This window comes from Streptomyces nidicola (genome assembly GCF_050106155.1).
Taxonomy (GTDB): Bacteria; Actinomycetota; Actinomycetes; order Streptomycetales; family Streptomycetaceae; genus Streptomyces.
Genome location: NZ_JBNBPI010000001.1, coordinates 3,289,127 through 3,519,812, shown reverse-complemented (window position 1 = coordinate 3,519,812; position 230,686 = coordinate 3,289,127). Strand labels below are relative to the sequence as shown.

196 protein-coding genes, 1 tRNA gene, 3 rRNA genes and 2 riboswitches (2 of these 202 cut by a window edge) are annotated in these 230,686 nt (G+C 70.1%); of the genes, 133 read left to right on the top strand and 67 right to left on the bottom strand.

Going from position 1 to position 230,686, the window contains the following annotated elements; all coding sequences use genetic code 11:
• The 4 genes in view from ACOKM3_RS15910 to ACOKM3_RS15895 are tightly spaced (at most 20 nt apart) and all read left to right on the top strand, a layout consistent with a single transcriptional unit that may run on beyond the window.
• A protein-coding gene (locus ACOKM3_RS15910) for an SDR family NAD(P)-dependent oxidoreductase (RefSeq protein WP_426901006.1) crosses the window boundary here: on the top strand, positions 1-716 show its 3' portion. It extends 208 nt beyond the left edge of the window; the window shows 716 of its 924 coding nt (coding positions 209-924); its start codon lies beyond the left edge, outside the window; it ends in the stop codon at positions 714-716.
• A gap of 5 nt (positions 717-721) precedes the next feature.
• Entirely contained in the window at positions 722-1,597 is an 876-nt protein-coding gene (locus ACOKM3_RS15905; RefSeq protein ID WP_426906806.1) for an amidohydrolase family protein, read from the top strand.
• A gap of 20 nt (positions 1,598-1,617) precedes the next feature.
• A complete protein-coding gene (gene menE, locus ACOKM3_RS15900) occupies positions 1,618-3,132 on the top strand; it encodes an o-succinylbenzoate--CoA ligase (RefSeq protein ID WP_426901004.1) in 1,515 nt (504 codons plus the stop codon).
• Positions 3,129-3,593 (top strand): MaoC family dehydratase, encoded by a 465-nt coding sequence (locus tag ACOKM3_RS15895; protein ID WP_426901002.1) that lies wholly within the window; start codon positions 3,129-3,131, stop codon positions 3,591-3,593. Before menE ends, ACOKM3_RS15895 begins: the two co-directional genes overlap by 4 nt.
• 221 nt (positions 3,594-3,814) lie before the next feature.
• On the opposite strand, the gene ACOKM3_RS15890 is transcribed toward ACOKM3_RS15895, so the two are convergent.
• Both ACOKM3_RS15890 and ACOKM3_RS15885 read right to left on the bottom strand, forming a co-directional pair.
• Positions 3,815-4,432: an SHOCT domain-containing protein gene (locus tag ACOKM3_RS15890; RefSeq protein WP_426901000.1), complete on the bottom strand. Its 618-nt coding sequence runs from the start codon at positions 4,430-4,432 to the stop codon at positions 3,815-3,817.
• 363 nt (positions 4,433-4,795) lie between these two features.
• Positions 4,796-4,867: transfer RNA gene (locus ACOKM3_RS15885), tRNA-Arg, on the bottom strand.
• A gap of 114 nt (positions 4,868-4,981) precedes the next feature.
• On the opposite strand from ACOKM3_RS15885, the gene ACOKM3_RS15880 reads away from it, so the two are divergent.
• The 25 genes from ACOKM3_RS15880 to ACOKM3_RS15760 all read left to right on the top strand — a co-directional run bounded on the left by ACOKM3_RS15880 (position 4,982) and on the right by ACOKM3_RS15760 (position 31,243).
• Positions 4,982-5,506, top strand: coding sequence for a response regulator (locus ACOKM3_RS15880; protein ID WP_426900998.1), 525 nt, complete (start codon positions 4,982-4,984; stop codon positions 5,504-5,506).
• A gap of 91 nt (positions 5,507-5,597) precedes the next feature.
• Entirely contained in the window at positions 5,598-6,683 is a 1,086-nt protein-coding gene (gene nrtL, locus ACOKM3_RS15875) for an ArgS-related anticodon-binding protein NrtL (RefSeq protein ID WP_426900996.1), read from the top strand.
• A 32-nt stretch (positions 6,684-6,715) separates the two neighbouring features.
• Positions 6,716-8,107 (top strand): diaminopimelate decarboxylase, encoded by a 1,392-nt coding sequence (gene lysA / locus ACOKM3_RS15870; protein WP_426900994.1) that lies wholly within the window; start codon positions 6,716-6,718, stop codon positions 8,105-8,107.
• Positions 8,108-8,246: 139 nt separating this feature from the next.
• On the top strand, positions 8,247-9,539 hold the full coding sequence (locus ACOKM3_RS15865; protein WP_426900992.1) for a homoserine dehydrogenase: 1,293 nt from the start codon (positions 8,247-8,249) through the stop codon (positions 9,537-9,539).
• Positions 9,540-9,545: 6 nt separating this feature from the next.
• Complete coding sequence (gene thrC, locus ACOKM3_RS15860) at positions 9,546-10,613, top strand: threonine synthase (RefSeq protein ID WP_426900990.1); 1,068 nt, start codon at positions 9,546-9,548, stop codon at positions 10,611-10,613.
• 314 nt (positions 10,614-10,927) lie between these two features.
• Entirely contained in the window at positions 10,928-11,845 is a 918-nt protein-coding gene (gene thrB, locus ACOKM3_RS15855; protein ID WP_426900988.1) for a homoserine kinase, read from the top strand.
• A 400-nt stretch (positions 11,846-12,245) separates the two neighbouring features.
• Entirely contained in the window at positions 12,246-14,345 is a 2,100-nt protein-coding gene (gene rho, locus ACOKM3_RS15850) for a transcription termination factor Rho (protein WP_426900986.1), read from the top strand.
• 331 nt (positions 14,346-14,676) lie between these two features.
• Positions 14,677-15,780 (top strand): LCP family protein, encoded by a 1,104-nt coding sequence (locus tag ACOKM3_RS15845; protein WP_426900984.1) that lies wholly within the window; start codon positions 14,677-14,679, stop codon positions 15,778-15,780.
• A 165-nt stretch (positions 15,781-15,945) separates the two neighbouring features.
• Positions 15,946-16,167, top strand: coding sequence for a 50S ribosomal protein L31 (rpmE, locus tag ACOKM3_RS15840; protein ID WP_010984345.1), 222 nt, complete (start codon positions 15,946-15,948; stop codon positions 16,165-16,167).
• A 107-nt stretch (positions 16,168-16,274) separates the two neighbouring features.
• Entirely contained in the window at positions 16,275-17,351 is a 1,077-nt protein-coding gene (gene prfA, locus ACOKM3_RS15835; RefSeq protein WP_426900982.1) for a peptide chain release factor 1, read from the top strand.
• Positions 17,352-17,439: 88 nt separating this feature from the next.
• Entirely contained in the window at positions 17,440-18,279 is an 840-nt protein-coding gene (gene prmC / locus ACOKM3_RS15830) for a peptide chain release factor N(5)-glutamine methyltransferase (protein WP_426900981.1), read from the top strand.
• Between the two features lie 74 nt (positions 18,280-18,353).
• Entirely contained in the window at positions 18,354-19,001 is a 648-nt protein-coding gene (locus ACOKM3_RS15825; RefSeq protein ID WP_426900979.1) for an L-threonylcarbamoyladenylate synthase, read from the top strand.
• On the top strand, positions 18,998-19,660 hold the full coding sequence (locus ACOKM3_RS15820) for an arsenate reductase/protein-tyrosine-phosphatase family protein (RefSeq protein WP_266714094.1): 663 nt from the start codon (positions 18,998-19,000) through the stop codon (positions 19,658-19,660). The genes ACOKM3_RS15825 and ACOKM3_RS15820 overlap by 4 nt, the downstream gene beginning before the upstream one ends.
• A gap of 132 nt (positions 19,661-19,792) precedes the next feature.
• On the top strand, positions 19,793-21,055 hold the full coding sequence (locus ACOKM3_RS15815; protein WP_426900977.1) for a serine hydroxymethyltransferase: 1,263 nt from the start codon (positions 19,793-19,795) through the stop codon (positions 21,053-21,055).
• Between the two features lie 139 nt (positions 21,056-21,194).
• Positions 21,195-22,532: an MraY family glycosyltransferase gene (locus ACOKM3_RS15810; RefSeq protein ID WP_426900975.1), complete on the top strand. Its 1,338-nt coding sequence runs from the start codon at positions 21,195-21,197 to the stop codon at positions 22,530-22,532.
• Between the two features lie 273 nt (positions 22,533-22,805).
• Entirely contained in the window at positions 22,806-23,264 is a 459-nt protein-coding gene (locus ACOKM3_RS15805) for a hypothetical protein (RefSeq protein ID WP_426900973.1), read from the top strand.
• A gap of 273 nt (positions 23,265-23,537) precedes the next feature.
• Positions 23,538-24,308 carry a F0F1 ATP synthase subunit A gene (gene atpB, locus ACOKM3_RS15800; protein WP_426906805.1) on the top strand — a complete coding sequence of 257 codons (771 nt, stop codon included), beginning with the start codon at positions 23,538-23,540 and terminating at the stop codon, positions 24,306-24,308.
• A 76-nt stretch (positions 24,309-24,384) separates the two neighbouring features.
• Complete coding sequence (gene atpE, locus ACOKM3_RS15795) at positions 24,385-24,624, top strand: ATP synthase F0 subunit C (RefSeq protein ID WP_385762526.1); 240 nt, start codon at positions 24,385-24,387, stop codon at positions 24,622-24,624.
• A gap of 41 nt (positions 24,625-24,665) precedes the next feature.
• Positions 24,666-25,214, top strand: a complete 549-nt coding sequence (locus ACOKM3_RS15790; RefSeq protein ID WP_426900971.1) for a F0F1 ATP synthase subunit B — start codon at positions 24,666-24,668, stop codon at positions 25,212-25,214.
• On the top strand, positions 25,211-26,032 hold the full coding sequence (locus ACOKM3_RS15785; RefSeq protein WP_426900969.1) for a F0F1 ATP synthase subunit delta: 822 nt from the start codon (positions 25,211-25,213) through the stop codon (positions 26,030-26,032). The genes ACOKM3_RS15790 and ACOKM3_RS15785 overlap by 4 nt, the downstream gene beginning before the upstream one ends.
• A gap of 120 nt (positions 26,033-26,152) precedes the next feature.
• The gene (atpA, locus tag ACOKM3_RS15780) at positions 26,153-27,742 is read left to right on the top strand and encodes a F0F1 ATP synthase subunit alpha (RefSeq protein WP_426900967.1); all 1,590 of its coding nucleotides are present in this window, start codon (positions 26,153-26,155) and stop codon (positions 27,740-27,742) included.
• A gap of 21 nt (positions 27,743-27,763) precedes the next feature.
• A complete protein-coding gene (locus tag ACOKM3_RS15775) occupies positions 27,764-28,690 on the top strand; it encodes a F0F1 ATP synthase subunit gamma (protein WP_426900965.1) in 927 nt (308 codons plus the stop codon).
• Positions 28,690-30,126 carry a F0F1 ATP synthase subunit beta gene (atpD, locus tag ACOKM3_RS15770; protein ID WP_426900963.1) on the top strand — a complete coding sequence of 479 codons (1,437 nt, stop codon included), beginning with the start codon at positions 28,690-28,692 and terminating at the stop codon, positions 30,124-30,126. The genes ACOKM3_RS15775 and atpD overlap by 1 nt, the downstream gene beginning before the upstream one ends.
• Positions 30,127-30,241: 115 nt before the next feature.
• On the top strand, positions 30,242-30,616 hold the full coding sequence (locus ACOKM3_RS15765; RefSeq protein ID WP_426900961.1) for a F0F1 ATP synthase subunit epsilon: 375 nt from the start codon (positions 30,242-30,244) through the stop codon (positions 30,614-30,616).
• Between the two features lie 171 nt (positions 30,617-30,787).
• The gene (locus ACOKM3_RS15760; protein WP_426900959.1) at positions 30,788-31,243 is read left to right on the top strand and encodes a DUF2550 domain-containing protein; all 456 of its coding nucleotides are present in this window, start codon (positions 30,788-30,790) and stop codon (positions 31,241-31,243) included.
• Between the two features lie 198 nt (positions 31,244-31,441).
• Here the strand turns inward: ACOKM3_RS15760 and ACOKM3_RS15755 are convergent, their stop codons facing one another.
• From ACOKM3_RS15755 to ACOKM3_RS15745, 3 genes are all read right to left on the bottom strand, one after another.
• Positions 31,442-33,301, bottom strand: coding sequence for a glycosyl hydrolase family 18 protein (locus ACOKM3_RS15755; protein WP_426900957.1), 1,860 nt, complete (start codon positions 33,299-33,301; stop codon positions 31,442-31,444).
• A gap of 179 nt (positions 33,302-33,480) precedes the next feature.
• Positions 33,481-34,125, bottom strand: a complete 645-nt coding sequence (locus ACOKM3_RS15750) for a response regulator (RefSeq protein WP_426906804.1) — start codon at positions 34,123-34,125, stop codon at positions 33,481-33,483.
• A 5-nt stretch (positions 34,126-34,130) separates the two neighbouring features.
• Positions 34,131-35,324 (bottom strand): sensor histidine kinase, encoded by a 1,194-nt coding sequence (locus ACOKM3_RS15745; protein ID WP_426900955.1) that lies wholly within the window; start codon positions 35,322-35,324, stop codon positions 34,131-34,133.
• 163 nt (positions 35,325-35,487) lie between these two features.
• On the opposite strand from ACOKM3_RS15745, the gene ACOKM3_RS15740 reads away from it, so the two are divergent.
• Positions 35,488-36,039: a hypothetical protein gene (locus tag ACOKM3_RS15740; protein WP_426900953.1), complete on the top strand. Its 552-nt coding sequence runs from the start codon at positions 35,488-35,490 to the stop codon at positions 36,037-36,039.
• Here the strand turns inward: ACOKM3_RS15740 and ACOKM3_RS15735 are convergent.
• From ACOKM3_RS15735 to ACOKM3_RS15725, 3 genes are read right to left on the bottom strand one after another with little or no spacing between them, the layout of a single operon-like run.
• Positions 36,036-36,608, bottom strand: coding sequence for a cob(I)yrinic acid a,c-diamide adenosyltransferase (locus ACOKM3_RS15735; RefSeq protein WP_426900951.1), 573 nt, complete (start codon positions 36,606-36,608; stop codon positions 36,036-36,038). The genes ACOKM3_RS15740 and ACOKM3_RS15735 overlap by 4 nt on opposite strands.
• A gap of 13 nt (positions 36,609-36,621) precedes the next feature.
• The gene (locus ACOKM3_RS15730; protein ID WP_426906803.1) at positions 36,622-37,377 is read right to left on the bottom strand and encodes an ABC transporter permease; all 756 of its coding nucleotides are present in this window, start codon (positions 37,375-37,377) and stop codon (positions 36,622-36,624) included.
• Positions 37,378-37,382: 5 nt separating this feature from the next.
• The gene (locus tag ACOKM3_RS15725) at positions 37,383-38,165 is read right to left on the bottom strand and encodes an ABC transporter ATP-binding protein (RefSeq protein ID WP_426900949.1); all 783 of its coding nucleotides are present in this window, start codon (positions 38,163-38,165) and stop codon (positions 37,383-37,385) included.
• An 82-nt stretch (positions 38,166-38,247) separates the two neighbouring features.
• Here ACOKM3_RS15725 and ACOKM3_RS15720 point away from each other — a divergent pair, with 82 nt between their 5' ends.
• From ACOKM3_RS15720 to ACOKM3_RS15705, 4 genes are all read left to right on the top strand, one after another.
• Positions 38,248-38,886 (top strand): TetR/AcrR family transcriptional regulator, encoded by a 639-nt coding sequence (locus ACOKM3_RS15720; RefSeq protein WP_426900947.1) that lies wholly within the window; start codon positions 38,248-38,250, stop codon positions 38,884-38,886.
• Positions 38,887-39,068: 182 nt separating this feature from the next.
• Entirely contained in the window at positions 39,069-39,920 is an 852-nt protein-coding gene (locus ACOKM3_RS15715) for a 3-hydroxyacyl-CoA dehydrogenase family protein (protein ID WP_403851010.1), read from the top strand.
• A gap of 221 nt (positions 39,921-40,141) precedes the next feature.
• On the top strand, positions 40,142-40,465 hold the full coding sequence (locus tag ACOKM3_RS15710) for an STAS domain-containing protein (protein ID WP_426900945.1): 324 nt from the start codon (positions 40,142-40,144) through the stop codon (positions 40,463-40,465).
• Positions 40,466-40,720: 255 nt separating this feature from the next.
• A complete protein-coding gene (locus ACOKM3_RS15705) occupies positions 40,721-43,201 on the top strand; it encodes an ATP-binding protein (RefSeq protein ID WP_426900943.1) in 2,481 nt (826 codons plus the stop codon).
• 108 nt (positions 43,202-43,309) lie between these two features.
• On the opposite strand, the gene nucS is transcribed toward ACOKM3_RS15705, so the two are convergent.
• Positions 43,310-43,981, bottom strand: a complete 672-nt coding sequence (gene nucS / locus ACOKM3_RS15700) for an endonuclease NucS (RefSeq protein WP_426900941.1) — start codon at positions 43,979-43,981, stop codon at positions 43,310-43,312.
• Between the two features lie 297 nt (positions 43,982-44,278).
• Between nucS and ACOKM3_RS15695 the strand changes: the two genes are divergently transcribed.
• Complete coding sequence (locus ACOKM3_RS15695) at positions 44,279-44,671, top strand: SCO5389 family protein (protein ID WP_385762564.1); 393 nt, start codon at positions 44,279-44,281, stop codon at positions 44,669-44,671.
• Positions 44,672-44,770: 99 nt separating this feature from the next.
• Here the strand turns inward: ACOKM3_RS15695 and ACOKM3_RS15690 are convergent, their stop codons facing one another.
• Entirely contained in the window at positions 44,771-45,805 is a 1,035-nt protein-coding gene (locus tag ACOKM3_RS15690) for an LLM class flavin-dependent oxidoreductase (RefSeq protein WP_426900939.1), read from the bottom strand.
• Positions 45,806-46,016: 211 nt separating this feature from the next.
• On the opposite strand from ACOKM3_RS15690, the gene ACOKM3_RS15685 reads away from it, so the two are divergent.
• Positions 46,017-46,358, top strand: a complete 342-nt coding sequence (locus ACOKM3_RS15685; protein WP_426900937.1) for an ATP/GTP-binding protein — start codon at positions 46,017-46,019, stop codon at positions 46,356-46,358.
• A gap of 33 nt (positions 46,359-46,391) precedes the next feature.
• Here the strand turns inward: ACOKM3_RS15685 and ACOKM3_RS15680 are convergent, their stop codons facing one another.
• The 8 genes from ACOKM3_RS15680 to mce all read right to left on the bottom strand — a co-directional run bounded on the left by ACOKM3_RS15680 (position 46,392) and on the right by mce (position 57,115).
• Positions 46,392-47,225, bottom strand: a complete 834-nt coding sequence (locus tag ACOKM3_RS15680; protein WP_426900935.1) for an ABC transporter permease subunit — start codon at positions 47,223-47,225, stop codon at positions 46,392-46,394.
• A complete protein-coding gene (locus ACOKM3_RS15675) occupies positions 47,222-48,415 on the bottom strand; it encodes an ABC transporter ATP-binding protein (protein ID WP_426900933.1) in 1,194 nt (397 codons plus the stop codon). The genes ACOKM3_RS15680 and ACOKM3_RS15675 overlap by 4 nt, the downstream gene beginning before the upstream one ends.
• Before the next feature lie 113 nt (positions 48,416-48,528).
• On the bottom strand, positions 48,529-49,242 hold the full coding sequence (locus ACOKM3_RS15670) for a hypothetical protein (RefSeq protein ID WP_426900931.1): 714 nt from the start codon (positions 49,240-49,242) through the stop codon (positions 48,529-48,531).
• 42 nt (positions 49,243-49,284) lie between these two features.
• Positions 49,285-50,055, bottom strand: a complete 771-nt coding sequence (locus tag ACOKM3_RS15665) for an ABC transporter permease subunit (protein ID WP_426900929.1) — start codon at positions 50,053-50,055, stop codon at positions 49,285-49,287.
• A gap of 1 nt (position 50,056) precedes the next feature.
• Positions 50,057-51,091, bottom strand: coding sequence for an ABC transporter ATP-binding protein (locus ACOKM3_RS15660; RefSeq protein ID WP_426900927.1), 1,035 nt, complete (start codon positions 51,089-51,091; stop codon positions 50,057-50,059).
• A gap of 226 nt (positions 51,092-51,317) precedes the next feature.
• On the bottom strand, positions 51,318-52,253 hold the full coding sequence (locus tag ACOKM3_RS15655) for a coiled-coil domain-containing protein (protein ID WP_426900925.1): 936 nt from the start codon (positions 52,251-52,253) through the stop codon (positions 51,318-51,320).
• 192 nt (positions 52,254-52,445) lie between these two features.
• The gene (scy, locus tag ACOKM3_RS15650) at positions 52,446-56,432 is read right to left on the bottom strand and encodes a polarized growth protein Scy (RefSeq protein WP_426900923.1); all 3,987 of its coding nucleotides are present in this window, start codon (positions 56,430-56,432) and stop codon (positions 52,446-52,448) included.
• Positions 56,433-56,674: 242 nt separating this feature from the next.
• On the bottom strand, positions 56,675-57,115 hold the full coding sequence (gene mce, locus ACOKM3_RS15645) for a methylmalonyl-CoA epimerase (RefSeq protein WP_266714173.1): 441 nt from the start codon (positions 57,113-57,115) through the stop codon (positions 56,675-56,677).
• Between the two features lie 137 nt (positions 57,116-57,252).
• On the opposite strand from mce, the gene ACOKM3_RS15640 reads away from it, so the two are divergent.
• Positions 57,253-58,455, top strand: coding sequence for an acetyl-CoA C-acetyltransferase (locus ACOKM3_RS15640; protein ID WP_426900921.1), 1,203 nt, complete (start codon positions 57,253-57,255; stop codon positions 58,453-58,455).
• 60 nt (positions 58,456-58,515) lie between these two features.
• On the top strand, positions 58,516-59,472 hold the full coding sequence (gene meaB, locus ACOKM3_RS15635; RefSeq protein WP_426900919.1) for a methylmalonyl Co-A mutase-associated GTPase MeaB: 957 nt from the start codon (positions 58,516-58,518) through the stop codon (positions 59,470-59,472).
• Between the two features lie 566 nt (positions 59,473-60,038).
• Here meaB and ACOKM3_RS15630 read toward each other — a convergent pair.
• A complete protein-coding gene (locus ACOKM3_RS15630) occupies positions 60,039-60,662 on the bottom strand; it encodes a PepSY domain-containing protein (protein ID WP_426900917.1) in 624 nt (207 codons plus the stop codon).
• Between the two features lie 136 nt (positions 60,663-60,798).
• On the opposite strand from ACOKM3_RS15630, the gene ACOKM3_RS15625 reads away from it, so the two are divergent.
• Both ACOKM3_RS15625 and ACOKM3_RS15620 read left to right on the top strand, forming a co-directional pair.
• Entirely contained in the window at positions 60,799-61,470 is a 672-nt protein-coding gene (locus ACOKM3_RS15625; RefSeq protein WP_426900915.1) for a response regulator transcription factor, read from the top strand.
• Entirely contained in the window at positions 61,467-62,891 is a 1,425-nt protein-coding gene (locus ACOKM3_RS15620) for a sensor histidine kinase (RefSeq protein WP_426900913.1), read from the top strand. The genes ACOKM3_RS15625 and ACOKM3_RS15620 overlap by 4 nt, the downstream gene beginning before the upstream one ends.
• Before the next feature lie 5 nt (positions 62,892-62,896).
• On the opposite strand, the gene ACOKM3_RS15615 is transcribed toward ACOKM3_RS15620, so the two are convergent.
• From ACOKM3_RS15615 to ACOKM3_RS15600, 4 genes are all read right to left on the bottom strand, one after another.
• Positions 62,897-63,373 (bottom strand): MarR family winged helix-turn-helix transcriptional regulator, encoded by a 477-nt coding sequence (locus tag ACOKM3_RS15615; RefSeq protein ID WP_426900911.1) that lies wholly within the window; start codon positions 63,371-63,373, stop codon positions 62,897-62,899.
• Between the two features lie 134 nt (positions 63,374-63,507).
• Positions 63,508-64,254, bottom strand: coding sequence for an AIM24 family protein (locus ACOKM3_RS15610; protein WP_426906802.1), 747 nt, complete (start codon positions 64,252-64,254; stop codon positions 63,508-63,510).
• Between the two features lie 38 nt (positions 64,255-64,292).
• Entirely contained in the window at positions 64,293-64,952 is a 660-nt protein-coding gene (locus tag ACOKM3_RS15605) for an AIM24 family protein (RefSeq protein WP_426900909.1), read from the bottom strand.
• The gene (locus ACOKM3_RS15600) at positions 64,952-65,590 is read right to left on the bottom strand and encodes an AIM24 family protein (RefSeq protein ID WP_426900907.1); all 639 of its coding nucleotides are present in this window, start codon (positions 65,588-65,590) and stop codon (positions 64,952-64,954) included. Before ACOKM3_RS15600 ends, ACOKM3_RS15605 begins: the two co-directional genes overlap by 1 nt.
• A gap of 130 nt (positions 65,591-65,720) precedes the next feature.
• Here ACOKM3_RS15600 and ACOKM3_RS15595 point away from each other — a divergent pair, with 130 nt between their 5' ends.
• The 4 genes from ACOKM3_RS15595 to glxA all read left to right on the top strand — a co-directional run bounded on the left by ACOKM3_RS15595 (position 65,721) and on the right by glxA (position 70,296).
• On the top strand, positions 65,721-66,065 hold the full coding sequence (locus ACOKM3_RS15595; RefSeq protein WP_404083748.1) for a DUF3817 domain-containing protein: 345 nt from the start codon (positions 65,721-65,723) through the stop codon (positions 66,063-66,065).
• A complete protein-coding gene (locus ACOKM3_RS15590) occupies positions 66,062-66,355 on the top strand; it encodes an MTH1187 family thiamine-binding protein (RefSeq protein WP_426900905.1) in 294 nt (97 codons plus the stop codon). The genes ACOKM3_RS15595 and ACOKM3_RS15590 overlap by 4 nt, the downstream gene beginning before the upstream one ends.
• Positions 66,356-66,567: 212 nt before the next feature.
• The gene (locus tag ACOKM3_RS15585; protein ID WP_426900903.1) at positions 66,568-68,337 is read left to right on the top strand and encodes a glycosyltransferase family 2 protein; all 1,770 of its coding nucleotides are present in this window, start codon (positions 66,568-66,570) and stop codon (positions 68,335-68,337) included.
• Positions 68,338-68,340: 3 nt separating this feature from the next.
• Positions 68,341-70,296 (top strand): radical copper oxidase GlxA, encoded by a 1,956-nt coding sequence (gene glxA, locus ACOKM3_RS15580; RefSeq protein WP_426900901.1) that lies wholly within the window; start codon positions 68,341-68,343, stop codon positions 70,294-70,296.
• A 73-nt stretch (positions 70,297-70,369) separates the two neighbouring features.
• Here the strand turns inward: glxA and ACOKM3_RS15575 are convergent, their stop codons facing one another.
• Together ACOKM3_RS15575 and ACOKM3_RS15570 are read right to left on the bottom strand one after the other, a co-directional pair.
• Positions 70,370-71,449, bottom strand: coding sequence for a glycoside hydrolase family 6 protein (locus tag ACOKM3_RS15575; protein ID WP_426900899.1), 1,080 nt, complete (start codon positions 71,447-71,449; stop codon positions 70,370-70,372).
• Between the two features lie 109 nt (positions 71,450-71,558).
• The gene (locus ACOKM3_RS15570; protein ID WP_426900897.1) at positions 71,559-72,551 is read right to left on the bottom strand and encodes a DUF5937 family protein; all 993 of its coding nucleotides are present in this window, start codon (positions 72,549-72,551) and stop codon (positions 71,559-71,561) included.
• Positions 72,552-72,627: 76 nt separating this feature from the next.
• Here ACOKM3_RS15570 and ACOKM3_RS15565 point away from each other — a divergent pair, with 76 nt between their 5' ends.
• The 8 genes from ACOKM3_RS15565 (at position 72,628) to ACOKM3_RS15530 (ending at position 80,572) form a co-directional block, all read left to right on the top strand.
• Complete coding sequence (locus tag ACOKM3_RS15565; RefSeq protein WP_426900895.1) at positions 72,628-73,902, top strand: MFS transporter; 1,275 nt, start codon at positions 72,628-72,630, stop codon at positions 73,900-73,902.
• A 21-nt stretch (positions 73,903-73,923) separates the two neighbouring features.
• Positions 73,924-74,436 carry a MarR family winged helix-turn-helix transcriptional regulator gene (locus ACOKM3_RS15560; RefSeq protein WP_426900893.1) on the top strand — a complete coding sequence of 171 codons (513 nt, stop codon included), beginning with the start codon at positions 73,924-73,926 and terminating at the stop codon, positions 74,434-74,436.
• Between the two features lie 142 nt (positions 74,437-74,578).
• Positions 74,579-74,917, top strand: a complete 339-nt coding sequence (locus ACOKM3_RS15555; protein ID WP_426900892.1) for a DUF3817 domain-containing protein — start codon at positions 74,579-74,581, stop codon at positions 74,915-74,917.
• Between the two features lie 107 nt (positions 74,918-75,024).
• Complete coding sequence (locus ACOKM3_RS15550) at positions 75,025-75,606, top strand: sugar O-acetyltransferase (protein WP_426900890.1); 582 nt, start codon at positions 75,025-75,027, stop codon at positions 75,604-75,606.
• A 10-nt stretch (positions 75,607-75,616) separates the two neighbouring features.
• Positions 75,617-76,162, top strand: coding sequence for a TetR/AcrR family transcriptional regulator (locus ACOKM3_RS15545; RefSeq protein WP_426900888.1), 546 nt, complete (start codon positions 75,617-75,619; stop codon positions 76,160-76,162).
• 68 nt (positions 76,163-76,230) lie between these two features.
• Positions 76,231-77,304, top strand: a complete 1,074-nt coding sequence (locus ACOKM3_RS15540) for an acyl-CoA dehydrogenase family protein (protein ID WP_426900886.1) — start codon at positions 76,231-76,233, stop codon at positions 77,302-77,304.
• A gap of 87 nt (positions 77,305-77,391) precedes the next feature.
• Entirely contained in the window at positions 77,392-79,092 is a 1,701-nt protein-coding gene (locus tag ACOKM3_RS15535; protein WP_426900884.1) for an acyl-CoA mutase large subunit family protein, read from the top strand.
• A 388-nt stretch (positions 79,093-79,480) separates the two neighbouring features.
• Positions 79,481-80,572 (top strand): alpha/beta fold hydrolase, encoded by a 1,092-nt coding sequence (locus tag ACOKM3_RS15530; protein WP_426900882.1) that lies wholly within the window; start codon positions 79,481-79,483, stop codon positions 80,570-80,572.
• A gap of 19 nt (positions 80,573-80,591) precedes the next feature.
• Here the strand turns inward: ACOKM3_RS15530 and ACOKM3_RS15525 are convergent, their stop codons facing one another.
• Positions 80,592-81,254, bottom strand: coding sequence for a TetR/AcrR family transcriptional regulator (locus tag ACOKM3_RS15525; RefSeq protein ID WP_426900880.1), 663 nt, complete (start codon positions 81,252-81,254; stop codon positions 80,592-80,594).
• A gap of 334 nt (positions 81,255-81,588) precedes the next feature.
• On the opposite strand from ACOKM3_RS15525, the gene ACOKM3_RS15520 reads away from it, so the two are divergent.
• From ACOKM3_RS15520 to ACOKM3_RS15505, 4 genes are all read left to right on the top strand, one after another.
• The gene (locus tag ACOKM3_RS15520) at positions 81,589-82,560 is read left to right on the top strand and encodes a tetratricopeptide repeat protein (protein ID WP_426900878.1); all 972 of its coding nucleotides are present in this window, start codon (positions 81,589-81,591) and stop codon (positions 82,558-82,560) included.
• 646 nt (positions 82,561-83,206) lie between these two features.
• Positions 83,207-83,824: a DUF6230 family protein gene (locus tag ACOKM3_RS15515; protein WP_385762631.1), complete on the top strand. Its 618-nt coding sequence runs from the start codon at positions 83,207-83,209 to the stop codon at positions 83,822-83,824.
• A gap of 156 nt (positions 83,825-83,980) precedes the next feature.
• Positions 83,981-84,547 (top strand): DUF6114 domain-containing protein, encoded by a 567-nt coding sequence (locus ACOKM3_RS15510; RefSeq protein ID WP_426900876.1) that lies wholly within the window; start codon positions 83,981-83,983, stop codon positions 84,545-84,547.
• Positions 84,548-84,653: 106 nt separating this feature from the next.
• On the top strand, positions 84,654-85,820 hold the full coding sequence (locus ACOKM3_RS15505; protein ID WP_426900874.1) for a hypothetical protein: 1,167 nt from the start codon (positions 84,654-84,656) through the stop codon (positions 85,818-85,820).
• 112 nt (positions 85,821-85,932) lie between these two features.
• On the opposite strand, the gene pyk is transcribed toward ACOKM3_RS15505, so the two are convergent.
• From pyk to pta, 3 genes are all read right to left on the bottom strand, one after another.
• The gene (gene pyk, locus ACOKM3_RS15500) at positions 85,933-87,363 is read right to left on the bottom strand and encodes a pyruvate kinase (protein ID WP_328632369.1); all 1,431 of its coding nucleotides are present in this window, start codon (positions 87,361-87,363) and stop codon (positions 85,933-85,935) included.
• Between the two features lie 74 nt (positions 87,364-87,437).
• A complete protein-coding gene (locus ACOKM3_RS15495) occupies positions 87,438-88,652 on the bottom strand; it encodes an acetate kinase (RefSeq protein WP_426900872.1) in 1,215 nt (404 codons plus the stop codon).
• A 32-nt stretch (positions 88,653-88,684) separates the two neighbouring features.
• Positions 88,685-90,760: a phosphate acetyltransferase gene (gene pta / locus ACOKM3_RS15490; RefSeq protein WP_426900870.1), complete on the bottom strand. Its 2,076-nt coding sequence runs from the start codon at positions 90,758-90,760 to the stop codon at positions 88,685-88,687.
• Between the two features lie 318 nt (positions 90,761-91,078).
• Here pta and ACOKM3_RS15485 point away from each other — a divergent pair, with 318 nt between their 5' ends.
• Positions 91,079-92,104, top strand: coding sequence for an ATP-dependent 6-phosphofructokinase (locus ACOKM3_RS15485; protein ID WP_266714235.1), 1,026 nt, complete (start codon positions 91,079-91,081; stop codon positions 92,102-92,104).
• A 16-nt stretch (positions 92,105-92,120) separates the two neighbouring features.
• On the opposite strand, the gene ACOKM3_RS15480 is transcribed toward ACOKM3_RS15485, so the two are convergent.
• From ACOKM3_RS15480 to ACOKM3_RS15465, 4 genes are all read right to left on the bottom strand, one after another.
• Positions 92,121-92,822 (bottom strand): helix-turn-helix domain-containing protein, encoded by a 702-nt coding sequence (locus ACOKM3_RS15480; RefSeq protein WP_426900868.1) that lies wholly within the window; start codon positions 92,820-92,822, stop codon positions 92,121-92,123.
• Between the two features lie 118 nt (positions 92,823-92,940).
• Complete coding sequence (locus ACOKM3_RS15475) at positions 92,941-93,765, bottom strand: carbohydrate ABC transporter permease (RefSeq protein ID WP_426900866.1); 825 nt, start codon at positions 93,763-93,765, stop codon at positions 92,941-92,943.
• Positions 93,766-93,789: 24 nt separating this feature from the next.
• The gene (locus ACOKM3_RS15470; protein WP_426906801.1) at positions 93,790-94,596 is read right to left on the bottom strand and encodes a carbohydrate ABC transporter permease; all 807 of its coding nucleotides are present in this window, start codon (positions 94,594-94,596) and stop codon (positions 93,790-93,792) included.
• A 91-nt stretch (positions 94,597-94,687) separates the two neighbouring features.
• Positions 94,688-96,055, bottom strand: a complete 1,368-nt coding sequence (locus tag ACOKM3_RS15465) for an ABC transporter substrate-binding protein (RefSeq protein WP_426900864.1) — start codon at positions 96,053-96,055, stop codon at positions 94,688-94,690.
• 193 nt (positions 96,056-96,248) lie between these two features.
• Here ACOKM3_RS15465 and ACOKM3_RS15460 point away from each other — a divergent pair, with 193 nt between their 5' ends.
• Positions 96,249-97,292 carry a YncE family protein gene (locus tag ACOKM3_RS15460; RefSeq protein WP_426900862.1) on the top strand — a complete coding sequence of 348 codons (1,044 nt, stop codon included), beginning with the start codon at positions 96,249-96,251 and terminating at the stop codon, positions 97,290-97,292.
• Positions 97,293-97,314: 22 nt separating this feature from the next.
• Here ACOKM3_RS15460 and ACOKM3_RS15455 read toward each other — a convergent pair whose 3' ends face one another.
• Together ACOKM3_RS15455 and ACOKM3_RS15450 are read right to left on the bottom strand one after the other, a co-directional pair.
• The gene (locus ACOKM3_RS15455; RefSeq protein WP_426900860.1) at positions 97,315-97,995 is read right to left on the bottom strand and encodes a response regulator; all 681 of its coding nucleotides are present in this window, start codon (positions 97,993-97,995) and stop codon (positions 97,315-97,317) included.
• Positions 97,992-99,734, bottom strand: coding sequence for a sensor histidine kinase (locus ACOKM3_RS15450; protein WP_426900858.1), 1,743 nt, complete (start codon positions 99,732-99,734; stop codon positions 97,992-97,994). The genes ACOKM3_RS15455 and ACOKM3_RS15450 overlap by 4 nt, the downstream gene beginning before the upstream one ends.
• Before the next feature lie 143 nt (positions 99,735-99,877).
• On the opposite strand from ACOKM3_RS15450, the gene ACOKM3_RS15445 reads away from it, so the two are divergent.
• From ACOKM3_RS15445 to rrf, 4 genes are all read left to right on the top strand, one after another.
• Positions 99,878-101,275 (top strand): cation:dicarboxylate symporter family transporter, encoded by a 1,398-nt coding sequence (locus ACOKM3_RS15445; RefSeq protein ID WP_426900856.1) that lies wholly within the window; start codon positions 99,878-99,880, stop codon positions 101,273-101,275.
• Between the two features lie 651 nt (positions 101,276-101,926).
• Positions 101,927-103,452 (top strand): 16S ribosomal RNA (locus ACOKM3_RS15440).
• A 315-nt stretch (positions 103,453-103,767) separates the two neighbouring features.
• Positions 103,768-106,891 (top strand): 23S ribosomal RNA (locus ACOKM3_RS15435).
• An 89-nt stretch (positions 106,892-106,980) separates the two neighbouring features.
• A 5S ribosomal RNA gene (rrf, locus tag ACOKM3_RS15430) occupies positions 106,981-107,097 on the top strand.
• Together the 16S, 23S and 5S rRNA genes form the textbook arrangement of a ribosomal RNA operon.
• A 64-nt stretch (positions 107,098-107,161) precedes the next feature.
• Here rrf and ACOKM3_RS15425 read toward each other — a convergent pair.
• Together ACOKM3_RS15425 and ACOKM3_RS15420 are read right to left on the bottom strand one after the other, a co-directional pair.
• Entirely contained in the window at positions 107,162-107,968 is an 807-nt protein-coding gene (locus ACOKM3_RS15425) for a maleylpyruvate isomerase N-terminal domain-containing protein (RefSeq protein WP_426900854.1), read from the bottom strand.
• 34 nt (positions 107,969-108,002) lie between these two features.
• Positions 108,003-108,884 carry an AraC family transcriptional regulator gene (locus ACOKM3_RS15420; protein ID WP_426900852.1) on the bottom strand — a complete coding sequence of 294 codons (882 nt, stop codon included), beginning with the start codon at positions 108,882-108,884 and terminating at the stop codon, positions 108,003-108,005.
• A gap of 176 nt (positions 108,885-109,060) precedes the next feature.
• Here ACOKM3_RS15420 and ACOKM3_RS15415 point away from each other — a divergent pair, with 176 nt between their 5' ends.
• From ACOKM3_RS15415 to ACOKM3_RS15400, 4 genes are all read left to right on the top strand, one after another.
• A complete protein-coding gene (locus ACOKM3_RS15415; RefSeq protein WP_426900850.1) occupies positions 109,061-109,390 on the top strand; it encodes a hypothetical protein in 330 nt (109 codons plus the stop codon).
• 29 nt (positions 109,391-109,419) lie between these two features.
• Positions 109,420-109,827, top strand: a complete 408-nt coding sequence (locus ACOKM3_RS15410; protein ID WP_426900848.1) for a MerR family transcriptional regulator — start codon at positions 109,420-109,422, stop codon at positions 109,825-109,827.
• A 5-nt stretch (positions 109,828-109,832) separates the two neighbouring features.
• Positions 109,833-110,153, top strand: a complete 321-nt coding sequence (trxA, locus tag ACOKM3_RS15405) for a thioredoxin (protein ID WP_426900846.1) — start codon at positions 109,833-109,835, stop codon at positions 110,151-110,153.
• 144 nt (positions 110,154-110,297) lie between these two features.
• Positions 110,298-112,541 (top strand): HelD family protein, encoded by a 2,244-nt coding sequence (locus ACOKM3_RS15400; RefSeq protein ID WP_426906800.1) that lies wholly within the window; start codon positions 110,298-110,300, stop codon positions 112,539-112,541.
• Between the two features lie 75 nt (positions 112,542-112,616).
• On the opposite strand, the gene glgB is transcribed toward ACOKM3_RS15400, so the two are convergent.
• The 5 genes from glgB to ACOKM3_RS15375 all read right to left on the bottom strand — a co-directional run bounded on the left by glgB (position 112,617) and on the right by ACOKM3_RS15375 (position 121,731).
• The gene (gene glgB / locus ACOKM3_RS15395; RefSeq protein WP_426900844.1) at positions 112,617-114,839 is read right to left on the bottom strand and encodes a 1,4-alpha-glucan branching enzyme; all 2,223 of its coding nucleotides are present in this window, start codon (positions 114,837-114,839) and stop codon (positions 112,617-112,619) included.
• Between the two features lie 220 nt (positions 114,840-115,059).
• The gene (locus ACOKM3_RS15390; protein WP_426900842.1) at positions 115,060-116,421 is read right to left on the bottom strand and encodes a maltokinase N-terminal cap-like domain-containing protein; all 1,362 of its coding nucleotides are present in this window, start codon (positions 116,419-116,421) and stop codon (positions 115,060-115,062) included.
• Positions 116,422-116,475: 54 nt separating this feature from the next.
• Positions 116,476-118,188: a maltose alpha-D-glucosyltransferase gene (treS, locus tag ACOKM3_RS15385; RefSeq protein WP_426900840.1), complete on the bottom strand. Its 1,713-nt coding sequence runs from the start codon at positions 118,186-118,188 to the stop codon at positions 116,476-116,478.
• A 47-nt stretch (positions 118,189-118,235) separates the two neighbouring features.
• Positions 118,236-120,284, bottom strand: a complete 2,049-nt coding sequence (locus ACOKM3_RS15380; protein ID WP_426900838.1) for an alpha-1,4-glucan--maltose-1-phosphate maltosyltransferase — start codon at positions 120,282-120,284, stop codon at positions 118,236-118,238.
• Positions 120,285-120,513: 229 nt separating this feature from the next.
• Complete coding sequence (locus ACOKM3_RS15375) at positions 120,514-121,731, bottom strand: S8 family peptidase (protein ID WP_426900836.1); 1,218 nt, start codon at positions 121,729-121,731, stop codon at positions 120,514-120,516.
• Positions 121,732-122,001: 270 nt separating this feature from the next.
• Here ACOKM3_RS15375 and ACOKM3_RS15370 point away from each other — a divergent pair, with 270 nt between their 5' ends.
• The 3 genes from ACOKM3_RS15370 (at position 122,002) to glgP (ending at position 125,966) form a co-directional block, all read left to right on the top strand.
• On the top strand, positions 122,002-122,574 hold the full coding sequence (locus ACOKM3_RS15370; protein WP_426900834.1) for a maltokinase N-terminal cap-like domain-containing protein: 573 nt from the start codon (positions 122,002-122,004) through the stop codon (positions 122,572-122,574).
• Positions 122,575-122,714: 140 nt separating this feature from the next.
• Positions 122,715-123,185 (top strand): hypothetical protein, encoded by a 471-nt coding sequence (locus tag ACOKM3_RS15365; RefSeq protein ID WP_426900832.1) that lies wholly within the window; start codon positions 122,715-122,717, stop codon positions 123,183-123,185.
• A gap of 162 nt (positions 123,186-123,347) precedes the next feature.
• Positions 123,348-125,966 carry an alpha-glucan family phosphorylase gene (gene glgP / locus ACOKM3_RS15360; protein ID WP_426900830.1) on the top strand — a complete coding sequence of 873 codons (2,619 nt, stop codon included), beginning with the start codon at positions 123,348-123,350 and terminating at the stop codon, positions 125,964-125,966.
• 38 nt (positions 125,967-126,004) lie between these two features.
• Here the strand turns inward: glgP and ACOKM3_RS15355 are convergent, their stop codons facing one another.
• The 3 genes from ACOKM3_RS15355 to ACOKM3_RS15345 all read right to left on the bottom strand — a co-directional run bounded on the left by ACOKM3_RS15355 (position 126,005) and on the right by ACOKM3_RS15345 (position 132,069).
• Positions 126,005-128,044 carry a M4 family metallopeptidase gene (locus ACOKM3_RS15355; RefSeq protein ID WP_426900828.1) on the bottom strand — a complete coding sequence of 680 codons (2,040 nt, stop codon included), beginning with the start codon at positions 128,042-128,044 and terminating at the stop codon, positions 126,005-126,007.
• 312 nt (positions 128,045-128,356) lie between these two features.
• Positions 128,357-130,246 carry an ABC transporter ATP-binding protein gene (locus ACOKM3_RS15350; protein ID WP_426900826.1) on the bottom strand — a complete coding sequence of 630 codons (1,890 nt, stop codon included), beginning with the start codon at positions 130,244-130,246 and terminating at the stop codon, positions 128,357-128,359.
• Complete coding sequence (locus tag ACOKM3_RS15345) at positions 130,243-132,069, bottom strand: ABC transporter ATP-binding protein (protein WP_426900824.1); 1,827 nt, start codon at positions 132,067-132,069, stop codon at positions 130,243-130,245. Before ACOKM3_RS15345 ends, ACOKM3_RS15350 begins: the two co-directional genes overlap by 4 nt.
• A gap of 204 nt (positions 132,070-132,273) precedes the next feature.
• On the opposite strand from ACOKM3_RS15345, the gene ACOKM3_RS15340 reads away from it, so the two are divergent.
• The 4 genes from ACOKM3_RS15340 to ACOKM3_RS15325 all read left to right on the top strand — a co-directional run bounded on the left by ACOKM3_RS15340 (position 132,274) and on the right by ACOKM3_RS15325 (position 135,998).
• Positions 132,274-133,194, top strand: coding sequence for an ABC transporter ATP-binding protein (locus ACOKM3_RS15340; protein WP_426900822.1), 921 nt, complete (start codon positions 132,274-132,276; stop codon positions 133,192-133,194).
• Positions 133,191-133,979, top strand: coding sequence for an ABC transporter permease (locus ACOKM3_RS15335; protein ID WP_426900820.1), 789 nt, complete (start codon positions 133,191-133,193; stop codon positions 133,977-133,979). Before ACOKM3_RS15340 ends, ACOKM3_RS15335 begins: the two co-directional genes overlap by 4 nt.
• Positions 133,980-134,050: 71 nt before the next feature.
• The gene (locus tag ACOKM3_RS15330) at positions 134,051-135,340 is read left to right on the top strand and encodes a sensor histidine kinase (protein WP_426906799.1); all 1,290 of its coding nucleotides are present in this window, start codon (positions 134,051-134,053) and stop codon (positions 135,338-135,340) included.
• Positions 135,333-135,998, top strand: a complete 666-nt coding sequence (locus ACOKM3_RS15325) for a response regulator (protein WP_426900817.1) — start codon at positions 135,333-135,335, stop codon at positions 135,996-135,998. Before ACOKM3_RS15330 ends, ACOKM3_RS15325 begins: the two co-directional genes overlap by 8 nt.
• Before the next feature lie 10 nt (positions 135,999-136,008).
• Here the strand turns inward: ACOKM3_RS15325 and ACOKM3_RS15320 are convergent, their stop codons facing one another.
• Positions 136,009-137,115, bottom strand: coding sequence for an HAD family hydrolase (locus ACOKM3_RS15320; protein WP_426900815.1), 1,107 nt, complete (start codon positions 137,113-137,115; stop codon positions 136,009-136,011).
• A 135-nt stretch (positions 137,116-137,250) separates the two neighbouring features.
• On the opposite strand from ACOKM3_RS15320, the gene ACOKM3_RS15315 reads away from it, so the two are divergent.
• Both ACOKM3_RS15315 and ACOKM3_RS15310 read left to right on the top strand, forming a co-directional pair.
• The gene (locus ACOKM3_RS15315) at positions 137,251-138,123 is read left to right on the top strand and encodes an AraC family transcriptional regulator (RefSeq protein ID WP_426900813.1); all 873 of its coding nucleotides are present in this window, start codon (positions 137,251-137,253) and stop codon (positions 138,121-138,123) included.
• The gene (locus tag ACOKM3_RS15310; protein WP_426900811.1) at positions 138,120-138,575 is read left to right on the top strand and encodes a VOC family protein; all 456 of its coding nucleotides are present in this window, start codon (positions 138,120-138,122) and stop codon (positions 138,573-138,575) included. Before ACOKM3_RS15315 ends, ACOKM3_RS15310 begins: the two co-directional genes overlap by 4 nt.
• On the opposite strand, the gene glgX is transcribed toward ACOKM3_RS15310, so the two are convergent.
• Complete coding sequence (glgX, locus tag ACOKM3_RS15305; protein ID WP_426900809.1) at positions 138,565-140,835, bottom strand: glycogen debranching protein GlgX; 2,271 nt, start codon at positions 140,833-140,835, stop codon at positions 138,565-138,567. The genes ACOKM3_RS15310 and glgX overlap by 11 nt on opposite strands.
• Before the next feature lie 146 nt (positions 140,836-140,981).
• Between glgX and ACOKM3_RS15300 the strand changes: the two genes are divergently transcribed.
• The 6 genes from ACOKM3_RS15300 to ACOKM3_RS15275 all read left to right on the top strand — a co-directional run bounded on the left by ACOKM3_RS15300 (position 140,982) and on the right by ACOKM3_RS15275 (position 146,467).
• Entirely contained in the window at positions 140,982-142,202 is a 1,221-nt protein-coding gene (locus ACOKM3_RS15300) for a L,D-transpeptidase (RefSeq protein WP_426900807.1), read from the top strand.
• A gap of 154 nt (positions 142,203-142,356) precedes the next feature.
• A complete protein-coding gene (locus ACOKM3_RS15295) occupies positions 142,357-143,550 on the top strand; it encodes a L,D-transpeptidase (protein WP_426900805.1) in 1,194 nt (397 codons plus the stop codon).
• Positions 143,551-143,656: 106 nt separating this feature from the next.
• Entirely contained in the window at positions 143,657-144,424 is a 768-nt protein-coding gene (locus ACOKM3_RS15290; protein ID WP_426900803.1) for an enoyl-CoA hydratase/isomerase family protein, read from the top strand.
• 293 nt (positions 144,425-144,717) lie between these two features.
• Positions 144,718-145,221, top strand: a complete 504-nt coding sequence (locus tag ACOKM3_RS15285) for an ATP-binding protein (RefSeq protein ID WP_426900801.1) — start codon at positions 144,718-144,720, stop codon at positions 145,219-145,221.
• Positions 145,222-145,293: 72 nt separating this feature from the next.
• Entirely contained in the window at positions 145,294-146,208 is a 915-nt protein-coding gene (locus ACOKM3_RS15280) for a helix-turn-helix domain-containing protein (RefSeq protein ID WP_426900799.1), read from the top strand.
• Between the two features lie 46 nt (positions 146,209-146,254).
• On the top strand, positions 146,255-146,467 hold the full coding sequence (locus tag ACOKM3_RS15275) for an EF-hand domain-containing protein (protein ID WP_266714300.1): 213 nt from the start codon (positions 146,255-146,257) through the stop codon (positions 146,465-146,467).
• Positions 146,468-146,516: 49 nt separating this feature from the next.
• Here ACOKM3_RS15275 and leuA read toward each other — a convergent pair whose 3' ends face one another.
• Positions 146,517-148,217 (bottom strand): 2-isopropylmalate synthase, encoded by a 1,701-nt coding sequence (leuA, locus tag ACOKM3_RS15270; protein ID WP_426900797.1) that lies wholly within the window; start codon positions 148,215-148,217, stop codon positions 146,517-146,519.
• A gap of 187 nt (positions 148,218-148,404) precedes the next feature.
• On the opposite strand from leuA, the gene ACOKM3_RS15265 reads away from it, so the two are divergent.
• Positions 148,405-149,109: a FadR/GntR family transcriptional regulator gene (locus ACOKM3_RS15265; RefSeq protein ID WP_426900795.1), complete on the top strand. Its 705-nt coding sequence runs from the start codon at positions 148,405-148,407 to the stop codon at positions 149,107-149,109.
• Positions 149,110-149,181: 72 nt separating this feature from the next.
• Complete coding sequence (locus ACOKM3_RS15260) at positions 149,182-149,883, top strand: NADPH-dependent F420 reductase (RefSeq protein ID WP_426900793.1); 702 nt, start codon at positions 149,182-149,184, stop codon at positions 149,881-149,883.
• A 13-nt stretch (positions 149,884-149,896) separates the two neighbouring features.
• On the opposite strand, the gene ACOKM3_RS15255 is transcribed toward ACOKM3_RS15260, so the two are convergent.
• Complete coding sequence (locus tag ACOKM3_RS15255) at positions 149,897-150,451, bottom strand: glycoside hydrolase family 25 protein (protein ID WP_426900791.1); 555 nt, start codon at positions 150,449-150,451, stop codon at positions 149,897-149,899.
• A gap of 126 nt (positions 150,452-150,577) precedes the next feature.
• Here ACOKM3_RS15255 and ACOKM3_RS15250 point away from each other — a divergent pair, with 126 nt between their 5' ends.
• Together ACOKM3_RS15250 and ACOKM3_RS15245 are read left to right on the top strand one after the other, a co-directional pair.
• A complete protein-coding gene (locus tag ACOKM3_RS15250) occupies positions 150,578-150,922 on the top strand; it encodes a DoxX family protein (RefSeq protein WP_426900789.1) in 345 nt (114 codons plus the stop codon).
• A 119-nt stretch (positions 150,923-151,041) separates the two neighbouring features.
• The gene (locus ACOKM3_RS15245) at positions 151,042-152,037 is read left to right on the top strand and encodes a L,D-transpeptidase (RefSeq protein WP_426900787.1); all 996 of its coding nucleotides are present in this window, start codon (positions 151,042-151,044) and stop codon (positions 152,035-152,037) included.
• Positions 152,038-152,066: 29 nt separating this feature from the next.
• Here ACOKM3_RS15245 and ACOKM3_RS15240 read toward each other — a convergent pair whose 3' ends face one another.
• The 5 genes from ACOKM3_RS15240 to gcvT all read right to left on the bottom strand — a co-directional run bounded on the left by ACOKM3_RS15240 (position 152,067) and on the right by gcvT (position 158,463).
• Positions 152,067-153,944: an FHA domain-containing protein gene (locus ACOKM3_RS15240; RefSeq protein ID WP_426900785.1), complete on the bottom strand. Its 1,878-nt coding sequence runs from the start codon at positions 153,942-153,944 to the stop codon at positions 152,067-152,069.
• A 150-nt stretch (positions 153,945-154,094) separates the two neighbouring features.
• On the bottom strand, positions 154,095-155,474 hold the full coding sequence (locus ACOKM3_RS15235; protein WP_426906798.1) for an L-serine ammonia-lyase: 1,380 nt from the start codon (positions 155,472-155,474) through the stop codon (positions 154,095-154,097).
• 160 nt (positions 155,475-155,634) lie between these two features.
• Positions 155,635-156,897, bottom strand: a complete 1,263-nt coding sequence (gene glyA, locus ACOKM3_RS15230) for a serine hydroxymethyltransferase (RefSeq protein ID WP_426900783.1) — start codon at positions 156,895-156,897, stop codon at positions 155,635-155,637.
• Positions 156,898-156,905: 8 nt separating this feature from the next.
• The gene (gcvH, locus tag ACOKM3_RS15225; protein WP_266714318.1) at positions 156,906-157,283 is read right to left on the bottom strand and encodes a glycine cleavage system protein GcvH; all 378 of its coding nucleotides are present in this window, start codon (positions 157,281-157,283) and stop codon (positions 156,906-156,908) included.
• 64 nt (positions 157,284-157,347) lie between these two features.
• Entirely contained in the window at positions 157,348-158,463 is a 1,116-nt protein-coding gene (gene gcvT, locus ACOKM3_RS15220) for a glycine cleavage system aminomethyltransferase GcvT (RefSeq protein ID WP_426900781.1), read from the bottom strand.
• A gap of 55 nt (positions 158,464-158,518) precedes the next feature.
• Positions 158,519-158,620: riboswitch (glycine riboswitch) on the bottom strand.
• Positions 158,621-158,719: riboswitch (glycine riboswitch) on the bottom strand.
• A 160-nt stretch (positions 158,720-158,879) separates the two neighbouring features.
• Here gcvT and ACOKM3_RS15215 point away from each other — a divergent pair.
• The 11 genes from ACOKM3_RS15215 (at position 158,880) to ACOKM3_RS15165 (ending at position 171,249) form a co-directional block, all read left to right on the top strand.
• Positions 158,880-159,500: an AAA family ATPase gene (locus tag ACOKM3_RS15215; protein ID WP_426906797.1), complete on the top strand. Its 621-nt coding sequence runs from the start codon at positions 158,880-158,882 to the stop codon at positions 159,498-159,500.
• Between the two features lie 132 nt (positions 159,501-159,632).
• Positions 159,633-160,457, top strand: a complete 825-nt coding sequence (locus tag ACOKM3_RS15210) for an enhanced serine sensitivity protein SseB (protein WP_426900779.1) — start codon at positions 159,633-159,635, stop codon at positions 160,455-160,457.
• Positions 160,458-160,584: 127 nt separating this feature from the next.
• Positions 160,585-161,373: an enhanced serine sensitivity protein SseB C-terminal domain-containing protein gene (locus tag ACOKM3_RS15205; protein WP_426900777.1), complete on the top strand. Its 789-nt coding sequence runs from the start codon at positions 160,585-160,587 to the stop codon at positions 161,371-161,373.
• A gap of 293 nt (positions 161,374-161,666) precedes the next feature.
• Positions 161,667-162,671: an ABC transporter permease gene (locus tag ACOKM3_RS15200; protein WP_426900775.1), complete on the top strand. Its 1,005-nt coding sequence runs from the start codon at positions 161,667-161,669 to the stop codon at positions 162,669-162,671.
• A gap of 115 nt (positions 162,672-162,786) precedes the next feature.
• On the top strand, positions 162,787-164,559 hold the full coding sequence (locus ACOKM3_RS15195; RefSeq protein WP_426900773.1) for an ABC transporter substrate-binding protein: 1,773 nt from the start codon (positions 162,787-162,789) through the stop codon (positions 164,557-164,559).
• A 148-nt stretch (positions 164,560-164,707) separates the two neighbouring features.
• Positions 164,708-165,709, top strand: a complete 1,002-nt coding sequence (locus ACOKM3_RS15190; RefSeq protein ID WP_426906796.1) for an ABC transporter permease — start codon at positions 164,708-164,710, stop codon at positions 165,707-165,709.
• Positions 165,706-166,812, top strand: coding sequence for an ABC transporter ATP-binding protein (locus ACOKM3_RS15185; protein ID WP_426900771.1), 1,107 nt, complete (start codon positions 165,706-165,708; stop codon positions 166,810-166,812). Before ACOKM3_RS15190 ends, ACOKM3_RS15185 begins: the two co-directional genes overlap by 4 nt.
• A gap of 50 nt (positions 166,813-166,862) precedes the next feature.
• Positions 166,863-168,032, top strand: coding sequence for an ABC transporter ATP-binding protein (locus ACOKM3_RS15180; protein WP_426900769.1), 1,170 nt, complete (start codon positions 166,863-166,865; stop codon positions 168,030-168,032).
• Positions 168,033-168,209: 177 nt separating this feature from the next.
• Positions 168,210-169,607 carry a M1 family metallopeptidase gene (locus ACOKM3_RS15175; protein WP_426900767.1) on the top strand — a complete coding sequence of 466 codons (1,398 nt, stop codon included), beginning with the start codon at positions 168,210-168,212 and terminating at the stop codon, positions 169,605-169,607.
• Positions 169,608-169,640: 33 nt separating this feature from the next.
• Entirely contained in the window at positions 169,641-170,312 is a 672-nt protein-coding gene (locus ACOKM3_RS15170; RefSeq protein ID WP_426900765.1) for a trimeric intracellular cation channel family protein, read from the top strand.
• Positions 170,313-170,373: 61 nt separating this feature from the next.
• Entirely contained in the window at positions 170,374-171,249 is an 876-nt protein-coding gene (locus ACOKM3_RS15165; RefSeq protein WP_426900763.1) for a thioesterase family protein, read from the top strand.
• Positions 171,250-171,261: 12 nt separating this feature from the next.
• Here the strand turns inward: ACOKM3_RS15165 and ACOKM3_RS15160 are convergent, their stop codons facing one another.
• Positions 171,262-172,116, bottom strand: a complete 855-nt coding sequence (locus ACOKM3_RS15160; protein WP_426900762.1) for an alpha/beta fold hydrolase — start codon at positions 172,114-172,116, stop codon at positions 171,262-171,264.
• A gap of 18 nt (positions 172,117-172,134) precedes the next feature.
• The gene (locus ACOKM3_RS15155) at positions 172,135-172,758 is read right to left on the bottom strand and encodes a TetR family transcriptional regulator (protein WP_426900760.1); all 624 of its coding nucleotides are present in this window, start codon (positions 172,756-172,758) and stop codon (positions 172,135-172,137) included.
• 101 nt (positions 172,759-172,859) lie between these two features.
• Here ACOKM3_RS15155 and ACOKM3_RS15150 point away from each other — a divergent pair, with 101 nt between their 5' ends.
• From ACOKM3_RS15150 to ACOKM3_RS15140, 3 genes are read left to right on the top strand one after another with little or no spacing between them, the layout of a single operon-like run.
• Positions 172,860-173,021, top strand: coding sequence for a hypothetical protein (locus ACOKM3_RS15150; RefSeq protein ID WP_266714344.1), 162 nt, complete (start codon positions 172,860-172,862; stop codon positions 173,019-173,021).
• 49 nt (positions 173,022-173,070) lie between these two features.
• Complete coding sequence (locus ACOKM3_RS15145; RefSeq protein ID WP_426900758.1) at positions 173,071-173,412, top strand: hypothetical protein; 342 nt, start codon at positions 173,071-173,073, stop codon at positions 173,410-173,412.
• Positions 173,413-173,454: 42 nt separating this feature from the next.
• Positions 173,455-174,624 carry a cysteine desulfurase family protein gene (locus ACOKM3_RS15140; protein WP_426900756.1) on the top strand — a complete coding sequence of 390 codons (1,170 nt, stop codon included), beginning with the start codon at positions 173,455-173,457 and terminating at the stop codon, positions 174,622-174,624.
• Between the two features lie 11 nt (positions 174,625-174,635).
• Here the strand turns inward: ACOKM3_RS15140 and ACOKM3_RS15135 are convergent, their stop codons facing one another.
• Positions 174,636-175,331 (bottom strand): N-acetylmuramoyl-L-alanine amidase, encoded by a 696-nt coding sequence (locus tag ACOKM3_RS15135; RefSeq protein WP_426900754.1) that lies wholly within the window; start codon positions 175,329-175,331, stop codon positions 174,636-174,638.
• Between the two features lie 84 nt (positions 175,332-175,415).
• Here ACOKM3_RS15135 and mnmA point away from each other — a divergent pair, with 84 nt between their 5' ends.
• The gene (gene mnmA / locus ACOKM3_RS15130; RefSeq protein ID WP_426900752.1) at positions 175,416-176,567 is read left to right on the top strand and encodes a tRNA 2-thiouridine(34) synthase MnmA; all 1,152 of its coding nucleotides are present in this window, start codon (positions 175,416-175,418) and stop codon (positions 176,565-176,567) included.
• An 8-nt stretch (positions 176,568-176,575) separates the two neighbouring features.
• Here the strand turns inward: mnmA and ACOKM3_RS15125 are convergent, their stop codons facing one another.
• Both ACOKM3_RS15125 and ACOKM3_RS15120 read right to left on the bottom strand, forming a co-directional pair.
• Positions 176,576-177,007, bottom strand: coding sequence for a hypothetical protein (locus ACOKM3_RS15125; RefSeq protein WP_426900750.1), 432 nt, complete (start codon positions 177,005-177,007; stop codon positions 176,576-176,578).
• A gap of 59 nt (positions 177,008-177,066) precedes the next feature.
• The gene (locus tag ACOKM3_RS15120; RefSeq protein WP_426900748.1) at positions 177,067-177,396 is read right to left on the bottom strand and encodes a DUF427 domain-containing protein; all 330 of its coding nucleotides are present in this window, start codon (positions 177,394-177,396) and stop codon (positions 177,067-177,069) included.
• A gap of 83 nt (positions 177,397-177,479) precedes the next feature.
• Between ACOKM3_RS15120 and ACOKM3_RS15115 the strand changes: the two genes are divergently transcribed.
• From ACOKM3_RS15115 to ACOKM3_RS15035, 17 genes are all read left to right on the top strand, one after another.
• A complete protein-coding gene (locus tag ACOKM3_RS15115; RefSeq protein WP_426900746.1) occupies positions 177,480-177,725 on the top strand; it encodes a nuclear transport factor 2 family protein in 246 nt (81 codons plus the stop codon).
• A 43-nt stretch (positions 177,726-177,768) separates the two neighbouring features.
• Entirely contained in the window at positions 177,769-178,314 is a 546-nt protein-coding gene (locus ACOKM3_RS15110) for an LOG family protein (RefSeq protein WP_426900745.1), read from the top strand.
• 7 nt (positions 178,315-178,321) lie between these two features.
• On the top strand, positions 178,322-179,020 hold the full coding sequence (locus tag ACOKM3_RS15105; RefSeq protein WP_426900743.1) for an SDR family oxidoreductase: 699 nt from the start codon (positions 178,322-178,324) through the stop codon (positions 179,018-179,020).
• Positions 179,021-179,063: 43 nt separating this feature from the next.
• Positions 179,064-180,083, top strand: a complete 1,020-nt coding sequence (locus tag ACOKM3_RS15100; RefSeq protein ID WP_426900741.1) for a methionine synthase — start codon at positions 179,064-179,066, stop codon at positions 180,081-180,083.
• Positions 180,084-180,115: 32 nt separating this feature from the next.
• Entirely contained in the window at positions 180,116-182,317 is a 2,202-nt protein-coding gene (gene ligA, locus ACOKM3_RS15095) for an NAD-dependent DNA ligase LigA (RefSeq protein WP_426900739.1), read from the top strand.
• A gap of 228 nt (positions 182,318-182,545) precedes the next feature.
• On the top strand, positions 182,546-185,179 hold the full coding sequence (locus ACOKM3_RS15090) for a putative bifunctional diguanylate cyclase/phosphodiesterase (protein ID WP_426900737.1): 2,634 nt from the start codon (positions 182,546-182,548) through the stop codon (positions 185,177-185,179).
• Between the two features lie 306 nt (positions 185,180-185,485).
• Entirely contained in the window at positions 185,486-185,782 is a 297-nt protein-coding gene (gene gatC, locus ACOKM3_RS15085; protein ID WP_016432511.1) for an Asp-tRNA(Asn)/Glu-tRNA(Gln) amidotransferase subunit GatC, read from the top strand.
• A gap of 6 nt (positions 185,783-185,788) precedes the next feature.
• A complete protein-coding gene (gene gatA, locus ACOKM3_RS15080; protein WP_426900735.1) occupies positions 185,789-187,294 on the top strand; it encodes an Asp-tRNA(Asn)/Glu-tRNA(Gln) amidotransferase subunit GatA in 1,506 nt (501 codons plus the stop codon).
• A gap of 5 nt (positions 187,295-187,299) precedes the next feature.
• Positions 187,300-187,533: a hypothetical protein gene (locus tag ACOKM3_RS15075; protein WP_266718898.1), complete on the top strand. Its 234-nt coding sequence runs from the start codon at positions 187,300-187,302 to the stop codon at positions 187,531-187,533.
• A gap of 19 nt (positions 187,534-187,552) precedes the next feature.
• On the top strand, positions 187,553-189,073 hold the full coding sequence (gene gatB, locus ACOKM3_RS15070; RefSeq protein ID WP_426900733.1) for an Asp-tRNA(Asn)/Glu-tRNA(Gln) amidotransferase subunit GatB: 1,521 nt from the start codon (positions 187,553-187,555) through the stop codon (positions 189,071-189,073).
• 109 nt (positions 189,074-189,182) lie between these two features.
• Positions 189,183-190,412 carry an SLC13 family permease gene (locus ACOKM3_RS15065; RefSeq protein ID WP_426900731.1) on the top strand — a complete coding sequence of 410 codons (1,230 nt, stop codon included), beginning with the start codon at positions 189,183-189,185 and terminating at the stop codon, positions 190,410-190,412.
• A gap of 139 nt (positions 190,413-190,551) precedes the next feature.
• Positions 190,552-192,810, top strand: coding sequence for an MMPL family transporter (locus ACOKM3_RS15060; protein ID WP_426900730.1), 2,259 nt, complete (start codon positions 190,552-190,554; stop codon positions 192,808-192,810).
• Complete coding sequence (locus ACOKM3_RS15055; RefSeq protein ID WP_426900728.1) at positions 192,788-193,357, top strand: GNAT family N-acetyltransferase; 570 nt, start codon at positions 192,788-192,790, stop codon at positions 193,355-193,357. The genes ACOKM3_RS15060 and ACOKM3_RS15055 overlap by 23 nt, the downstream gene beginning before the upstream one ends.
• A gap of 35 nt (positions 193,358-193,392) precedes the next feature.
• The gene (locus ACOKM3_RS15050) at positions 193,393-194,022 is read left to right on the top strand and encodes a hypothetical protein (protein ID WP_426900726.1); all 630 of its coding nucleotides are present in this window, start codon (positions 193,393-193,395) and stop codon (positions 194,020-194,022) included.
• 177 nt (positions 194,023-194,199) lie between these two features.
• Positions 194,200-194,400, top strand: coding sequence for a hypothetical protein (locus tag ACOKM3_RS15045; protein ID WP_426900724.1), 201 nt, complete (start codon positions 194,200-194,202; stop codon positions 194,398-194,400).
• Positions 194,401-194,459: 59 nt separating this feature from the next.
• The gene (locus tag ACOKM3_RS15040; protein WP_426906795.1) at positions 194,460-197,525 is read left to right on the top strand and encodes a helix-turn-helix transcriptional regulator; all 3,066 of its coding nucleotides are present in this window, start codon (positions 194,460-194,462) and stop codon (positions 197,523-197,525) included.
• 48 nt (positions 197,526-197,573) lie between these two features.
• Positions 197,574-197,834, top strand: coding sequence for a DUF6191 domain-containing protein (locus ACOKM3_RS15035; protein WP_426906794.1), 261 nt, complete (start codon positions 197,574-197,576; stop codon positions 197,832-197,834).
• Here the strand turns inward: ACOKM3_RS15035 and ACOKM3_RS15030 are convergent.
• Positions 197,827-199,008 carry a PQQ-dependent sugar dehydrogenase gene (locus tag ACOKM3_RS15030; RefSeq protein WP_426906793.1) on the bottom strand — a complete coding sequence of 394 codons (1,182 nt, stop codon included), beginning with the start codon at positions 199,006-199,008 and terminating at the stop codon, positions 197,827-197,829. The two genes, ACOKM3_RS15035 and ACOKM3_RS15030, sit on opposite strands and share 8 nt — an antisense overlap.
• A gap of 163 nt (positions 199,009-199,171) precedes the next feature.
• Positions 199,172-200,173, bottom strand: a complete 1,002-nt coding sequence (locus ACOKM3_RS15025; RefSeq protein ID WP_426900722.1) for an aldo/keto reductase — start codon at positions 200,171-200,173, stop codon at positions 199,172-199,174.
• A gap of 94 nt (positions 200,174-200,267) precedes the next feature.
• Here ACOKM3_RS15025 and ACOKM3_RS15020 point away from each other — a divergent pair, with 94 nt between their 5' ends.
• From ACOKM3_RS15020 to serA, 6 genes are all read left to right on the top strand, one after another.
• Positions 200,268-201,218 (top strand): 2-hydroxyacid dehydrogenase, encoded by a 951-nt coding sequence (locus ACOKM3_RS15020; RefSeq protein ID WP_426900720.1) that lies wholly within the window; start codon positions 200,268-200,270, stop codon positions 201,216-201,218.
• A gap of 529 nt (positions 201,219-201,747) precedes the next feature.
• On the top strand, positions 201,748-204,561 hold the full coding sequence (locus tag ACOKM3_RS15015) for a putative bifunctional diguanylate cyclase/phosphodiesterase (RefSeq protein WP_426906792.1): 2,814 nt from the start codon (positions 201,748-201,750) through the stop codon (positions 204,559-204,561).
• 265 nt (positions 204,562-204,826) lie between these two features.
• A complete protein-coding gene (locus tag ACOKM3_RS15010) occupies positions 204,827-206,677 on the top strand; it encodes an acetolactate synthase large subunit (protein WP_426900718.1) in 1,851 nt (616 codons plus the stop codon).
• A gap of 20 nt (positions 206,678-206,697) precedes the next feature.
• Positions 206,698-207,222: an acetolactate synthase small subunit gene (gene ilvN / locus ACOKM3_RS15005; protein WP_425829179.1), complete on the top strand. Its 525-nt coding sequence runs from the start codon at positions 206,698-206,700 to the stop codon at positions 207,220-207,222.
• Between the two features lie 102 nt (positions 207,223-207,324).
• On the top strand, positions 207,325-208,326 hold the full coding sequence (ilvC, locus tag ACOKM3_RS15000; RefSeq protein WP_426900716.1) for a ketol-acid reductoisomerase: 1,002 nt from the start codon (positions 207,325-207,327) through the stop codon (positions 208,324-208,326).
• A 252-nt stretch (positions 208,327-208,578) separates the two neighbouring features.
• Positions 208,579-210,180, top strand: coding sequence for a phosphoglycerate dehydrogenase (gene serA / locus ACOKM3_RS14995; RefSeq protein ID WP_266714401.1), 1,602 nt, complete (start codon positions 208,579-208,581; stop codon positions 210,178-210,180).
• 59 nt (positions 210,181-210,239) lie between these two features.
• Here the strand turns inward: serA and ACOKM3_RS14990 are convergent, their stop codons facing one another.
• Together ACOKM3_RS14990 and ACOKM3_RS14985 are read right to left on the bottom strand one after the other, a co-directional pair.
• On the bottom strand, positions 210,240-213,209 hold the full coding sequence (locus ACOKM3_RS14990) for an ATP-binding protein (protein WP_426900714.1): 2,970 nt from the start codon (positions 213,207-213,209) through the stop codon (positions 210,240-210,242).
• A 164-nt stretch (positions 213,210-213,373) separates the two neighbouring features.
• Entirely contained in the window at positions 213,374-214,948 is a 1,575-nt protein-coding gene (locus tag ACOKM3_RS14985; RefSeq protein WP_426900712.1) for an MFS transporter, read from the bottom strand.
• 83 nt (positions 214,949-215,031) lie between these two features.
• Between ACOKM3_RS14985 and ACOKM3_RS14980 the strand changes: the two genes are divergently transcribed.
• Positions 215,032-215,604 carry a TetR/AcrR family transcriptional regulator gene (locus tag ACOKM3_RS14980; protein WP_426900710.1) on the top strand — a complete coding sequence of 191 codons (573 nt, stop codon included), beginning with the start codon at positions 215,032-215,034 and terminating at the stop codon, positions 215,602-215,604.
• Here ACOKM3_RS14980 and ACOKM3_RS14975 read toward each other — a convergent pair.
• Positions 215,593-216,774, bottom strand: coding sequence for a PucR family transcriptional regulator (locus ACOKM3_RS14975; protein ID WP_426900708.1), 1,182 nt, complete (start codon positions 216,772-216,774; stop codon positions 215,593-215,595). The two genes, ACOKM3_RS14980 and ACOKM3_RS14975, sit on opposite strands and share 12 nt — an antisense overlap.
• Before the next feature lie 169 nt (positions 216,775-216,943).
• Between ACOKM3_RS14975 and ACOKM3_RS14970 the strand changes: the two genes are divergently transcribed.
• On the top strand, positions 216,944-217,870 hold the full coding sequence (locus ACOKM3_RS14970; RefSeq protein ID WP_327661468.1) for a proline dehydrogenase family protein: 927 nt from the start codon (positions 216,944-216,946) through the stop codon (positions 217,868-217,870).
• 62 nt (positions 217,871-217,932) lie between these two features.
• Positions 217,933-219,570 carry an L-glutamate gamma-semialdehyde dehydrogenase gene (pruA, locus tag ACOKM3_RS14965; RefSeq protein ID WP_426900705.1) on the top strand — a complete coding sequence of 546 codons (1,638 nt, stop codon included), beginning with the start codon at positions 217,933-217,935 and terminating at the stop codon, positions 219,568-219,570.
• Between the two features lie 591 nt (positions 219,571-220,161).
• Here pruA and ACOKM3_RS14960 read toward each other — a convergent pair.
• The gene (locus tag ACOKM3_RS14960) at positions 220,162-221,085 is read right to left on the bottom strand and encodes an NADP-dependent oxidoreductase (RefSeq protein ID WP_426900703.1); all 924 of its coding nucleotides are present in this window, start codon (positions 221,083-221,085) and stop codon (positions 220,162-220,164) included.
• A 280-nt stretch (positions 221,086-221,365) separates the two neighbouring features.
• On the opposite strand from ACOKM3_RS14960, the gene ACOKM3_RS14955 reads away from it, so the two are divergent.
• The 4 genes from ACOKM3_RS14955 to ACOKM3_RS14940 all read left to right on the top strand — a co-directional run bounded on the left by ACOKM3_RS14955 (position 221,366) and on the right by ACOKM3_RS14940 (position 225,826).
• The gene (locus tag ACOKM3_RS14955; protein ID WP_426900701.1) at positions 221,366-222,169 is read left to right on the top strand and encodes an SDR family NAD(P)-dependent oxidoreductase; all 804 of its coding nucleotides are present in this window, start codon (positions 221,366-221,368) and stop codon (positions 222,167-222,169) included.
• Positions 222,170-222,217: 48 nt separating this feature from the next.
• A complete protein-coding gene (locus ACOKM3_RS14950) occupies positions 222,218-223,372 on the top strand; it encodes a PP2C family protein-serine/threonine phosphatase (RefSeq protein WP_426900699.1) in 1,155 nt (384 codons plus the stop codon).
• Between the two features lie 2 nt (positions 223,373-223,374).
• Complete coding sequence (locus tag ACOKM3_RS14945) at positions 223,375-225,429, top strand: ATP-binding protein (RefSeq protein WP_426900698.1); 2,055 nt, start codon at positions 223,375-223,377, stop codon at positions 225,427-225,429.
• Positions 225,430-225,682: 253 nt separating this feature from the next.
• Positions 225,683-225,826, top strand: coding sequence for a hypothetical protein (locus ACOKM3_RS14940; RefSeq protein WP_266714423.1), 144 nt, complete (start codon positions 225,683-225,685; stop codon positions 225,824-225,826).
• A 22-nt stretch (positions 225,827-225,848) separates the two neighbouring features.
• Here the strand turns inward: ACOKM3_RS14940 and ACOKM3_RS14935 are convergent, their stop codons facing one another.
• The gene (locus tag ACOKM3_RS14935) at positions 225,849-227,429 is read right to left on the bottom strand and encodes a purple acid phosphatase family protein (protein ID WP_426900696.1); all 1,581 of its coding nucleotides are present in this window, start codon (positions 227,427-227,429) and stop codon (positions 225,849-225,851) included.
• 128 nt (positions 227,430-227,557) lie between these two features.
• On the opposite strand from ACOKM3_RS14935, the gene ACOKM3_RS14930 reads away from it, so the two are divergent.
• Entirely contained in the window at positions 227,558-228,601 is a 1,044-nt protein-coding gene (locus ACOKM3_RS14930; protein WP_426900694.1) for a 3-isopropylmalate dehydrogenase, read from the top strand.
• A gap of 271 nt (positions 228,602-228,872) precedes the next feature.
• A complete protein-coding gene (locus tag ACOKM3_RS14925; protein WP_426900692.1) occupies positions 228,873-229,961 on the top strand; it encodes a branched-chain amino acid aminotransferase in 1,089 nt (362 codons plus the stop codon).
• Between the two features lie 77 nt (positions 229,962-230,038).
• On the opposite strand, the gene ACOKM3_RS14920 is transcribed toward ACOKM3_RS14925, so the two are convergent.
• On the bottom strand, positions 230,039-230,230 hold the full coding sequence (locus ACOKM3_RS14920; RefSeq protein WP_426900690.1) for a hypothetical protein: 192 nt from the start codon (positions 230,228-230,230) through the stop codon (positions 230,039-230,041).
• Positions 230,231-230,677: 447 nt separating this feature from the next.
• Between ACOKM3_RS14920 and ureA the strand changes: the two genes are divergently transcribed.
• A protein-coding gene (gene ureA / locus ACOKM3_RS14915; protein ID WP_426900688.1) for an urease subunit gamma crosses the window boundary here: on the top strand, positions 230,678-230,686 show its start. 687 nt of this gene lie beyond the right edge of the window; the window shows 9 of its 696 coding nt (coding positions 1-9); its start codon is at positions 230,678-230,680; the stop codon falls past the right edge of the window.

The following is a 230,686-nucleotide window of genomic DNA, read 5'->3' as shown; positions in this document are numbered from 1 at the left end:
CCGCGGACCGTCTGGTGGCGCGGGCGGTGAGCGAGTTCGGCCGCCTCGACGTCCTGGTCACCAACGCCGGCATCCTGCGCGACAAGGTCCTGTGGAAGATGACCGACGACGACTTCGACGCGGTGCTCACCACCCACCTGAAGGGCACCTTCACCTGCGCCCGCGCCGCCGCGGTCCGCATGCGCGAGCAGGGCGAGGGAGGCACGCTCGTCCTCGTCGGCTCGCCCGCGGGGCAACGGGGCAATTTCGGCCAGACGAACTACGCCGCCGCGAAGGCCGGCATCGTCGCCATGGCCCGTACGTGGTCGATGGAGCTGGCCCGGGCGAACATCACGGTCAACGCGATCGTCCCGGTCGCCGCGACGGCCATGACGGAGACGATCCCGGCCTTCGCCCCGTACATCGAGGCGATGCACGCCGGCGAACCGCTCCCGTCCTTCCTGCGCAAGGGCGAGGGCTTCGGCACACCGGAGGACTGCGCGGCCCTCGTTCCCTTCCTCGCCTCCGAAGCGGCCCGCGCTGTCACCGGCCAGGCGATCGGCATCGGAGGCGACCGGCTCACGCTCTGGTCGCACCCGCAGGAGATCAAGTCGGCGTACGCGGACGGGGGCTGGACCCCGGACACGATCGCCGACGCGTGGCCCACGTCGGTCGGCGCCGAACTCCAGACGAGCGGCATCCCCGCACCGAAGATTCCGGAGGGGGAGGCCCGATGAACGCGATGAACATCGACGAGCTGGCGGCGATCGACGTCCACACCCACGCGGAGGTGTCCTCCAAGGGGAAGGCCTCCCTCTCGGACGACCTCCACGAGGCCTCGTCCGCGTACTTCAAGACTGAGGGCAAGCGGAAGCCGACGCTCGAGGAGACGGCCGCGTACTACCGCGAGCGGAACATGGCGGCCGTGATCTTCACTGTCGACGCGGAGTCCGCGACGGGCACGGAACCGGTCCCGAACGAGGAGGTCGCGGAGGCGGCGGCCGCCCACCCGGACGTCCTGATCCCTTTCGCCTCGATCGACCCGTTCCGGGGCAAGGCCGGGGTGAAGCAGGCCCGCCGCCTGGTGGAGGAATACGGAGTAAAGGGCTTTAAATTCCACCCTTCCATCCAGGCCTTCTTCCCCAACGACCGTGCGGTCGCCTACGAGTTGTACGAGCTGATCGAGGAAACGGGCACCATCGCCCTCTTCCACACCGGCCAGACGGGCATCGGCGCGGGCGTTCCCGGCGGCGGCGGAATCCGCCTGAAGTACTCGAACCCCCTGTACGTGGACGACGTGGCGGCCGACTTCCCGCACCTCAAAATCATCCTGGCGCACCCGTCGTTCCCCTGGCAGGACGAGGCGTTGGCGGTGGCGACGCACAAGCCGGGCGTGCACATCGACCTCTCCGGCTGGTCCCCGAAGTACTTCCCGCCCCAGCTGATCCAGTACGCGAACACGCTCCTCAAGGACAAGGTCCTCTTCGGCTCGGACTACCCGGTCCTGACCCCGGACCGCTGGCTCGCGGACTTCGCGAAGCTCCAGATCAAGGACGAGGTCCGCCCCAAGATCCTCAAGGAGAACGCGGCACGCCTGCTCGGCCTGACAAAGCCGTGACGTACCCGTAGGAGGCACGGATGCGCAACGAGGGACTGGGATCATGGCCCGCACGCCGGGCCCGCAAGACCCCGCACCGCACCGCCCTGATCCACAACGGCACCACCTACACATACGCCGACCTGCACGACCGCATGACCCGCCTGGCACACGCCCTGCGAGCCCAGGGCGTGCGCCGTGGCGACCGCGTCGCGTACCTCGGCCCGAACCACCCCTCGTACCTGGAGACGCTGTTCGCGGCGGGCACTCTGGGGGCAGTCTTCGTCCCCCTGAACACCCGCCTGTCGACAGCCGAACTCGCCTACCAAATAGCCGACTCGGGAGCGAAAACCCTCCTGCACACGGGAGACGGGGAACAGGCGAGGACACTGTCGGTCCCGGTGACAATCGAGGCCGAAGGAGCCGGCTACGAGGACCTCCTCGCATCCGCCCCTTCCTCGGACCCGGTCGACGAGGCGGTCGGCGGCGACGACGTCTGCCTCATCATGTACACCTCGGGCACGACGGGCCGCCCCAAGGGCGCGATGCTCACCCACGCCAACCTGACCTGGAACGCGATCAACGTCCTGGTCGACCACGACCTGATCGCGGACGAGGTCGCCCTGGTCTCGGCCCCCCTCTTCCACACGGCGGGCCTGAACATGCTGACGCTGCCGGTGCTGCTCAAGGGCGGCACATGCGTCCTGGTCGACGCCTTCGACCCGGCAGGCACGTTCGCATTGATGGAGCAGTACGGGATCACCTTCATGTTCGGCGTCCCGACGATGTTCGACCTGCTGACCCGCCAGCCCGCGTGGCCGACCGCGGACCTCTCCTCCCTACGCCTCCTGACCTGCGGCGGCGCCCCGGTGCCGCCGCCGCTGATCGCGGCCTACCAGGAACGCGGCCTCACCTTCCTCCAGGGCTACGGCATGACGGAAGCGGCCCCCGGCACCCTCTTCCTCGACGCGGAGCACGCGGTGAGCAAGGCGGGCTCGGCGGGCGTGCCGCACTTCTTCAGCGACGTACAGGTGGTGGGCCCGGACCTGACGCCGGTGGCCGCCGACGAGACGGGCGAGGTGGTGGTCCGCGGCCCGCACGTGATGCCGGGCTACTGGGGCCTGCCGTCGGAGACCGAAGCAGCCTTCTCCGACGGCTGGTTCCGCACCGGAGACGCGGCACGGGTGGACGCCGACGGCTACGTCACCATCGTCGACCGCTTCAAGGACATGATCATCTCGGGCGGCGAGAACGTCTACCCCGCCGAGATCGAGGCCGCGCTCCTGGCCCACCCCGATGTGGCGGAGTGCGCGGTGATAGGCGTCCCCGACGAGAAATGGGGCGAGGTCCCCCGCGCCATAGTCGTCCCGCGCGAGGGCACGGCCCCACCCGCTGAATCGCTCCTCGCCTCCCTCTCCGGCCGACTGGCGAAATACAAAATCCCCAAGTCCCTCCTCCTGGTGGAGGAACTCCCACGCACGGCCTCCGGAAAGCTCATCAAATCCCGCCTGCGTACGACCTACGGCCCCGACGAACAGGACAGCGGAAAACAATGACCACGACTCTCACGGTGAACGGCCTCGCCGAGCTCAAGAAGCTGTCCGGCACGGACCTCGGCACCAGCGACTGGCTCGAGATCACCCAGGACCGCATCAACACGTTCGCCGACGCGACGGGCGACCACCAGTGGATCCACGTGGACCCCGAACGCGCCGCGGCGGGCCCCTTCGGCGCCCCGATCGCCCACGGCTACCTGACCCTCTCCCTCTTCATCCCCCTCTTCACCGACCTCCTGGACGTCCAGGGCGTCACCACAAAGGTCAACTACGGCCTCAACAAGGTCCGCTTCCCGTCCCCGGTCAAGGCCGGCTCCCGCATCCGCCTGTCGGCGCGGGTGGCATCGGTGGAAGAGGTGCCAGGCGACGGAGCCCAAATCACCATCGACGGAACCATAGAAATAGAGGGCGCCCCCAAGCCGGCCGCCGTCCTCCAAAGCATCTCCCGCTTCTACGCCTGACCGCGGTCGGAGCGTATGTGTGACGCGGTGACTGTGACGGCTGGCCACGACATTTCGGTGGTCAGCCGTCACAGAGTTCATACTCCGGCCGGCTGAGACGGCAGCCGTCGCTGGTCCGCCCCTCACGTGCGGCAAGATGCGGGTCAGCAACGGCAGTTGATCCATCACGCCGATGTGGGATGTGGTGGCCTCGAGCGGTTCGGGGTGCACGGCCCAGGTCCCTAGTTCCCGAGCAGCCGCGCCTTCTGCTGATTGAACTCGTCCTGCGTCAACACGCCTTGCTCGACAAGCGCCTTCAGCTTCCCAAGCTCGTCTGCCACAGAGGCGGACTGGGGTTGAGCTGCTTCCGGGGAGTGGGGAGATCCGTTCTCGTTGGCCAACTGTGCAGCAAGCGTGTTGAACGCGTTCACGTATTGATTGGCGGCTCGCAGGTTTGTGGAGTCTGGTGTGACGCTATACGTCTGTGCGGCCCCGTTGCCGAAGGTCACATTTATCAGCGCCGCCCCTTTGTTCTTCCGTCCTGCCAAAGCGGAGACGCCCCCTGTTGCAACGCCACCTGCGAGCCTTGTCGCGGTCCATGCCTTGTGAGCACCTGCATTGACGAAGTCAGCCTGACCGCCAACCACCGGCCCTTGGGCAGTCACGCCGAACTTGGACGACGGCCACAGGTGCATCATCGCCGCGTTGTTCATCGTCTTCTCAGCAGGATGCAACTTGCGCCAGTCCTTCAGCGCTTCTTTATCTGCCTGCCGTTTGTCAGCGGCTTGCGAACGTGCCTGCTGCTTTTCTTCGCGCTCAGCCGCCTTCTGCGCAGATTTTTTGGGGTCGCGCTTGAACATGATCCTCATCAGCCCCTTTGGAGGAGAGGATGGAGCTGAGGTCAGCGCCTCGTCCAGTCTCCCGCTGTGGACCGGGGGACACCAGGCTGGCGGCACGACTGTGCCATTGCGTCACCACCCCTGCCGCCACGTCGTAAGCGCCGGCTCGGCCGACAGCTGCATCTACGGTCACGAGGAAGCGGCCGACGCGAAGACCGCAAGGCAATGGAAGAAGAGGGCGACACCTCTGACGAACGGGTCGGAGGTGTGTCGCGAACAGCCGTAGACAACGAGAAAGAGCGGGAGTCAGTGAGACTGACTCCCGCTCTCTCATGTCGGCATCCGCCCAGCTCAGCACGTGGTTCTGGCTGACTGTGTGGCGAGTGCCCCCGGCAGGATTCGAACCTGCGCACACGGCTCCGGAGGCCGTTGCTCTATCCCCTGAGCTACGGGGGCGTGCGCCGCGCTGTGCGTGGCGACGGGTAGAACACTACCAGCTCCTTTGAGGTCCTCAGGAACGGGTTATCGGGCGGGGAGCGGCGGGGTTCGTGTCGCCTGTAGGGGGCGGAAGTGGGGAAAACCCGGACGCGGTGGCCGGTGTCGACCTACTCTCGAGTTGTGCCAGGCGCGTCCGGCCGAGTCCTTGTCGTGGACGACAACAAGGTGATTCGGCAGCTGATCAGGGTCAATCTCGAGCTGGAGGGCTTCGAGGTCGTGACCGCGGCCGACGGTGCCGAATGTTTGGACGTGATCGACCAGGTGCGGCCCGATGTCGTCACGCTGGACGTCGTCATGCCCCGGCTCGACGGGCTGCGCACCGCCGCCCGGCTGCGGGCGGACGCCCGTACGCGTTCGCTGCCCATCGTCGTCGTCAGCGCCTGCACCCAGTACGAGGTGGAGAGCGGGCTCGACGTCGGCGTCGACGCGTTTCTCGCCAAGCCCTTCGAGCCCAGCGAACTGGTGCGCGTCGTACGGCAGTTGAGCGAGCAGGGGCGTACGGGGGCGGGTCCCGCCGGCGCCTCCCGGGCGGGCGCGGGGCGCCCCGTGAGTGCCGCCGATGACGCCGAGCAGGCCACCCGCACCGCCGACGCTTGAGCGTCCCGCCGGCCCGGCTCCCCGTCCGCATCCCGGACCTTCCGGGAAACCGACTCGCCTACCCACCCCCCTCCTCCCATACGCTTGTCCCGTGACCCCCGCCGAGCTCTCCCGCACCGTCCTGCGCGCCGTCCGTCGCGCGGTCGACGACGGTGAGCTCGACGCGGCCGTGTGCGCGGCGGGCGAGGAGCGGATCGTCGTCGAGCGGCCGCGGGCCGGCGGGCAGGGGGACTACGCCACGAACGTCGCGCTGCAGCTCGCCCGCCCTGCCGGACGGCCACCGCGTCAGGTCGCCGAGATCCTGTCCCGTCGGCTCGGGGAGAGCCCCGGTATCGACGGTGTCGTCGTCACAGGACCCGGGTTCCTCAATTTCAGGCTGTCGGAATCCGCGTCCGCCTCCGGCGCGCTCGTCGCGGAGATCCTGCGAGCAGGGGATCGATACGGGTTCGTAGAAGCCGAAGCAGCCTCCACCGGTCACGTTGTTCAGTTGCGTGCCCCCGACGAGGTGCGCGCCCTCGTCGTCATGGAATCCGTCGCCCGACTGCTGCGTTCGCAGGGCGTCCTCGTACGGACCAGTTGTGCGGGCCGGCCCCGGCCCGAGTGGGTCGACGTCCTCGGCGTCCACGTCGACGAGACCGGCAGCGCCCCCGTCGGCGTCAACGTCCGGCCCGTGCCCGCCCCCGCCGACCCCGTACCGCTCGGCCGCGACGCCGCCCGCTGGGCCCTGCTCCACCCGGCGGGCCACGACCGGCCCCGCATCGGAGACGAGTACGACGAGCACGAGCACCTCGCCCAGCGCGAGTCCAACCCGCTCTTCCGCGTCCGGTACGCCCACGCCCGCACCCACGCCCTGACCCGCAACGCCGCGGACCTCGGCTTCACCGGAGCCGTCGACCCCACCGGGCAGGACGGTCACGAAGACCTCGTCGCCGCGCTTGCCGACCACCCCCGCATCCTCCGCACCGCGGCCGCGCAGCACGCCCCCGACCGGCTCGCCCGGCACCTCGTCGGCGTCGCCGACACCTTCATGGCCTCGCTCCACCCGGCCGTACTGCCCCACGGCGAGGAGAAACCCTCGGCCGCCCACCGTGCCCGGCTCGCGCTCGCCGAAGCCGTCGGGACGGTGCTCGCAGGCGGCCTGACCCTGCTCGGCATCGACGCACCCGAACATCTGTGACACAGAAGTAGACGAAGAGAGCCACCGCAGCCATGAGCCGTTCCGCACACCCCGCAGGACCCCGTCACGCCGACGTCCTGCCCGAGGGCCACTACACCGCCCCGGCCGCCGACCTGAACGCCCTCGACCCGAAGGTGTGGGCGCAGACCGTGGCCCGTACCGACGACGGTGGTGTCACCGTCGGCGGCATCGAGGTCGCCCGGCTCGCCGAGGAGTTCGGCACCCCGGCGTACTTCCTCGACGAGACCGACTTCCGCGCCCGGTGCGCCGCCTGGCGCGACGCCTTCGGGCCCGACGCCGATGTCTTCTACGCCGGTAAGGCCTTCCTCAGCCGCGCCGTCGTGCGGTGGCTGGACGAGGAGGGGCTGAATCTGGATGTGTGCTCGGGTGGTGAGCTCGCCACCGCGCTCTCCGCCGGCATGCCCGCCGAGCGCATCGCCTTCCACGGCAACAACAAGACCGAGGAAGAGATCAGCCGCGCGGTCCAGGTCGGCGTCGGGCGCATCGTGCTCGACTCCTTCCAGGAGATCGCGCGCGTCGCCCACATCGCCGACGGCCTCGGCAAGCGGCAGCGCGTGCAGATCCGCGTCACCGTGGGCGTCGAGGCACACACCCACGAATTCATCGCCACCGCGCACGAGGACCAGAAGTTCGGCATCGCCCTCGCCGACGGGCAGGCGGCGGAGGCCGTGCGGCGCGCCATCAAGCTGGACGGCATCGAACTCATCGGCATCCACAGCCACATCGGGTCGCAGATCTTCGACATGGCGGGCTTCGAGGTCGCCGCCCGGCGCGTCGTCGGGCTGCTCGCCGAGATCCGTGACGAGCACGGGATCGAGCTTCCCGAGATCGACCTCGGCGGCGGCCTCGGCATCGCCTACACCAGCGACGACGACCCCCGCGAGCCGCACGAGATCGCCAAGGCGCTGAACGAGATCGTCGGCCGTGAGTGCGAGGCGGCCAACCTCCGCACCCCCCGCATCTCGGTCGAGCCGGGCCGCGCCATCGTCGGCCCGACCGCCTTCACGCTCTACACCGTCGGCACCGTCAAGCCGCTCGAAGGACTGCGTACCTACGTCTCCGTCGACGGCGGCATGTCCGACAACATCCGTACGGCGCTGTACGACGCCGAGTACACCGTCGCCCTCGTCTCCCGCCGCTCCGACGCCGAGCCGATGCTCGTCCGTGTCGTCGGCAAGCACTGTGAGAGTGGCGACATCGTCGTGAAGGACGCCTTCCTTCCGGCTGACGTGGCGGCCGGGGATCTGATCGCCGTGCCCGCCACCGGCGCGTACTGCCGTTCCATGGCCAGCAACTACAACCACGCGCTTCGCCCGCCCGTCGTCGCCGTGCGCGACGGCGAGGCCCGGGTGATCGTCCGGCGCGAGACGGAGGAAGATCTCCTGCGTCTCGACGTCGGATAAATGAAATCTACGTCTCACGATCCGGACCGGGGGCTGAAACCCCGGTCCGGTGGGTGAGACTGGACCCACCGTAGATACACGTAGCGATACACGTAGAGATACGTCGAAGTATCGGAAGCAGTAGAGGAAACGAGGTCGCATGATGCGTACGCGTCCACTGAAGGTGGCGCTGCTGGGCTGTGGGGTTGTCGGCTCAGAGGTGGCGCGCATCATGACGACGCACGCCGACGACCTCGCCGCCCGGATCGGTGCCCCCGTCGAGCTCGCGGGTGTGGCCGTGCGGCGGCCCGACCGGGTGCGCGAGGGAATCGATCCCGCGCTGGTCACCACGGACGCCACCGCGCTCGTGAAACGCGGCGACATCGACGTGGTGGTCGAGGTCATCGGCGGGATCGAGCCCGCGCGCACGCTGATCACCACCGCCTTCGAGCACGGCGCCTCCGTCGTCTCCGCCAACAAGGCGCTCGTCGCCCAGGACGGCGACGCCCTGCACGCCGCGGCCGTCGAGCACGGCGAGGACCTCTACTACGAGGCCGCGGTCGCCGGCGCGATCCCGCTGGTCAGGCCGCTGCGCGAGTCGCTCGCCGGGGACAAGGTCAACCGCGTCCTCGGCATCGTGAACGGCACGACGAACTTCATCCTCGACGCCATGGACTCGACCGGCGCCGGCTACCAGGAAGCGCTCGACGAGGCCACCGCCCTCGGGTACGCCGAAGCCGACCCGACCGCCGACGTCGAGGGCTTCGACGCCGCCGCCAAGGCCGCCATCCTCGCCGGGATCGCCTTCCACACCCGCGTCCGCCTCGACGACGTGTACCGCGAGGGCATGACCGAGGTCACCGCCGCCGACTTCGCGTCCGCGAAGCAGATGGGCTGCACCATCAAGCTGCTCGCCATCTGCGAGCGGGCCGCCGACGGGCAGTCCGTCACCGCCCGCGTGCACCCGGCGATGATCCCGCTGTCCCACCCGCTGGCCTCCGTGCGCGGCGCGTACAACGCCGTCTTCGTCGAGGCCGAGGCCGCGGGCCAGCTCATGTTCTACGGGCCCGGCGCCGGCGGCTCGCCGACCGCGTCCGCCGTACTCGGCGACCTCGTCGCCGTCTGCCGCAACCGCCTCAATGGCGCGACGGGACCCGGCCAGTCCGCGTACACGCAGCTGCCCGTCTCGCCGATGGGCGATGTCGTGACGCGGTACCACATCAGCCTCGACGTGGCCGACAAGCCCGGCGTTCTCGCGCAGGTGGCGACGGTCTTCGCCGAGCACGGTGTCTCCATCGACACCGTGCGCCAGTCGGGGAAGGACGGCGAGGCCTCCCTCGTCGTCGTCACCCACCGCGCGGCCGACGCGGCCCTCACCGGGACCGTGGACGCGCTGCGTCAGCTCGACACCGTGCGCGGTGTCGCCAGCATCATGCGTGTTGAAGGGGAGTAGCAGCTCATGACCGGACAGACCCACCAGTGGCGCGGCATCATCGAGGAGTACCGGGACCGGCTCCCGGTGACCGACACCACGCCGGTCGTGACACTGCGCGAGGGCGGTACGCCGCTCGTGCCCGCGCAGATGCTCTCCGAGCGCACCGGCTGTGAGGTGCACCTGAAGGTCGAGGGCGCCAACCCGACCGGTTCGTTCAAGGACCGCGGCATGACCATGGCCATCACGAAGGCCAAGGAGGAGGGCGCGAAGGCCGTCATCTGCGCCTCCACCGGCAACACCTCGGCCTCCGCCGCCGCGTACGCCGTGCGGGCCGGCATGGTCTGCGCCGTCCTCGTGCCGCAGGGCAAGATCGCGCTCGGCAAGATGGGCCAGGCGCTCGTCTACGGCTCGAAGATCCTCCAGGTCGACGGCAACTTCGACGACTGCCTGAACCTGGCCCGCGCCCTCTCCGAGAACTACCCGGTGGCGCTGGTCAACTCGGTGAACCCGTTCCGCATCGAGGGCCAGAAGACCGCCTCGTTCGAGATCGTGGACGCGCTCGGCGACGCGCCCGACATCCACGTCCTCCCGGTCGGCAACGCCGGCAACATCACGGCGTACTGGAAGGGCTACAAGGAGTACGCCGCCGACAACGTCTCCTCCCGTACGCCGCGGATGTGGGGCTTCCAGGCCTCAGGATCCGCGCCGATCGTGCGCGGCGAGGTCGTCAAGGACCCCTCGACGATCGCCACCGCGATTCGCATCGGCAACCCCGCCTCGTGGCAGCACGCGCTCGCCGCGCGCGAGGAGTCCGGCGGCTTCATCGACGAGGTGACGGACCGTGAGATCCTGCGCGCCTACAAGCTGTTGGCGTCCCAGGAGGGTGTCTTCGTCGAGCCCGCTTCGGCCGCGTCCGTCGCCGGTCTGCTGAAGGCCGCCGAAGAGGGCAAGGTCGACCCCGGCCAGAAGATCGTCTGCACCGTCACGGGCAACGGTCTGAAGGACCCGGACTGGGCCGTCGCCGGTGCTCCGCAGCCGGTCACCGTGCCGGTCGACTCCGCCGCGGCCGCCGAGCGTCTCGGTCTCGCCTGAGCCGTACGACTCGTCGCACGACTCGGCGGGCGACTCTTTAGGCGACGCTGACACGCCGTCAACTGGGCGTTTCCGTACAGGGGGTGCACAGGGGGGCTTACGACACGCATCGTGCGCCTCCTGTGCGCCCTATGTCGCCACTGAACCTTCCTTCGATAGGCTGTATCGAACCCGCCCACCGCATATGCCGTGGTGCCGCCGCCGTTCCGTCGATCGCGGCCCGGGTGTCGACGCACGCACCACCAGACTTCGACGCATCACAAGACATCGGAAGTTCTCGAAACATCCCGTAGCTCAAGGAGAGTCATCGAGCGATGGCCGGTCCCGCCTTCCGCGCCGCCGCCGTCAGGGTGCGCGTTCCCGCCACCAGCGCCAATCTCGGCCCGGGCTTCGACAGCCTCGGCCTGTCGCTGGGGCTCTACGACGACGTGGTCGTCAGGGTCGCCGACTCCGGGCTGAACATCGACATCGCCGGTGAGGGCTCCGAGACCCTGCCCCGTGACGAGTCGCACCTTCTGGTCCGCTCCCTGCGTACGGCCTTCGACGCCCTCGGCGGACAGCCGCGCGGCCTTGAGATCGTCTGCGCCAACCGCATCCCGCACGGCCGTGGCCTCGGCTCCTCGTCCGCCGCGATCGTGTCGGCCGTGGTCGCCGCGCGCGCCGTGACGATAGGCGGCAACGCGTTGCTCGACGACGCGGCGCTGCTCGAACTCGCCACCGAGATCGAAGGCCACCCCGACAACGTGGCCCCGTGCCTGCTCGGTGGCTTCACCATCGCGTGGACGGAGACCGGCGCGGGCCGCGCGATCCGTCTCGACGCGGCCGGTTCCATCGTTCCGGTGGTCTTCGTCCCCGGAAAGCCGGTCCTCACCGAAATGGCGCGAGGACTCCTGCCGCGCACCGTCCCGCACGTGGACGCCGCGGCCAACGCGGGCCGGGCGGCCCTGCTCGTCGAGGCCCTGACCAGGCGCCCCGAGCTGCTGCTCCCGGCCACGGAAGACCGTCTTCACCAGGAGTACCGGGCGCCGGCGATGCCGGAGAGCGCCGCACTGGTGGAGCGGCTGCGGGCCGACGGGGTGCCCGCGATGATCTCCGGAGCGGGGCCGACGGTCCTCGCTCTGGTGGAGGAAGAAACGGCCGACAAGGTCGCCCGGCTGGCCGGGGAGGGCTGGGCGGCGAACCGCCTCGACCTCGATGTCGACGGAGCGAGCGTGCTGCCGCTTGGCTCCTGACACCCGGTTGCCGGAATACGAGAGGGGGAATGTTTGTTGGATCCGGTAGTGTTAACCTCAAGTCTGCACCCGGCCCTACCATGGCGAGGTGCTGTGTGTCCCCGTCAGGGACAACCATTCTTCCGGGAGCCTCCCCAGCGATTCTGTGCAGCGTCCTCGCATGTCGAGACGTGGCGCTGAAGAGTGGCGAGCACGCTCCGGAACCGGCGTGACTGAGCCGCGTGACACAGAAATCCAGTGCACCCGCGGAATCGGGCTACGCCGTCACCACCGAATTCTTCCGCCTCTTCGGCGGACAACCGCCCCGGCACACGGTCCGTACAGGCTGGACCACCGCCGGACAGCACAACACGGTCGCCGAGCCAGACAGGCCGACGTCCGCTCCAGGGAAGGACCCTTCGTGAGCGACACCACCGATCTGATGGGCGTGACTGCCGACAGCTCTGCTGCCGCGCCCGCCGCGTCCTCTGCGGACGCCTCCGCCGCGCCCGCCCGGCGGCGCCGCGGTACCGGCCTTGACGGCATGGTGCTGGCCGAGCTGCAGCAGGTCGCATCGGGCCTCGGTATCAAGGGCACTGCGCGGATGCGCAAGAGCCAGCTGATCGAGGTCATCAAGGAGGCGCAGTCCGGGGGAGGAAACTCCCAGGCCGCCCCCGCGAAGAGCGCCGACGCCGCCGAGACGAAGCCGAAGCGGCGGGCCACCTCGAAGGCCCGCACCGGCGACGAGTCCGCGGCCGACGCGGCGCCCGCGAAGTCGGGTGCCAAGGCGGACAAGGCCGAGGCCGCCGACGCCCAGGCGAAGAAGGCCACGGCCCAGCAGCAGATCGAGATCCCCGGCCAGGGCGCCAGTGACGAGCAGCCGGCCGGCGAGCGTCGTCGCCGTCGTGCCACGTCCGAGGCGGGCAGCCCCGAGACGGTCACCGCCGAGGCCAGGTCCGACACGCGCCAGGACCGCCAGGACAAGCAGGACCGCCAGCAGGACCGTCAGGACAAGCAGGAGCGTCAGGACGGCGGCGACGGCAACAAGGGCGACGGCGGCCAGGACGGCAACCACGAGGGTCGCCGCGACCGCCGTGACCGTCAGGGCGACCGCCAGGGCGGCCGTGGTGGGCGCGACCGTGACCGCCAGGGCGGCGACCGTGACCGCCGCGGCGGCAAGGGCGACGACCAGGGCGGGAACCAGGGCGGCGGCCGGAACAACCAGCAGGGCGGCGGCCGGAACAACAACCAGCAGGACGACGGCTACGACGACGACGGCGGCGGCCGCCGCGGGCGCCGGGGCCGTTACCGCGACCGCCGTGGGCGTCGTGGGCGCGACGAGCAGGGCTTCGGCAACGAGCCGCAGATCTCCGAGGACGACGTCCTGATCCCCGTCGCGGGCATCCTCGACATCCTCGACAACTACGCCTTCATCCGTACGTCGGGCTACCTGCCGGGTCCCAATGACGTCTACGTCTCCCTGGCCCAGGTCCGCAAGAACGGCCTGCGCAAGGGTGACCACGTCACCGGTGCCGTGCGGCAGCCCAAGGACGGCGAGCGCCGCGAGAAGTTCAACGCGCTCGTCCGCCTCGACTCGGCGAACGGCATGGCGGCCGAATCCGGCCGTGGGCGCCCGGAGTTCAACAAGCTGACGCCCCTCTACCCGCAGGACCGCCTCCGCCTGGAGACGGACCCGGGTGTGCTGACGACGCGCATCATCGACCTCGTCGCGCCGATCGGTAAGGGCCAGCGCGGTCTGATCGTGGCCCCGCCGAAGACCGGCAAGACCATGATCCTGCAGTCGATCGCCAACGCGATCACGGTGAACAACCCCGAGTGCCACCTGATGGTCGTCCTCGTCGACGAGCGTCCGGAAGAGGTCACCGACATGCAGCGGTCGGTGAAGGGCGAGGTCATCTCCTCGACCTTCGACCGTCCGGCCGAGGACCACACCACGGTCGCCGAGCTCGCCATCGAGCGCGCCAAGCGCCTCGTGGAGCTGGGTCACGACGTCGTCGTGCTGCTCGACTCGATCACCCGCCTGGGCCGCGCGTACAACCTCGCGGCGCCGGCCTCCGGCCGCATCCTGTCCGGTGGTGTCGACTCGACCGCCCTGTACCCGCCGAAGCGCTTCTTCGGTGCGGCCCGCAACATCGAGGACGGCGGCTCGCTGACCATCCTCGCCACCGCGCTGGTGGACACCGGGTCCCGCATGGACGAGGTCATCTTCGAGGAGTTCAAGGGCACCGGCAACGCCGAGCTCAAGCTCGACCGCAAGCTCGCCGACAAGCGCATCTTCCCGGCGGTGGACGTGGACGCGTCCGGTACCCGTAAGGAAGAGATCCTGCTCGGCAGCGACGAGCTGGCGATCACCTGGAAGCTGCGTCGCGTGCTGCACGCGCTCGACCAGCAGCAGGCGATCGAGCTGCTGCTCGACAAGATGAAGCAGACGAAGTCCAACGCGGAGTTCCTGCTGCAGATCCAGAAGACGACGCCGACGCCGGGCAACGGCAACGACTGACGCTTCACAGGGATTCAAGGGCTGGGCCCCGCCGCTTCGTGCGGCGGGGCCCAGCCCTTTTCCGTGCCTGCTCGGAACGTTTCAGGGCACTCGGTGGCCAGAGACCTTCACCACACGTATAAGGATCTGTGCCCTCTGTGAAGCATGCGGCACATGGGCGTGAAAGTGCAGGTGAGAGGGTTGCTGCTCGTTGATGCCGCTACGTACCGTCGCACTTCCGTCCCAGAATGCGCACACGTGTTTGTGCAACCCTTCTTGGCGGTCCGCCGTCACACCGAGTGAACGAAAAGCGGGACCGAAGGATCAGAAGCAGACGAACCTGCGAGGAGTTATGCCGGAACGTGACAGCAAGCCCGGGCGCCACCGCGGCGCCAAGGGCAGCCGCCGCAAACCGCGCAGTGGGCGCAGCAAGGCGCTGCGGATCGCGGCGTGGAGCGCCGCGGGCGTCGTCGTCCTCGGTGGAACCGGCCTGGGGTACGTCTACTTCCAGCTCAACGGCAACATCAAGAGCGTCGACATCGACTCGCAGCTGGGCACCGACCGTCCGCAGAACGTGGACAACGGCTCCGAGGACATCCTCGTCCTCGGCTCCGACACCCGGGCAGGCGACAACGAGAAGGTCGGCGGCGGCGCCGACGAGGGCTCGGCCCGCTCGGACACCGCGATGGTCGTCCACGTCTACAAGGGCCACAAGCGGGCCAGCGTCGTCTCCATCCCCAGGGACACGCTCATCGACCGCCCCTCGTGCACCGACAAGGACGGCAACGAGTACCCGGCGCAGAACGAGGTCATGTTCAACTCCGCGTACTCGACGGGCGGCGCGGCCTGCGCGGTGAAGACCGTCGAGTCCCTGAGCGGAATCCGCATGGACCACTACGTGGAGGTCGACTTCAGCGGCTTCCAGAAGCTGATCGACGACCTCGGCGGCGTCAAGGTCACCACCACGAAGGCGATCAACGACCCCGACAGCCATCTGAACCTCGACGCCGGTACGCACACGCTCAGCGGCAAGCAGTCGCTCGGCCTCGTCCGCACCCGGCACGGCGTCGGCGACGGCAGTGACCTGGGGCGCATCCAGCTCCAGCAGGCGTTCATGAAGGCCCTGATGGACCAGATCAAGAGCGTCGGCGTCTTCACCAGCCCCAGCAAGCTGTACGCACTCGCGAACACCGCCACGAAGACGGTGACCACGGACTCGCAGCTGGCCTCGGTCAAGGACCTGACCTCGTTCGCGAGCGGGCTCAAGGGCATCGGCTCCGGCGACATGAACATGGTGACGCTGCCGGTGCAGTACGACCCGAACGACGCCAACCGCGTGCTCCTGGACAAGACCAACGCGAAGAAGGTCTGGAAGGCCCTGGAGGCCGACAAGGCCATCCCGAAGTCGGCCACGAAGGACTCCGCGAAGGGCTCCGCCGACAGCGTCGTGAAGTAGGCGCGAAGCAGCGACGACCCCCTCGGGAAGGGCCGGGAATACTTCCGGGCCCTTCTCGGTTTTGGGGGATACGGCCAGTCCTGGCAGACTGGTACGTCGGCCCCGGTTCACGCTCCCGCATCCCGCGTCAGCGACCCGGCGCCCTCCATGAACCTAGGAGACACCTTGAAGCGCGACATCCACCCCGAGTACGTCGAGACGCAGGTCTCTTGCACCTGCGGCGCGTCGTTCACCACCCGTAGCACCATCTCGTCCGGCACCGTCCGTGCCGAGGTCTGCTCCGAGTGCCACCCGTTCTACACGGGCAAGCAGAAGATCCTCGACACCGGTGGCCGTGTGGCCCGCTTCGAGGCCCGCTTCGGCAAGGCTGCCGCTGCCAAGAAGTAGCGAAGCTCCAGCGCCGGTCCACGGTGCCCCTGTTTCTCGCGGGGGCACCGGGACCGGCGCTTTGCGGTGCAGCCCCTTTTGATCCCCCGTAACTGCAGGAGCCGGAGATGTTCGAGGCCGTCGAGGAACTGATCGGTGAGCACGCCGATCTGGAGCAGAAGCTCGCGGACCCCTCGGTCCACGCCGACCAGGCGAACGCGCGCAAGCTCAACAAGCGCTACGCCGAGCTGACCCCGATCGTCGCCACGTACCGCTCCTGGAAGCAGACCGGGGACGACATCGAGACGGCGAAGGAATTCGCCGCAGACGACCCGGACTTCGCGGCCGAGGTCAAGGAACTCGAGCAGCAGCGCGAGGAGATCACCGAGAAGCTGCGGCTCCTCCTGGTGCCCCGTGACCCGTCCGACGACAAGGACGTGATCCTCGAGGTCAAGGCCGGCGCAGGCGGCGACGAGTCCGCCTTGTTCGCCGGTGACCTGCTGCGCATGTACCTGCGCTACGCGGAGCGCGTCGGCTGGAAGACCGAGATCATCGACGCCACCGAGTCCGAGCTGGGCGGCTACAAGGACGTCCAGGTCGCCGTGAAGACCAAGGGCGGCAACGGCGCGACCGAGCCCGGCCAGGGTGTCTGGGCCCGCCTGAAGTACGAGGGCGGCGTGCACCGCGTGCAGCGTGTGCCCTCGACCGAGTCGCAGGGCCGCATCCACACCTCCGCCGCCGGCGTGCTGGTCACGCCCGAGGCCGAGGAGGTCGACGTCGAGATCCACGCCAACGATCTGCGCATCGACGTGTACCGCTCCTCGGGCCCCGGCGGGCAGTCCGTCAACACGACCGACTCCGCCGTCCGCATCACGCACATCCCCACCGGCGTCGTGGCTTCCTGTCAGAACGAGAAGTCCCAGCTGCAGAACAAGGAGCAGGCGATGCGTATCCTGCGCTCCAGGCTCCTCGCAGCGGCGCAGGAGGAAGCGGAGAAGAACGCCGCCGACGCCCGCCGCAGCCAGGTCCGCACCGTCGACCGCTCCGAGAAGATCCGTACGTACAACTTCCCGGAGAACCGCATCTCGGACCACCGTGTCGGCTTCAAGGCCTACAACTTGGACCAGGTGCTCGACGGCGACCTCGACGCCGTGATCCAGGCGTGCGTCGACGCGGACTCGGCCGCCAAGCTCGCCGCCGCGTAGAACCGCACCGCCCGCCCCGTACGACAGCTCAGCCCGGAGGAACAGCGTGCAGCAACATTTTGGGGGGCGACCCCCGAACCCCCGCAGCGTGCTGCTCGCGGAAGTGGCCCAGGCCACTCAGCGGCTTGCCGACGCCGGCGTGCCCTCGCCGCGCAATGACGCGGAGGAGCTCGCGTCCTTCGTGCACGGCGTCAAGCGGGGCGAGCTGCACACCGTCAAGGACGCGGACTTCGACGCCCGGTACTGGGAGGCGATCGCGCGCCGCGAGGCCCGCGAGCCGCTCCAGCACATCACCGGGCACGCCTACTTCCGCTATCTGGAGCTCCAGGTCGGCCCCGGTGTCTTCGTGCCGCGCCCGGAGACCGAGTCGGTCGTCGGCTGGGCCATAGACGCCGTGCGCGCGATGGACGTCGTCGAGCCGCTGATCGTCGATCTGTGCTCCGGCTCCGGCGCCATCGCCCTCGCGCTGGCCCAGGAGGTGCCGCGCTCGCGCGTGCACGCCGTGGAGCTGTCCGAGGACGCGCTCAAATGGACGCGCAAGAACGTCGAGGGGTCCAGGGTCGACCTGCGCCAGGGCGACGCCCTGGAGGCCTTCCCCGACCTCGACGGCCAGGTCGACCTCGTCATCTCCAACCCGCCGTACATCCCGCTCACCGAGTGGGAGTACGTCGCCCCCGAGGCCCGTGACTACGACCCGGACCTCGCCCTGTTCTCCGGCGAGGACGGGCTCGACCTGATCCGTGGCATCGAGCGCACCGCCCACCGCCTCCTGCGCCCCGGCGGCATCGTCGTCATCGAGCACGCGGACACGCAGGGCGGCCAGGTGCCGTGGATCTTCACCGAGGAGCGGGGCTGGGCGGACGCCGCCGACCACCCCGACCTCAACAACCGCCCGAGGTTCGCGACGGCCCGCAAGGCGCTGCCGTGACCGACGCGTTGTCCTTTGAGTTTGACGAGTTCGAGCGATCCGCAGACCAGCACACCGAGCAGGAGGCCCGCTAGATGGCACGGCGCTACGACACCAACGACGCAGTCGACCGCGCTACCGGCCTGCGTGAAGCCGCCTCCGCAGTCCGCCGCGGCGAGCTGGTCGTGCTGCCCACCGACACCGTGTACGGCATCGGTGCGGACGCCTTCACGCCCGAGGCGGTCGGTGACCTCCTGGAGGCCAAGGGCCGTGGCCGCAACATGCCGACGCCGGTGGTCATCCCCTCGCCGAACACCCTGCACGGGCTCGTCACGGACTTCTCCGAGATGGCCTGGGAGCTGGTCGACGCGTTCTGGCCGGGCGGACTGACCCTCGTCGCCAAGCAGCAGCCGTCGCTCCAGTGGGACATCGGCAACACCCGTGGCACCGTCGCGGTCCGGATGCCTCTGCACCCCGTGGCCATCGAACTGCTCACCGAGGTCGGCCCGATGGCGCTCTCCTCCGCGAACCTGACGGGCCACCCGGCACCCGAGGACTGTGACGCCGCGCAGGACATGCTCGGCGACTCCGTCTCCGTCTACCTCGACGGGGGGCCGACGCCCGGCAACATCCCGTCATCCATCGTCGACGTCACCGGCAAGGTCCCGGTCCTGCTGCGCGAGGGCGCGCTGACCGCGGACGAGCTGCGCAAGGTCGTACCCGACCTCGAGGTGGCGAATTGACAGCCCCTGAGACGGGGCGTGGCATAGGCAACGGGTACGTACGCACGCCGGCACTCCCCGGCGACACCTTCCGCATCCTCCACGTCAGCACCGGCAATGTGTGCCGCTCGCCGATCACCGAGCGGCTGACCAGGCATGCCCTCGCGGACCGGCTAGGCGCGCCGCTCGCCGGCGGGCTCGTCGTGGAGAGCGCGGGCACCTGGGGCCACGAGGGCGCGCCCATGGAGGCCAACGCGGAAACGGTCCTGGCCGACTTCGGCGCGGATGCCTCCGGCTTCGTGGGCCGTGAGCTCCTCGACGACCACGTCATAAGGGCCGACCTGGTCCTGACCGCGACGCGCGACCACCGCGCGCAGGTCATCTCCATGGGGCACAGCGCGGGTCTGCGGACGTTCACGCTGAAGGAGTTCACGCGGCTCGTGCAGGCCATAGACCCGGCCACGCTGCCGGACCCCCTGGAGTCGGGTGTGGTCGAGCGCGCGCGTTCCCTCGTGCGGGCGGCGGCGGCTCTACGCGGGTGGCTCCTGGCCCCCTCCGTGGAGGCGGACGAGGTCTACGACCCGTACGGCGCACCCCTCCCGTTCTTCCAGTCGGTGGGCGGCGAGATCCACGAGGCCCTGGACCCGGTGGTCACGGCCCTGACGGGCGTCAAGAAGTAGTATCCAGCCCCGCCGGCGTTTGAGGCGCGGGGTCCGGGGCGGAGCCCCGTGACGTGACGCCGGGCGGGCGCAACGACGCGGATCTACATTGGAAGGCCACTCACCTCCCCGACGCGAGGCCCGGAGCCGACCATGCCGGTGATGACACAACCCGCAGCCACCGCGGAGCTACTGCGGCAGGACCCCGAACTGGCCGAGATCCTCCTCGGGGAGACCGCCCGCCAGGCGGACTCCCTCCAGCTCATCGCCGCGGAGAACTTCACGTCCCCCGCGGTCCTCGCCGCCCTCGGCTCCCCGCTCGCCAACAAGTACGCGGAGGGCTACCCCGGCGCCCGCCACCACGGCGGCTGCGAACTCGTCGACGTCGCCGAACGCCTCGCGATCGACCGCGCCAAGGCCCTCTTCGGCGCCGAACACGTCAACGTACAGGCGCACAGCGGCTCTTCGGCCGTGCTCGCCGCGTACGCCGTACTGCTGAAGCCCGGCGACACCGTCCTCGCGATGGGCCTGCCGTCCGGCGGCCACCTCACGCACGGCTCACCGGCCAATTTCTCCGGCCGCTGGTTCGACTTCGTGCCGTACGGCGTCGACGCGGAGACCGGGCTCATCGACTACGAGCAGGTCAGCGCCGCGGCCCGCGCCCACCGCCCCAAGGCCATCGTCTGTGGCTCGATCTCGTACCCCCGGCACATCGACTACGCCGCCTTCCGGGAGATCGCCGACGACGTGGGCGCCCACCTCATCGCCGACGCCGCGCACCCCATCGGCCTCGTCGCCGGGGGAGCGGCCCCGAACCCGGTCCCGTACGCGGACATCGTCTGCGCCACCACGCACAAGGTGCTGCGCGGACCGCGCGGCGGGATGCTGCTGTGCTCGGCCGAGCTGGCCGACCGCGTCGACCGGGCCGTGTTCCCCTTCACCCAGGGCGGCGCGCAGATGCACACCATCGCCGCGAAGGCCGTCGCGTTCGGCGAGGCGGCGCGTCCCGCCTTCACCGCGTACGCCCATCAGGTCGTCGCCAACGCCCGACTCCTCGCGGGCGCGCTCGCCGCGGAGGGCTTCGGCGTCACCACCGGAGGCACCGATACCCATCTGCTGACCGTGGACCCGGCGCCGCTCGGCGTCGCGGGCGGGGTGGCGAGAGGCCGGCTCGTCTCGGCGGGCATGATCCTCGACACATGCGCACTGCCCTATGAAGGGGGCCGCGGCCTGCGCCTCGGCACCGCCGCCGTCACCACACAGGGCATGGGTGAAGGAGAGATGGCCCGCATCGCCGTGCTCCTGTCGGGTGTCGTACGCGACGTTCTCGACGCCCGCGCGGTCCGCGAAGAGGTGCGCGAACTGGCCGGAAGATTCCCCCCGTACCCCGCCTGGAACGGGGTAGGCGAGCGGTAGAACACCCCTTGCGCCGCACCAGTGCACCTCTGGAACCGTCAGCCGTGCAACCATCGTCGCTACCCGGAAGTCCCCAACCCTAAGCACGCGAGACTAGGGTGTGGGGCTGAGATGGCCAGCGATACCTGTGGGGAAGCCCGTGCGTGAATACCTGCTGACGCTCTGCATCACGGCCGCGGTGACCTATCTGCTCACAGGCCCGGTGCGGAAGTTCGCGATCGTGGCCGGCGCCATGCCGGAGATCCGTGCGCGCGACGTGCACCGGGAACCCACGCCGCGGCTCGGCGGTATCGCCATGTTCTTCGGCCTGTGCGCGGGCCTGCTCGTCGCCGACCACCTGACCAATCTGGACAAGGTCTTCGAGTCCTCGAACGAACCGCGGGCGCTGCTCTCCGGCGCCGCCCTGATCTGGCTGATCGGTGTCCTGGACGACAAGTTCGAGATCGACGCCCTCATCAAGCTCGGCGGCCAGATGATCGCCGCGGGCGTCATGGTGATGCAGGGCCTGACGATCCTGTGGCTGCCGATCCCGGGCGTCGGGACGGTGTCGCTGACCCAGTGGCAGGGGACCCTGCTGACCGTCGCGCTCGTCGTGATCACCATCAACGCGGTGAACTTCGTGGACGGCCTCGACGGTCTCGCGGCCGGCATGGTGTGCATCGCCGCCGCGGCGTTCTTCCTGTACGCGTACCGGATCTGGTACGGCTACGGCATCGAGTCCGCGGCCCCGGCCACGCTGTTCGCGGCGATCCTGATGGGCATGTGTCTGGGCTTCCTGCCGCACAACATCCATCCGGCCAGAATCTTCATGGGCGACTCGGGCTCCATGCTCATCGGCCTCGTCCTCGCGGCCGGCGCGATCTCCATCACAGGGCAGGTCGACCCGGACGCGCTCAAGCTCAACCTCGGCGGCTCCACCCGCGACACCACGCACGCGATGCTGCCCGTCTTCATCCCGCTGCTGATGCCGCTGACGATCATTGCGATCCCGTTCGCCGACCTCGTCCTCGCGATCGTGCGCCGCACCTGGAACGGGCAGTCGCCGTTCGCGGCGGACCGCGGGCATCTGCACCACCGGCTCCTGGAGATCGGCCACTCGCACTCCCGCGCAGTGCTGATCATGTACTTCTGGTCGGGCCTCATCGCCTTCGGCGCGGTCGCCTACTCGGTGCACTCCGCGTCCGGGACGTGGGTCATGCTCACCATCGTCGCGCTGAGCTTCGTCGGGCTCGTCATGCTCCTGCTGCCGCGCTTCACGCCCCACGCGCCGCGCTGGGCCCAGCACTTGGTGCCTCCGCGCTACCGGCGACCGGCCGCGTCCGCGGCGGGGGACGGGGCGGCCGAGCCGTCCGAGGGCTCCGAGACGTCCGGCGGCGAACCGGACCGCGACCGGATCCCGGCGGGAGTCAACGGGGCGACGGCGATCGGCGCTCGTTCGCGCTTCACGGACCGGCGTAAGGCGGGAACGTCCCGTTGACGTGGGCGGCCGCGAAGTCCGAAATGAGCCCAATACCAGACATGTTGGCCTCGCGGGTGCACAGACGCGCAGGATCCCCCTCACGTGTGACGGTTGGCACACCTTCTAGGTAAAGACCGCATCAAATAGTTTGTGATACCGTTCACGAAGCCGGGGGAAGGACCGAAAGGCCGTAGTGCGACGGTCATTTGGCCCGAATCGGACTGCTGAATCCCCGGACTACGCTCGTCCATGACGACACCCTGCCCCACACCAGTAAGCGGAGTTGCCGCCATGCCGTCCAATGACGCACGGACCCTTCTTCACACCGTCCTACCCACCGCCGCCGCAGGCGTGATTGCCGCGGTGATCAGTGGTGTGGTTGCGGGCGGCAAGGGGGCCATCGGTGCGCTGGTCGGTGCTCTGGTGGTCATCGTGTTCATGGGCCTCGGGCAGGTCGTGCTGATCCGCACGGCGAAATCGCTTCCGCAGCTGTTCCAGGCGATGGGGCTGATGCTCTATGTCGCCCAGCTGCTGCTGCTCATGATCTTCGTGGCCATTTTCAAGGACACGACTCTCTTCAATCCCAAGACCTTTGCCGTCTCTCTGGTCGTCTCGACCGTTGTGTGGATGGCGGCCCAGGCCCGCGCTCACATGAAGGCCAAGGTTTTCTATATCGACCCCGAGGCGGCGCCCGGTTCCAAGGGGACCGGGACCGGTGAGAAAGCCGAGAAGACCGGGTCGTCATCGTGAGAGGTAGGGCCGGGATAAGCGCCCGTTCGTCGGGCTGCTATCGTCCGGTGCCAACTGCGGCATCGCCGGCGCGGGCACGAGAGCTGACGCCTGCACGATCGCGAGGCTCACTGCCTGCCCGCCGCCCCCACGCCCGAAACACCAGACCGGTGCCGATCCGCGGCTGCACGCCGCACCGACACAACGAGGTTGCCGTACTTATGCGTCACGCCGAAGGAGCCCGCGGTGAGTGCTGACACGACCCAGCTCGCCTTTGACTGGAGCTGTCGGATCATGTCCGACAACGGATGCGGCTTCCCGGCGCCGGGCCTGCACTCCTTCCTGTTCGAACCGATTGCCGACTTCGGCTGGTTCTACTTCAACAAGGTGATGCTGCTCGCCCTGCTCACCACGATCGTCGTCTGTGTCTTCTTCTACTTCGCGTTCGGCCGCTCGAAGGTCGTGCCCGGGAAGATCCAGATGATCGGTGAGGCCGGCTACGACTTCGTCCGCCGCAACGTCGTCTACGAGACGCTGGGCAAGAAGGAGGGCGAGAAGTACGTACCGATCATGGTCTCGCTGTTCTTCTTCATCTGGATCATGAACATCTGGTCGGTCGTCCCGCTCGCCCAGTTCCCGGTCTCCTCGGTCATCGCCTACCCGGCGGTCCTCGCGGCCATCGTGTACCTGATCTGGGTCCCGCTGACCTTCAAGCGCCATGGCTTCGTGGGTGGTTGGAAGAACATCACCGGCTACGACCCGTCGCTCGGGCCGATCAAGTGGCTGGTCTCGTTCATCGAGTTCTTCTCGAACCTGCTGGTCCGCCCGTTCACGCACGCGGTGCGACTCTTCGCCAACATGTTCGCCGGTCACCTGATGCTGGTGATGTTCACCGTCGCCTCCTGGTACCTGCTGAACAGCTGGATGATCCCGGCCGCCGGCGTCTCCTTCGTGATGACGATGGCGATGATCCTCTTCGAGCTTTTCGTCCAGGCCGTTCAGGCGTACGTCTTCGTCCTCCTGGCCTGCACGTACATTCAGGGCGCTCTCGCCGAGCACCACTGAGCCCCACCCCGTCCAACCACCCCAGGTCGTCCGGTGGCCAACCCCCACCGGTTCGTAAAGAAAAGGAAGTAACGGCATGTCCGCGTCCATCGAACTCGCCGCTGGCGTCTCCGGCTCCCTCGGTTCCATCGGTTACGGTCTCGCCGCGATCGGCCCCGGCATCGGTGTCGGCATCGTCTTCGGTAACGGCACCCAGGCCCTTGCCCGCCAGCCCGAGGCTGCCGGCCTGATCCGCGCCAACCAGATCCTCGGCTTCGCCTTCTGTGAGGCGCTCGCCCTCATCGGCATCGTTATGCCGTTCGTGTTCGGTCAGTAATCACCGCGTACTGACTGACACTTACGACGAAAGGCACTGATGTGATCGCCAACCTGGTACAGCTGGCGGCCGAGGAGAAGATGAATCCTCTCGTCCCTCCCGGTCCCGAGCTGCTCATCGGCACCATCGCCTTCGCCATCGTCTTCTTCGTCTTCGCGAAGAAGCTTCTCCCGCGCATCAACAAGACGCTGGAAGAGCGCCACGCGAAGATCGAAGGCGGTATCGAGAAGGCCGAGGCGCTTCAGACCGAGGCCCAGAGCGTGCTCGAGCAGTACAAGGCTCAGCTCGCCGAGGCCCGGCACGAGGCCGCGCGGCTGCGCCAGGAGGCGCAGGAGCAGGGTGCCGCGCTCATCGCCGAGATGCGTGCGGAGGGTCAGCGGCAGCGTGAGGAGATCATCGCCGCCGGTCACTCGCAGATCGAGGCCGACCGCAAGGCCGCCGCTCAGGCGCTGCGTCAGGACGTGGGCCTGCTGGCCACCGACCTGGCCGGCAAGCTCGTCGGCGAGTCCCTCGAGGACACCGCCCGGCAGTCGCGCACGATCGACCGCTTCCTCGACGAGCTCGAGGAGAAGGCAGAGGCTGCACGATGACCGCCCACGGAGCGAGCCGCGAGGCACTGGCCGCCGCGCGTGAGCGTCTGGACGCGCTGACCGACAGCACGTCGGTCGACGCCAAGGCGCTCGCCGGCGACCTCGCCTCGGTGACCGCGCTGCTGCAGCGCGAGGTCAGCCTGCGACGGGTCCTGACCGACCCGGCGCAGGCCGGTGAGGCCAAGGCCGAGCTCGCGAGCCGCCTGCTCGGCGGCCAGGTCGGCGGCGAGACCGTCGACCTGGTGTCCGGCCTGGTCCGCTCCCGGTGGTCGGCCTCCCGCGACCTGGTCGACTCCCTGGAGGAGCTGGCCAACACCGCGGACCTGACCGCGGCGCAGAAGAGCGGTGAGCTCGACGACGTCGAGGACGAGCTGTTCCGGTTCGGCCGGATCGTCTCCTCCAACACCGAGCTGCGCGCCGCACTGACCGACAAGTCGGCTTCGGACTCGGCCAAGGGCGAGCTCGTCAAGCAGCTGCTCGACGGCCGGGCCAAGCCCACCACCGAGCGGATCGTCGGCCGTCTTGTGACCGCGCCGCGGGGACGTAGCCTGGAAGCGGGACTCGAGTCCCTCTCCAAGCTCGCCGCCGAGCGTCGCGAGCGCATGGTGGCGGTCGTCACCACCGCGGTCCCGCTGAGCGACGCGCAGAAGCAGCGTCTGGGTGCGTCCCTGGCGAAGCTCTACGGCCGTCAGATGCACCTGAACCTGGACGTGGACCCCGAGGTCCTCGGCGGGATCAAGGTGCAGGTGGGTGACGAGGTCATCAACGGCTCGATCGCGGACCGCATCGAGGAGGCCGGCCGCCGTATGGCCGGCTGACCGCAACAAGCTCAACACGTACGACTACGGCCCTAGTTGGGCCGTGCAGAGGATTCCTGGGGGCTGACCCCAGACCCCCCAAGAACACTTCGGGCCCAACAAGGAGAGCAGGGAACCCAGATGGCGGAGCTCACGATCCGGCCGGAGGAGATCCGGGACGCGCTGGAGAACTTTGTCCAGGCGTACAAGCCGGACGCGGCCTCGCGCGAGGAGGTCGGTACGGTCACCCTTGCCGGCGACGGCATCGCGAAGGTCGAGGGCCTTCCCTCGGCCATGGCCAACGAACTGCTGAAGTTCGAGGACGGCACCCTCGGCCTCGCGCTCAACCTGGAAGAGCGCGAGATCGGCGCCATCGTCCTGGGCGAGTTCAGCGGCGTCGAGGAGGGACAGCCGGTCACGCGTACCGGTGAGGTCCTGTCCGTCGGTGTCGGCGAGGGCTACCTGGGTCGCGTCGTCGACCCGCTCGGCAACCCGATCGACGGCCTCGGCGACATCGAGACCAGCGGTCGTCGCGCCCTCGAGCTGCAGGCCCCGGGCGTCATGGCCCGTAAGTCGGTCCACGAGCCGATGGAGACCGGCTACAAGGCCGTCGACGCGATGACCCCCGTCGGCCGTGGTCAGCGTCAGCTGATCATTGGTGACCGCCAGACCGGCAAGACCGCCCTGGCCGTCGACACGATCATCAACCAGCGCGACAACTGGCGCACCGGCGACCCGAACAAGCAGGTCCGCTGCGTGTACGTCGCCATCGGTCAGAAGGGCTCCACCATCGCCTCCGTGCGTGGTGCGCTCGAAGAGGCCGGCGCGCTCGAGTACACGACCATCGTCGCCGCCCCGGCGTCCGACCCGGCCGGCTTCAAGTACCTGGCGCCGTACACCGGCTCGGCCATCGGCCAGCAGTGGATGTACGACGGCAAGCACGTCCTCATCATCTTCGACGACCTCTCGAAGCAGGCCGACGCCTACCGCGCCGTGTCCCTGCTGCTCCGCCGCCCGCCGGGGCGCGAGGCCTACCCGGGTGACGTCTTCTACCTGCACTCCCGTCTGCTCGAGCGCTGCGCGAAGCTCTCGGACGACATGGGCGCCGGTTCGATGACGGGTCTGCCGATCGTGGAGACCAAGGCGAACGACGTCTCGGCGTTCATTCCGACCAACGTCATTTCCATCACCGACGGCCAGTGCTTCCTGGAGTCCGACCTGTTCAACGCCGGCCAGCGTCCGGCCCTGAACGTCGGTATCTCGGTCTCCCGTGTGGGTGGTTCCGCCCAGCACAAGGCCATGAAGCAGGTCTCCGGCCGACTCCGTCTGGACCTGGCCCAGTACCGCGAGCTGGAGGCGTTCGCCGCCTTCGGTTCCGACCTGGACGCCGCGTCGAAGGCGCAGCTGGAGCGCGGTCAGCGTCTCGTCGAGCTGCTGAAGCAGGCGCAGTACGAGCCGATGGCCACCGAGGACCAGGTCGTCTCCGTCTGGGCCGGTACCAACGGCAAGATGGACGAGGTGCCGGTCGCCGACATCCGCCGCTTCGAGAAGGAGCTCCTGGAGCACCTGCACCGCAAGGAGCAGGGCCTCATGACCTCCATCAAGGAGGGCGGCAAGATGTCGAACGACACGATCCAGGCCATCGACGAGGCCGTCGCCGACTTCAAGAAGCAGTTCGAGACCTCGGACGGGAAGCTTCTCGGCGAGGACGCTCCGGCCGCCGCCAAGTGACGTAAGGAAGGGACCTGACTCATGGGAGCCCAGCTCCGGGTCTACAAGCGTCGCATCCGATCCGTCACCGCGACCAAGAAGATCACCAAGGCGATGGAGATGATCGCCGCCTCGCGTGTCGTCAAGGCACAGCGCAAGGTGGCGGCCTCCACGCCGTACGCGACCGAGCTCACGCGCGCGGTCACGGCGGTGGGGACCGGGTCGAACACCAAGCACCCGCTGACGACGGAGTCGGAGACGGCGACCCGCTCCGCGGTTCTGCTGCTCACCAGCGACCGCGGTCTGGCCGGCGCCTTCAACGCGAACGCCATCAAGGCCGCCGAGCAGCTCACGGAGAAGCTCGTCGGCGAGGGCAAGGAGGTCGACACGTACATCGTCGGCCGCCGTGGTCTGGCCCACTACAACTTCCGCGAGCGCAAGGTCGTGGAGTCGTGGGCGGGCTTCACCGATGAGCCCACGTACGCGGACGCCAAGAAGGTCGCGGCCCCGCTGATCGAGGCCATCGAGAAGGAGACGGCGGAGGGCGGCGTGGACGAACTCCACATCGTCTACACCGAGTTCATCTCGATGATGACGCAGACGGCCGTCGACGGCCGGCTGCTGCCGCTCAGCCTCGAAGAGGTGGCGGAGGAGTCGAAGGCGTCCGGCAAGGGCGACGAGATCCTTCCGCTGTACGACTTCGAGCCGTCGGCGGAGGACGTCCTCGACGCCCTGCTGCCGCGCTACGTCGAGAGCCGGATCTACAACGCGATGCTCCAGTCGGCTGCCTCCAAGCACGCCGCCACGCGCCGCGCGATGAAGTCGGCGACCGACAACGCGGGAGAGCTGATCAACAACCTCTCCCGTCTTGCCAACGCGGCCCGCCAGGCCGAAATCACCCAGGAAATCAGCGAGATCGTCGGTGGCGCGAGTGCCCTGGCCGACGCGACCGCGGGGAGTGACAAGTAATGACGACCACTGTTGATACGGCCGTTGCCACGGGCCGCGTCGCCCGGGTGATCGGCCCGGTCGTCGACGTGGAGTTCCCCGTCGACGCGATGCCGGACATCTACACCGCTCTGCACGTCGAGGTCGCCGACCCGGCGCTCGAGGGTGCGAAGAAGACCCTGACGCTCGAGGTCGCCCAGCACCTCGGTGACGGCCTGGTCCGCGCGATCTCCATGCAGCCGACCGACGGCCTGGTCCGCCAGGCCCCGGTCGTGGACACCGGCGCCTCCATCACGGTGCCCGTCGGCGACTTCACCAAGGGCAAGGTGTTCAACACCCTCGGCGAGGTCCTGAACGTCGACGAGCAGTACACCGGCGAGCGCTGGGGCATCCACCGCAAGGCGCCGAACTTCGACGAGCTCGAGTCGAAGACCGAGATGTTCGAGACCGGCATCAAGGTCGTCGACCTTCTCACCCCGTACGTCAAGGGTGGAAAGATCGGCCTGTTCGGTGGTGCCGGCGTCGGCAAGACGGTGCTCATCCAGGAGATGATCTACCGCGTCGCCAACAACCACGACGGTGTCTCCGTGTTCGCCGGTGTCGGCGAGCGCACCCGTGAGGGCAACGACCTCATCGAGGAGATGGCCGAGTCCGGCGTCATCGACAAGACCGCGCTGGTCTTCGGTCAGATGGACGAGCCGCCGGGCACCCGTCTGCGCGTGGCCCTCGCGGGTCTGACGATGGCGGAGTACTTCCGCGACGTCCAGAAGCAGGACGTGCTGTTCTTCATCGACAACATCTTCCGCTTCACGCAGGCCGGTTCCGAGGTCTCGACCCTGCTGGGTCGCATGCCCTCGGCCGTGGGTTACCAGCCGAACCTGGCCGACGAGATGGGTCTCCTCCAGGAGCGCATCACGTCGACCCGTGGTCACTCGATCACGTCCATGCAGGCCATTTACGTGCCCGCGGACGACCTGACCGACCCGGCCCCGGCGACGACCTTCGCCCACCTCGACGCGACGACGGTGCTCTCCCGTCCGATCTCCGAGAAGGGCATCTACCCGGCCGTGGACCCGCTGGACTCCACGTCCCGCATCCTGGACCCCCGCTACATCGCGGCGGACCACTACAACACGGCCATGCGCGTCAAGACGGTCCTGCAGAAGTACAAGGACCTTCAGGACATCATCGCGATCCTCGGTATCGACGAGCTCGGCGAGGAGGACAAGCTCACTGTCCACCGCGCCCGTCGCGTGGAGCGCTTCCTGTCGCAGAACACCCACGTCGCCAAGCAGTTCACCGGCGTCGACGGGTCGGACGTGCCGCTGGACGAGACGATCACGGCCTTCAACGCGATCATCGACGGCGACTACGACCACTTCCCGGAGCAGGCGTTCTTCCTGTGCGGTGGCATTGAGGACCTCAAGGCCAACGCCAAGGAGCTCGGCGTCTCCTGAGCCCCGTAGCTCATGGGAGGACCGGGGTGCGTCCCGGTCCTCCCGCAACGCCCACTAGACTTTGAACCGACACCCGGCAGCGAGTGCCGCCGGGTGGTGACCCGAGGAGCCCACCTTGGCTGCTGAGCTGCACGTCGAGCTCGTCGCCGCGGACCGTAGTGTCTGGTCCGGCGAGGCCACCCTGGTCGTCGCGCGTACCACGTCCGGCGACATCGGCGTCATGCCCGGTCACCAGCCGCTGCTCGGTGTGCTGGAGTCGGGGCCCGTGACGATCCGTACGACGGACGGGGGAACGGTCGTGGCGGCTGTCCACGGCGGTTTCATCTCGTTCGCCGACAACAAGCTGTCCCTGCTGGCCGAGATCGCCGAGCTTTCGGACGAGATCGACGCCCAGCGGGCGGAGCGGGCGCTGGAGCGCGCGAAGTCGGACGCGGATGCGTCGGCCGAGCGTCGTGCCGATGTTCGACTCCGTACGGTGGCGGCGCGCTGAATCCAGCGAGCCACATGATGTACCTCAGCCGCGGTCCAGGCCGGAGATAATCTCCGGACCGGGTCGCGGCTGAGGCGATCTATCGGTAGTGCTGTTTTTTGCAGTTCCGTTATCAGGCGTGCGGCGCCTGATCGGTCGAGAAGTCCTTGAGAGACGAGGAGGTCGGTTCAGATGGTCCTCGTTCTCGTGCTGTGCGTAGTCGCGGTCGTCGTACTCGTGGTGGTGGGGCTTGTCGCCTTCGGGGTACGGCGGCGGCTCATTCAGCGCTCGGGCGGTACGTTCGACTGCTCGTTGCGGTGGGATGCGCCGGCGCCCGATGCGGATGACACCTCCGGCAAGGGGTGGGGGTACGGGATCGCCCGCTACAACGGGGACCGGATCGAGTGGTTCCGCGTCTTCTCGTACGCGCCTCGTCCGAAGCGGATCCTGGAACGCGCGGCGATCGAGGTCACCGGTCGTCGGGCTCCCGAGGGCGAGGAGGAACTCGCCCTCCTCTCCGACGCGATCGTCCTCGCGTGTACGCACCGCGGTACGCGTCTCGAACTCGCCATGAGCGAGGACGCCCTGACGGGCTTCCTGGCCTGGCTCGAGGCGGCCCCTCCCGGCCAACGCGTCAACGTGGCGTAACTCTTCCCCCACCCCGCCCCTTCCCGAAAGCCCTCAATCGCCGGGCGGGCTCTATCCAGAGCCCGCCCGGCGATTGAGGGCAATCTTTTGAAGCCCGTCCGGCAGGACTTTCGGGAAGGGGTGGGGTGGGGGAGATGTATGGAGAAGCCGGGCCCACGGGGGGCGTTCCCGTGGGGCCGGCTTCGGAATGGGTGGGGGTTACTTCAGGCCGGAGTCGATCGCGGAGACCAGTTCCCCGTTGGACGTGTCGCCCGAGAACTCCCAGAAGAAGGACCCGCCGAGGCCCTGGGATTTGGCCCAGGACATCTTCGAACCGATCGTCGTGGGCGTGTCGTACGACCACCAGTCCGAGCCGCAGTGCGCGTACGCCGTACCAGCGACCGTCCCGTTCGACGGACACTTGGTCTTGAGGACCTTGTAGTCCTCGATGCCCTGCTCGTACGTGCCGACCGCAGGCCCCGTGGCCGTGCCGCCGGGCTCCTTCTGCGTGACCCCGGTCCAGCCCCGGCCGTAGAAGCCGATGCCGAGCAGGAGCTTCGAGGCCGGTACGCCCTGCGCCTTGAGCTTGGCGATCGCGTCCGCCGAGGTGAAGCCCTGCTGCGGGATACCGGAGTACGACGTGAGCGGGGAGTGCGGGGCCGTCGGGCCCTTCGCGTCCCAGGCACCGAAGAAGTCGTACGTCATGACGTTGTACCAGTCGAGGGACTGGGCCGCGCCCGCGTAGTCGTTCTTCTCGATCTTGCCGCCGGCGGAGGCGTCCGCCGTGATGGCGGCCGTGACCAGGTTCTGCGAGCCGAACTTCGAACGCAGCGCCGTGGAAAGCTTCTTGAGCGCGTCCTGGCCGGACGTGTCACAGCTCAGACCGCAGGCGTTCGGGTACTCCCAGTCGATGTCGATGCCGTCGAAGACATCGGCCCAGCGCGGGTCCTCGACCAGTTTGTAGCAGGAGTCGGCGAACGCGGCCGGGTCCTTCGTGGCGTCACCGAAGCCACCGGACCAGGTCCACCCGCCGAACGACCAGAGGATCTTGAGGCCAGGGTGCTTGGCCTTCAGCTGACGGAGCTGGTTGAAGGCACCGCGCAGCGGCTGGTCCCAGGTGTCGGCCTGCCCGGAGACGGAGTTGGCGGCCGTGTAGGCCATGTCCGTGTCGGCGTAGGCGTCGCCCATGGTGCACTTGCCGCCCTGGACGTTGCCGAACGCGTAGTTGATGTGCGTGACCTTGGCGGCGGAGCCGGAGGTCTCCAGGTTCTTCGGGTAGTACTGGCGGCCGTAGACGCCCCAGTCGGTGAAGTAGCCGAGCTTCACCTTGTCACCGGGACCGGGCCCCGGATCCGTGCCGCCGCCAGTGGTGTGGACCTTGACGGAGCCGGACACCGGCCCGGTCTGGTCGGCGGTGTCACGGGCCTGCACCGTGTACGAGTAGTCGGTGCCGGCCTTCAGCCCCGTGTCGGTGTACGAAGTGCCGGTCACCGTCCCTACCTTGGCGCCGTCGCGCAGCACGTCGTAGTTCTTGATGCCCTTGTCGTCGGTGGCGGCGGACCAGTTCAGCTTGACCGAGGTGTCGGTGATGCCGGACGCGGTCGGGGTGCCGGGCTTGGAGGGTGCCGCGTCGCCGGGGACGTCGCCGCCGTCGCAGGAGGCACCGTTGAGCTTGCAGCCCGTGGGGGCGCCGGAGCCGCTGCCGTTGAAGCCGAAGGAGACCGAGGCGCCGGGGGCGAGCGTCCCGTTCCAGGAGAGGTTCTTGGCGGTCCAGTGGTCGGCGGAGTTGGTGACGGTCGCGTCCCAGGCCGAGGTCACCTTCGTACCGGACGGGAAGTCCCACTCGACGTTCCATGAACTCACGCTCGTGGTCCCGGAGTTCTTGATGGTCCACTTGCCCTCGAAGCCGCTGCCCCAGTCCTGGGTCTTGGCGTACGTGGCGGTGACGGCGGTGGCCTCGGCCGCGGCGTGCGAGGGAGTGGCGAGACCGACGAGGGCGGCGGCGGGGAGGACGAGGGTCGCGAATGCGGCGGTCGCTCTGTGTCGAAGTCTGTGTCTGGGTACGTCGGTTGAACTCATCGGTGCTCCTAGGGAGGTCCTGGGTTCGTGAAGGGGGTGGAACCCTGCGACGCCCATGAGCACCGGAGTGGGGGGTGTGCTCACCGCAGTGCGGCGAGAATAGAAAGGTCTGGACCAGCGGTCAAGGTCTAAACCAATCACGGCTTTCGGCCAAGTTGTGCGCGGCGGCTCGCAGAGGGCTACAGGCCCAACTCCTGGGCCAGTACGGCTGCTTGGACCCGGCTTCGTAGCTCCAGCTTGCCGAGCAGGCGGCTGACGTGGGTCTTCACCGTCGCCTCCGCCATGTCGAGGCGCCCCGCGATCTCCGCGTTCGACAGCCCCTCGCCGAGGCAGCCGAGCACCTCCCGCTCGCGCCGGGTGAGAGTCTCCAACTCCGGTGGCGCGGCCGCCGGTTCGGGCTTTCCCGGGCTCGCCGCGAACTCGGCGATCAGGCGGCGGGTCACGGCCGGGGCGATCATCCCCTCGCCGCGCGCCACCGTCCGTACGCCCTCGATCAGGTCCTTCGCGTCCGTGTTCTTCAGCAGGAACCCGGACGCGCCCGCGCGCAGCGCCCCGAACACGTAGGCGTCGAGGTCGAAGGTGGTCAGCACGAGTACGTCCGCGAGGCCTTCGGCGACGACCTCGCGCGTGGCCGAAACGCCGTCGAGCCGGGGCATCTGGACGTCCATCAGGACCAGATCGGGCCGGAGTTCGCGGGCGAGGGACACCGCCCGCTCGCCGTCCTCGGCCTCGCCGACGACCTCGATGTCGGGCGCGCTGTTCAGGATGAGCACGAGCCCGGCCCGTACGGCGGACTGGTCCTCGGCGACGAGTACGCGGATCACGGAGGTCACGTGAGGTCTTCTCCTTCCGTGTGCAGGGGGCCTTCGGTGTGCAGCGGCAGGGCGGCGCGCACCCGCCACACCCCGCCGTCCTGTGGCCCGGCCTCGAACACGCCGCCGAGCAGCGCCGCCCGCTCCCGCATCCCGACGAGCCCGGCCCCGGAGCCCGGCGCGCGCGGCCCGTCCCTGTCGGCCCCGTACGGGCTGTCGACCCGCACCTCGATGCGTTCGGCCGAGCGGTCGACGGCCACCGTGACCCGCCCCTGACCCGCGTGCTTCAGCGCGTTCGTGAGGGACTCCTGGACGATGCGGTACGCGGCGAGCTCGACCGGCGCGGGCAGGCCGGTGACGGCGCCGGACACGGCCAGGTGGGCGTCCAGGCCGTTCGTACGGGACTGCTCGACGAGGGCGCCGAGGCTCTCAAGGGTGGGCGCGGCGACCGGTTCGGTGTCCTCGCCCGCGTCCCGCAGGATGCCGATGAGGCGGCGCATCTCGGCGAGTCCTTCGACGCTGTTCTCGCGGATCGTCTTCAGCGCCCCGCGCGTGGTGTCGGGGTCGTCGAGGGACAGCGCGGCCGTGGAGTGGATCGCGATCGCCGACAGGTGGTTCGCCACCATGTCGTGCAACTCGCGGGCCATCCGGGCGCGCTCCGCCGTCACCGCCTGCGCCCGGTCCATCTCGGCGAGCAGCGCGGTCTGCTCGGCCCGCAGCCGCTCCGCCTGCGCGGCCTCCCGGTGACCGCGCACCAGCATGCCGGTGGCCGCTGGCCCGAACGACACGAGCCCCGTCGCGACCCCGATCAGGACCGCCTCCGGCTGCCGCCACCAGGCCACGAAACCGAGCGTGACGGCGACCGTGAGCATCCCCGTGACCACCGGGAGGCGGCGCGCGGCGGCCGGTGTCCCGTACAGCGCGCCGGCGTACATCAGGTCCGTGAACATCAGGACCGTCGCCAGGCTGCCCTGCGTGAACTGGTCGGCGATCACCGCGACCGTGCCGGCGATCACCGCGAACCGCGGCCGGGTCCTGCGCAGCAGCTCCAGGGCCGCCATGACGACGAGCGGCACGAGCAGCCACGCGCCGTCGAAGACGCGCCCCGAGTTCATCCCGAGGCCCAGGCCCCACAGCGCGAGCCCGCCGAGCAGCCCGACGACGGCGATCCGGACGTCGTCGCGGTGCGGACGGTCGAGGGCGAACTGCATGACCCCATCCAACACGGCCGGGGCGGGACGGGCATGGCGCCGTGGGACGAGCGGGGCCACGGCGGCACTACATCGAAGGATGCAGTCGCACTTCGTCATGTACGACGACGATCACGCGCCGTACGGCAGGGAGCCTTGAAGTGGGGAACGAGAGGAGTCCGTCGTGATCGTCACGCTGATCATCGCCTGCGAGGTCGGTTTCTGGGTGCTGCTGGCCGTCGGCCTCGCGCTGCGCTACTGGGCCAAGATGCCGCGTGCGAGCGTCGCCGTGCTGCTCTGCGAGCCGCTCCTGGAGGTCGTGCTGTTCGTCGTCACGGCCATCGACCTCAAGAACGGCGCCGAACCCGACTGGAAGCACGGGCTCGCCGCCGTCTACATCGGCTACTCCGTCGCGCTCGGCCACTACACGATCAAGTGGGTCGACGTCCGCGTCGCCCACCGCTTCGCGGGCGGCCCGCCGCCGTCGACCCCCAAGTACGGGGTGCCGCGCGCGATCCACGAGTGGAAGCTGGCCGCCCGCTGGATCCTCGCCGCGCTCATCGCGATGGGGCTGTTGCAGGGCGCGATCTGGTACGTGGGCGAGGACGGGTCGACCGACTCCCTGGCCGCGTGGCAGCAGAAGATGCTCTTCCTGATCGCGATCAACGTGATCATCGCTCTGAGCTACACGGTGTTCCCGAAGAAGGCGCCTGCGGTCACCACGAACAAGGGCTAGCGCTCTCCTCCGGGCACCCACAGCACGTCCCCGACCTCCTTGTTCGCGATCCTGGCCAGGATGAACAGGAGGTCGGAGAGGCGGTTCAGGTACGTCGCGGTGAGCGGGTTCATCGTCTCGCCGTGCACCTCCATCGCCGCCCATGTCGACCGCTCCGCCCGGCGCACGACCGTGCAGGCCTGGTGCAGCAGGGCCGCGCCGGCGGTGCCGCCCGGGAGGATGAAGGACCGCAGCTTCTCCAACTGCTCGTTGAAGTGGTCGCAGTCCGCCTCCAGCTTGTCGATGTAGAACTGCTCGACGCGCAGCGGCGGGAACTCGGGGTTCTCGACGACGGGGGTCGACAGGTCGGCGCCGACGTCGAACAGGTCGTTCTGCACCCGCACGAGCACCTTCACCACCTCCTCGTCGAGGCCGCCGAGGGCGATCGCCGAGCCGATGACGGCGTTGGCCTCGTTGGCGTCCGCGTACGCCGAGATCCGCAGATCGGTCTTGGCGGTGCGGCTCATGTCGCCGAGGGCCGTGCTGCCCTTGTCTCCGGTACGGGTGTAGATGCGCGTCAGATTGACCATGCGACCAGCGTAGTTACGCGGAGGCCCGACGGAAGCCGCGTGTGCCGACCGTCACGGCGAGCGCCGCGAAGGCGAGCGCGACCAGCACCCCGTACAGCATGTTCGCCGTCGCGTAGTGGCCGACGAACGCGTCCCGCATCGCGTCCACGAGATAGCGCAGGGGCATGACGTGCGACAGCGCGTCCAGCCAGCCGGGCGCGAGCGCCATCGGCAGCATCAGGCCCGAGAGCAGCATCGACGGCATCGTGACGGCGTTGATGACGGGCCCGAACTCCTGCGGCGTACGGGCCTTGAAGGCGAGCGCGTACGACAGGGAGGCGAGCGACACCGTCAGGAGGCCCACGAAGGCGAAGCCGATCAGGACGCCCGCGAGCGGCGCCCGCAGGCCCATCGCGAGCGCGGTGAGCATGAGCAGCACGGCCTGGAAGAGGAACAGCGCGGTGTCGCGCAGCACGCGGCCGAGCAGCAGCGCGAGCCGGCTCACGGGCGTCACCTGCATCCGCTCCACCACCCCGTGGGTCTTCTCCAGGATGATGCCGAAACCGCAGAACGCGGCGCCGAACAGGGCGAGTTGGAGCAACAGGCCGGGGACCAGGACCTGCCAGGAGCTGCCGCTGGAGCTCAGCGGCAGGCTGGTGAGCAGCGGCCCGAAGAACAGCAGGTACAGCAGCGGCATGAGGATGCCGAAGAGCATCTGGAAGCGCGAGGAGAGCGTCTGGCGGGCGTAGCGCCCGAAGATGATCGCGGTGTCGGACAGCAAGGTCTTCATCGTGCTCACACCGCCACCGGGGTCGTGTCCACCGGCGCGGGGCCCCGCCCGGTGATGGCCAGGAAGGTGTCCTGGAGCGTCGCGTCGATCGACCCGCCGTGCGCCAGCTTGAGCGCGCTCGGCGTGCCCTCGGCGGCCACGACTCCCTTGTCCACCACGACGATCCGGTCCGCCAGCGCGTCCGCCTCGTCGAGGTAGTGCGTGGTCAGGAAGACGGTCGTGCCGTGCTCCGCGCGCAGCCGGCGGACCAGGTCCCACAGGTCGGCGCGGCTGCCGGGGTCGAGCCCGGTCGTCGGCTCGTCGAGGAAGAGCACCTCGGGGTGGTGCACGAGCCCCATCGCGATGTCGAGGCGGCGCCGCTGCCCGCCCGAGAGCGCTCCGGCCTTGCGCTCCAGGAGGTCCGTGAGGCCGAGGTCCGCGGCCAGCTCCTCGGCGCGGGCGGCCGCCCGGGGCTTCGGCAGGCGGTAGAGGCGGCCCTGCGTGACCAGCTCCTCGCGTACGGAGATGGACGGGTCCACGCCGCCGGACTGGGCGACGTATCCGACCGATCGCCGCACGCCCGCCGGGTCGCTCGCCAGGTCGTGACCCGCGACGGTGGCCGCGCCGCCGGTGGGTGCGAGCAGGGTCGTGAGCATCCGCAGGGTCGTGGTCTTGCCCGCGCCGTTCGGGCCGAGGAAGCCGAGGATCTCGCCCGGCTCGACGCGCAGGTCGATACCGCGGACCGCCTCGACGGGGCCGTGCTTGGTGGTGAAGGTCCGGGCGAGCCCGGACGCGCTGATGACTGCCATGCGAGCCAGAAAAACAGAGTCGCTGAAATTTTGCAACGTCCCCAAAATTTCAGCGAGGCCAGCAAACCCGTAGGATCGGCGCATGGCAGAAGGGCTCAGGGAGCGGAAGAAGCGGCAGACCCGGCAGTACATCTCGGACGTGGCGACCGGCCTGTTCCTGGCGCGCGGCTTCGACGAGGTGACCGTCGCGGAGATCGCGGACGCGGCGAACGTCTCCGTGAACACCGTCTACAACTACTTCCCGGCCAAGGAGGACCTGTTCCTCGACCGTTCCAAGGGCGTCGTCGACCGGATGTCCCGCTGGGTGCGCGGCCGGGGGCCGGGGGAGTCCGCGGCCAACGCAGTGCTGCGCGAGCTGCGCGAGGAGATCGAGTCGGTCTCGCCGCGCGTCGGACTCATGGACGGCTACAGCGAGTTCATGCGCGTGGTGCACGCCGCGCCCGCCCTGCGCTCCCGGCTGTGGGCCATCCAGCAGGAGGTCCACGACAACCTCGTGGAGACGCTGCGCGCGGAGACCGGCGCCGTGGCGGACGACCCGCTGCCGGACCTGATCGCCGGTCAGATCGGCTGGGTCCACCAGACGGTGATGGCCGGCATCGGGCGCCGGATGGTCGCGGGCGGCAGCCCCGCCGAGGTCTCCCGCGAGATGCTCGACGTGCTCGACGAGATGGAGGAACTTCTGAGCGAGAAGGTGCTCAACTACGCCGTCCGTGACGTCTGATGGGCACGGATGATCGATCACTGATCAGGCTCAGTGTGATGTCCGTCATTCGAGACGTGACGCGCATCTCTTAGCGGTCACACGGCCGCTCACGGGCGCTAGTGTCCGCCGGAGAGCAACGTAGACAAGCAACGTGAACAGTGGTTGAGCGGTCGCGCGGGACACGCGGTTAGGGGACGTACGTGGCAAGGAAGCTCGCCGTCATCGGAGCCGGCCTCATGGGGTCGGGCATCGCGCAGGTCTCCGCCCAGGCGGGCTGGGACGTCGTACTGCGCGACGTCACCGACGAAGCGCTCACGCGCGGCACCGACGGCATCAAGGCCTCGTACGAGAAGTTCGTGGGCAAGGGGAAGCTCGACGCCGCCGACGCCGAAGCCGCGCTCGGCCGCATCACCGCGACCACCGACCTGGACGCGGCCGCCGACGCGGACGTCGTCGTCGAGGCCGTCTTCGAGAAGCTCGAAGTGAAGCACGAGATCTTCCGCGCGCTCGACAAGATCGTGCGGGACGACACCGTGCTCGCCTCGAACACCTCGGCCATCCCGATCACCAAGATCGCGGCGGCCACCGCACACCCGGAGCGCGTCGTCGGCGCGCACTTCTTCTCGCCCGTGCCCATGATGCAGCTCTGCGAACTCGTGCGCGGCTACAAGACGAGCGACGAAACGCTCGCCACCGCGCGGGAGTTCGCCGAGTCCGTCGGCAAGACCTGCATCGTGGTGAACCGGGACGTCGCCGGGTTCGTGACGACCCGTCTCATCTCCGCCCTCGTCGTCGAGGCCGCGAAGCTGTACGAGTCGGGGGTCGCCACGGCCGAGGACATCGACGTCGCCTGCAAGCTGGGCTTCGGTCACGCGATGGGGCCGCTCGCCACCGCCGACCTCACGGGCGTCGACATCCTGCTGCACGCGACGGAGAACATCTATACCGAGTCGCAGGACGAGAAGTTCGCGCCGCCGGAGCTGATGCGCCGGATGGTGGACGCCGGTGACATCGGCCGCAAGAGCGGGCAGGGCTTCTACAAGCACGCTTGACCGCACAGCTGATGCCATGTCACCCCTCGGGGTGAATTCGGTATCGGTTCGCTTACAGACGGCAACTTTCGGCCCCCGCGGCCCGTCAGTTGCAGTGACATACCCAGATCACCCGGATCACCGGATCAACCGGAATCACATGAACAGCTGAGTACCGGCTCAGAAGCAGTCGCGTACTCCGACCACGCCGAGCACTTCTGTATTTCCCACGGGGAGCGCATATGTACATCAGGGGCGACCACGTCGAGCTGGTCGTCGGGGGCCGCCTCGACGTCCGCAGCGCGGCGGACGCCCGTTCGGTCCTGCACACCGCCGTCGACGACGGAATGGGCGACCTGGTGCTGGACCTGTCCGAACTCGACTCCTGGGACGCGACAGGGCTCGGCGTCATCATGGGCGCCCACCGCCGCGCGGGCCGCTGCGGACGCCGCCTCGTGCTGCGCCGCGTGCCTCCCCAGATGCAGCGCCTGCTCGTCGCCACCAGACTGCACCGGATCCTGGCCATCGAGGGTGGCATCGGCGTCGAGTCCCTGCCGCGCGTCTGAGGCGCGTGTCTGAGGCGCGCGTCTGAGGCGGAAGCCACGCGTGTGGCCGGGAGTTGCAGGGTTGAACCGGAAGGTATGACCTTCGAAGGGGTGAACCAGTCATTCCGGACGGAATTGCCGACAACCCTCACGAGACTGTGACCTCTCGGGCAGCGCGGCACCTCCCGGTTTCGTAGATACTGAGCCAAGCGACAGTGCGGTGTGCACAGGCCGGGAGGGGCAAGCGGCACACCACGCTTTTGGGGGGCTTTGACGATGGACCCGATGGACCGGGGACCCGAAGATTCCAGCCAGGAACGGCACGACGGGACAGATGGCGGCGGAGGACGGCAGCGGCCGCCCCGCGACCCTCTGACGCCCGACTACGGCCAGGCGTCACCCGCGCTCGCCCGCACCGTGCGACTCGTCTCGGGCGACCACCTGCTGACCGTCAATCCCGTTGACGGCAGCGAGATCGAATCCTGCCCGCCCGGCGAGCGCCCGGGCCGGCCCACCAAGTACGACACCGCGGAGCGTGCGGCGCTCGCCCGCGCCGCCCGGCCACCGCTGCCGCCAGGACCCGCACAGCCGCAACTGCCGCTCCTGGAGCGACAGGAGGAGCGGGAGCGCCTGGTGCGGCTCCTGGCCCGCGGCCGCTCCGTACGGCTCACGGGGCCCGCGGGATCCGGGCGCACGGCGCTGCTCGACCAGGTCACCGAGGACTGCGCCGACATCGCGCCCGACGGCGTCGTCCGGCTCTGCGGTCACCTGCGGTCCGTGGAGGACCTGCTGTACGACCTGTTCGGCGCCGTCCACAAGGCGCCGCTGCACCGCCCCGACCGCGCGCTGCTGCTCGAACTCGTCCATGAGATCGGCGCCGTCGTCGTCCTCGACGACCTCGAGTTCGGCGGCGCCGCGCTCGACGAACTCCTCGAAGCGACGCCCGAGTGCGCCTTCCTGCTGTCCGCGACGCCCGACGTGCCGGCGCCGTCGGCCGACTCGCACGTCGAGGAGGTCTTCCTGGCGGGGCTCGGCCGCGGCGGCGGACAGGAGCTCCTGGAGCGGGCCGTGGGCCGGGTGCTCACCGACGAGGAGGCGCAGTGGGCCGCCGACCTCTGGTTCGAGTCCGAGGGCCTGCCGCTCCGGTTCGTACAGGCCGGCGCCCTGCTCCGGCAGCGCGACCAACTCCGCGCCGACCCCGAGGCCTTCGACGCGTTCGGCTACTACGAGGGCCCCGACGCGGCGCCGATCGACGCGCCCTTCGACGCCGACGGGCACGATGTGCCGCTGCCCGCGCTCGCCGAGGCCGCCGCACCCGCCGCGCTGCTCGCGTCCCGGCTCGGCGCGTCCGCGCGCGCCACCCTGGAGTTCGCGGTCGCGCTCGGCGGCGAGATCCCGCACCAGGCGCACCTGCCGGCGCTCGTCGGTGACACGCACGCCGACGCGGCCCTCGCCGAGCTCGTCTCCTGCGCGCTCGTCACGCCGGTCGGCGGCCGCTACCGCCTCGCCGCCGGAGTGCGTCAGCAGCTGGAGGCCGCGGGCTACGGCACCGACGCGGCCGGCCGCGGGCGCACCGCCGCCCAGCACTACGCCTGGTGGGCCGCGCACCCGTCGGTCGGGCCCGAGCGGGCGGCCGCCGAGTCCGACGCGGTGCTGGCCGCGCTCGCGGCGACGACGGCCCCCGAGACATCCGTGGAGCTGGCCCGCGCGGCCGCGCCCGCCTTCGCCGCCGGGCTCGCCTGGAGCGCGTGGGATCGCGCCCTCAGGGCCGGCCTCGAAGCGGCGCGCTCCACCGGGCAGGTGGCCGAGGAGGCGTACTTCCACCACGAGTTGGGCATCCTCGCGCTCCTCGACGGGCAGCTCGACCGGGCCCGCTTCGAGTTGGAGGCCTCCATCGCGCTGCGCGGCGCCGTCGCCGACAAGCACGGCACGATCGCCGGGCGCCGGGCCCTCGCCCTGGTCGCCGACCGCTCGGGCGGCTCGTTGCCCGGCGGGAGTACGGCGGCGGGGGAAGAGGTCCCGGACGCGATGTACGAGGAGTCGGCCTCGCCGCCCGGTGGGGTTCCCGCGTACGCACTGTCCGAGGCGCCGAGCGAGCCCGACACCCTGGTGACCCGTCAGGCCGCCGCGCCCGTACCCGTACCACCCGCACCGCCCGCCCCGACCGTCGTCGGCGCCAAGGCGCCCTCGCGCAAATCGGTGGTGGGCGGCGCCCGGCGCAACATGGTGGCGGCGGGCGCCGGCGCGCTGCTCGCGGCGGTGCTCGGCACGGTCGTCACGCTCGGCGCCACATCGGGCAACGACGACCCGCCGTCGGACAAGGTCGACACGAAACCGTCGGCGACGGCAGGGGAGAACGGCGGGGACCTCGGCGCCGACGAGGCGGGCGGCGACGGGAAGACGAGCGCGGCACCGACCGACCCGGGCAAGGACGGCGTCCTCGGCACGGCGGACGATCCGACTCCGTCGAGCGGGGCGAGCAAGAAGCCCTCCGGCTCGCCGAGCGGCTCCAAGAGCCCCGACGACCCGACGAAGTCGCCCACCAAGCAGCCCACGAAGTCCCCGACGAAATCGCCGACCAAGTCCCCGACGAAGTCGCCCACTCCGACGCCGACGAAGCCACCGACGTCGAGCCCGCCGCCGGTGACAACAACTCCGCCGCCTGCGACGACGACCCCGCCGACGACGCCGGACACCTCGGACACGGCCAGCGGCCCGATCACGACGACGCCGAACTCTCCGAGCAACGCCGCCTGAGGGCTGATCAAGCCCCGCAGGGGGCACCTCCCAGCGTTAGCTGGGGGAGATTGAGGCGCGGGGTCCGGGGCGGCGCCCCGAGACGTCAACCCCGGACCACCGCGCCCCTCAGAAGAGCCGCAGCTTGTCGTCCTCGATACCCCGCATCGCGTCATAGTCCAGCACGGCGCAACCGATACCCCGGTCCGTCGCGAGAACGCGCGCCTGCGGCTTGATCTCCTGCGCCGCGAAGATCCCCTTCACCGGCGCGAGGTGCGGATCCCGGTTCAACAGCTCCAGATAGCGAGTGAGTTGCTCGACCCCGTCGATCTCGCCACGGCGCTTGATCTCGACGGCCACGGTCTGCCCTTCGCCGTCCCGGCACAGGATGTCGACCGGGCCGATCGCCGTCATGTACTCGCGGCGGATGAGCGTGTAGCCCTCGCCGAGCGTGTCGATGCGGTCGGCGAGCAGCTCCTGGAGGTGGGCCTCGACGCCGTCCTTGATGAGGCCGGGGTCCACGCCGAGCTCGTGCGAGGAGTCGTGGAGGATCTCCTCCATCGTAATGATGAGCTTTTCGCCCGCCTTGTTGACGACGGTCCACTTGCCCTCGTCGTCTCCGGTGCCCTCCTTCAAGGTGCACGGCGGCGACATCCAGTTGAGGGGCTTGTAGGCGCGGTCGTCCGCATGGATCGAGACGCTGCCGTCCGCCTTCACGAGGATGAGGCGGGGTGCCGACGGGAGGTGGGCGGTGAGCCGGCCCGCGTAATCCACGGAGCAACGGGCGATGACGAGACGCATGGTCGGCAACGCTACTCGACCCTCAGGGGTCCACGCACTTCTCCCTCCCGTCTCCCACCACCGCCCTACCCGAGCACCTGCGGTGCGCCCCTTTAATTCCAGTAAGCACGCGTTCGGCATTGGCCGGTTGTGTACGAACGAATACCCCTACGCCCTGTTGCCGTTCGGACACGTTGCCTAACGTAGAAGACAGGAGGTCGCGGCGCGTGCACGCTGCGTGTTCCACGGAGTGCTCGTGCCAAGGACTTCTGCCCTGTCCGTCAGCCCCCGCTCCCCGGGGGTGCGAGAGGAGAACCCATGTCGCTCGACGTCTCACCGGCGCTGTTGGATCAGGCCGAGCGAGGCGAGGTCGACGAAAAGGACTTCGTCGACTGCGTCCGGACCTCCCTGCCTTACGCATGGGAGATGATCAGCTCCCTGGTGGCTCAGCTGAAGGTCGACGGCGGAGCGTTCGCCGACAACCAGACGCCGCCCCCGGACGAGCAGGCACGCGGACAGCTTCTGCGTGCGCTCGCGAGTGACGCCATACGTGGGGCGCTGCAGCGGCACTTCGGTGTCCGCCTCGCGTTCCAGAACTGCCACCGGGTTGCGGTGTTCCCGCAGGACCCGGCGGTGGACGAGACGCTCGCCCGCTTCACCTCGGCACGCAATCAGCTGCTCAACCAGTCACCGGAACTGCGTGACTGCTGACGGCTGACGGCGTAACCGTCTTTGCCCGCTGCCCCGTACGCGGGAGGTGCATCAGTACGGGGCAGCAGGCACCGGGGAGGGGGCGAACATCCCGCACCGTCAGTCGAGTTGAGGCAGTACCTCGGCTCCGAGGCGCCGCACGTTCTCCTCCGTCGCCGTGAGATCCCCCGAGCCCTCGACGAGCAGCGCGAACCGGGTGATCCCCGTCCGCTCCGAAGTCGCCGCGAGCCGGTCCGCGCACAACTGCGGGGTGCCGACCGGGTGCAGGGAGCACAGCAACTCCGTGTACGCGTAGGGGTCGCGCATCGCCCGCGCCCTGCCGTCGACCGTCACATGGGCGTCAAGCCCCTGCTTCAGCCAGCCCGGCATCGCCTTCAGGAGTGTCTCCGCGGCCTCCGACTCGCTGTCACCGATCTGGGCGACACCGGCCGACACGTGCTCCGCCGCGTAGATCTCGTCGACCGAGCGCCCGGCCTCGCGGGCGCGGCGCCGCCACAGGCCGACCATCTCGGCCTTCTCCTCGTCCCCGATGTGCATGCCGAGCAGCATCGGCAGACCCCGCTCGGCGGCGAGCCGCACGCTGTTCGGTGACGTACAGGCGACGATCACTTCCGGCCCTTCCCGGACCGCCCCGCCGATCGCCTCGGTCGGGCGCGGCACGACCGGGACCTCGCGGAAGGCGAAGCGCTCGCCTGCGCCCCCGACGTGCTCGTCCCGCAGCCACTTGAGCAGCAGGTCGAGGGATTCCGGGAACCCCTTCTCGTACGCCTCGACGCCCGCCCCGAAGACCTCCAGGTCCACCCAGGGCCCGCCCCTGCCGACGCCGAGCGAGAACCGGCCGCCGGACGTGACGTGCAGCAATGCCGCCTGCTCGCCGAGGGCGACCGGGTGCGCGGTCGGCAGCACGCTGACCGCCGTGCCGACCCGCAGTGTGTTCGTGCGGCCGAGCAGCAGCGCGGCCAGCGTCACGGCCGAGGGACAGGTCCCGTACGGCACGAAGTGGTGCTCGGCGAGCCACACGGAGTCGAGGCCCGCCTCTTCGGCGACCTCCGCGGATCGCACCGCGCGATGCAGTGCCTCTCCCTGCCCCTGACCCGGAAACTGGGCCGCCAGTACAAATGTTCCTACGCGCATCGCATTCCTGCCTTCCTCGGCACCGACGCGGGCATTCCCCCTACAGGCAATAACGGTTGGCAAGTGCCAAGGACACGGCCTCGCATGAAGATTGGCAGATTTTCCGGCAGATCTTGACATCGGGCCGGGCCGGTGGACTTCGAGTGCCCCCTGCGTCTCGGCGTACGCTGTTCGCGACCTCCTGCTCCGTTCACACACTCAGAGGTGAGACGTGTCTCCGCGCCGCAACCGCCCGAAAGCAGGCGGGTCGTCCCGCAGCAGCGACTCCACGAGCAGCGGGGACGAATCGAGGCGCTACGGCGGGTTCCAGTCCACGGAGAGCTGGCAGGGCGAGCAGTGGAGCGTGCGCCACGTGGCGGGCGCGAGCGCGGCCGGGAAGACGTACCGCTGCCCCGGCTGCGACCAGCAGATCCCCTCCGCGCTCGCCCACGTGGTGGCCTGGCCGGAGTACGGGGGAGTGGACGACCGGCGGCACTGGCACAAGGCGTGCTGGAACGCGAAGGACCGCCGCACCACGAAGGTGCAGCGGTCCAAGAACGCGCCGCGGTACTGAAGACAGGCCGTAGGCCCGAGGCCCGCTGTACGCCTATACGTCGCGGTTGTTGAGCGACAGGAACGCGCCGCCGAGCGCCACCGCGGTGATCGCCGCCATGATCCACAGCGGCTGCCAGCCGGTCGGGCCGGAGCCCGCGGTCACCGAGTTGTCGTAGAGCACGGCGAGCTGGCTGGGGATCGAGTACTCGAGCAGCGCCTGCTGAAGGTCCTTGAGCGACTCGGCGAACATGAAGATCGCCATGACGAGCGGCAGCAGCACGACGCCGACCATGATGGTGATCGCGCCCGCCGAGTGCCGTACGAGCGTGCCGACCGCGAGCCCGAGCAGGCCGAGCAGCGCGACGAACAGGCCGACGCCGAGCGTCGACTTCGCCCACGTGCCGCCCGCCGGCGAGTCCACGCCCACGATGCCCACCTGGAGCGCGCCGACGAGTGCGGCGAACACCGTCGTCAGCACCGTGACGAGCAGGAAGAAGACGATCGCCTTGGCGGCGAGCACCCGGCTCCGGCTGGAGCAGGCCGTCATCGTCGTACGGATCATGCCGGTGCCGTACTCGGAGGCGATGGTCAGGACGCCGAGGGTCATCACGCAGATGGTGCCGAGCAGCGTGCCGAAGAAGCCGAGGCTGAGCACCTGTTCGCTGCTCGGCGACGAGCCGTCGTCGGCGGCGACCACCGCGGCCGAGCCCAGACCGAGGCCGACCATCAGCACGATCATCACGCCCAGCGTCCACATCGTGGAGCGCACGGAACGGATCTTCGTCCACTCCGATGCGAGCGCGTCGCCGAGGTGCGCCTTGCGGATCGGGATGGGTGAGGCGTACGAGGCGCCGGGTGCGGCGAGGGGCGGGGGCGGCGTGCTCATCGGGCGTCCTTGTCCATCGGCGGGGCGGTCGGGGCCGGCGCGACGGGCGGGGCCGGCGGGGGCATCGGGGCCGCGTACGGATTCTGGTCCGCGAGGGGCGGCTGGCCGGGCGGCTGGACCGGGGCGTGGGGCGGGGCCTGACCCGGAGCCTGGACCGGGGCCTGGGGCGGCGGCGGGGCGTACCAGCCCGGCTGGCCCTGTCCCGGCACCGGCATCTGGGCGGGCGGCACCGCGCCGGGCGGCAGCTGCTCGTGCAGGCCCGCGCGCTGGTCGGCGGTCGAGCGGTAGTCGACGGCGCCCTGCGTCATCCGCATGTACGCCTCCTCGAGCGAGGCCTGGTGCGGCGACAGCTCCCACAGCCGTACGTCGGAGCTGTGCGCCAGATCGCTGATCTGCGGCAGTGGCAGGCCCGTGACGCGCAGCCCGCCGTCCTGCTCGGGCAGCACCTGGCCGCCCGCCTCGGTCAGCGCCGCGGTCAGCTTCTCGCGCTGCTGCGGCTCGCTGTCGGGGGTGCGCACCCGCGCGAAGCCGGCCGAGTTGTGCGCGATGAAGTCCCGCACGCTCATGTCGGACAGCAGCTGTCCGCGCCCGATGACGATCAGGTGCTCGGCGGTGAGCGCCATCTCGCTCATCAGGTGCGAGGAGACGAAGACCGTGCGCCCCTCGGAGGCGAGCTGCTTCATCAGGTTCCTGACCCAGTGGATGCCCTCGGGGTCGAGCCCGTTGACCGGCTCGTCGAAGAGCAGCACCTGGGGGTCGCCGAGCAGCGCGGCGGCGATGCCGAGCCGCTGCCCCATGCCGAGCGAGAACCCGTTGGAGCGCCGCTTCGCGACGTCCTGGAGACCGACGACGCCGAGCACCTCGTCGACGCGGCGGGCCGGGATGCCGGCGAGCTGGGCGAGGCTCAGCAGATGGCTGCGGGCCGACCTGCCGCCGTGCACGGCCTTCGCGTCGAGCAGCGCGCCGACCTGGCGCGGCGCGTTCGGCAGCTTGTTGTACGGATAGCCGCCGATCGTCACATGGCCGGCGGTCGGCTGGTCGAGGCCGAGGATCATGCGCATCGTCGTGGACTTGCCCGAGCCGTTCGGCCCGAGGAACCCGGTCACGGTCCCCGGCCGCACCTGGAAGGAAAGGTTGTACACGGCTGTCTTCGCGCCGTAGCGCTTCGTCAGGCCGACTGCCTCGATCATTCTCCGCACCCATCGGAAGGTTCTGAGAGTTTCAGGACGTCGGGGCAGACGCCCCCGTAAGGGTTAGGAGCGTATACGCGAGCTGACGGTTCCGGCCAAGAGTGAGCAAAGCGTCAGGCGGGGCCGGAGGGGATTGTTCCGCCCGAGCGCAGGAGCCGGGTGCCCTCTTCGCGTACGGCGGGGGACGCGGCCGCGAGCCGTACCCAGTCCCGCGGGGCGGGGCCGAGCAGGGCGGCCAGCTCGGGAGAGGCCGCCATGAGCGCGCTCAGGAGGCCCGCCTGGTCGCCGCCGCCGGCCCGCGGGGCACCGGTGCCGGGGTCGACGAGAACGCCGTGCTCACCCACGTACATCTGCAGACCGGGGACGGGGGAGTCGGGGACGGTGGTCCTGCGGTAGTTCGGCAGCTCGGTGGCGTCGACCGCCTTCAGCTGGGCCGCGTCGAGCCAGGACACGACGAGGGTGCGCGCGGCCCGCGGATCCGGGTAGGGGGCGGCGGCCACATATCCGTTGCGCCCGATGTGTGCGGAGCAGCCGACGCCGATGCCGCGCGTGGGGAGCGGCACCATCGGCACGGCGACCGGGAGACCGAGCTTCTTCAGCTTGTACGCGAGCTGGGCGGGGGCCGCGTTGGAGCCGACGGCGAGGACGGGCGTGCGGTCCGCGGTCCAGCGGGGCAGCTCGTGCTCCACGTCCAGGTCGAGGAGTTCGTCGCCGCGCAGGAGTGCCGGGGCGGTGACCGGGCGGCCGGGGTAGCTGAGGGGGGTGAGGGCGGGGACGGTGTCGTAGCCGAGGGAGACGAGGGTGCGGCTGGGGTCGATGAGCGCCATGGGCCGCAGGTTAGGGCCCGAAGGGCCTGGAGTCTGCCCGCCCTACGCGTCCCGCTTCTTCAGCAGGACGTATCCGATGATCAGCGCCACCGCCACCCACACCAGCAGGATCACGAGCCCGCCCCACGGCCCGTACGGCGCGTCGTCGCTCGGCGGGTCCACCACCTGCATGACCTTCAGGCCCGCCTGGTCGGGGAAGTACTGGGCGACCTTCTTCGTGGCCGAGACGCTGCCGAGGATCGGCGAGACCAGGAAGAAGAACGGCATCAGGATGCCGAGCGAGAGCATGGGGGAGCGGAGCATCGCCGCGATGCCCATGGAGAACATCGTCATCAGCGTCATGTAGACGGCGGCGCCGAACACCGCGCGCAGCACGTTCGGCGCGCCCAGGTCCGTGCCGTGGTCGCCGAGCATCAGCTGGCCGAGGAAGAACGACGCGAAGCTGATGACCAGCGCGACGACGAGCGCGAGCAGCGCGGCGACCAGGATCTTGGAGAAGAGGAACGTGCCGCGCTGCGGGACCGCCGCGAGCGAGGTGCGGATCATGCCGGTGCTGTACTCGCTCGCGACCACGAGGACCCCGAAGACCAGCATCGCGAGCTGGCCGAGGGTGAGGCCGGAGAAGGAGATGAAGGTCGGGTCGAAGGTCAGCTTGTCCCCGGTCGACATCTTGTCGAACTCGTTGCTGGTGAGCGCGCTGATCAGCATGCCGAGGCCGACGGAGACGAGCACCGCGAGGCCGAGCGTGAAGGCCGTCGAGTTCACCGATTTGATCTTGGTCCACTCGGAGCGGAGGACCTGGGCCGCGGCCATCTCAGGCGCCCTTCTCTCGGTTCCAGCCGGCACCCCAGCCCGACTGCTGCGGGTTCTGTGGGGCCCCGGGGCTCTGCGGAGTCTGTGGGGTCTGTGGGGTCACTGGGCCTTGCGGGTTCTGCTGCTCCGGAGCGTCCGTGTGCGCGTGGTACTCCACCGACTCCGCCGTCAGCTGCATGAACGCCTCTTCCAGGGAGGCCTGCTGCGGGCTCAGTTCGTGCAGGACGAGCTGGTTGCGCGCCGCGAGCTCGCCCAGCTCCTCGGCGGGGTGGCCGTCCACCTCGAGGGCGCCGCCGGACTCCACGACCGTGATGCCGGCCCGGTGCAGCACGTCCAGCAGGCGCTCGTGCTGCGGCGAGCGCAGCCGGACGTACGAGCGCGAGTTCTGCCGGATGAAGTCCGGCATCGACATGTCGGCAAGGAGGCGTCCCTGCCCGATGACCACCAGATGGTCGGCGGTGAGCGCCATTTCGCTCATCAGGTGGGAGGAGACGAAGACCGTGCGGCCGGCGGACGCGAGGGATTTCATCAGGTTGCGGATCCAGTGGATGCCCTCGGGGTCGAGCCCGTTGACCGGCTCGTCGAACATCAGGATCTGCGGGTCGCCGAGGAGTGCGCCGGCGATGCCGAGCCGCTGCCCCATGCCGAGCGAGAAGCCCTTCGCCTTCTTACGGGCCACGGCCGTGAGGCCGACCGTGTCGAGCACCTCGTACACGCGGCTCTTGGGGATGCCGTTGGACTGCGCCAGGCAGAGGAGGTGGTTGTAGGCGTTGCGGCCGCCGTGCATCGCCTTCGCGTCGAGCAGCGCGCCGATGTAGCGCAGCGGGTCCTTCAGCTGGGCGTAGTGCTTGCCGTCGATCCGGACGTCGCCGGCCGTCGGGTTGTCGAGGCCGAGCATCATGCGCATCGTGGTGGACTTGCCCGCGCCGTTGGGGCCGAGGAAGCCGGTGACGATTCCTGGCCGGACGGAGAAGGTGAGGTCGTCCACGGCCGTCTTCTCGCCGTAGCGCTTGGTCAGCCCCGAGAGCTCGATCATGTGGCCACGCTAAAACGGGTAGTCGGCCCCGGCCACTTAAGCGGGGGCCGCCGCCCCCGTGGGGCCGATCGGGCCCGGGCATTTCAAGCCCCCGCGCCTCAATCGCCGGCGGGGCTTGAATTGCCCGGGCTTGAAATGTCGGCCCCCGTAGGGCTGGCCCCTAGAAGCTGGAAATGACGCCGCGGGGGCTCCGGATCCATCCGGAGCCCCCGCGGCGTGGAAAAAACTAACGGGACTGCTGCGCCGGGACCCCGCGGGAGATGGGCTCCTCCTCCGCCGGGGCGCCCGCCGCGGCGACCGCCGCACCGGTCAGGGTGGCCAGCATCTCGCGGACGTTGGTCAGCTGCGCGTTGATCGAGTCGCGGCGGTTCGTCAGCGCCGCCAGCTCACGCTCGGACTCGCTGCGGATCCGGTCCGCCTTCGCGTTCGCGTCCGCGACGATGTCCTCGGCCTGACGCTGCGCCGTCTCCACCGTCTGCCGGGCCCGGCGCTCCGCGTCCGTGCGCAGCTTCTCGGCCTCCAGGCGGAGCTGCTCCGCGCGGTGCTCGATCTCGGCGAGGCGCTTCTCGGCCTTGGCCTGGCGCGAGGCCAGGTCACGCTCGGACTGCTCGCGGCGCTTGGCCAGGTTCGTCTCGAAGTCGGCGGCGGCCTGGGCGGCCTTGGCGCGCGTCTCCTCGAAGAGGGCGTCCGCCTCCTCGCGCTTGGACTGCGCGTCCTTCTGCGCCTCGGTGCGCAGCGCGGTGGCCTCGCCCTTGGCCTTCTCGACGATCCGAACGCCCTCGTCCTCGGCCTTGGACTTGCGCTCCGCGGCGAACGACTCCGCGTCGTTGCGCACCTGCTGGGCCGCGGACTCGGCGAGCTCCCGGTGCTGCTCGGCGGCCCTGCGGGCCTCTTCGCGCAGGTCCTTGGCCTCCTCCTCGGCGAGGCGGAGGATCTTCTCGACGCGGGCGCCGAGGCCAGCGTACGACGGCTCCGCGTCGTTCACCTGCGCCTGAGCGTTCTGCGTCTCGAGGTGGAGTTCCTCGATGCGCTTTTCCAGAGCAGTGATACGGGCAAGAGCGCTGTCACGGTCGGAGACGAGCTTGGAGATCCGTTCGTCCACCTGAGCGCGGTCGTACCCACGCCGCACAAGCTCGAAGCCGTAGGGGGAAGTGTCGCTCATGGGGTTCCTGTCGAATGAGACCGGTGAGGTGATAGGGGGAATCCTAGGGGGCGTAGCGGCGTGTCATCGGGCAGATGTCGGATTGATCAGCCTTCAGCTCTAGAATGTCACCCCTTTTGAGTGGCGTAGGGACGGAGTGCTTGCCAGAACAGGGCCAAAGGTCCTTGTCGAGCACGGTAGTTGGCCGAAAGGCTAGCCCTCCGAGCCCTTGCCACTCGAACGTGTGGCCCCCGCGGCAGCCCCCGCCTTGACGCCCCCGTCCTTGGCTCCCCCGCCGGACGGAGCCTCAAAACTCTCCAACGCCTCCAACACGTCCTGGACACGGGAGATCTCGGCATTGATGTCCTCGCGGCGCCTGACCAGCACGTCGAGATCCCGCTGACCCTTTTCGATCATGGCGGTGGCCTCCTGCTCGGCGTCCGCCTTGATCTTGTCCGCCTCGCGGGACAGCTCGGCCTTCTTCTGCTCGGCTTCCTTGAGAAGGCCTTCGGCCTTCTTCACGGCCGCGATCCGGACCTTGCCGGCCTCCGAATTCGCGTCGTTCAGCAGCTCCTTGGCCTTCGCCTGCGCCTCGGAAAGCTGTTCCTCCGCGGCCTTGACCAGAGCGTCGCAGCGTTCGCCCGCGTTCTTCATGGCCTCCGCCGACTCGCGGCGCGCGTGCTCGTGCAGCTCCTCGATCTCGGCCGTGATCCGGTCGCGCAGCTCCTCGGCGCGCTCCCTGATCTGCGTCGCGTCCCTGCGGGCGCCGACGAGCAGCTCGTCCGCGTCCGTACGCGCCTTCTCCACGATCGAGTTGCCCTCGACGGTCGACTCCGCGACCAGCCGCTCGGCCTCCGTACGGGCCGCGCCGACCATCGTGTCGGCCTGCGACTCCGCGTCGGCGGTCGTCTTCTGCGCCGTCTCCTGTGCCTCGCGGGTCAGCTTGTCGGCCTCGGTCGCGGACTCCGTGATGAGCTTGTCGACCTGCTCCGCGGCCTCCGTACGCCGCTTGTTGGCGTCCTTGCGGGCCTCGTCGAGGGTGCGCTCGGCCTCCTCGCGCGCGGCTGCCGTGATGCGGTCCGCCTCGGCCGCGGCGTCCGCCTTGACGCGCTCCGCCTCGGTGCGGATCCGCTCGGCGTGCTGCTGCGCGGAGGCGACCGTCTCGGCGGCCTCGGCGCGCAGCCGCTCCGCGTCGCCGGACGCGTCCGAGATCAGCTTCTCGGCCTTGGCGACGGACTCGGTCCGTACGCGCTCGGCCTCGGCCCGCGTCTCGTTGGTCAACTGCTCGGCGGCGGCCGTCGATTCGGCGCGCAGCCGCTCGGCCTCCGTGGTCGCGTCGCCGACGAGCTTCTCGGCCTTGGCGGTGGACTCGGCGCGGACCCGCTCCGCCTCCGCGTTGGTCTCCGCCGTCAGCCGCTCGGCCTCGGTGGTCGCCTCGGTGATCAGCGTGTCGGCCTGCTCGGCCGCGTCGGAGCGGATCCGGTTGGCGTCCTCGCGGGCGTCCGCGCGGGTGCGCGAGGCGTCCTGGTCGGCGGCCGCGCGCAGATCGGAGGCCTCCGTACGGACCTGCTGGGCGTGCTCGGACGCGTCCGTGCGCAGCCGCTCCGCCTCGGTGAACGCCTCCGAAACCGTGCGCTCCGCCATCGCCTTGGCGGCCTCCGCCTCGGCGGTGGCCTCGGAACGGACCCGGTTCGCGTCCTCCGTGGCGCGCTCGCGCTCCGCGTAGGCGTCGGCGCGGACCCGGTCGGCCTCCTCCTGCGCCTCCGTCCTGGTGCGCTCAGCGGCGTGCTCGGCGGCGGACCGCAGCCCGGCGATCTCCTCCTGAGCCTGCTCCTGCAGCCCGGCCACGGAGTCGCGCACCTGCTGCGCCGTCTGCTCGGCGGTGGAGACCATCTCGGTCGCCCGCTGGTCCGCCTCCTCGACCAGACGTACGGCCTCGGCCTGCGCCTCGTCCACGCGGGCGCGCGCCACGGCGAGCAGTTCCTCGCTCTGCTCGCGGGCCCGCTCGCGCTCCTGATCGGCCTCCTCGCGCGCGCTGCCGAGCGTCTCCTCGGCCTCGCGGCGGCGCCGGGCCGCCTCCTCCTGGGCGGCGGCCAGCGTCTCCGCGGCCTCGGCGGCGATCCGCTCGGCGGCGGTCTGTGCCTCGGCGCGGGTCCGGTCGGCGGACTCCTGCGCCTCCGTCTTGAGCCGCTCCGCCTCGTTGGACGCCTCGGACCGCAGTCGTACGGCGACGTTCTCGGCCTCGGAGCGGGTCGTCGAGGCGTCGGACGCGGCCTCCGTGCGAAGGCGCTCGGCCTCCGTCTCGGCCTGCGCCTGCACCGTACGGGCGCGCTCGGCGGCGTCCGCGCGCAGCCGCTCGACCTCCTCGGCGGCCTCGCGGCGCAGCGTCTCGCCCTGCTCCCGCGCCTCGTTCAGCGCCGTCTCCGACGCGGTCAGGCGCTCCTCGGCCTCCGTGTGCAGGCGGGTCAGCTCGCGGGCCGCCTCCTCCTGCTTGGCCCGCATGGCCTGCTCGGCCTCGTCCTTGAGCTCCTGCGCCGCGCGCTCCGCCTCGGCCCTGGTGGCCTCGGCCTGCTCCTCGGCCTCGGCGCGGTACCGCTCGGCCTCCGCGCGCGTGCGCTCGAGGGTCTCCTCGGCCTGCTTGCGCAGCGACGTGGCCCGCTCGATGGCCTCCGTACGGACGCGCTCGCTCTCCGTCGTCGCGGCGGTCCGCAGCTCGTCCGCGTCGGCCTTCGCTTTGGCGAGCAGCTGCTCGGCGGTGCTGGCCGACTCCTCGATCTGCTGGACGGCCTCGCGGCGGGCCTCGGCCCGGATCCGCTCGCCCTCCTCGACGGCCTCGGCCCGCAGCTGCTCGGCCTCGCCGCGAAGCCTGCGCGCCTCCTCCTGGAGCTCGACGGTCTTGGCGCGGTACTCCTTGGTGTCGTCCTTGGCCGCGCCCTTGAGCTCCGTCGCCAGATCGTGCGCCTCGGCGCGCAGCCGGTCCGCCTCGGCCTCGGCGTCGGCGCGCAGCCGCTCGGCCTCGTCGGCCGCCGCCTTCGTCGTCGCCTTGGCTTCCTCGGACGCCTTGTTGAGCACGTCCTCCGCAGTGCGCGCGGCCTTCGCGAGCTCGCCCGCAGTCTCCTCGGCGGTGACCGTACGGGCCTTCTCCTTGGCCTCGGCGATCAGCTTCTCGGCCTCGGCGCGCGCGTCGGCGACGACCTGCTCGGCCTCCGACTTCGTGGCCTCCGCGTCCTTGGTGGCCTCCTGGACCAGCCGGGCCACCTGCTCCTTGGCGGTGCGGGTGCGCTGCTCGTTGGTCGACTCGGCGGTCGCGAGCTGCTTGGCCGCGGCGTCCTTCGCCTCCGCGAGCACCTTGTCGGCCTCGGCGCGGGCCTCGCGCAGCGCGCTGTCCGCCTCGGCGATCTTCTGCTCGGCGGCCCGGCTCAGCTCACCGGACCGGCGGCGGGCCTGCTCGGACTCCTCGCTCGTCGACGTCCGCAGCTGCTCGGCGTGGTCCGTGGCCTCCTGCGCCTGCGTCGACGCGGCGTTCAGCAGGCGCTCGGCGTCCTGCCGGGCGCGGGCCAGGATCGACTGCGCCTCGGCGCGCGCCTCCTCGGCCTCTGAGGTGAGGCGCTGGCGGGCCTGCTCGGAGACCCGCTCGGCCTCGGCGCGGGCGGCGGCGAGCGCCTGGTCGGCCTCGGCGCGCGACTCGTCGAGGAGGCGGCGGGCCTGCTGCTCGGTGCGGGCGCGCAGCTGCTCGGCCCACTGCACGTTCTCGTTGACGTGCGTCTCGACCGTGCGGCGGCGCTCGGAGAGTTCCTGGTCGAGCTGCTGGCGCCGGTTGACGGCCTCCGTGTGCAGCTCGGACTGGAGCCGGGACTGCTGCTCGGCGTGCTCCTGGAGGATCCGCTGGGTCTGCGCACGGGCCTCGCGCAGCTCGCGCTCGGCGTCGGCGCGCAGCTGGTCGGCCTGGATCTGTGCGTTACGCAGGAGCTGCTCGGCCTGGTAGCCGATGTCCGACCCGTCGTAGGCAGGCCGGGACGCGAGGCTGCGGCGCGCCTCGTGCAGCTTGGCGCGCAACACCTCCACCTGGTAGCCGAGGTCCTCGGCGTGCTGGACGGCCTTCTCCCGATCGGTCTTCAGCCGGTCCATCTCGGCTTCGAACCGCGAGAGATGGTCGGTCTCAGCCGGCCGTCGGCCGTCCTGGCTCTCATAGCCCCGCACTGCGCGGTCCCATCCGTCCCCTGGTCGCAAGTTCTTCTTACGAGCCCCGCCCGTCCCGCGAACGGGGCCCCCGGGGAATGGTGTCAGATCGAATGGGACGGTGCCGTCGGACCGTTGCGGCTGATGCCGTGTGACGCCCGACTTGCCCCGACCCTCGTCCCCCGATACCCGGACCCCGGCCCACGACCGGCCGTTGGAGACGGCAGCCGCCCCACAACCCTACCGGCACGGCTATGTGGAGGTCAGTGCTCCACCGAGTCCTTGGGGGCGGCAGTGACGAGTTCGGTCAGTACGCCGTGACAGTCCTTGGGGTGCAGGAACGTGATGCGCGAGTCCATGGAGCCGCGTCGGGGCTCTTCGTAGAGGACGCGTACGCCCTTGTTCTTGATGTCGTTCGCGTCCGTGTCGACGTCGGCCGTGCCGAAGGCGATGTGGTGCACACCCTCGCCGTTCTTGGCCAGCCACTTGCCGACGGCGGAGTCCTCGCGGGTGGGTTCGAGCAGCTGGAGGTAGGTGGCGCCCCCGTCGCTCGTCTCGTTGACCTTGAGCATGGCCTCGCGTACGCCCTGCTCCTCGTTGACCTCGGAGTGGTACACCTCGAAGCCGTACGTGGCCCGGTAGAACTCGACGGTCTTGTCGAGGTCGAAGCAGGCGATCCCGATGTGGTCGATTCGCGTCAGCATGCTGTAAGTGCAGCGCGGTTCGAGGTGGTTACGCAACGTGCGCGCGATCACACCCCGGTGACGATGACGTGCGCCATACCGGTCAGTACATTCGAGTAAACCCTCGTTCACTTCTCACCTCCAAGGGGCCGTGCCTCATGTCAGGAACGACCGGTACCACGTCAGTGATCGTCGCGGGCGCGCGGACGCCCATGGGCCGTCTGCTCGGCTCGCTCAAGTCCTTCTCCGGAGCCGACCTCGGCGGCTTCGCGATCAAGGCCGCCCTCGACCGTGCGGGAATCGGTGGCGACCAGGTGCAGTACGTGATCATGGGCCAGGTGCTGCAGGCCGGGGCGGGGCAGATCCCGGCGCGCCAGGCCGCGGTCAAGGCGGGCATTCCGATGAACGTCCCGGCGCTCACGATCAACAAGGTGTGTCTGTCCGGGCTCGACGCCATCGCGCTGGCCGACCAGCTCGTGCGCGCCGGTGAGTTCGACGTGGTCGTGGCCGGTGGCCAGGAGTCCATGACGAACGCGCCGCACCTGCTGCCGAAGTCCCGCGAGGGCTACAAGTACGGCGCGGTCGAGATGCTCGACGCGATGGCGCACGACGGCCTCACCGACTCCTTCGAGAACATCCCCATGGGCGCCTCGACGGAGAAGCACAACACCCGCCTCGGCATCGCCCGTCCCGAGCAGGACGAGGTGGCCGCCCTGTCGCACCAGCGGGCCGCGGCGGCGCAGAAGAACGGCATCTTCGAGGCCGAGATCACGCCCGTCGAGATCCCGCAGCGCAAGGGCGAGCCGGTCGTCTTCAGCAAGGACGAGGGCATCCGCGCGGAGACCACCGCGGAGTCCCTCGGCAAGCTGCGTCCGGCCTTCGCCAAGGACGGCACGATCACCGCCGGCACCTCCTCGCAGATCTCGGACGGCGCCGCCGCGGTCGTCGTCATGAGCAAGGCGAAGGCGCTGGAGTTGGGCCTGGACTGGATCGCCGAGATCGGCGCGCACGGCAACGTCGCCGGCCCGGACAACTCCCTGCAGTCGCAGCCTTCGAACGCCATCCAGCACGCCCTGAAGAAGGAGGGCATCGGCGTCGAGGACCTCGACCTCATCGAGATCAACGAGGCCTTCGCGGCGGTCGCCGTGCAGTCAATGAAGGACCTCGGCGTGTCCTCGGAAAAGGTGAACGTCAACGGCGGGGCCATCGCGCTGGGTCACCCGATCGGGATGTCCGGCGCGCGCATCGTCCTGCACCTCGCCCTGGAGCTGAAGCGGCGCGGCGGCGGTGTCGGAGCGGCGGCGCTGTGCGGTGGCGGCGGTCAGGGTGACGCGCTCGTGGTGCGGGTACCCAAGGCGTAACGCCTTTCGTAGTCGTCTTACGTCTTCGTCGGTGTACGGGATCTGGTGAACGGAGCTGTGATGCAGGACGTCCCCACGTTGGTCGCGCAGGCGAGGGAGGGCAGGCCGCGTGCCGTGGCCCGGCTGATCTCGCTGGTGGAGGGGGCGTCCCCGCAGCTGCGCGAGGTCATGGCCGCGTTGGCTCCGCTCACGGGTGGGGCCTACGTGGTCGGTCTCACCGGTTCGCCGGGTGTCGGCAAGTCGACGTCGACGTCGGCGCTGGTGAGTGCGTACCGGCGGGCCGGGAAGCGGGTCGGCGTGCTCGCCGTCGACCCGTCGTCGCCGTTCAGCGGTGGCGCGCTGCTCGGTGACCGGGTCCGGATGTCGGAGCACGCGTCGGACCCCGGGGTCTACATCCGCTCGATGGCTACGCGGGGTCATCTGGGCGGCCTCGCGTGGGCGGCGCCGCAGGCGATCCGGGTGCTGGACGCGGCCGGCTGCGACGTGGTTCTGGTCGAGACCGTCGGCGTCGGTCAGTCCGAGGTGGAGATCGCCTCGCAGGCGGACACGTCGGTGGTGCTGCTCGCCCCCGGTATGGGGGACGGCATCCAGGCGGCCAAGGCCGGAATCCTGGAGATCGGTGACGTCTACGTGGTCAACAAGGCGGACCGGGACGGGGCGGATGCCACGGCTCGCGAGCTGAATCACATGCTGGGGCTCGGCGAGTCCCGCGCGCCCGGCGACTGGCGCCCGCCGATCGTGAAGACGGTGGCCGCGCGCGGGGAGGGCGTCGAGGAGGTCGTCGAGGCGCTGGAGAAGCACCGGGCGTGGATGGAGGAGCGGGGCGTCCTCGCGGAGCGCCGTGCGGCGCGGGCGGCGCGCGAGGTCGAGACGATCGCCGTGACGGCGCTGCGCGAACGCATCGGCGACCTCTCCGGAGACCGCCGCCTCGGCGCCCTGGCCGCCCGCATCGTCTCCGGCGACCTGGACCCGTACCGCGCAGCGGACGAGCTGGTGGCGGGCCTCACCGGGCACTGAGTCCGGGGCGGACGCCGGTGCCGGTGTCGGCGCCTGAGTTTGGTGCGGCCTGCACCGGGGACCTCGACGGGGTCGGCGCCTGACACCGCTGCGGCCTACGCCGGGGCAATTACCTGTACCGGTGTCGGCGCCTGAGTTTGGTGCGGCCTGCACCGGGGTGCCGCCTTGCCCACCCTGCCGCCCAAGGCGGCAGATTGCCCAAGGCGCGTGCGGCCGACCGCGGCGGGTGGGGAGCTGTGGTTGGCGGCGGATTGCCCATGGCGCGTGCGGCCGACCGCGGCGGGTGGGCAAAATTCAGCCCCTGCGGCGATTGAGCAGCGGGGTCCGGGGCGGAGCCCCGAGGGCGTAACGCCGGTTCCGGGGTGGGAGGCGTGTGGTGCCCCGTCGGGCCGACGCACCCGGAGGGGGCGGGTGCGTGGGAGATGGGCGGAAGGGAAGCCGTTGGCGGCCGCGGGCGGGGCGGGGCCGAATCGGCGAGCCCCGCCCCGCCGCCCCGGGGTGACCAACGCGTACCGGGGCGGAGCCCTGTGGCTGCGCCCCGGCCCGGGTGACCGTCCGGATGGACGTCAGTCGTCGTCGTCCGACGAGTGGTCCACGGACACCGCACCCGACTGGAGGTCCACGTGCCAGTCGTGCTCCGCCCCGTTCGCCGACGTCGTCTCGACCTCCCAGACCTTGACCGATCCGTCGTCGTCCGCGTCGACCGACGTGACCGTGCCCTTCGCGCCCGCGGCCTTCGCCGCGTCCTCGGCCGACGTCGCCGCGTCCTTCAGGGTCGCCGCGACCCGGGAGGCACTGTCGTCCCCGTCGTCGTCCCGCTCCGTGTGGGAGCCGAGCACCTTGCCCGTCCCCGGGTCGACCTCCACGTGCTGCCACTTGTTGCCGGAGCCGATCACGTCGACGTCCCAGACGAGCCGGCCGTCGTCGGAGTCGAGGTCGGCGCCGACGGCCGTGCCGGGCGTGTGCTTCAGGGCGGCCGCGATGGCGTCCTCGGCCGAGACCTTCGCGCCCTTCACCTCGTTGATCTCCTCCTGGTTGTCGCTCACGCCGTCGTCGTCCTTGACCCGCACGGACGACTGGGCCGCGCTCGACGAGCCGTCGTCGCCGGTGACCGCGAACGCGGTGGCCGTGCCTCCGCCGAGCAGGGCCACGGCGGCGATGGCGGAGATGACAGTGGTACGGCGCTTCATGAGCTTCTCCCGTGTCTTGGTGGGCGGCTTCGGGCCGCCCTGTCCGTCCTTCGAGAAACACACTGCCCGGACGACCCTGAAGCCCCGCTGAAGGACCCTGAAGGGTTCTTCAGGTTCGACCTGCCACCCTTGCCCCATGCGCTTGTTGATCGTCGAGGACGAAAAGCGGCTCGCCCTGTCGCTCGCCAAGGGACTCACCGCCGAGGGCTACGCCGTCGACGTGGTCCACGACGGCCTGGAGGGCCTGCACCAGGCGAGCGAGGCGGCGTACGACCTGGTCGTGCTCGACATCATGCTGCCCGGCATGAACGGCTACCGGGTCTGCGCCGCCCTGCGCGCCGCAGGCAACGACGTGCCGATCCTGATGCTGACCGCGAAGGACGGCGAGTACGACGAGGCCGAGGGACTCGACACCGGCGCGGACGACTACCTGACCAAGCCGTTCTCGTACGTGGTGCTGGTCGCGCGCGTGAAGGCGCTGCTGCGCCGCCGGGGGAGCGCCGGTGGCGCGAGCCCGGTGCACACCGTCGGGGCCTACGCCGTCGACACCGCCGCGCGCCGCGTCACCCACGCCGAGGACGGCGAAGTCGCGCTCACCACAAAGGAGTTCGCGGTCCTGGAGCAGCTCGTGACCCGCGCCGGTGAGGTCGTGTCCAAGAGCGAGATCCTCGACCACGTATGGGACTTCGCGTACGAGGGGGACCCGAACATCGTCGAGGTGTACGTGAGCGCTCTGCGGCGCAAGCTCGGCGCCTCCCTCATCCGCACGGTGCGCGGCGCCGGGTACCGACTCGAGGTGCCCCGATGAGCAGGCTGAGGGGGCCCTTCAGCTCCGTACGGGCCCGCGCCGCCCTCGCCGCCACCCTCGTCGTGGCGGTGGCCCTGGTCGCGGCCGGCGCCACCGTGCTGCTCTCGCTGCGCGGCAACCTCACCGAGCAGGCGGGCCGCGACGCCGACGCCACCGCCCGCCGCGTCGCCACCTCCCTGGCCACCGGCACCGCGCCCGACGCGCTCGACCTGGACGACGAGGACCCGGTCCAGGTCGTCGACGACGACGGCAGGGTGCTGGGCACGTCCGAGGACCTGGAGAAGATCTCCGGCACCGGCGTGAGCACCGTGAAGCCCGTCGCGGCACGCCCCGACGACGACGGCGACGACGAGGGAGATCAACAGAACGGCAGCCAACAGAACGGCAGCGTCTCCAACGACACCGACTACGCCGACGGCAGCGCCACCATCGACGGCGACAGCGCCGACTACCGGTTCGCCGCGGTCGAGGTCGAGGACACCGCGTACGGGGATCTGACGGTCCACGCGGGCGCCTCCCTCGAGGCCGAACAGGGCGCGGTCAGCACGGCGTTGACCGCCATGCTGATCGGTTTCCCCGTGCTGCTCGTCATCGTCGGCGGCGTGACGTACCTGGTGACCCGGCGCGCGCTGCGGCCCGTGGAGGGCATCCGCGCCGAGATGGCCGCGATCACGGCGTCGCAGGACCTGGGCAGGCGGGTGCCGGAACCGGACACCCACGACGAGGTGGCCCGGCTCGCCGGCACCACGAACGAGACGCTCGCCGCGCTGGAGTCCTCCGTGGAGCGCCAGCGCCGCTTCGTCGCCGACGCCTCGCACGAGCTGCGCAGCCCGATCGCCTCGCTGCGCACCCAGCTCGAAGTCGGCGCGGCCCACCCGGAGTTGCTCGATGTGGACGGCGCCGTCGAGGACACGGTGCGGCTCCAGGAACTGGCCGCCGATCTGCTGCTGCTGGCCCGGCTCGACGCGGGGGAGAAGCCCGGCGGCGCCGAGGTCGACCTGGCCGCCCTGGTGCGCGAGGAGTTGTCCCAGCGCGTGGGTGACCGCGTCCCCGTCACCGTGGAGGCGCAGGACGTGCCTCAGGTCAGCGGCTCCCGCGGCCAGTTGGCGCGGGTGCTCGGCAACCTCGTGGACAACGCGCAGCGGCACGCCCGCGCCGGGGTCCGGGTGGCGGTGCGCGCGGAGGGCGGCCGGGTGGTGCTGAGGGTCGCCGACGACGGGCAGGGCGTGCCGGAGGACGAGCGGGAGCGGATCTTCGAGCGGTTCGTACGGCTCGACGACGCGCGCACCCGGGACGGCGGCGGGGCCGGTCTCGGCCTCGCCATCGCCCGGGACGTGGCGGAGCGGCACGGGGGCTCGCTCACGGTGCGATCCGCGCCGGAGGGCGGGGCGCTCTTCGAGCTCGCGCTGCCCTCCGACTGACGGATTTACGGTTTGCCGCGTTGCGAACGCAGGTGTTCCGCGATGGGGGAGAGGGCCTGGCGCAGGCCGCCCAGCTCCTGCGGGGAGATGAGGTCCACGAAGTGTCTGCGGACGGACGCCACGTGGTGCGGGGCGACCTTCCGCATGGTCTCCATGCCGTGGTCGGTGAGCACGGTGTAGAGGCCCCGGCGGTCCGACTCGCAGTTCTCACGGCGGACCAGGCCCGCGTTCTCCATGCGGGTGATCTGATGCGAGAGCCGGCTCTTGGACTGCAAAGTCGCGGCCGCGAGGTCGCTCATCCGCATCCGGAGATCCTCGGCCTCGGAGAGGTTCACGAGGATCTCGTAGTCGTTCATCGTCAGGCCGAAGGGCTGGAGATCCTTCTCCAGCTGGTAATTGAGCAGTCTGTTGACCTCCAGGTGGGTGCGCCAGGCGCACTGCTCCTCGTCGGTCAGCCACGGCGTGGCCGTCTCGGTCTCCATGGAATCGATTCTACCTAAGAAGTTGAAAGGCGAACGAATGTGGGGGGTGACACTGCGCACCCCGAGCACCCGGAGGGTACGGACCAGAAAGATATGGGGTCACGCGTTCGACGTCACACTCCGCAGACTACCGCTCACAGCCCGAAGCGACGCTGGAGGTCGCCGAGCTGTCCGGGAAGACGCGGTGCCGCCGGTTGACCCGTGGACGTGCCCGGTCCACCGGGAACTCCTCCCTGGTGAGGTACGTCACCCACCGGTCGTTCCGGCATCAACGACTCGCTGGATTGCAGCAGCACCGTCCCCGCGCCCACGAACTCGAACTGATGCTCCTCGCCCGAGACCCCGCCGACGCCCGTCATCGCACGTAGACCGCCGATCACGCCGGTCAGGTATCCGTGGTCGTAGTGGTGGCAGGGCGAGGGGCAGTCGGCCCAGCCGACGAGCGCCTGCGGATCGACCCGGATCGGCGGCTCCATGAACACAACCGGACCGTTTGATGCCGCTACGAATTTGCCGGTGCCAATGAGTGTGAGGAAGCCGGGAACGATGGATTGCTTCAGCGCGAGAGTTGGCTGAAAAGCGAGCAGATTTCCCGCGCGGATGGTCAGGTTCCCGTTGTCGAGGTCGTACGAGTTCACGTCGAAGGCCCGGTCCGCGAGCAGCATCTTGCCGCTGCCCTCCGCGACCACCCAGTCGCTCGCGTGCAGCGGCGAGTGGAACGAGGTGCGCACGAGCCGGTCGAGCCGGCCGTGCCCGATGCCGTTGAAGTCGATCCGCCCGTAGTGGGCGATCATCTTCCCCTTCTGCAGGAACCACTGGCTGCCCCGCAGTTCCACGCAGAAGGTGTACGCGTTGACGTTGTCGTCGACCGGCAGGGTCATCGGGTCGAAGATCGCCGGGCCCCCGGCCGGATGAGCGTTCACAGTTTGTCCTCCGACGCCTGTACGTACACCGCACCGCTCCCGCTCAGTTCCAACTGGAACGCCTCGCCGCTGCCGCGCCCCACCATGTCCCGCCAGCCGAGCGCCGTGGACAGCTTGTTGCGTACGTCGCCGTGGTGCGCCACGTAGGCCTGCGGGTCGACGTGCACCGGCCGGCCGGGGGTGATCGGGAGTTCGATGACCCCGCCGTGCGCCATCACCGCCACCGAGCCGTGGCCCTCAAGCGTCGTCGTGAACAGGCCCTGCCCGGACACCTGGCCGCGCACCATGCCCATCACGCCGCCCTGCGCGCCCATGAACATCGTTCCCTGGCGCAGCGCCCCGTCGAAGGCGAGCAGGCGGTCCGCCTCCACGTACAGGGTGTCGCCGGACAGCGTGATCACCTGCACGTGGTGGCCGCCGTGCCCGAACAGCACGGTGCCGCTGCCCTCGACGGTCATCAGCGGCGTCGACTCGTTCGCCACCCGCCGCCCGAGCATGGACATCACCCCGCCCTGTCCGCCCTGGACGTTGGGCGTGAAGGAGACGTCGCCCTGGTACGCGAGCATCGCGCCGCGCTGGCTGTAGAGCCGCTGCCCCGGCACGACGGTCGCCTCGACCATCTTCGAGTTGATCTCACGGAAGCCCGGTGCCGGCATCACACATCCCCCGCGATCGTATTGCGCTCGCTGGGCTGTACGTAGACGAGCCCGTCGCCCTCGAAGAGGATCTGGAAGGCCTCGCCGCCGCCCTCTCCCAGGAACGTGCGGAAGGTCACGCCCGACTGGAACGACTGCCGCAGGTTGCCCTGGTGCGCGATGTACGCGCCGGGGTCGACGGTCAGCGGGTAGTCGTGGCCGACACGCAGGACGACGGCCGGGCCCTCGCTCATGATCGCCGCCTGCCCGTGGCCCTCGACGGTCGTCGTGAAAAGGCCGTTGCCCTGGGATGCGCCGCGGACGCCGGTGAAGGAGGTGCCGGTGCGCAGTCCCGCGTCCGTGCAGAGCAGGTTGCTCGACTCGACGTAGAGCTTGTCGCCGCGCAGTCCGACGAGGTTGATCTCGCTCGCCCGGTCCGCGAACCAGCAGGTGCCCTCCCCTTTGACCTCCATCACGGTCAGCTGCTCGCCGGTGACGCGCCGGGTCACCATGCCGCGGATCCCCTCGCCACCCCCGCTCAGCTTCTTGAACGCCATCCGGCCGTCGTAGGCGACCATCGAGCCGTTCTTCGCCTTCACGCTGTCGCCGCTCATGTCGACGGCCAGCACCTTGCTGCCCTGCAGTCGGAACGTAGCCACGAGGTCGACGGTAGCCGCCGAGGAGAGCCCGCCGACAGGGCCCCATCGGCGCGATGCCACAATGGGAAAACGCTTGTGCGCACATTCACAAGATCAATGACCGTCCGCCCCGCTTAGCCGAAGGTGCACCGTGGACCTCAAGACCGCCTCCGCCCTCCGACGCCTCCGCCTGGTCTCCGCCCCGGAGGCCGTCTCCTTCCTGCTGCTGCTGATCTGCTCGGTCCTGAAGCGGACGACGGACTTCAACGCGGTGCCCGTGATGGGCATGGTCCACGGCGTCCTCTTCGTCCTGTACGTGATCTTCTGGCTCGACGCCTGGAACCGTACGAAGTGGAGCTTCGGCACGGCCGCGCTCTACTTCGTCCTCTCGGTCCTGCCCACCGGCGGCTTCTTCGCCGAGCGCAAGCTCAAGCGCGAGGGCGAGGCCGCGGTGATCGCGGGCCGCGCCCGCCAGGAGGGCGTGGTCAACGCATGATCGTCGCCTTCTCCGTGACCCCGCTCGGGGTCGGCGAGGACGTGGGGGAGTACGTCGCCGAAGCGGTCCGCGTGGTCCGCGAATCCGGCCTCCCGAACCGCACCGACGCGATGTTCACCTCGATCGAAGGTGAGTGGGACGAGGTGATGGCGGTGGTCAAGCGCGCCGTCGCGGTGGTCGAGGCGCGTGCGCCGCGCGTCTCGGTCGTCATGAAGGCGGACATCCGCCCCGGCGTGACGGACGGCCTGACCTCGAAGGTCGACACGGTCGAGCGCCACCTCTCCGAGTAACTGCGCGCCGCCATTCCGGCCCGGCCCCCTGCGGGGTGCCGGGCCGGTCGCTTTTGTGGCCGGGGAAACCGTGCGGCGGCAACTCTCCGGCGGCTGACTGGCGTAGCCCTCCTCGTACCTCACTCTTACGCGCTCCTCTGGTCGACACGCCCGGGAAAGTCCCCTTTTGTTGGGGTACCGAGACGGTCGAACACCAGATCCTGGAGGGCGCTGTGCGGCCTGACGAGGGCTATGACTACGACACCTACAGCAGGCTCGCCGGGCCGCTCACCGAGCCGCCCGGCGACGGCGATTACCGGGTGCAGTACACCTCGCTTCTGGCGAACGAGCCCCACCGAATACGAGCCGTCCTGCTGATGACGCTCGCGCCCCTGCTCACCGGGGTGCTCCTCGTGTACCTGGTGTGGCCCACCCACTGGGTGGAACGCGAGGGCGGCGAGCGGTGGTTGGTCTCGCTCGACATCGTGATGCTCGTCGCGATCGGGCTCATCGAACTGTTCATGGTCGTCAACGTCATCTCCATCGCCCACGCGACGATGGTCGCCAGGGACCCGATCCCGGTCCGCGCCGAGCCCGGCACCCGCGTCGCGTTCCTCACCACGTACGTCCCCGGCAAGGAACCCCTCGCGATGGTGCGGGCCACCCTCGAGGGCGCCGTGCGCATCACGCACGAAGGGCCGCTGGACGTCTGGCTCCTGGACGAGGGCGACGACCCCGACGTCAGGACGCTCTGCGACCGGCTCGGCGTCCACCACTTCACCCGCAAGGGCATCCCGGAGTGGAACCAGAAGAAGGGCCCCCACAAGACCCGTACCAAGCACGGCAATTACAACGCCTGGCTCGCCGCGCACGGCTCGGACTACGACTTCTTCGCCTCCGTCGACACCGACCACGTGCCGCACCCCGAGTTCCTGGAGCGGATGCTCGGCTACTTCCGCGACCCCGACGTCGCGTTCGTCGTCGGCCCGCAGGTCTACGGCAATTACGACTCCCCGGTCACCAAGGCCGCCGAGTCCCAGCAGTTCCTCTTCCACGCGCTGATCCAGCGCGCAGGGAACCGCTACCGCGCCCCCATGTTCGTCGGCACCAACAACGTCGTACGGATCTCCGCCCTGAAGCAGATCGGCGGGCTCGTCGACTCGATCACCGAGGACATGGCGACCGGCTTCGAGATCCACCGCCACCGCAACCCGGACACCCACGAGCGCTGGCGCTCCGTCTACACGCCCGACGTGCTCGCGGTCGGCGAGGGCCCCGCCTCCTGGACGGACTTCTTCACCCAGCAGACCCGCTGGTCGCGGGGCACGTACGAGACGCTGTTCCGGCAGTACTGGAAGGCGCCGGCCTCGATGCCGCCCGGCCGCCTCTTCTCGTACACGATGATGCTCGTCTACTACCCGATGACGGCCGTCAACTGGCTGCTCGGCGTGCTGAGTTGCGTACTGTTCCTGTGGACGGGCGCCTCCGGCACGCAGGTGTCCGCGTCCGTGTGGCTCATGCTCTACAGCGACGCGGCCGCCCTCCAGATCGGCCTCTACCTCTGGAACCGGCGGCACAACGTCTCGCCGCACGAACCCGAGGGCTCGGGCGGCCTCGCCGGCATGGGCATGTCGGCGATCTCCGCGCCCATCTACCTCAAGTCGCTCGGCGCGGCCCTCCTCGGCCGCCCCAGCCGCTTCGTCGTCACCCCCAAGGGCGGCGACGCCAGCGCCGACCAGCCGCTGACCTTCCGTATCCATCTGTGCTGGGCGGGCGTGCTCGCCACGTCGCTCGTGGCGTCCGTCGTCCTCGACCACACCCACGTGGCCATGCGCACCTGGGCGGTCCTCGCCCTCGCCATCGCGCTCGCGCCGCCCGTCGTGTGGTTCGCCTCGCAGCGCCGCGAGGCCGCTGCAGCCGCGGCCGCCAAGCGGGCGGAGGTCGAACCGGTCCGGGCCGTGCAGCCGGCGACCCCCAGTACGTCGACCACAGCAGGGAACTGACCCATGGCCTACAGACCTTCACGCCGGATGCGCAAGACCGTCCTCGGAGCGGGCGGCGTCGCCCTCCTCGTCGGCCTGAACGCCCCGGCCGCCTGGACCTTCGCCACCGAGCGGTACGAGGACTGGAAGATCGCCCAGCCCGGCTACAAGGCCAAGTACGGCTCCTGGTCGCAGGTTGACATCCCCGAGGAGTACCGCACCAACGCCATCCACGCCGCGCTCCTGCACACCGGCAAGGTCCTCATCGTCGCGGGCTCCGGCAACGAGCAGAAGAAGTTCGACGCGGGCACCTTTGACACCGTCCTGTGGGACCCGAAGGCGAACACCTTCAAGAAGATCCCCACCCCCGCCGACTTCTTCTGCGGCGGCCACGCCCAACTCCCCGGCGGACGGCTCCTCGTGGCCGGCGGCACCGCCCGCTACGAGCGGCTCGACGGCGAGGTCGACAAGGCCGGCGGCGGCATGCGCGTCAAGAACGAGAGCCCCGACAAGGCCGTACACCTGAAGAAGGGGACCACGTTCCGCTCGCCCTCCGGCACCGAGTACGTCTCGAAGTTCGACGTCACCGTGCCCAGGGCGAAGCGCACCTTCGACAAGAAGCGCAACGCCGCGGGCGTCATGCAGCCGTGGAAGACGAAGATCAAGGCGAGCGAGGCCCGCGTCTTCGTCGAGGCCGTCCAGAAGGGCAAGCAGTACGTCACCGACGACAACGCCCAGTACGAGATCGAGGGCCTGCGCGGCAAGGACGCCGACAACACCTACGGCCTCTCCGAGAAGATCACCATGGAGAAGCAGGACTTCCAGGGGATCAAGGAGGCGTACGAGTTCGATCCCGTCGCCGAGCGGTACGTGCCGGTCGACCCGATGGAGAAGGCCCGCTGGTACCCCACGCTGGTCGGCCTGGAGGACGGCAAGGTGCTCGCGGTCTCCGGGCTCGACGACGTCGGCATGATCGACCCCGGCGACAACGAGATCTACGACCCGAAGACCAAGAAGTGGTCGATGGGCCCCAAGCGCTACTTCCCGACCTATCCGGCGCTCTTCCTCACCAAGGGCGGCAAGCTCTTCTACCCGGCCTCGAACGCCGGTTACGGCCCCGCAACCAAGGGGCGCGTCCCCGGTCTGTGGGACCTGAAGACCAATAAGTTCGAGAAGGTCCCGGGCCTCACCGACACGGACCAGACGGAGACCTCGTCCTCACTGCTGCTGCCGCCCGCGCAGGACCAGCGGTACATGATCCTCGGCGGCGGCGGTGTCGGCGAGTCCAAGAAGTCGACGTCGCGCACGGCGGTCGTGGACCTGAAGGAGCAGAACCCCGCCTTCAAGACGGGCCCCCAACTCCCGCAAGGCACCCGCTACTTGAACTCCGTCATCATGCCGGACGACTCCGTCTTCACGACGAACGGCTCCAAGGACTACCGCGGCCGCAGCGCCAGCAACATCCACAAGGCGCAGTTCTACGACCCCCAGCAGAACGCCTTCCAGGAGGCCGCCGCACCCAAGGTCGGCCGCAACTACCACTCCGAGGCGCTGCTGCTGCCCGACGGCCGGGTCGCCAGCTTCGGCTCCGACCCGCTCTACGACAACCAGCAGAACACCAAGCTCGGCCACTTCGAGCAGCGCATGGAGATCTACACGCCGCCCGCCCTGCACCGCGGCGGCGACCAGCGGCCCGTCCTCGGCGCGGGTCCCGAGACGCTTCCGGCGAGCGGGCGGGCCACGTTCCGCACGAAGGACGCGGACGGCATCGTCAAGGCCCGCCTCATGCGGCCGTCCGCCGTGACCCACACGACGGACGTGGAGCAGCGCTCGATCGCCCTCGACGTCAAGAAGTCCAAGGGTGCGGTGACGTTGGACGTCCCCAAGGACAGGACGCTGGTCCCTCCGGGCTGGTACATGGTGTTCGTGTCCGACGCGGACGGGGTCTCGTCCGAGGCGAAGTGGATCCAGGTGAAGTAGGCAGTTCCAGCCCCGCCGGCGTTTGAGGCGCGGGGTCCGGGGCGGAGCCCCGCGACCCCGGCCCCGGTGGGGCTCAGCGCTTGGCGTTCCTGGCCAACCCCAACGCGTAATCCGCCCACCAGGTCCCCGCGGCGGGGCCGCCACGGCACGTGCCGTCCGACTCGCCGGGCCGCTTCACCCACAGGTTCGCGTCGTTCAGCGCGTTGCCCGTCCGCGTGGTCGGGGCGGAGCCGAGCGCGCGGCCCGGCGGGTTGCACCAGGCGTCGCCCTGGCCGTCCCCGTAGGGCCCCGCGCCGTTGCGGCTCGTGTCGACCACGAAGTGCGCGCCGTCGAGCAGCCCGGACAGCCGGCGGCCGTACGCCGCGCTGGCCCTGTCCGTCTGGAAGTTGGACACGTTCAGGGAGAACCCGTCCGCCTTCCCGATCCCGGCCCGCCGCAACGGCTCCACCAGCTTGCTCGCGTCGGGGATCCAGGCCGGGTTCCCGGCGTCGACGTACACCTTCGTGTTCGGCTGCCGCTTGAGGCGGTCGATCGCCGACGACATCAGCGCGTACCGCTCGTCCTCGTACTGCTTCGGGGTGCAGCCGCTGACGATGTGCCCGATCGCGTCCGGTTCGAGGACGACGACGGCCTTCGCCTTCCCGATGCCGGAGGCGAACGCGTCGATCCACTGGTGGTAGAAGTCCGCGCTGTGCGCCCCGCCCGCCGAGTGCTGCCCGCAGTCGCGGTGCGGGATGTTGTACGCGACCAGCACCAGCGTCTTGCCCGCCTTCCTGGCCTGCGCGGCGGCATCGGAGACCGGCGGGCGCGGATAGTCGCCCGGCGCCCACATCGCCTGCGGGTGCGCGGCGATCCGCTCGACCATGGCGGCGTCGGAGTCGCGCCCCTCCCGCCTCCACTTCGCGACCTGGTCGGCGGCGTCGGAGTCCGGGTCGACCCAGAACGGCGAGGAGTCGGTGGCGGAGCCGGACGGGGCGGTGCGCCGCGCGGCCTCCGCCGCGGAGTCGCGGCCGCCCCCGCTGCTGCCCGCGCCGCCACCGCCGCCGCTGTCGGAGCAGCCGATGACGAAGGTGGACAGCAGGATCGCGGCGCCGGTGAGCGCGAAGGTGCGGGTGGGGGTACGGGCGGGCGTGTGGGCGGGTGGGACGGGCATCCTGCCCCCTGGTTCGGAGCGCGTACAGGGCGTAAAAAGGCGTACGAAAGCGAAAATACCGGGCAATCGTTACACAGGGTTGTCGTTTCGCCGCGCATTAGGCGCCGCGTCAGGCGCCCTGATCGCCCGTCACGAGCGCGCCGCCCAGGGGCGTCTGCGCGTACAGCACCTGGTGCCCGTGGCGCCGCGACGAGAGCAGCCCCGCCGCGCGCAGCGCCGCCAGATGCGCCGACACGGACGACGGCGCGCGGCCGAGCCGGTGTGCGAGCGCGCTGGTCGAGGCGGGTTCGGCGAGCGCGCACAGCACGTCGGCGCGGCCCCGGCCGAGCAGGTTCGCCAGCGCGTTGGGCGCCCGCGCGGCCGGCGCCGACCACAGCGCACCCACACCCCGCGCCGGGTACGCGACGGTGGGCTGCCAGGGCGGATCGAAGCCGCTCACCACGTCCGGCCAGCAGAAGACGCTGGGCAGCAGCACCAGACCCCGGCCGTCCAGGTCCCGGCTGTGCTCGCTCGCGCGGGCGGTGAGGGTGAGCGTGCCGGGCTGCCAGTCGACCCGTGGATGCAGCTCCCGGAGCAGCCCTTCGAGGCCGACCTCGGCGAGGCGCCGCGAGTGGTGTGCCACATCCGCTTCGAGCAGCGCCCGCAGCCTCGGCCACTCGGGCTCGACCAGGACGTGCCAGGCCCGCTCCACGAGATCCGCCAACTCCCTTACCGAGCGCCCCGGTTCGGCGAGCAGGGAGCGGCCGAGCGGGGTGTCGGCGGCGCCCGGCGTGCACGCCAACGACTGGGTGATGCCGTGCAGCGCCTCGTCGGGACCCGTCGCCCGCAACGCGGCGATCTCCTCGTCGAAGGTGGCGGCGGGGCCGATCGGGGGCGGGCCGAGGAAGTCCGGGGTGTGCCCCCGCTGCGGCATCAACAGCCAGACCGGGGCCAGGTCGAGCTCCCGCGCGGCGTCCCGGATCCGGCGCAGCCACGACAGGTGATAGCCGTGCCGGTCCGGCCGCCTGAGCGTACGGATCGCCTCCTGCGTCTCCCAGAGCGGCGAGATCGCGAACCGGCACCGCAGCAGATCCTCTTGCCCGAACCGAAGATGCAACGGCATTCCCGCCCCCTCCCCACAACATTCGGCGCAGGCCGAAAGAGTACGACCGGCGCCGAGCGGGCGGCAGGGTGCGGCCATGACCAGCGACCAGGCCCTCGAGAGTCCCGGCCGCGAACGCCCCGGGTACTCACGGCTCTTCCGTATCGCCGAGTTCCGCGCCGTGTTCCTCGCGCACGCCGCCTCCCTCTTCGGCGTCGTCGTCGCGGAGATCTCGCTCAGCGTGCTCGTGTACGGGCTGACCGGGTCGCCGCTGCTCAGCGCGCTCACCTTCACGCTCGGCTTCCTGCCGTACCTCGTCGGCGGGACGCTGCTGTCCGGGATCGCCGACCGGTTCCCGGCGCGGCGGGTGCTCGTCGCCTGTGACCTCGTGTGCGCCGGGTGCGCGGCGCTGATGGCGCTGCCGGCCACCCCGGTCGGCGGGCTGCTCGCGCTGCGCTGCGTCATCGCGCTCGTGGCACCGGTGTTCAACGGGACCCGCATGGCCACGCTCACCGATGTGCTCGGGGACGGCGACCTTTTCGTGCTCGGCCGCTCGCTGCTGCGCATCGTGTCGCAGAGCGCGGTCCTCGTCGGCTTCGGCCTCGGCGGCGTACTCCTCACGGTGGTGTCCCCGCGCGGCGCGCTCACCGTCACCGTCGTCACGTTCCTGTGCTCGGCCACCCTGCTGCGCCTGGGCACGAAGGCCCGCCCCGCGCGGACGCGCGCAGGCGACAAGGAGGGCGCCCTGCTGCGGTACTCGCTGGCCGGCGCCCGCCAGGTCCTCGGCCACCGCCGCATCCGCGCACTGCTGCTCCTGCTCTGGGTGCCGCCCATGTTCGTGATCGCGCCGGAGGCGCTCGCGGCGGCGTACGCGGACGAGATCGGGGCGGGCGCCGCGGCCGTCGGATTCCTGATGTGCTCGATGGCCGTCGGAACCGTCGCGAGCGAACTCGCCGCCGGCTCACTGCTCTCGCCCTCGGCCCGCTCCCGTATCGCGCTGCCACTCGCCTCGGTGACCCTGCTGCCCCTCATCGGCTACGCGGTGGTGCCCGGCCTCGCCTGGGCGGTGGTGCTCCTGCTGCTCGCCGGGGCCGGGTCCGCGTACACGCTCGGGCTCGACCGCTGGTTCGTGGACGCGGTGCCCGAGGAGCTGCGCGGCCGGGCCATGACGCTGCACAACGCGGGCCTGATGACCATCCAGGGCGTGGGGACCGCGCTCGCCGGGGCGGCCGCCGAGGTCTTCGACGTGTCCACCGTGGTGGCGGGCGCGGGGCTTCTCGGCGGGCTGTGCTGCGCTGCGCTCGCCCTGGAAGTACGGGCCTCCGCGCGGGCCGAGGGCCCAAAGGCCGAGACGGGGCTGACCGCCATGTGACCGCCCGGTAAGGTCGGGGACGTGCCGAAGCCCCTCTCTCTCGCCTTCGATCCGATCGCCCGCGCCGACGAACTCTGGAAGCAGCGGTGGGGGTCCGTGCCGTCCATGGGCGCGATCACCTCGATCATGCGCGCGCACCAGATCCTGCTCGCCGAGGTCGACGCGGTCGTCAAGCCGTACGGGCTCACCTTCGCGCGCTACGAGGCGCTGGTCCTGCTCACCTTCTCCAAGGCGGGCGAGCTGCCCATGTCGAAGATCGGCGAGCGGCTCATGGTGCACCCCACGTCCGTGACGAACACGGTCGACCGGCTCGTGAAGTCCGGCCTCGTCGACAAGCGTCCCAATCCCAACGACGGGCGCGGCACGCTCGCCACCATCACGGAGAAGGGCCGCGAGGTCGTCGACGCGGCGACCCGCGACCTCATGGCGATGGACTTCGGCCTCGGCGTCTACGACGCGGAGGAGTGCGGCGAGATCTTCGCGATGCTGCGCCCTCTGCGGGTGGCCGCACGTGATTTTGACGACGCCGAGTGAGCTGACGCGCTAGCGTTTTCGCGGGTCAGCGCGGTGCTCCCCGCCGGTGCGGGGGTGATCCGAAATCGGTGCTCAGCCGGTACCGGAGCATGGCGTGCTCCCCGCCGACGCGGGGGTTTTTCGGGCGGTTACGCTCGTATCCATGAAACGAAGCGTGCTGACCCGCTACCGCACCATGGCCTACGTGACCGGTGTGCTCCTGGTCCTCCTGTGTCTCGGCATGATCGCCAAGTACGCGTTCGGCATGGACGGCGCCGCGGACGTCACGCGCGTCATCGCCATCGCCCACGGCTGGCTGTACGTCGTGTACCTGGTCTTCGCCTTCGACCTCGGCTCCAAGGCGAAGTGGCCGGTCGGCAAGCAGCTGTGGGTGCTGATCGCGGGCACCATCCCGACCGCCGCCTTCTTCGTGGAGCGCAAGATCTCCGCGGAGCTCGAGGGCAAGGTCGCCGGCGACGAAGCGAAGCTCGCCAAGGCGTAGCCCCGGCCGGGCACTGGACTTCGCGCGCGTCCCTCTCTGGAGCGGATGCGCGCGTTTTCTCGACCAGGAGTGTACGTTCGTACGCTCCTCGGTGTACGTTCGTCCGCATGCCCACGGACCACTTCGCCGACGACCCGCGCAGCAACCTGGAACGGATGCTCGCCGGTGACCTCTACATCGCCGACGACCCGGAGATCGCCACCCGCCAGCAGCGCGCCATGCGGCTCGCCGCCCGGTACGAGGAGGCCTTCCTCGACGAGCCCGGCAAGGCGGCCCCGGTGCTCGCGGAGCTGCTCGGCTCGGTCGGTGAGGGCGTCGAGCTGCGGCCGCCGCTGTACGTCGACTACGGCAGCAACATCTCCATCGGCGCCCGCACCTTCGTCAACTACCGGCTGACCGCCCTCGACGTCGCCCGCATCACCATCGGCGAGGACTGCCAGATCGGTCCCGGTGTCCAACTCCTCACGCCCACCCACCCGGTGGAGCCCGGCCCCCGGCGCGACAAGCTGGAGGCCGCGCTGCCCATCACCATCGGGGACAACGTCTGGCTCGGCGGCGGCGTCATCGTCTGCCCGGGCGTGACCATCGGCGACAACAGCGTGATCGGCGCGGGCGCCGTGGTCGTCAAGGACGTACCGGCGAACGTCGTCGCGGTCGGCAACCCCGCCCGCCCCGTCCGCGACATCTGAGGCGCGCGGCATGGCCACAGGACAGGCGGACCCGAAGCGCCGTGAGCGGATTCTCGCCGCGACGCTCGACCACATCGCCGAAGAGGGCGTCGCGGGCGTCTCGCACCGGAAGATCGCGGCGCGGGCCGGGGTGCCGCTCGGCTCGATGACGTACCACTTCGCCGGCATCGACGACCTGTTGCGCGAGGCGTTCACCGGGTTCGCCGACCACATCGTGGCGGTCTTCGAGCGGCACCTGGCGGGCGTGGGGACCGCGGACGAGGCGCGGGAGGCCGTCACGGAGCTGATCCACGTACTCTCCGAAGGTCCCAGACGCGATCTGGTCCTCACGCAGGAGCTCTACACCATCGCCGCCCGCAGGCCGGAATACCGGGAGCTGACGCGGGCATGGATGGCGCGCAGCAGGCAGTTGCTGGAGCGGCACTTCGACCCGGCGACGACGCGTCAGCTGGACGCCCTCATCGAGGGGCTCGCCCTGCACCGGGCCCTGGGCGGGCCCGAGCCGTACACCCGCGAACTGACCGGTGAGGCGGTGCGGCGCCTCACGGCCGGATAGACCGCCTGTGGGGGCACGGACCTGACACCGTGTCCCCACAGGCACGTACGGCCCCGAGGAGCACCCGCATGACCGCCGCCACCGCACCCCGCCTTGAGGACCACCCGCTGGTGGCCGCCGCCCGGCGGCTCGCCGACGACGTCCTCGCGCCCGCCGCCGAGGCCCACGACCGCACCGGGGTCACGCCCGAGGCGATCGCCGCGGTCAAGGCCTCGGGCGTGCTCGGCGTCAACGCGCCTGTCGCGTACGGGGGTTCGGGGGCGCCGGCCGCCGTCGGGCGGGAGGTCGCGGAGATCCTGGCGGGCGCGTGCTGCTCGACGTTCTTCGTGCAGGCGCAGCACCACTCGCCGGTACGGGACCTGGTCGCGGGTGCCGAGGCGGCCCGCGAGCGGTGGCTGCGCCCGCTGGCCGAGGGCACCGCGCTCGCGGGCATCGCCTTCTCGCACCTGCGGGCGTACCCGAAGCTGCCGGTGCGGGCGACGCCGCTGGCGGGCGGCGGGGTGCGCTTCGACGGGCGGGTGCCCTGGTACACGGGCTGGGGCCTGAACGACGTGTTCCTGCTCGGCGGCGCGACCGAGGAGGGTGAGGTCGTCTTCGCGGTGGCGCGGCCGCGCGAGCAGCCCGGCCTCACTCCCACCGGCCCGCTCCGGCTCGCCGCGCTCACCGGCACCCGCACCGTCGGCCTGGTGCTGGACGGGCTCACGGTCGCCGAGGAGGACATCGTCGTACGACAGCCGTACGAGGAGTGGGCGCGCGCCGACCGGCCGAAGAACACCAACACCAATCCGGCCGTCTTCGGTGTCGCCCGCGCCGCCCTCGACCTGCTCGACGCGTCAGGCGACGCGGAGGCCAAGGAGACGGCGGGCGTGCTGCGCGAGGGCCTCGACGGCGCGCGCAGGGACGCGTACGCGCTGGTGGACGAGGTTCCGGCGGGGGAGCGGCTGGAGGACCGGCTCGCGGTGAAGACGCGCGCGTACGACCTGATGCGGGCGGCGACGACGGCGGCGATCGTGGCCGGGGGCGGGCGGGCGTTCGCCCTGTCGGCACCGGCCCAGCGGCTCGCCCGCGAAGGGCTGTTCCTGGTGGTGCAGGGGCAGACGGCGGAGGTGCGGGCGGCGCATCTGGCGGCGCTGCGGGGCTGAGTCCGCCCGGTGGGTCCGCCCGGTTTTCCGGCGATCGGCCGCCGTGGGCCATCGACATTTAGTAGGACGTCCAAGTAAATTTGAAGCATGGACGCTGACGCGATCGAGGAAGGCCGCCGCCGCTGGCAGGCCCGTTACGACAAGGCCCGCAAGCGTGACGCGGACTTCACCACGCTCTCCGGGGACCCGGTCGAGCCGGCCTACGGGCCGCGGCCCGGTGACACGTACGAGGGCTTCGAGCGGATCGGGTGGCCGGGCGAGTACCCGTTCACGCGCGGCCTGTACCCGACCGGGTACCGGGGGCGCACGTGGACCATCCGCCAGTTCGCGGGGTTCGGCAACGCCGAGCAGACCAACGAGCGCTACAAGATGATCCTCCGCAACGGCGGCGGCGGGCTCTCGGTCGCCTTCGACATGCCTACGTTGATGGGGCGGGACTCCGACGACCCGCGTTCGCTCGGCGAGGTCGGGCACTGCGGGGTCGCCATCGACTCGGCGGCCGACATGGAGGTCCTGTTCAAGGACATCCCGCTCGGTGACGTCACGACGTCGATGACGATCAGCGGCCCGGCCGTGCCCGTCTTCTGCATGTACTTGGTGGCGGCGGAGCGGCAAGGGGTGGACCCGGGGGTGTTGAACGGCACCCTCCAGACCGACATCTTCAAGGAGTACATCGCGCAGAAGGAGTGGCTCTTCCAGCCCGAGCCGCATCTGCGCCTGATCGGCGACCTGATGGAGCACTGCGCGGAGTCCATCCCCGCGTACAAGCCGCTCTCGGTCTCCGGTTACCACATCCGCGAGGCGGGCTCGACGGCCGCGCAGGAGCTTGCGTACACGCTGGCCGACGGATTCGGTTACGTGGAGCTGGGGTTGAGCCGCGGCCTGGACGTGGACGTGTTCGCCCCGGGCCTGAGTTTCTTCTTCGACGCGCACGTGGACTTCTTCGAGGAGATCGCCAAGTTCCGGGCGGCGCGGCGGATTTGGGCCCGTTGGATGCGGGACGTGTACGGGGCGCGGAGCGAGAAGGCGCAGTGGCTGCGCTTCCACACGCAGACGGCGGGTGTTTCGCTGACGGCGCAGCAGCCGTACAACAACGTCGTCCGTACGGCGGTGGAGGCGCTGGCGGCGGTCCTCGGCGGCACCAACTCCCTGCACACGAACGCGCTGGACGAGACCCTCGCGCTGCCGAGCGAGCAGGCGGCGGAGATCGCGCTGCGGACGCAGCAGGTGCTGATGGAGGAGACGGGTGTCGGCAACGTGGCCGACCCGCTGGGTGGTTCCTGGTACGTGGAGCAGCTCACGGACCGGATCGAGGCGGACGCCGAGAAGATCTTCGAGCAGATCAGGGAACGGGGGCTGCGGGCGCACCCGGACGGACAGCACCCGATCGGGCCGATCACGTCCGGGATCCTGCGCGGGATCGAGGACGGCTGGTTCACGGGAGAGATCGCGGAGTCGGCGTTCCGGTACCAGCAGTCCCTGGAGAAGGGCGACAAGAGGGTCGTCGGGGTGAATGTGGCGGAGGGTTCCGTCACGGGTGACCTGGAGATCCTGCGGGTCAGCCATGAGGTCGAGCGGGATCAGGTGCGGGTGCTCGGCGACCGGAAGGCGGGGCGGGACGACGGGGCGGTGCGGGCGGCGCTCGAGCGGATGCTGGCCTCGGCGCGGGACGGCTCCAACATGATCGGCCCGATGCTGGACGCGGCGAGGGCCGAGGCGACGCTCGGCGAGATCTGTGGGGTGTTGCGGGACGAGTGGGGCGTGTACACGGAGCCGCCGGGGTTCTGAGGCGGGCCGGGACGGGCCCCTGCGTGCTGTTGCGCGGCACCGGGGTCCGCTTGCTCGGCCGGGGTCGGCGCCTCCGTGATGTGCGACCTGCACCGGGGCGCCGCCTTGCCCACCCTGCCGCCCAAGGCGGCAGATTGCCCAAGGCGCGGGGCGGCATCTCATGGCCCGCCCCGCGGTGGGTGGGTAAATTTAAGCCCCGCTCTGGGACGAGAGTCGCGGGGTGCGGGGCGGAGCCCCGATCTTTTCCAGCCCCGCCGGCGTTTGAGGAGCGGGGTCCGGGGTGGAGCCCCGTGGCGTAAGGCGGGGGCCCGGGCCGGTGACAGGTGTCACCACGTGATCTTGGGGTAGGCGCGGACACGCCAAGTGCCCGCCAACCCCAGGAGCCCCCGTGCGCCTCGCGCTCAACCGCACCACGACCACCACCGTCGGCATCGCCACCGCCGCCCTCCTCGGCGGCATCGCCATCGGCGGCACCGGCGCGGTGAGCGCGAGCCCGCCCGCCGAGCCGAAGGTGCAGAACAGCTTCGACTCGCTCGGCGCGGACGTGCGCGCCGCCGACCTGTCCTCCGGCCGCACCGCGCACTACACGGACTCCGGCCCGGCCGACGGCACCCCCGTGCTCTACATCGGCGGCACCGGCACCAGCGCCCGCGCCGTCCACATGACCGACTTCATGCGCACCACCAGAGCGAACCTGGGCCTTCGCATGATCACGGTCGAGCGCAACGGCTTCGGCGACACCGACTACGACCCGAAGCTCGGCAAGGCCGACTACGCCAAGGACGCCCTGGAGGTCCTCGACAAGCTCGGCGTCAAGAAGTTCAAGGTGATCGCGATATCCGGCGGCGGCCCGTACGCCGCCGAGATCGCCGCCACGGCCCCCGAGCGGATCAGCGCCCTGCACCTCGCCGCCGCCCTCCCGCCGTACGGCGAGAAGTCCGCCTCCTGCGCCCTGACGGACGACCAGATGGCGGCCGCCGTCAAGGACGAGATCAAGGACCCGCGCAAGTGGTGGGCCTTCCCCGACGACAGCCCGGTCAAGTCGATCCCCGGCTTCGCCGACACCGCGTACGAGGAGGGCGCGCGGACCTACAACCAGCGCGGCCAGCAGGCCGATCCGGCGCCGCAGGTGCACGAGCAGCGGCTGTACTGCGACCGTCCGGGCCCCGACCTGGCGAAGCTGAAGGCGCCGGTGTTCCTGTACCACGGCGACAAGGACACGACCGTGCCCGCGAGCACGCTCAAGGCCTGGCGCGACAACCTGCCCGACACGGCGCCCGTGAAGACCCGTACGTACGCCGACACCGGGCACGACGTCCAGTACCGCCACTGGGACCAGATCCTGGTCGACCTGGCCGGCCGCGCCGACCGCACGGTGGTCTGCCACGACAAGCGGACGCGCGCGCTGCCGGCGGGTGAGGCGGACGCCCTGGTCGCCAAGAAGCGCGCCACGCTGGGCAGCTGCGCCTGGAACAAGTAGCACCCACGCGTACACAGCACTAATCGGTCGCGGCGGCCGCGAGCCCTCCCAGGAGCAGGGCCGTGAACCGCCTCACCCACTCCGCGTCGGCCGGCTCCGCGCTCACCAGCGTGCGGTGCACGACCGCCCCCGCCGCCACGTCGTAGATGAGATCCGCCGTGGCCGCGGCGGCGGCCGGGTCGGGGGCCGGCGGGAGTTCGCCGCGGCGCTCGGCCCGCGCCCGCCCCTCCAGTACGAGCCGCTTCTGGCGGTCGACGATCGACGTACGGATCCGGTCCCGCAGCGGGGCGTCGCGGGTGGACTCGGCGACCACGGCCATCAGCGCCGTCTTCGTCTCGGGCCGGTCCAGGATCGCCGCGAACTGCCGCACCACGCCCTCCACATCGGCGGCGAGCGAGCCCCGGTCCGGCAGTTCCAGCTCGTCGAAGAGGACCGCGACCGCGTCCACGACGAGCTCGCTCTTGCCCGGCCAGCGGCGGTACAGCGTCGTCTTCGCGACACCCGCGCGCGTGGCCACGTCCCCGAGCGTCAGCTTCGTCCAGCCGAGCTCCACGAGCGCCGCCCGGGTCGCCTCCAGAATCGCCTCGTCCGCCGCTGCGGAACGCGGACGCCCTGTCCGGACGTTGGAGGGGGGAGAGGGGCGGGACGAAGGGGACGAGGGAGACGGCGTGCGGCTCTGCATGGTCGTCGACCATACCGGCGGGTACGGCCGAAAGATCGCGTGAGGCAGATCACCGGTTGATCGCCGGGGCCCGGTTCCCGCGTCCCACCCATGGCAGTTACGCTACGAGTCGTAGCGAAAGCTGCGAAAGCTCGAACCCGTACGAGCGCCTCGGATCTGCACCCCGGGGCGGTCCGGACGAGCGGCAACCACAAGGCGCCGGGTGGGGACCCGGTGCCGAAAGCACACCAGGCCGAGTCCGCTCCGTGCCTCCAGATGCGTCTCGCATTCCGGCGGGAGGTGCACGGGGCAGGACCCGGCCCACAACTGTCCGCGGAAGGGGGAGACTGTACGCATGCAGCCACGGAACATGTCCATGAGCGGAGTCGTCGATCTCGCCGCGGTGAAGGCGGCCCAGGAGGCCAAGGCGAAGGCGGAGCAGGCGCGCGCCGAAGCGGCCAGGAACGGCGGGGGCGGGGCCGTGTCCCCTTCGAGCCTCGTCATCGACGTCAATGAGGCGGACTTCGAGAGCGCCGTTCTGCAGCGCTCCGCCGAGGTGCCCGTCGTCATCGACTTCTGGGCCGAGTGGTGCGAGCCCTGCAAGCAGCTCAGCCCGCTGCTCGAGCGGCTCGCCGCCGAGTACAGCGGCCGCTTCGTGCTCGCCAAGATCGACGTAGACGCCAACCAGATGCTGATGCAGCAGTTCGGGGTCCAGGGGATCCCGGCTGTCTTCGCCGTCGTCGCCGGGCAGGCTCTGCCCCTCTTCCAGGGGGCCGCCCCCGAGGAGCAGATCCGCGGCACGCTCGACCAGTTGATCCAGGTCGCCGAGGAGCGCTTCGGGCTCACCGGCATCACGGTCGACCCGGAAGCGGAGGGTCAGGCGCCGGTCGTGGAGGAGGCCCCCGCGGGCCCCTACGACGCCCTCCTCGAAGCGGCCGTGCAGGCCCTGGACGCAGGCGACCTCGACGGCGCCGTGCAGGCGTACAAGAACGTCCTGTCCGATGACCCGGGCAACACCGAGGCCAAGCTCGGCCTCGGCCAGGCGCAGCTCCTCCAGCGCGTGCAGGGGCTCGACCCCCAGCAGGTCCGCAGGGACGCCGCGGAGAAGCCCGCCGATGTGCGGGCGCAGATCGCGGCGGCCGACCTGGACCTGGTCGGCGGTCATGTCGAGGACGCCTTCGGGCGGCTCGTCGAGACGGTGGGGCGCTCGGCCGGCGAGGACCGGGACGCGGCGCGTGTACGACTGCTCGAACTGTTCGAGGTCGTGGGGGCCGACGACCCGCGCGTGACGACCGCGCGTACGGCTCTGGCCCGAGTTCTCTTCTGAGTCGTCAGTGACCAGTTGTTAAACACTGCGGCTTGTGATGCCGGAGTGAAAGTTCTGTCGCCGGAGGCGCACAGCGGCCGCGTTTTACCAAAACTTGGTAATCGCGGCCGCTGTTACTTGGAGTAAGTCGGACCCGATCTTCTGTCCGGTTCCGTCCCGTATTCAACCTGTATAACAACTGCGTTGACTGCACCCTGAGTTGCTGTTCGGACTCGCTCCGTCCGCGTTCGGTTATCCGTCCGTTACCCGCGAGTAACGAACCCCCTTGTGTCAGCGCCTCGAATGCACCACGATCGGGCACGCTCGGTCCTCTCCCCACCGTCCGACAGCCAATCGTGCGGCGGGGTTTTTGGGTCCCCACCGGGTGGTCGACGGCGAACCAAGGGGAGCGCCGGCGGTCCAAGGACAGGGGGGTCTCAGCCATCCGGTTGAGCCTGTCCGGCAGGTTGCGCGTGATGGCTCAGGTGCGACCAGTGGTTGTCGCTCGGGGGTGATCGCCGGTGATCAAGGTGCGGTGCAGACCAAGCACTTCCGATGCGGGCGCTCTCCTTCCCGAGGACGTAGCACTTCTCCCATCCCTGCCCGGCTGAGCCGCCTCTAGGGGCAGTCAGGGCCGGAGATGTACGTCCGAGAAGGAGGAACAGTCATGAAGTCCGTGACTCGTGGCGGAACCAGATGGAAGCGGTTCGCCGTAGTCATGGTGCCGAGCGTCGCGGCGACTGCCGCGATAGGCGTGGCCCTGTCCCAGGGTGCGCTCGCGGCATCGTTCAGTGTGTCGGGTCAGTCGTTCAAGGTGACGGCGGACTCCCTCGACGGCAAGGGCTTTGTCCAGTACGGCGCGGTCGACTCCGGCAAGACGGGTAACCACCCGGTCGCCGTCGTCGGCATGAAGACCGCGACGATCAACAACCTGTGCCAGTCGGTTGTTGTCCCCGTCCCGGTCTTCGGCGATGTGTCGATGAAGCTGTCGGCCGGTGCGGACAAGAGCGCCCCGGTCGAGGCCAAGACCCTCTACATCGACGCCGATGACCTGAAGGCCGATGCGACCTTCAAGAACATCGACATCGGTGTGGCGGCGGGTGACGCCAAGAAGGGCCCCGGTATCCACCAGGGCGACAAGGCCGACCCCAACGCGTTCGCCCAGCAGGCCGACTCGGTGCACTTCGAGAACGTCCAGCAGCGTGCGTGGGCCACGACGGCCGGCACCTTCAAGCTCTCCGGCCTCAAGATGAAGGTCCAGAAGGGCAAGCACGAGTGCTACTAGGCCCACAGGGCCCGTGTACGGGCCGGGGTCTTGGCACTTGATGTGCTGAACGGCCGGGCGCGGGGGCACTCGCAGTGACGTGGGGTCGTCCCCGTGCCCGTTTCCGGACAGCCACCATCACCACAGATCAACGCCTTTCCCGAGGAGCTGTACGACATGAGCGCCGAAGCGCACGCAGGACTGGGCCCCAAGCTTGGTCAGATGCGCCAATCGTTCCGAGGGTGGCGCGGTCAGCGCCCGTTCTGGGGCGGTCTGCTGTCAATCCTCGGCGGCCTCCCGATCATGTACTTCCCGTACGCGAACCTCGCGATCGGCAATATGACGATCAAGATGGCGACCACGGCCGGTGCCGGTTCGCTCATCATCGGCATCTTGCTGGTCGTGCTCGGCCTGACGATGTGGTTCCAGCCGCACTCCCGTGTGTTCGCGGGTGTCGCGGCGATTCTTCTCGCCCTGGTCTCCCTCGTGGTTTCGAACTTCGGCGGCTTCGTCATCGGTTTCCTGCTCGCCCTCGTCGGTGGCGGCCTCGGTATTTCCTGGGCACCCGCGGAGCGGCAGGACGACTCGGCCGGGAAGGGCGGTGACCAGGCCACGTCCTCCCCGGACACGGCACCGGTCGTGCCGCCGGTTGCGGGAGCCACCTATCAGGTCGCGGGCGTAAACGACGACGTGTCAGGGACGAGCCCGAACAACGGGACGAACGGGAGGCACCGTGCCGGCTGACGAGGTGCACCACGAGGGCTCCGCGGAGCCCCGTGCGAGAACCGGGCCGCGGCATGCGGCGCGGCGGCATGCGGCACCAAAGAAGCATCTCTTCACCAAGATCCACATGCCTGCGGGCAAGGCGGTGGCGATCGCGGCCATGCCCACGGCCGTGCTCATGGGACTTGGTCTGACGCCGACGCTCGCGTCGGCGAAGGACAACCCGACGAAGTTCTCGGTCGATGACTACAAGGCGTGCGCCGACGCCATCGACGCGAACAAGGACGACGGGTCCGACGAGGCCAAGGACGCCAAGGACAAGGCCAAGGAGTCGGCGAAGCCGACCCCGACGCCGTCCGCCTCGGCCTCGAAGGACGGCTCCGAGGAGAAGAAGGAGAAGGCGACCCCGACTCCTTCGCCGTCCGCCTCCGGGTCCACGGACTCCGACGACAAGTCCACCGGGGATTCGGCCACGCCGTCGCCCTCGGCTTCGGAGACCAAGAACCCGCTGGACCCGCTGGGTGTCGGCGACGCCCTGAAGAAGGCGTTCACGCCCGACGACAAGGAGTCCGAGAGCGCGACTCCTTCGCCGTCGGCGTCGGAATCCTCCGGCGGCCTGCTCGGTGGCACCACCGACAAGGTGGGCGACACGGTCAAGGACACGACCGGGTCGGTCAAGGACACCACCGACAAGCTCGGCGACACGGTCAAGGACACCACCGACAAGGTCAAGGACACGACCGACAAGGTGGGGGACGCGGCCAAGGACGCGACCAAGAACGTGGGCAACCCGCAGGGCTCCGGCGATGTGCCGGACAACTGTCCCGCGGCCACGGACGCGTCGGGCGCCGACGAGGACACCCCGGCCCAGCTTCCGGACAAGACCTGGAAGCTGGAGGCCAGTTCGCTCCTGCTCAAGGGCGCGGACTACAAGGGCCTGGTGGACGTCCGGATGGCCGACGGGTCGACCAAGCGCGTCATGAAGTACATCATCTCCAAGGGCACGGACATCGGTGATCTGCACCAGATCGCCCCGGGCCCGGACGGGAAGTTCTTCCACATCCGTTCGGACAAGGGCTCCACGTCCACCATCCGTGACGGGCAGACGACGATGTACACGGAGGAGCTGTCGGGCAATCTGTTCGGGCTCGTTCCGCTGACGTTCAACGCCAAGAACCCGCCGCCGCTCAACCTGCCGACCCTGTTCTTCACGAACGTCAAGGTCACGCAGGCCTCGCAGTTCGGCGGGACCCTGCACGTGCCCGGTCTGCACACCACGGTCGAGGACAGCTGACCGTAGTCCCAAGGCCCGTTCGGGAGCCGCACATGACGAAGGGCGCCCCCCTCAAGGGGGGCGCCCTTCGTCATGCGCTCGGGCCGGTGGCCGAAGGCGGTGCGGCGGCGCGTCAGTCGCGCTCGCCGCCGCCCAGGTGGTGCACCCGGACCATGTTGGTGGTGCCGGGGACGCCGGGGGGCGAGCCGGCCGTCATGACCACGGTGTCGCCGTCGTTGAAGCGGTTGAGCTTCACCAGCTCGGCGTCGACGAGGTCGACCATCGCGTCCGTGGAGTCCACGTGCGGGACGACGTGCGCCTCGACGCCCCAGCTCAGCGAGAGCTGGTTGCGGGTCTCGTCGTCCGTGGTGAACGCGAGGATCGGCTGGGCCGCGCGGTAGCGGGAGAGCCGGCGGGCCGTGTCACCGGACTTGGTGAAGGCGACCAGCGCCTCGCCGCCCAGGAAGTCCGCGATCTCGCACGCGGCACGGGCCACCGAACCACCCTGCGTACGCGGCTTCTTGCCGGGCACGAGCGGCTGCAGGCCCTTGGAGAGCAGCTCCTCCTCGGCCGCCGTGACGATCTTCGACATCGTCTTGACGGTCTCGATCGGGTAGGCGCCGACCGAGGACTCGGCCGACAGCATGACCGCGTCGGCACCGTCCAGGATCGCGTTCGCGACGTCGGAGGCCTCGGCGCGCGTGGGGCGCGAGTTGGTGATCATCGACTCCATCATCTGGGTCGCGACGATCACCGGCTTGGCGTTGCGGCGGCACATCTCCACGAGGCGCTTCTGCACCATCGGGACCTTCTCGAGCGGGTACTCGACGGCGAGGTCACCACGGGCCACCATGATCCAGTCGAAGGCCGCGACGACGCCCTCCATGTTGGCGACGGCCTGCGGCTTCTCGACCTTGGCGCCGACGGGGACCCGGCGGCCCTCCTCGTCCATGATCTTGTGGACGTCCTTGACGTCGTTGGCGTCGCGCACGAAGGACAGGGCGACCATGTCGCAGCCCATCTTCAGGGCGAAGCGCAGGTCCTCGATGTCCTTCTCGGACAGGGCCGGGACGTTCACCGCCGCGCCGGGCAGGTTGATGCCCTTGTGGTCGGAGATGACACCGCCCTCGATGACGACCGTCTTCACGCGCGGGCCGTCGACCTCGACGACGCGCAGCTCGACGTTGCCGTCATTGATCAGGACCTGGTCGCCCTTGGAGACGTCGCCGGGCAGACCCTTGTAGGTCGTGCCGCAGATCGACTTGTCCCCGGGCACGTCCTCGGTGGTGATGGTGAACTCGTCACCGCGCACCAGCTCGACGGGGCCCTCGGCGAAGGTCTCCAGGCGGATCTTCGGGCCCTGGAGGTCGGCGAGCACACCCACGGCGCGGCCCGTCTTCTTGGCGGCGGCGCGAACACGGTCGTAGCGACCCTGGTGCTCGGCGTGGGTGCCGTGGCTGAAGTTGAATCGGGCCACATTCATGCCGGCCTCGATCAGCGAGACGAGCTGCTCTTCGGAGTCGACGGCGGGGCCCAGCGTGCAGACGATTTTGGAACGGCGCATGGGGGCGATCCTATCGGTTTGTTTCGCTACGGAATATTCCGTCTGGTGGAATCTACAAATGGGCGGGTGGGCGCTCAGTCGTTGCGGTTCTGTACCAGGGCGTAGGTCTGCTGCGCGATCTCCAGCTCCTCGTCGGTCGGCACCACTGCGACGGCCACACGGGCGTATTCGGGGGAGATGAGCCGCGGTTCGTCGGAACGTACGGAATTGAGCTCTCCGTCGACCGCGAGGCCCAGCTCCTCGAGGCCCGCCACCGCAGCCTCGCGCACCGGCGCCGCGTTCTCGCCGACCCCGGCCGTGAACGCGATCGCGTCCACCCGGCCGAGCACCGCGTAGTACGAGCCGATGTACTTCTTCAGGCGGTGCACGTAGATGTCGAAGGCGAGCTTCGCCTCCTCGTCGCCCTCGTCGATGCGGCGGCGGATCTCCCGCATGTCATTGTCCCCGCACAGCCCGATCAGGCCGGACTTCTTGTTGAGCAGGTCGTCGATCTCGTCCGCCGACATCTTGGCAACGCGCATCAGATGGAAGATGACGGCCGGGTCGACATCTCCCGAACGCGTACCCATCACGAGCCCCTCAAGCGGGGTGAGACCCATCGATGTCTCCACGCACCGCCCGCCGCGGACCGCCGACGCGGAGGCGCCGTTGCCCAGGTGCAGCACGATGACGTTGACGTCCTCGGGCTGCTTGCCGAGGAGCGCGGCCGTCTTGCGGGAGACGTACGCGTGCGAGGTGCCGTGGAAGCCGTAGCGCTGGACGCGGTGCTCGTCGGCCGTCTTCACGTCGATCGCGTAGCGCGAGGCCGACTCCGGCATCGTCGTGTGGAACGCCGTGTCGAAGACGGCGACCTGCGGCAGGTCGGGGCGGAGCGCCTGGGCGGTGCGGATGCCGGTCAGGTTCGCCGGGTTGTGCAGCGGCGCCACCGGGATCAGCCGCTCCACCTCCTTGAGCACCGCGTCGTCGATCACGGTCGGCTGCGTGAACAGCTTGCCGCCGTGCACCACGCGGTGGCCGATCGCGGCCAGCTCGGGGGAGTCCAGGCCGAGCCCGTCCTCGGTCAGCTCCGCGGCGACCGCCTTGAGCGCCTCCTCGTGGTCGGCGATCGGCCGGTTCTGCTCACGGCTCTCGCCGCCGCCGGTGAGCGGCGTGTGCTTCAGGCGGGAGGTCTCCTCACCGATCCGCTCGACCAGGCCGACGGCGAGACGGGAGTGATCCGCCATGTCCAGGAGCTGGTACTTCACCGACGAGGAGCCGGAGTTGAGGACGAGGATGCGAGTCGCTGTCACGGGTACTGCTTTCGGTGGTGGTGGGGGGGAGTTCAGTTGGCGGGCGTCTGGGCCTGGATCGCCGTGATGACGACCGTGTTGACGATGTCCTGCACGAGCGCGCCGCGGGACAGGTCGTTGACCGGCTTGCGCAGGCCCTGGAGGACCGGTCCTACGGCGATCGCGCCGGCCGAGCGCTGCACGGCCTTGTACGTGTTGTTGCCGGTGTTGAGGTCCGGGAAGATCAGCACGCTGGCCTGGCCCGCGACCTCGGAGTCGGGCAGCTTGGTGGCCGCGACGGTCGGCTCGACCGCGGCGTCGTACTGGATCGGCCCCTCGATCTTCAGGTCGGGGCGGGCCGCCTTGACGATCTCCGTGGCCTCGCGGACCTTGTCGACGTCGGCGCCGGAGCCCGAGGTGCCGGTGGAGTACGACAGCATCGCGATCCGCGGCTCGACGCCGAACCGGGCGGCGGTGCCGGCCGACTGCGTGGCGATGTCGGCGAGCTGCTGGGCGTTCGGGTCCGGGTTCACGGCGCAGTCGCCGTAGACGAGGACCTTGTCGGCCAGGCACATGAAGAAGACCGAGGAGACGATCGCGGCGTCCGGCTTGGTCTTGATGATCTCGAAGGCGGGCCGGATCGTGGCGGCCGTGGAGTGCACGGAGCCCGACACCATGCCGTCGGCGAGGCCCTCCTGGACCATCAGCGTGCCGAAGTAGTTCACGTCGGCGACCACGTCGTGGGCCAGCTCCGGGGTGACGCCCTTGTGGGCGCGCAGCGCCGCGTACGCGTCGGCGAACCGTTCCCGCAGCGCCGAGGTCTGCGGGTCGATGATGTCGCTGTCGGCGAGGTCGACGCCGAGGTCGGCGGCCTTCTTGCGGATCTGCTCGACCGGGCCGAGCAGCGTGAGGTCGCAGACGCCGCGGCGCAGGAGTACATCGGCGGCGCGCAGCACACGCTCCTCGGTGCCCTCGGGCAGCACGACGCGGCGCTTGTCCGAGCGGGCCTGCTCCAGGAGCTTGTGCTCGAACATCATCGGCGTCAGGCGGTCGGAGGACGGCGCCTGGATGGTCTTCAGCAGGCCGGCCGTGTCGACGTACTTCTCGAAGACGCCGAGGGCGGTCTCCGCCTTGCGCGGCGTCGCCGCGTTCAACTTGCCTTCCATGGCGAAGAGTTCGGCCGCCGTGGGGAAGGAGCCGCCGGCCACCGCGATGACCGGGGTGCCGGGCGCGAGGCGCTCGGCGAGCTTGAGGATCGCCTCGCCGGGCCGCTCGTTGAGGGTCAGGATCACGCCCGCGATCGGCGGGGTCCCCGCACTGTGCGCGGCGAGCGCGCCGACGACCAGGTCCGCGCGGTCGCCGGGCGTGACGACCATGCAGCCGGGGGTCAGGGCGTTGAGGAAGTTCGGCAGCATGGCGCCGCCGAAGACGAAGTCGAGGGCGTCGCGGGCCAGCCCCGAGTCGTCGCCGAGCAGCACCTTGCCGCCCAGCGCGTGGGTGATCTGGGCGACGGTCGGCGCGGCGAGCGCGGGCTCGTCGGGCAGCACGTAGCAGGGCACCGGCAGCCGCCCCGCGAGCCGCTCGTTCACCTCGTCCCGGTCCGCCGGAGCCACGCGGTTGACGACCATCGCGAGGACGTCGCAGCCCAGGCCGTCGTAGGCGCGGTAGGCGTTGCGGGCCTCGGCGCGGACCGATTCCTCGGTCTGCTTCTTGCCGCCGACGACCGGGATCACGGAGGCGCCGAACTCGTTGGCGAGGCGGGCGTTGAGCGCCAGCTCGTCCGGGAGCTGGGTGTCGGCGAAGTCGGTGCCGAGCACGAGCACGACGTCGAAGTCGCGGGCCACCTGGTGGAAGCGGTCGACCAGGCGCGAGACCAGCTCGTCCGTGCCCTGCTCGGCCTGGATCGCGGAGGCCTCGTGGTAGTCGAGGCCGTACACCGTCGCCGGGTCCTGCGACAGCCGGTATCGGGAGCGCAGCAGGTCGAAGAGCCGGTCGGGGCCGTCGTGGACGAGCGGCCTGAAGACCCCCACCCGGTCGACCTGACGGGTCAGGAGCTCCATGACCCCCAGCTCCACGACCTGGCGGCCGTCGCCGCGATCGATCCCGGTCACGTACACGCTGCGCGTCACGCGTGCTCTCCGTTTCCCTCGTGGTTCTTCTCGGTCGAACCCGACTTGTACGGTCGATCGAACCCGGCTCATCCGGGTCGATTCGGTCTCTTTCGGTTCAAAAAAAGGCGCGCAATGAAAGCCGTGCCCCCTTGACAATACCTCTGGCGGTGGCTAGGTCGCCCGCCGGACAGAAGGCCTTTTCCCCTGGGTCCAAGTGCCCATCGAACCCCTGTCGAAGCTCCCTGCACAGTCGAGCGCGAGCGCGTCCCCTCCGAGAGCGTGGAACAATCGACATCGCTCACCGACGTACCAGTAGCGAGCAGGAGACACAGCACGATGCGTATCGGAGTTCTCACCGCAGGCGGCGACTGCCCTGGCCTGAACGCCGTGATCCGGTCGGTCGTGCACCGAGCCGTCACGCACTACGGCGACGAGGTGCTCGGTTTCGAGGACGGCTACGCGGGGCTGCTCGACGGGCGCTACCGCCCGCTCGATCTGAACGCGGTCAGCGGCATCCTCGCCCGTGGCGGCACCATTCTCGGCTCCTCCCGCCTGGAGCGCGACCGGTTCCGGGCAGCCTGCGAGAACGCCAAGCAGCTCGCTGAGGAGATCGGCTTCGACGCCCTCATCCCGATCGGCGGCGAGGGCACGCTCACGGCGGCCCGGATGCTGTCCGACGCGGGCCTGCCGGTCGTCGGCGTACCGAAGACGATCGACAACGACATCTCCTCCACCGACCGCACCTTCGGCTTCGACACCGCCGTCGGCGTCGCCACCGAGGCGATCGACCGGCTCAAGACGACCGCCGAGTCGCACCAGCGCGTCATGGTCGTCGAGGTCATGGGCCGGCACGCGGGCTGGATCGCCCTGGAGTCCGGCATGGCCGGCGGCGCCCACGGCATCTGCCTGCCCGAGCGGCCCTTCGACCCGGCCGACCTGGTCAAGATGGTCGAGCAGCGGTTCGCGAACGGCAAGAAGTTCGCCGTCATCTGTGTCGCCGAGGGCGCTCACCCCGCCGAGGGCACCATGGACTACGGCACGGGCGCGATCGACCAGTTCGGCCACGAGCGCTTCCAGGGCATCGGCACCGCGCTCTCCTACGAGCTGGAGAGCCGCCTCGGCAAGGAGGCCCGCCCGGTCATCCTCGGCCACGTGCAGCGCGGCGGCACCCCCACCGCGTACGACCGCGTGCTCGCCACCCGGTTCGGCTGGCACGCCATGGAGGCCGTGCACCGCGGCGAGTTCGGCAAGATGACGGCGCTGTACGGCACCGACATCGCGATGGTGCCGCTCGCCGAGGCGGTCACCGAGCTGAAGACGGTCCCGAAGGACCGGATGGACGAGGCGGAGTCGGTCTTCTAGGTCCGCGGCACAGCCCTTACGGATGCCGGATCCTGGACCAGAACTCGTCCAGGATCCGCTCCAGGAACTGCCGCCCCGCGTCCCCCGACCCGGAGGACGTGCCGCCGCCCCAGCTCAGCGTGGCGGCCATCAGCGCCTGGTACTCCAGGTGCATCTCGTGCAGTACGTCCTCCAGCTCGCGGCGCTGCACCGGCACGAGCCGGGAGATCGGCCGCACCGACCCCTGCCAGCGCGTCCGCGCGGCGTCCCGCAGCAGCTCCGCGAGGTGCGCGTCCCGCCCGGTCACGGTCGCGAGCGCGCGCGGGGTGAGCCGCAGCGCCTCGGCGAGCGCCGTCGACTGCCGGTCGTTGCCCTGCCAGTCGCCGGTCTCCTCCATCCGCAGATACGAGTGGATCTCCAGGCCCACGGAGCGGGCCACGTCCTCGGGGGCGAGCCCCAGCGCGAGCCGGTGCTCGCGCAAGGTCCGGGGCACACCGATGAGTTCGCTCGGTGAGCACCACAACGCCCCGGCGAGCGCGGTGAGTTCACCTGACGTCGGGGCGCCCTCGCCGCGTTCCCAGGCGATGACGATCTCCGGCGTGATGTGGGCGATCCCGTACGAGGCGCGCATGCCGTACGCGACGTGCCCCGGCGCCATCCCGAGCGCTTCTCGCAGGCGCCGGGCGGCGGGGGCGTTGAAAGGTGGTGTCGGCTGGTTGGGCGTGGCGTGGGGCTGCACGGGCACAAAGTAGGGGGTCACGGGGCGTTTGGCTACGGTCTGTGCGTCCCGCGTGACAACTTGGTACCTGTTGACGGAACTTGTGGCCCGTCCGCCTCATGCACATGGACGAGACGGGTCACCCCTTCACCGCGCCGCCCAGCGCGAAACCGCCGCCGAAGCGCCGCGACACCAGGACGTACAGCAGCACCACGGGCGTCGAGTAGATGATGGAGAACGCGGCGAGCTGCCCGTACACGACGGTGCCCCGGTTGCCGAAGAAGTCGTTGATGCTGACCGAGGCCGGCATCTGGTCGGGGGAGAGCAGCAGCATGAACGGGACGAAGAAGTTCCCCCACATCATCGCGAACGAGTAGACGGTGACGACGGCGACGCCGGGCCCCATCAGCGGCAGCACGATCCGCACGAGCCCCTGGAAGGTGTTCGCGCCGTCCGTCCAGGCCGCCTCCTCCAGCTCCTTCGGCACACCGTCCATGAAGTTCTTCATCAGCCATACGGCGAACGGGAGTTGGGAGGCGGCGAAGAAGTAGATCGTGCCCGCCATGGTGTCGATCAGGTTCACCTGGACGAACAGCGCGTAGACCGGGACCATGACCGCCGTGATCGGCAGGCAGGTCGCGAACAGCGTCGTCGTGAGGAACGGGTTGTTCAGGCGCGAGCGGTAGCGCGAGAGCGGATACGCGGCCAGCGCGGCGCAGCCGACGGTGAGGGCCGTCGCGCCGCCGCACAGGATCAGCGAGTTGAGCAGCGGGGTGAAGGTGACGTCGGGCTTCAGGACGTCGTCGAAATTGCCGAACGTCAGCTGCGAGGGCCACTTCACCCGCAGATTCGCGTCCGCGTCGACCGACGACAGGACGACCCAGGCGAGCGGCAGAATGAAGGTGAGTGCGACGAGGAGCAGCGCCGCGTCCGCCGAGAGTCGTCTACGGACACGGGTCCTCATCCGTCTACGGATACGGGTCTTCACTCAGTCCTCCGTACGCAGCAGACGCATGTAGACCAGCGAGAACAGGGAGCCGACCACGAGCAGCAGCAGGGCGACCGCGGTGCCGTAGCCGATCATGCTCTTCTGGAAGGCCTGCTCGTACATGAACAGGGGCAGGGTCTGGCTGTCGTTGCCGGGCCCGCCGCGGGTCATCACCCAGATCAGGCCGAAGACCGACAGCGTCTGCAGCGTGTTCAGCATCAGGTTCGTGCCGATGGAGCGGCGGATCATCGGCAGCGTGATGTGCCACAGCCGCTGCCAGGCGTTCGCGCCGTCCACCTGGGCGGACTCGGTGACCTCCGTGGGGATCTCGGCGAGCGCCGCCGAGTACACGAGCATCGAGAAGGCGGTGCCGCGCCACACGTTCGCGAACGACACGGCCAGGATGGGAAGCGTGAACAGCCAGTTCTGGTGCGGCAGTTGGAGCCAGTCGAGGATCGCGTTGAGGGTGCCCTCGCGGCGGAAGAAGGCGTACATCAAGAAGCCGGCGACGACCTCCGGCAGCACCCACGCCGTCACCACGACCGCCCCGGTGACCGTCCTGACCGGCTTCGACGCGCGCTGCATCAGAGCCGCGAGCGCGAGCCCCAGCGTGTTCTGGCCGACGATCGACGACAGGAGCGTGAAGACGAGCGTCAGCCAGACGGCGTTCAGGAACGCGGGGTCCTTGAACGCCGCCGTGAAGTTGTCGAAGCCGACGAAGGACGACTCCGCCTGCCCGGTCAGCTGGAGATCCGTGAAGGCGATATAGGCGCAGTACGCGATCGGGCCCGCGAGGAAGAGGGCCATGAGGACGGTCGCCGGGGCGATCGGTACGAGCCGGAAGGCGGTTCTGCGACGGTTCACTGTGGCGCGGCCCTCTCCCTGAACTCCCGTACGGCTAAGGCTTCTTGACAACCTTCCCGTCCGACGCCGTCTTCACCTGCTCGTCGTACGTCGATGCCGCCTTGTCGACCGAGGCGTCCCCGGTCGTCACCGACTCCATCGCCTCCTGGATCGCCGTGGAGACCTTCGGGTACGCGGGGTAGGCCGGGCGGTAGTGGGTGCTCGCCACGAGGTCCGTGAAGAACTTGATGCCGGGCTGCGCCTTCACGTACGCGGGGTCCTCGGCCACGTCCTTGCGGACCGCGATGCCGGAGTTGGCGATGTACCAGCGCTTCGCGTTCTCCTTGGTCTGCATCGTCTTGATGAAGTCGAAGGCCAGGTCGGGGTTGGCGGACTTGGCCGGGATCGCCCAGGTCCAGCCGCCGGACATGGAGACCTTGCCGGGCGCCTGGCCTTCTTGCGTCGGCATGTGGGCGAGACCGAGCTTCTGCGACCACTCGGGCCACTCGTGCCCGCTGCCCTTGATCCAGTCCTGCGGCAGCCAGGAGCCGTCGAGGTTGATGCCGAGCTTGCCCTCGGGGAGCAGCTCGCCGCGCACCTGCGTGGGGAAGTTCGGGTCGAGGGAGTCGGAGACGTCGGGGCCGAGCTTCTCCTTGGAGACCGTCTCCACGAACCTCAGGCTGTCCTTGAACGCCTTCGAGCCCGTGACCCACTTGCCCGAGGCCTTGTCGTAGAGCGGGTCCGCGGTCCCCGCCCCGGTCCCGTACAGGAGCATCTGGAAGCCCTGCATCGTCGAGGCCTCACCGGCCGGCTTTCCGGTGTAGACGTTCAGCGGGGTGACGCCGGGGACCTTCCGCTTGATGGTGCGGGCGGCGTCCAGGACCTCGTCCCAGTTCTTCGGCTGCCAGGGCAGCTCGATGCCGGCCTTCTTCAGGATCGCCTTGTCGTACCAGAGGCCGCGGGTGTCGGTGCCGTCCGGGACGCCGTACGTCTTCCCGTCCCGGGCCTTCGCCGCGGTCTTCGCCGTGTCGATGAACTGGCCCCAGTCCGACCACTTCCCCAGGTAGGAGTCGAGGGGCTTCAGGTAGCCGCTGGCGATGTCGGAGTTGATGAGGAAGGTGTCCTCGTAGACGAGGTCGGGGGCCGTCCTGGGGGAGCGCAGCATCTGCTGGAGCTTGGTGTAGTACTCCGCGTCCGGCGCCTTGATCGGGACGAACTCCACCTTCTTGCCGGGGTTCGCCTTCTCGAACTTCTTCTTCATCGCGGCCAGGTAGTCGTCCATGACCTTGACCTTGTTGTCCGTGGACTGCTTGAAGGACACCTTGATGGTGTCCGAGTCGCTTCCGGAGCCGCCGCCGCACGCGGTGAGCGTGGCGGCGGCCAGGAGGACGGTGGCGGTGAGGAGCGGGGCGGTGGGGCGCACGGGCACGACCTCCTACGGAGCATCGCGGGCTTCGTTGCCTCGCGGGGCTGCCCGTGAACGTAAGGGCGGTGCCGATCAGGGTCAATGGGTCTGCGAGGGAGCGAGTTCCGGATTCGCTACTTAGGTAAGGCTAAGCTAAGTTAATCTTCGGGTGGCGTCGCAACGCCCCGTCCGTGAAGGAGATTGACGCAGCATGCCTCGAATCACGCCCAGGATCCGCCGTTCCGCGGCCGTCGCCGTGGCCCTCGTCGCGGGCGCCGCGACGGCCCCCGCCGCGCACGCCGACACCCACGCCGCGGAATCCGCCTCCGCCTCCGCCCCCGTCACCAAAGGCCTCTACCAGTCGGCGTACTCGGAGCGGAACCACGCTCTGTGGACCACGTCCGCGGTGGGCCGTCCACCGGTGACCACCTCCGCGCTGACCAAGCTCGACCCGGTCACGCTCAAGGTCGAGGCGACGTACACGCCGCCGGTCACCGACGCCGCCACCGGCGCCGTCGAGGCGGTCTACGGCATCGCGGTCGACGACGAGCACAACACCGTGTGGGTCACCAACACCCGCGACAACACGGTCGCCGTCTACAGCCAGAAGAACGGCGCCCACCTCGCCACGCTCCCGAATGTCGCCCACGCCCGCGAGGTCGTGGTGGACGAGAAGCGCGACACCGTGTGGGCGAGCGGCTTCGGCGACGGCAGCGTCGTGGGCTTCGACAGCCGTACGTTCGCCGAGAAGAAGCGCGTCACCGTCGAGGGCGCGGGCCCGACCGGCCTCGCCGTGAACGAGCGCACGGGCACGGTCTACGCCGCCGACATGACCAACGACCAGCTGATCGAGGTCACGCGGAAATCCACGAAGCCGCGGCTCATCCCGGCCGGCGACGGACCCCTCTCCGTGGCCCTCTCGAAGAACGGCCGCACCGCCTACACCGCCGACAACACCGCGGGCACCGTCTCCGTCGTCGACCTGGACAAGGGGCTGGTCACCAAGTCGGTGCCGACGGGCGCGGGCACGCTGTCCGTGGCCGCCGACGACCGCTCCGGCAAGGTCGTCGCCGTCAACCGCACCGACGCGACCGCCACCGTCGTCGACCCGCGCAAGGGCTCCGTCGTCAAAACGGTGAGCACGGGCGCCAACCCCAACCACGTCGAGATCGCGCGCGGCACGGCGTACGTGGTGGACAAGTCGGGTACGGGTCCTGCGGGCGAGGACACGCTGACGCGCTTCCGCGTCCGCTAGCTCTCCCGCTCGCCGGGCCGGGTTACTTCCAGGTGTAGACGAGCTCCGGGCGCCCCACCTGCCCGTACTGCGGACTGCGTACGGCCCGCCCGGAGTCGACCAGGTGCTCCAGATAGCGTCGGGCCGTGATCCGCGAGATGCCCACCGTCTCCGCGGCGGCCGCCGCCGTCAGGCCCTCGGGCGCCTCACGCAGCGTGTGCGTGACCCGCTCGAGGGTCGGCGCGCTCAACCCCTTGGGCAGCGCGGCGGGCGCCGGCGAGCGGAGGGTCGCGATGGCCCGGTCGACCTCGTCCTGCCCGGACGCCTCGCCGGTCGTCGCGCGGTACTCGGCGTAGCGCACCAGACGGTCCCGCAGCGTCGCGAACGTGAACGGCTTCAGCACGTACTGCACGACCCCGAGCGACACCCCCTCCCGGACCACCGCCAGATCGCGCGCGGACGTGACCGCGACGACGTCCGCCTGATGCCCGGCCGCGCGCAGCGAGCGGGCGAGCGAGAGCCCGTGCCCGTCCGGCAGGTGCAGGTCGAGCAGGAGCAGGTCCACGGGGTTGCGGTCCAGGAACCGCCTGGCCTGCGCCGCCGAGTGCACCTTGCCCACGGCCGTGAAACCGGGGACCCGGCCGACGTACAGCGCGTGCGCGTCCGCAGCGACGGGGTCGTCTTCGACGACGAGCACCCGAATGCCGCGGTCGAGGTCACTCATGGGGTTCCTCCGTATCCAGCCCCGCCGGCGTTTGAGGCGCGGGGTCCGGGGCAGAGCCCCGAGTCCTCGGCCCCGGACGGGGTTACGGCCGCGGGGCTCCGCCCCGGACCCCGCTGCTCAATCGCCGCAGGGGCTTGAATGATCGGTACCCGCACCGTGAACTCCGCCCCGCCCTCGGCCGACCGCCCAAGGTCCAACACCCCACCACACCGGGCAAGGGCCTGCCGCACAAGGGCCAGCCCGAGCCCCCGCCCACCCGCCCCGGAAGGCTTCGGCTTCGTAGACCACCCACGCTCGAAGACGGAGTCGACATGCGCCGGATCGACCCCCGGCCCCGTGTCCGACACCCGCAACAACAGGACGTCGTCCCCGGTCCGCGCCGTGACCGTGACCCGCGCACCGGGCGACCCCTGCGCCGCGTCCACCGCATTGTCGACGAGGTTGCCCAGCACGGTGACCAGATCACGCGCCGGCAGCACCTGCGGCAGCAGCCCGTCGTCGATCCGCGTATCGGCCGACACCACCAGCTCCACACCGTGCTCATTGGCCTGCGCCGCCTTGCCGAGCAGCAGCGCGGCCAGCACCGGCTCGTGCACCGCGCCCACGACCTGATCGGTCAGCGCCTGCGCCAGCTCCAGCTCGGCGGTCGCGAAATCCACGGCCTCGTCCGCCCGCCCCAGCTCGATCAGCGAGACGACGGTGTGCAACCGGTTCGCCGCCTCGTGCGCCTGCGACCTGAGCGCCCGCGTGAACCCCCGCTCGGAGTCCAACTCGCCCATCACGGCCTGCAGTTCGGTGTGGTCCCTGAGAGTCACGACCGTGCCGCGCCGATCCCCGCTCGCCACCGGCGACGTATTGACGACCACCACACGGTCGACCGTCAGATGCACCTCGTCGACCCGCGGCTCGGCGGCCAGCAGCGCACCGGTGAGCGGCGCGGGCAGCCCGAGCTCGGCGACGGACCGCCCGACGACGTCGTCCCCTTCCGCGACACCCAGCAGCACCCGCGCCCCGTCATTGATGAGCGCGACCCGCCGCTGCCCGTCCAGCATCACGAGCCCCTCGCGCACCGCGTGCAGCGCGGCCTGGTGATAGGCGTGCATCCGGCTCAGCTCGCTCGCGTTCATCCCGTGCGTGTGCCGACGTAGACGAGCGTTTATGACGTACGTACCAATACCCCCGAGCACCAGCGCGGCGAGCGCGACCCCTGCCACGGCCAGGACCTGCCCCTGCGCCTGAGCGGTGATGACATCGATCGTGATGCCGGCGCTGACGAGCCCGACGACCCGGTGCCGCCCCTCGTCGTACACGGGCGTGACCACCCGCACCGAGGCCCCGAGCGTCCCCGTGTACGTCTCCGAGAACGTGTGCCCCTTCAAGGCGGGCCCGATGTGCCCGAGGTAGCGCTCCCCGATCTGCCGCTCGTCGGGATGCGTCCAGCGGATTCCGTCCGGATCCATGATCGTCACGAAGTCGACACCGGTGTGCCGCTGCACTTCGCGCGCGTACGGCTGGAGGGACTCGGTCGGATCCACGGCGCCCGAGGCCGCCTCCCGCACGGACCGCGCGTCCGCGACGGCCCGCGCCGTCGCCGTGGCCTGGCGCCGCGCGCTGTTCTCCGCCTGCCCCCGGTCACTCACATACGTAAAGAGCGCACACCCCGCCACCACGACGGCCACCAGCACGACCTGCATCGCGAAGAGCTGGCCCGCCAGGCTGCGGGGACGGGGGAGACGCATGCGGAACAGTCTGCCTCTTCGTATAAGCACGAACTAAATGAACGGAAGGGTGACGGTCCTCACCGGGGGGAGAGATAGTCGCCAGGATTCGCAGGACGTGAGCCGCACGACCTGGTACGCCGACGTCGTCGTCAGGAGGAACCGTGGCCGATACAGAGACCGCGAAACCAGCCGCACCAGCGAAGCGGGACCGTACTCACTATCTCTACATCTCGGTGATCGTGGCCGTGCTGCTCGGTATCGCAGTCGGCTTCGCCGCGCCCGACTTCGCCAAGGAACTCAAGCCCATCGGCACGGGCTTCGTGAACCTGATCAAGATGATGATCTCGCCCATCATCTTCTGCACGATCGTCCTGGGCGTCGGCTCCGTCCGGAAGGCCGCGAAGATCGGCAAGGTCGGCGGCCTCGCCCTCGGCTACTTCATCGTGATGTCGGTCGTGGCCCTCGCCATCGGCCTGCTCGTCGGCAACTTCCTGCACCCCGGCGACGGCATGCACCTCACCGAGGCGGTCAAGGGCGCCGGCCACACGGCGGCCGAAGAGGCCAACGAAGGCCCCGTCGACTTCATCCTCGGCATCATCCCGACGACGATGGTCTCCGCCTTCACCGGCGACTCGGTACTCCAGACCCTGCTCGTCGCGCTGCTCGTCGGCTTCGCCCTCCAGGCCATGGGCCGCTCCGGCGAGCCGGTCCTGCGCGGCGTCGAGCACATCCAGAAGCTCGTCTTCCGCGTCCTCGGCATGATCATGTGGGCCGCCCCGGTGGGCGCCTTCGGCGCGATGGCGGCGGTCATCGGGGAAACGGGCGTCGACGCCCTCAAGGCCCTCGCCACGATCATGATCGGCTTCTACGTCACCTGCGCCCTGTTCGTCGGCATCGTGCTGGCGGCGATCCTGCGCCTGGCGACGGGCTTCAACATCTTCATGCTGCTGAAGTACCTGGGCCGCGAGTTCCTCCTGATCCTCTCGACCTCCTCCTCCGAGTCGGCGCTGCCGCGCCTGATCGCGAAGATGGAGCACCTGGGAGTGAGCCGCCCGGTCGTCGGCATCACCGTCCCGACCGGATACTCCTTCAACCTCGACGGCACCATGATCTACCTGACCATGGCGTCCCTCTTCATCTCCGACGCCATGGACCAGCCGATGTCCGTCGGCCAGCAGATCGGCCTGCTCCTCTTCATGATGATCGCGTCGAAGGGCGCGGCGGGCGTCTCCGGCTCCGGCATCGCCGTCCTCGCCTCGGGCCTCCAGTCCCACAAGCCGGGCCTGGTCGACGGCGTCGGCCTGATCATCGGCATCGACCGCTTCATGAGCGAGGCCCGCGCCCTCACCAACTTCGCGGGTAACGCGGTGGCCACGCTGCTCATCGGTACGTGGACCGGCGAGGTCGACCGGGACCGCGTGAAGCGGGTCCTCGCCGGCGAGCAGCCCTTCGACGAGCGCACGCTGCTCGACTCCGGTGCCTCCTCGGACGCCTCCGACACCGACTCGGACGTTCCGACGCCGCGTGACGGCGGAACAAAGGAGACGGTCGGGGCCTGACCCCTCAGCGCCTGCGTAGGAGCGGGGCCCGGTGCGATGCGTCGCACCGGGCCCCGCTTTTGTGCCGCGGGGGCAGGTGGCGTAGAGTCCTTCGAGTTGCCCACAGGGCGACACCTCCAACCAACCGCACGATCTCCCGACCGGGGTTTTATTCGGCGTGCCCGAATTCAATTCCGAACCCCCGATTCGCTCGGGGACGGGGAATCCGCTAAAGTTTGGAACGTCGGAACGGCCCAACAGCCGGGAAGACAAACCTCTCTGACTGGGAATCAGGCCCGAAAGGATCTGATAGAGTCGGACTCGCCGGAAAGCCGAAAGGCCGGAAAGCGAAGCGGGACCGAGGAAAACGGATCGGAAAACGATCTGATAGAGTCGGAAACGCAAAACAGCAAGACCGAAGGGAAGCGCCCGGAGGAAAGCCCGAGAGGGTGAGTACAAAGGAAGCGTCCGTTCCTTGAGAACTCAACAGCGTGCCAAAAATCAACGCCAGATATGTTGATACCCCGTCTCCAGCATCTGCTGGGGCGAGGTTCCTTTGAAAAGTCCTGCAGGCCTTCGGGTCGGCAGGCGCACAGCGAGGACGCTGTGAACGGTCGGATTATTCCTCCGACTGTTCCGCTCTCGTGGTGTCACCCCGATGACGGGGAAACATTCACGGAGAGTTTGATCCTGGCTCAGGACGAACGCTGGCGGCGTGCTTAACACATGCAAGTCGAACGATGAAGCCCTTCGGGGTGGATTAGTGGCGAACGGGTGAGTAACACGTGGGCAATCTGCCCTTCACTCTGGGACAAGCCTTGGAAACGAGGTCTAATACCGGATAACACTCCCATTCTCCTGGATGGGGGTTAAAAGCTCCGGCGGTGAAGGATGAGCCCGCGGCCTATCAGCTTGTTGGTGAGGTAATGGCTCACCAAGGCGACGACGGGTAGCCGGCCTGAGAGGGCGACCGGCCACACTGGGACTGAGACACGGCCCAGACTCCTACGGGAGGCAGCAGTGGGGAATATTGCACAATGGGCGAAAGCCTGATGCAGCGACGCCGCGTGAGGGATGACGGCCTTCGGGTTGTAAACCTCTTTCAGCAGGGAAGAAGCGAAAGTGACGGTACCTGCAGAAGAAGCGCCGGCTAACTACGTGCCAGCAGCCGCGGTAATACGTAGGGCGCAAGCGTTGTCCGGAATTATTGGGCGTAAAGAGCTCGTAGGCGGCTTGTCACGTCGATTGTGAAAGCTCGGGGCTTAACCCCGAGTCTGCAGTCGATACGGGCTAGCTAGAGTGTGGTAGGGGAGATCGGAATTCCTGGTGTAGCGGTGAAATGCGCAGATATCAGGAGGAACACCGGTGGCGAAGGCGGATCTCTGGGCCATTACTGACGCTGAGGAGCGAAAGCGTGGGGAGCGAACAGGATTAGATACCCTGGTAGTCCACGCCGTAAACGGTGGGCACTAGGTGTGGGCAACATTCCACGTTGTCCGCGCCGCAGCTAACGCATTAAGTGCCCCGCCTGGGGAGTACGGCCGCAAGGCTAAAACTCAAAGGAATTGACGGGGGCCCGCACAAGCAGCGGAGCATGTGGCTTAATTCGACGCAACGCGAAGAACCTTACCAAGGCTTGACATACACCGGAAACGTCCAGAGATGGGCGCCCCCTTGTGGTCGGTGTACAGGTGGTGCATGGCTGTCGTCAGCTCGTGTCGTGAGATGTTGGGTTAAGTCCCGCAACGAGCGCAACCCTTGTTCTGTGTTGCCAGCATGCCCTTCGGGGTGATGGGGACTCACAGGAGACCGCCGGGGTCAACTCGGAGGAAGGTGGGGACGACGTCAAGTCATCATGCCCCTTATGTCTTGGGCTGCACACGTGCTACAATGGCCGATACAATGAGCTGCGATACCGCAAGGTGGAGCGAATCTCAAAAAGTCGGTCTCAGTTCGGATTGGGGTCTGCAACTCGACCCCATGAAGTTGGAGTTGCTAGTAATCGCAGATCAGCATTGCTGCGGTGAATACGTTCCCGGGCCTTGTACACACCGCCCGTCACGTCACGAAAGTCGGTAACACCCGAAGCCGGTGGCCCAACCCCTTGTGGGAGGGAGCTGTCGAAGGTGGGACTGGCGATTGGGACGAAGTCGTAACAAGGTAGCCGTACCGGAAGGTGCGGCTGGATCACCTCCTTTCTAAGGAGCACTTCTTACCGAGTCCTTCGGGACACGGTCAGAGGCCACTACGTCGGCAAACGTTCGACGGTGGTTGCTCATGGGTGGAACGTTGATTATTCGGCACCGTCAGTCATCTCGGGCTGTAAGTACTGCTCTTTAGAGCGTGGAAAGCTGATCACGAGTGGCGAGGGTGTCGGGCACGCTGTTGGGTGTCTGAAGGTACGGCCGTATGGTCGCCTTCAGTGCCGGCCCCAGTGCACTCGAACCGAAGGGTTCGGGGTGATGGGTGGTTGGTCGTTGTTTGAGAACTGCACAGTGGACGCGAGCATCTGTGGCCAAGTTTTTAAGGGCGCACGGTGGATGCCTTGGCACCAGGAACCGATGAAGGACGTGGGAGGCCACGATAGTCCCCGGGGAGTCGTCAACCAGGCTTTGATCCGGGGGTTTCCGAATGGGGAAACCCGGCAGTCGTCATGGGCTGTCACCCGCTGCTGAATATATAGGCAGTGTGGAGGGAACGCGGGGAAGTGAAACATCTCAGTACCCGCAGGAAGAGAAAACAACCGTGATTCCGGGAGTAGTGGCGAGCGAAACTGGATGAGGCCAAACCGTATACGTGTGAGACCCGGCAGGGGTTGCGTGTACGGGGTTGTGGGATCTCTCTTTTACGGTCTGCCGGCCGTAAGACGAGTAAGAAACCGTTGATGTAGGCGAAGGACATGCGAAAGGTCCGGCGTAGAGGGTAAGACCCCCGTAGTCGAAACATCAGCGGCTCGTTTGAGAGACACCCAAGTAGCACGGGGCCCGAGAAATCCTGTGTGAATCTGGCGGGACCACCCGTTAAGCCTAAATATTCCCTGGTGACCGATAGCGGATAGTACCGTGAGGGAATGGTGAAAAGTACCGCGGGAGCGGAGTGAAATAGTACCTGAAACCGTGTGCCTACAAGCCGTGGGAGCGTCGCGCAAGGAACTTGTTCCTTGCGTCGTGACTGCGTGCCTTTTGAAGAATGAGCCTGCGAGTTTGCGGTGTGTTGCGAGGTTAACCCGTGTGGGGAAGCCGTAGCGAAAGCGAGTCCGAATAGGGCGATTTAGTAGCGCGCTCAAGACCCGAAGCGGAGTGATCTAGCCATGGGCAGGTTGAAGCGGAGGTAAGACTTCGTGGAGGACCGAACCCACCAGGGTTGAAAACCTGGGGGATGACCTGTGGTTAGGGGTGAAAGGCCAATCAAACTCCGTGATAGCTGGTTCTCCCCGAAATGCATTTAGGTGCAGCGTCGTGTGTTTCTTGCCGGAGGTAGAGCACTGGATAGGCGATGGGCCCTACCGGGTTACTGACCTTAGCCAAACTCCGAATGCCGGTAAGTGAGAGCACGGCAGTGAGACTGTGGGGGATAAGCTCCATGGTCGAGAGGGAAACAGCCCAGAGCATCGACTAAGGCCCCTAAGCGTACGCTAAGTGGGAAAGGATGTGGAGTCGCAGAGACAACCAGGAGGTTGGCTTAGAAGCAGCCACCCTTGAAAGAGTGCGTAATAGCTCACTGGTCAAGTGATTCCGCGCCGACAATGTAGCGGGGCTCAAGCGTACCGCCGAAGTCGTGTCATTGCAGCATATACGCCCAACGGCGGCTGTGATGGGTAGGGGAGCGTCGTGTGCCGGGTGAAGCAGCACCGGAAGGTAGTTGTGGACGGTTCACGAGTGAGAATGCAGGCATGAGTAGCGATACACACGTGAGAAACGTGTGCGCCGATTGACTAAGGGTTCCTGGGTCAAGCTGATCTGCCCAGGGTAAGTCGGGACCTAAGGCGAGGCCGACAGGCGTAGTCGATGGATAACCGGTTGATATTCCGGTACCCGCTGTGACGCGAAAAACATCGAATCCAGTGATGCTAAGGCCGTGAAGCCGTTCCGGACCCTTCGGGGAATGGAAAGTGGTGGAGCCGCCGGCCCAAGCTGGTAGTAGGTGAGCGATGGGGTGACGCAGGAAGGTAGTCCAGCCCGGGCGATGGTAGTCCCGGGGTAAGGGTGTAGGCCGTGCGGTAGGTAAATCCGTCGCACACAAGGCTGAGACCTGATGCCGAGCCGATTGTGGTGAAGTGGATGATCCTATGCTGTCGAGAAAAGCCTCTAGCGAGTTTCATGGCGGCCCGTACCCTAAACCGACTCAGGTGGTCAGGTAGAGAATACCGAGGCGTTCGGGTGAACTATGGTTAAGGAACTCGGCAAAATGCCCCCGTAACTTCGGGAGAAGGGGGGCCATCACTGGTGATTGGACTTGCTCCATGAGCTGGGGGTGGCCGCAGAGACCAGCGAGAAGCGACTGTTTACTAAAAACACAGGTCCGTGCGAAGCCGTAAGGCGATGTATACGGACTGACGCCTGCCCGGTGCTGGAACGTTAAGGGGACCGGTTAGTCACATTTCGGTGTGGCGAAGCTGAGAACTTAAGCGCCAGTAAACGGCGGTGGTAACTATAACCATCCTAAGGTAGCGAAATTCCTTGTCGGGTAAGTTCCGACCTGCACGAATGGCGTAACGACTTCTCGACTGTCTCAACCATAGGCCCGGTGAAATTGCACTACGAGTAAAGATGCTCGTTTCGCGCAGAAGGACGGAAAGACCCCGGGACCTTTACTACAGTTTGATATTGGTGTTCGGTTCGGCTTGTGTAGGATAGGTGGGAGACTGTGAAGCGGCCACGCCAGTGGTTGTGGAGTCGTCGTTGAAATACCACTCTGGTCGTGCTGGATGTCTAACCTGGGTCCGTGATCCGGATCAGGGACAGTGTCTGATGGGTAGTTTAACTGGGGCGGTTGCCTCCCAAAGAGTAACGGAGGCGCCCAAAGGTTCCCTCAGCCTGGTTGGTAATCAGGTGTTGAGTGTAAGTGCACAAGGGAGCTTGACTGTGAGACCGACGGGTCGAGCAGGGACGAAAGTCGGGACTAGTGATCCGGCGGTGGCTTGTGGAAGCGCCGTCGCTCAACGGATAAAAGGTACCCCGGGGATAACAGGCTGATCTTCCCCAAGAGTCCATATCGACGGGATGGTTTGGCACCTCGATGTCGGCTCGTCGCATCCTGGGGCTGGAGTCGGTCCCAAGGGTTGGGCTGTTCGCCCATTAAAGCGGTACGCGAGCTGGGTTTAGAACGTCGTGAGACAGTTCGGTCCCTATCCTCTGTGCGCGTAGGAATATTGAGAAGGGCTGTCCCTAGTACGAGAGGACCGGGACGGACGAACCTCTGGTGTGCCAGTTGTCCTGCCAAGGGCATGGCTGGTTGGCTACGTTCGGAAAGGATAACCGCTGAAAGCATCTAAGCGGGAAGCCTGCTTCGAGATGAGTATTCCCACCCCCTTTGAGGGGTTAAGGCTCCCAGTAGACGACTGGGTTGATAGGCCGGATCTGGAAGCACCGTAAGGTGTGGAGGTGACCGGTACTAATAGGCCGAGGGCTTGTCCTCAGTTGCTCGCGTCCACTGTGTTGGTTCTGAAACCATGAACAACCGTCGAAGCCGATTGGCTACGGCTCCGGTTGACAGTTTCATAGTGTTTCGGTGGTCATAGCGTGAGGGAAACGCCCGGTTACATTCCGAACCCGGAAGCTAAGCCTCACAGCGCCGATGGTACTGCAGGGGGGACCCTGTGGGAGAGTAGGACGCCGCCGAACTAATTTTAGAGAAAAGCCCCGGACCGGGATACGGTCCGGGGCTTTTCTGCGTTTCAGGCGTTGTCTACTGCGTGGAAATCCGGAGGCACGCCCGCAATTCCGCGACCGCCTCAGGAGCTCCAGTGACCCGCACCTGTGAGGCCTCGTCAGGGCCCCCGCGGTTCCACAGATCGCGGAGCAGTGCCTCAGGTGTGCCGCTCAGGATGGCGTGCGGGGAGCCGATGGCCGTGCCGGCCTCGACCGTGAAGGCGGGATCGGGCCCCGTACGGATACGCCACGTCGTGGACTTCCCGCCCTCCGCGCGTACCTCGCACGTCCGGCCCGGAGACGCGGCCAGTGGCTCCCGGAAAAAGTCGGACCACTCGGTGACCGCGTATGCGGTGAACACCTTCAGAAGTTCGTCGATGCCGTCGATGGCGAGGTCGTCCGGGACGGGGGAGACCGGGCCGTCCGCCGCGAGTTCGGCGTCGATGCGGTGGATGACCGTCTCCTGCGCCATGCGGCGGATCCAGAAGCCGACGGTCTGGTCCGGGGCGTACCACGTGCCCGACGGATCCTCCGGAGCGTGTGTTGTGAGGGCCGTCCGCAGTTCGGCGTAGGCGCGGTCCAGGAGGGCGAAAGGCTCTTCCTCCGCAGTGCCCTTCGGCGGCCACTCCGGTTCGGTGCCCGGAGTGGCCGCCAGTACGGCCTGCGTCTTGTGGGCGTAGACCTGCCCGACGTGGCGCACCAGGTCGGTGGCGGTCCAGTCGGGGCAGCTCGGCACCTGTGCCGTCGGGGCCGGCGTGGCGGCGGCCCTCAGCCGCTCGAAGTCGGCGGCCAGGCAGTCGAGATACCGGGGGACCGGCAGCGGTGTGCTTGCGTCGTGGGTCATGGACGCAACGTAGCGGCTGCCACTGACAAACGGCTCAGGGCTGGTCGCGCTCCACCGGCAGCCACAGTTCCGCGTCCGCCGTCCTGCCGTCCGGCGACATGCGCGTACGCAGGATCTCCGGGCCGGGGCGGGTGCGGTACGGGTTGGCGGGGAACCACTCCGCGTACACCGTCGCCCAGAGTGCCTGGATGGCCTCCGGGGCCGGGCCCGAGGTGGTGAAGACCGCCCAGGTGCCGGCGGGGACGGGGAGGGCGGTGGCGCCCTCGGGGGCCGGGGCGTCCGGTCCTGCCACCACCCCGTGGTAGTAGTCGAGTTGGCTGCCCTCGGCGCGGCCGGGGTCCAGGTCGTCGCAGACCGCGACGATGCCCTCCGGGTCCTCGCCGGAGTCCTTCGAGAGCTGCTCCAGGGCCGAGACGGTTTCGGGCGGGACGGACCGGACGAAGTCGATGATCGCCTGGTTCGGGCCCGAGTACACCAGGGGGACCCGGGCTTTCGGGCCGACGACGCTGAAGTCGGGGCGGTCCACTACGCGGTAGCGCATGCTGCTGTTCCCTTCGACGGTGAGCCGGAAGGAGAGGCGGGGCTGGGAGACCAGTGCCGGTTTGGTTCGGCGGGCCTCGCCGGGGCCGACGCCGTGCAGGGCACGGAATGCCCGGGCGAACGCCTCGCCCGAGCCGTACCCGTAGCGCACGGCGATGGTCAGGAGCGGCTCCCGGTCGGCGAGGACCTCGGCGCCCGCCACCGTGAGCCGGCGCCGCCGGACGTACTCCGACAGCGGCATGCCCGCGAGCGCCGAGAACATCCGGCGCAGGTGGTACTCGGACGTGGTGGCGATGCGCGCCAGCTCCGCGATGTCCAGGGGCTCGTCGAGGCGCTGCTCGATGTGGTCCATGACCTGGTTGAGCCGGTCCAGCAACCCGACCCCTCCTTCCGGTTCCTGCTGTTGACGTCTTGAACGCTAGGCGCGGTGCACATGGGCGGACCCGACATCCTGTGCCCGATCAAGTCGGCTGTGCCGGCCGGAGGAGCTGAGTATGTGAGCTGAGTACGCGCACTCAGGTAGGGGAACGGCTGTCCGCCTTGGATGGGGACATGATCTCCGAACTCGTGGACGACTCCGTCGCACCGGCCGCGCCGCGTCCCCGTACGTGGGTCGCCCCGCTGGTGTCCAGTGTGGTCACGCTGCCCGTCGCGTTGCTCGCGTATGTGACCGCGGCGGCCGTGCGCTTCGAGGCTGGTACGGAGCGGGCGTTCACCGTGTTCGGCTGGGGGCTGACCGTCGCGCTGCTCACGCTCGCCACGGCCTGGCTGCTGCCGTGGGAGGAGCGGTTCATGGCCCGCAGGCGGGGGTTCTCGGTCGCGGCGCCGTTCGCCGTCGTGGCCGCGTTCGTGCTGTACCTCGCACTCGTCGACTGGCCTTGACGTCAGCGGCAAGGTCTAACGTCTTCCCCATGCGCATCGGAGAGCTCGCCGCCCGCGCCGGTACGACGACGCGGGCGCTCAGGTACTACGAGTCGCGCGGGCTGCTGCCCGCGCGGCGCGGTGGCAACGGCTACCGGACGTACGACGAGGAGGACCTGCGGGCCCTGCGGCAGATCCGCACGCTGCAGGACTTCGGGTTCGAGCTGGAGGAGACCCGGCCGTTCGTGGAGTGTCTGCGGGCCGGTCATCCGGAGGGCGACTCGTGTCCTGCGTCGCTCGCCGTGTATCGCGGCAAGGTGGCCGAACTCGATGCGTTGATCGGTGAGTTGAGTGCCGTACGGGAGAAGGTCGGTGCGCAGTTGGCGCGTGCCGAGCGGGCCATGGAGGCGCTGGCCGCGGAGCAGGACTCCGTGCCGCGCTGCGAACTAGGGGAGTGATCACGATGGCGTTTCGGGATGTGGCCGACGCGGACTTCGAGGAGCAGGTCGTCAAGGCCGACCGGCCGGTGCTCGTGGAGTTCACGGCCGAGTGGTGCGGGCCGTGCAAGCAGCTGGCGCCGGTGCTGAAGGCGGTGGCGGAGGAGGAGCGGGAGCGCCTCGACGTCGTGGCGATCGACGTCGACGTCAATCCGGACACGGCCGTGAAGTACGGAGTGATGTCCATGCCGACTCTGATGGTCTTCAAGGGCGGCGAGCCGGTGTGGTCACGGGTCGGCGCCCGGCCGAAGCGGCGGCTGCTCGAGGAGTTGAGCGAAGCGCTCTGAGGAATTCCCGGCGCTTGGAATTGAGCCCCGCCCGGGGTATATTCGGTGTTTCTGTGTGCCCACAGAAAAGGCCCCTCAATGGGGGCCAACAAACACCACGGTACCGGGCAGGGAGTTGTTTTGTCAAGCCGGGACAGCCTGGAATTGCAGAAAGAGCAGGAATACATCGACGCGCTCTACAGGCGCGTCGATGAACTGCGTGGCGTCGCCGCGGACTCCGTCCGGGATGCGATCACCCCGGTGGGGACCGGTCAGCAGGCCCTCCTCGAGCGGGACCTGTTGGTCGTCGAGCGTTCGGGGCTGCTCGCCGCGTTGAATGCGGTCGAGGGTTCGCTCTGCTTCGGTCGAATTGACCTCAAGGGCGACGACGATCAAGAACTCGGTGTGGCGCACCACATCGGCCGTATCGGAATTCGCGCCGACGACTCCGAGCGCACGCCGATGCTGATCGACTGGCGGGCCCCCGTCGCCCGGCCTTTCTATCTCGCCACAGGGCATACGCCGATGGGGCTTCGCCGGCGCCGCCATCTCACGTTCGACGGGCGCACGGTCACCGAGCTGCACGACGAGATCCTCGACCTCGACGACGCGGAGCGCACCGGCTACGAGGACCCGACCGGCGACGCCGTGCTGCTCGCCGCCCTGAACTCGGCGCGTACCGGCCGCATGGGCGACATCGTGCAGACGATCCAGGCCGAGCAGGACCGCATCATCCGCCACCCGCACCAGGGCGTGCTCGTCGTCGAGGGCGGGCCCGGCACCGGAAAGACGGCCGTGGCGCTGCACCGCGCCGCGTTCCTGCTGTACGAGCAGCGGGAGCTGCTCGCCAAGCGGGCCGTGCTGATCGTCGGCCCGAACCCGGCGTTCCTGAAGTACATCGGGGAGGTGCTGCCGGGGCTCGGCGAGACCGGGGTGCTGCTGTCGACGGTGGGGGAGCTGTTCCCCGGCGTGCACGCCACGCTCAAGGACACGCCGCGCGCGGCCACCGTGAAGGGCTCGGCGGACATGGCCGAGAGTCTCGCGCTGGCGATCGAGGACCGGCAGCAGTTGCCGGAGCCCGGCGCCCCGCTGGTGATTCCGCACGACGACGGTGATCTCATTCTTGACTGGGAGATCGCCTACGAGGCCCGGCAGGCGGCCCGTGACACCAAGCTGCCGCACAACCTGGCCCGGCCGCACTTCGCGTTCCGGATCATCGACGCGCTCACCGAACAGCTCACCGAGCGGATCGGTGCCGACCCGTACGGCGGGCCGAACTTCCTCGGGCCCGACGACATCGCCCAGCTCGGGAAGGCCGTCGCTTCGAGTGCCGAAGTGCACGCGGCCATCGAGGAGTTGTGGCCGCAGCTGACTCCGCAGGGGTTCCTCGCGGACTATCTGGCCGAGCCCACCCATGTGTCGGAGGAGGATGCGGACGCCGTGCGGCGCACCTCGTCGACCGCCGATGAATGGACGGTCGGGGACGTGCCGTTGCTCGACGAGGCCGCCGAGCTGCTCGGGTACGACGACAGCGCCGAGCGGGCCGCCCAGGAAGCGGCGCGGCAGGAGCGGATCGCGTACGCGCAGGGCGTGCTCGACCTGTCCAAGGGCTCGGAGACGTACGAGTTCGAGGACGAGGACGAGTCCGAGGTGCTCGCCGCGCACGACATCGTGGACGCGGACCGGGTCGCCGGCTGGTACGAGGAGGAGGACCACCGCAGCGCCGCGGAGCGGGCCGCCGCGGACCGGACCTGGGCGTTCGGGCACATCATCGTCGACGAGGCGCAGGAGCTGTCGCCGATGGCGTGGCGGCTGCTGATGCGGCGGTCGCCGACGCGGTCGATGACGCTGGTCGGGGATCCCGCGCAGACCTCGGAGGAGGGGAGCGTCGGGGCCTGGGCCGATATTCTCGCGCCGTACGTGGAGGATCGGTTCGAGCACACTCGGCTCGGGGTGAACTACCGGACTCCGTCCGAGGTCATGGACGTCGCGGCTGCCGTGCTGCGGGACACGTATCCGGGGTACGAGCCGCCGTCGTCCGTGCGGTCGACCGGGGAGCGGCCGTGGGTGCTGCGGGCGGACGACGTGGTGGAGGCTGCTGCCAAGGCGGCGGTCGAGCGGACTCCTGAGGAGGGGCGGCTCGCGGTGATTGCGCCGCGGCGGCTGTGTGGGGCGTTGGCTGCGCGGCTTCCCGGGGTGGAGGTCGGTGAGCCTGATCTCACGCGGCATCTTGTGCTGCTTGACCCACGGCAGGCCAAGGGGCTTGAGTTCGACCGGGTGATCGTGGTCGAGCCCGGGGAGTTCGGGGTGAGTGATCTGTATGTGGCGCTGACGAGGGCCACGCAGGATTTGGGGGTTGTGTATGGGGGTGCCGGCCTGCCGGGGGCGTTGGGGGAGGCGTTGCGGTAGAGGGGGGGGCGGGTTGATTTCCCCACCCCACCCCGCCCCTTCCCGAAACCGGGGCTCCGCCCCGGACCCCGCTCCTCAAACGCCGGAGGGGCTGGAAGCGAGCCATAGCGTTGCCAGTGGTGGCAGCGTCACGTGGAGGCCTTCGGGGGTCGGCTTCAGTGGGTCGCGGTTGGTGATGTCGCCGCCTCCGTAGCGGGCGTTGTCCGTGTTGAGGATTTCGTGCCAGGCGGGTACGTCGTCGGGGACGGCGAGACGGTAGTCGTGGCGGACCACCGGGGAGAAGTTCGAGACCGACAGGAGCGGGGTGCCGTCCGCGGCGTGGCGGAGGAACGCGAAGACGTTGTCCTCGGCCGCGTCACCCGTGATCCAGGAGAAGCCGGCCGGGTCGGTGTCCCGTTCCCAGAGGGCCGGGGTCGCGCGGTAGATCTTGTTGAGGTCGCGGGTGAGGTCCCGTACGCCCCGGTGGTCGGGCTCGGCGCCGTACGCGGGGTCGAGCAGCCACCAGTCGGGGCCGTGTGCCTCGGACCATTCGGCGCCCTGGGCGAACTCCTGGCCCATGAAGAGGAGTTGCTTGCCGGGGTGGGCCCACATGAAGCCCAGGTAGGCGCGCTGGTTGGCGCGTTGTTGCCACCAGTCGCCGGGCATCTTGGAGACCAGGGACTTCTTGCCGTGCACGACCTCGTCGTGGGAGATGGGCAGCACGTAGTTCTCGCTGTAGGCGTACACCATCGAGAACGTCATCTCGTTGTGGTGGAACTTGCGGTGCACCGGCTCGTGGCTCATGTAGTCCAGCGAGTCGTGCATCCAGCCCATGTTCCACTTCAGCCCGAAACCGAGGCCGCCGAAGCCGCCGGGGCCGATGTGGTGGGTGGCGCGGGTGACGCCGTCCCAGGCCGTCGACTCCTCGGCGATCGTGACCACGCCCGGCACCTCGCGGTAGAGGGTGGCGTTCATCTCCTGGAGGAAGGCGACGGCGTCGAGGTTCTCGCGGCCGCCGAACTGGTTCGGCGTCCACTGGCCCTCCTCGCGCGAGTAGTCGAGGTAGAGCATCGAGGCGACCGCATCGACCCGCAGGCCGTCGATGTGGAACTCCTGGCACCAGTAAAGGGCGTTCGCCACCAGGAAGTTGCGGACCTCCTTGCGGCCGTAGTCGAATTCGAGGGTGCCCCAGTCGGGGTGCGCGGCGCGCAGCGGGTCCTCGTGTTCGTAGAGCGTGCGGCCGTCGAATTCCGCCAGTGCCCAGTCGTCGCGCGGGAAGTGGGCGGGGACCCAGTCCATCAGGACGCCGATGCCGGCCTGGTGGAGCCGGTCGATCAGGTGCTTGAAGTCGTCGGGGCTGCCCAGGCGGGCCGTCGGCGCGTAGAAGCCGGTGACCTGGTAGCCCCAGGAGCCGCCGAAGGGGTGCTCGGCCACGGGCAGGAGTTCGACGTGCGTGAAGCCCAAGTCCTGGACATAGACGGGGAGTTGGTCGGCGAGCTGGCGGTAGGTGAGGCCCGGGCGCCAGGACGGCAGGTGCACCTCGTAGACGGAGAAGGGGGCTTCGTGGACGGGACGGGCCGTGCGCTGTTCCAGCCAGGCCTCGTCACCCCACGTGTAGTAGGAGGCGTGCACCACCGAGGAGTTGGCCGGGGGCACCTCGGTGCGGGTGGCCAACGGGTCGGCGCGCATCGTCTTGCTGCCGTCGGGGCGGGTGATCTCGAACTTGTAGAGCTCGCCCTCGCCGATGTCGGGGACGAAGAGTTCCCAGACGCCCGATGAGCCGAGCGAGCGCATGCTGTGGGCCGCGCCGTCCCAGTAGTTGAAGGTGCCGACGACGCGGACGCCCCGGGCGTTGGGCGCCCACACCGTGAAGCGGGTCCCTTGGATGCCCTGGTGCTCCATGGGGTGCGCGCCGAGCGCCTTCCAGAGCTGTTCGTGGCGGCCCTCGTTGATCAGGTGCAGGTCGAGGTCGCCGAGGGAGGGGAGCAGGGCGTAGGCGTCGGCGATCCGCTGGGTCGTCTCGGCGTAGGTGATCTCCAGCTCGTACGAGGGTGGTACCTCGCGGAGTTGGAGCAGGGCGGTGAAGAAGCCGTCGCCGTCGTCGTGGAGTTCGGCGTGCAGGCCCTCCGGGGTGGTGACGGTGACGTGCTGGGCGTAGGGGCGCCAGGTGCGGAAGGCGATGCCGGCGTGGGTGGGGTGTGCGCCGAGCACTCCGTGGGGGTTGTGGTGGGTTGCGGTCAGCAGCCGGGTGCGGTCGTCCGCGGGGATGGGGGACGGGGGTGTGGGTGAGGGCGTTGGCGGGGTTGGGCGGCGGGTCACGGTGGGGGCCTCCTTGGGTGGCCATCTCGTGTGCCGGGTCTCGTTGCGTTGTGCTGTGCGGTTTGCGTGTGGCTGGGTTTGCGCAGTTCCCCGCGCCCCCAGTGGGTCGCCCCCTCCTCCCCTTCCCGTCCCGAACCCTGGGGGCTGCGCCCCCTTGCCCCCCAAAGCCTGGGGGCTGCGCCCCCTCGCCCCCCAAAAGATTGCGCAGTTCCCCGCGCCCCTAAGAGGCCAATCGCCTTAGTGCTGTTAGGGGAACCTCCAGCCAGTCCGGCCTGTGGCGGGCCTCGTACAGGGCCTCGTAGATGGCCTTGTCGGTTTCGTAGGCGCGGAGGAGGACCGGGGCCGTGCGGGGGTCGGTGCCTGCCGTCTCCGCGTAGCCGGTGCAGTACGCGGCGCGGCAGGAGAGGGACCAGTCGCCTTGAGGGGAGGCGTAGTCGAAGGAGCGGAGCATGCCGGCGATGTCGCGGTGGACGGGGTGCGGCAGGCGGCGTTCCGCGAGGGGGCGGGACGGTTCGCCCTCGAAGTCGATCAGCTTCCAGGTGCCGGACGGCTCACGCAGGCACTGGCCCAGGTGCAGGTCGCCGTGGACCCGCTGGGCCTTCCAGGTGCGGCCCTCGGCGCCGAGCCGGGCGAGTGCCTCGAAGGCCGTGCGGAGGCTGTCCACGTAGGGGAGCAGGGCCGGGACCTGCTGGGCCGTCGTCTCCAGGCGGCGCGTCATCGACCCGGCGAGCTGCTCGATGTGGGCGCGGGTGTACGTGACCGTGGGCAGCGCGCGGGCGAGCGCCGTGTGCACCTCGGCGGTGGCGCGGCCGAGGTCGCGGGCCTGCGCCGTGAAGTCCTGCTGGTTGGTGACGTGCTTGAGGGCGAGGTCCCAGCCGTCGGCCGCGCCCTTGAGGAAGGGCTGGACGACGCCGAGGGTCGAGGGCTCCCTGTGCTGCGTCCCGGCCGTCTCGAACCAGGCGACGGGCGCGGGCACCCGGTCGCAGCCTTCGCGGGCCAGCGCCAGCGGCAGTTCGAGGTCCGGGTTGAGGCCGGGGACGACCCGGCGGAACAGCTTGGCTATGAGCGTGTCGCCGTACACGACCGAGGAGTTGGACTGTTCCGCGGTCAGCGGGCGGGGTGCGAGATCGCGCGGCACCTCGCCGTGCGGCCCGCGGTGGAAGCGGAGGGCGCCGAGCGTCCCGGGTATTCGGAGCCGTTCGAGGAGGACGGCGCTGTGGCGTGGGTCCTGGAGCGCCTCGTACGCGGTGCGGCCCGCCAGCGGTCCCTGCGTGATGTGACCGATCACCGCGGGCGCGAGGTGCGGGGCCGCGGCCTCTGCGGTGCCGATGAGTAGCTGGTAGCGGTCGCCGGGTCCCTCCTCGTCGGCCGGTGGCTGGTGGGCGCGGACGAGGAGGTGCAACAGCGCGGCGTCCGGCAGCAGTTCGGTGACGGCGTCCAGGGTGAAGCCGGTGACCGGACGGCCCTTGCCGGCGAACCAGCGCTGGCGCGGCAGCCATTCGCGCAGCAACGGATCGAGCGACGTGAGCAGTTCGGATTCTCCGGCCGTCGGGGCGGCGGGCCGGGTTGCGGCTTCCGACATGGCGTCGTGTCCTTTCCCGGATGTATTCGTGGAGAGTGCCCAGGTGTGTCGTCGTCAGTCCTTGCGGAGGCGGAACCAGTAGAAGCCGTGCCCCGCCAGCGTCAGCAAGTACGGCAGTTCGCCGATGGCCGGGAAGCGCACCCCGCCGATCAGTTCCACCGGGTGCCGTCCGTTGAACGACTGGAGGTCGAGTTCGGTGGGCTGCGCGAAGCGGGAGAAGTTGTGCACGCACAGGACCAGGTCGTCTGCTCCGTCCTCGCTCGCGGGGGCCTCGCGCAGGAAGGCGAGTACCGCGGGGTTGGAGGAGGGGAGTTCGGTGTAGGAGCCGAGGCCGAAGGCCGGGTTCTGTTTGCGGATCTCGATCATCCGGCGGGTCCAGTGCAGCAGGGACGACGGGGAGGACATCGACGCCTCCACGTTCGTGACCTGGTAGCCGTAGACCGGGTCCATGATCGTGGGCAGGAAGAGACGGCCCGGATCGCAGGAGGAGAAGCCCGCGTTGCGGTCGGGGGTCCACTGCATCGGGGTGCGCACCGCGTCGCGGTCGCCGAGCCAGATGTTGTCACCCATGCCGATCTCGTCGCCGTAGTAGAGGATCGGCGTGCCGGGCAGGGAGAGGAGGAGTGCGGTGAACAGTTCGATCTGGTTGCGGTCGTTGTCCAGCAAGGGGGCCAGGCGGCGGCGGATGCCGATGTTGGCGCGCATCCGCGGGTCCTTGGCGTACTCCGCGTACATGTAGTCGCGTTCTTCGTCCGTGACCATTTCGAGGGTCAGCTCGTCGTGGTTGCGCAGGAAGATGCCCCACTGGCAGCCCGACGGGATCGGCGGGGTCTTGGCCAGGATCTCCGAGACCGGGTAGCGCGATTCGCGGCGCACCGCCATGAAGATCCGTGGCATGACGGGGAAGTGGAACGCCATGTGGCATTCGTCGCCGCCGGTGTCGGGGGCGCCGAAGTAGTCGACGACGTCCTCCGGCCACTGGTTGGCCTCCGCGAGCAGCACCACGTCCGGGTACTGGGAGTCGATCTCTTTGCGGACCCGTTTGAGCATCTCGTGGGTGGCCGGGAGGTTCTCGCAGTTGGTGCCTTCCTCGGCGTAGAGGTAGGGGACCGCGTCCAGGCGGAAGCCGTCGATCCCGAGGTCGAGCCAGAAGCGCAGGGCGGCCAGGATCTCCTCCTGGACGGCCGCGTTCTCGTAGTTGAGGTCGGGCTGGTGGGAGAAGAAGCGGTGCCAGTAGTACTGCTTGCGTACCGGGTCGAACGTCCAGTTCGAGGCCTCGGTGTCCACGAAGATGATGCGGGCGTCCTCGTACTGCTTGTCGTCGTCGGCCCACACGTAGTAGTCGCCGTACGGCCCGTCCGGGTCGGAGCGGGACTGCTGGAACCACTCGTGCTGATCACTGGTGTGGTTCATCACGAAGTCGATGATCACGCGCATCCCGCGCTGATGGGCCGCGTCCACGAACTCCACGAAGTCGGCCAGGTCACCGAACTCCGGGAGCACCGACGTGTAGTCCGAGACGTCGTAACCGCCGTCCCTGAGTGGTGACTTGAAGAACGGTGGCAGCCAGAGGCAGTCGACGCCCAGCCACTGGAGATAGTCCAGTTTCGCCGTGATGCCCTTGAGGTCGCCGACGCCGTCCCCGTTGCTGTCCTGGAAGGAACGGACCAGGACCTCGTAGAAGACCGCGCGCTTGAACCAATCAGGGTCCCGGTCCTTCGCAGGGGTGTCCTCGAAGGTGTCCGGGACGGGCTCATTCATCATCATGGTGTGGGTGACCCTCCGAATCCCATGTCCCGTGTACTCCTGAGAATTCATCGCGGCGTGGCCGGTGGCGGGAGGACGAGGATGTGCGCGGGCGTGCGGCCCGGCTCCAGGCGCACATAGTTCGTTCTGCCCCAGTGATAGGTGTCGCCGGTGAGTTCGTCCCGCACCGGCACGGATGCGTGCCAGTCGAGCCCCAGGTGCGGCATGTCCAACGACACCGTGGCTTCCTGGGTGTGGTGCGGGTCGAGGTTCACGACCACCAGGACCGTGTTCGAGCCCTGTGCGGACGTGGCGGTCTTCGAGTACACGAGCACCGCGTCCTGGTCGGCCTCGTGGAAGTGCACGCCGCGCAGGGTGTGCAGGGCCGGGTTGCGGCGGCGTATCGCGTTGAGCGCGGTGATCAGCGGGGCGATCGTGCGGCCCTCTCGTTCGGCCGACTCCCAGTCACGGGGCCGCAGTTGATACTTCTCGGAGTGGAGATACTCCTCGCTTCCGGCGCGCAGCGGAGTGTTCTCGCACAGTTCGTAGCCGCTGTAGACGCCCCACGTCGGCGAGAGGGTCGCGGCCAGGACGGCGCGGAGTTCGAAGGCGGGGCGGCCGCCGTCCTGCAGGAACGCGTGCAGGATGTCGGGGGTGTTCACGAAGAAGTTCGGCCGCATGTAGCAGGCCGCCTCCCCGCTCAACTCCAGGGCGTACTCGGTGAGTTCCTGCTTCGAATTGCGCCAGGTGAAGTACGTGTACGACTGCTGGAAACCGATCGCCGCGAGGGTGTGCATCATCGCGGGCCGGGTGAACGCCTCCGCCAAGAAGATCACGTCCGGGTCGGTGCCGTTGATGTCCGCGATCACCTTCTCCCAGAAGACGACCGGCTTGGTGTGCGGGTTGTCGACGCGGAAGATCCGCACCCCGTGATCCATCCACAGGCGCAGGATCCGCACCGTCTCGGCGATCAGTCCCGGCATGTCCTTGTCGAAGGCGAGCGGATAGATGTCCTGATACTTCTTCGGAGGATTCTCCGCGTACGCGATGGTGCCGTCCGGGCGGTGGTGGAACCAGTCGGGGTGCTTGTCCACCCAGGGGTGGTCCGGCGAGCACTGCAACGCGAAATCGAGGGCCACCTCCATGCCCAACTCCCGGACCCGGCCCACGAACGCGTCGAAGTCCTCGAACGTCCCCAGGTCCGGGTGGATCGCGTCGTGACCGCCCTCCGGCGAGCCGATCGCCCACGGCACCCCCACGTCGTACGGGCCCGGCGAGAGCGAGTTGTTGGGGCCCTTGCGGAAGGTGGTGCCGATGGGGTGCACGGGCGGCAGGTACACCACGTCGAAGCCCATCTCCGCGATGGCCGGAAGCCGACGGGCCGCCGTGCGGAACGTACCGCTCACCGGCGGCCGGCCCGGCTCGACCACCGCGCCCTCGGACCGCGGGAAGAACTCGTACCAGGACCCGAACAACGCCCGTTCCCGCTCCACCAGAAGCGGCAACTTGCCGCTGCGGGTGACCAGTTCGCGCAGCGGGTGGCGGGCGAGGGCCCGCAGGACGTCGGGGGTGAGCGTCGCGGCGAGCCGGGCGGGGGCCTGGCGGGTGGTGTCACGGAGGGCGGCGGCGGCCCGCGCAATCGTTTCGCGAAAAGGTGCGGGGGCGCCCTTCGCGGCGCGTTCGTGCAGCAACGCGCCTTCTTCCAGAACGAGTTCGGTGTCGATGCCCGCCGGAATCTTGATCTTGGCCGTGTGCCGCCAGGTCTCCACGGGGTCGCCCCACGCCTCGACCCGGTAGGTCCAGCGGCCGGGTGCGTCCGGGGTGACCTCGGCGCCCCAGCGGTCCGTCCCGGGGGCCAGCTCGCGCATCGGCGTCCAGGGGCCCGGCTCGCCGTCGGGGCCGCGCAGCACGACGTTCGCGGCGACGGCGTCGTGCCCCTCGCGGAACACGGTGGCCGTGACCAGGAAGGTCTCGCCGACCACGGCCTTGGCGGGGCGCAGGCCGCGCTCGACGACGGGGCGGACGTCGCGTATGGGGATGCGGCCCATCGTGGCGCGTGGTGTCGCGGGCGCACGGGGCGTGCGCGAGGCGTGCGAAGAAGATCGCTTTGCGGGCATGACCGCTCCTGTCCGCGGGGGAATCGGGGATGCGGAAACGAGATTCGGGGAGAGGGCCGTGCGGTGAATCCGTGCGATGAATCCGTGCGGCGTACCGGAGGAGCCTTCCACGCTCCCACGACGGGCAATCCGTGTCGTACCAAGTACTCGTCACTACTGGCGCGTAAGGGAACACATAAGACCGGTCCCGCCGAAAACGACGGGACCGTGTCATGAACTCACCCTCCTTCTAAGGGTTGTTGACCTGAAGCAGCTTGTTCGGCGAGCCGAGGCCCGCGCCCGTCACCTTGCCCGCCACGGCCCGCTCGGCCAGTGCCTTGCTCACGTCGGCGGGCGACGCCGTCGCGTGGTCGGCGAGGTACAGCGCGGCCGCGCCCGCGACGTGCGGCGACGCCATGGACGTGCCGGAGAAGGTGGCCTTCCCCGAGTCGCTCTTGTACGAAGCGGACGTGATGTCCACGCCGGGCGCGAACAGGTCGAGTCGAGTACCCCAATTGGAGAAGCTCGCACGCGCGTCCTTCTTGTCGCTCGCGCCGACGGTGATCGCTTCCTTGACGCGGGCCGGCGAGTACAGCTCGGCGGGCATTCCGTCGTTGCCCGCCGCCACCGTGTACGTGACGCCGGATGCGATGGAGTTCCTTACGGCGGCGTCGAGTTGGGCGTTCGCGTAGCCGCCGAGGCTCAGGTTCGCCACGGCCGGCTGCTGGGCGTGCTTGGTCACCCAGTCGATGCCCGCGAGCACCTGCGCCGTCGTGCCGGATCCCTCGTCGTCGAGCACGCGCACGCCGACCACGTCGGCCTGTTTCGCGACGCCGTACTGCTCGCCCGCGACGGTCCCGGCGACATGGGTGCCGTGTCCGTTGCCGTCCTGCGCGGTCGAGTCGTTGTCGACGAAGTCCCAGCCGCTCGCGGCCCGCCCGCCGAAGTCGCGGTGGGTGGTGCGGATGCCGGTGTCGATGACGTAGACGTGCACGCCGGCGCCCGCGGACTCGGGCCAGGTGTACGAGTTGTCGAGCGGCAGATCGTTCTGGTCGATGCGGTCCAGGCCCCACGAGGGCGGATTCTTCTGGGTGTGGTCCATGGTGACCTGGGAGTCCTGGACGACCGACGCGACGTTCCCGTCGGCCGCGAGCCGCTTGGCCTCCCCCTCGCCGAGCGTCACCGCGTAGCCGTTGAGCGCCTGGCTGTAGGTGTGGCGTATTTTCGCCCCGTACTTCTCCGCGAGGTCCTTGCCCTCGGCGGACGGAGCCTTCGTGTCCCCCTTCAGTGTCACTATGTAGCTGCCCGCTATGGCGCCGGGCTCGCCGGCGCCGAATACCCGTCCCTGTGCGGGGGCGGCGTCCGCGGGCAGCGTGATGGCCGAAAGCACCGCGACCGTGGCGACCGCGGTGAGCCCACCGGCCCAGCGCGTCCGTCGCTTTCGCGTCACTCGCACGGTCCCTGCCATGGGTGAGTTCCCCTCCTCAACTCGGCGCGCTCTCACGCCAGTTGGCAGCCTCTCGTGTGGTGTGAAGCACCACAAGGAGGTACGAGGTGGCGGAATCGGCCATATCGGTCGTGAGGGTTGTGCGGTTGAGTTGCGGCGTTTTCCGGACTTCCACGCCGGGCTTTCGGCCTTCCGCTCGGGGTTTTCGGCCGTCGGCGCGGAGTTTCCGGGCGTCGGCGCGGGGCGCGCAATTGCCTGGCGCGGCGCACGGCGACATCCGATGATGAGGCCGTGTCGATCATTCACCGCACCACACTGAAGCCCACCAAGCTCGAACTCCTCGCCGACTGGCTGCCGAAGCAGCCCTGGTACCAGGGTTCGGGCACCCCGGAGTTGTCCAAGTCCGGCGGGTTCCGGCTCGACGATCCGGCCGGCGAGGTCGGCATCGAGTTCATGGCCGCCACGGACACCTCGGGTCCCGAACCGGTGACGTACCACGTGCCGATGGCCTACCGCGGGGCCCCGCTGGAGGGCGCCCCGGACGACGCGCTCATCGGCACCACCGAGCACGGCGTGCTCGGGAAGCGCTGGGTGTACGACGGGGCCAAGGACCCGCTTCTCGTACGAGAGTTGACCGCCCTTCTGAAGGGTGAGGTGCCCGCGCACGCGCAGAGCATCGAAGGGGAGCTCGATCCGACCGTGCACGCCCACGTCACCACCGACGACGTGCGCCCCGAGATCGTGCGCGTCCTGGAGGCGGGGGCGAAGGCGCCGGACGACGCCGTCGGCGAGGTGTCCGCCGAGTGGCTGGCGGAGGGCGAGCGGCGGGTACGTGGGGTTTTCGTGGTGGTTCGGGGCGGCTGACGAGCTCTGGGCGTTGCGTGCCTCCGGGTGATCATCAAATCTGACATCGTGGGCAGGTCGCCGATGACCTGTGGCGACGACTTCCCGCACCGACGTCCGAATGGTTTGGATGTGGTTTTTTGATCTGGGGGACAACACGCATGACAGCGATCCGACGTCCGCGACGGCTGGCACGCATCTTCACAGGAGCGGCCCTCGCGGTGGGCGCGCTGCTCGGCGCGGCCGCCGCGCCGGCGGCGGCCGCTGACCCCAATCCCGAAGCGGCCGTGACCTATCAGGAGGTCGGCGACAGCGTCGGCGTCCGGGTGGGGCTGACCCGGGACGGTTCGTTCCTCGGCCAGGTGGAGTTCGACCCGGCCGCGCAGCAGCTTCGCGTCCTGGACACCAAGAACGACGACGACACGTTCTACGTGCACGTCTCCTCGACGCAGGGCGGTGCCGAGCACAACCTGGGCACGTACTCCGCGCCCGGCAGCGAGGCCCCCGTGGACTCCGTCGTCAAGAACTTCGACCTGCCGAAGGGCACGCCCCTCGACATCGAGGTGTACGACGACGCGGCACTCACCGACTACATCGGCGGGGCGCGCGGCACCGGTTCGGCGATCGCCTGACACCGGGCCCCCAGGGGCACCGCGTACGGCGGTCCGGGCGCGCACGGCGCGTGCCCGGACCGCCGTACGTGTTCCGGGCGCCCTGTCCCGCGCCGCGGCCGGGCGGCTACCGTCTCGGGGACACGACCCAGGCATCCGACGCGCAACCGCAGAGGTGAGCACGTGAAGGCCATCCGTCGATTCACCGTCCGCCCGGTCCTGCCCGAACCCCTCGCTCCGCTGCACGACTTGGCGCGCAATCTGCGCTGGTCCTGGCATGCCGGGACCCGTGACCTGTTCGCCGCGGTGGACCCCGACCGCTGGGCCGCGTCCGACGGCGATCCGCTGCGGCTGCTCGGCAGCGTGCCGCCCGAGCGTCTTGCACGGCTCGCGGGCGACGAGGACTTCCTCGCGAGGCTCAGCGAGGTCGCCGACGATCTGCGCGGCTATCTGCACGACGACCGCTGGTACCAGGAGCGGGCGCGGCAGTCCCAACTACCGGCGGGAATCGCCTACTTCTCGCCCGAGTTCGGCATCACGGCCGCGCTCCCGCAGTACTCGGGCGGCCTCGGGATCCTCGCGGGCGACCACCTCAAGGCGGCGAGCGACCTCGGGGCACCGCTGATCGGCGTAGGACTGCTGTACCGGCACGGCTACTTCCGGCAGTCGCTCTCCCGGGACGGCTGGCAGCAGGAGACGTATCCCGTCACCGATCCGAACGAGCTGCCGCTGAGCCTGCTGCGGGAGCCCGACGGCACCGCGGTGCACCTCGCGCTCGCCCTGCCCGGCGGGCGCCGGCTGTTCGCGCGGGTGTGGCAGGCGCAGGTGGGGCGTGTGCCGCTGCTCCTTCTCGACTCGGACGTCGAGGAGAACGACGCCCACGAACGGGAGGTGACCGACCGGCTCTACGGCGGCGGCAGCGAGCACCGGCTGTTGCAGGAGATGCTGCTGGGGATCGGCGGGGTGCGCGCCGTCCGCGCGTACTGCCGGCTCACCGGGCACCCGGACCCCGAGGTCTTCCACACCAACGAGGGGCACGCGGGCTTCCTCGGCGTGGAGCGGATCGCCGAACTCGCCGAGCGGGGAACGGACTTCGACTCCGCGCTCGAAGCGGTGCGAGCCGGGGCCGTCTTCACGACGCACACCCCTGTCCCCGCGGGCATCGACCGCTTCGACCGGGAGCTCGTCGCCCGCCACTTCGGCGCCGCGGCCGAACTGCCCGGCCTCGACGTGCAGCGCATCCTCGACCTCGGCATGGAGACGTACGCGGGCGGCGACCCGAACGTCTTCAACATGGCGGTGATGGGGCTGCGGCTCGCGCAGCGCGCCAACGGCGTCTCCACGCTGCACGGCTCCGTCAGCCGGAACATGTTCGCCGGGCTTTGGCCGGGATTCGACGTCGAGGAGGTGCCGATCGCCTCCGTGACCAACGGCGTGCACGCACCGACATGGGTCGCCCCCGAGGTGTACCGGCTCGGCGCGCGGCAGATCGGGGAGCGGCGCACCGAGGACGCCCTGTCGGTCGGCGGCTCGGCCCGCTGGGACGCCGTCGGCCAGATCCCCGACCGGGACATCTGGGAGCTGCGCGGCGAACTGCGCCGACAGCTCGTCGACGAGGTGCGCGAGCGGCTCGCCGCTTCCTGGCGCCAGCGCGGCGCGGGCGCGGCCGAACTGGGCTGGATCGACGGCGTGTTGGACCCGAACGTGCTCACCATAGGCTTCGCGCGCCGCGTGCCCTCGTACAAGCGGCTCACGCTGATGCTGCGCGATCCGGACCGGCTGATGCGGCTGCTGCTCGACGAGGAGCGGCCGATCCAGATCGTGGTCGCGGGCAAGGCGCACCCGGCCGACGACGGCGGCAAGCGGCTCGTCCAGGAACTGGTGCGCTTCACCGACGATCCGCGGGTGCGGCACCGCATCGTCTTCCTGCCCGACTACGGGATGGCGATGGCGCAGAAGCTGTACCCCGGCTGCGACGTCTGGCTGAACAATCCGCTGCGCCCGCTGGAGGCCTGCGGCACGAGCGGCATGAAGGCGGCGCTCAACGGGTGCCTCAACCTGTCCGTCCTGGACGGCTGGTGGGACGAGTGGTTCGAGCCCGACTACGGCTGGGCCATCCCGACGGCCGACGGAACGGCCACCGACGAGCATCGGCGCGACGACCTGGAGTCGGCCGCGCTGTACGACCTCCTGGAGCGCCGGGTGACGCCGCGCTTCTACGAGCGCGGCCCCGAAGGGCTGCCCGACCGCTGGATCGAGATGGTCCGCCAGACCCTCACCCACCTCGGCCCGAAGCTCCTCGCGGGGCGCATGGTCCGCGCGTACGTGGAGCAGCTGTACGCCCCCGCCGCCGGTTCCGCGCGCGCCCTCACCCCGGACGCGGCGCGTGACCTCGCGGCGTGGAAGGCGCGGGTCCGGGCCGCCTGGCCGCGCGTCACCGTCGACCATGTGGAGGCCTCGGCGGGCGGCGCCGAACTGGGGGCCACCCTCGGCCTCCATGTCCGGGTCGCACTGGGCGAGTTGGGTCCCGACGACGTCGAGGTGCAGGCCGTCGCGGGGCGGGTCGACACCGAGGACCGGATCACCGAGCCGACGACGGTGCCGCTGAAGCCTGTCGGCGGGCCGGACGGGGAGGGGCGCTGGGCGTACGAGGGGCCGCTGGCCCTCGACCGCAGCGGGCCCTATGGGTACACCGTGCGGGTGCTGCCTGCGCATCCGCTGCTTGTGTCGGCGGCGGAGACGGGGCTTGTCGCCGTGCCGACGGAGGCGACGCAGGAGGGGGCGGGGGTGTTGTTGCGGTGACCCCCGCCCCCTTGGGGCTTGAACCGGCTTGATCGTGCTTACGGGAACGTCAGCTTGAAGCTGTTGATGTAGCCCGTGTCCTGCTGGCCGAGGTCCTGGACCTTCAGCTTCCAGGTGCCGTTCGCGGTCTCGGCGGAGGCGTTGACCGTGTACGTGGTCTGGATGTTGGGCGTCGGGTCGTACGCCGAGCTGTGCAGCCGGTACGTGCGCCCGCTCGGGCCGACCAGGTCCACCTGGAGGTCACCGCTCCACGTGTGCACGATGTCGACGCCGACCTTCAGGGTGGAGGGCGCGGCACCGCTGACACCCGTCACCGCGACGGACGACGTGACGGCGGCCCCCGGGTAGTCGGGGATCGTCACGTTCGCGTCGTTGGTGAACGTCTTGCCGGTGCCCGGGTCGCCGCCGCCGGACCGGGCGCCCACGGCGACCCCGGCCCACGCGTCCTGCACCGCCTTGTACTCGGCGGACGACGTCCCGTACAGCTCACCGGCGGCCGCGAGGGTGCCGGTGCGGGCGCCCGCGTAGTTCGTCGTCGACGTGAACTTCGTGGACAGCGCCTTGAACCAGATCAGCGCCGCCTTGTCGCGGCCGATGCCGGTGACCGGAAGGCCGTCGGAGGTCGGCGAGTTGTAGGTCACGCCGTTGATCGTCTTCGTTCCGCTGCCCTCGCTGAGCAGGTAGAAGAAGTGGTTCGCCGGGCCCGAGGAGTAGTGCACGTCGACGTTGCCGATGCCCGAGTACCAGGCGTCCTTGGACGCGCCGTCCTTGCTCGGCTTGTCCATGTAGCGCAGCGGCGTCCCGTCGCCATTGATGTTGATCTTCTCGCCGATGAGGTAGTCGCCCACGTCGGTCGAGTTGTTGGCGTAGAACTCCACGGTCGAGCCGAAGATGTCGGACGTCGCCTCGTTCAACCCGCCTGATTCACCGGAGTAGTTGAGGCCCGCGGTGTTCGACGTGACGCCGTGCGTCATCTCGTGCGCGGCCACGTCGATCGACGTCAGCGGGTGCGTGTTGCTGGTGCCGTCGCCGTACGTCATGCAGAAGCAGCTGTCGTCCCAGAACGCGTTGACGTACGCGTTGCCGTAGTGGACCCGGCTGTACGCGCCGACGCCGTCACCGCGGATGCCGGACCTGCCCTGCACGTTCTTGTAGTAGTCCCAGGTCAGCGCGGCGCCGTAGTGCGCGTCGGCGGCGGCCGTCTCGGTGTTCGTCGCGCTGCCGTTGCCCCACACGTCGTCGGCGCCGGAGTAGAGGGTGCCCGTCCCCGACGTGCCGCGGTTCAGGTTGTACGTCTTGTGGGCGCCGCGGGTGGTGTCGTTCAGCGTGTACGAGGAACCGGACTGCGCGGTGCCGAGGGTGACGGTGCCGCTGTACTGGGTGTTGCCCGTGCCGGTCTCGATCGCCTGCCACTCGTGGAGCTTCTTGCCGGTGCTCGCGTCGGTGATGACGTGCAGCTGGTTCGGGGTGCCGTCGTGCTGGAGGCCGCCTACGACGGTCTCGTACGCGAGGGTGGGCTGGCCCTTCGTGGCGCCCTGGCCGAGCCAGACGACTTTGCGGGGCGCCTTGTCGGCCTCGGTCTTCTTCGAACCGTCGGCCTTCGCGAGCTTCAGGGCCTGGGTCTCGGCGGTGGCCGGCTTCACGTCGGGGGTGGTGTCGACGTTCTTGAGGTCGGCCTTGGCGGCCTTGGTGACGTCCTTGGTGGTTCCGGACTTCGTGGCTTCGACGATCAAGTCGCCGCCCAGGACCGGGAGTCCGCCGTAGGTGCGCTCGTAGCGGGTGTGGGTGGTGCCGTCCTTGTCCTGGAGGACGTCCCGTACGACGAGCTTCTCCTGCTTGCCGAGGCCGAGGTCCTTCGCGGTGCCGGCCTTGCCGGCGTTCGCCTCGCGTATCAGCTCGGCGCGTTTGGCGGGGGAGAGCTTGGCGGGGAGGGAGCCGGGGTCGGCGCCGGTCGCGTCCGCGGTGGCGGGGAGGGTCTGGAAGGTGACCGTCAGCAGGGCGGCGACGGTGCCGGCGGCGATCGCCGTGGCCCGGCGTCTCGGGGAGCCGGGTCTGTGGGAGGCGGTGTTCTTGCGCAACGCTGAACTCCTTACGCGTGACCGCGGGTTGGCGGTCAGTGGGGACCGGTCGGAGGGTGTCCGGCCGGGCAGAGCGCAATGCGGAGTGGTGCGGTTGGGAGAGTGGCACCAAGCGCTGCCGCGTGTCAGGGGCTCGTCAACAGGTTGGCCGGAAATCGTTCGTTGTCCGGTGTGCGTCGTTCGGTTGCCGGTGACGGGGTTGGGGTCGCGGGGCTCTGCCCCGGACCCCGCGCCTCAAGCGCCGGCGGGGCTGGAAAGATCGGGGCTCTGCCCCGGACCCCGCGCCTCAAACGCCGGCGGGGCTGGATTTGCTCATGCGCCGGCGGGGCTGGAGGTGCTCTCCCGCCAGGTTCGGTGCAAGCCGGCGAACTCGCCTGTACCTGCGATGAGTTCCGCCGGTGGGCCGTCCTCTGTTACTCGGCCTGCCGACATGACCAGCACTCTGTCCGCGATCTCCACCGTCGAGAGGCGGTGGGCGATGACCACGGCGGTGCGGCCGTGCAGCACCGTGCGCATCGCGCGCTGCACCGCCCGTTCGCCGGGGATGTCGAGGGAGCTGGTCGCCTCGTCGAGGATCAGGACCGCGGGGTCGGCGAGGAGGGCGCGGGCGAAGGCCACCAGCTGGCGCTGGCCCGCAGAGATCCGGCCGCCGCGCTTGCGGACGTCCGTGTCGTAGCCGTCGGGGAGCGCCGCGATGAAGTCGTGGGCGCCGATGGCCTTCGCGGCCTGTTCGATCTCCTCGCGGGTCGCCTCGGGGCGGCCGATCGCGATGTTCTCGGCGACCGTCCCGGAGAACAGGAACGCCTCCTGCGTCACCATCACCACGCTGCGGCGCAGCTCGGTGTTGGAGAGTTCGCGCAGGTTCGTGCCGTCGAGGAGGACTTCGCCGTGCGAGGGGTCGTAGAGGCGGGCGAGGAGTTTGGCGAGGGTCGATTTGCCGGCGCCCGTCGAGCCGACCACCGCCACCGTCTGTCCGGCAGGCAGCGTCAGGTCGAAGCGGGGGAGGACCTCGCCGCCCGTGCGGTAGCCGAAGGAGACCGACCGGAATTCGACCTCGCGGCCCGGCTGTTCGCTCTCCCGGGCCGGCAGGGAGCGCGGCGTGGCCGGTTCCGGTACCGAGGGCGCCTGGACGAGGAGGCCCGCGATCTTCCTGAGGGACGCGGCCGCGCTCTCGTACGCGTTGAGGAACATCGCCAGGCGGTCGATCGGGTCGTACAGGCGACGGATGTAGAGCACCGCCGCGGCGAGGACGCCGAGTTCGAGTGTGCCGCCCGCGACCCGGTACGCGCCCCACAGCACCATGCCCGCCACCGCCGTGTTCGCGAGCAGCCGGGAGCCGATCACGTAGCGCGCCATCTCCAGCATCGCCGTGCCGTTGGACCGCTCGTGCCGGTGGTTGAGCTTCGCGAAGTGCTCGTCGTTGGCCTGTTCACGGCGGAAGGCGCGTACGGGGCGGATGCCGTTCATGGTCTCGACGAACTTCACGATGACCGCGGCGATCGCCGAGGAGCGCTCCGCGTACGCCCGCGCCGCCCGCTGCCGGTACAGCCGGATCATGACGTAGAGGGGGATGAAGGAGAGCGCAGCGACCGCGCCGATGCCCAGGTCGAGCCAGAGCAGCATCGCCGTGATGTAGGCGGAGCCCACGATGACGTTGACCAGTTCCTGGAGGCCCTCGCTGAGCAGTTCGCGCAGCGCCTCGACGTCCGTGGTGGCCCGCGAGATGACCCGGCCCGACGTGTACCGGTCGTGGAAGTCCACGCTCAGCGCCTGCGCGTGCCGGAAGATGCGGCCGCGCAGGTCGACCAGCACGTTCTGGCTGACGCGGGCCGAGAACCGGATGTACGCGTACACGAAGGCCGCCGAACCGACCGCGCACAGCAGGAAGCCCGCGCCGACCGCGATCAGCGGCCCGTAGTCGTGCGCCCGGAACGCGGGGACCGCGCTGTCGATGGCGTACGCGACGATCAGCGGGCCGGACTGCACGGCGGCCTGCTGGAGGAGCAGGGCGAGGACGGTGAGGGCGACCGTGCGGCGGTGGGGCGCGAGCAGCGAGCGCAGCAGTCCGCCCGTCGCGCCCTCGGGTGTCGGCAGGTCGTCCTGGTCGAACGGGTCGCCGGGGGAGGGGAGTTGGATGTCCTCGGGTTCCGGGGATTCGCCCTGCGGACCCGTCTTGTCGTTCGGCCTCGTGGTCGTCGTCATACGCGCTCCGTCTCCGTCCCCGAGCCCGTCTCCTCGGTGTGCTCGCCCGACATCAGATGTCTGTACTCGCCGTTCGTGCGCAGCAGTTCGTGGTGGGTGCCCACCGCCGTGATCCGGCCCTCGGACAGCAGCGCCACCCGGTCGGCGAGCAGCACCGTGGACGGCCGGTGCGCGACCACGAGCGCCGTGCTGTCGGCGAGCACCCGGCGCAGCGCGGCCTCCACCGCGGCCTCCGTGTGCACGTCGAGCGCGGACAGCGGGTCGTCGAGGATCAGGAAGCGGGGCGTGCCCACGACGGAGCGGGCCAGGGCGAGGCGCTGGCGCTGGCCGCCGGACAGGCTCAGGCCCTGCTCGCCGACCTCCGTGTCGACGCCGTCGGGCAGCCGGTGCACGAACCCCGCCTGCGCGACGTCGAGCGCCTGCTCCAGCTGCTCGGGTCCCGTGGCCGCGGGCGCGCCCATCAGGACGTTGTCCGCGACCGAGGCGGAGAACAGGGTGGGCTCCTCGAACGCCACGGACACCAGCTCGCGCAGCTCGGCGCGCGGCATCGCGGTGATGTCGCGGCCGTCGAGCGTGATGCGGCCCTCCGTCACGTCGTAGAGCCGGGGCACGAGCGCGGTGAGCGTGGTCTTGCCGCTTCCCGTCGATCCGACGAGTGCCATGGTCTCGCCGGAGCGGATGTGCAGGTCGACGCGGGCGAGGGTGGGGGCGGAGTTCTCGGCGGCGTCGGGGTAGCGGAAGGCGACGCCTTCGAACCGCAGCCCGTCGTCCGTGTCGGCATCGGCGTCGGCGTTCGCGTCGGCGAGGACGCGCGGATCCTCCGGATCCGCGTCCATCACCTCGAAGTACCGCCGCGTCGCCGTCGCCGCCTCCTGGCTCATCGCGAGCAGGAAGCCGATCGACTCGATGGGCCAGCGCAGCGCGAGCGCCGTGGACAGGAACGCGACGAGCGTGCCCGCGGACAGCGAGCCGTCGGAGACCTGGATCGTGCCGATCACCAGGGCCGCCCCGAGCGCCACCTCGGGAAGCAGCGTGATCACCGTGAGGATCCCGGCGAGCAGCCGCGCCTTGACCAGTTCCGTGCCGCGCACCGTGCGCGCCAGGTCGCGGAAGGCGCGGGCCTGGCTGCGGTGCCGGCCGAAGCCCTTGATGACGCGGATGCCGAGGACGGACTCCTCGACGACCGTCGTCAGATCGCCGACCTGGTCCTGCGCGCGCCGCGAGGCCTTCGCGTACCCGTCCTCGAAGCGGTAGCAGAACGCGATCAGCGGGACGGCCGGGGCGAGCAGGACGAGGCCGAGCCCCCAGTCCTGGACGATCAGCACGGTGAGACCGGCCAGGATCGTCACCCCGTTGACGATCAGGAACGTCAGCGGGAAGGCGAGGAACATCCGCAGCACCATCAGGTCCGTCGTGCCGCGCGACAGCAACTGGCCCGAGGCCCACCGGTCGTGGAAGGAGACCGGGAGCCGCTGGAGGTGCCGGTACAGATCGGCCCGCAGCGCCGCCTCCACCCCCGCGAGCGGCCGCGCCACCAGCCATCTGCGCAGCCCGAAGAGCAGTGCCTCCGCGATGCCGAGCGCGAGCAGCACCCCGGCGCCCAGCCACACCCCGCCCGGGTCGCGCTCGGTCACCGGGCCGTCCACGATCCACTTCAGGACCAGCGGGAAGACCAGCGCCAGACACGACGCGAGCACCGCCACGAACGCCGCGCCCGCCCACCGCGCCCGCACCGGACGCACGTACGGCCACAGCCGCAACAGCGTCCGCACGGCGGAGAGTTGACCGGTCGTCTCTGTGGTGGCACGTGTAGTCGTCGGCATCAGTGGCGAGCCTACGGTTTGCCACTGACAACGCCCACCGAGTTTCGGACGGCACTCCTCCGCGGCCGGTGGGCCGTACCGGTCGGCCCCGGAGTCGTACCGGTCGGCTCCGCTGGTCGTACCGCCCATCAACCGATCGGTTGATGCGTGCTCGAGCGCGATGGCCGATGCCCCGACAGGGCCCGCGCGGCGACGCTTGATGCCATGACCACCACCACAGCACCGCTCATCGAGGTCGCCGGGCTGCGCAAGACGTACGCCGGGCGGGCCGTCGTCGACGGGGTGTCCTTCACCGTCGGCGAGGGCGAGATCTTCGGGATCCTCGGGCCGAACGGCGCGGGCAAGACCACCACCGTCGAATGCGTCGAGGGGCTGCGCGCGGCCGACGAGGGGCACGTACGGGTCGCGGGGCTCGACCCCGTACGCGACCACGCACAGGTCACCGGGATCCTCGGCGCGCAGCTCCAGGAGAGCGAGATCCAGCCGAAGCTGACCGTGAAGGAGGCGCTGGAGCTGTACTCCGCCTTCTACCCCGCGCCCCTCGACTGGCGGCCGCTCGCCGAGCGCCTGCGCCTCACCGACAAGCTCGGCACCCGCTTCGCGAAGCTCAGTGGCGGACAGAAGCAGCGCCTGTTCATCGCGCTCGCCCTCGTCGGCAACCCCCGCGTCGTCGTCCTCGACGAGCTGACCACCGGGCTCGACCCGCGCTCGCGCCGCGACACCTGGGAGCTCATCGAGGAGGTGCGCGACAGCGGCGTCACCGTCCTCCTCGTCACGCACTTCATGGAGGAGGCGCAGCGGCTCTGCGACCGGATCGCCGTGATCGACAAGGGCCGGGTCGCCGCGCTCGACACCCCGGCGGGCCTGATCAGCCGGGCCGCCGGGTCGACCGTCATCTCGTTCAGCCCGTCCGCGCCGCTGGACGAGCGTGCGCTGGCCGGGCTGCCCGCGGTCACCTCCGTGGACCACAAGGACGGCCGGGTGACCCTCAACGGCACCGACGACACGGTCACCGCCCTCCTCACGCTGCTCGCCCGCCAGCACATCACCGCCCACCAACTCCGCGTGTCCGACGCCACGTTGGACGACGCTTTCCTCGACCTCACGGGAGCCGGCCAGTCATGAGCACCGTCACCGCGCCCACCACCACAGCCGTCCCGGCCGACCGGTCGGCCGTCGACCGGGCCGTCCTCAAGGCCGAGTTCACGCTCTTCAGGCGCGAGGCGGGCAGCCTCGTCGGGATCCTGCTGTTCCCCGTCGCCCTGCTCGTGATCCTCGGCTCCATCCCGTCCTTCCGACAGGCCGACGCCGGTCTCGGCGGCATCCGGCTCGTCGACGCGTACGTGCCCGTCACCGTGCTGCTCGGCATGATCGCGGGCGGCATCCAGTCGATGCCGCCGATCATCACCGGGTACCGGGAGCGCGGCATCCTGCGCCGGATGTCGACCACGCCGGTGCGGCCGACGGCCGTCCTCGGCGCGCAGATGGGCATCCACGGCGTCGCCGTCCTCGTCTCGGTCGCGATCTGTCTCGCCGTCGGCCGGATCGCCTTCGACGTGGCGCTGCCGCGGCAGTTCGGGGGCTATCTGCTCGCCCTCGTGCTGTCCGTCGTCGTCTCCCTCGCCCTCGGCGCGCTGATCGCCTCCCGGGCCCGTACGACGAAGATCTCCAACGCGATCGGCTCGGTCGTCTTCTTCCCCGCGATGTTCTGCGCGGGTGTCTGGCTGCCGGTGCAGGCGATGCCGGACACCCTGGCCCACATCGTCGAGCTGACGCCGTTCGGTGCCGCGGCGCAGGCCCTGAACCAGGCCGCGGCGGGCGACTGGCCGGCCTGGTCGCACCTGCTGGTGCTCGCGGTCTGGGCCGTGGGCCTGACCGGCGTGGCCGCGCGCTGGTTCCGCTGGGAATGACCGTTCCATCGGCAATGACCGTTCCGGTGGCAATGACCTTGGAGGCGGGCGTGGTCACGCAGACTGGGGACATGGACGAGCGGGACACATCGGAGGCGGCGGACGGACTCGGCCGAGCCGTGGAGGACGTCGAGCAGCGGTGGCGGGCCTTCCACCGCCTCTCCCCGCTGACCCTGCTCGGCATCAGTGTGCTGCTCGCGGTGGCCACGAACACGTCCTTCGGGGTGAGGGCCACCGGCTGGTACGCGATGGCGGGGCTCGTCGTCGGCGCCGTGGCCCTGGAGAGTGTCGCCATCCGGGCCGGCCTCGCCCGCAAGGGCCCTTCGGCGGCGGGCACCGTCTACTACGTCCTGCGCTGGGCGCTCGCCTTCGGCCTGGCCTGGGTCAACCCGCTCTTCGCCTTCTACGCGGCCATCGGCTACTTCGGCGCCGACCGCTTCCTCCCGCCCCGCCTGGTCAAATTCGGCCTCGCCGCGTCCGCCGTGATCCTGGCCGGGTCCCAGTCCGGCGGTCTGCCGCCCGAGAACGCAGGGCAGTGGGCCTTCTTCGGTGCGCTGTACGCGATCAACATGGCGCTGGTGGCAGCCATGGTCCATCTCGACACGAAGGAGGCCGAGCGCACCCTCGCCCAGGTCGCCACCATCGCCGAACTCGAACGCACCAACAAGGCCCTCCAGGACGCGCTCGACGAGAACGCCGCGCTGCAAGCCCAACTCCTCGTCCAGGCGCGGGAGGCGGGCGTCTCCGACGAGCGCCGCCGGCTCGCCGCCGAGATCCACGACACCATCGCCCAGGGCCTGACCGGGATCATCGCCCAGCTCCAGGTCGTCGCGAACACCCCCGACCAGGCGCAGGCCCGCGAGCACCTCGACCGGGCCGCCGATCTCGCCCGGCACAGCCTCGGCGAGGCCCGCCGCTCCGTGCACAATCTGGCGCCCGCGGCCCTGGACGACGCGACGCTCGCCGAGGCCCTGAAGAAGACCGTCGCCGACTGGTCCGCCCGCACCGGCGTCCGCGCCGACTTCACCCTCACCGGCACGGCCGAGCCGCTGCACGAGGAGATCGAGGCGAGCCTGCTGCGGATCGCCGAGGAGGCGCTGTCCAACGCGGCCCGGCACGCGGCCGCCACCCGCGTCGGCGTCACCCTCTCCTTCATGGCGGGCGAGGTCACCCTCGACGTGCGCGACGACGGCCGCGGCTTCGACCCGCTCTCCGTACCCGCCCGCTCCGGCAGCGGCGGCTTCGGCCTCGACGGGATGCGGGCCCGCGCCGAGCGGCTCGCGGGCGGCGTCACCGTCGAGTCGGAGGAAGGCGGCGGCACGGCGATCTCCGCTCGCGTACCTTTGGTGCGCCATGACTGACCCTGTGCCCGACCCCGCGACCGGCCCCGTGATCACGCTCCTGATCGTCGACGACCACCCCGTCGTACGCGACGGGCTGCGCGGCATGTTCGAGTCGACCACCGGTTTCACGGTCCTCGGCGAGGCGGCGAACGGGGTGGAGGCCGTCGCCCGCGCCGCCACCCTCGACCCGGACGTCGTCCTCATGGATCTGCGGATGCCGGGCGGGGGTGGCGTGGACGCCATCAAGGAGCTGACCCGCCGCGGCGCCCGCGCCCGCGTCCTGGTCCTCACCACGTACGACACGGACTCCGACACGCTGCCCGCGATCGAGGCGGGCGCCACGGGCTATCTGCTCAAGGACGCCCCGCGCGAGGAGCTCTTCACGGCGGTACGGGCCGCTGCCGAGGGCCGCACCGTCCTGTCACCGGCCGTCGCGTCCCGCCTGGTCACGGCCGTGCGCACGCCCGCCGCGCCCGCCGACGAGACGCTCTCGGCCCGCGAGCGCGAGGTCCTGGTCCTGGTGTCCAAGGGCACCTCGAACAAGGAGATCGCGCGCGAGCTGTTCATCAGCGAGGCGACGGTGAAGACCCATCTCACCCACATCTACGGCAAGTTGGGCGTGAAGGACCGCGCGGCGGCGGTCGCGGTGGCGTACGACCGCGGGATCCTGGGCTGACGGTCGGGGCTCAGCCGATCTGCTCGGGCGTCACGGTCACCCATCGCTTGTCGGCGGTCACCTTCTGGCCCAGCTCCTTCTGCCGCTTCGCCCCGTCCGCCTTCATCCCGTTCAGCTCCTTCATGTAGCTGTCCTTGCGGTTGACCCAGACCCGGACGCCGCCGTGCGCCACGTCCACCGACCGGAACAGCATCGGGCCGTCGCTCTTGGGCGTATCCCCGGCCGCGAGGATCGGCTTCTTCCAGGCGTCGATGTACGTGCTGATGGCGGCGGGCTTGCCCTCGTACCAGGTCGCCGGGGCCCACAGGTTCGGCGTCAACTCCCGCTCCTCCAGGGCCTTCTGGTCGAACGTCCCGGCCGCGATCTCCTTGCGGGAGCTCGTCACGTCACCCGTCTTGCGGTCCTTGAGCAGGGCGGCGACCCCGAGCACGTTCTCGGGCTTCACGTCGTAGCCGTACTTCGGGTCGCCGAGCACCATGCGGACGAGGTCCTCGCTCGCGGCGCTCACCACGTACACCTCGATGCCGTGCGAGCGCAGCGCGTGGTACAGCTCCCGCATGCCCTCCGAGAACTGGGGAGGCTTCGCGCCGCCCGGCAGCGGCTTGTCGTACGCGAGCAACTCGTCGACGTAGCCCTTGAGTTGTTTGAGCGTGAACCCGGAGAAGATCTGCGCCGCCCACGGATAGCAGACCTGGTCGTCGACCTCGCACAGCCGGTTGTAGTACTCGGTCAGGGTCTCCTTGTGGTCCGCCGTGTCCTTGAAGGGGATCACCTTCAGCGACGGGTCCATCGTGTCCCGCGTCAGGACGCCCTTCGTCTCCAGGAAGGGCAGCAGCGACTCCTCCAGGTCGTTGCGGTACGTCGTGTTGTCCGCGTCGAAGGTCGCGTACGCGCCCTGGTGCTCGTGCGCCGCGATCACCCGGGCGAGCTGCTCGGCCTGCGGTCTCGGCCAGTGCTTCAGCTGGGCGGCCACCGCGCGTACGTCACCGGATGTGGTGGCGGACGCGTCGGCGCCCGGCCACAGCACGGTCGTGGCGAGGGCGGCGGCGAGGGCGGCGACCGCGGCGGCGAGCAGGAGGGGCTTCTTGCGCAGGGAGTCTGCCTTGGTGAAGTTCACGACGGGCCACCGTAGAGCGGGCGGCCGCCGCCCGCCATGATCGGACTCACCGTGCGTGACCGGCATGTACCCGGCGGGTACGGGTAGCTGCCAGCGGTCCGGCACGAACACCGCGCCGGACCCCATACTGGAGGCATGAGCACCGGCTCCCAGGAGTTCGTGCGCGCGACGCCACGGCCCGGCGGCCCGATCGTCTCGGCGGTCGGCTATCGCACGCGAGGCCTGCCTCCCGCGCTCCACCGTGGCCTGCCCTCCCCGTACCTCACGGTGATCTTCACGCTCGACGAGCCGGTCGTCGGCGGCCACACCCCCGAGGAGGCCCTGGGGCCCGACGCGGTCCGCACGGACATCGTCGTGGGCGGGCTGCACCAGAGCCCCGAGTTCATCGCGCAGTCCGGGTCCGAGGGCGGCATCCAGCTCGCCGTGCACCCCCTCGCGGCCCGCGCGCTGCTCGGGGCGCCCGCGGCCGAGCTCGCGGGGCCCGTCGCGGTCGAGGGCGCGGACGTGCTGGGCCGGACGGCTGCGATCGTACGGGAGGAGCTGGCCGGGCTCGACGACTGGCGGTCCCGCTTCGACCTCGTCTCCGACTATGTGACGCGGCGGACGGCCGAGGACCCGCTGGCCGGCGTGCGCCCCGAGGTCGCCGAGGCGTGGACGTGGCTCGCCCGGCACCGCGGCGCGGGCACCCTGAAGGGGCTCGCCGCGCATGTCGCCCTCAGCGAGCGCCGCCTCACCACGCTGTTCCGCGCCGAGACGGGCCTGAGCCCCAAGCAGGCCGCCCGCCTGATGCGCTTCCAGCACGCGAAGGCCGCCGTCGTCCGCGCCGTCGCCGCGGGCGCCCCGCCGGACCTGTCCCGCGTCGCCGCGGAGCACGGGTACTGCGACCACTCGCACCTGGTCCGCGACTTCCGCCAGTACACGGGCCTGAGCCCGACCGGGTGGATCTCCGAGGAGTGCCGAAACATCCAAGCCGGGGGACACCACAACGGCGAAGACTCGGAGCCATGAACACCACACAGAGCACCCAGCAGAGCAACCCGCGGACACCCCGCGAGCCCGCCGTCTGGCCCACTCTCCAGGCGACCGACGCGCCCGCGCTCATCGACTTCCTCGTCGACACCGTCGGCTTCCTGCGCACGGCCGTCTACGAGGACGGCGACCGCGTCGCCCACGCCCAGCTCGACTGGCCCGAGGGCGGCGGCATCATGCTCGGCTCCCACAAGCCGGACGCCGAACCGGGCACCTGGTGCGTCGAGCCGGGCACCTTCGGCGGCTACGTCGTGACCGCCCGGGTCGACGAGCTGTACGAGCGGCTCGTCGACGCGGGCGTCAAGATCCTCCGCGAGATCGAGGACCAGCCGTACGGCAGCCGCGAGTTCGCGATCATCGACCCGGAGGGCAACATGTGGTCCTTCGGCACCTACGCGGGGGAGCCGCGACCCCAGGGCGCTACGTCCTGACCTTCAGGAGCAGCACCGTCCTCGCCTCCACGGTGATCGTGGCGCCGGCCTCGTGCAGCACGGCCGGCGCCGCGCCCTGCTCCTCCTCGCCGGTGTCCACCACCACCTCGTACGAGCGGGCCCAGGGCTCTCCCGGCAGCACGAAGCTCTCGGCCCGGTCGCCCGCGTGCAGGATCGCGAGGAAGCTGTCGTCGGTGACGGTCTCGCCACGGGCGTCCCGGCCGGGGATGTCGCGCCCGGACAGATACATGCCGACCGTGCCGGCGGGCGCGTACCAGTCGCCCTCCGTCATCTCGGTGCCGCGCGAGGTGAACCACGCCAGGTCCCGCAGCCCGTCCGCCGAGTGCGCGCGCCCCGAGAAGAACGCGCGGCGCCGCAGCACGGGGTGCGTGTGCCGCAGCGCGACGAGCCGTGCGGTGAGCGCGAACAGCTCCCGGCAGCCGGGGTCGTCGAGGAGGCCCCAGTCCACCCAGCTGATCTCGTTGTCCTGGCAGTACGCGTTGTTGTTGCCGCGCTGCGTGCGCCCGAACTCGTCGCCCGCCACCAGCATCGGCACCCCGGTCGACAGCAGCAGCGTCGTCATGAGGTTGCGCAACTGCCGTCTGCGCAGGGCCCGTATGCCCTCGTCGTCGGTCTCGCCCTCGACGCCGCAGTTCCAGGACCGGTTGTCGTGCGTGCCGTCCCGGTTGCCCTCCCCGTTGGCCTCGTTGTGCTTGCGCTCGTACGACACGAGGTCGCGCAGCGTGAAGCCGTCGTGGGCGGTGATGAAGTTGACCGAGGCGTAGGGCCTGCGCCCGCCCCACGCGTACAGGTCGCTCGACCCCGACAGGCGATACCCCAGGTCCCGTACGTCGGGCAGCGCGCCGCGCCAGAAGTCGCGGACGGCGTCGCGGTAGCGGTCGTTCCACTCCGTCCACAGGGGCGGGAAGGAGCCGACCTGGTAGCCGCCCGAGCCCACGTCCCACGGCTCGGCGATCAGCTTCACGCGCCTCAGTACGGGGTCCTGCGCGATCACCGCCAGGAACGGCGAGAGCATGTCGACGTCGTGCATGGAGCGGGCGAGCGCCGCGGCGAGATCGAAGCGGAAGCCGTCGACGCCCATCTCCGTGACCCAGTACCTGAGCGAGTCCGTGATCAGCCTGAGCACCTGCGGCTGCACCACGTGCAGCGTGTTGCCGCAGCCCGTGTAGTCGGTGTAGCGGCGCGCGTCGTCCTGGAGGCGGTAGTAGCCGCGGTTGTCGATGCCCTTCAGGGACAGCATCGGGCCCAGCTCGCCGGCCTCCGCCGTGTGGTTGTAGACCACGTCGAGGATGACCTCGATCCCCGCGTCGTGCAGCGCCCGCACCATCCGCTTGAACTCGCCCACCTGCTGGCCGGCCGTCCCGGACGCCGCGTATCCGGCGTGCGGCGCGAAGTAGCCGATGGAGTTGTAGCCCCAGTAGTTCCGCAGGCCCCGGCGCAGCAGATGGTCCTCGTGCGCGAACTGGTGCACCGGGAGCAGCTCCACCGCCGTCACCCCGAGATTCACGAGGTGCTCGATCGCGGCGGGGTGCGCGAGCCCCGCGTACGTACCCCTCAACTCCTCGGGGATTCCCGGGTGTTGGCGCGTGAAGCCGCGCACGTGCACCTCGTAGATCACCGAGTCCGCCCACGGCGTCTTCGGGCGCCGGTCGTCCACCCACTCGTCGCCGGACGCGTCGTCGTGCACGACCACGCCCTTCGGGACGTACGGCGCCGAGTCCCGGTTGTCGCGCACGGTGTCGGCCACATGCTGCTCGGGCCAGTCCCGTACGTGCCCGTAAACCTCGGGCGGCAGCCCGAACTCGCCGTCCACCGCCCGCGCGTACGGGTCGAGCAGCAGCTTCGACGGGTTCCAGTGGGCGCCCGTCCACGGATCCCAGCGGCCGTGCACCCGGAAGCCGTAGCGCTGCCCCGGAAGCACTCCCGGCACGAAGCCGTGCCAGATCTCGTGCGTCAACTCGCTGAGCGGGGCCCGGCGTTCACGGCCCTCCTCGTCGAACAGGCACAGCTCGACGGACTCGGCGCCGCCCGCCCACAGCGCGAAATTGGTGCCGGCCACTCCCTCCGGTCCCACCCGGAAGCGGGCGCCGAGCGGCACGGGCGTGCCCGGCCACACCGGCTCCAGCGGGGACACGCGCTCCCGCTCGCGACCGCGACCGGTGAACGGGGCGGGCAGCGCTCTGCCGTTGCCCGCGCGCGGCGCGCTCTGAACTGCCTCCTGCTCGGGTGCGCTCGACACCTGACGGCCTCCCGCGGCTCCACGACTCATGGGCAGCGGGGCGTGCGGCGTCCCGGCCGCGCTCCCCCTGCTTCCTCCCACTGTTCTGCCCAGAGCTTCGCTCGCACTCACGTTTCCCCAGCGGGGTGCCCATCGTTGGCTCTGGCGTGAGAACAGCTGTGAGGCGTGCGCGGCACGCAGGGGCGACCTTGGGCGCCGTACTGACCTGGGCAGGACTGATGGGCACGCTCGCCGGATGCGGCGGCGACACGATGTTCGGCAAGCCGCGGTCCGCGAAGGAACTGATCCGGGTCACGCCCGACGACGGGGCGAAGGGCGTGCGGGCGGGCGGAGGGCTTCAAGTCACCGTCCCCGAGGGCCGGTTGGAGTCGGTCGAGGTCGTCAGGGTCCAGGACGCGCAGGAGCGGTCCGTACCGGGCCGCCTGGAGCGGGACTCGATGCGCTGGCGCCCCACGGGCCCCGGAGCGGACCGCCTCGCGCTCGCCGCGCAGTACAAAGTCGACGCGGTCGCCGTGGACGGCCACGGGCGCCGGGTGGCCCGGCACACCACGTTCAAGACGTACGTTCCCGCCAAGCGCTTCATCGGCTACGTCACGCCCGAGCACCGGGCCAGGGTCGGCACCGGAATGATCGTGAAGGTCGCGTTCAACCGGGAGATCGAGAACCGGGCCGCTGTGCAGCGCGCGATCAGGGTCACCGCGAAGCCCGGCGTCGCGATCGCCCCGCACTGGTTCGGCAGGAGCCGCCTCGACTTCCGGCCGAAGAACTACTGGAAGCCGGGCACCGAGGTCACCGTCGACCTGGGCCTGCGCGACGTGCAGGCGGCGCCCGGCGTGTACGGCCTCCAGGACAAGGCGTTCACGTTCACGGTGGGCCGCAGCCAGGTCAGCGTGGTGGACGCGGCGGCGCACACCATGCGCGTGCACAGGCGCGGCAAGCCGGTGGAGACCGTGCCGATCACCGCGGGGGCGCCGGGCTCGACGACGTACAACGGGAAGATGGTCGTCAGCGAGAAGCTCGACGTCACCCGCATGGACAGCCGCACCGTCGGCTTCGGCGGCGAGTACGACATCCCGGACGTCCCGCACGCCATCCGGCTCACCGACTCCGGCACGTTCCTGCACGGCAACTACTGGTCGGGCGGCGTCTTCGGCCGCAGCAACGTCAGCCACGGCTGCGTAGGACTGCGCGATGTGAAGGGCGGCGGCTCCCGGACCCCCGCGGGCCGCTTCTTCGACCGCAGCCTGATCGGAGACGTGGTGGAGGTCAGGAACAGCGCGGACAAGAAGGTGGCGGCCGACAACGGGCTGGGTGGCTGGAACATGGGCTGGGCGCGCTGGAAGGCCGGGGGAGCGGTTACGTCCTAGCCGAAAGTCGGGCATCCTGCCCGCTGTTGGGACACAACGGTGACATCTCTGGGGATCCGTTTTCCCAGGTCGTGTGGTTATCTTTCGCAGTGCGCGCGTTGCAGGCGCGGTAGTGCGGGCCTTGGGGGCAAGGCCGTGCGAGGGGAGAAAGATCTTGAACGGGCGACGACCGATATCCGCGTTTCTGCTGGGGGCGGCACTCTTCCTTGTCACCGCATGTGGCGGTGGTGGCGGTGGAGGCGGTAACGACAAGGGGGATTCCGGCCAGGCGGGCGAGGCACACAAGGAGTCGCAGGCCGTGGTGGCGGTGGCGCCCAAGAACGGCGCCGACGGCGTCGCGACCAGCGGGGCCCTGAAGGTCACCGCGGCCAAGGGGAAGCTGACCGAGGTGAAGGTCGCCGACACCAAGGGCAACGAGGTGCAGGGCGCGATCACCGACGGCGGCGGCACCTGGACCCCGGCGCGGCACCTCGCCGCGTCGACCGAGTACAAGGTGCACGCGGTCGCCAAGGACAAGGCGGGCCGCGAGTCCGCCAAGGACTCCACGTTCACCACGCTCACCCCGAAGAACACCTTCATCGGCACGTTCACCCCGGAGGACGGCTCGAAGGTCGGCGTCGGCATGCCGTTCTCGATCCGCTTCTCGCGCGGCATCACGCACCCCGAGGACGTCGAGAAGGCGATCTCGGTCAAGGCCGAGCCCTCCGTCCCGGTCGAGGGCCACTGGTTCGGCAACGACCGCATCGACTTCCGCCCGGAGAAGTACTGGGCGACGGGCACCAAGGTCACCGTCAAGCTGAACCTCGACGGCGTCGAGGGCCGGCCAGGTGTCTACGGCAAGCAGGTCAAGACCGTGAAGTTCACCGTCGGCCGCAGTCAGATCTCCACCGTCGACGCCAAGACCCACATGATGACCGTCAAGCGCGACGGCAAGACCATCAAGAAGATCCCGATCACCACGGGCAAGCCGGGCTACGAGACCTGGAGCGGCACGATGGTCATCAGCGAGCGGCTGCGTGTGACCCGCATGAACGGCGAGACGGTCGGCTACGGCGGCGAGTACGACATCAAGGACGTCCCGCACGCCCAGCGCCTGACCGACTCCGGCACGTTCATCCACGGCAACTACTGGGGCGGCGGCACCTTCGGCAACGTCAACTCCAGCCACGGCTGCATCGGCCTGCGCGACGTCCGCGGCGGCTACGACAAGAAGGTCCCGGCGGCCTGGTTCTTCGACCAGTCGATGACGGGCGACGTGGTGGTGGTCAAGAACACCCACGACAAGACGGTCGACGCAGGCAACGGCCTGAACGGGTGGAACATGTCGTGGGCGGACTGGAAGAAGTAGAGGCGTCAAGCCCCGATTTGCGGACGAGAGCCCGCGGGGTCCGGGGCAGAGCCCCGCGACCCTGCCGCCGGTCGGCCGCAACCATCCGCTGGGTACGCTGCGCCGCATGACCGTTCACCTTGAAGTAGCCGACGGCGTCGGGACCATCCGCCTGGACCGCCCCCCGATGAACGCCCTGGACATCGCCGTCCAGGACCGCATCAAGGAACTCGCCGAGGAGGCCACGACCCGGGACGACATCCGGGCCGTGGTCGTCCGCGGCAGCGAGAAGGTGTTCGCGGCCGGCGCGGACATCAAGGAGATGCGGGACATGGACCACGCGGCCATGGTCGCCCGCTCCCGCGGACTGCAGGACTCGTTCACCGCCGTCGCCCGCATCCCGAAGCCCGTCGTCGCCGCCGTCACCGGCTACGCGCTGGGCGGCGGCTGCGAGCTCGCGCTGTGCGCCGACTTCCGGATCGCCGCCGACAACGCCAAGCTCGGCCAGCCGGAGATCCTGCTCGGCCTGATCCCCGGCGCCGGCGGCACCCAGCGCCTGTCCCGGCTCGTCGGCCCGTCCAAGGCCAAGGACCTGATCTTCACGGGCCGCCAGGTGCGGGCCGAGGAGGCGCTCACCCTCGGGCTCGTCGACCGGGTGGTCCCCGCGGCCGAGGTCTTCGACGCCGCGAACGCCTGGGCGGGGCAGCTCGCCAAGGGGCCCGCGATCGCGCTGCGGGCGGCGAAGGAGTCGATCGACACGGGCCTGGAGACGGACCTCGACACGGGCCTGGCGATCGAACGCAATTGGTTCGCAGGCCTGTTCGCCACGCAGGACCGGGAGACCGGGATGCGTAGCTTTGTGGAAGAAGGCCCGGGGAAGGCGAAGTTCGCCTGACGGCGTCCCGGCGCCGTCCAAACGACCCGTCAATTGCCTTATGGGCAAACCGAGTTGATCAGTTCGCTCGTTCGGGGAGTATTATCCGAACCTTAAGCGAACCTTAAGCGCGTTCGGTCGCAAACGATCAACGGCGACCTTCGCGCGAGGAGTTGTCGCAGGTCAGATCGGGTGCCAACACCCCTGTACTGCCAAGGGCATATGCCCAAACGGCCCTCCGGAACGAAGCGTTCCGGGGGGCTTATTCCGTCGGAACGGCCCCACGGAGGGCTCCATGGCCCCATCATGGAGCCATGGCGGGGCTTGAGGGTGTGGAACAACCGCGGCGGCACGCGAGTGCGACCGCGGCGCGCTGGTCTCCCGCGGTCGAGGACGAACACGCCCTGAGGGCACTGGAGTTGTTCGGAAATCCGGCCGAGGCGGAGGTGTCGCTGCCGTCGCGCCCCGAGTCGGCCGCGACCGCACGACGGCTCGCACAGGTGGTCGTCCTGCGCCACTGGGGCCTCTCCCCGAAAATGACCGAGGACGGCGTCCTGCTCGTCTCCGAGCTCGTCGGCAACGCGGTGCGGCACACCGGTGCCCGCCACTTCGGCCTGCGCATGCTGCGCCGCCGCGGCTGGATCCGCATCGAGGTGCGCGACCCGTCCCGCGGCCTGCCCTGCCTGATGCCGGTGCACGAGCTCGACATCTCCGGGCGCGGCCTCTTCCTCGTCGACAAGCTCTCCGACCGCTGGGGCGTCGACCTGCTGCCGCGCGGCAAGACGACGTGGTTCGAGATGCGCGTCGCCGACCGCTGACCCCCTCCCCGGTCACGGGCCTCGTACGCTGGGCTTGAGTCTCCACCCACTGGAAGGCCCAGACTCCTCGACATGATCGACGACGGCCCGCAGCTGCTCACGATCGGACAGCTGGCACGCCGCACCGGCCTCACGGTGCGCACCATCCGGTTCTGGTCCGACGAGGGCGTCCTGCACCCCGTGACCCGCAGCGAGGGCGGCTACCGGCTCTACGACGCCGAGGCCGTGGCCCGCCTGGAGCTGATCCGCACCCTGCGCCAGCTGGGCCTCGGCCTGGACGACGTACGGAAGATCCTCTCCGGGGACCGGGACATCGCGTCCGTCGCCGCCGCGCACGTGGCGGCGCTCGACGCGCAGATCCAGGTGCTGCGGCTCAACCGGGCCGTGCTGTCGACCGTCGCCAAACGCAATTCGAGCGCCGAGGAGATGGCCCTGATGAACAAGCTGGCACGACAGTCCGCCGCCGAGCGCAAGCGGATCATGGACGACTTCGCCGAGGAGATGCTGCACGGCCTGGACACCGTCGACCTGGTGGTCCAGGAGCGGATGCGGAACATGAGCGCGGGCCTGCCGGACGACCCGACGCCCGAGCAGGTCGACGCCTGGGTGGAGCTGGCCGAGCTGCTCCAGGATCCGGAGCTCAAGGCGGGCATGCGGCGGGCCACCGAGTACAACGCGGCGGACCGCACCCCCGAGGACACCGCCGGCTCCTCCATGCGGTTCCTGCAGAAGCTGGTCGCGCTCGCGGGCGACGCGGTGCGGGACGGGATCGACCCGGCCTCGCCCGCCGCCGAGCCGGTGCTTCAGGAGCTGCTCGGCGACGCCGACCGGTCCGCCGTCCTCGACCGGCTGCTCGCCACGATGAACGACAAGGTGGCCCGCTACCGGGAACTGCTCGTCGTCCTGAAGGGCGGCGCCCCCGAGCACCCGCACCGCGAGGAGTTCGCCTGGGTACTCGCCGCACTGCGCGCCCGCACAGCCAGCTAATCTGGCTGCCGTCAACACGGCAGTACGAAAATCGAGGGGTGACCCGGTGGCGGACATCGAGGAAGCACGCAAGGCGTTCGATCGCTTCGACGCGGACGGTGACGGCTTCATCACGGCGGCCGAGTACAAGAGCGCCATGGCGCAGATGGGCGACTTCAACGTCACCGACTCCGTGGCCGAGGTGCTCATCGCCGGGCAGGACGCCAACGGGGACAAGCGGCTCTCGTTCGACGAGTTCTGGGCCAACCTGAACAAGTGAGTTCGAAGGCCCGGTGGGGCGTGCGCGCGGCGCACGCCCCACCGGTGTCTCACACCGCGGCCCTGTTCACCGCCGACAGCACCGCCCGTACGGAAGCGGCCAGCACCGACGTGTCCCGGCCCGCGCCCCACACCGGCACCCCGCCGACCCGGCAGTGCGCGAACGCGACCGTCTCGGCCTCCCGCCCCGCCGTCAGCGCGTGCTGGCCGAAGTCCAGGACGTCCACGTCCAGGCCGGCCGCCGCGAGCGCGTCCGCGAAGGCCGCCAGCGGGCCGTTGCCCTTGCCCTCCGACTCCCTTGCCGCACCGTCGACTTCGAGCGTGCACGTGAAGCGGTGCACGGCGCCGTCCTGCCGCGCCGACCAGCCGTCGGCGAGCGCCACGGGGCCTGTGGCATCCAGATAGGCCGCACGGAACAGGGCGTACAGCTCGTCCGGCTCCGCCTCGCGGCCGCTGTTGTCGGTGGCCTCCTGCACGAGCCGCGCGTACTCGGGCCGCAGCGCCCGCGGCAGGTCGACGCCGTGGTGCTCCTTCAGCAGATACGCCATCCCGCCCTTGCCGGACTGCGAGTTGACGCGGATCACGGCCTCGTACGTACGCCCCACATCGGCCGGGTCGATCGGCAGATACGGCACGTTCCACGGCTCGTCCGGGTGCGCGGCGCGGTGCGCGAAGCCCTTGGAGATGGCGTCCTGGTGGGTGCCGGAGAAGGCGGTGTAGACGAGTTCACCGCCGTACGGGTGCCGGGGGTGCACCGGCAGCCGGTTGCAGAACTCGACCGTCTCGCGCACCGCGTCGATGTCCGAGAAGTCGATCATCGGGTCGACGCCCTGCGCGTACAGGTTCATCGCGAGGGTGACGAGGTCGACGTTCCCCGTCCGCTCACCGTTGCCGAACAGGCAGCCCTCCACCCGCTGCGCCCCTGCCAGGACGGCGAGTTCGGCGCAGGCGACGCCGGTGCCGCGGTCGTTGTGCGGGTGCACGGAGAGGATGACGGACTCGCGGCGGGCGAGGTGCCGGTGCATGTACTCGATCTGGTCGGCGTACACGTTCGGGGTCGAGATCTCGACGGTCGTCGGCAGATTGTGGGTCACCGGGCGGTCGGGGCTCGCGTCCCACAGCTCGGTCAGCCCGTTGCAGACCTCCAGGGCGAAGTCCGGCTCGGTGAGGTTGAAGGTCTCCGGGGCGAACTGGAAGCGGATGTGCGCGTCCGGCCGGGCGTCGGCGAGGCGGGCCATGTGTGCGGCGGCCTCGCGGACGGTGCGCCGGATCCCGTCCCGCGTCATGCCGAGCACGACGTCGCGCCAGGTGGGGGAGGTGGGGATGTAGAGGTGCACGACGGCGCGCGGCAGCCCCTCGATGGACTCGAAGGTCCGCTCGATCAGATCCGGCTTGGCGGGCGTGAACACGACGGGGGTGACGTCCTCGGGCACGGCACCGGTCGCGACTTGCTCGGCCAGGTGCCGTACGAAGTCGAAGTCCGTCCGGCTCGCCGACGGATAGCCGACCTCGATCTCCTTGAAGCCCATCCCGACCAGCAGGTCGAAGAAGCGGCGCTTGCGGGCGGTGTCCATCGGCTCGGCGAGCGCCTGATTCCCGTCGCGCAGATCGACGGGCACCCACAGCGGCGCCTCGGTGAGCCGTTTCGACGGCCAACTCCGGTCGATAGAGGGGATGTTGACGCGCTCGTGGTCGGGCCGGTAGCGGCGATACGGCATCGGGCCCGGGGTCTGCGGATTCCAGCGGTACATGGTGGCTGAGGCCTTCCTCGGCTCGGTCGTGCGGGGACGACCGGCAGCACGGCACCCCGCGGCGGGGTGCCGGTCGCGTCAGGCCCCGCCGCGGCAGCCGAGAAGAAGGAGTCCGCGGAACATGCTCGGTACACTAGCCACACCTCTGGTCCTCAGACAAGTACTCCTCAGACAAGTTGGTGATCCCGTGTCGTCGCCGGCCGGCCCCCTCCGCCCCAGCCCGCTCGTCGAACAGGCCGCGGAACGCCTTCGCGCACAGATCGCCGACGGCGCCTGGCCCCTCGGCGCCCGCCTGCCCGGCGAGACCACACTGGCCAAGGACCTCGGCGTCGGCCGCTCCACCGTCCGCGAGGCCCTGCGCGCGCTCACGGGCCAGGGGATGTTGCGGCCGAAGCAGGGCGCGGGCGTCTTCGTCACGGCGCTGCGCCCGGTCGAGGACTGGCCGACCCGGCTGCGCCGCGCGGCGGTCGCCGACGTCTACGAAGTCCGTACGCTCCTGGAGATCCAGGCCGCGCGGCTCGCCGCCGAGCGCCGTACGGACGAGGACATCGCGGCGATGCGGGCCGCGCTCGACGCGCGCAGGGCCGCGGCGGGCGGCCCCGGCGGCGCGTTCGTCGACGCCGACATCGCCCTGCACGCCACCGTCGTCGCGGCCGCCCGCAACCCGGTCCTCACCGACCTCTTCGCCGAGTTCGCCCCGGCCCTGCGTGAGGCCCTGGTCGACCTCCTCGCACTGGTCGACGTACAGCAGGCCGAGCAGGACCACGGGGACGCGGCGCACGCGGACCTGGTGGAGGCGGTGGCTGCGGGGGACGCGGAGGCGGCGGGGCGGGCGGCGCGGGACGAACTGACCGTGATGCAGGGGAAGTTGGCCTCGCGGGACGCCGAGTGAGGCCGATTGGCCCGTTTGGGGCGATCTGGGAATAGCCCGCGGGACCTCCCGGTTCGCAGTCCACGTACATACGTGCGTGAATCCGCTGACCCCGAAGGGCAAGGGCACGACATGAAGATCGGCATCATCGGCGCGGGCAACATCGGTGGCAACCTCACCCGGCGCCTCACCACCGTCGGCCACGACGTCCACGTCGCGAACTCCCGCGGTCCCCACACCCTGACCGCGCTGGCCGAGGAGACCGGCGCGACGCCCGCCACGATCGAGGACGCGGTGCGCGACGCGCAGGTCGTGGTCGTCACGATCCCGCTCAAGGCCGTGCCGAACCTGCCCAAGGGCCTCCTGGACACGGCGGCCCCCGACGTCGCCGTCATCGACACCGGCAACTACTACCCGCAGCAGCGCGACGGGAAGATCGCCGGGATCGAGGACGAGGGCCTGACCGAGAGCCGCTGGACGGAGCGCCAACTCGGCCACCAGGTGGTCAAGGCGTTCAACGGCACCTACGCCCACGACATCCTCGACAAGCCCCGCCCCTCCGGCGACCCGCAGCGCGTCTCCCTGCCCATCGCGAGCGACGACGCGGCCGCGAAGCAGGTCGTCACGGCACTCCTCGACGAGATCGGCTTCGACACCGTGGACGCCGGCGGCCAGGACGAGTCCTGGCGCCAGCAGCCCGGCACCCCGGTCTACGGACTCGCGTCCGACGCGGCGGCGGTGCGCAAGGCGCTGGACGCGGCGTCCCCGGAGCGCACGCCGGAGTGGCGGGCCTGACCACCGCCTCCCGTCAGACGCCGCCCGCCCACTCGTGCAGGGCGTTCTTGCTCTCGAAGTCGGCGATGTTCTTGTCGAGTGGGCTGTCGGTGTACTGGTGGATCACCCAGTCCGCCTTGATGCGGGGCTTCCCGGCGCTGACGTAGTCGGCGATCCAGAGCCCGTCACCGGCGTACGAGGTCGTGTCCACATTGAGCCAATAATTCCGGTTTGCGTAGAGAAGGACCCGGTGGTTGGGCCGCAGCCGCTTCACCTCGCGGATGAACTTGTCCTTCTCCGCGTTGCTCGCGTGCGTGCCCTCGCCGGTCGTCTCCCAGTCGGCGGCCAGCAGGTCCCCGACCTTCTCCGGGGCCTTGCTCACGAAGTACTCGGCCTGCGCCGTGATGTTCCCCGGCCACAGAAAGTGGTAGAAGCCGACGACGCACCCGGCGTCACGCGCCCGCTTCGTCTGGGCGGCCAGGCGCGGATTGACGTAACTACGGCCCTCCGTCGCCTTGATGAAGACGAACGAGACGCCGTCCGTGTCGAACGTGGACTGGTGCGAGCTGACGTCGATGCCACGGATCATGCGGGCCTCCTGGTCTGTGGGGCGACGAGGTCGAACTTTCATCGTCCCTGATCCGGGGCCCGCGGATGTCACGTTTGCGCAGGGTGAATCCGTCCGTGTGGTGAACCCTTTCTGGAGGAGCACACCATGTTCACGGTCTACGTCATCGTCACCGTCCTCGCCGCCGTCGTCTACGGCTCCGCGGCCGTCGCCAATCTCGCCGGGCACTCCTATCCGAAGGCCCAGGCCGACAAGCTGGGGGTGCCGTACGCGTGGATTCCATGGCTCGGGACCGCGCTCGGCGCGGGGGCGCTGGGGCTGCTCGCCGGGTTCGTGGTGCCGGCGCTGGGGGGCGCGGCGGGCGTCGGGCTCGTCCTGTACTTCGTGGGGGCGCTGGGCGCGCATGTCCGCGTGGGCGACCGGTACCTCGGGCCGTGGGCCTTCTGCTTCCTGCTCGCCGTCGCCGCCCTGGTGCTGCGGATCACTGTCTAGTACGCGCATGAGCTGCCGCAATCTTGGAACACGCTTTGCACGCGGTACGCAACTGACGTACCCCGCGGAGCTGTCTGACAGGGAGGCGGCCCCCGCTACGGGGTACGCGGTGACGGAGAGTGGGGCAGTTCGTGGGACGGCGCAAGGGCAGCGTTATAGGGATCTCGCTCGTGACGGTCGCGATGCTGGTGGGCACGAGTGCCTGCGGCGGGGGCAGTGACGACAAGGCGAGCGGGGGTGACGGGAAGGCGGACAAGAAGTCGAGCGCGTCGCCGTCGCCGGCGAAGCCCAAGGGGCCGCCGATGCTCCTGGACACCATCACCCCGCAGACCGGCAGCACGGTCGGCGTGGCCATGCCGGTCTCCGTGGTGTTCACCAACCCGGTGGCGGCGAAGGCGCGGAAAACCGTCGAGAAGCACATGAAGGTGAGCACGTCGACGCCGGTGAAGGGCGCCTGGCACTGGTTCGGCGACCGGCGCGCCGACTGGCGGCCCAAGACGTACTGGCCCTCCGGTACGAAGGTGAAGGTCGACGCCGACATGAAGGGCGTCAGCAACGGCAACGGGCGCTACGGCGTGCACGGCTACACCCACACCTTCAAGGTCGGCGACGATGTGCGCGCCGACGTCTCCGTCCCCGGCCACACACTGAAGGTGACGAAGGACGGCAAGGCCGTGCGCACGCTCTCGATCAACGCGGGCAGCGCCGAGTACCCGACGTGGAACGGCACGATGGCCGTCATCGACAAGCAGAAGAAGGTCCACATGACCTCCTGCAGCGTCGGCATCAGCTGCGACAAGGGCAGCCCGAACTATTACGACCTGACGCTGCCCTGGGACGTCCACCTCACCCAGTCCGGCACCTACGTCCACTACTCGACCGGCGACCCGAACCCGGGCAGCGGCAGCGCCCGCGGCTCGCACGGCTGCGTGCACCTGTCGATGTCCGACGCCAAGTGGTTCTACAACCAGGTCAAGCAGGGCGACCCGATCACCATCACCGGCTCCCCGCGCGCCAAGGCCCCGGCGGACAACGGCTATGCGGCCTTCAACCTGAGCTGGGACCAGTGGCTGGCGGGGAGCGCGTCGGGGCAGGGGACGAGCGCCGCCCTGTGAGCCGTCCGGCGCCCTGGTGGGCCGGTCGCTCAGCCCACCAGGAGCGGGTCCAGCCGTTCCGCGGGATAGAAGATGTCGATGTCGACCTCCTCGCCGCCGACGATCTGGGTGTCCCAGGCGCCGCTGTGCACCAGGGTGTACAAGGTCTGGCCGTTCAGCGTCTCCAGGTGCTTCAGGAGCGTCGCGTCGTCGGGCAGTCCGGGGATCCGCGGCGCCAGACGGTCGCGGATCGCGCGGAGCTGATCCATCAGCGCGTCGAGGTCGGCCTGCCGGTCCGGAGTCCGCTCCGCGGCCTCCGAGATGCTCTGCTGGATCTTGTCCTTGATGGCCCGGGTCACCCCTTGCTCGTCCGTGGTGATCATCGAGTTCCAGGCGCGGCTCTTGTGCCGGTACTGGAGCATCGACATGGCCGCCTCGTGGCGTACGAAGTCGGCATCGCGCAGCGGCCGCCCCCGCCAGGTGCCGCTGAGTGACCGGGCGAGCGAAATGGCCGATCCCCAGCCGCTGTTGAGGCCGCGTCCCGGCCAGAAGTGGATGGCGTTGGCGGCGTCCCCGAGCAGGAATCCGTACGTGCCCGGTCCCGCGGCCGTCTTGGGGTGCAGCCGCGCGGTGAACCGCGGGCGCTGCACCATGTCGAGGCGGAACGCGGTGACGGCGCTCAGGTCGGACTCGGGCACGGCGAACAGCGCGAGCCCCTCCTTGACCCGCTTCCACAGCGCCGACCCCTTGAGCAGGGCGGGCAGGAACAGGGTGCTGTGGGTGTCGCAGAGGAAGTCGCCGTCCTCGCTCCGGTTCATCACGCACGGGCGCGAGGCGATGCACTCCTCGAACACCTGCCGGACGGGGTCGATCCCCACGACCTCCTTCGCCTCCTCGTCGGTGAGCCGCATGTTGAGGAAGCCCTCACCGCGCAGGGAGTTGAGGAGGAACCGGTTCTGCGCCACGGTGAGCAGCACGGACATCGGATCCGGCAGCCCGGACTTCACCCTCAGGCCGAGCACCACGTCCTGGAGGTGCGCGCCCTCCAGCGAGTAGATGGACGTGTCGGCCCGGCCGAACTTCTCGGCGAAGTGCTCGCGCGTCCGGGAGCGGCCCCCCTCGCAGATGGCGAGTACGTGGTCCGCGGCCGCGCTCTTCTCGTGTTCGGCCGGATCGAACCGCTCCGGCACGAGGCGGATGCGGTCCGGCTTCTCGTTGGCCAGCTCCAGGAGGGTGTCCTCCACGTAGGAGATCCGGATGTTGCGCGGCTGGTGACCGCGGATCGAGTCCGGGCCCGCCGGCCACATCTCGCTGTACGCGCCGTCCTTGAACAGCCGGTCCTGGACCTCCTGCGGAAGGCCCAGGTACTGGCGGCTCTGCACCGTGACGACCTGCATACGCCGGACGTTGCCCTGGGTCGCGTCCTTCCAGACGACCCTGTCCCCGGACCGGGTCCAGCGGCCGTCGTAGATCGTGACGGCGGCCCGGGGACCGAGCAGGGACTCCAGGAGCAGGGCGAAGGCAAGCCCCACGGGGCCGCCGCCCGACACCGTCACCTTGAGCACCGGGACCGGCTGCTCGGCAGGAGGCGGTGTGAGGGCCTCCAGGACGGAGAGGTCCATGATGGTCTCCATCGGCCCGGCCGCCTCGAACGAGAACGTCTCCTCACCGATCGTGATGACGTCGTCGGGCTGGAGCACGCGCGAGGTCATGCGCTCCCCGTTGACGTATGTCCCGTTGCTGCTTCCCAGGTCGTAGAGCATGAATCCATGGCCCTCGCGGCGTACCTCGGCATGGAAGCGCGAGATGCTCACGTCGCGGATCACCACGTCGTTCGCGGACTTGCGGCCGAACGTGAGGGGCTTCGCTCCGATGCCGAACCGCTCTCCGGCCAGGGAACCTTGACGGCTGACTATCTCAGGGGGCATGAGTCCTCGGATTCCATTGATCCAACGAGCCAGGACCGTGCAGCGAGAGCGGCCGCACCCCGGCCGCCCTGCCCGTACGTCAAAGCTAGAGCCGTCGACGGATTCGGAAACCCCCTGGCGCGTGAACCGGCCGAGCCCGAGGAGGCGGACTCAGCACTCGATGATGTTCACCGCGAGGCCGCCGCGCGCCGTCTCCTTGTACTTGACGCTCATGTCCGCGCCGGTGTCCCGCATCGTCTTGATGACCTTGTCGAGGGACACCTTGTGCGAGCCGTCGCCGCGCAGCGCCATCTTCGCGGCGGTGACGGCCTTGACCGCCGCCATGCCGTTGCGCTCGATGCACGGGATCTGGACGAGGCCGCCGACGGGGTCGCAGGTCAGGCCGAGGTTGTGCTCCATGCCGATCTCGGCCGCGTTCTCCACCTGCTCGGGGGAGCCGCCGAGCGCCTCGGCGAGGGCGCCCGCCGCCATCGAGCAGGCGGAGCCGACCTCGCCCTGGCAGCCGACCTCGGCGCCGGAGATGGAGGCGTTCTCCTTGAAGAGCATGCCGATGGCGCCCGCGGTGAGGAGGAGGCGGATCACGCCGTCCTCGTCGGCTCCGGGGATGAAGTTCACGTAGTAGTGGAGGACCGCCGGGATGATGCCGGCCGCGCCGTTCGTCGGGGCGGTGACGACCCGTCCTCCGGCCGCGTTCTCCTCGTTCACGGCCATCGCGTAGAGGGTGATCCACTCCATGGCGTGGGCCACGGGGTCGCCCTCGGCGCGCAGCTTGCGGGCCGAACTCGCCGCGCGGCGGCGGACCTTGAGGCCGCCGGGCAGGATGCCCTCGTGCGACATGCCGCGGGAGACGCAGGACTGCATGACGCGCCAGATGTCCAGGAGACCCTCGCGGATCTCCTCCTCCGTGCGCCAGGCCTTCTCGTTCTCCAGCATCAGCGCCGGGATGGACAGGCCGGTCTCCTGCGTGAGGCGGAGCAGCTCGTCGCCGGTGCGGAAGGGGTACTTGAGGGCGGTGTCGTCGGGGACGATCGGGTTCTCGCCGGCCACGGCATCTTCGTCGACGACGAAGCCGCCGCCCACCGAGTAGTACGTCTTGGTGAGCAGCTCCTTGCGCCCGGAGGCCTCGTCACCGTACGCCCACAGCGTCATGCCGTTCGCGTGGTACGGGAGGGCCTTGCGGCGGTGCAGGACGAGATCGTCGTCGTACGAGAACGGGATCTCGTGGGCGCCGAGCAGGTTGAGGCGTCCCTTTTCCTTGATCGCCTCGACGCGCTCGTCCGCCTTCTCCACGTCGACGGTGCGCGGCGAGTCGCCCTCGAGGCCGAGCAGCACCGCCTTCGGGGTGCCGTGTCCGTGCCCGGTCGCGCCCAGCGAGCCGTACAGCTCGGCGCGTATCGAGGCGGTGTGGGCCAGCAGGCCCTCGTTCTTCAGGCGCCGCGCGAACATGCGGGCGGCGCGCATCGGGCCGACCGTGTGCGAGCTGGACGGGCCGATGCCGATCGAGAACAGGTCGAAGACCGAGATGGCCACGGTGGGACTCCAAAGGTGGTGGTAGACGCCGTTGTCTGCCGGGCTGTGCATGGTGGCTGTGCATGGAACGGGGCACCGCGCTCACTGATGACTGCTTGTTCCAGTGTGCGCGGTGCCCCGACAGGACGTACCTACGAAAGGGTACGTAATCCGGGCCGAATTACTTCAGGCCGGGGTACAGCGGGTGCTTCTCGGCCAGAGCGGTCACCCGGGCCTTGAGCGCCTCCGCGTCGTAGGACGGCTGGAGCGCGAGCGCGATGACGTCGGCGACCTCGCGGAAGTCCTCGGCCCGGAAGCCGCGGGTGGCGAGGGCCGGGGTGCCGATCCGCAGGCCCGAGGTGACCATCGGCGGGCGCGGGTCGTTCGGGACCGCGTTGCGGTTGACCGTGATGCCGACCTCGTGGAGCCGGTCCTCGGCCTGCTGGCCGTCGAGCTCCGAGTCGCGCAGGTCGACGAGGACCAGGTGCACGTCGGTGCCGCCGGACAGGACGTTGACGCCCGCCGCCCGCGACTCCGGGGTGGTCAGACGCTCGGCGAGGAGCTGGGCGCCCTCGATCGTGCGCGCCTGGCGCTCCTTGAAGTCCTCCGAGGCCGCGACCTTGAAGGAGACGGCCTTGGCCGCGATCACGTGCTCGAGCGGACCGCCCTGGAAGCCCGGGAAGACGGCCGAGTTCAGCTTCTTCGCGAAGTCCTTGTTGCGGGCGAGGATGATGCCGCCGCGCGGACCGCCGAGCGTCTTGTGCGTCGTGGACGTGACGACGTCGGCGTACGGGACCGGGTTCGGGTGCAGGCCCGCGGCCACGAGGCCCGCGAAGTGCGCCATGTCGACCCACAGGTACGCCTCGACCTCGTCGGCGATGCGACGGAACTCGGCGAAGTCCAGCTGGCGCGGGTACGCCGACCAGCCGGCGATGATCACCTTCGGGCGGTGCTCCTTGGCGAGCCGCTCGACCTCGGCCATGTCGACCAGGCCCGCGTCGTCCACGTGGTACGGGACCACGTTGAACTGCTTGCCGGAGAAGTTCAGGCGCATGCCGTGCGTGAGGTGGCCGCCGTGCGCCAGGTCGAGGCCGAGGATCGTGTCGCCCGGCTTGGCGATGGCGAAGAGGGCGGCCTGGTTCGCGGAGGCGCCGGAGTGCGGCTGCACGTTCGCGTACTCGGCGCCGAAGAGCGCCTTCACGCGGTCGATCGCGATCTGCTCGGTGACGTCGACGTGCTCGCAGCCGCCGTAGTAGCGGCGGCCGGGGTAGCCCTCCGCGTACTTGTTGGTGAGGACCGAGCCCTGGGCCTCCATGACGGCGGCCGGAGCGAAGTTCTCCGACGCGATCATTTCGAGGGTCGACTGCTGGCGCTTCAGCTCGGCGTCGACCGCGACGGCGACCTCGGGATCGAGCTCGTGCAGGGATTCGTTCAGTACGGACATCGGTGGGGTCAGCTCCCGGAGAACTCGGTGTACTCGTCGGCGGAGAGCAGGTCCTTCGGCTCGTCGGCCAGCCGGACCTTGAACAGCCAGCCGCCCTCGAACGGGGCCGAGTTGACCAGGGCCGGGTCGTCGACGACGTCCTGGTTGATCTCGGTGACCTCGCCGTTGACGGGGGAGTACAGGTCGGAGACCGACTTGGTCGACTCGAGCTCGCCACAGGTCTCGCCCGCGGTCACGGTGTCACCGACCTCGGGGAGCTGGACGAACACGATGTCACCGAGCGCGTTCGCGGCGTGCTCCGTGATGCCGATCGTGGCGACGCCGTCCTCGACGGCCGAGAGCCACTCGTGCTCCTTGCTGTAACGCAGCTGCTGGGGGTTGCTCATGATGCGAATTCTCCTGTACGCGGGAAGGTGCTGGTGACGGAGGGGGCGCCCGGACGGGCGGGGGCTACTTCTGGCGCTTGTAGAACGGCAGGGCCACGACCTCGTACGGCTCGTGCTTGCCGCGGATGTCGACACCGACACCCGCCGTGCCCGCCTCGGCGTGCGCGGGGTCCACGTACGCCATCGCGATCGGCTTGCCGAGCGTCGGGGACGGGGCGCCGGAGGTGACCTCGCCGATCACCTTGCCGTCCACCACGACGGACATCCCGGCGCGCGGGACGCGGCGGCCCTCGGCGATCAGGCCGACGAGCTTGCGCGGCGGGTTGGCCTCGGCGCGCTCGGCGGCGGAGACCAGCGCGTCGTGGCCCACGAAGTCAGCCCCGTGCGAGGTCTTCTCGAACTTCACGACGCGGCCGAGACCGGCGTCGAAGGGCGTGAGGTCGGTCGTCAGCTCGTGCCCGTACAGCGGCATGCCCGCCTCCAGGCGCAGCGTGTCCCGGCAGGACAGGCCGCAGGGGACGAGGCCGTACTCGGCGCCCGCCTCGGTCAGCGCCTGCCACAGCTTCTCGGCGTCGGCGGGGGAGACGAACAGCTCGAAGCCGTCCTCTCCGGTGTAGCCGGTGCGCGCGATGAGCGCCTCGACACCGGCGACGGTGCCGGGCAGACCCGCGTAGTACTTCAGGCCGTCAAGGTCCGCGTCCGTGACGGACTTCACGATCGCGGCAGAGGTCGGGCCCTGCACCGCGAGCAGCGCGTACGCGTCGTGGTCGTCGCGGACCTCGGCGTCGAAGCCGGCGGCGCGCTCGGTGAGGGCGTCGAGTACGACCTGCGCGTTGCCCGCGTTGGCGACGACCATGTACTCGGTCTCGCCGAGCCGGTACACGATCAGGTCGTCGAGGATCCCGCCGTCCTCGCGGCAGATCATCGTGTAGCGGGCGCGGCCGGCGCCGACGGAGCCGATGTTGCCGACGAGGGCGTGGTTGAGCAGGTCCACGGCCTGGGGCCCGGACACCGTGATCTCGCCCATGTGGGAGAGGTCGAAGAGGCCGGCCCGCGTGCGCACGGCGTTGTGCTCGTCGCGCTCGCTGCCGTAGCGCAGCGGCATGTCCCAGCCGGCGAAGTCGGTCATGGTCGCGCCGAGCGAACGATGCAGGGCGTCCAGTGCGGTGGTGCGGGTCATAGCTGGTCTGCTCCCAGGGGCATGACGGCGATGGCGGGGTCTCGCGTACGAGACGTCCTCCCCATCTGTCATCGGAACCTGAGAGGTTCGCCCCGAGGGGGCTTGCACCTTGGGTGGGGGCGCCGTGTCACAAAGGCGCCCCACTTTTCAGATCTGCCTCGCCCGCGCGGTACGGGGCCTGAGAGATTCAAGGGAGGAACTTGCTCCTTCGGCGTCCGGGTACTCGTCGTTCCCGGAACTCTCCCGCGCGGATTCAAGCGGCCGGTATGCAGTTGCGCGCACATCATTGCATGCCCGTCCGACAGGGAAACCCCTTGAGGGGCATTACCTTCTCTTTACACTTGAGGGGCAAGGGTGACGTGACCGCAGCGGGGAGGACGATCACGGTGCACAAGGCAGTGGCGGGGGCTTATGCGGTGTCTGCTTCGGCGCCGGTGGTGGCAGGGGTGCGGATCCCCGGTCAGCGCTCGGTGCGGGACCTGCGCGGCCGCCGCGGTCACACGCCGCGCAGGCTCGCGTTCGCGGCGGGCGACCTCGTCGTGCTCTCCGGCCTGCCGGGCAGCGGCAAGTCGACGCTGATGCGGCGGGCCGTCACGGAGATCCGGATCGATTCGCAGGACACCCGCGAGCGCTGGGCCGCTCGCATGCCGCGCTACCTGCCGTACGCGCTGTACCGCCCGCTGGTCCGCGTCGCGCACTACGTGGGGCTGCGCCGGGCCATGCGCTCGGGCGTGAGCGTCGTCGTGCACGACTGCGGTACGCAGGCGTGGGTGCGCCGCTGGGTGATCCGCACGGCGCGGCGGCGCGGGGCCGCCGTCCACCTGATGCTGCTCGACGTACCGGCGGACACGGCCCTGGAGGGGCAGCGGGACCGCGGCCGCGGGGTGTCCCGGTACGCCTTCGCCCGGCACCGCCGCGCGGTGGGCGCGCTCGTCAGCTCGACGGAGCGGGGAGACCTGCCGGCCGGGATGGAGTCGGCGGTGCTGCTCGACCGGTCGGCGATGGAGGCGCTGGGAGGGATCACGTTCGGCGACTGACGCGGTGCCTGCCCGGTAGGACACCGGTGCCCGCCCGGTAAGCGGAAGGAACCGCACCGTGTCCCCATGTGTGTACGAGTTAAGGTCGGGCGGGCACAGCAGCGGGCAGAACAGCAGAGGTTGATGGCAGTCATGGAGTTCCCAGGCACCCAGGAGCCGGGTCACGGTCACGCCCAGGGGCACGAGGGCGGCTACGCCCACCCCGCGCAGGGCTGGCCCGCCAACGAGTTGGAGCAGGTCCTCGCGGCGGCCCTCGGCCAGGAGGCGGGGAGCTCGGCGGGTGGCCGGATCGTCGAGGTGCTCGGCCGCAGCCACGTGTGGATACCGCTGCCCAGGGGCGGTTCGAACGCCAGCAGGGACCTCGATCTGCCGAGCCTGGAGATCGCCGGCCAGGCCTACGTCCCCGTGTTCAGCTCCGAGCAGCAGTTCATGGCGGTCACCGGTGGCCGCATGGACTGCACGGTGGCGCCGGCCGTGGAGTTCGCGCGCGGGCTTCCGCCGCAGGTCGGCATCGCGGTGAACCCGGACGGCACGGTGGGTGTGCCGCTGCCGCCGCCGGCCGTCGCCGAACTGGCCCGCAGTGGTCGCACGCCGCTGGACGGCCCGGCGACGGGTGGCCGCGTGGTGCTGAGCGAGCCCGACTGGCAGGTCGACCCCATGGACTTCCTGGCCGCGGTGCGCGAGGAGTTCGAGGCGCTCGGCACGGTGCTGAGCGCCCGGCGCTGCCTCGCGACGGTGGAGGACGCGGAGCCGTCCCTGTTCATCGGCGTGGAGCTGTCGCAGTCCGTGGGCGTCCCGAGCGGCGCGGGGGACCTGCCGCTGGACGCGCTGGGGCGGGCACTGGGCCGGGCGCCGGTGGCCTGGGCCGTCAACCTGGTGTTCCTGGACGTGACGCAGGACCCGGTCGCGGACTGGCTGCGTACACACGTACGGCCGTTCTACGTACGAGAAGGGTGACGGCGTCCGTCAAGTCGGTGTCAGTATCGCCGCTTAAGCTGGTTTCATGACGTGACCGGACGGCGCCTCGCTTTCCGGCCACGTGTGGAACACGGACGTATTTGAAGAGCCGAAGGGGCGGTTACGGGTGAGTGCGTCGGGCACGGCCGCGGCCGGACAGGTCGAGCACATGCTGCGCCAGGTGACGCCGGGACGCTACGACGCGTACGAGGCGCTCCTCAAGGCCCTCGCCGACCCCGCGGCCGGGCAGGTCTGGATGCTGCTCTGGCACGGCCAGGCCGGATCACCGGACGCCCAGTACGGGAACATGGAGGTGGACGGCTTCTCGTACGCCCCCTGCGTCACCTCCGCCCAGGAGCTCTCCGCCTCCGGCTGGTCGCGGGCGTACGAGGTGGTGAGCGGGGTCGACGCGGCGCGCACGCTGTACCCGGACCACTACGGGCTCTGGCTGAACCCGCACGCGCCGGGTGGCGGCGTCGGCATCCCGTGGCTCGACCTGCGCCGTATCGCGGGCGGCCTCGACCGGCAGCCGGCGGGTCCGCTGCGGCTCTCCGAGCCGACGATCGAAATCCCCCAGTTCTACGCGGTCCTGACGCAGAACGCGCATCGGACGACGGCGATCCGCTCGCTGCGCCGCGCCTGGGTCCAGCCCACGCTGGGTGCGCCCTATCTCGCCATCGGCCTGGACGTCTACGACACGTCCCCGGCGTCCGTGGACGCGGTGCGGGCGATGATGCAGCAGTCCATCCCGGCGGTCCCGGAGGGCCTTCCGGTGTCCACCGTCGCCATGTCGGACGAGTACGACCCGGTGGCGATGTGGCTGCGGCAGGCACGTCCGTTCTACGACCGTGAGGCGCATGCGGCTCCCGCCGGGGGTGGGTACGGATATCCGCCGCCGTACGGCGCGACCTACTGAAAGATGTCCTCAAACGCCGGACGGGCTGGAATCATCCAGCCCGTCCGGCGTTTGTCCGCTTCACCCCAACTGCCCCGTGTCCGCCTCCCGTTCACGGCAGTCCGGATAACGGAACACCCCAGCCAGCATCACGTTTAGGCATCCTTTCGCCGTCAAGTCTGGCAACAGATCGCGCCCAGGTTGAAGACTCCCGCAGCAAGGGGGCTTCGCCTCTGTGTACGACGGACTGAACCACGCCGCCACAGCGGCAAGTGCGGGCCGGTCACCGCCGGTTGAGAGGGGTCCCTGCCACGATGACGGCACCATTGCACGACACGAGCGCGGAAGCGGAACCGAGCGCACCGGTCGAGCCTGCCAAGGACGACGGAGGTCGCAAGGTCGAGGGCCGGTCGCTCAAGCAGATCGCCTGGAACCGGCTCAAGCGCGACAAGGTCGCCCTCGGCGGTGGCATCGTTGTCGTGCTCCTCGTCCTGGTCGCGGTCTTCGCACCGCTCATCGTCAGCCTGCTCGGCCACCCGCCGAACGAGTTCCACCAGGACAAGCTCGACCCGCTGACGAACCTGCCGCAGGGCACGCTCGGCGGCATCAGCAGCGACTTCCTGCTCGGCATCGAGCCGAACAAGGGCCGCGACGTCTTCAGCCGCATCGTCTACGGCGCCCGGATCTCGCTGCTCGTGGCATTCCTCGCGGCGATCGTCGCGACGGTGCTCGGCACGCTGTTCGGCATCATGGCCGGCTACTTCGGCGGCTGGGTCGACACGGTGATCAGCCGTGTGATGGACGTGCTGCTCTCGTTCCCGCAGCTGCTCTTCATCATCTCCCTGGTCTCGGTGCTCCCGGACGACCTGCTCGGCCTGACCGGCAGCGGGGTGCGCATCGCCGTCCTCGTCATGGTCATCGGCTTCTTCGGCTGGCCGTACATCGGACGCATCGTCCGAGGGCAGACGCTCTCCCTGCGGGAGCGCGAATACGTGGAAGCGGCACGGTCGTTGGGCGGTGGCAAGCGGCACATCCTGTTCCGCGAACTGCTGCCGAACCTGGTCGCGCCGATCGTCGTCTACATGACGCTGATGATCCCGACCAACATCCTCACGGAGGCGGCGCTCAGCTTCCTCGGTGCGGGCGTCAGGCCGCCCACGGCCTCCTGGGGCGGCATGCTCCGCGACGCCCTGGAGACGTACGAACACGACCCGATGTTCATGATCGTCCCGGGTGTCACGATCTTCATCACCGTTCTCGCGTTCAACCTCTTCGGCGACGGGCTGCGCGACGCCCTCGATCCCAAGGGCACCCGGTAGCGCCGTACAAGTCCAACTGGCTTTCACAGAACTGCCCCTGCAGCACGTCAGGCGGCTTGACTCCATGGTTCTCCGGCACTTGGTCCGGGACCGCGATCTCGGAGGTTACGAGAAAATGCCAACAGGTTCCTCGAAACGACGGCTTGCCGCCGGCGCCGCCCTCGTGGTCGCGGCGCTGGTGACGACCACGGCGTGCGGCGGTGGCAGCGACGACGACTCCAAGGACTCGTCCAAGGGTGCCGGTTACGACGCCGCGTACAAGAAGATCGCCAACCCTTCGAAGAAGAAGGGAGGCACGCTGCGCATGGTCGGCAAGCAGGACCTGGACTCCGCCGACCCGCAGCGCGCCTACTACGGCATGTCGTGGGACTTCATGCGGTTCTACACGCGCCAACTGGTCACCTACGCGCCCAAGCCGGGCGCCGCGTCCACCGAGCTCGTCGGCGACCTGGCCAAGGCCCCCGGCAAGATCTCCGACGACGGCAAGACGTACACGTACAGCCTGCGTGACGGCATCACCTGGCAGGACGGCTCGCCGATCACGTCCAAGGACATCAAGTACGGCATCGAGCGCATCTGGGCGACGGACACCATCACCGGTGGCCCGCAGTACCTGAAGCAGAACCTGGACCCCAAGGGCGAGTACAAGGGCCCGTACAAGGACAAGTCCAAGGACAAGCTCGGCCTGAAGTCGATCGAGACGCCGGACGACAAGACCATCGTCTTCAAGCTGCCGAAGCCCAACGGTGACTTCGAGCAGTTCCTCGCCATGCCGTCCGGCTCGCCGGTCAAGCAGGACAAGGACACGAAGGCCAAGTACACCCAGTCGCCGTTCTCCTCGGGCCCGTACAAGTTCCAGTCGTACAAGGCCAACAAGAAGATCGTGCTGGTGCGCAACGACAAGTGGAAGCGGTCCTCGGACCCGGTCCGCGCCGCGCTCCCGGACAAGGTCGACGTGACGATCTCCGCCAACCTGGAGGAGAACGACAAGCGCCTGATGGAAGGCGACTACGACGTCGACATGAACGGCACGGGCATGACCCAGTCGGGTCGCGTCACCGCCGTCCAGGACCACAAGGACAACGTCGACAACATGCGGACCCAGTTCGTCCGCTACGTCGCCCTGGTGCACAAGGCCAAGCCGTTCGACAACGTGCACTGCCGCAAGGCCGTGTTCTACGGCACGGACTTCGCGGGCCTGCAGCAGGTGCGCGGCGGCAAGCTGGCCGGTGGTGACATCGCCAACTCGACGCTGCCGAAGTCCATCAAGGGCCACACGGACTACGACCCGTACGGCATCCTCGCCCGCAAGGGCAAGCCGGACACGGCCAAGGCCAAGTCCGAGCTGAAGGAGTGCGGCAAGCCGAACGGCTTCTCCACGAAGATCACCGCCCGTACCAACAACCCGGGCGAGGTCGACACCGCCGAGGCGCTGCAGGAGCAGCTCGCCAAGGTCGGCATCAAGGTCGAGGTCGACTCCTTCGACGGCGCCGAGTCCGCCTCGGTCACCGGCTCCCCGAAGGTCGTCAAGTCCCGCGGCTACGGCATGATCATGAGCGGTTGGGGCCCGGACTTCCCGTCCGGACAGGGCTTCGGCCAGCCGCTGTGGGACAGCCGCTTCCTCTCGCAGACCGGTAACTACAACGAGTCCGAGATCGAGGACCCGAAGATCGACGGCGCCTTCGACAAGGCGATCGCCGAGACCGACCCCGACAAGGCCGGGAAGATCTACGAGGGCCTCGACAAGCGGATCCTCGACCAGGCCGACTGGATGCCGTTCATCTACGAGAACAACATCACCTGGCGTGGTTCGCGTCTGACGAACGCCATGATGGCCGACGCGTACAGCGGCCGCTACGACTACGCCTCCCTGGGCGTCGTCAAGTAACACCCGCGCCGGGAACCGGAGTCGATCCGGTTCCCGGCCCTTTCCGCTCCGCCGCCGAAAACCCGCCAGTCCGAAGGGCAGGTGATGGCCCCGGGCGACGGTCGTGGGCCCCCACAAGGAGCCGACGGCCGCCGCCGGGCCGCGCACAGTGCTTGCTTATCTCATCCGGCGCCTGTTCGCCGTTGTCATCATGGTGCTCGTCGTGCTGCTCGCGACCTTCACCATCTTCTTCATGCTGCCCAAATGGGCGGGTCAGGACATCGCCGTCCTCTTCGCCGGCAAGTCGTCCGGAGCCGAGCAGCTCGCCGGGATCCGGATCAAACTGGGGCTCAACGACCCTCTGCTCGTCCAGTTCTGGGAGTTCGTCAAGGGCATCCCGATGGGGCGCGACTACGCCAACGGCAGTGACGTGACCCACTGCGCGGCGCCCTGCTTCGGGTACTCCTTCCGCACGGAGGAACCCGTCTGGACCACCATCAAGGACGCGCTCCCCGTCACCGCCGCGCTCGCGGCCGGCGCCTGCGTGCTGTGGCTGATCGGCGGCGTCGCCACCGGCGTCGTCTCCGCCCTCAAGCGCGGCACCTTCTGGGACCGCGCCGCCATGACCACCGCCCTCGCCGGCGTCTCCCTGCCGGTCTTCTTCACCGGCATGGTCGCGATGGGGATCTTCGTGCACAGCCTCGGCTGGGTGCACATCGCCGACTCGCTCTCCACCGAGGACTCGATCGGCACCTGGATCGAGACGCTGATCCTGCCGTGGATCGTGCTCGCCTTCCTCAACGCCGCGATGTACGCCCGGCTCACCCGCGCCACCATGCTGGAGATCCTCGGCGAGGACTACATCCGCACCGCGCGCTCCAAGGGTCTCGGTGAGTCCTCCGTCATCACCCGGCACGCGCTGCGCTCCGCGATGACGCCGATCCTCACCGTCTTCGGCCTCGACCTCGGCGTGCTGCTCGGCGGCGCCGTGCTCACCGAGTCCACGTTCAACCTGCCGGGCCTCGGCCTCGCGGCGGTCCAGGCCATCAGCAACAAGGACCTGCCCGTGATCCTCGGCGTGACGCTCATCGCGGCCCTCGCGATCGCCGTCGCCAACCTCGTCGTGGACCTTCTGTACGCCGTCATCGACCCGCGAGTGAGGCTGGGATGACCGAACTGCACAAGACCGGAGCGGCGGTCGGTGAGCCCACCGACAACACCGCCGCCTCCGGCGCCCCCAGCTCCTTCCTCGAGGTCCGGGACCTCAAGGTGCACTTCCCGACCGACGACGGCCTGGTCAAGTCCGTCGACGGGCTCTCCTTCAAGCTGGAGAAGGGCCGCACCCTCGGCATCGTCGGCGAGTCGGGCTCCGGCAAGTCCGTCACCTCGCTCGGCATCCTGGGCCTGCACACCACCGGCCAGTACGGCCGGCGCAAGGCGCAGATCAGCGGCGAGATCTGGCTGGATGGCACCGAGCTGCTCACCGCCGACCAGGACACCGTGCGCAAGCTGCGCGGCCGCGACATGGCGATGATCTTCCAGGACCCGCTGTCGGCCCTGCATCCGTACTACTCGATCGGCCGGCAGATCGTGGAGGCCTACCGGGTCCACCACGACGTCGACAAGAAGACCGCGCGCAAGCGGGCCATCGAGATGCTCGACCGGGTCGGGATCCCGCAGCCGGACAAGCGGGTCGACTCCTACCCGCACGAGTTCTCGGGCGGCATGCGCCAGCGCGCGATGATCGCGATGGCGCTCGTCAACAACCCCGAACTCCTGATCGCCGACGAGCCGACCACCGCGCTCGACGTGACGGTGCAGGCGCAGATCCTCGACCTGATCCGCGACCTCCAGAAGGAGTTCGGCTCCGCCGTCATCATGATCACGCACGACCTCGGGGTCGTCGCGGAGATGGCCGACGAACTCCTTGTGATGTACGGCGGTCGCTGCGTCGAGCGCGGCACCGCGGACCAGGTCTTCTCCACGCCTCAACACCCGTACACCTGGGGTCTGTTGGGGTCGATGCCGCGCATCGACCGGGAGCAGACCGAGCGGCTCACCCCGGTCAAGGGCGCCCCGCCCAGCCTCATCAACCTGCCGAGCGGCTGCGCCTTCAACCCGCGCTGCCCCTACGCGGACGTGCCCAAGGACAACATCACGCGCACCGAGCGCCCCGAACTGCGCGAGATCGGCTCCGGCCACTACTCGGCCTGCCACATGTCGGCCGACGAACGCGAGCGGATCTGGACCGAAGAGATTGCGCCGAAGCTGTGACGGACGCCGCCGAAGGATCCAAAGGACCTGAGACCGAGACTGAGACCGAGATGACGCCCTCCACGATTCCCCAGCAGGCGACGACCTCTCCGGACGCCGCGGCCGGCGAGCCGCTGCTCAGGGTCGACGGCCTGGTCAAGCACTTCCCCATCCGCAAGGGCCTGCTCAAGCGGCAGGTCGCCGCCGTGCAGGCGGTCGACGGGCTCTCCTTCGACGTCCGCGCGGGGGAGACCCTCGGCGTCGTCGGCGAGTCCGGCTGCGGAAAGTCGACCATGGGCCGGCTGATCACCCGGCTGCTCGAACCCACGGGCGGGCGCGTCGAGTTCGAGGGCAAGGACATCACGCACCTGGGCACCGGCGGCATGCGTCCGCTGCGCCGCGACGTCCAGATGATCTTCCAGGACCCGTACTCGTCCCTGAACCCGCGCCACAACATCGGCACGATCGTCGGCGCCCCGTTCAAGCTCCAGGGCGTCAAGCCCGAGGGGGGAGTGCGCAAGACGGTCCAGGAGCTCCTGGAGAAGGTCGGCCTCAACCCCGAGCACTACAACCGCTACCCGCACGAGTTCTCCGGCGGTCAGCGGCAACGCATCGGCATCGCGCGGGCGTTGGCGCTGCGGCCGAAGCTCGTGGTGGCGGACGAGCCGGTCTCCGCGCTCGACGTGTCGATCCAGGCGCAGGTGGTCAACCTCCTGGACGACCTCCAGGACGAGCTGGGCCTCACGTACGTGATCATCGCGCACGACCTCTCGGTCATCCGGCACGTCTCGGACCGGATCGCGGTCATGTACCTCGGCAAGATCGTCGAGTTGGCGGACCGCGACGACCTGTACTCGACGCCGATGCACCCGTACACCAAGGCGCTGCTCTCGGCCGTCCCGGTACCGGACCCCAAGCGCCGCGGCGCCAAGAGCGAACGCATCCTGCTGCGCGGCGACGTCCCCTCGCCGATCGACCCGCCCACCGGGTGCCGCTTCCACACGCGGTGCTGGAAGGCGACGGAGCTCTGCAAGACGACGGAGCCGCCGCTGATCCCGTTGGCCACGGGCCACCAGGTCGCGTGCCACCACCCGGAGAACGCCCCGGACCAGGCCCCGGACGACACGAACCTCCTCACGGTGGCGAAGGAGGCGATCGACGTGATCACGGTTCCGGAGTCGGTCGAGTCGAAGAAGCCTGAGCCTCCGGCGGACGACATTTCGAGCCCCGCCGGCGATTGAGGCGCGGGGTCCGGGGCGGAGCCCCGTGACGTGCGTCCGGCGCGGCGCGAGCGTGCAATGGGCGCCAACCCCGCCCGAGTGGCGTGTACATGGCCCAAAAGGGTCATGTACACGCACACCGCCGAGCGGCAGAGTTCCGCTGTCCGTTACACCGGAACCCGCTCGAAGGGACGCCCCATGGCACTCTCCCGTTCGGCACGACTGGCCGCGCTCACCGTCGCCGCCGCCTCCTTCTGCCTGATAGCCGCCGCACCCGCCCCCACCCCCGGCTCCGACGGCATCGGCGACCCGTACTTCCCGCAGCTCGGCAACGGCGGCTTCGACGCCGAGCACTACGCCCTCGACGTCGCGTACAACCCCGACACCGACCGCCTCGACGGCCGCACGACCCTCACCGCGCGCGCCACCCAGAACCTCTCCGCCTTCGACCTCGACCTGCAGAAGCTGACCGTCACCAAGGTCGAAGTGAACGGCAGACGCGCGGACTTCACCCGCAGCGGCGACGAGATACAGGTCAAGCCCCGCACCTCGCTCGGCAAGGGCAAAACCTTCACCACGACCGTCACGTACGGCGGAGTCCCCGAACCCCTCAGCGGCCCCATCGTCTTCGGCTCCGACTACGGCTGGATGAAGACCGCGGACGGCGTCTTCGTCGCGTGCGAGCCGAACGCCGCCTCCACCTGGTTCCCGTCCAGCGACCACCCGTCCGACAAGGCCACGTACGACATCCGTATCAAGGCCCCGAAGGGTCTGACCGGCGTCTCGAACGGCCGGCTCGTCGACTCGTACGACACCGACAAGGGCAAGCAGACCGTCCACCACTGGCGCGAGTCGAAGCCCATGGCGACGTATCTCGCGACCGCCACCATCGGCAAGTTCGACGTGAAGAGCGGCAAGACGCCCGCCGGAACGCCCATCTACGTAGCCATCGACCCGGTCCTCGCGAACAGCAACAACGTCGACGTGTACGCGGTGACCGCCGAGGCCACCGACTACTGGGCGCAGGTCTTCGGCCCGTACCCCTTCGAGGAGACGGGCGCGATCGTCGACGACATGCCGCAGGCCGGCTTCTCCCTGGAGACCCAGTCCAAGCCGATCTACTCGGCCGTCCGCTCCGAGTCGACGATCGTGCACGAGCTGGCCCACCAGTGGTTCGGCGACTCCGTCTCGGTCGAGCAGTGGAAGAACATCTGGCTCAACGAGGGCTTCGCCACGTACGCCCAGTGGCTGTGGACCGAGCACAAGGGCGGCGCCTCCGCCCACGACTCCTTCCTCGCGGGCTACAACTCGCGGCCCGCCACCTCCTCGTTCTGGCAGGTGAAGGTCGGCGACCCGCAGCGCGACACGATGTTCGCCTCGGCCGTCTACCAGCGCGGCGCGATGACGCTCCAGGTGCTGCGCGAGCGCATCGGCGACAAGGCGTTCTTCAAGCTGCTGCCGCAGTGGACCAAGCTGCACCGCTACGGCAACGCCCAGACGTCCGACTTCATCGCCCTCGCCGAACGGGTCTCGGGTCAACAGCTCGACGACCTCTTCGACACCTGGCTGTTCACGACGGGCAAGCCCAGCCTGTAGGGCCCCTGCGGGCGCGACGGGTAAGAATGTCGCGTGCTCCAGGAACTGTTCACCCCCTCCGTCCAGCATTGGCTCGACCTCATCGGGATCTTCGTCTTCGCGATCTCCGGTGCCCTGATGGCCGTCCGCAAGAACTGGGACGTCTTCGGGATCGCCGCGCTCGCCGAGGTCACCGCGCTGGGCGGAGGGGTCTTCCGGGACCTGGTCATCGGCGCCGTGCCACCGGCCGCGTTCGTCGACCTCGGCTATTTCGTCACGCCGCTGGTCGCCGCCGCGCTCGTCTTCTTCCTGCACCCGGAGGTCGAGCGCACCCAGACGGCGGTGAACGTCTTCGACGCGGCGGGCCTCGGCCTGTTCTGCGTCACGGGCACGACGAAGGCGTACGACTACGGGCTCGGGCTCACCGCGTCCGCCGCGCTCGGCCTCGCCACGGCGGTCGGCGGCGGTGTGCTGCGCGACATCATCGCCAACGAGGTGCCGTCCCTCGTGCGCTGGGACCGCGATCTCTACGCGGTGCCCGCGATGGTCGGCGCCGGGATCGTCGTCCTGTGCATCCACCTCGACGCCCTGAACGGCTTCACCAGCGCCCTCGCGGTCCTCACCGCGTTCGTTCTGCGACTGCTCGCGATGCGCTTCCACTGGCGGGCCCCGCGCGCCTGGAACCGCAGGTCGGCGGGGGTGGATGTGATGGAGGAGACGCCGTAGCCGGGGACTGGGGCGCGGGGAAAGCTACCGCTCAGTAATTACCTGTTGTACGTTTCCGGGTATGGCAGACGCAGTATCCACGCAGAGTCGCCCGGCCGTCATCGGCGACAGCGAGTTCGACCGCGACACCGCCGTCACCCGGCGCGCGGACGAACCCGGTGTCTACGACATCGACCTCTCCGCGGGCTGGACGATCATCAACGCCCTCAACGGCGGCTACCTCCTCGCCGTGCTCGGCCGCGCCCTCGCGGACGCCTTGCCGCACGACGACCCGTTCACGATCTCCGCGCACTATCTGACCGCGTCGGCGCCGGGTCCGGCCGTGATCAGGACCGATGTGGCCCGCGCCGGCCGCACCCTCTCCACGGGGCAGGCCTCCCTCTTCCAGTTCGCGGAGGACGGCAGCGAGGTCGAGCGGATCCGGGTCATCGCCAGTTACGGCGACCTGGACGCGCTCCCCGACGATGTGCGTACGAGCGCAGAGGCGCCCGTCATGCCGTCTGCCGAGCAGTGCTTCGGCGCGGGCGACGCCCCCGAGGGCGCGCCGCCCGTGCCCGGCAGCTCCGCGATCTCCGACCGGCTGCACCTGAAGCTCGACCCGGCCACGCTGGGCTGGGCACTCGGCGCGCCGTCCGGCAAGGGCGAGATGCGCGCCTGGTTCGGCCTCGCCGACGGCCGCGACATGGACCCGCTGTCGCTGCTGCTCGCGGTGGACGCGCTGCCGCCCACCGCCTTCGAGATGGGCCTCAAGGGCTGGGTGCCGACGGTCGAGCTGACCGTCCACGTGCGCTGCCGCCCGGCCCCGGGACCCGTCCGCGTGTCGATCACGACGCGGAACCTGGCCGGCGGCTTCCTGGAGGAGGACGCCGAGATCTGGGACGCGAAGGACCGCCTGGTGGCCCAGTCGCGCCAGCTGGCGCGCGTGCGGCTGAGCTGAGGTTCGAGGGCTTTACGAACGCAGGAACTCGCCCAGTACGGCGGCGAGTTCCGCGGGCGCGTCCTCCTGGACGAGGTGCCCGGCGCCCTCGATGATCCGCAGCTCGGCGCCGGGGATCAGCTTGGCCAGCTCGTGCGCCCGCGCGACCGGGATCCAGGTGTCCTCGGCGCCCCAGCAGACGAGTACGGGCAGGTCCAACTCCCCGTAGCGGTCCTGGATGTCGTCGGTGGCGGCCCACAGCGGGTTCTGCTCGATCTGCCGGTAGAAGGATTCCTTCCCGGCCTCGGTCAGCCAGGGCGCGACCACACGCGCGTGCGTCTCGGGGTGCAGTCCGTGGTGGCTGCCGGAGGCGATGTAGCGGTGCACGAGCGCCTCGTGGAGGTCGGGCGGCAACTGCCGGAACACGTCGGAGTGTTCACCGAGCAGCCGGTACGTGGGGGAGCCCCACGGCCGGACGGCCACCGGGTCGACCAGGGCGAGGCGCGCGTACGCCGCGCCGTGCACCAGGTGTGCGCGCAGCGCGATGCAGCCGCCGAAGTCGTGGCCCACGACGGTCGGCAGCTGTTCCGCCCGGCCGTCGGCGAGGCCCCAGTGGTCGAGCAGCTCGGTCAGGACGCGGGCCTGGGTGTCGAGCGAGAGGTCCTGGTCCGGGCCCGCCTCGGAGACGCCGTAGCCGGGCAGGTCCCATACGTGGACGCGGTGTTGGCGTGCGAGTGCGCGGGCCGGGGCGCGCCAGACGTACGAGGAGAACGGCGTGCCGTGGACGAGGACGACGGGCGGCGCGTCGGCCGGGCCGAGAACGGTCCAGCGGACTTCGCCGGACGAACTGGAGAAGCTTCGGTCGAGGTTCCAGTCGGCTGCTGTCATGACCGTAACGCTAGTTGGTCATGACACGTCGAGCCAGTGCTTTCGGCCGATGCTCACCAGGCGCAGCTGCCGCTCGGCCTGTCGCGCCACCCGCCCGAAGTCCTCGGCGTCCGTGCTGAGCAGCAGCGATGCCGTCACCAGCATGTGATCGACGTACAGATTCGCGAGCATCATCAGATCCTCCTGGCTCCAGCCCGCCGCTTCGGGGTCGTGGCGGAGCGCCTCGCACACCTCGTCGGCGAACTGCGTGAGCTGGGCGCCGATCGCCTCCCGCACCCGCTGCACGCCGCCGTGCCGCTCGCGCGCGATGAACCGGACGTGTGCGGGGTACGCGTGCACATGACGGGCGATCAGCTCGATGGTGCGCGTGATGCGTTCGTCGCTGTCCCACGTCGCCGTCAGCGCGTCGCGTATCACCGCGTGCAGGCTGCCGAGCGCCTCCTCGACCAGGGCGACTCCGAGCTCGGCCGTGCTGTCGAAGTGCCGGTAGAACGCGGTCGGGGTCACGCCCACGGCGCGCGTCACCTCGCGCAGGCCGAGGCTGCTGAGGCTCTGGTCCTCCAGCAGCTCCAACGCCGCGTCCAGGAGCGCCTGTCGGGTCTTCTGCTTCCGCGCCTGACGGACGCCGCACGTGTGACTCATGTCATCCAGTTAACAACTGTTCTCTGTAATGGGGAAGTCGAGTCGCGAGCTAGACTCGGTAGTCAGTGAACAGTTGTAACCCAACTTTTCGAGAGGCTTCCATGCTGTTCCTCGTAGCGGCCCTTCTGCTGCTGGGCTTCGCGCTCGGCACCGTGGCCCACGCCCCGCTGCCCGTCACGCTCGTCGCGGCCGCCGTCATCGGTGTCTGGCTGGCCGTCTTCGCGGTCCGCGAGCGCCACGCGCGCCGCAGGCACCAGCACTGAACCGTCAGCAGTTCACGCTCAGCAGTTCACGCTCTCAGGGGGTATCACCGTGCAACTCACCGCAGAACCGCGCACCACAGAACCTCGCACCACGGAGCCGCGCACCGAGGAGCCGCACGCCGCGGAGCCGCAGACGCAGGCCCGCTCCGCCGGGCGGCGGGACGCCGACGGCATGGCCGTCGCCTCGTTCGTCCTCGGCCTGGTCGGGCTGCTCGTCATGAACGTCTTCCTCGGCCCCGTCTCGATCGTCCTCGCGTCCGTCGCCCTGTGGCGCGGCACCGAGCGGCGCGGCCGCGCCTTTCTCGGGCTCGGTCTCGGCGTCGCCGACCTCGTCGTGCTCGGCGCCCTGATCGCCGCCGACGGCACGATGTCCTGGAGCATTACGGGCTGACCGTCGGGTGCGCGCACGTGGGCTCGTAGAATCGAGCCCACCATGGCTTACCTCGACCACGCCGCGACCACTCCGATGCTCCCGGAGGCGGTCGAGGTGATGACCGCCCAGCTCGCCGTCACCGGCAACGCCTCGTCCCTGCACGCCGCGGGGCGCCGCGCCCGCCGCACCGTCGAGGAGTCCCGCGAGACCCTCGCCGAGTCGCTCGGTGCCCGGCCCAGCGAGGTCGTGTTCACCTCGGGTGGCACCGAGGCCGACAACCTCGCCGTCAAGGGCCTGTACTGGGCGCGCCGCGCCGCGGACCCGGCCCGCACCCGGGTCCTCGCCAGCCCCGTCGAGCACCACGCCGTGCTCGACGCCGTGCACTGGCTCGCCGAGCACGAGGGCGCGACCGTGGAGTACCTGCCGGTCGACGCGTACGGGCGGGTGCACGCCGAAGCGCTCCGCGAGGCGATCGAGCGGAACCCCGACGACCTCGCGCTCGCCACGGTCATGTGGGCCAACAACGAGATCGGCACGATCCAGCCGGTGCGTGAACTGGCCGACGTGGCAGGGGAGTTCGACATCCCGCTGCATGCCGACGCGGTGCAGGCCTACGGGCAGATCCCGGTCGACTTCGCCGCCTCCGGGCTCGCCGCGATGACCGTGTCCGGCCACAAGGTCGGCGGTCCCTACGGCATCGGCGCCCTCCTTCTCGGTCGTGAGTACACCCCCGTCCCCGTACTGCACGGCGGCGGGCAGGAGCGGCACGTCCGCTCCGGCACGCTCGACGTCCCCGCGATCGCGGCCTTCGCCACGGCCGGCCGGATCGCGACCGAGCAGCGCGAGTGGTTCGCCCGCGAGATCGGCACGCTCAGGGACGCCCTGGTCGACGCCGTCCGGTCGGCCGCCCCCGAGGCGATCCTCGGCGGCGACCCGGCCCCCGGCGGCCGGCTGCCCGCCAACGCCCACTTCACCTTCCCCGGCTGCGAGGGGGACTCGCTCCTCCTTCTCCTGGACGCGCAGGGCATCGAGTGCTCCACGGGCTCGGCCTGCACCGCGGGCGTGGCCCAGCCCAGCCACGTCCTGCTCGCGACCGGCACGGACCCGGACCTGGCCCGCGGCACGCTCCGCTTCTCCCTCGGCCACACCACCACGAAGGCCGATGTGGAAGCGGTGGCGAAGGCGATCGGTCCTGTGGTGGAGCGGGCGCGGTCGGCGGGGCTCTCGTAGCCCCGAGGCCGTCAGGCCTTCGCGGCGCCGGCCCGCTCGTACGCCGCCTTCACCAGGCGTATGTACCGGTCCCAGTCCCAGTTCGGCCCCGGGTCGGTGTGGTCGGTGCCCGGCACCTCGACGTGCCCGATGATGTGCTCCCGGTCGACCGGTATGTCGTAGCGCCGACAGATCCGGGCGGTGAGCCGCGCGGACGACTCGTACATCGCGTCGGTGAAATCGGACGGCCGGTCCACGAAGCCCTCGTGCTCGATGCCGACACTGCGCTCGTTGTAGTCCCGGTTCCCCGCGTGGAACGCGACGTCCAGCTCTCGGATCATCTGCGCGATGTGCCCGTCCTGCCGGACCACATAGTGCGCGGCCGCCCCGTGCCACGGGTCCTTGAAGACCTTCAGGGTGCCCTGGTAACTGCCCTGGGTGACATGGATGATCACCCGGTCGATCGTGTAGTCGTCCGGCCGGTCCGCCCGCCGCCAGTTCGCCGACGCGGCGGCCACCCACTCCGCGCCCTTGAAGTCCACCGCGCCGGCCTCGCGCGGCTTGTCGACCCCCGGCATCTGCCACCACATGCGGGCGAGATCACCGCGCGCGAGCAGCCCGACGCCCACGGCCGAAGCGGCCCCGCCGATGATCAGGGTCCGCCGGCTGATCCCGCCGTCCCGGTCCCCGCCGCGGCCCTTCCCCGAGCCGGCACCCTGCTTCCCCATATGACGCCCCCGTCAGTCCCGTACGAGATCCACAACGCATATCCGAGCGATTCGGTTCCCACGGGCCCGTACCCTGTTAGTGCTATGACTTCCCAGACTCCGCAGCGCTCCGCGGGCCCCGAGAAGGCGGCCCGACCCCTCCGTGTCCTCGCCGCCATGTCCGGCGGCGTGGATTCCGCCGTCGCCGCGGCCCGCGCCGCCGAAGCGGGCCACGACGTGACCGGCGTGCATCTCGCGCTCTCGGCGAACCCGCAATCGTTCCGCACCGGCGCCCGCGGCTGCTGCACCATCGAGGACTCCCGCGACGCGCGCCGCGCGGCCGACGTCATCGGCATCCCGTTCTACGTCTGGGACCTCGCCGACCGCTTCCGCGAGGACGTGGTGGAGGACTTCATCGCGGAGTACGAGGCCGGCCGCACGCCGAACCCGTGCCTGCGCTGCAACGAGAAGATCAAGTTCGCCGCGCTCCTCGACAAGGCGCTCGCCCTCGGCTTCGACGCGGTCTGCACGGGGCACTACGCGCAGGTCATCGTCAACGGGAACGGCGACCGCGAGCTGCACCGCGCCGCCGACATGGCCAAGGACCAGAGCTACGTCCTCGGCGTCCTGGACGACCGGCAGCTCGCCCACGCGATGTTCCCGCTGGGTGACACGGAGACGACCAAGGAAGAGATCCGCGCGGAGGCCGAGCGCCGCGACCTGGCGGTCGCCAAGAAGCCCGACTCCCACGACATCTGCTTCATCGCCGACGGCGACACCCAGGGCTTCCTCGCGAACCGGCTCGGCAAGGCGGAGGGCGACATCGTCGACGAGTCGGGCGCCAAGCTCGGCACCCACGAGGGCGCCTTCGGCTACACGATCGGCCAGCGCAAGGGCCTGCGCATCGGCCGACCCGCCCCCGACGGCAAGCCGCGCTACGTCCTGGACATCTCCCCGGTGGACAACACGGTGACGGTGGGCCCGGCGGAGGCCCTCGACGTGACGGCCCTCACCGCCATCAAGCCCCGCTGGTGCGGCGCGGCGCCCTCCGGGCCCGGCACGTACACCGCCCAACTGCGCGCGCACGGCGGCGAGACCGAGGTGTCGGCGGAGCTGGTGGACGACGAACTCCAGGTCCGCTTCACCGAGGCCGTCCGCGGCGTCGCCCCCGGCCAGGCGATCGTGCTGTACGACGGCACGCGCGTGGTGGGCTCGGCGACGATCGCCACTACGGAGCGGGTCGCCGCGGTCGCCTAGGACAGGTCCTAGGCCCGCCCCTGCAGGTAGTACTGCAGTACGGCACCCAGCTGACCGCACCACTCGGACGCCTGCGCCTTCTTCCGGGCCTGCACCGCGCACGTGTAGACGGCGCCGTCCACCATCGCCGCCGTCACGAACACCCCGGACGGCATCGGCTGGAAGTGCGCCGTCCGCACGTGCGTCCACGGCAGGTCGATGGCGTGCGGCCCCTGCTCGAAGTGCAGCCCGTCCGCGTCCACGACCATGCCGTTGTGCTTGTCGGCGGCCACGAACTCGGGACCGGCGGCCGCCGCCGGGGGGCCGGGCGCGAACTGCGGCGGATGAGCGGGCGGCGGCGGAGCCGCCGGTGGGTGCGGCGGGGGCGCCGGAGCGAACGGCGGCGGGGGACCGCCGAACCCACCCGTCGGAACGTCCTGCTGCCCGTCTCCGTGAGCCATGTCCGCCTCACCCTCCGTCCTGCTCTGCCGTACCTCCTCATTCGACCACGCGCGCGTGGTTACGCGGCGTCGACCTGCGTCTCGTAGAAGCACAGATGGTCCTTGATGGCGGCCACCTCGGCCTTCGGCTCCGGATACGCCCACACCAGGTCCTGCGCACCGGGCACCGACCAGTAGGAGGCGTCGCCCTTGAAGGGGCAGTGCGTAGTCGTGTTCGAGGGCGTAAGCAGCTCGGTCCGTACGTCCTCCGGCGGCAGGTAGTACCGCACCGGACAACCGGTCTCCTTGAGCACCAGCGGCCGCGAACTCTCGGCAAGCACCTGCCCTCCATGAACGACCCGCACCCGCTCGGAACCCTGCTCGACCGTGATCGTGTGTCCTTGAGTCATACGTGTGCCAGCGCTCACAGCGCACGGGTTCTTCCCGTCGCGGCCGCGCTCTTGGAAGGATCAAGGTCTACGAGAGGATCGCCATGGCACTCGACTCCACCGACCGGCTCGCCATCACCGAACTGCTCTCTCTGCACGGCCACTTGATCGACTCCGGCGAACTGGATCGATTGGACGAGCTCTTCACCCCAGACGTCGTCTACGACGTCACGGACTTCGGGCAGCCGCCTCTCCACGGCCCGGCCGCCATCAAGGACGCCGCGCTCGCCCTCGGCGCGGGCAACCCGGTCGCCCACGTCGCGCGTCGGGTGCCGCTCGGCGGCCGGTGACGGGGCGGCCCGGCTGTCAGTGGCGGGTCGTACGGTAGATGGCATGAACATCTGTGTCTTTCTCTCCGCCGCCGATCTCGACGAGCGCTACACCCGGCCCGCCCGTGAATTCGCCGAGCTGCTCGGCAAGGGTGGGCACACGCTCGTGTGGGGCGGTTCGGAGAGTGGGCTCATGAAGGTCGTCGCCGACGGGGTGGCGGAGGCCGGTGGGCGGCTCACCGGGGTGTCCGTGGACTTCCTCGCGGCCAAGGCGCGCGTCGTCGCCGAGCCCGACCAGATGGTGATCGCCAAGGACCTCGCGGAGCGCAAGGCGCTGCTCCTGGAGAAGTCCGACGCCGTCGTGATCATGGTGGGTGGCACGGGGACGCTCGACGAGGCGACCGAGATCCTCGAGCTGAAGAAGCACGGGAAGACCGACAAGCCGATCGTGCTGCTCAACTCCGCGGGCTTCTATGACGGTCTGAAGGAGCAGTTCCGGCGCATGGAGGACGAGGGTTTTCTGCCGATTCCCCTCACTGACCTCGTGTTCTTCGCCGAGGAGCCGGTCGGGGCGATGGCCTACCTTGAGGAGTCGCGCGGCATCGAGTAGTGCGAGCATGGCGGGCATGGCTACACATGTGATCACCGGCGCCGGTTCCGGAATCGGCGCCGCCGTCGCCCGCCGCCTCCACGAGCGCGGCGACGAAATCTATCTCCACGCGCGCGACGCGGGCCGCGCCAAGGAGCTCGCCGCCGAGTTCCCCGGCGCGAAGACGCTCGTCGGTGACCTCGCCGACCCGGACAAGCTGTCCTGGGCCTTCTCGCACCAGACGCTGCCCGACCGGATCGACTCGCTGCTGCACATCGCCGGCGTCGTCGACCTGGGCAAGGTCGGCGAGCTCACCCCGAAGTCGTGGCGCCACCAGCTCAACGTCAACCTCATCGCCCCGGCCGAGCTGACCCGCCACTTCCTGCCCCAACTCCGCCTCGCCCAGGGGCACGTGCTCTTCGTGAACTCCGGCGCCGGACTCAACGCCAACGCCGACTGGTCCGCGTACGCCGCCTCCAAGCACGGCCTCAAGGCGCTCGCCGACTCGCTGCGCCAGGAGGAGCACGGCAACGGGGTGCGGGTCACCTCCGTGTACCCGGGCCGCACCGCCAGCCCCATGCAGGCCAAGGTGCACCACCAGGAGGGCAAGGAGTACGACGAGTCCCGCTGGATCGACCCCGAGTCCATGGCCACGACGATCGTGATGGCCCTCGACCTGCCGCGCGACGCCGAGGTCAACGACCTGACGGTCCGCCCCGGCCGCTGACGGCGCCGCCCGCCCGGCGGCCGGCGTTACGTACCCTTCCTGGGTGACTGACAAGAGCGACTTCAGGTGGGGGCCGGCCACGGGCGTCGGCTCGATGCCCGGTGGCGATGCCCGCGAGGCCGCCAAGACCGTGACCGGCAGCTTCGAGGGGCCCGAGCAGGGGATGCCGTTCCTCGCCGAGCTGCCCGCGCGCGGCCCCGGCGCCGACATGATCGGCCGTACGGCCGGAATGCTGGTCGACCTGTACGCGCGCGTGGAGCCCAGCGGCTGGCGGATCGGCGACCGGCCCGGCCGGGACACCAAGCGCGCCAGGTCCTGGCTCGGCGAGGACCTCGACGCGCTCGAGGAGTTCACGCAGGGCTACGAGGGCCCGCTCAAGGTGCAGGCCGTCGGGCCGTGGACGCTCGCCGCCGCCCTGGAGCTGCGGAACGGGGAGGCCGCCCTCTCCGACCTCGGCGCGTGCCGCGACCTCGCCGCGTCCCTGGCCGAGGGGCTGCGCGAGCACCTCGCCGACGTACGCCGCCGGGTGCCGGGCGCCCAGTTGGTGCTCCAGCTCGACGAGCCCTCCCTCATCGCCGTGCTGCGCGGGCAGATCAAGACCGCCAGCGAGTACCGCACGCACCGCGCCGTCGACCGGCAGATCGTCGAGGGCGCGCTGCGCGACGTCTTCTCCGTGCTCGAGGACGGGCCGCGCCTCGTCCACTCCTGCGCCCCCGACGTGCCGTTCGCCCTCCTGCGCCGGGCCGGCGCGGACGCGGTCTCCTTCGACTTCTCGCTGCTCACCGAGCGTGACGACGACGTGATCGGGGAGTCCGTCGAGGCCGGCCTGCGACTCGTCGCGGGTGTCGTGCCGGGCGTGGACGGCCCATTGTCAGACCCTGCCGGTAGCGTCATGGGTGTCAGGACGCTGTGGCGCAGGCTGGGGCTGAATCCGGGTTCCCTCGCGGACTCGGTGGTGCTCACGCCGTCGTGCGGACTCGCGGGTGCCTCGCCCGCGTACGCCCGCGCGGCACTCGCCCACTGTGTCCGGGCGGCGAGATCACTCGCGGACAACCCTGAGTGACCGTGGACGAAGGCGAACGGGAGGACGAGACGGTGGCTGACGAACTGCAGAGCGAGGGCACGGTGCCCGCCAAGGAGCGGGACGAGCACGCCCAGCTGGCGGAGCAGATCGAGGAGCACCGCTTCCGGTACTACGTGAACGACGCTCCGGTCGTCTCCGACGCCGAGTTCGACAAGCTCCTGCGCTCCCTGGAGGCGCTGGAGGAGAAGTACCCCGAGCTGCGCACGCCGGACTCGCCGACCCAGAAGGTCGCGGGCCAGTACGAGACGGAGTTCACGTCCGTCGAGCACCGCGAGCGCATGCTCTCGCTCGACAACGCTTTTGACGACGCCGAGTTGGCGGCCTGGGCCGACCGTGTCGCCAAGGACGTGGGCGCGCCGGGCTACCACTTCCTGTGCGAGCTGAAGATCGACGGCCTCGCGGTGAACCTGACGTACGAGGACGGGCGGCTGACCCGCGCGGCCACGCGCGGGGACGGCCGGGTCGGCGAGGACATCACGTCCAACGTCCGCACGATCTCGGACATCCCGAACCGCCTGAAGGGCGACAACATCCCGCCGCTCGTCGAGATCCGCGGCGAGGTCTTCTTCCCCATGGACAAGTTCGAGGAGCTGAACGCCCGGCTCGTCGAGGCCGGCGACAAGCCCTTCGCCAACCCCCGTAACGCGGCGGCGGGTTCGCTGCGTCAGAAGGATCCGCGCGTCACCGCGACCCGCCCGCTGCACATGGTGGTGCACGGCATCGGTGCCCGCGAGGGCTTCGACATCGACCGCCTCTCGGAGGCGTACGACCTGCTGCGCGAGTGGGGCCTGCCGACCACCAAGTACAGCAAGGTGGTCGAAGACCTCGAAGGCGTACGGAAGTTCATCGCGTACTACGGAGAGAACCGCCACTCCGTGGACCACGAGATCGACGGCGCGGTCATCAAGCTCGACGAGATCCGTCTCCAGGGCCGCCTCGGCTCCACCGCGCGCGCCCCGCGCTGGGCCATCGCCTGGAAGTTCCCGCCCGAAGAGGTCAACACCAAGCTGCTCAACATCCGCGTGGGCGTGGGCCGCACGGGCCGTGTGACGCCGTACGCGCAGGTGGAGCCGGTCACCGTGGCGGGCTCCGAGGTCGAGTTCGCGACGCTGCACAACCAGGAGATCGTCAAGAAGAAGGGCGTCTTCATCGGGGACACGGTCGTCATCCGCAAGGCCGGTGACGTCATCCCCGAGATCCTCGGCCCCGTCGCCGACCTGCGGGACGGCAGCGAGACCGAGTTCGTGATGCCCGCCGAGTGCCCCGAGTGCGGCACCCCGCTGCGGGCCATGAAGGAGGGCGACATCGACCTCCGGTGCCCCAACGCCCGCACGTGCCCGGCCCAGTTGCGCGAGCGCCTCTTCTACCTGGGCGGCCGCCAGAGCCTGGACATCGAGAACTTCGGGTATGTCGCCGCCGCCGCGCTCACCGGCCCGCTCGAGCCGGCGCAGCCGCCGCTCACGGACGAGGGCGACCTTTTCAGCCTCACGATGGACCAGCTCCTGCCCATCAAGGCGTACGTCCTCGACCAGGACAGCGGACTGCCCAAGCGTGATCCGAAGACGGGCGAGGAGAAGATCGCGGACATCTTCGCCACCAAGGCGGGAGAGCCGCGCAAGAACGCCGTCTCGATGCTGGAGCACATCGAGGCGGCCAAGAGCCGCCCGCTGGCCCGGGTCATCAACGGCCTTTCGATCCGTCACGTCGGCCCGGTCGCCGCCGAGGCGCTCGCACGCGAGTTCCGCTCCATCGACCGCATCGACCAGGCCACCGAGGAGGAGCTCGCCGCGACGGACGGCGTGGGTGGGATCATCGCCGCGTCCGTGAAGCAGTGGTTCGCCGAGGACTGGCATCGGGAGATCCTGCGGAAATGGCGTGAGGCCGGTGTGAGGATGGAGGAGGAAGGGGCCGGTGAGGACGAGGGCCCGCGCCCCCTCGAAGGCCTCACGGTCGTGGTCACCGGAACGCTGCAGAACTTCACGCGGGATGGCGCAAAAGAGGCCCTGCAGACCAGGGGCGCCAAGGTCACGGGTTCCGTTTCCAAGAAGACGTCCTTCGTGGTCGTGGGGGACAACCCCGGCTCCAAGTACGACAAGGCCATGCAGGTCAAGGTTCCGGTTCTGGACGAGGACGGGTTCGCCGTCCTGCTGGAACAGGGGCCGGAGGCCGCCCGCGAGGCGGCGCTTCCCGCCGAGCAGGAGACCGCCGAGTAGCGGCCGAGGGTCACCCGATCGGCGCATACCAGACGCAGACGGAACGCCGGGGTCATTCGGGCAACCGTGCCCGGGCGCGTCCGTCTGGTGCCCGTGGAAGCCTTCTGCGGCCTACTGTTGAGGTGTGCGGCTGCCGAGTCCTGCTGCGGATGGGGCGAATCCTCGCTCGCTGGAGGCGAGGAGAGCGGGCAGCGGACGCAGGCACCGCCGGCAGTGAGAGGGACGGGAATGGAACCGACCGAGAGCGCCGCCCCGGACTCACGCCTGCGCCCGCGTCGACGCGCGCGGCGCGCTACGGCACCGCGCCCCGACTGCGGCGACGGGGTCGACGGCAGCGAAAGCGGTCACGGGGAGAACGAGCGCGGTGGTGTGGTGAACTGGCGCAAATGGTGGCGTGCGGCCGGATTCGGCGCCGACCGGACGGGCGGGGCTCCGGCCCCTGACACATCAGGGCCCGAAGTGGCGGGCCACGAAGGGCTGCTGAGGCGCGGGGCGAAGGATCACCCTGCGGGCAGCGGCAGTTCGGTCGACACGCACACCGCGGCGGGCCCGGAGCGGTCCGCCCCGGCCCGGCCCCGAGGCATCGACGAGCCCCTGCGCGGCCTGCCGGCCCGCCCCCCGAAGTCCGAAGGCGCGCCCGGCGTGCGCATATCCGACGACCGGGCGCGTGACGGACGGGTCGTGTCCGGACGCGCCCTGGGCCCCGGCAGGGCCCAGGGTCCGCTTCCCGGGACCGCCCCCGCGGGCGGCCGGGTCGGGATGGCGACACCCGCGCGCAATCAGTACGCGGGGCAGGGGGAGACATCGCGGGCCGCGCTCGTCCCGCTGCTGCCCGGCGTGGTGGTGGCGCTCGCCGCCGTCGTGCTCGGCGGCGGTTTCTACTGGTCGCTCCGGCAGGGGCACGCGCTCTTCCCGTCCGGCACGGTCGGCTGGTGCCTCGCGATCCTGACCGGGATCATCGTCGGCCACCTCGTCGCGCTCGGCCGCGACCGCTGGTGGGGCGGCACCGGATCCGGTGCGGCACTCACGCTCGCCGTGCTGCTCCTGTACGGCTGGGTGCCCGCGGGCATGGTCAGCCTCACCGTCGTCGTCCTCGTCGGCATCGCCCGCAGGCACTGCTGGCGCCAGGGCCTGTTGCACGGGGCCATCGACATCCTCGGCATCGGCGCGGGCGCCCTCGTCCTCGCCGCGTTCGGCCGCATGCCGTCCGTCGAGACGCCGTGGAAGCCGGAGGGCTGGAGCCTTTCGACCGTGCCCGAGGTGGCCCTCGCGGCCCTCGCGTATCTGCTGATCACCCGCACCCTGCTCTGGTACGTGCATGCGCCACCGAACTCGGGGCTGCCGAGCGTCCCCCGCACCTCGCTCGTGCGGCAGGGCCTTGTCGCCGTCGCGTTGCTCGGGATCGCGCCGCTGATCTGCGTCGTCGCGATCGCTCTGCCGGTGCTTCTTCCGTTGTTCGCGATCCCGTTGATCGCGCTCGACTCCACGCTGTGGATCGCGCGGGCCCGCGCCGAGGAGCAACTGCGCGACCCGCTCACCGGCCTGCCGAACCGGCAGTGGCTGCTGGAGCGCACCTGGTCCGCGCTCGACGACGCCGAGCGGATCGGGGTGCGCAGCGCGCTGATGCTGATCGACCTCGACCGGTTCCGTTCGGTGAACGACACGCTGGGCCACCTCGCCGGTGACCGGCTCCTGCTCCAGATCGCGGATCGGCTGAGAGCGGCGCTGCCGCGCGGTGCGGAGGTCGCGCGGTTGGGCGGCGACGAGTTCGCGGTGCTGCTGCCCGTCGCCGACTCCACGACGTCCGCGACGCGGGTGGCCCGCAACCTGGTCGCGACCCTCGGTTCGCCCCTCGACCTGGACGGTCTGACCCTCGTACTGGAGGCGAGCGCGGGACTCGCCGTCTTCCCCGACCACGCGCTGGACGCGGAGGGGCTGCTACGCAGGGCCGACGTCGCGATGTACCAGGCCAAGCGGGACCGCACCGGCGTGGAGGTCTACGAGTCGAAGCGGGACTCCAACACGCCCGACCGGCTCGGCCTGTTGGGCGATCTGCGGCGCGCGCTCGACGCGGGCGAGGTGGAGCTGCACTACCAGCCGAAGGTCCGGTTCGACGGGCACGTGGCGGGCCTGGAGGCGCTCGTACGGTGGGTGCACCCGGAGCGCGGAAAGGTCCCGCCGGACGAGTTCATCGCCATCGCCGAGTCCTCCGGGCTCATGCCGCATCTGACCGAGTACGTCCTGGAGACGGCGCTCGGGCAGGTCGCGCGCTGGCGTGCGCAGGGGCTGCACGTGCCGGTCGCGGTGAACGTGTCGCCGCGCGACGTGCACACGCCGGGCTTCGCGGGAGCGGTCGCCGCGCGGCTCGCCCGGCACGGGGTCCCTGCCGGGTCGTTGCAGCTGGAGATAACGGAGCACGTGCTGCTGGAGGACCCGCAGCGGGCCGCGGACACCCTGGCGGGGCTCACGGGGCACGGCGTGAAGATGTCCCTCGACGACTTCGGCACCGGTTACTCGTCGCTGGTGCACCTGCGGCGGCTCCCGGTGAGCGAGCTGAAGATCGACCGGTCGTTCGTGGCCCGGCTCGCCGTGGACAACGAGGACGCGGAGATCGTGCGCTGCACGGTCGACCTGGCGCATTCGCTCGGCCTGCTGGTCGTGGCGGAGGGCGTCGAGGACGACGAGACGTGGGAGCGGCTGCGGGACCTGGGCTGCGATGCGGTGCAGGGGTGGCTGGTCGCCGCCGCGATGCCGCCCGACGAGACGACGGCGTGGCTCCGCGCGCGGGGCGACCGCGGCTGGCAACGGTTGCCTGCGGCGCTTCCGGCGGCCCCCGCTGACGAGCGAGGCCCCCTCACCTGACGGTGCGCCTCGGGTGGGCGGGCCTTGCGCCCCCGGCGGTGCGGGTCACCCGTGGCTGAGGTCGCGCAGTTCCCCGCGCCCCTCTTGGGGGCGCGGGGAACTGCGCACGCCAACCCCGTGTGACGCGCACCCGGAATCGGCTCCACCCCGCCCCCGCGGGTCCGAACCGGCGTGCCGCCCCGCCCCGCCCCCGCAGTCCGGTCACCAGCCCGGAGGGTCCCGCCCCCGGAAACCCGTTCCTCGGCACGGCCCCGCGACCCATAGGATTGGGGCCAAACCGAGAACACGCACCCCGTGAGGATCCGCATGCCTGGCATCACGCGCGAGGAGGTCGCCCACCTCGCCCGGCTGGCGCGTCTGGAGCTGAAGCCCGAAGAGCTCGACCACTTCGCAGGCCAGCTCGACGACATCATCGGCGCGGTCGCCCGCGTCAGTGAGGTCGCCGACCAAGACGTACCGCCGACTTCGCACCCGCTGCCGCTGACGAACGTCATGCGCAAGGACGAGGTCCGTCCGTCGCTCACCCCCGAGCAGGCGCTCTCCGGCGCCCCGGCCCAGGAGCAGCAGCGTTTCAAGGTGCCGCAGATCCTGGGGGAGGACTAAACAGTCATGACGGACATCAACGTCAACATCATCAAGCTGACCGCCGCCGAGATCGCGGCGAAGATCGCTTCCGGCGAGCTCACCGCCGTCGAGGTCACCGAGGCCCACCTGGCCCGGATCGAGGCCGTCGACGAGAAGGTGAACGCCTTCCTGCACGTCGACCGTGAGGGCGCCCTGAAGCAGGCCGCCGCCGTCGACGAGAAGCGCGCCAAGGGCGAGAAGCTCGGCCCGCTGGCCGGCGTCCCGCTCGCGCTGAAGGACATCTTCACCACGGAGGGGATCCCGACCACGGTCGGTTCGAAGATCCTCGAAGGGTGGATCCCGCCGTACGACGCGACGCTGGTCAAGAACCTGAAGGCCGCCGACGTCGTCATCCTCGGCAAGACCAACATGGACGAGTTCGCCATGGGGTCCAGCACCGAGAACAGCGCGTACGGGCCCACCGGCAACCCGTGGGACCTCACCCGGATCCCGGGCGGCTCCGGCGGCGGTTCCTCCGCCTCCCTCGCCGCGTACGAGGCCCCGCTCGCCATCGGCACGGACACCGGCGGCTCGATCCGCCAGCCCGCGGCCGTCACCGGCACCGTCGGCGTCAAGCCGACCTACGGCGGCGTCTCCCGCTTCGGCATGGTCGCGTTCAGCTCCAGCCTCGACCAGGGCGGGCCCTGCGCCCGTACGGTCCTGGACGCCGCGCTCCTGCACGAGGCCATCGCAGGACACGACCCGCTCGACTCCACGTCCATCGACGCCCCGGTCCCCGCGGTCGTCGAGGCCGCGAAGAACGGCTCCGTCGCGGGCATGCGCGTGGGCGTCGTCAAGCAGTTCCGCGGCGAGGGCTACCAGGCCGGTGTCGTGCAGCGCTTCGACGAGTCCGTCGAGCTGCTGAAGTCGCTGGGCGCCGAGATCGTCGAGCTGGACTGCCCGTCGTTCGACCTGGCCCTGTCGGCGTACTACCTGATCGCGCCGTCCGAGTGCTCCTCGAACCTCGCCCGGTTCGACGCCATGCGCTACGGCCTGCGCGTCGGTGACGACGGCAGCCACTCCGCCGAGGAGGTCACCGCGCTGACCCGCGAGGCCGGCTTCGGCGACGAGGTCAAGCGCCGCATCATCCTGGGCACGTACGCGCTGAGCTCCGGCTACTACGACGCGTACTACGGCAGCGCCCAGAAGGTGCGCACGCTGATCACCCAGGAGTTCGAGGCCGCCTTCGAGAGCGTGGACGTCATCGTCTCGCCGACGACGCCGACCACCGCCTTCCCGATCGGCGAGCGCGCCGACGACCCGATGGCGATGTACCTCGCGGACCTGTGCACGATTCCGACCAACCTTGCGGGGAACTCGGCGATGTCGCTGCCCTGCGGCCTCGCCCCCGAGGACGGCCTTCCGGTCGGCCTTCAGATCATCGCCCCCGCGATGAAGGACGACCGGCTGTACAAGGTCGGGTCCGCCGTAGAGGCCGCTTTCGTGGAAAAGTGGGGACACCCGCTGCTTGAGGAGGCTCCGTCGCTGTGAGTGCCATGGCAAAGAAGGCCAAGAACTTCAAGAAGTCCAAGACCGGCGTCTATGTCTCGCTGGCCAGCACCGCCTTCGGGGCGCTCAGCGTCGCGAAGCAGGCGAAGATGGCCCGCAACGACAACGACACCCTGCGGCTGGTCGACGCCGCCGTGTCCGCCGCCGCCATCGTCACCGGCATGGCGATCCTCTACCGGGAGCTCAAGCGCCTGGGCGACGACGACGTCCTGCTGGGCTGAGAGGGAAGTTTCAGAAATCGTGACTGCCACGACCACTTCCGAGCTGATGGGGTACGAGGACGCGCTCGCGTCGTACGACCCGGTCATGGGCCTCGAGGTCCACGTCGAGCTCGGTACGAAGACCAAGATGTTCTGCGGCTGCTCCACCGAGCTGAAGCAGGACGCCAACAGCCAGACCTGCCCGACCTGCCTCGGCCTGCCCGGCGCCCTGCCGGTCGTGAACGAGATCGGCGTCGAGTCGGCCATCAAGATCGGCCTCGCGCTCAACTGCTCGATCGCCGAGTGGTGCCGCTTCGCCCGGAAGAACTACTTCTATCCGGACATGCCGAAGAACTTCCAGACCTCCCAGTACGACGAGCCGATCGCCTTCGACGGCTACCTCGACGTACAGCTGGAGGACGGGGAGGTCTTCCGCGTGGAGATCGAGCGCGCCCACATGGAGGAGGACACCGGCAAGTCGACGCACGTCGGCGGTGCCACGGGTCGTATCCAGGGCGCCTCGCACTCGCTGCTCGACTACAACCGCGCGGGCATCCCGCTCATCGAGATCGTCACCAAGCCCATCGAGGGCGCGGGCGAGCGGGCCCCCGAGGTCGCGAAGGCGTACGTCGCCGAGCTGCGCGAGGTCATCAAGGCGCTCGACGTGTCCGAGGCCCGGATGGACAAGGGCCAGATGCGCTGCGACGTGAACCTGTCGCTGCGCCCGAACGGCACCGAGAAGTTCGGCACGCGCTCCGAGACGAAGAACGTGAACTCGCTGCGCAGCGTCGAGCGCGCCGCACGGTACGAGATCATGCGGCACGCCGCGGTGCTGTCCTCCGGCGGATCGATCGTGCAGGAGACCCGTCACTTCCACGAGGAGGACGGCTCCACCACGTCGGGCCGCATCAAGGACAACGCCGAGGACTACCGGTACTTCCCGGAGCCCGACCTGGTGCCCGTCGCCCCGTCCCGAGAGTGGGTCGAGGCGCTGCGCGCCGAGCTCCCGGAGATGCCGCTCACGCAGCGCAACCGGCTGATCGAGGAGTGGGCCATCAGCGCCCACGACATGCAGTCGATCCGCAACGCGGGCGCCATCGGCCCGATCGTCGCGACGATCAACGCCGGTGCCGACTCGGCGTCCGCCCGCAAGTGGTGGATGGGCGAGCTGGCCCGCTCCGCGAACGACCAGGGCGTCGAGCTGGGCGCGCTGCCGATCACGCCGGAGCAGGTGGCCCGCGTGTCCGAGCTGGTCGCCTCGGGTGACCTCAACGACAAGCTGGCCCGCCAGGTCATCGACGGCGTCCTCAAGGGTGAGGGCACGCCGGACGAGGTCGTCGAGAAGCGCGGCCTGAAGGTCGTCTCGGACGAGGGTGCGCTCACCACTGCCGTGGAGGAGGCGATCGCGGGCAACGCGGCGATCGCCGACAAGATCCGTGGCGGCAAGGTCGCGGCCGTGGGTGCGCTCGTGGGCGCCGTCATGAAGGCGACCCGGGGTCAGGCCGACGCGGCGCGCGTCAAGGAACTGATCCTGGAGAAGTTGGGCGTCAGCGAAGGCTGACAGCGCCTGGGCGGCGGTGCATCGGGTTGCCGGTGGGCCGCCGCCCATTCGTGTCCGACGTCGCGGGGCTCTGCCGGACCCCGCTGCTCAATCGCCGCAGGGGCTTAAATTGCTCGTCTCTCTTGCGCTCCTCGCTGTCACGCTTGTCTTTGCGGTCCTACGCCCCCGCAAGTGGCCGGAGGCCGTCGTCGCGGTGCCCGCCGCGGGTGTCGCCATCGCCACCGGTACCGTCACGCCCGCCCACGCCTGGGCCGAGGTGCAGGAGCTACTCCCGGTCGTCGGATTCCTCGCCGGGATTCTGCTGCTGGCCCAACTCTGCGCCGACGAAGGCCTGTTCAGGGCGGCAGGGGACCTCGTCGCCCGCGCCTGTCACGGCAGCCCGAAGCGCATGCTCGGCGGTGTCTTCGCGGTGGCCGCCGGGATCACCGCCGTACTGAGCCTCGACGCCACCGTCGTCCTGCTCACCCCGGTCGTCTTCGCCACCGCGGCCCGGATCGGCGCACGCCCGCGCCCGCACGTCTACGCGAGCGCCCACCTCGCCAACTCGGCGTCCCTGCTGCTGCCCGTGTCGAACCTGACGAACCTGCTGGCCTTCACGGCGAGCGGGCTCACGTTCACGCACTTCGCCGGGCTCATGGCGCTCCCGTGGCTGGTCGCGATCGGCATCGAGTACGCGGTGTTCCGCCGCTACTTCGCGGTCGACCTGGCCGCGCCCGCGCACGACCCGGACCCCGAGGACCCGCCCGGCGTCCCGCTGTTCACCCTCACGGTGCTCGTGCTCACGCTCGCCGGATTCGCCGTCACGTCCTTCGCGGGCATCGAGCCGCTGTGGGCCGCCTTCGCGGGGGCCGCCGTTCTCGGCGCCCGGGCCCTCGCCCGCCGCCACAGCACCCCGGTGGAACTGCTCAAGGCGGCCAACCTGCCGTTCTGCCTCTTCGTGCTCGCGCTGGGCGTCGTGGTCAAGGCCGTGGTCGACAACGGGCTCGGGGACGCCATCGCCGGCTTCCTGCCGGACGGTTCGTCCCTGCCCGCGCTCCTCGCGATCGCCGGGGTCGCGGCGCTTCTCTCCAACGTCATCAACAACCTGCCGGCGATCCTCGCCCTGCTCCCGCTCGTCGCCCCGATGGGCCCGGGACCGCTGCTCGCCGCCCTGATCGGCGTCAACCTCGGCCCCAACCTCACGTACGTCGGCTCCCTGGCGACCCTCCTGTGGCGGCGCATCGTGCACGACCACGGCACGGAGCCCGAGCTGGGCGAGTTCACCCGCCTCGGCCTGCTCACGGTCCCCCTGACACTGGCGGCGTCGACCACCGCCCTGTGGGCCGTGCTCGCCTTGTGAGTAAGGACACGAAAGCGACAAAGGATCACTTCCGGCTGTAAGAGTGTCCCCTCATTGCTCATGTGTTCTTTGCAGGCGGTTCACGCACCAAGCGGATGTTCCCGGACAAAGATCAACGAATGACTCAGGGAGCGCGTCCGTGGCCGCACTTGCCCGCTGGTGTGTCAGTCACCGGCTCGTGGTCGTACTTCTGTGGTTGACCGCCCTTGTGGGCACGAGCGCCGCCGCGGCCGTCGCGGGATCCGCGTACTCGAACGACTACGAGGCGCCGGGGACCGAGTCGGGACGCGCCGCGCAGCTCCTGAACGAGAACTTCTCGGGGCTCGGCGGCGACAGCGACACCGTCGTCTGGCACATCGAGGGCTCCACCGTGCGCGCCGCCGACGTCGAGAAGACGATGAGCAACACCCTGGACGAGCTCGCCGGGCTCCCGGGCGTCGCCTCCGTCGGATCGCCGTACGAGGCCGGCGGCACGGGCGCGATCAGCGCCGACGGGCACACCGCGTACGCCACGGTCACCTTCGAGAAGCAGGCCGACGACATCCCGAAGGGGCAGGCGCGGGCCGTCGTCGACACCGCGCAGGCCGCCGAGGACGACGGACCCGACGGCCTTCAGGTGGAGCTCGGCGGCAGCGCCGTCGCGCTCACCGAGTCGACCTCGGCCCACACGTCCGAGATCATCGGCGTCGTCGTCGCGGCCGTCGTGCTCTTCCTCGCCTTCGGCTCGCTCGCCGCGGCCGCGCTGCCCATCGCCACCGCGCTGGTGAGCGTCGGCACCGCGTACGCGGGAATCGTGCTGCTCGGGCACGCCATGACGGTCGCGGACTTCGCGCCGATGCTCGGCATGCTCGTCGGGCTCGGCGTCGGGATCGACTACGCGCTGTTCATCGTGACCCGGCACCGCAAGGGGCTGAAGCGGGGGCTTCCGGTGGCCGAGGCCGCCGAGCGGGCCGTCGCCACCACCGGGCGGGCCGTGGTGTTCGCAGGAGCCACCGTGTGCATCGCGCTGCTCGGCATGCTGATGCTGGGCCTGAGCTTCCTGAACGGGGTGGCCATCGCCGCCTCCGTGACCGTGCTGCTCACCGTCGCCGCGTCCGTGACGCTGCTGCCGGGGCTGCTCTCGTTCATCGGGATGCGGGCCCTGTCGCGGCGCGAGCGGCGGCGGCTCGCGGAGCACGGTCCTGAGCCCGAGCTGCCGACCGGGCTCGCCGCCCGCTGGGCCGCCTTCGTGGAGCGCCGGCCGAAGCTGCTCGGCGCGCTCGCCGTCGCCGTGATCGCGGTGCTCTCGCTGCCCACCTTCTTCCTCCACCTGGGCACGTCCGACCAGGGCAACGGCCCGGCGAGCAGTACCACCCGGCAGGCGTACGACCTCCTTGCCGACGGTTTCGGGCCGGGTGTGAACGGGCCGCTGACCCTCGTCACCCAGGTCGACGGCGCCAAGGACAAGGCCGCGCTCGCGGAGCTGACGAGCGAGCTGCGGGCCACCGACGGGGTCGCCTCCGTCTCGCGTGTTACGTATAACGCGGACGACAGTGCGGCCCACCTCACCGTCGTGCCGACCTCCTCGCCGCAGTCGGAGCGGACCAGTGAGCTCGTCGACCGGCTGCGCGCCGACGTCGTGCCGGCCGCCGAGCAGAACAGCACGCTCGATGTGCAGGTCGGTGGCGTCACCGCGAGCTACGACGACTTCGCGGAGGTCATCGTCGGCAAGCTGCCCCTGTTCGTCGGGGTCGTGGTCGGCCTCGGGTGCGTGCTGCTCCTGCTCGCCTTCCGGTCCGTCGGGATCCCGCTCAAGGCCGCCGCGATGAACGTCGCCGCCGTGGCCGCGGCCTTCGGGGTCGTCGTCGCGATCTTCCAGTGGGGCTGGGGGAGCGAGCTCCTCGGGCTCGGGCGCTCCGGGCCCATCGAGCCCTTCCTCCCCGTGATCATGGTGTCGGTCCTCTTCGGGCTCTCCATGGACTACCAGGTGTTCCTCGTGAGCCGGATGTACGAGGAGTGGCTGGAAACCGGCGACAACCGGCGGGCCGTCCGCGTCGGGCTCGCCGAGACCAGCCGCGTGATCAACTCGGCCGCCGTGATCATGATTTCGGTGTTCCTGGCGTTCGTGCTCAGCGGGGACCGGGTGATCGCCATGTTCGGCATCGCGCTCGCCGTGGCCGTCGCCGTCGACGCGTTCATCCTCCGTACGCTCCTCGTGCCCGCCCTGATGCACATGCTCGGCGGCGCCAACTGGTGGCTGCCCAAGTGGCTCGACCGGCGCCTGCCGCGGCTGAGCATCGAGCCGCCCGAGTGCCGCGCCGCCGCAGATGCGAGGATCCCGGTGCAGCGCACGGCCACCGACGGCGCGCTGGACGAGCTGGTGACGGAGGAGACCGATGTACGCGATCCCGCTGGGTGAGGACGGCGCCGAGCTGCGGCCCCTGGAGCCCTGGCACGCCGAGGAGTTCCTGGCCCACCTGGACCGGGGCCGGGAGTTCATCGGGCAGTTCATCCCGTTCGGCGCCACGGCGACGGATCTCGCCTCCACGCGGGACCTGCTCCAGAAGCACGCCGACGCGACGGCCGCGGGCACGCGCGCGTACCACGGCATCTGGCTGGACGGAACGCTCGTGGGCGGCGTACTGGCCCTGAACTTCGACGCGGAGAACGGCAACTGCGAGGTCGGCTGCTGGCTGGAGCCGGCCGCCGCAGGCCGCGGTCTCATCACGCGCGCGATGCGGCACCTCATCGACTGGGCCGTCGAGGAGCGCGGAATCCACCGGGTGGAGTGGGTCGCCGCGTCGGAGAACACCCCGAGTCTGAACGTGGCCCGGCGCCTCGGGTTCACGAAAGAGGGAGTGCTCCGAGAGAGTTTTCCCTGGCGCGGAAAGCGCCATGACCGGGAGGTTTGGTCCGTGCTCGCGCCCGAGTGGCGCAGCGCACGGAGCGCGCACAGGGAACGTTAAGACACTTCTCAGACTCCGTCCGTACGGTGCGCAGCATGACTACGAAGACTGAAGCGCAGCGCGACGCCGAGACGCGGGAGGAGGGCGCGGAGGTCACGACCTCCGAGGCGACCGAGGAGGCCACCGAGGCCGCCGGGAAGACCACGAAGGACGCCGAGGACACCAAGGGCGCCGAGGCCGCGGAGGACCAGGCCGCCGCGGACGACGCGGCCGCCGAAGCCGCCGCCGAGGCCGAGCTCGCGGCCCTCAAGGAGCAGGACGAGAAGCCGTCCGGCATCGGCCAGGGCGCGGGCGCGATCGTCTCCGTGGCCCTCGGCGTCGTCGCGCTCAGCGGCAACTGGCTCGGCACCATCGCCTCGGCCCGCGCGCAGCTCAAGGGCCAGCTCACCACCGCGCAGAACGCGGGCATCGCCAAGCAGATCTCCGCGATGTACGGCGAGGCCTGGCACTCCGCCGCCCTGGTCGGCGGCGCCTTCTCGCTCGTCGCCCTGCTGGTCGCCGCGGCCGTCCTGGCCCGGCCCGCGTTCGGCGCCCCCGGCAAGCCGCAGGCGCCGTGGATCAAGTCGACCGCCTGGGCGGGCTTCGCGGTCGGCGCCATCGGCCTGGTGCTCGCCGTCGCCAAGTACACCGACCTCATCCTCGGCATGCCGGGCACCAGCGGCTGAGGCACTTACGTAAGGCGGCTCAGCCGCCTAAGGCACACCGTGGGCCGCGCCTAAGGAGGCGCGGCCCACGAACATGCGGCACTCTCCCGATGTGCCGCACCCCCCTGGGAGACGAAAGTCGAGGCATCGCGGAAAACGCTCCGCGAGAGCCGCAGAAATCGTCACCAGGGAGACGACATGTTCGAGTACGAACTGCACCAGCTCCGCTCCGCGGAACTCATCGAGACCGCCGAGCGGTACCGCCTCGCACGCTTCGCCCGTACGCAGGCCAAGGCTCGCCGTGCGGAGCGTCGGGGCCACCAGGGAAGCAGCCAGGACGCCGAGGGGCCGGTGAGTTCCGGTCACTCCCGCAGGCGTCGCGCCCCACGCGCCGCGTGAGCCCCGCGGGCGGGGCGGGCGGCACCAAAACCAGTGCCCCGCTGTCAGACCCGTGTGCGATCCTCAGCGATGTGGAGACCAGGTCCGTCAGCCCGGTTTTCGTCGGCCGGGCCGACGAACTGGGCGTACTGAACAAGGCCCTTGAGCGGGCCCACGCCGCCGAGCCGCAGGCGCTGCTGCTCGGCGGCGAGGCCGGTGTGGGCAAGACCCGCCTCATCGAGGAGTTCGCCGCGGGGGCCCGTGAGCGGGGCGCCGTCGTCGTCACCGGAGGCTGCGTCGAGATCGGGGCCGACGGACTGCCGTTCGCCCCCTTCTCCACCGCCCTGCGCGCCCTGCGCCGCACCCTGCCCGCCGAGGTGGCCGCGGCGGCCGCGGACCGCGAGGACGAACTGGCGAGGCTGCTCCCGGAGTTGGGCGAGCACGCGGGCCGGGGCCTCGGCGGACGCGGCGACGAGAGCGCGACGGCCCGCCTCTTCGAACTCACCGGGCGGCTCCTGGAGCACGTCGCGGCCGAGCACACCGTCGTCGTCATCCTCGAAGACCTGCACTGGGCGGACGCCTCCACCCGCCACCTGCTTACCTACCTGTTCCGTACGCTGCGCAGCGGCCGCCTCGCCGTCATCGCCAGCTACCGCGCGGACGACGTGCACCGCCGCCATCCGCTGCGCCCCCTGCTCGCCGAGCTCGACCGGCTGCGCACGGTCACCCGCATCGAACTCGGCCGCCTCAGCAGGGACGAAGTGGCCCGGCAGATCGCCGGGATCCTGGCATCGGACCCCGACCCCACCGTCGTGGACGACATCTTCCGCCGCTCGGACGGCAACGCGTTCTTCGTGGAGGAACTCGCCGTGTCCGGCGCCGAGGGCTGTGCCACGGGCCTGACCGACTCGCTGCGCGACGTCCTCCTCGTCCGCGTCGAATCGCTGCCCGAGTCCGCCCAGCGCGTCGCCCGGATCTGCGCGGAGGGCGGCTCCACGGTCGAGTACCCGCTGCTCGCGGCCGTCGCGGGGCTCGGCGAGGACGAGCTCATCGAGGCGCTGCGCGCGGCCGTCGGCGCGAACATCCTGCTCGCCTCGCCGGACGGCGACGGCTACCGGTTCCGCCACTCCCTGGTCCGCGAGGCCGTCAGCGACGACCTGCTGCCCGGCGAGCGCTCCCGGCTCAACCGCCGCTACGCCGAGGCCCTGGAGGCCGAGCCGACGCTGGTGCCGGCCGACGCGCGCGTGACGCGCCTCGCCAGCTACTGGTACCACGCCCACGACGCGGCGAAGGCCCTGCCCGCCGTCCTCGACGCCTCCGTGGCGGCCCGCCGCCGGCACGCGTACTCGGAGCAACTGCGGCTCCTGGAGCGGGGGATGGAGCTGTGGGACGGGGCGCCGGAGGAGGTGCGGGCGGGGCTGCGCATGGGGACGTACACGGAGGTCTACCCGGCCTGTGACTGCGACCCTGCGGAGACCCGGCTGAGCTACCTCGACCTCATGTCGGAGGCGGCCGTCGCGGGCCGTCTGTGCGGGGAGCGCGAGCGCTCCCTGAAGATCACCAAGCGTGCCATCCGCATCCTGGAGGACGCCGCGCTCACCCCCGGCGGCGGCGACCAGCTCCGCCAGGCCTGGTTCCGGATCCAGCGCAGCCGGCTCATCTCCACCCTCGGCCGCGGCGACGGCTGGGACGACATCGCCACCGCCCAGGACCTCGTACGCGGCCTGCCGCCCTCCGAGGTGCACGCCGAGGTCCTCACCAACGTCGCCTCCTGGGGCATGCTGCACGAGCCGGGCCCCGAGGCGATCACCGCCGCCGAGCGGGCCGTCGAGTACGCGCGCATGGTCGGCGCGGAGGAGACGGAGCTGAATGCCCGCCTGATCCTCAGCGGCCTCCTCGTGGACGCCGGAGACGTCGAGCAGGGGTTCAGCGAGATGTACGCCGTGCGCGACCGTTCGCTCGAACTCGGCGTGATCGCCCGCATCAACCACGTCAACGTGAACCTGCCCTCCGCACTGGAGGGCGCCGGCCGCTCCGCCGAATCCGTGCGGATCTGCGACGAGGGCATCGCCCTGTGCCGCCGCTTCGGCCTCACCGACACCACGGGGTGGGTGCACAGCAACAAGGCGGAGTCCCTGATCTCCCTCGGCCGGTGGGACGAGGCGGTCGAGGCCGCGGAGCTGACGCGTACTTCGGCCGGGAGCGAGAAGCCCCGCGGCACGGTGAGCAGGCACCTCGCGACCATCGCCCTCGGCCGTGGCGGCCTCCAGGAAGCGGCCGACCACCTCGCCGTCGCCCACGAGTGCTACGGCCCGCACGACCCCATGCCGCAGTACACGATCCCGCTCGCCCAGCTCACCATGGCGCTGGCCGCGGCCCGGGGCCGCATCCTCGACGTCCGTGCCGAACTCGAGCGGCTCGTCTCGGCCGGCCTGCCGACCGCCGTGCAGCGCTACATCTGGCCCCTCCTGCACACCGCCGCGGCCGCAGAGGCCGACGCCCGCGGTCTGCCCGCCGCCGACGCGGGGCGCGCCGAGGCGGTCGCCCGCATCCGGGACGCAGGCAAGCGCGAGGCCACCCCGGTACCCGTCTGGGAGGCGCACGAGCAGTGGGTGCGCGCCGAGCTGCTGCGCGCCGAGGACCACGACACTCCGGACGACTGGTGCGCGGCGGCCACCGCGTTCGAACCCCTCGACCGCCCCTACGACCTGGCCCGCGTCCGGCTCCGCCTCGCGGAATCCCTGGTCGCGCGGGGCGCGGAGGACGACCGGGAGCACGCCACCGAGCTCCTCCGGCTCGTCGGCGCCGTCGCCGAGCACCTGGGCGCGAGCCCGCTCGCCGAGTCCGTCGCCCTGCTCGCCCAGCGCGCCCGGCTGGCCCTGACCCGCGCCGTGCCGCGACAGAGCGCTCCGGCCGACCCCACGCAGGAGTTCGGCCTCACGAGCCGCGAGCGGGACGTGCTGCGCCTGGTCGCGGCGGGGCGCAGCAACCGGCAGATCGCCGAGGAACTGTTCATCTCGCCGAAGACCGCCAGCGTCCACGTCTCCAACATCCTGGCGAAGCTGGGCGTCGCGGGCAGGGGCGAGGCGGCGGCCCTGGCCCACCGCCTGCACCTCTTCCCGGCGGGGAGGGCTCCCGTACGCTGAGAGGGAGGGCCCGGTCGGACCCCGCCCCTGGGAGGCGCCGTGTTCAACATGTTCGAGGAGCTGTTCTCGCCGGGCCGCAAGCACACCAACGACGAGCGCAAGCGGCTGGAGCTGTCCCGCGTCGACCTGAACGACGGGGATCCGGGCCGCGGCCCGATCGACCTCACGTCGGGCAAGGTCGTCGTCCGCCAGCCGTCCCAGGAGGCCGCACCGAAGACACCCGAGCCGGACGACCTCGCCGCTCAGGACGACCGGGCTGCTCAGGACGCCCCCGCCGCCGAGGGCGAGAGCGACGACGACGTCAGCTGACCTTCAGCTCCAGGATCCGGTCGTCCCCCTTCTCCGGCGTCCCGCGCGTGTCCGTCTCGCTCGTCACGAGCCACAGCTTGTCGCCGCCCGCCGCGACCACTGTGCGCAGCCGCCCGTACTTCCCCTCCAGGAACGCCTGCGGGTCATGGGCCGCCTTCGAACCGTCGAGGGGAATCCGCCAGAGTCGCTCGCCGCGCAGCCCGGCCATCCAGACCGACCCCTCGGCGTACGCGATGCCGCTGGGCGACGCGTCCGCGGTGTGCCACTGGGCGACCGGGTCGTGGTACTTCTTGTCGCCGCTCTTGCCCTCGGCGTCGGGCCACCCGTAGTTGTCACCCGCCACGATGTGGTTCAGCTCGTCCCAGGTGTCCTGCCCGAACTCCGAGGCCCAGAGCCGCTTGTCCTCGTCCCAGGCCAGACCCTGCACATTGCGGTGCCCGTACGAGTACACGGGGGAGTCGCCGCCGAAGGGATTGCCCGGCGCCGGCTCGCCCTCCGCGGTCAGCCGGAGGATCTTGCCGCCCGTCGACTTCTTGTCCTGCGCCAGCGGCTTGTCGTACGTCTCGCCGGTCCCCACGTACAGCAGCTTGTCCGGGCCGAACGCGATCCGCCCGCCGTTGTGGTTCGTGCCCTTCGGGATGCCACGGAACACGGTGTCGGGGGCGCCAAGCTGCTCCCCGGAGGGCTTCTTCTCGTCGTAGATCATCCGCACGATGCGGTTGTCCGACTCCGTCGTGAAGTACGCGTAGACCATGTGGTCGGAGGCGTACGAGGGGGAGAGCGCGAGGCCGAGGAGCCCGCCCTCGCCCTCGGGCGCGACGCCCGGCACCTCGCCGAGCACGGTCTTCTTCCCGGTCTTCGTGTCGACACGCGTGATCGTGCCCTCGTCGCGGGACGAGACGAGCAGGCCGCCGCCACCGGGCAGCTCGGCGAGGCCCCACGGCGACTTGAGGCCGTCCGTGACGGTCCGCTCGACGCTCACCGAGCCCTTCGCCGGAGGTACGTCCTTCTTGGGGGACGAGGAGCCCTTGGACCCGCTCGCATTCGGCGCCGACGTCGAGTCCTTGCTCGGCGCGGGGGAGTCGGTACCGGAGGAGCACCCGGCCGTGAGCAGGAGCGCGGCACAGGCGGTGATGGCCAACGCGGGCCGCACAGCTGAACGTTGCACGATCAGGATCCCTTCGACGCGAAGCTCGGTCGTTCACACACCGCTCTACCGTTCAAACACCCCGGGCGCCGCTCAGGTTCCCGAACCCCGCGCTCCCGCACCCGGCGTTCCCGGACCCGGCGTTCCCGGACCAGGCGTCCCCGGACCCGGCGTCCCCGGACTCGGTCGCTCAGTCCCAGGAGCCCTGCGCCGCCGGAAGCCCCGCGATCTCCGCGAAGTCCTCGGCGGTGAGCCGCAGTTCCGCTGACGCCGCGTTCTCCAGCGCCCAGCGCTCCTGCTTGGCGCCCGGCACCGGCACCACGCCCTCACCCTGCGCCGACACCCAGGCGAGCGCCACCTGGGCCGGTGTCACGTGCTCGCCGTGGCGCGCGGCGACACGGCGCAGGCCCGCCACGATCGGCTGGTTCGCCGCCATCATCTCGGCGGTGAAGCGGGGGTGGCGGGCCCGCAGATCGTCCGGCTCGAAGCCCCCTCCGGGGGTGAGCGTGCCGGTCAGGAACCCGCTGCCCAGCGGCATCGCGGCGAGAAACCCGATGCCGCGCGCCTTGCACCACGGCAGCAGCGCCCCGAGCGCCTCCGGCGACCACACCGACAGCTCGGCCATGACCGCGCTCACCGGGAACACCTGCTGCACCCGCTCCAACTGGCGGATCGTTCCGGCATGCCGCGCGGCCCGGCCACCGCGCCGCGAGCCGCGCGCGCCCACGGCGCAGAACCCCAGCGAGCGCACCTTGCCCGCGCTCACGAGCTCCGCCATCGCGCCCCACGTCTCCTCGACCGGCACCTCGGGGTCCTCGCGGTGCAGCTGGTACAGGTCGATGGCATCGGTCTGCAGGCGGCGCAGCGACGCGTCACAGGCCCGCTTCACATAGCCGGGCCTGCCGTTGGCGACGATGTGCTGCTCGCCGACGAGCAGCCCCACCTTCGTCGACACGAAGGCGTCGGCCCGCCGCTCCTTGAGCACGCGGCCGAGCAGCAGCTCATTGGTGAAGGGCCCGTACATGTCCGCGGTGTCGACCAGGCTGCAACCCCGGTCGAGGGCGGTGTGCAGGGTGCGCAGGGACTCCTCGCCACGCTGCCGCGAGCCCGTGTACGCCCAGCTCATCGGCATACAGCCGATTCCGACGGCACCCACGTCGAGGCCCGCCGCACCGATCGCCTTGCGCTCCACCTGCCCGTGACCCTCCCTGGCCTTTCCGGCCCCTCCTGCCGAGGTCCCCAACCTAACCTCTGTACCTTCACGTGGCTGACATAGCCTCCTGGCCATGACTGGTGATGTGTGGCTGCCTTTCCGTGCCGATGAGATTCCGGGCCTCCCGCAGGGGCTCGACTACCGCTTCTGGAACGGTGAACCCGACTTCCCGGCGGACCCCGCCGACTGCGCGTACTACGTCGTCCCCTACATGAAGCCGCCGGGCCTCGGCATCCGCCCGATGCCCGAGATGACGTCCCTGCGCGCCGTGCAGACGCTCTCCGCGGGCGTCGACCACGTACAGGACGGGCTGAAGTACCTGCGCCCCGGCGTCCAGTTGTGCAACGCGCGCGGCGTGCACGACGCCAGCACCGCCGAGCTCGCGCTCACCCTGATCCTCGCCTCCCTGCGGGGCATCCCCGACTTCGTCCGCGGGCAGGACCGCGGCGAGTGGCGCGGCGGATTCCGGCCCGCGCTCGCCGACAAGCACGTCGTCATCGTGGGGTACGGCGCCATCGGCGGTGCCATCGAGGACCGGCTCACGCCGTTCGAGGTCGCGCGGGTGACACGCGTCGCGCGCTCCGCCCGTACAACGGAGCGCGGGCCCGTGCGCCCGCTCACCGAACTGCCGGAACTGCTGCCGGAGGCCGACGTCGTCATCATGGTGACCCCGCTCACCGAGGACACCCGCGGCCTCGTGAACGCCGAGTTCCTCGCGCGGCTCAAGGACGGCGCGCTGCTCGTGAACGTCGGCCGCGGCCCGGTCGTCGACACCAAGGCCCTCCTCGCGGAGCTGGAGACCGGCCGCATCACCGCGGCCCTCGACGTCACCGATCCCGAACCCCTGCCCCAGGAGCACCCGTTGTGGCAGGCTCCAGGGGTGCTCATCTCGCCGCACGTGGGCGGCCCCACATCCGCCTTCCTGCCGCGCGCCAAGCGTCTCCTCGCCGCTCAGCTCACGCGGTTCGCGGCGGGGGAGCCGCTCGAGAACGTCGTGCTCACCATCGACGGGCACAGCGACTGACCTCCGGCCCCACGCGACTCTGCACACCCCGCAGACCTCGCGGACCACACCGGCCCCACGGGTAACTCCCATACGGCCGCACGTCGTTCGTCGGGCACGCTGTGCGCCCGCTTGAATGCACCCCGTGCCCGCTCCGTGTCCGCATCGTGCCTGGTCGTCACGGAGAGTAGAGGAACTATGTCCCTGAGTGACGAGACTGGTGTATCGTCCCGACTGGGGCAGCGCCGTGCCAGCACGCGGCGCCGGGGAAGAGTGACGGACTGCGAGGGGGGCGACGGGCGATGCACGGCCTATGGGCGAACGATCCGACGCGGCGGGGCCGACGGCGGTCCTGTGCGGTGACCCGCGCAGCGATGCGGGGCCGAAGTCCCGGCTGTCGCAGGGCACATGCGCATCGAGCGGGCCCGCGCGGCAGTCGCAGAAAGCATCCGCAGACGGGGCAGGGGAAGGCGGACACGGGAGCCGCCCGGCGGACCGGGGCGGCCCGGTGAGTACGCACCCCACGCCGACGACAGCACTGGGCGCCTCGATGTACGCGGGCGGCCAGGCCCCCGCCCGCGCGCCGCAGCGGGGCGGTACGAGAGCCCAGTTGCTCCTCGCCCTCCTGTGCGCGGGCTTCGCGGTGGGTTCCGCGTTCGGCTGGGGTTCCGACCGACTCGCCCTGATCATGGGCGACTTCGGGCTGAGCTTCGCGGCGGCGATCGCCGCCGTATCGAATTTCGTGTACGCGCGCAGCAGTCGCAGCCGCTTTCGACCCGCCTGGCTCCTGTTCGCGTTCTCCTCACTCATGGCCAGCTTCGGCAACGGGGTGTGGGGCTGGTACGAGGTCGTCCTGCGCGAGCCGGTGCCGACGCCGAGCCTCGCCGACCTGTTCTTCCTCTGCTTCGCGCCACCCGCCATCATCGGCCTGCTCGTCCTCGCGCGGCGGCCCGTCACCAAGGCCGGCTGGATCTGCCTCGCGCTCGACGCCTGGCTCATCGCCGGCTCCCTGGTCACGCTCTCCTGGAGCCTCGCCCTCGCGCACACCGCCGAGTTCGAGGGCCAGAGCGTCACCCGCACCGCGCTCTCCCTCGCGTACCCGCTGCTCGACATCGCCCTGGTCAGCATGGTGCTCGCGCTGCACTTCCGGCGCTCTCCCGGTAGCCGTACGGCGGTGAACACCGCGATCGGCGCGCTCGCCCTCACGGTGATGTGCGACGCCCTGTTCACCTCGCCGCTGCTGCACGCCAGCTACCGCTCGGGCGAGATCCTGGACGCCGGCTGGTTCGCCGGCTCGCTGCTGCTCGCGTACGCGCCGTGGGTGGGGACGCGGCGCGGGGTGCGCGAGGAGGAGCACTCCCTCGGACCCGGCGGCCGCTACCAGGTCAGCTACACGCGGCCGATCTCCGGCTCGCTCGCCGCGCTCACCCCGTATCTGGCCGCCGCCGTCTGCACGTTGGGCATTCTCTACAACCTGCTGGACGGGCACCGGGTGGACCGCGTCGTGCTCTTCACGGCGTGCACGGTCGTCCTGGCGCTCGTCATGCGCCAGGGCATCATGCTGCTCGACAACATCACGCTCACCCAGGAGTTGGCGCAGAAGGAGAACCACTTCCGCTCCCTGGTCCAGGGCTCCAGCGACGTCATCATGATCGCCGCGCCGAACGGGACGCTGAGATACGTCAGCCCGGCCGCAGCGGGCGTCTACGGGCGGGATGCCGAGGACCTTGTCGGCTCCGAGCTCGCCTCGATCATCCACCCCGAGGACCTCGGGCGTGTGATGCACGAGGTGCGCAGATTCCTCGCCGCGAGCCAGATCGAGGAGCCCACTACGCGCATCGAATGCCGCTTCCGGTCCGGCACGGGCACCTGGCTGAACGTGGAGTCGACGGTCAACCGCCACCACGGCGGCCTGATCCTCAACAGCCGGGACGTGACCGAACGGGTGCGCCTCCAGGCCCAGTTGCAGCACAACGCCGAGCACGACCCGCTGACCGACCTGCCCAACAGGTCGCTGTTCACCAAGCGGGTCGGACAGGCCCTCGCCGGGCGGCGGACCGGCGACCTGGGCACCGCCGTACTCTTCATCGACCTCGACGGCTTCAAGCAGGTCAACGACACGATCGGCCACCAGGCGGGCGACGAGCTGCTCGTCCAGGCGGCGAGAAGGCTGGCCGAATCCGTACGCGCCTCGGACACCGCGGCGCGTCTTGGCGGTGACGAGTTCGCGGCGCTGATCGTCGGCGACGGGGGACGCGACCACACCGCGAGAGAGCAGCAGATCTACGAGCTGGCCGACCGGCTCAGAATCACCCTGTCCCAGCCGTACTCGATCGACGGGCACGACAATGTGCGGGTCGCCGCCTCCATCGGCGTCGCCTTCGCCGAACCGGACATCGGGGCCGGCGAGCTGCTGCGCAATGCCGACCTGGCGATGTACCGGGCGAAGGCGGCGGGCAAGGGCCGCGTCGAGCTGTACGCGCCGCAGATGCAGGCCGATGTCGTACGCAAGGCGGAGCTGGCCACGCGGCTGCGATCGGCGCTGCACGAGGGCGAGTTCGCGCTGCTCCACCAGCCGATCGTCTCGCTCGACGACGGCCGGATCACGGCGGTCGCCGCGCAGGCCCGATGGCGCAGCGCGCAGGGCATCCTGTTCACCCCCGCCGAGTTCCTGCGGGTGGCCGACGACAGCGAGCGCACCGCCGAGCTCGGCCGCTGGATGCTGGAGGAGGCCGTCGAACAGGCCGCCGAGCGCGGGCACAGCGGGCACGCGACGCCGGTCGCCGTGCGGATCAGCGCCCGCAGACTCCTCGACCGGGCCATGCCGCTCGGCTCGATAGAAGCGCTCCTCACCCGGCACGGGCTGCCCTCGGGTGCGCTCATCATCGAGCTGGCGGACAGCGACCCCAGAGTCCCGCTGGACGAGCTGGAGCGCCGTCTGACGGCCCTGCGGCGCCTCGGCGTCCGGATCGCGCTGGACGGCTTCGGCAGCGGCTATGCGGCCATCACGGCGCTGCGCCGTCTCCCCGTCGACGTACTGAAGCTGGACCGCTCGCTGATCGAGGGCGTCGTCGAATCCGCGCGGCTGCACAAGATCACCAGTGGGCTGCTGCGGATCGCGGGCGACCTCGGGCTCAACTCCGTGGCGGACGGTGTGGACCTGCCCGAGCAGGTCGCGGCGCTGCGGGCGATGGGGTGCACGCACGGGCAGGGCATGGCGTTCTCCGGGCCGCTCGACGAGTATCGGCTGCGCCGCGCGCTCACCTCGGGGGAGTACCCGATGCCCACGGGCCCCGCCGAGCCGGTGTTCGCGGGCTTCACCACGCTGCGCTCACATAATGAGACGCCCGTCCCACCCACTTGACACGCCCTACGCGCCGGGGGGAGGGTCAGTGCCATGCGCACCCGAATTCTCGTACTTGGAAAGCGCGTCGGCTGAAGCTGGGACCACCGGTCAGGACTCCGGAAACCCAGCGACCGCACCCGGCGCGCTCCCCTCGCTTGCCTCACGGCACGAGGGGTTTTTTGTTGCACGGGTGCCGGTTCAGAACCGCCGCCAACCGCCCGACACACACGTAAGACCCTGCACAACCCTCGCAAAAACCCTCAGCATCGAGAAGAGAATGCCGATGACCGAGCAGGCCACCGGGGCCAGCCAGCCGCAGCCGCGGCCCCGTTCCGGAGGACAGCAGTCCGCCCCCGTCGAGCACGTCACGGGTGCGAAGTCCCTCATTCGCTCGCTTGAGGAGGTCGGGGTCGACACCGTATTCGGTATCCCCGGCGGCACGATCCTTCCCGCGTACGACCCGATGATGGACTCGAGCCGGGTGCGCCACGTGCTCGTCCGTCACGAGCAGGGTGCGGGCCACGCGGCCACCGGCTACGCGCAGGCCACCGGCAAGGTCGGTGTCTGCATGGCCACTTCGGGCCCGGGTGCGACCAACCTGGTGACGCCGATCGCCGACGCGATGATGGACTCGGTGCCGCTCGTCGCGATCACCGGCCAGGTCGTCTCCAAGGCGATCGGCACGGACGCCTTCCAGGAAGCGGACATCGTCGGCATCACCATGCCGATCACCAAGCACAGCTTCCTGGTCACCAAGGCCGAGGACATCCCGAAGGCGATCGCCGAGGCGTTCCACATCGCGGCCACCGGCCGCCCGGGCCCGGTCCTCGTGGACATCCCGAAGGACATCCTTCAGGCGCAGACGACGTTCACCTGGCCGCCGCAGCAGGACCTGCCCGGCTACCGTCCGGTGACCAAGCCGCACGCCAAGCAGATCCGCGAGGCCGCGAAGCTGATCACGAATGCGAAGCGGCCCGTCCTCTACGTCGGTGGCGGCGTCCTCAAGGCCGGTGCCACCGCCGAGCTCAAGATGCTCGCCGAGCTCACCGGAGCGCCCGTCACCACCACCCTGATGGCGCTCGGCGCATTCCCCGACAGCCACCCGCTGCACGTGGGAATGCCGGGCATGCACGGTGCGGTCACCGCCGTCACCGCGCTGCAGAAGGCCGACCTGATCGTCGCCCTCGGAGCCCGCTTCGACGACCGCGTCACCGGCAACCTGGACAGCTTCGCCCCGTTCGCGAAGATCGTCCACGCCGATATCGACCCCGCGGAGATCGGCAAGAACCGCGCCGCCGACGTGCCGATCGTCGGTGACGCCCGCGAGGTCATCGCCGACCTGATCCAGGCGGTCCAGAAGGAGCACGGCGACGGCCACACCGGCGACTACAGCGCCTGGTGGAAGGACCTCAACCGCTGGCGCGAGACGTACCCGCTGGGCTACGACCAGCCCGCGGACGGCTCGCTCTCCCCGCAGCAGGTCATCGAGCGCATCGGCCAACTCGCCCCCGCGGACACGATCTTCGCGGCCGGCGTCGGCCAGCACCAGATGTGGGCCGCGCACTACATCCAGTACGAGAAGCCGGCCACCTGGCTGAACTCGGGCGGCGCCGGGACCATGGGCTACTCGGTGCCCGCCGCGATGGGCGCCAAGGCCGGCGCGCCGGGCCAGACGGTCTGGGCGATCGACGGCGACGGCTGCTTCCAGATGACCAATCAGGAGCTGACCACCTGCGCCCTGAACAACATCCCGATCAAGGTCGCCATCATCAACAACGGCGCCCTCGGGATGGTCCGCCAGTGGCAGACGCTGTTCTACAACCAGCGCTACTCGAACACCGTGCTGCACGCGGGCCCGGACGGCGAGACCCCGCCCAACAAGGGCACCCGCATCCCGGACTTCGTGAAGCTGAGCGAGGCCATGGGCTGCTACGCCATCCGCTGTGAGCGCCCCGAGGACCTCGACAAGTGCATCGAGGAGGCGAACTCGATCAACGACCGCCCGGTCGTGGTCGACTTCATCGTCCACGAGGACGCCATGGTGTGGCCGATGGTCGCCGCCGGCACCTCCAACGACGAGATCATGGCCGCCCGGGACGTCCGCCCCGACTTCGGCGACAGCGAAGACGACTGAGCGAGAGAGATCAGAGAATCATGTCCAAGCACACGCTCTCCGTCCTGGTCGAGAACAAGCCCGGTGTCCTCGCCCGGATCACCGCCCTCTTCTCGCGCCGCGGCTTCAACATCGACTCGCTCGCCGTCGGCGTCACCGAGCACCCCGACATCTCGCGCATCACCATCGTCGTGAATGTCGAATCGCTCCCGCTCGAACAGGTCACGAAGCAGCTCAACAAGCTGGTCAACGTCCTGAAGATCGTCGAGCTGGAGCCCGACTCGGCCGTGGCCCGCGAGCTGGTGCTCGCCAAGGTCCGCGCCGACAACGAGACGCGCTCGCAGATCGTCGAGATCGTCCAGCTGTTCCGCGCCAAGACCGTCGACGTCTCCCCGGAGGCCGTCACCATCGAGGCGACCGGTTCCAGCGACAAGCTGGAGGCGATGCTCAAGATGCTGGAGCCCTTCGGCATCAAGGAGCTCGTCCAGTCCGGCACCATCGCGGTCGGCCGCGGCTCGCGCTCCATCACCGACCGGAGCCTGCGGGCGCTCGACCGCACGGCGTAACGCCTCCGTACGCCCCCCTCTCGTATACCGAGACCCGAAAACCTTCCTTCCGCACCCCGCCGTACGGTGGGACGCAACACCAGCACACCAAGGAGAACCCCAGTGGCCGAGCTGTTCTACGACGACGATGCCGACCTGTCCATCATCCAGAACCGCAAGGTCGCGGTGATCGGCTACGGCTCCCAGGGCCACGCCCACGCGCTGTCCCTGCGCGACTCGGGTGTCGACGTCCGTGTCGGTCTGCACGAGGGCTCCAAGTCCAAGGCGAAGGCCGAGGAGCAGGGCCTGCGCGTGGTCACCCCGTCCGAGGCCGCGGCCGAGGCCGACGTCATCATGATCCTCGTTCCGGACCCGATCCAGGGCAAGGTCTACGAGGAGACCATCGCGCCGAACCTGAAGGACGGCGACGCGCTGTTCTTCGGCCACGGCCTGAACATCCGCTACGGCTTCATCAAGCCCCCGGCCGGCGTGGACGTCTGCATGGTCGCCCCGAAGGGCCCGGGCCACCTCGTGCGCCGCCAGTACGAGGAGGGTCGCGGCGTTCCGTGCATCGCGGCCGTCGAGCAGGACGCCACCGGCAAGGGCTTCGAGCTGGCCCTCTCCTACGCGAAGGGCATCGGCGGCACCCGCGCCGGCGTCATCAAGACGACCTTCACCGAGGAGACCGAGACCGACCTGTTCGGTGAGCAGGCCGTCCTCTGTGGTGGCACCGCCGCCCTGGTCAAGGCCGGTTTCGAGACGCTGACCGAGGCCGGCTACCAGCCGGAGATCGCGTACTTCGAGTGCCTGCACGAGCTGAAGCTCATCGTCGACCTCATGTACGAGGGCGGCCTGGAGAAGATGCGCTGGTCGGTCTCCGAGACCGCCGAGTGGGGCGACTACGTCACCGGCCCGCGGATCATCACGGACGCCACCAAGGCCGAGATGAAGAAGGTCCTCGCCGAGATCCAGGACGGCACGTTCGCCAAGAACTGGATGGACGAGTACCACGGCGGTCTGAAGAAGTACAACGAGTACAAGAAGCAGGACGAGGACAGCCTCCTCGCCACCACCGGCAAGGAGCTGCGCAAGCTCATGAGCTGGGTGAACGACGACGAGGCGTAAGCCTTCACGGGACGGGGTCGCGGCACACGCCGCGACCCCGTTCTCCATGGCTCGTCCACACGGTTGTCCATGGCGTCCAGCCTCGGACGAGTGATCCTTCCAAGGAGGCGTAAGCACGCCTCCTCAGCGCCACTACACTGCTGACTACATTCGCGTTGGGCCCACAGCGTCGTGCGTCTTCCACGCGGCAAGCACCCTCCACCGCCTGCGGCCGTCGGGACGGCCGTCCGCATTGGACCTGTGAGGACTCACGTGAGCACTGCTGCCAACGGCAAACCCGTCGTACTCATCGCCGAAGAGCTGTCGCCCGCGACGGTCGACGCCCTGGGCCCGGACTTCGAGATCCGCCAGTGCAACGGCGCGGACCGGGCGGCGCTGCTGCCCGCCATCGCCGACGTCGACGCGATCCTGATCCGCTCGGCCACCAAGGTCGACGCCGAGGCGATCGCCGCCGCGAAGAAGCTGAAGGTCGTCGCACGAGCCGGCGTCGGCCTCGACAACGTCGACGTGTCCGCCGCCACCAAGGCCGGCGTGATGGTCGTCAACGCGCCGACCTCCAACATCGTGACCGCCGCCGAGCTCGCCTGCGGTCTGCTCATCGCCACCGCGCGCAACATCCCGCAGGGCTCGCAGGCCCTCAAGGGCGGCGAGTGGAAGCGCAGCAAGTACACGGGCGTCGAGCTCGCGGAGAAGACCCTCGGTGTCGTGGGCCTCGGCCGCATCGGCGCGCTCGTCGCGCAGCGCATGTCCGCCTTCGGCATGAAGGTCGTCGCGTACGACCCGTACGTGCAGCCCGCGCGCGCCGCGCAGATGGGCGTGAAGGTCCTCTCCCTCGACGAGCTGCTCGAGGTCTCGGACTTCATCACCGTGCACCTCCCGAAGACCCCGGAGACCCTCGGTCTCATCGGTGACGAGGCGCTGCACAAGGTCAAGCCGAACGTGCGCATCGTCAACGCCGCGCGCGGCGGGATCGTCGACGAAGAGGCGCTGTACTCGGCGATCAAGGAGGGCCGCGTCGCCGGCGCCGGTCTCGACGTGTACGCGAAGGAGCCCTGCACGGACTCCCCGCTGTTCCAGTTCGACCAGGTCGTCTGTACTCCGCACCTCGGCGCCTCCACGGACGAGGCGCAGGAGAAGGCGGGCGTCGCCGTCGCCAAGTCGGTGCGCCTCGCGCTCTCCGGCGAGCTCGTGCCGGACGCGGTGAACGTCCAGGGCGGCGTCATCGCCGAGGACGTCAAGCCGGGCCTGCCGCTCGCGGAGCGCCTCGGCCGGATCTTCACCGCGCTGGCGGGCGAGGTCGCGGCCCGTCTCGACGTCGAGGTGTACGGCGAGATCACCCAGCACGACGTGAAGGTGCTCGAACTCTCCGCGCTCAAGGGCGTGTTCGAGGACGTCGTCGACGAGACGGTCTCCTACGTCAACGCCCCGCTGTTCGCGCAGGAGCGTGGCGTCGAGGTCCGGCTCACGACCTCGTCCGAGTCGCCCGACCACCGCAACGTCGTCACGGTGCGCGGCACCCTCGGCAACGGCCAGGAGGTCTCGGTCTCCGGCACGCTCGCGGGCCCGAAGCACCTGCAGAAGATCGTCGCGGTCAACGAGTACGACGTGGACCTGGCGCTCGCCGACCACATGGTCGTCCTGCGCTACGAGGACCGTCCGGGCGTCGTCGGCACGGTGGGCCGCGTCCTCGGTGAGGCGGGCATCAACATCGGCGGCATGCAGGTCTCGCGCGCCGACGTCGGCGGCGAGGCCCTCGCGGTCCTGACCGTGGACGACACGGTGCCGCAGTCGGTCCTGAACGAGCTGTCCGCCGAGATCGGCGCGACCTCGGCGCGGTCGGTCAACCTCGTCTGAGGTTTTCGCTCCTGACGCACGAGGGCCGGGTCACCCGCGGGTGACCCGGCCCTCGTGCGTCAGGACGCCTCCGGCTCGATCAGTCCCTCGCGGTACGCGATGCCCACGGCCTCGGTGCGGCTCGCGGCGCCCAGCTTGGCGAGGATGTTCGAGACGTGGACGCTCGCGGTCTTGCCGCTGATGAACAGTTCCTCGCCGATCTGGCGGTTGGTGCGCCCCCGGCCGAGCAGCCGCAGCACGTCGCTCTCCCGGGCGGTCAGCGCGGCGATGCGGTCCCCGGCGGCCGGGGCGTCGGCGAGGCGGCCCCGCCTGATCAGGGTGTCCAGGGCCTCGCGCAGCGGCTCGGCGCCGAGCCGTACGGCCGCGTCGCGGGCCGCGTACGCCTGCTCGGCGGCCTCCTCGCGGCGGTCCGCGGTGAGCAGGGCCTCTGCCAACCGCCTTTGGCAGCGGGCCAGTTCGTACGGCTCCCCGTAGCCGAACGCCGTCACGGCCCGCTCCCACGCCGCGACGTCGGGACCGGTCGCGGCGCGCACCCGCTCGGCCTCGGCGCGGGCCAGCCAGGCCAGGCCCTCGGGGCCCTGCTCCGTGCCGTCCTGGCCGCGGGCGGCCGTGTCGCGGGCCAGCTCCACCAGCTCGGTGGCGGCCCCCGCCCAGCGCTTCGCGCCCGCCGTGTCACCGGAGAGCCGGGCCTCCTCCGCGGCGTCCGCGACCGCCGCCAGGGCGAGCGCGGCGAGCCGCACCACGGCGTCGGGCCGCGTGCCGCCCGAGACGTCGGTGAGCGACTCGACCGACGCGTGCATCTGTCGTACGCATTCCTCGACGTCGCCGCGGAGTGCCGCCGCGTCGGTCAGCACGATCGCGGCGACGAGCGCCGCCATCCAGTCGAAGTGATGGTCGAGCAGCCCCCGGGCCCCGGTGACGGCCGCGTCGTACGCGCCGCGGGCCAGGGCCACGTACAGCGCGGGCGCGATCGCGAACCCGCCTGCGGGCGGCAGCAGTTCGGTGTCCGCGGCGGCGGCTCGCGCACACTCGTCCCAGCGGCCCAGCGTGTAGAGCAGCAGGGACTGCAGGTAGCGCAGCTCCAGGGCGTACGGCGAGGTGAGCAGGCCGGCGCGGCGGGCGCGGTCGAGGCCCTCGGCGAGCCAGGGCAGGCACCCGTCCAGGTCGCCGGACTCGTAGCAGCCGATGGCGAGGTTGTAGAGCGCCCGCATCTCCACCGCGAGGTTCCCGGCGGCGCCGGCCAGCTCACGGGCCCTGACGAGGCGGTCCCGGCCCTGCGGTGTACGCCGGTTGGGCCCTTCCAGGTTGACCAGCGAGATCGTCAAGTCGGCCTGGGCGTCGGCCAGTTCGAGCCGTTCGGCGACGGCAAGCGCCTGTCGGGCGACCCGCTCGGCGTCCTCGTTCCTGCCCACGTGCCGCGCGGCCAGGACATGGGTCGCGGCGGCCCACACCCAGGTGCCCGAGGGTGGCTCGGCCGGGATCAGGGCCAGCGCCTCGCTGCTGTACGTGAACGCGGCTTCCAGGTGGTCGATCCGGATCAGGTTGTCCGCGAGGGTGTAGCGCACGCGCGCCGCGAGCTCGGAGTCGGCGTCGGAGCCGGCCCGGGCGAGCGCGGAGCGGGTGAGCTGGACCGCGCGGTGGGGGTCGCCCGCGCGGGCGGCGGCGGCCGAGGCACGCAGGGTGAGGGTGGCCGCGTCGCCGGCCTCGGGACGCGCGGACGCGTCCACCACGGCCAGAAGTTCGAGCGCGGTCTCCAGGTGCCGCAGCTCCTCGGCGGGGGCTCCGACGCGCTGGGCGTGGTCGGCGGCCTCCAGGGAGGCGGCGAGCGCGTCGGGCAGGTCGTGGCTCTCGCGCGAGTGGTGGGCGCGCTCCGCCGCGCTCTGCGGTGACCGGCCCTCGCCCGCGAGGAGTGCGGCGAACCGCCCGTGCAGCCGCACCCGTTCGCCGGGCAGCAGATCCGCGTACACGGCCTCGCGGGTGAGGGCGTGCCGGAACGAGTACGTGCCGTCGTCGCCCGGCACGAGGAGCTGGCGTCCGACGGCCTCGCGCAGCGCCGACTCCAGCTCCTCCTCGGGCAGTTGGACGGCGGACCGCAGCAGCTCGTGCCCGACGCGGCGGCCCGCGACGGCCGCCGTGCGCAGCACTTGCTGGGCGGTCTCGGTGAGTTGCTCGATCCGGATGAGCAGCACGTCGGCGAGGCCGCTGGGCATGGCGGGGGAGTGGGCGCCCTCGCCGTCGCCGGGGAGCGCGGCGAGCAACTCCTCGGCGTAGAAGGCGTTTCCCTCGGCGCTCTCGACGATGCGGCGGACCGTGCTGTCGGGCACGGGGCCCGTGCGGCGTGCGCGTACGAGCCGGGTCATGTCGGCGTCGGCCATCGGGCGCAGGTCGAGACGGTCGACGGCGGGCAGCCTGATCAGCTCGGCGAGCAGCGGCCGCAGGGGGTGGCGGCGGTGCAGGTCGTCCGCGCGGTACGAGGCGAAGACCGCGAGGCGGCGGGGCGGGCCGCCGGGCGCGGGCCGTTGCAGGACGCCCCGGCTGAGCAGGAAGCGGAGCAGGTCGCGGGAGGACTGGTCGGCCCAGTGGAGGTCCTCGACGACCAGGAGGAGCGGGGTCAGGTCAGCCAGGCCGGCGAGGAGCCCCGCGACGCCCTCGAAGAGCTGGAGGCGGCTGCCGGGGTCGGGCGCGGGGCCTGCCCCCGAGGCCCCGCCGATGAGCCGGTCCACCGCGGGGTACGCGGCGAAGGCCGGGGCGAGCCGGTCGTCGGCGGCCGCCGTGCCGAGGATCTCCGTGAACGGGAGGTACGGCAGACCTACGTCGCCGAGGTCCACGCAGTGGCCGGTGAGGACGGTCAGGCCGGTGGCGGCGGCGTGCGCGGCGGCCTCCGTCAGCGCCCGGGTCTTGCCGACGCCGGCGTCCCCGGCGACCAGGACGGCGCGGGGGTCGCCGGCCGCGGCCCGCTCCAGGACGCCGGTGAGGCGGGCGAGTTCGTCCGCCCGGCCGATGAACGGCGTATCGAATGTCTGAGCCACGGGGTCATCCTGGCACGGTCCGGCGGCGTCATCCCTGGGTACAGGCCTCTGGCTTCTGGCTTCTGGCTGCGGGCTTCTGGCTCCGGGCTTCGCCGTGCGGCGATGCCGGGCGGGCCGGAGTGGTCCGGCCTGCCCGGCATCGCATCGAGACCGGTGGGTGGCTGTCAGACCGACGCCTTCTCCTCCGGCGCCGCGTCGGGGGCGTCGGCCCCGTCCGCCGCCGCGGTCTCGCGCACCGTCACCTTGCGCAGGGTCGCCACGGCGAGGACCGCGGCGGCCAGGAGCACGACCGCCCCCGCGATCGCCGCCGCCTGCATGCCGTCGGTGAAGGCCACGCGTACGGCGGTCGTCAGGGCCCGGCCCGCCTCGCCCGGCAACTGCCCGGCGACCGCGAGGGCGCCGCCCAGCGTCTCGTGGGCCGCGGCCGGGGCGTCGGCGGGGACACCGTGGCGGTACACGGCCGTGCCGATGGAGCCGAGGACCGCCATGCCGAGGGCGCCGCCGAACTCGGCGCCAGTCTCCAACAGGGACGCGGCGGAGCCGGAGTTGGCGGCCGGCACGGTGCTGAGCGCCAGGTCCATCATCTGGGACATCACGGTGACGATGCCGGAAGCGAGGACACCGGCGCCGGCCAGGACCAGCCAGAGCGAGTCGGTGCCGGCCAGGGCGAGGAGCGCGTATCCGCAGGCCGCGACGGTGAAGCCGCCGGCGACGACATGGGCGCGGTGCACGCCCCTCGCGACGAGCTGCGCGGCGACGGGGGCCGCCACCCCGACCAGGACGGTGGGAACCAGCGACCAGAGGGCGGCCGCCATGGAGCTCTTGCCGAGCACGGACTGCAGGTACTGGGTGGTGAAGTACGCCGAGCCCATCATGCCGAAGGAGGAGACGAGGTTCAGGACGACGCCGGGGGCGAAGCCGCGGCCGCGGAACAGGGCGGGGGAGATCAGCGGGGACTTGACGGTGCGCTGGCGGTGCACGAACAGGGCGGCGAACAGCAGCCCCACGGTGATCGAGACGACGTACCGCACGTTCCAGCCCTCGGACGGGATCTCCTTGATGCCGTAGATGACGGGCAGCACGGCGGCCATCGACAGCGGCACGCTCAGCAGGTCGAAGCGGCCGGGCTCGGGGTTCTTCGACTCCGGCAGCAGGAACGGGCCGAGGGCCAGGAGCAGCACCATCGCGGGCAGGTTGACCAGGAAGACCGAGCCCCACCAGAAGTGCTCGACGAGGACGCCGCTCATCACCGAACCGAGCGCGACGCCACCGGTCATGACGGCCGACCACAGGCCGATCGCCTTCGCACGCTGTCCGGGGTCGGTGAACATCGTGCGGACGATCGCCATGGTGGACGGCATGAGGGTCGCGCCGCCGACGCCGAGGAGCGCGCGGGCGGCGATGAGCGTCTCGGCACTGTTCGCGTACGCGGCGAGGAGCGATGCGGTGCCGAAGGCGGCGGCGCCGAACAGGAGCAGTTTGCGGCGGCCGATGCGGTCGCCGAGCGAGCCCATCGTCATCAGCAGGCCGGCGAGCACGAACGCGTAGATGTCGAAGATCCACAGCTGCTGGGTGCCGCTCGGCTCCAGGTCGGCGCTGATCTGGGGGATCGCGAAGTAGAGGACGGAGACGTCCATCGAGACCAGGAGCAGCGGAAGCATCAGCACGCCGAGTGCGGTCCACTCGCGGCGCCCCGCGAGGGTTTCGGCGGGTGGGGTGGTGCTCGTCGGGTTCGTCATGGCAGGAACTGTACGAGCGTCTTAAACGCTTGTCTAGTACGAGCGTTTAAGACATCCGTCTGGATTCCGGTTAGGGTGGGGTCATGGGACATCGTGAGGATCTGCTCGAAGGCGCCAAGCGCTGCCTGATGGCGAAGGGGTTCGCGCGCACGACGGCGCGCGACATCGTCAAGGAGTCGGGGACCAATCTGGCCTCCATCGGCTACCACTACGGCTCGAAGGACACGCTGCTCGCGCAGGCGTACGTGGCCCTGGTCGAAGGGGCGTCGCAGGACTGGGGCGAGCCGCACGAACTGGCGGGCGCGCCGGGCTCGTTGGAGCGCTTTCAGGCACTGCTGGAGAACGTCGTCGTCGGCCTCGGCAAGCCGGACTCCATGTGGCACCTGAGCATCGAGCTGCTGACGCTGGGCGACAAGATGCCCGCTCTGCGGGAGTACCTGGTGCAGGCTCAGACGGAGGCCGGGCGCGGCTTCATCGGCATGATCATGGGGGAGGAGCCGCCGGTCGACGATCCGCAGGTGGCGACGCTCGGGGGGCTCTTGTCGGTGCTGTTCCTCGGGCTCGTCGCCCAGTACACCTTCGACCCGGAGTCGTCGCCGTCCGCCGGGCAGCTCACCGAGGGGCTGCGGCAGCTGTTCGAGCTGTCACAGGCGTGACGCCTTCAACCCCATGTGCAGCAGCAGCCGGTCCTCGCCCTCGTCCAGGTCGAGGCCGGTGAGCTGTTCCACCCGCGACAGGCGGTAGTACAGCGTCTGGCGGTGGATGCCGAGGGCCGCGGCCGTGCGGCCCGCCTGGCCCGCGCAGTCGAGGAACACCTCGGCGGTGCGCGCCAGTTGACGGTGGGTGGGGGAGAGCAGGGGTGCGACCGCGGGGTCGTGCGCGGCCTCCGCGGGGAGCGCGGTCAGCAGCCGGTACGGGCCGATCGACGACCACTGCGCGTCGGGGCCGAGGCGCGGGTCGGCCAGCGCCGCGCGCGCCGCGGCCGTCGCCTCCTGCCAGGCCGTGGCCAGTTCGGCGAGGTCGTCACGCGCGGCGCCGACGCCCGCCGCGACCGGGGAGCCCGCGCGGGCGCGCAGCTTCGCCGCCGCGGTCAGCGCGGGCGCCAGGGCCTCGCGCGAGCGCAGCCGCACCAGCAGGGCGAGGCACTGGCCCGTCACCCCCCACGGAACCGTGCACAGCGCGTCCGCCGCCGGAATCGTGCGTACCGAAGGAGCGTCGTCGGGGTCCGCGGAAGGCCAGGGCGCGACGCAGACCACCGTGTGCAGGCCCGGCGCCCGGCTGCCGAGCGCCGTGCGCAGCGCCGCCACCGCCATGTCCCGCTGCCAGCCCCGCTCCGCCGTGAGCACGGAGTGGAACTCGCGGGTCAGGTCCGCGCCCGCCTGCGCCTCGTCGGCGAGCTGCGCGCCGATCCGGCCCGCCACCTCCATCGCCGCGTCGAGCTGCTCGTCCGTGGGACCCGGATCGTCGTCGAGCAGCCATACGTAGCCGAGGACGAAACCGTGATGGCGTACGGGCAGGCAGATGCGGCCGCGGTAGACGCCGGCCTCCGGGGTCGCCGGGATCCGGACCGGCTCCTTGGCGCTCGCGATGCCGAAGCCCTCGAACCAGGAGCGGACCGCCGAGGTCGAGCCGTGCGTCAGGATCGAGCGCGTGCGCACGGGGTCGAGGGCCGTCTCGTCGAACTCGGTGTCGCCGTCGGTGACCTGCGCCCCGAACGCGATGAGCCGGAAGTCCCGGTTCTCCAGGGTTGCCGGGGCACCGAGCAGTGCCGAGATCTCGTCGACCAGTTCCTGGTAGTCGCCTTTCACCCCGCCATTCTCCCGCATCACACGGGCTCTCTCATACAGATGTCTGAGGCGGCGGCCACAGATGCGTGACAGGTGTCGATGGCACAGGATCGGAGGGATCCTTAGATTTCACGGTGGTTCCGCGTGCCGTTCCCGCTTTGCGGCGATACGGCGCTCTTTCTCAACTCGTGATCCGTGGAGGTGCCCCGTGCTGGCTCCCTTGATCCTCGCCGCGTCGCGCAGCGACAAGATGCGCGCTTTCGTGTCGGCGGCGCCGGGCACCAAGCAGGTCGTCGACCGCTTCATCGCCGGTGAGTCCGTCGACGACGTCGTGCCGATCATCGAGGACGCCGCGGCCAAGGGCCTGGAGGTCACGCTCGACGTCGTCGGTGAGGACATCACCACCGTCGAGCAGTCGCAGGCCGCGCGCGACGCCTACCTGGACCTGGTCGAGCACCTGAAGGACCTGGGCCTCGGTACGAAGGCCGAGATGTCCGTGAAGCTGTCGATGTTCGGCCAGGCGCTGGAGGGCGGCCACGAGCTGGCCCTCGCCAACGTGCGGCCCGTCGTCGAGGCCGCCGCGAAGATCGGCACCACGGTCACCCTCGACGCCGAGGACCACACCACCCTCGACTCGATGTTCGCCATCCACGAGGAGCTGCGGAAGGACTTCCCGCAGACCGGCTGCGTCATCCAGGCGTACCTGTTCCGCACCGAGGACGACGCCCGCCGCCTCGCCGCCGCCGGCAGCCGCGTGCGCATCGTGAAGGGCGCCTACAAGGAGCCCGCCGAGGTCGCCTACCAGGACAAGGCCGAGATCGACAAGGCGTACGTCCGGATCATGCGCATCCTCATGGAGGGCGCCGGGTACCCGATGATCGGGTCCCACGACCCGCGGCTCGTGGCCATCGCCCAGGAGCTCGCGCGGCAGGCCGGGCGCAAGCTGGACGAGTACGAGTTCCAGATGCTGTACGGGATCCGCAGCGACGAGCACCTGCGGCTCGCCGCCGAGGGGCACCGGATGCGTGTCTACACCGCGTACGGCACCGACTGGTACGGATACTTCATGCGCCGCCTCGCGGAGAAGCCGGCCAACCTCCTCTTCTTCGCCCGCTCGGTCCTCACCAAGGGCTGACCCCCACTTCACTTCCGTAAGAACGTCCCCAACTCCCCGACCCCCGAAGGAGATACGGACCCATGACCCTCGACGCCGTGACCCAGGTCCCCGCCCCGGTCAATGAGCCGGTGCACGGCTACGCCCCCGGTTCCCCGGAGCGCGCCCGCCTGGAGGTCAAGCTCAAGGAGCTGGCCGAGAACCCGATCGAGCTGCCCTGCACCATCGGCGGCGAACGTCGTTTGGGTGGCGGCGAGCGCTTCGACGTCGTGCAGCCGCACAACCACAAGTCCGTCATCGGTACGTACGGCAACGCCACCGAGCAGGACGCCCAGGACGCGATCGACGCCGCCCTGGCCGCCGCCCCGGCCTGGCGCGCGACGTCCTTCGACGACCGCGCCGCGATCATCCTGCGCGCCGCAGAGCTGCTGTCCACGAAGTGGCGCGAGACGCTGGCCGCGTCGACGATGCTCGGCCAGTCGAAGACCGCGCAGCAGGCCGAGATCGACACTCCCTGTGAGCTCATCGACTTCTGGCGCTTCAACGTCCACTACGCCCGCAACCTGCTCGCCGAGCAGCCGCCGGCGAACTCCACGGGCGTGTGGAACCGCATGGACCACCGCCCGCTGGAGGGCTTCGTCTACGCGATCACGCCGTTCAACTTCACGGCCATCGCGGGCAACCTGCCGACCGCGCCCGCGCTGATGGGCAACGTCGTCGTGTGGAAGCCGTCCCCGACGCAGACGCACGCGGCCGTCCTGCTGCTCCAGCTTCTGGAGGAGGCCGGTCTGCCGAAGGGCGTCATCAACCTGGTGACGGGTGACGGCCTGGCCGTCTCGGAGGTCGCGCTCAACCACCGTGACCTCGCCGGTATCCACTTCACCGGCTCGACCAAGACCTTCCAGCACCTGTGGAAGACGGTCGGCAACAACATCGAGAAGTACCGCACCTACCCGCGCCTCGTCGGCGAGACCGGCGGCAAGGACTTCGTCGTCGCGCACCCGTCCGCGGACCGTGCGGTGCTGAAGACCGCGCTGACCCGTGGCGCCTTCGAGTTCCAGGGCCAGAAGTGCTCGGCCACGTCGCGTGCGTACATCCCGGCCTCCATCTGGAACGACGGGTTCAAGGAGGAGTTCGCGGCCGAGGTCGACGGCATCAAAATGGGTGACGTCACCGACCTGTCGAACTTCATCGGCGCCCTCATCGACGACCGTGCGTTCGCCAAGAACAAGGCGGCGATCGACCGGGCGAAGTCCGACGAGACCTGCACGATCGTCGCCGGTGGTACGTACGACGACTCCGTCGGCTACTTCGTGCGTCCGACGGTCGTCGAGTGCTCGGACCCGGCCAACGAGGTGTTCTCCACGGAGTACTTCGGTCCGTTCCTCGCCGTGCACGTCTACGAGGACGACCAGTACGACGCCATGCTGGAGCAGATGGAGTCGGCCTCGGACTACGCGCTCACCGGCTCGGTCGTCGCGAACGACCGGGCGGCCGCGGCCCACACGATGGAGAAGCTCCGCTACGCGGCGGGCAACTTCTACATCAACGACAAGTCGACCGGGGCGGTCGTCGGCCAGCAGCCCTTCGGTGGCGGCCGCGCCTCCGGCACCTGCGACAAGGCGGGGGCCCCGCAGAACCTGCAGCGGTGGACGCTGACCCGCGCCATCAAGGAGACGCTGGTTCCGCCGACGGACTACGTGTACCCGCACATGGGCTGAGCGCCCCTGTAGCGGTGCCGCCCCCGGTCGAGGTGTTCCCCTCGGCCGGGGGCGGTTCTGCGCGTGCCGCCCCTACGCCACGGGGCTCCGCCCCGGACCCCGCGCCTCAAACGCCGGCGGGGCTGAAAACGCCGGGACTCCGCCCCGGACCCGCGGGCTCTCGTCCAAAGCGCGGGCTTGAAAGACCGGGGCTCCGCCCCGGACCCCGCTGCTCAATCGCCGCAGGGGCTGGAATTGCAGGGGCTGGAATTGTCCACCCGCCTCGCAGGCAATGGCCTTGCTCCCGCCCATCTCCCACCACCCGCCCCCTCCGGGGGCGTCGGCCGCACGGGGTTGCGCGCCCCGCGGTGTGCGACCGGCCGCCGGCACGGCTGCCCGCCCAGGACGACGGGGGCAACCCCGCCTGGCCAAGGGCCGCATGCACGGCTCCCCGCCCATGACGGTCGACGCCCGCCGCCTTGGGCAATCTGCCTTCCCCAAGCTCTCCGACGAGCTCCGAGCAGGGGAGACCCCATCGGGTGGCAGGGTGGGCAAGGCGGCCCCCGGTGCAGCGCACCCCTCACCGCGGGCCCCGCCCTGGTGCCGGGCCGCTCAGGGCACCGTCAGGACGATTTTGCCCTGGGTGTGGCCCGTGGCGCCCAGTTCGTGGGCCTTGGGGGCTTCCTCCAGGGGGAGGGTCGCGGAGACGTGGGCGCGGAGGCGGCCCGCTGCCATCAGGGCCGCGACCTTGCGCAGCGTGGCGCCCGAGGGCTGGACCGAGATGGGGGCGAAGCGGACGCCGCGGGTCTCGGCGTCCTCCTGGGTGACGCCGGGGTCCCAGAGCATCGCCGAGGCCAGGAGGCCGCCGGGGCGCAGGGTGACCAGGGTGCGCGGGCCGTAGTCGCCGCCGATCAGGTCGAAGGCCACGTCCACGTCACGCAGGGAGTGGGCGAAGTCCGTGGTCGTGTAGTCGATGGGTTCGTCGACGCCGAGTTCGCGCAGGAAGTCGTGCTTGTCGGCGCGCGCGGTACCGATCACGTACGCCCCCTCGGCCTTGGCGATCTGCACCGCCACGTGCCCGACGCCGCCGGCCGCCGCGTGGATCAGCACCCGGCGGCCGGGACCGATCTGCCCGATGTCGACGAGCGCGAGCCAGGAGGTGAGCGCGGCCGAGGGCAGCGCCGCCGCCTGGACGTGATCGACATTGCCCGGCTTCGGCGCCAGGTGCTCGGTGCGGATCACGACGTACTCGGCGTAGCCACCGCCCCGGATCATCGCGAACACGTCGTCGCCCGGCCGGAATTCGGTGACATCCTGGCCCGCCGACTCGACGACGCCCGAGACGTCCCAGCCGAGCGTGAACGGCGGGTCGCCGAAGAGCGGCGCGGAGCCGGAGCGCGCCATCCGGTCCACCGGGTTCACCCCCACGGCCCGGACCCGGACCAGTACCTCGCCCGCCCGCGGCTCGGGCCGCTCCACCTCCACCACTTCGAGCACCTCGGGTCCGCCGAGCCGGCGCTGACTGATGACGCGCATGGTGGGACTCCTCCCCAGGGTCGGCCCGGCCATCGCGGCCCGGCCGTACTGGGTCCATCGTGGGACGTGGGCGGCGACCGCGCCATGCCGCGGGGAGCGCCATGTCCGGGCAGCGGCGAAAGGTCCGCACCGTAGCACCCTTCAAGTCAACTACCGGTCGGATTCCGGGAGTTGGCCCGATGAGCGGTCCGGGCGGCGGGCGAGGGGCTTTACTGTGACCCGCATCACATGATGTGCCTGCTCGGCAGAAGCGGAAGCAGAAGCAGAAGGGGGGACCGCCATGAACGCGTGCGATCTGACGGGGCGCAAGGCGCTGGTGACCGGGGGTGCTCAGGGGCTCGGGGCGGCGGCGGCCGAGGCGCTCGTGCGCGAGGGAGCCGCCGTCGTCATCGCCGACGTCCAGGAGGACGCGGGCCGCGCGACCGCCGAGACGTTGCAGAAGGCGGGCGGCGCGGCGACGTTCGTCCCGCTCGACGTGGCCGACGACGAGAGCTGGGAGGCGGCGGTCGGCCGCGCCGTGGACGAGCTCGGCGGCCTCGACGTCCTCGTCAACAACGCCGGTGTCGAGATCTCGGGTCTTGTCGTCGACCTCGACCCGCGGGACCTCCGCAGGATGCTCGACGTCAACGTCCTCGGCGTCGCGCTCGGCCTCAAGCACGCCTTCCGGGCGATGCGCCCGGGCGGCCGGGCCGGCCGGGGTGGGTCGGTCGTCAATATCTCGTCGGTGGCCGCGACGATCCCCTTCCCCGGCATCGCCGGCTATGCCGCGACGAAGTCCGCGGTCGACCGGCTGACCCGGGTGGCCGCCCTGGAGTCCGGCAGGCTGGGCTACGGCGTGCGGGTCAACTGCCTCTACCCGGGCCTGGTTCCCACGGCGATGGGTACCCGCCTCGCCCGGGACATGGAGACCCTGGGGCTGTGGCCGAGCGCGGAGGCGGCCGTGGGGGACGTCGTCGCGCGGACCCCGCTCGGGCGGCTCGGCGAGGCCACGGACACGGCCGACGCGGTCGTCTTCCTCGCCTCCGACGCCGCCCGCTTCATCACCGGCGCGGGGCTTCCGGTCGACGGCGGCATGGGCATGTGAGGAAGGTGTGGCCCGAGAGCCGATTCCCGGTTGGCACGGATTCGGGATATGCCCATTCTCTCGTGCGGCGTGGAGTTGTGCTCTAAAGTCCCGAACGCCCCCTCGGTCGACAGAGCTGGCGCGACGATGATGACTTCTCAAGAAGAGATGGCTTCTCAAGGAGCGATGGCTTCTCAAGGAGAAATGCGGTTCCTTTCGCCGGGTGCGGGCACGGGCGCGGGCGCGGCCTTCGGAGAGGACGCGCGTCGAATTTCCGGGGAACTCGCGAGCCATGGCACAGCTGTTCTCCTCTGTTTCCTGTTGCTGGCGGCGATCGGTGCCGCCGTGGTGCGGCTCCACCTTCAGGCGCGGGCGCTCAATTCGCTGCGGACGGTGACGCGCACCCTTCAGGAGGGGTTGCTGCGCCCGCTGCCGGGCCGGGTGGGCGGGCTGCGCACGGAGGTCCGCTACCTGGCGGCGCAGCGCGAGGCACGGATCGGCGGGGACATCTACGACGTCGCCGGCACGCCCTTCGGGGTGCGGCTGCTCATCGGCGACGTGATGGGCAGCGGCATGCCGGCGGTCGGCACCGCCCTGGACGCCCTCGGCGCCTACCGTGAACTGGTCCAGTGCGAGGCCCGGTTGACCGTGGTCGCCCAGCGTATGGACGCGGCGCTGGCCCGCCGCGAGCACAGCGAGGACTTCGTCACCGCACTGCTGCTCGGCACGAACGGTGACGACGGAGAGCTCGAACTGGTCTGCTGCGGCCACCCGCCGCCGCTGCTGATCCGCGGGCGCCGCGCCACCTTCGTGGACTCCCTGCCGCCGTCCCCGCCGCTCGGCCTGATGCGGCTGCAGAACGAGTGGTGCCGGTCGAGCACGATGTCCCTCGCCGCGGGCGACCGGCTGCTGCTCTACACCGACGGCGTCACCGAGGCGCGCAGCGGCAGCGGGGAGTTCTATCCGCTCGCGGAACGCGCGGTGGCCCTTTACGACCGGGACCCCGGGACGTTCCTCGACGCGCTCTCGGCGGACCTGATCCGCCATGTGAAGGGGCGACCGAAAGACGATGCCGCGCTTCTTCTGGTCGATTACGGAGATGTTCGAGCGGAAGACGGCCAATTTCGGTCGCACAGCCCTCGGTTGACCCGAGGATCTCGGGCGGTCCGCATTCCCGGAATCGATGAATACCGCACACGAAGTGATCTGCGCGAGACGAGGTAATCGTGGCCCCTCAGCTGCCGACGGAGCACACACCTTTCATCGGACGCCGCCGCGAACTCGCCCAATTGCGACAGCTGAGCGCGCGCTCCCGGCTGGTGACGGTGACCGGGCTCGGCGGGATCGGGAAGACCCGCCTCGCCCTGCGTGCCGCGGCCGACGTGGCGGACGGGTTCGCCGACGGCGCCTGGTGCGTCGAGCTCCACGAACTCCAGGACGCCGAACTGCTCGTGCACGCGGTCAGCGCGGCCCTGCACGCCACCGACCACACGACCCGGCCCCAGCACGAGGTGCTCACCGGGCACCTCGCCGACAAGCACCTGCTGCTCGTCCTCGACACCTGCGAACACCTCATCGGGGCCTGCGCGGAGCTCGTCGCGCGGCTCCTCGCCGCGGCCCCCGGGCTGCACATCCTCGCCACCAGCAGGCAGCCCCTCGGCCTGGCGGGGGAGGAGATCTTCGCCGTCGCGCCGATGTCCGTCGCGGCCGACGCGGTGCGGCTCTTCGCGCAGCGCGCCCACGCCGCCCACCCGGAGTTCCTGGTCACCGCCCGCACCAGGCCGGTGGTGGAGCGCATCTGCGCGCGGCTCGACGGCATCCCGCTCGCGATCGAACTCGCCGCGGGACGGCTGCGCGGCGAGGAGACCGAGGAACTCCTCACCCTTCTGGAGGACCGCTTCCAGCTCGTCCGCGACGAGCCGGAGTACACCGGCAGGCACAGCACGCTGCGGACGACCATCGGCTGGAGCCACGAACTGTGCCTGCCCGCCGAGCGGTTGCTCTGGGCCCGCCTCTCCGTCTTCGCCGGCAGCTTCTCCCGGGGAGCCGCCGAGAAGGTGTGCGCCGACGCCGCCCTTGAGCGCGCGGACATCGGCCCCCTGCTCCTTGGGCTCGTGGAGAAATCCCTGCTCGTACGCGAAGACGTCCCCGGCGGCGGGAAGTTCAGGCAGCTCGACACCGTCCGGGGTTACGGCGCCGAGTGGCTGCGGCGGCTCGGCGAGGAGCAGCGCGTGCGCGCCCGCCATCTCGCCTGGTGCCAGGAGTTCGCCACGCAGGGCGAGGCGGTGTGGTTCGGTCCCGGCCAGACCGCCGTGTTCCGCACCACCCGGCGCGCGCACGCACAGCTCCTCGCCGCGCTCGACTTCGCCCTGTCGACACCGGGCCAGGAGCGGGCCGGGGCGCGGCTCGCCGGCACGCTCTGGTTCTACTGGGTCGGCTGCGGGCTCCTCAGCGACGGCCGCTATTGGGTCGACCGCGCGCTCGCCGCGGTCCCGGGGCCGCACCCGGAGCGGCTCAAGGCGCTGTGGGTCGGCGGCTACATCGCCATCCTCCAGGGGGACGCGCGGCCCGCCGCGGCCATGCTCACCGAGTGCAGGGCCGGAGCCCTGCGCGCCGATGACGACGCGGCGTACGCGTACTCCACCCACCGCCTGGGATGCGCCGCGCTGATGCGCGACGAACACGCCACGGCGGAGCGGTACTTCAGGGCGTCCCTGGCCAGCTACGCCGAGCTGGGTGAGCTCGACAGCAACGTCATGATGGCCCGCATCGAGCTGGCCATGGCCCTCGCGTTCCAGGGCGACCTGGCGGCGGCCGTCCCGCTGTGCGAGGAGGCCCGCGCCACCTGCGAGGAGCACGGCGAACGCTGGGCGAAGGCCTACGCCCTCTACGTCCTCTCCTTCGCCGCCTGGGCCGGGGGCCGCAGCGAGGAGGCGACGCGCCTGGCCGGCGACTGCCTGGTCATCAACTACGAGTTCCGCGATCTGGTCGGCGTCGTGCTGCCCGTCGAGGTCATCGCCCTGCTGTGGGCCTCGCGCGGCGACTGCGAGCAGGCGGCCGTGCTCCAGGGCGCGGCGCGCCGGATCTGGGACCGGGTGGGCCTGCCCCTGTTCGGCTCCGTGTACTTCAACGCACCGCACGACACCGCCGTCGCGCTCGCCCGCGAGTCCCTCGGCGACCAGGGGTACGAGGCGGCGTTCGAGCGGGGCGGCGGGCTGGGCCTCGAAGAGGTGGTCGCGCTGGCCCTCGGCCACGCACAGGAACCAGTGCGCACACAGTGACTGGTGGGACGGGAGAGGTGAGTCCCGTCTCAGATAGTAGGAAGTCCGAGTAATTGTGGAGACAGAAGCAGAGACCTGTCCTAGCTTTGTAGAAGCCGAACGACTCGCCCGATCCGGCGAATGGCGGCCGCGAGCCGGAGCACCTGGCAGGCAACCCCTGCAGCTCCCGCTTCCCGCCCTTCCGGCGCCTCGAAATCCCCTTGCGCACATGGCGCGCGAGGATTCCCACGGATTCTCAAGGAGTCGATCCCTCATGGCCACTGCGACGCCCGTCCGCCGCCGAGTCCGTCACGTCTCCCCGTCGAGCGAAGCCGACCGCCAGGCCGCCAGGACCGCGGCCGCCGCCCTCCAGCGCGCGCTGGACCGCAGGGACAACGGCGGCGAGACCGGTCACTGAGACCGGCCCCCTCCGAACGGCCTCAGGACCCCCTCTTCACCTCGAAGTGGTCGATGCGCTCGCCGGTCTCGGCCAGCGCCGACACCTTCATCCGGCCCTTCTCCACCTCCACCGCGAGGAACGAGAAGCCGGTGTACCGCACCCGGGACCACTCCACGGTGTCCGGGTCGGGCAGGCGTGACTTGGTCCAGTGGAAGGTGACGATCGACTCCCGGTCGTGCACGTTGCCTTCGTAGCTGTCCGGCACGCCCGGCCCGAAGCTGTAGAGGTCCTTGCCGGCGCCGCCCGCGGTGACGTACACGATGCCGTCGCGCGTCGGATCGGTCGACGCGCCGACCGGCACCGGCTTGCCGACCTCCCCGTTCCCCGCGCCCTTGATCGCGTCGGTGCGCTCGTAGACGTGGTTGTGCCCGTTGATCACCAGATCCACCTGGTGCTTGGCGAACAGCGGCACCCACGCGTCGCGCACCCCGCCGTCCGAGGCGTGCGTCGACGTCGAGTACACGCAGTGGTGGAAGAAGACGACCACGAACTCGATGTCGTCCCGCGCCCGCAGCTCACCGAGCCGCTTGTCGAGCCAGGCGGTCTGCTTCCCGTCCAGGTAGCCCTTGTTGGCGGGGATCTCGTACGAGACGTCGTTCGCGTCGAGCGCGACCACACCGACACTGCCGTACGTGAAGGAGTAGACGCCGGGCGCCTTGTCCGGGTCGGGGCCGTTCTCGGGCAGCGACCAGCGGGCGCGCTGCCCGCCGTAGCCGTTGGGGGAGTACCAGGCCTCCATGTCGTGATTGCCGGTCGTCACCATCCACGGCACCGACTTGGCGACCGTCTCCGTCTGCGCGAGGAACTGGTCCCACACCCGGGCGTCGTACGTGTCCGACTCCTTGCCGTGACCGCTGCTGTCGGCGTAGCAGATGTCGCCCGCGTGCAGGTGGAAGGACGGGTTCTGGCCCAGGATCACCTGGTCGTTGGCGAGCGCGTCGTAGCTGACGCCCTGGTCGCCGAAGGCCGTGAAGACGAACGACTCCGGGGCGGCCGGCGCCGTACGGAAGGTGCCGAGCGTGCCCAGGCGCTCCGCGTCGGCCGGGTCGAAGCCGTCGTGGCCGACGCCGTAGTAGTACGTCGTGCCGGGCCTGAGGTTGTCGAGCGCCGCGTGCAGATACAGCTGCTCGACCTCGGGGAGCTTCTTCGACAGGGACGGCGTGTGCAGGGCGCGCACCTCCGCCGGGATCTTCCGGCTCAGCTCCCAGGGCTTCGACCCCACCCGCAGATACGGGTTCTTGACCGCGAACGGCACCTGCCACGAGATCCGCATCTGCGTCTTCGGATCGGCGCCGAAGGCGAGATGCCGGCCGAAGGGGGCCACGAGGGAGCCGTCCACCTGCGCCGCGGCCGCCCGCGACGGCAGCAGCGGCGCCGCGTACGCGCCCGTCGCCGAGCCACCGCCGAGCAGCGCGGCCCCGCCCACCGAGGCCGCGGCCCCCGTCAGGGCACGGCGCCTGCTGAACTTCCGCCGCAGGTACTCGTGTTGCTCGGGCATGCTCAGGCGCCGGGCGAGGTGTTCGGGGATGCCGACATTGGGGGTGTCAGGAGCGGTGGTCATGACAGGGAACTTCCCAGTAACTTCCAACTACCGCCATACGTAAGGGTGAACAAAAAGCGGCGACTCGGCAGCCGTCCACATCATGGACACCGCGTGTCATCCCATGGGACGAGGAGTACGGTGCTCGCATGTCTCGCAGCATCAATCTCGCAGTGATCCCCGGTGACGGCATCGGCCAGGAGGTCGTGGCCCAGGGTCTCAAGGTCCTCTCCGCCGTCCTTCCGCAGGATGTGAAGCTGGAGACCGAGGAGTACGACTTCGGCGCCAAGCGCTACCACGCCTCCGGTGAGACCCTCACCGACGCCGACCTCGACTCGCTCAAGAAGCATGACGCGATCCTGCTCGGCGCCATCGGCGACCCGTCGGTGCCGTCCGGCGTCCTGGAGCGCGGCTTCCTGCTCAAGCTCCGCTTCGCGTTCGACCACCACGTCAACCTGCGTCCGTCGAAGCTCCTTCCGGGTGTTTCGACCCCGCTCGCGGGCGAGCCGGACATCGACTTCGTCGTCGTCCGCGAGGGCACCGAGGGCCCGTACACGGGCAACGGCGGCACGATCCGCAAGGGCACCGAGCACGAGGTCGCGACCGAGGTCTCCGTCAACACCGCGTTCGGTGTGGAGCGCGTGGTCCGTGACGCCTTCGCTCGCGCCCAGGCCCGCCCCCGCAAGAAGCTCACGCTGGTCCACAAGAACAACGTGCTGACCTTTGCAGGCCACCTGTGGACGAACACCTTCAACAAGGTGGCCAAGGAGTTCCCCGAGGTCACCACCGACTACATCCACGTCGACGCCGCGACGATCTACCTCGTCACCGACCCGGCCCGCTTCGACGTGATCGTCACCGACAACCTCTTCGGTGACATCATCACCGACCTCGCCGCGGCCGTCTCCGGCGGCATCGGCGTCGCGGCCTCCGGGAACATCAACCCGAGCCGCGAGTTCCCGTCCATGTTCGAGCCCGTGCACGGCTCGGCCCCGGACATCGCGGGCCAGGGCAAGGCCGACCCGAGCGCCACGATCCTCTCGGTCGCCCTCCTCCTGCGTCACCTCGGCTACGAGGCCGAGGCCGAGCGCATCGAGACGGCCGTCTCCGCGGACCTCGGCGAGCGCGGCGACACGGTCCGCTCCACCGACGAGATCGGTGACGCCCTCGTCGCCCGAGTAGTAGCCGGCTGACCCGGCGCTCATCTCGTACTGCTGAAAACAGCAGCAGCCGCCGGGTCGCACACCGCGCCCGGCGGCTGTTCCTGTGCGGCCCCTGGGGTGCGACCATCAACCCATGGGCCGCTTCACGCATCCGTACTCACCGGGTCCGTTTCGAGCACACCCCGCCTCGCGAGATAATCGAACGTGGGGCCGCGATGTACGTGGAAGCTCGGACGTCCTAGTACTGGGTATGCCGGCGTGAACGCGGTCCGTCACAACCAACGGTGAAGGACACGCAACCATGACGACGCCCACGATCGAGCTCAAGCCCACCGCCACCCCGCTGTCCGCCGCGCAGCGCGAGGAGATCCTGGCCAACCCGGGATTCGGCCGCCACTTCACCGACCACATGGTCATCGTGAAGTGGACCGAGGGGCGTGGCTGGCACGACGGGCAGCTGGTGCCCTACGGACCGCTCTCCCTCGACCCGGCCACCAACGTCCTGCACTACGCGCAGGAGATCTTCGAGGGCCTCAAGGCCTACCGTCAGCCCGACGGCACCGTCGCCACCTTCCGCCCCGACATGAACGCCAAGCGCTTCCAGCACTCCGCCTGGCGCCTCGGCATGCCCGAGCTGCCGGTCGAGACCTTCGTCGAGGCCTGTGACCTGCTCGTCCAGCAGGACAAGGACTGGGTGCCGGCGCACGGCGGCGAGGAGTCCCTCTACCTGCGCCCGTTCATGATCGCGACCGAGATCGGTCTGGGCGTGAAGCCCGCGAACGAGTACCTCTTCATCGTCATCGCCTCGCCCGCCGGCGCGTACTTCTCCGGCGGCGTGAAGCCCGTCTCCATCTGGCTCTCCGAGGACCGCGTGCGCGCCGTCCCCGGCGGCGTCGGCGACGCCAAGACCGGCGGCAACTACGCGGCGTCCCTGCTCGCGCAGGCCGAGGCCGCCGCCAAGGGCTGCGACCAGGTCGCCTACCTCGACGCCGTCGAGCACAAGTGGGTCGAGGAGCTGGGCGGCATGAACCTGTACTTCGTGTACGGGAACAAGATCGTCACCCCGACCCTCACCGGTTCGCTGCTCGCGGGCGTCACCCGTGACTCGCTCCTCCAGGTCGCCCGCGACCTCGGCTACGAGTCGGAGGAGCGCCGCATCTCCATCGACGAGTGGCAGTCCGCCTCCGAGTCCGGCGAGCTGACCGAGGTCTTCGCGTGCGGCACCGCGGCCGTCATCACGCCGGTCGGCACGGTCAAGCGTGCGGGCGCCGAGTGGACCCAGTCCGGCGGCGAGGCCGGCGAGGTCACGATGAAGCTGCGCAACGCGCTGCTGGACATCCAGCGCGGCAAGGCCGAGGACAAGCACGGCTGGATGCACGAGCTGGGCTAGTCCCGGTCGGGCGTACGTCGATCGGCCCCCGTCCTGCGAGCTCGCGGGACGGGGGCCGACGTATGTCCGGGGCCCGGTCAGTCCCCGTCGCTGGAGCTGCTCGACCGGCTGCCCGAGCCCTTCGTCGAGGCCTGTCCCAGTGCGCCGAGGACGATGAGCAGGACCTGTGCGCAGCGCAGTAGCCCGGCGGCCGTGTACTTGGCCGCGCGGACCACTTTCGTCCTGGCCGGAGATCTGGTGGAGCCCTCGGCTCCGGTGCTGTCCGTCATGCGTGTCCTGCCTCCCCGTGAAACGTCCCTGCCCGGTGGCAGGGAGCTTCCCCGCTCTTCGAGACAGCACGCCGGGCCGAATGGTTGCCATGTTGAGCACAAGTCTCTGGCCCCCACCCCACCCCTTCCCGAAAGTCCTGCCGGACGGGCCGCCTCAATCGCCGGCGGGGCTTGTATCGGGCAGTCCTGCCGGACGGGCCGCCTCAGTCGCCGGCGGGGCTGTTCGCCTCAAACGCCGGCGGGGCTTGAAAATCAAGCCCCGCTTTGGGACGAGAGCCGGCGGGGTCCGGGGCGGAGCCCCGGGGACGGGACGGGAAGGGGCGGTGGGGGCGTCTGATTTAGAGCCGCGCTCTATGTGCGGCGTCTCACGGACCGCGCCCAGGGCTGCCTACACCTAGCGGATGCGTTTAGAGTGGCGTTCTAAGTTCGACGAGGAGGCGTGACGGCGTGAGACTG

Bases quoted from the DNA above. Each gene is read 5' to 3' on its own strand.
- ACOKM3_RS15660 (WP_426900927.1), bottom strand. From the start codon at position 51,091: ATGATCGAGCTCTCGGGGCTGACCAAGCGCTACGGCGAGAAGACGGCC.
- ACOKM3_RS15330 (WP_426906799.1), top strand. From the start codon at position 134,051: ATGGACGAGCGGGACACATCGGAGGCGGCGGACGGACTCGGCCGAGCC.
- ACOKM3_RS15035 (WP_426906794.1), top strand. From the start codon at position 197,574: ATGTTCGAGGAGCTGTTCTCGCCGGGCCGCAAGCACACCAACGACGAG.
- ACOKM3_RS15110 (WP_426900745.1), top strand. From the start codon at position 177,769: ATGAACATCTGTGTCTTTCTCTCCGCCGCCGATCTCGACGAGCGCTAC.
- ACOKM3_RS15185 (WP_426900771.1), top strand. From the start codon at position 165,706: ATGACCGAACTGCACAAGACCGGAGCGGCGGTCGGTGAGCCCACCGAC.
- ACOKM3_RS15665 (WP_426900929.1), bottom strand. From the start codon at position 50,055: ATGGCCGCGGCCCAGGTCCTCCGCTCCGAGTGGACCAAGATCAAATCG.
- ACOKM3_RS15725 (WP_426900949.1), bottom strand. From the start codon at position 38,165: ATGGCAGTCATCAGCGCGTCCGGGCTCGCCCGGACCTTCACCACCAAG.
- ACOKM3_RS15865 (WP_426900992.1), top strand. From the start codon at position 8,247: ATGATGCGTACGCGTCCACTGAAGGTGGCGCTGCTGGGCTGTGGGGTT.
- ACOKM3_RS15605 (WP_426900909.1), bottom strand. From the start codon at position 64,952: ATGCCGGCACCGGGCTTCCGTGAGATCAACTCGAAGATGGTCGAGGCG.
- ACOKM3_RS15540 (WP_426900886.1), top strand. From the start codon at position 76,231: ATGACCGCCGCCACCGCACCCCGCCTTGAGGACCACCCGCTGGTGGCC.
- ACOKM3_RS15160 (WP_426900762.1), bottom strand. From the start codon at position 172,116: ATGACAGCAGCCGACTGGAACCTCGACCGAAGCTTCTCCAGTTCGTCC.
- ACOKM3_RS15120 (WP_426900748.1), bottom strand. From the start codon at position 177,396: ATGACTCAAGGACACACGATCACGGTCGAGCAGGGTTCCGAGCGGGTG.
- ACOKM3_RS15525 (WP_426900880.1), bottom strand. From the start codon at position 81,254: ATGCAGAGCCGCACGCCGTCTCCCTCGTCCCCTTCGTCCCGCCCCTCT.
- ACOKM3_RS15250 (WP_426900789.1), top strand. From the start codon at position 150,578: ATGTTCACGGTCTACGTCATCGTCACCGTCCTCGCCGCCGTCGTCTAC.
- ACOKM3_RS15075 (WP_266718898.1), top strand. From the start codon at position 187,300: ATGGCAAAGAAGGCCAAGAACTTCAAGAAGTCCAAGACCGGCGTCTAT.
- ACOKM3_RS15620 (WP_426900913.1), top strand. From the start codon at position 61,467: ATGAGCAGGCTGAGGGGGCCCTTCAGCTCCGTACGGGCCCGCGCCGCC.
- ACOKM3_RS15325 (WP_426900817.1), top strand. From the start codon at position 135,333: ATGACTGACCCTGTGCCCGACCCCGCGACCGGCCCCGTGATCACGCTC.
- thrC (WP_426900990.1), top strand. From the start codon at position 9,546: ATGACCGGACAGACCCACCAGTGGCGCGGCATCATCGAGGAGTACCGG.
- ACOKM3_RS15735 (WP_426900951.1), bottom strand. From the start codon at position 36,608: ATGGTCAATCTGACGCGCATCTACACCCGTACCGGAGACAAGGGCAGC.
- ACOKM3_RS15805 (WP_426900973.1), top strand. From the start codon at position 22,806: ATGCCGTCCAATGACGCACGGACCCTTCTTCACACCGTCCTACCCACC.
- ACOKM3_RS15375 (WP_426900836.1), bottom strand. From the start codon at position 121,731: ATGGCAGGGACCGTGCGAGTGACGCGAAAGCGACGGACGCGCTGGGCC.
- pyk (WP_328632369.1), bottom strand. From the start codon at position 87,363: ATGCGCCGTTCCAAAATCGTCTGCACGCTGGGCCCCGCCGTCGACTCC.
- ACOKM3_RS15520 (WP_426900878.1), top strand. From the start codon at position 81,589: ATGCAGCCACGGAACATGTCCATGAGCGGAGTCGTCGATCTCGCCGCG.
- ACOKM3_RS15280 (WP_426900799.1), top strand. From the start codon at position 145,294: ATGATCGACGACGGCCCGCAGCTGCTCACGATCGGACAGCTGGCACGC.
- ACOKM3_RS15045 (WP_426900724.1), top strand. From the start codon at position 194,200: ATGTTCGAGTACGAACTGCACCAGCTCCGCTCCGCGGAACTCATCGAG.
- ACOKM3_RS15695 (WP_385762564.1), top strand. From the start codon at position 44,279: ATGTCGCTCGACGTCTCACCGGCGCTGTTGGATCAGGCCGAGCGAGGC.
- ACOKM3_RS15510 (WP_426900876.1), top strand. From the start codon at position 83,981: ATGAGCGCCGAAGCGCACGCAGGACTGGGCCCCAAGCTTGGTCAGATG.
- atpB (WP_426906805.1), top strand. From the start codon at position 23,538: ATGTCCGACAACGGATGCGGCTTCCCGGCGCCGGGCCTGCACTCCTTC.
- ACOKM3_RS15590 (WP_426900905.1), top strand. From the start codon at position 66,062: ATGATCGTCGCCTTCTCCGTGACCCCGCTCGGGGTCGGCGAGGACGTG.
- ACOKM3_RS15285 (WP_426900801.1), top strand. From the start codon at position 144,718: ATGGCGGGGCTTGAGGGTGTGGAACAACCGCGGCGGCACGCGAGTGCG.
- ACOKM3_RS15210 (WP_426900779.1), top strand. From the start codon at position 159,633: ATGGAGTTCCCAGGCACCCAGGAGCCGGGTCACGGTCACGCCCAGGGG.
- ACOKM3_RS15730 (WP_426906803.1), bottom strand. From the start codon at position 37,377: ATGAAGACCTTGCTGTCCGACACCGCGATCATCTTCGGGCGCTACGCC.
- ACOKM3_RS15390 (WP_426900842.1), bottom strand. From the start codon at position 116,421: ATGTCGGAAGCCGCAACCCGGCCCGCCGCCCCGACGGCCGGAGAATCC.
- ACOKM3_RS15570 (WP_426900897.1), bottom strand. From the start codon at position 72,551: ATGCCGTTGCATCTTCGGTTCGGGCAAGAGGATCTGCTGCGGTGCCGG.
- ACOKM3_RS15845 (WP_426900984.1), top strand. From the start codon at position 14,677: ATGCCGGAACGTGACAGCAAGCCCGGGCGCCACCGCGGCGCCAAGGGC.
- ACOKM3_RS15905 (WP_426906806.1), top strand. From the start codon at position 722: ATGAACATCGACGAGCTGGCGGCGATCGACGTCCACACCCACGCGGAG.
- ACOKM3_RS15010 (WP_426900718.1), top strand. From the start codon at position 204,827: ATGACCGAGCAGGCCACCGGGGCCAGCCAGCCGCAGCCGCGGCCCCGT.
- ACOKM3_RS15575 (WP_426900899.1), bottom strand. From the start codon at position 71,449: ATGCCCGTCCCACCCGCCCACACGCCCGCCCGTACCCCCACCCGCACC.
- ACOKM3_RS15140 (WP_426900756.1), top strand. From the start codon at position 173,455: ATGGCTTACCTCGACCACGCCGCGACCACTCCGATGCTCCCGGAGGCG.
- ACOKM3_RS15150 (WP_266714344.1), top strand. From the start codon at position 172,860: ATGCTGTTCCTCGTAGCGGCCCTTCTGCTGCTGGGCTTCGCGCTCGGC.
- ACOKM3_RS15610 (WP_426906802.1), bottom strand. From the start codon at position 64,254: ATGACCCTGCCGGTCGACGACAACGTCAACGCGTACACCTTCTGCGTG.
- atpD (WP_426900963.1), top strand. From the start codon at position 28,690: ATGACGACCACTGTTGATACGGCCGTTGCCACGGGCCGCGTCGCCCGG.
- ACOKM3_RS15175 (WP_426900767.1), top strand. From the start codon at position 168,210: ATGGCACTCTCCCGTTCGGCACGACTGGCCGCGCTCACCGTCGCCGCC.
- ACOKM3_RS15755 (WP_426900957.1), bottom strand. From the start codon at position 33,301: ATGAGTTCAACCGACGTACCCAGACACAGACTTCGACACAGAGCGACC.
- gatA (WP_426900735.1), top strand. From the start codon at position 185,789: ATGACGGACATCAACGTCAACATCATCAAGCTGACCGCCGCCGAGATC.
- gcvT (WP_426900781.1), bottom strand. From the start codon at position 158,463: ATGACCCGCACCACCGCACTGGACGCCCTGCATCGTTCGCTCGGCGCG.
- ACOKM3_RS15410 (WP_426900848.1), top strand. From the start codon at position 109,420: ATGCGCATCGGAGAGCTCGCCGCCCGCGCCGGTACGACGACGCGGGCG.
- ACOKM3_RS15290 (WP_426900803.1), top strand. From the start codon at position 143,657: ATGACCGTTCACCTTGAAGTAGCCGACGGCGTCGGGACCATCCGCCTG.
- ACOKM3_RS14985 (WP_426900712.1), bottom strand. From the start codon at position 214,948: ATGACGAACCCGACGAGCACCACCCCACCCGCCGAAACCCTCGCGGGG.
- ACOKM3_RS14920 (WP_426900690.1), bottom strand. From the start codon at position 230,230: ATGACGGACAGCACCGGAGCCGAGGGCTCCACCAGATCTCCGGCCAGG.
- ACOKM3_RS15460 (WP_426900862.1), top strand. From the start codon at position 96,249: ATGCCTCGAATCACGCCCAGGATCCGCCGTTCCGCGGCCGTCGCCGTG.
- ACOKM3_RS15815 (WP_426900977.1), top strand. From the start codon at position 19,793: ATGCCGGTGATGACACAACCCGCAGCCACCGCGGAGCTACTGCGGCAG.
- gatC (WP_016432511.1), top strand. From the start codon at position 185,486: ATGCCTGGCATCACGCGCGAGGAGGTCGCCCACCTCGCCCGGCTGGCG.
- ACOKM3_RS15545 (WP_426900888.1), top strand. From the start codon at position 75,617: ATGGCCACAGGACAGGCGGACCCGAAGCGCCGTGAGCGGATTCTCGCC.
- ACOKM3_RS14930 (WP_426900694.1), top strand. From the start codon at position 227,558: ATGTCTCGCAGCATCAATCTCGCAGTGATCCCCGGTGACGGCATCGGC.
- prfA (WP_426900982.1), top strand. From the start codon at position 16,275: ATGTTCGAGGCCGTCGAGGAACTGATCGGTGAGCACGCCGATCTGGAG.
- ACOKM3_RS15640 (WP_426900921.1), top strand. From the start codon at position 57,253: ATGTCAGGAACGACCGGTACCACGTCAGTGATCGTCGCGGGCGCGCGG.
- ACOKM3_RS14955 (WP_426900701.1), top strand. From the start codon at position 221,366: ATGAACGCGTGCGATCTGACGGGGCGCAAGGCGCTGGTGACCGGGGGT.
- ACOKM3_RS15155 (WP_426900760.1), bottom strand. From the start codon at position 172,758: ATGAGTCACACGTGCGGCGTCCGTCAGGCGCGGAAGCAGAAGACCCGA.
- glyA (WP_426900783.1), bottom strand. From the start codon at position 156,897: ATGTCCGTACTGAACGAATCCCTGCACGAGCTCGATCCCGAGGTCGCC.
- ilvN (WP_425829179.1), top strand. From the start codon at position 206,698: ATGTCCAAGCACACGCTCTCCGTCCTGGTCGAGAACAAGCCCGGTGTC.
- ACOKM3_RS14980 (WP_426900710.1), top strand. From the start codon at position 215,032: ATGGGACATCGTGAGGATCTGCTCGAAGGCGCCAAGCGCTGCCTGATG.
- ACOKM3_RS15565 (WP_426900895.1), top strand. From the start codon at position 72,628: ATGACCAGCGACCAGGCCCTCGAGAGTCCCGGCCGCGAACGCCCCGGG.
- ACOKM3_RS15195 (WP_426900773.1), top strand. From the start codon at position 162,787: ATGCCAACAGGTTCCTCGAAACGACGGCTTGCCGCCGGCGCCGCCCTC.
- ACOKM3_RS15615 (WP_426900911.1), bottom strand. From the start codon at position 63,373: ATGGAGACCGAGACGGCCACGCCGTGGCTGACCGACGAGGAGCAGTGC.
- ACOKM3_RS15380 (WP_426900838.1), bottom strand. From the start codon at position 120,284: ATGCCCGCAAAGCGATCTTCTTCGCACGCCTCGCGCACGCCCCGTGCG.
- ACOKM3_RS15310 (WP_426900811.1), top strand. From the start codon at position 138,120: ATGAACACCACACAGAGCACCCAGCAGAGCAACCCGCGGACACCCCGC.
- ACOKM3_RS14940 (WP_266714423.1), top strand. From the start codon at position 225,683: ATGGCCACTGCGACGCCCGTCCGCCGCCGAGTCCGTCACGTCTCCCCG.
- lysA (WP_426900994.1), top strand. From the start codon at position 6,716: ATGAGCCGTTCCGCACACCCCGCAGGACCCCGTCACGCCGACGTCCTG.
- ACOKM3_RS15890 (WP_426901000.1), bottom strand. From the start codon at position 4,432: ATGTTCAAGCGCGACCCCAAAAAATCTGCGCAGAAGGCGGCTGAGCGC.
- ACOKM3_RS15825 (WP_426900979.1), top strand. From the start codon at position 18,354: ATGGCACGGCGCTACGACACCAACGACGCAGTCGACCGCGCTACCGGC.
- atpE (WP_385762526.1), top strand. From the start codon at position 24,385: ATGTCCGCGTCCATCGAACTCGCCGCTGGCGTCTCCGGCTCCCTCGGT.
- atpA (WP_426900967.1), top strand. From the start codon at position 26,153: ATGGCGGAGCTCACGATCCGGCCGGAGGAGATCCGGGACGCGCTGGAG.
- ACOKM3_RS15015 (WP_426906792.1), top strand. From the start codon at position 201,748: ATGTACGCGGGCGGCCAGGCCCCCGCCCGCGCGCCGCAGCGGGGCGGT.
- ACOKM3_RS14925 (WP_426900692.1), top strand. From the start codon at position 228,873: ATGACGACGCCCACGATCGAGCTCAAGCCCACCGCCACCCCGCTGTCC.
- ACOKM3_RS15655 (WP_426900925.1), bottom strand. From the start codon at position 52,253: ATGAGCGACACTTCCCCCTACGGCTTCGAGCTTGTGCGGCGTGGGTAC.
- ACOKM3_RS15670 (WP_426900931.1), bottom strand. From the start codon at position 49,242: ATGGCGCTCATCGACCCCAGCCGCACCCTCGTCTCCCTCGGCTACGAC.
- ACOKM3_RS15680 (WP_426900935.1), bottom strand. From the start codon at position 47,225: ATGAGCACGCCGCCCCCGCCCCTCGCCGCACCCGGCGCCTCGTACGCC.
- ACOKM3_RS15470 (WP_426906801.1), bottom strand. From the start codon at position 94,596: ATGGCCCTCTTCCTCGCGGGCCCGATCGCGTACTGCGCCTATATCGCC.
- ACOKM3_RS15200 (WP_426900775.1), top strand. From the start codon at position 161,667: ATGACGGCACCATTGCACGACACGAGCGCGGAAGCGGAACCGAGCGCA.
- ACOKM3_RS15255 (WP_426900791.1), bottom strand. From the start codon at position 150,451: ATGATCCGTGGCATCGACGTCAGCTCGCACCAGTCCACGTTCGACACG.
- ACOKM3_RS15760 (WP_426900959.1), top strand. From the start codon at position 30,788: ATGGTCCTCGTTCTCGTGCTGTGCGTAGTCGCGGTCGTCGTACTCGTG.
- ACOKM3_RS15350 (WP_426900826.1), bottom strand. From the start codon at position 130,246: ATGACGACGACCACGAGGCCGAACGACAAGACGGGTCCGCAGGGCGAA.
- ACOKM3_RS15345 (WP_426900824.1), bottom strand. From the start codon at position 132,069: ATGCCGACGACTACACGTGCCACCACAGAGACGACCGGTCAACTCTCC.
- ACOKM3_RS15425 (WP_426900854.1), bottom strand. From the start codon at position 107,968: ATGACCCACGACGCAAGCACACCGCTGCCGGTCCCCCGGTATCTCGAC.
- ACOKM3_RS15625 (WP_426900915.1), top strand. From the start codon at position 60,799: ATGCGCTTGTTGATCGTCGAGGACGAAAAGCGGCTCGCCCTGTCGCTC.
- ACOKM3_RS15630 (WP_426900917.1), bottom strand. From the start codon at position 60,662: ATGAAGCGCCGTACCACTGTCATCTCCGCCATCGCCGCCGTGGCCCTG.
- mce (WP_266714173.1), bottom strand. From the start codon at position 57,115: ATGCTGACGCGAATCGACCACATCGGGATCGCCTGCTTCGACCTCGAC.
- ACOKM3_RS15450 (WP_426900858.1), bottom strand. From the start codon at position 99,734: ATGCGTCTCCCCCGTCCCCGCAGCCTGGCGGGCCAGCTCTTCGCGATG.
- treS (WP_426900840.1), bottom strand. From the start codon at position 118,188: ATGATGATGAATGAGCCCGTCCCGGACACCTTCGAGGACACCCCTGCG.
- ACOKM3_RS15340 (WP_426900822.1), top strand. From the start codon at position 132,274: ATGACCACCACCACAGCACCGCTCATCGAGGTCGCCGGGCTGCGCAAG.
- ACOKM3_RS15090 (WP_426900737.1), top strand. From the start codon at position 182,546: ATGGAACCGACCGAGAGCGCCGCCCCGGACTCACGCCTGCGCCCGCGT.
- ACOKM3_RS15365 (WP_426900832.1), top strand. From the start codon at position 122,715: ATGACAGCGATCCGACGTCCGCGACGGCTGGCACGCATCTTCACAGGA.
- ACOKM3_RS15555 (WP_426900892.1), top strand. From the start codon at position 74,579: ATGAAACGAAGCGTGCTGACCCGCTACCGCACCATGGCCTACGTGACC.
- glxA (WP_426900901.1), top strand. From the start codon at position 68,341: ATGGCCTACAGACCTTCACGCCGGATGCGCAAGACCGTCCTCGGAGCG.
- pruA (WP_426900705.1), top strand. From the start codon at position 217,933: ATGACCCTCGACGCCGTGACCCAGGTCCCCGCCCCGGTCAATGAGCCG.
- ACOKM3_RS15475 (WP_426900866.1), bottom strand. From the start codon at position 93,765: ATGAGGACCCGTGTCCGTAGACGACTCTCGGCGGACGCGGCGCTGCTC.
- gcvH (WP_266714318.1), bottom strand. From the start codon at position 157,283: ATGAGCAACCCCCAGCAGCTGCGTTACAGCAAGGAGCACGAGTGGCTC.
- thrB (WP_426900988.1), top strand. From the start codon at position 10,928: ATGGCCGGTCCCGCCTTCCGCGCCGCCGCCGTCAGGGTGCGCGTTCCC.
- ACOKM3_RS15020 (WP_426900720.1), top strand. From the start codon at position 200,268: ATGACTGGTGATGTGTGGCTGCCTTTCCGTGCCGATGAGATTCCGGGC.
- ACOKM3_RS15315 (WP_426900813.1), top strand. From the start codon at position 137,251: ATGAGCACCGGCTCCCAGGAGTTCGTGCGCGCGACGCCACGGCCCGGC.
- ACOKM3_RS15745 (WP_426900955.1), bottom strand. From the start codon at position 35,324: ATGCAGTTCGCCCTCGACCGTCCGCACCGCGACGACGTCCGGATCGCC.
- ACOKM3_RS15505 (WP_426900874.1), top strand. From the start codon at position 84,654: ATGCCTGCGGGCAAGGCGGTGGCGATCGCGGCCATGCCCACGGCCGTG.
- meaB (WP_426900919.1), top strand. From the start codon at position 58,516: ATGCAGGACGTCCCCACGTTGGTCGCGCAGGCGAGGGAGGGCAGGCCG.
- ACOKM3_RS15050 (WP_426900726.1), top strand. From the start codon at position 193,393: ATGACTACGAAGACTGAAGCGCAGCGCGACGCCGAGACGCGGGAGGAG.
- ACOKM3_RS15135 (WP_426900754.1), bottom strand. From the start codon at position 175,331: ATGGGGAAGCAGGGTGCCGGCTCGGGGAAGGGCCGCGGCGGGGACCGG.
- ACOKM3_RS15720 (WP_426900947.1), top strand. From the start codon at position 38,248: ATGGCAGAAGGGCTCAGGGAGCGGAAGAAGCGGCAGACCCGGCAGTAC.
- ACOKM3_RS15455 (WP_426900860.1), bottom strand. From the start codon at position 97,995: ATGAGTGACCTCGACCGCGGCATTCGGGTGCTCGTCGTCGAAGACGAC.
- ACOKM3_RS15775 (WP_426900965.1), top strand. From the start codon at position 27,764: ATGGGAGCCCAGCTCCGGGTCTACAAGCGTCGCATCCGATCCGTCACC.
- mnmA (WP_426900752.1), top strand. From the start codon at position 175,416: ATGACTTCCCAGACTCCGCAGCGCTCCGCGGGCCCCGAGAAGGCGGCC.
- ACOKM3_RS15535 (WP_426900884.1), top strand. From the start codon at position 77,392: ATGGACGCTGACGCGATCGAGGAAGGCCGCCGCCGCTGGCAGGCCCGT.
- ACOKM3_RS15165 (WP_426900763.1), top strand. From the start codon at position 170,374: ATGGCAGACGCAGTATCCACGCAGAGTCGCCCGGCCGTCATCGGCGAC.
- ACOKM3_RS15895 (WP_426901002.1), top strand. From the start codon at position 3,129: ATGACCACGACTCTCACGGTGAACGGCCTCGCCGAGCTCAAGAAGCTG.
- ACOKM3_RS14935 (WP_426900696.1), bottom strand. From the start codon at position 227,429: ATGACCACCGCTCCTGACACCCCCAATGTCGGCATCCCCGAACACCTC.
- ACOKM3_RS15690 (WP_426900939.1), bottom strand. From the start codon at position 45,805: ATGCGCGTAGGAACATTTGTACTGGCGGCCCAGTTTCCGGGTCAGGGG.
- ACOKM3_RS15550 (WP_426900890.1), top strand. From the start codon at position 75,025: ATGCCCACGGACCACTTCGCCGACGACCCGCGCAGCAACCTGGAACGG.
- ACOKM3_RS15240 (WP_426900785.1), bottom strand. From the start codon at position 153,944: ATGCCCCCTGAGATAGTCAGCCGTCAAGGTTCCCTGGCCGGAGAGCGG.
- ACOKM3_RS15115 (WP_426900746.1), top strand. From the start codon at position 177,480: ATGGCACTCGACTCCACCGACCGGCTCGCCATCACCGAACTGCTCTCT.
- ACOKM3_RS15415 (WP_426900850.1), top strand. From the start codon at position 109,061: ATGATCTCCGAACTCGTGGACGACTCCGTCGCACCGGCCGCGCCGCGT.
- ACOKM3_RS14975 (WP_426900708.1), bottom strand. From the start codon at position 216,774: ATGCGGGAGAATGGCGGGGTGAAAGGCGACTACCAGGAACTGGTCGAC.
- ACOKM3_RS14950 (WP_426900699.1), top strand. From the start codon at position 222,218: ATGCCCATTCTCTCGTGCGGCGTGGAGTTGTGCTCTAAAGTCCCGAAC.
- ACOKM3_RS15675 (WP_426900933.1), bottom strand. From the start codon at position 48,415: ATGATCGAGGCAGTCGGCCTGACGAAGCGCTACGGCGCGAAGACAGCC.
- ACOKM3_RS15485 (WP_266714235.1), top strand. From the start codon at position 91,079: ATGCGTATCGGAGTTCTCACCGCAGGCGGCGACTGCCCTGGCCTGAAC.
- ACOKM3_RS15125 (WP_426900750.1), bottom strand. From the start codon at position 177,007: ATGGCTCACGGAGACGGGCAGCAGGACGTTCCGACGGGTGGGTTCGGC.
- ACOKM3_RS15705 (WP_426900943.1), top strand. From the start codon at position 40,721: ATGGACCCGATGGACCGGGGACCCGAAGATTCCAGCCAGGAACGGCAC.
- ACOKM3_RS15515 (WP_385762631.1), top strand. From the start codon at position 83,207: ATGAAGTCCGTGACTCGTGGCGGAACCAGATGGAAGCGGTTCGCCGTA.
- trxA (WP_426900846.1), top strand. From the start codon at position 109,833: ATGGCGTTTCGGGATGTGGCCGACGCGGACTTCGAGGAGCAGGTCGTC.
- ACOKM3_RS15785 (WP_426900969.1), top strand. From the start codon at position 25,211: ATGACCGCCCACGGAGCGAGCCGCGAGGCACTGGCCGCCGCGCGTGAG.
- ACOKM3_RS15105 (WP_426900743.1), top strand. From the start codon at position 178,322: ATGGCGGGCATGGCTACACATGTGATCACCGGCGCCGGTTCCGGAATC.
- ACOKM3_RS15055 (WP_426900728.1), top strand. From the start codon at position 192,788: ATGTACGCGATCCCGCTGGGTGAGGACGGCGCCGAGCTGCGGCCCCTG.
- ACOKM3_RS15180 (WP_426900769.1), top strand. From the start codon at position 166,863: ATGACGCCCTCCACGATTCCCCAGCAGGCGACGACCTCTCCGGACGCC.
- ACOKM3_RS15710 (WP_426900945.1), top strand. From the start codon at position 40,142: ATGTACATCAGGGGCGACCACGTCGAGCTGGTCGTCGGGGGCCGCCTC.
- nucS (WP_426900941.1), bottom strand. From the start codon at position 43,981: ATGCGTCTCGTCATCGCCCGTTGCTCCGTGGATTACGCGGGCCGGCTC.
- ACOKM3_RS15335 (WP_426900820.1), top strand. From the start codon at position 133,191: ATGAGCACCGTCACCGCGCCCACCACCACAGCCGTCCCGGCCGACCGG.
- ACOKM3_RS14960 (WP_426900703.1), bottom strand. From the start codon at position 221,085: ATGCGCGTCATCAGTCAGCGCCGGCTCGGCGGACCCGAGGTGCTCGAA.
- menE (WP_426901004.1), top strand. From the start codon at position 1,618: ATGCGCAACGAGGGACTGGGATCATGGCCCGCACGCCGGGCCCGCAAG.
- leuA (WP_426900797.1), bottom strand. From the start codon at position 148,217: ATGTACCGCTGGAATCCGCAGACCCCGGGCCCGATGCCGTATCGCCGC.